The organism is Streptomyces flaveolus (genome assembly GCF_014648815.1).
GTDB classification, from domain to species: Bacteria; Actinomycetota; Actinomycetes; order Streptomycetales; family Streptomycetaceae; genus Streptomyces; species Streptomyces flaveolus.
Genome location: NZ_BMRV01000006.1, coordinates 114,611 through 338,739, shown reverse-complemented (window position 1 = coordinate 338,739; position 224,129 = coordinate 114,611). Strand labels below are relative to the sequence as shown.

Below are 224,129 nucleotides of genomic sequence, written 5' to 3'. Positions count from 1 at the left end.
TCCTCCGACGCCCTGGCCGCCGCGGTGGCCTTCGCCTGCGGCCCGTACGTCGTCCCGAACGCCTTCATCGAGGGCTGGGCCGTGCGCACCAACAACCCGCCCTCCGGCCATGTGCGGGGCGAGGGGGCCATGCAGGTCTGCGCGGCGTACGAGGCGCAGATGGACAAGATCGCCAAGCGGCTCGGTCTGGACCCGGCCGAGGTGCGGCTGCGCAACGTCCTGGCCACCGGCGACGTGCTGCCCACCGGCCAGACGGTCACCTGCCCGGCACCGGTCGCCGAACTCCTCCAGGCGGTACGGGACGAACCGCTGCCCGCCCTGCCCAAGGACACGCCCGAGGACGAGTGGCTGTTGCCCGGCGGGCCCGAGGGCGCGGGCGAACCGGGCGCGGTGCGCCGGGGCGTCGGCTACGGCATCGGCATGGTGCACATGCTGGGCACCGAGGGCGCCGACGAGGTCTCCACGGCCACCGTGAAGGTCCAGGACGGTGTGGCGACGGTGTTGTGCGCGGCCGTCGAGACCGGACAGGGCTTCACCACGCTGGCCCGGCAGATCGTGCAGGAGACGCTCGGCGTCGACGAGGTGCACGTGGCGCCCGTCGACACCGACCAGCCCCCGGCCGGCGCGGGCTGCCGGGGCCGCCACACCTGGGTGTCGGGCGGCGCGGTGGAGCGGGCGGCCAAGATGGTCCGCACCCAGCTCCTCCAGCCCCTGGCGCACCAGTTCGGGATGTCGACCGAGCTGCTCCAGATCGCCGACGGCAAGATCACCTCGTACGACGGCGTGCTGTCGACCACGGTCGCCGAGGCGCTGGACGGCAAGGAACTGTGGGCCACCGCCCAGTGCCGCCCGCACCCGACCGAGCCGCTGGACGAGGCGGGCCAGGGCGACGCCTTCGTCGGCATGTCCTTCTGCGCGATCCGCGCGGTGGTGGACGTCGACATCGAGATCGGCTCGGTGCGGGTCGTGGAGCTGGCCGTCGCGCAGGACGTCGGCCGGGTGCTGAACCCGGCCCAGCTGGCCGCCCGGATCGAGGCGGGCGTCACCCAGGGCGTCGGCATCGCGCTGACGGAGAACCTGCGCACCCCGCGCGGCCTGATCCGCCACCCCGACCTGACCGGTTACGCCCTGCCGACGGCCCTCGACGCCCCGGACATCCGGATCGTGAAGCTCGTCGAGGAGCGGGACGTGGTCGCGCCCTTCGGCGCTAAGGCGGTCAGCGCGGTGCCGGTGGTGGCCTCCCCGGCGGCCGTCGCCTCCGCCGTACGCGCGGCCACGGGCCGCCCGGTGAACCGCCTCCCCATCAGGCCCCAGGCCGCGGTGGTCACCGGCTGAGCCGGGAACCGGAACGAACGACAGGAAGGGCGGCACCCCCTGCGGGGTGCCGCCCTTCTGTTCCGCCCGGTCGGGCAGCGGAGGCCGTGACGGGATTCGAACCCGTGTAACTCGCTTTGCAGGCGAGCCCCTGGGCCACTCGGGCACACGGCCGTGTTCCGGACGGTGTCCGTGCCGAACTCGGTGACTCGACCGTACGGCGGGGCGGGAGAGGGGCTCAAGGGTTCCGTGAGGGCCGCAACGCGACTGCCACACGCCGTTCACGAACAGCGTGCGGTCGTACGACCAAGGTCCCGGTTCCGCCCCGTCTCCCGACAGGGGTCAAGGTGGGCTGCGGCCCTTACTCTGGCCACCATGACCCTCCCTGACCCGCGCGACACCGATGTCGCGGACCCCGCCGGCCCCGGCCCGGCCACCGAGTTCGCCGCTCCCCCCGACACCGTGCTGAGCAGCGCCTACCGCGCGCTGAGCATCGGCATCGTCTCCGTGGTGGTGCTGATCGCCTTCGAGGCGACCGCGGTCGGCACGGCGATGCCGGTCGCGGCGCGCGAGCTGGACGGGGTGTCGCTGTACGCGTTCGCGTTCTCGGGGTACTTCACGACCAGCCTGTTCGGCATGGTGCTCTCCGGGCAGTGGTCGGACCGGCGGGGCCCGCTGGGGCCGCTGACCGGCGGGATCGCCGCCTTCGCGGCCGGACTGCTGCTGTCCGGGACGGCCGGTGCGATGTGGCTGTTCATCCTCGGGCGGGCCGTGCAGGGGCTCGGCGGCGGGCTGGTCATCGTCGCGCTGTACGTCGTCGTCGGGCGGGCCTACCCGGAGCGGCTGCGACCCGCGATCATGGCGGCGTTCGCGGCGGGCTGGGTCGTGCCGTCCGTCGTCGGGCCGCTGGCCGCCGGCGCCGTCACCGAGCACCTCGGCTGGCGGTGGGTGTTCGTCGGCATCCCGGTGCTGGTGGTGTTCCCGCTGGCGCTCGCGCTGCCCCAGATACGCAGCCGGGCGGCGGGCCCGGTGGGGGGAGCGGAGACGGGGGAGGAACCGGCCTCGTTCGACCGGCGCCGCATCCGCCTCGCCCTCGGCATCTCCCTGGGCGCGGGACTGCTCCAGTACGCCGCCCAGGACCTGCGCTGGATCTCGCTGCTGCCCGGCGCGGCCGGCGTGGCGCTGCTCGTCCCGGCCGTCCTCGGACTGCTCCCGCGCGGCACCTACCGGGCGGCGCGCGGCCTGCCCTCCGTGGTCCTGCTGCGCGGTGTCGCCGCGGGGTCCTTCATCGCCGCCGAGTCCTTCGTGCCGCTGATGCTGGTCACACAGCGGGGGCTCAGCCCGACGCTGGCCGGGCTCTCGCTGGCGGCGGGCGGCGCGACCTGGGCGGCGGGCTCCTGGCTCCAGTCCCGGTCCCGCATGGAGCCGTACCGGGACCGGCTGATGACGCTGGGCATGGTGCTGGTCGCGGCGGCCATCGCCACCGCCCCGAGCGTGCTGATCGACGCCGTGCCCGCCTGGACGGTGGCCGTGGCCTGGGGCTTCGGCTGCCTCGGCATGGGCCTGGTGATCTCCTCCACCAGTGTGCTGCTGCTCCAGCTCTCCGCCCCCGAGGAGGCCGGCACCAACTCCGCCGCCCTCCAGATCTCCGACGGCCTGTCCAACGTGATCCTGCTGGCGACCGGCGGAGCGGCCTTCGCGGCCCTCGGCGGCGGCACGGTGACCCACGCGGCGACCGAGGCCACCGGCTCGCACCCGGCGGCGTTCGCGGCGGTGTTCCTGCCGATGGCGGGGGTGGCCCTGGTGGGCGCGTGGGTGACGACGCGGCTGCGGGAGCGGTGAACCAGGAACGGGCGAGGGGCGCGGGGCGGACGCGGCGGCTGTGACGTCCGTCCCACCCGGGGGTGACCCGACCCGGTGGGCGCGTCGATCGCGTGGGGCCGCCGGTAGGGTGGCCCGGTTGTCATACGTGGCCGAGCCGTTCTACCCCCTTCGGAGACCGTGACTACCACCGCCAGCTCCAGCCCCTCGCACCACCTCTCCCCGGCCTTCCCCGGCCGTGCCCCGTGGGGCACCGCCAGCAAGCTGCGGGCCTGGCAGCAGGGGGCGATGGAGAAGTACCTCCAGGAGCAGCCCCGGGACTTCCTCGCGGTTGCCACCCCCGGCGCCGGAAAGACGACGTTCGCGCTGACGCTGGCGTCCTGGCTGCTGCACCACCACGTCGTGCAGCAGGTGACCGTGGTCGCGCCCACCGAGCACCTGAAGAAGCAGTGGGCTCAGGCCGCGGCCCGGATAGGGATCAAGCTGGACCCCGAGTACAGCGCGGGCCCGCTCAGCCGTGAGTACCAGGGCATCGCCATCACGTACGCCGGTGTCGGCGTCCGGCCCATGCTGCACCGCAACCGCGTCGAGCAGCGCAAGACCCTCGTGATCCTCGACGAGATCCACCACGCCGGTGACTCGAAGTCCTGGGGCGAGGCCTGTTTGGAGGCCTTCGAGCCGGCCACGCGGCGTCTCGCGCTGACGGGTACGCCGTTCCGGTCCGACACCAACCCGATCCCCTTCGTCACGTACGAGGAGGGCAACGACGGCATCCGCCGCTCCGCCGCCGACTACACCTACGGCTACGGCTCCGCGCTCGCCGACGGCGTCGTGCGCCCCGTGATCTTCATGAGCTACAGCGGCAACATGCGCTGGCGCACCAAGGCCGGTGACGAGATCGCCGCCCGGCTCGGCGAGCCCATGACCAAGGACGCCGTCAGCCAGGCCTGGCGCACCGCGCTGGACCCGCGCGGCGAGTGGATGCCGGCCGTGCTGCGGGCCGCCGACCAGCGGCTCACCGAGGTCCGGAAGGCCATCCCGGATGCCGGCGCCCTGGTCATCGCCGCCGACCAGGACTCCGCCCGCGCCTACGCCAAGCTGATCCGAGAGATCACCGGCAGCAAGGCCACCGTCGTGCTCTCCGACGACACCGGCGCCTCGAAGAACATCGACACGTTCAGCCAGAGCACCGACCGGTGGATGGTCGCCGTCCGCATGGTGTCCGAGGGCGTCGACGTGCCCCGCCTCGCGGTCGGCGTCTACGCCACCACCATCTCCACGCCGCTGTTCTTCGCCCAGGCCGTCGGCCGTTTCGTGCGGTCCCGGCGGCGCGGCGAGACCGCCTCAGTCTTCCTGCCGACCGTGCCCGACCTGCTCACCTTCGCCAACGAGATGGAGCGCGAGCGCGACCACGTCCTCGACAAGCCCAAGAAGGAGGGCGAGGAGGACCCGTACGCCGAGTCCGAGAAGGAGATGGACGAGGCGAACCGGGAGCAGGACGAGGACACCGGCGAGCAGGACATGCTGCCCTTCGAGGCGCTGGAGTCCGACGCCGTCTTCGACCGGGTCATGTACAACGGCGCCGAGTTCGGCATGCAGGCCCACCCCGGGAGCGAGGAGGAGCAGGACTACCTCGGCATCCCGGGGCTGCTGGAGCCCGACCAGGTGCAGCTGCTGCTCCAGAAGCGGCAGGCCCGGCAGATCGCGCACAGCCGCAAGAAGCCCGACGACGAGGCCGACCTGCTCGAACTGCCCGCCGAACGGCGCCCGGTCGTCTCGCACAAGGAGATGATGGAGCTGCGCAAGCAGCTCAACACCATGGTCGGCGCCTACGTCCACCAGAGCGGCAAGCCGCACGGTGTGATCCACACCGAACTGCGCCGCGTCTGCGGCGGCCCGCCCAGCGCCGAGGCCACCGCCGGGCAGCTGCGCCAGCGCATCGCCAAGGTCCAGGAGTGGGCGACGCGCATGAAGTGACACGGTGGGGTGAGCGGACCACAGCGTGTGCTGTACGTATGGGGACAAACACGGTCAGTCCTCGCCGGTTGCTGACCGGATTCTGGACGGAGCCTTCCGCTGAGCGGACCGGCTCGCTACTGTCCCGCTACGCACACGCCCCGTGGCAGCGCCGCCGCGGAGCGCAGCCGTGAAGCGACTGGGCCCGGGCACAAGGCCGGGCCGTCAGCCGATCGGCGGCCTCTGAAGCGCGTGACCGACGGGACTCGGTGACGCATCCGCCGCGAGGGGGCCGTCGACCTCACCACTAAGGAGTGGGCGTCGTGACCGCGGAGACCTCTCAGGCGCTCGACCGGGGACTGCGGGTCCTCAAACTGCTGGCCGATACGGACCACGGGCTGACCGTCACCGAGCTATCCCACAAACTGGGCGTCAACCGGACCGTCGTGTACCGGTTGCTCGCCACGCTGGAGCAGCACGCGCTCGTACGTCGTGACCTGGGCGGACGTGCCCGGGTCGGGCTGGGGGTGCTGGGGCTGGGCCGCCAGGTGCACCCGCTGGTGCGCGAGGCGGCGATGCCGGCGCTGCGGTCGCTGGCCGAGGACATCGGGGCGACCGCCCATCTGACGCTGGTGGACGGCGCGGAGGCGCTCGCCGTGGCCGTCGTCGAGCCGACCTGGACGGACTACCACGTGGCCTACCGGGCCGGGTTCCGGCATCCGCTGGAGCGGGGGGCCGCCGGGAAGGCGATCCTGTCGGCCCGGCAGAAGGTCGCCGTGGCGGAGCCCGGGCCCGGCTACACGCTGACGCACGGGGAGCTGGAGGCGGGGGCGTGCGGTGCCGCGGCGCCGTTGCTCGGGGTGACGGGGGTCGAGGGCAGCGTGGGGGTCGTGATGCTGTCCGAGGTGGTGCCGGAGCGGGTCGGGACGCGGGTGATGGAGGCGGCCCGGGAGGTGGCGGAGGCGCTGAGGTAGGGACGGGCGGTCGGCGACCGGCGCTGCCGCGCCCCGCGCAGCTGCGGGCACTCGTGCCCCCAGTGCCTGAACGGCCTGGGATGCATCCCCAGGGGCGGCACGGGTGGGCGGTGGGGGTGTCCCCGCTCATGGGGGTCCCCCGCGCGAGCGAGGCCGAGCGCGGGGGAGAAGCCGAGAGTGGGGAGGTACCCCCGCGGCGCCGGGCCGCGCGCTCACCCTTGCCCCGCACCTGCGGCTGCCCGCGGCTGCGCTGCCGCAGGCGCACGTTAGATTGACTTCGTGCTTTCTCGTCTCACACGGCCCAAGGCTGTCGCCGTCTGCGCCCTGCCCGTCGTGGCGCTGTTCGCCACCGCGGCGTTCGCCCCCCTGCCGTTCTCCGTCGCGCAGCCGGGGTCGACGGCCGACGTGCTCAAGGAGTACCAGGGCAACGAGGTGATCAGGATCTCGGGCGCGCCGACCCGGGACACCGAGGGCCAGCTGCGGATGACGACGATCGTGGCGACCGGCCCCGACGCCCGGGTGTCGCTCGGTGACGTGCTGGGCAACTGGTTCGACACCGACCGGGCGGTCATGCCCCTGGACGCCGTCTACCCCGAGGGCGACGACGTCAAGGAGATCGAGAAGTACAACCTGAACCAGATGCGGGAGTCCCAGGACACGGCGACGACGGCCGCGCTGGACTACCTGGGCCTCGACCCGTCCGACGTGGACGTCCGGCTGGACCTCGGCGACGTCGGCGGCCCCAGCGCCGGCCTGCTGCTCTCCCTCGGCATCATCGACAAGCTGAAGGGCGACGGCCGCGGAGGCGACCTGACCGGCGGCCGGACCATCGCCGGCACCGGCACGATCAGCGCCGGCGGCAAGGTCGGCGCCGTGGGCGGCGTGCCGCTGAAGACGCAGGCCGCCCGGCGGGACGGGGCCACCGTCTTCCTGGTGCCGAAGGCGGAGTGCTCGGACGCGCAGGCCGAGCTCCCCGAGGGGCTGCGGCTGGTCCCGGTGACCTCGCTGAAGGGCGCGGTCGACGCGCTGCGGGCCCTGAACTCGGGCAAGGGCGAGGTCCCCTCCTGCTGAGCGGCGCTCAGCCCTCCTTCACGAAGCCCTTCTCCTTCATCCAGTCCAGCGCCACCTGGTGCGGGTCCTCCCCGTCGACGTCGACCTTCGCGTTCAGGGTCTGCGCGACGTCGTTGTCCAGCGCCTTGGTGACGGGGGCGAGGACGGAGGCGATCGCCGGCCACTTCTTCAGGGTGTCGGTCCTGACCATGGGCGCCGCGTTGTAGTTCGGGAAGAACTTCTTGTCGTCCGCCATCACCACCAGGTTCATCGACTTGATCCGCCCGTCGGTGGTGAACACCTCGCCGTAGGTGCATGCTCCCTTCGCCGTCTGCGTGTAGATGATGCCGGTGTCCATCTGCGTGATGTTCCGCTGCGGGATGCTCATCCCGTACGCCTTCTCCAGGCCCGGCAGGCCGTCCGCGCGGTTGGCGAACTCGCCCTCCACGCACAGCGTCACGGCGGCGGGGTCCTTCTTGGACAGCTCGGCCACCTGCGACATCGTCCGGGTGCGGTACTTGCGGTAGTTGGCCTGGTTCATCGCCAGCGCGTACGTGTTGTTCATCGGCGCCGGCGGCAGCCACGTGAGCCCCTTCTTCGCGTCCGCGTCCCGCACCGCCTCCCACTGCTGCCGCGGATCGGGGATCGGCTTGCTGTTGCCGAGGTACGTGATCCAGGCGGTGCCCGTGTACTCGTACGTGGCGTCCCCGTCGCCGTTCTCCACCGCCGCGCGGGTGCCGACGGAGCCCTGGATGCCGGTGCGGTCCAGCACGTCGGCGCCCGCCGCCTCGAAGGCGATGCCCATGATCGCGCCGAGGACGAGCTGCTCGGTGAACTCCTTGGAGACGACGGTCAGGTCGGCGCCCTCCAGCGGTTCGCCCTGCCCGATCGTGCCGGGCTTCACGTCGTCCACCATGGGGGAGCCGCTGGTCAGACCGCAGCCGGAGGCCGCCACCAGGACCGCCGCGGCCAGCAGACACGTACGCCGCCTCATGTGACCGCCTCCAGGCCCCGGGGCCGCAGCAGCAGCTCGGCCAGCGAGGCCAGCCAGTCCACCAGCAGCGCCAGGGCGACGGTGAGGATCGAGCCCAGCACCAGCACCGGCATGCGCTGGCTGGTGATGCCGGTGGTGATCAGGACGCCCAGGCCGCCGCCGCCCCCGAAGACGGCCAGCGTCGCCGTACCGACGTTCAGCACGAGGGCGGTGCGCACCCCGGCCAGGATCAGCGGGACGGCCAGCGGCAGTTCCACCCGGGTCAGCACGCCCATCGGGGACATGCCGATCCCGCGGGCCGCCTCCAGCAGCGTCGGGTCGTTGGCCTTCAGGCCCGCGATGGTGTTGGAGAGCACCGGCAGGATGGCGTAGACGATGATGCCGATCAGCGCCGACCGGCGGCCGATGCCGAGCCAGATCACCAGCAGCGCCAGCAGACCCAGCGCGGGTGTCGCCTGACCCATGTTGGCGAACGCCATCGCCACCGGGGTGGCCCTCCGGAACATCCTGCGGGTCAGGAGGATCCCCAGCGGAATGGCGATGATCAGCACGAAGAAGGTGGAGATCGCGGTCAGCTGGATGTGCTGCCACAGGGCCTTGGTGACCGCGCCGCGCGCCAGGGCGTTCTCGCTGAGCGCGTCCAGGGACGCCTGCCGGAACCACAGCCAGGTCGCCAGCAGCACCAGCACGAGCACCGCGGGCAGGACGGTCAGCTTCCGCCAGGTGACCCGCGGGGCGGTCCGGGCGGGCCCCGGTGGGCGCGGCTCCTGCTCGGTGTCGTCGTCCGGGGCGGTGAGCGCGCCCCCGCCCCCGCCCTCGCCCGGCCGGCCCGTCCGTGAACTCACGCCTTCGCCGCCCCTCCGAAGCCCTCCTGCTCGACGTGCGTCCGGTCGGCCCGGGCCTCCTCCAGGTCGTGCCGGTGCTCCAGCGCGTCCAGCCGGTCGGCCTCCAGCAGCTCCTGCACCGAGTTCATCAGCGTCTCCATGTCGACGACGCCCGTGTACTCGCCCCGCCGTCCGGTGACCGCGACCCGCCCGGTGTTGTCGGTCAGCACCGCCTCCAGGGCGTCCCGCAGCGTCGCGTCCCGGGTCACCGTGTCGCTGACCAGCGTCCCGGCCCGCGCGAGCGAGCCCTTGGCCCGCATCAGGTCGCCGCGCCGCAGCCACTTGTACGGGCGGCCGCGCCGGTCCAGCAGCAGGATCTCGTTGGTGCCGCCGGCCCGCAGCCGGTCGAAGATGTGCTGGAGCGGGTCCTCCACGGTCACCGTCGGATAGTCGGTGATCTCCACGTCCCGCACCCGGGTCAGGTTCAGCCGCTTCAGCGCCGCCCCGGCCCCCACGAAACCGGAGACGAAGTCGTCGGCCGGGTTGGTGAGGATCGCCTCCGGGGTGTCGAACTGGGCGATGTGGGACTGCTCGCGCAGCACGGCGATCCGGTCGCCCAGCTTGATCGCCTCGTCGAAGTCGTGGGTGACGAAGACGATGGTCTTGTGCAGCTCGTGCTGGAGCCGGATCAGCTCGTCCTGGAGGTGGTCCCGGGTGATCGGGTCGACCGCGCCGAACGGCTCGTCCATCAGCAGCACCGGCGGATCCGCCGCCAGCGCACGGGCCACGCCGACCCGCTGCTGCTGGCCGCCGGAGAGCTGGCGGGGATAGCGGTCGTGGAACTCCCCGGGGTCCAGCCCGACCAGGTCGAGCATCTCCTCCACCCGGGACCGGATGCGCGCCTTCGACCAGCCGATCATCCGGGGCACCAGCGCGATGTTCTGGGCGACGGTCATGTGCGGGAAGAGACCGGAGGACTGGATCGCGTAGCCGACCTTCCGGCGCAGCTTCACCGGGTCGATGTCGGTGACGTCCTCGCCGTCGATGCGGATGCGCCCGCCGCTCGGCTCGATCAGCCGGTTGATCATCTTCAGCGTGGTGGACTTCCCGCAGCCCGAGGGGCCGACGAAGATGACCGTCTCGCCCGCCTTGATCTCCATGGACACGTCGTCCACGGCGGGCAGCGGGCTGCCGGGATAGCGCTTGGTCAGGTTCTCCAGCTCGATGGTCGCGCCCGTGGTGCCCGTGGCGCCCGGCGCGTCGGCGGAGGTGGTCTCGGACGTCTCAGACACGGATCCCCCGGGAGATGGTCAGCCGGCCCAGCAGGACGTAGGCGGCGTCGAACAGCAGGGCCAGGACGATGATGCCGAGCGTGCCCGCGAGCACCTGGTTGAGCGCGTTCTTGCTGCCCAGCGACGCGATCCCGCGGAAGATCTCGTTGCCGAGGCCGGGCCCGGACGCGAACGCGGCGATCGCCGCGATGCCCATCAGCATCTGCGTCGAGACCCGGATGCCGGTCAGGATCGGCGGCCAGGCCAGCGGCAGCTCCACCTTCAGCAGCCGCGCCACCCGCGACATCCCGATGCCCGTGGCCGCGTCCACCAGCGCCGGGTCCACCCCGCGCAGCCCGACGATCGCGTTGCGCACGATGGGCAGCAGCCCGTACAGGGTCAGCGCGGTCACCGTCGGCGGGACGCCCAGCCCGACGACGGGGATCAGCAGGCCGATCATGGCCAGGGACGGAATGGTCAGGATGGTCGCGGTGGTGAGCGTGGCCAGGTTCCCCGCCCACTCGCTGCGATAGGTGACGACGCCGATCAGCACCCCGAGCAGCGTCGCCACCACCATGCACTGGAAGACGGCGCTGGCGTGCTGGTAGGCGTCGGTGAGCAACTGCTGGTGGCGGCTGCCGACGAACTCCCAGAAGTTCACGTCCGCTCACCTCCGGGATCGGGAAGTCTCACTCACGTCGTCGGTCGCGGTCCTCGGCCGCCTGCTCCACCAGCGGGATGATCCGCAGCGGAACCGGGTTCTCCATCACGATCGCCGTGGCGGCCCGGACGATGCCATCAAAACCGACAACCCGGTCGATCACCCGCTGGAGATCGGCGTTCGAGCGGGCCACCAGCCGGCACAGCATGTCCCCGGTACCCGTCGTGGTGTGCAGCTCCAGCACCTCCGGCACGCTCGCCAAGTGCGCCCGGACATCGGGCCCTTGGCCCTGCCGGATCTCCAGCGTCGCGAACGCCGTCACCGGGTAGCCGAGCGCCGCCGGGTCCACCTCCGGCCCGAATCCGCGGATGACTCCGTTCGACTGAAGCCGGTCCAGCCGCGCCTGCACCGTGCCGCGCGCCACCCCCAGCCGCCGGGACATCTCCAGCACCCCGATCCGGGGCTCCCGCGCCAGCAGCCCGATGATCCGCCCGTCCAGACGGTCGATCCCCATCCCCGTGACCCTCCCGGCTGGTCATCCTGCACAGATCGCCCGCCACGACCGGCGTTTCACTGGGCACAGTGCCCAGTGAAAACGCAAACTATTGCGCACCTTGCGGACGCGGGAGACCCTGCGGCTATGACGCAGACCACACACCACACTCCCGACACCGCCCGGCAGGCCGACCCCTTCCCGGTCAAGGGAATGGACGCGGTCGTCTTCGCCGTGGGCAACGCCAAGCAGGCGGCGCACTACTACTCCACCGCCTTCGGCATGCGGCTGGTCGCCTACTCCGGACCGGAGAACGGCAGCCGTGAGACCGCCAGCTACGTCCTGGAGAACGGCTCCGCCCGCTTCGTCCTCACCTCGGTGATCAAGCCGGCCACCGAATGGGGCCGCTTCCTCGCCCAGCACGTGGCCGAGCACGGCGACGGCGTCGTCGACCTCGCCATCGAGGTCCCGGACGCGCGCGCCGCCCACGCCTACGCCGTCGAGCACGGCGCCCGCTCGATCGCGGAGCCGTACGAGCTCAAGGACGAGCACGGCACCGTCGTCCTCGCCGCCATCGCCACCTACGGCGAGACCCGCCACACCCTGGTCGAGCGCAGCGGCTACGACGGCCCCTATCTGCCCGGCTACGCCGCCGCCGCGCCGATCGTCGAGCCGCCCGCGCAGCGCACCTTCCAGGCCGTCGACCACTGCGTCGGCAACGTCGAACTCGGCCGCATGAACGAGTGGGTCGGCTTCTACAACAAGGTCATGGGCTTCACGAACATGAAGGAGTTCGTGGGCGACGACATCGCGACCGAGTACAGCGCGCTGATGTCCAAGGTCGTCGCCGACGGCACCCTCAAGGTCAAGTTCCCGATCAACGAGCCCGCGGTCGCCAAGAAGAAGTCCCAGATCGACGAGTACCTGGAGTTCTACGGCGGCGCCGGCGTCCAGCACATCGCGCTGAACACCAACGACATCGTGCAGTCCGTGCGCACGATGAAGGCGGCCGGCGTCGAGTTCCTGGACACGCCCGACTCGTACTACGACACGCTCGGCGAGTGGGCCGGTGAGACCCGCGTCCCCGTCGAGACCCTGCGGGAACTGAAGATCCTCGTCGACCGCGACGAGGACGGCTACCTGCTGCAGATCTTCACCAAGCCGGTCCAGGACCGTCCGACCGTCTTCTTCGAGATGATCGAACGCCACGGCTCGATGGGCTTCGGCAAGGGCAACTTCAAGGCCCTGTTCGAGGCGATCGAGCGCGAGCAGGAGAAGCGCGGCAACCTCTGAGGCCCGCGAGCGGCTACCCGGGCGGGTCCTCCACGGAGGGCTCGCCCAGGTCCGCCAGCGCCCGCCGCGCCTCGGGCGCCCGCAGCGGGGAGAAGTACGGGTTGATCATCAGCGCCTCCCGCAGATGCCGGCGCGCGGGCCCGTCCTGCTCCAGCGCCCGCTCGATCATCCCCAGGTGGAACAGGTGCGGGGCGCTGCGCACCCCGCCGTGCTCGCCGTCCGTCGCGATCTCCGCGAACCGCAGCGCCTCCTCGTGGTCACCGGTCCGGTACAACGCCCAGCCCAGCGCGTCGGCCACCGCGATCCCCGGCTGTCGCTGCCACTCGGCCTCCAGCCGCTCCACCGCCGCCCCCGCGTCCCCGTGGTCCGCCTCGAACCGCCCCATCACCAGCTCCTCGTCCGCCCCCGCCTCCTCGGCGCCCCGCACCCGTTCGCGCAGCAGGTCGAACTGCACCCGCGCCGCCTGCCCCAGCCCCAGCGACTGGTACAGCTCGCCCAGCTCCAGCGCGTACTGCGGGCACGGCCGCTTCGCCAGCGCCGCCCGGTAGGCGTTCAGCGCCTCCGTCGTCCGCCCCAGCGCCGCCAGCGCCCTGCCCTCCCCGGCCTGCGCGGCCCGCTCGTCGGGGTCGGTGCGCAGCGCCTCCCGGAAGTACCGCAGCGCCCCCTCACGGTCCCCGCGCTCGAACGCCAGCCGTCCCGCCTGCTCCAGGTACGCCGCCCGCTCGGCCGGCGTCCCGGCGGCGGCCGCCGCGTCGGAGATCTGCGCCGCCGCGTCCTCCCGCCAGCCCCGGTCCCGGTAGACGGCGGCGGCCCGCGCCCGCACGGCGGGCAGGCCCGGACGCAGCTTCTTCATCCGGTCCAGGGCCTGCCCGACGGCCTCGTGGTCACCGAGCCCGGCGTACGCGTCGATCAGCACCGCGTGCGTCGTCCACCGCTTCGGCGCCAGCTTCAGCGCGCTCTCGCCCCACTTCTCCGCCGCGGGGAAGTCCCGCCGCTGCACCGCCAGCGCCGCCAGCGCCTCCAGGGCCTGCGGATTGTTCCGCGCCCCCACCTTCAGCGAGGTGCGCAGCGCCTTCTCGGCCTTCGGCCAGTTCGCGGCGTCCGCGGTCCGCCGGCCCTGCTCCACGTAGGCCGCGCCCAGCACCGCCCACGACGGCCCGTCCAGCGGATGCGCCCGCAGATGGGTCTCCCGGTCACCGATCAGCACCGCCAGATCCCGCAGCGCGGCCGGCGTCCCACCGGTGACCGCGCCCCGCGCCAGCGTCACAGGGCCCGGCGCGGGCGGGGGAGCGGAGCCCCGTTCCCCCGGGAGCAGCACCAGCACCCCGCCGAGGACCACGCAGCCGGCGGCGGAGGCGATCAGCACCCGGCGCACGCGCCGCTTCCGCGGGCTCGGCAAGGCGCTCGACGTCTGGATGTCCATGGCGCTCACTGTGCGTCAATACGACGAGCACACCCGGGCAGGCGAAGGGTGCCGTCGACGGGGTTCACACCGATGGCCCCGGGTGCGAACCTGTGATCATGAGCCGTATCGAAGCGCCTCGCGACGAAGACGACGCAGCCACGGCGGTCACCGGCACCCTCGTCGACCGGCTGCTCGCCGGCCTGCCCGCCGACGCCGTCCTCACCGACCCCGACGTCACGGCCTCGTACGCCAACGACATGGCGAGCTTCTGCCCGGCCGGCGCCCCCGCGGTGGTCGTCCTGCCGCGCACCGTGGAGGACGTCCAGCACGTCATGCGCACCGCCACCGAGCTGCGCGTCCCCGTCGTCCCGCAGGGCGCCCGCACCGGCCTGTCCGGCGGGGCCAACGCCACCGACGGCTGCGTGGTCCTCTCCCTGACCAGGATGGACCGCATCCTGGAGATCAACCCGGTCGACCGCGTCGCCGTCGTCGAACCGGGCGTCGTCAACGCCACGCTCTCCCGCGCGGTCGGCGAACACGGGCTGTACTACCCGCCCGACCCCTCCAGCTGGGAGATGTGCACGATCGGCGGCAACATCGGCACCGCCTCCGGCGGCCTGTGCTGCGTCAAGTACGGGGTGACCGCCGAGTACGTCCTCGGCCTGGACGTCGTCCTCGCCGACGGCCGCCTGATGTCCACCGGCCGCCGCACCGCCAAGGGCGTCGCCGGGTACGACCTCACCCGCCTGTTCGTCGGCTCCGAGGGCTCCCTCGGCATCGTCGTACGGGCCGTCCTCGCACTGCGGCCCAAGCCGCCCGAGCAGCTGGTGCTGGCCGCCGAGTTCGCCTCCGCGTCCGCCGCCTGCGACGCGGTCTGCCGGATCATGGAGGGCGGGCACGTCCCGTCCCTCCTCGAACTGATGGACCGTACGACCGTCAAGGCGGTCAACGACCTCGCCCACATGGGGCTGCCGGAGACCACCGAGGCCCTGCTGCTCGCCGCCTTCGACACCACCGACCCGGCCGCCGACCTGGCCGCCGTCGGCGCGCTGTGCGAGGCCGCCGGTGCCACCCAGGTGGTGCCCGCCGACGACGCGGCCGAGTCCGAACTCCTCCTCCAGGCACGGCGCCTGTCCCTCACGGCCCTGGAGGCGGTGAAGGGCACGACGATGATCGACGACGTGTGCGTGCCGCGTTCCCGGCTCGGCGACATGCTGGAGGGCATCGAGCGCGTCGCCGCCAAGTACGGCCTCACCATCGGGGTCTGCGCCCACGCGGGCGACGGCAACACCCACCCCACCGTGTGCTTCGACGCGGCGGACCCCGACGAGTCCCGGCGCGCCCGCGAGTCCTTCGACGAGATCATGGCCCTCGGCCTGGAACTGGGCGGCACCATCACCGGCGAGCACGGCGTGGGCGTCCTGAAGAAGGAGTGGCTGGCGCGCGAGATCGGCCCGGTGGGGCTGGAGATGCAGCGGGCCGTCAAACAGGTCTTCGACCCGCTCGGCATCCTCAACCCCGGCAAGCTGTTCTGACTGCTCGTCCGCACTACCGGGCGAGCAGCTCGGCCAGCCCGTCGTCCAGACCGGGCTGCGCGCCCTCGGTACCCGGCGGCACCGCCCTCAGCGTCCGCTCCAGCCAGGCCGACACCTGCGCCGACGGCGCCTCCAGCAGAGCCTCTCCGTCCGGACTGCTCAGCGCCATCAGGACGACGCTGCGGCCGTCGGCCTTCGACGGCCACACCCGCACGTCCCCGTGACCGCACGGCCGGAACACCCCCTCCACCAGGAGCTCGCGGGCGAACGTCCAGGACACGGGGTGGCCGGAGTCGATGTGGAAGGTGATGTGCACGGCGTAGGGGTCGTCGGCGAGGTAGGTGAACCTGGCCGGGACCGGGACGCCGTACTCGGGCGACAGGATGAGCCGCAGCTCCAGCTCGCGCTCCACGACGGTGGTGTGCATGGCGGATGTGTCCTCTCTCGTACGGTCCGCACGGGCCGCCCGGAGCGGGCCCGCACGAGGGAGAGCGGCCTCGGCCGCGAGCGTTACGCGGGTTCGCGGAACTTTTTTCCGGCGCCTTTCCCGGACCGCCGGACTCCTCCTCCGTGTGAAGGTCCGTGCACGAGGTTGCCCGGAAAGGGGCGGGTACGGCGGGACTGGCCGTACGGGTTGCGCCCGTCTGATAGATGTGGAGGCCCCCAAATCAACCCCCGAGCAGATACGGGACGACGGACATGAGCGCCCCAACCCCGGCCCCCGGTGACGACAGGCCCCGCGAAGGGTATTACCCGGACCCGTCCATTCCTGGATACGTCCGGTACTGGAACGGTGCCTCCTGGGTGGCCGGCACCAGCCGGCCGGCGCCCAAGGACGGCGAGCCGCTCGCCCCGCCGCCCGGCGTGCGGCCCGCGGCACCCGCGGTGGCCTCCGTGGAGGAGACCGGGCCGCACTTCTTCGACGAGGACCCGGTCGAGGAGCCGTCCGCCGGTGCGTCCCAGCACGGCAGCCGTCCGGAGCCCGCCTCCGCCTGGGGCGCCGACCCTGCGGGGCAGCCCGGGAGCGGGCGCGTCGCGTGGCCCGACGCCCAGGGAGCCGACCCGAGGGTGCCGCACGCCCGGACCGTTCCCGGCGGCGGGGCGGGTGCGGACGCCTCCGGCGAGGCCTCCGGGCAAGCGCCCGCCGGATCGGCGCCCCCGGCACAGGCCGGGCCGACCGGCTCGGCACCGGCCCACCGGACCTCCCCGACCGACCGGCCCGCCACCGGGTCCGCGGGGGCCGGACCGGCCTATGGCGATCCGGCCGCCGCTCAATCCGGCGCCGCGGGGGTGCCCGCCTCCGGGTCCGCCGGTGCCGGACACGCTTACGGGGACCCCGCTTCCGCTCAGTCCGCCGCTCCCGCGTCCGGCGCTTCCGCTGCCGGACAGGCGTACGGGGATCCGGCTGCCGCTCGAGCCGCCGGCGACGGCGCCGCCGGCGGGCGTGCCGGTCGGTCCGGCGTGTCGTCCGGGGACGCCGGGAACCCGGCGGCCGGTGCACCCGCCGACGCCGAGGGCGGGGCCGGCAGCACCTTCGTCTTCCGCCGCCCGACGGCCGGACCGCAGGCGGCCCCGGCTGCCGACGCCCCCGTGGCCGACGAGGGCACCATCACCTTCCGCGCGGTCCCGCCGCGCGCGGCACCCGGCACGGGCGGCCCCGGCTTCGCCGCCGGGAAGGCCGCCGCCGCCCGGGCCGCCGTCCAGGGCACGGCGGGCCCCCAGCAGGCTCCCGCGGCCGCCCCGACGGCTCTCTCCGGCCCGCAGCAGGCGAGCGGCCCGGCAGCGTCCGCCGTCCCCCGGCAGACCGCCGCACCCCAGCCCGTCCAGTCCCAGCCCCAACCCGCCGCCTCGGCCCCGGTCGCCGTCGGTCCCGGTGGCGGACAGTCGTCCTGGGCGCAGCAGGTGCACCGGCTCGCCGGGGCAGGCGGGGACGAGCAGCCCGTCGCGCCCTGGAAGCCGCCCGTCGACGACATCTTCCAGGCCGCCGCCCGGCGCCAGGCCGCGGCCCGCCCCGCCGGGCTCGGCAAGCGGCTGGCCGCCCGGCTGATCGACACCGTCGTCCTGGCGGGCGTCACCGCCGTGGCCGCCGTACCCCTCGGCACCAAGGCGATCGACCACGTCAACGACAAGATCGACGCGGCCAAGCTCTCCGGCGAGACCGTCACCGTCTGGCTGCTCGACGGCACGACGGCCACGTACCTGGGCATCGTGCTGGCCGTCCTGCTGCTCTTCGGCGTCGTCTACGAGGCGCTGCCCACCGCCAAGTGGGGCCGCACCCTGGGCAAGAAGCTGCTGGCCCTGGAGGTGCGGGACATCGAGGCGCACGAGCCCCCGTCCTTCGGCGCCGCGCTGCGCCGCTGGCTGGTCTACAGCGTCCCCGGCCTCCTGGTGGTCGGAGTCGTCGGCGTCGCGTGGTGCCTGTTCGACCGCCCGTGGCACCAGTGCTGGCACGACAAGGCGGCCGGCACGTTCGTCGCGGGCTAGCCCGGCGGGCGGGGGCCGCGGGGGCCTCCGTCTCGTGATCAGGTGCGGGTGCGTTCGCGCCCCTTTCAGGGGCGTCCAGTGAACGTGCCCCGCAGGGGCGCGGGGAACTGCGCGACCAGCCCCCACGCACCCGCACCCGCCGACGAAACCGCCACCCCCTCCCCGAACGGCGCACCCCCGTCCACCGAACGTCGCATCCCCGTCCACCGGACGGCCCCTCGGCGGATGCGCCGCCGAAGGGCCCGAGGTCCACTCGGGCCATGAGCAGCGAACCGCCCCACGGCCCCGGCGGGCAGCCGCCCGAGGACGACCCGTTCAGGAAGCCACCCCCGCCCCCCGGTCCGGGCCCGGGCGGCTCGGGCTCGCCGTACGACAACCCGCCGCCGTACGGGGGCGGCGAGCCCCCGCCCCCCGGCGGAGGAGGCCCCTACGGCGGCGGAGGGCCCTACGGCGGCGGTGGCCCCTACGGCGGTGACCCGTACGGCGGCGGTTCCCACCCCAGCGACCCGCTGGCCGGCATGCCGCCGCTCGCGGACAGCGGCCGGCGCACGCTCGCCCGCATCATCGACATGATCCTCGTGGGCATCGTGGTCTGGCTGCTCAGCTGGGCGTTCAACGTCCAGGAGTACTCCGTCGACGGCGACGAGGTCGCGGCCGGCAAGTCCTTCGGGCAGTCCCTGATCGCCGCCGTGCTCTACATCGCCTACGACACCTACATGACCGCCCGCACCGGCCAGACGCTCGGCAAGAAGTGGCTCGGCATGCGGGTGGCCAACCTGGACAACGGCGCCACGCCCTCCGTGCAGACCTCGCTGATCCGCGCCCTCGTGCTGTGGATCCCGTTCGCCTTCTGCTGCGCCTGCGTGTGGACGATCATCGCGGGCGGCTGGAGCTTCTTCGACAAGCCCTACAAGCAGGGCCTGCACGACAAGGCGGCCAAGACGGTGGTGGTCAGCACCCGTTGAGGACCGCCGGGCCCGCGGTCAGGCGGCCCGGCCCCGCACCGACTCGCCGGCCCCCGCGTGGACCCGGGAGGCGGCCGGTACCGGTTCCTCGGCCGCCGCGGGCCGCACGGCGGCCACCGGACGGGTCCTCGGCAGCGGGACCGTCATGGCGACCAGCAGTCCGAGGGCGAGGGCGGCGACGGCGATGACCGCGACTCCCGGACCCGAACTCGTCCGTGACAGCAGCAGCATGGCGAGCGTCGAGACGATCACGGTGCACGAACCGTAGGCGAACTGGGCGGCAGTCGGACGGGGCATGGCCATCGTGTCCTCGGAAGGCAATCTGTGGGTAAGACCGGCTGTCAGCCTGGCTTTCCGCCGACCCCGGGCGTTCCGCCAACCGACTCTAACGGGCTGTGTGCCCGAGTGGAACAAACAGTAAGCGTGACCTAACCGACAGGGCAGATGCACGGGGGGCGCACGGATTCATGGAGTCGAACACGGGCCCCCTCCCACGCGCCCGCGACCCGTGGACGGTGTCCGTAAAGCGAACGGCGGCTCCGCATAGTGCACTTGTTCTGCTCAAGTCAAGGTCTGTCTTTTCGCGCGAACCTCTAGTCAAATGTCGTCACTTGACTACACGCGTTGATCACGTGTGCGCGGACTTTGCCATGTCCTGGGTCCCCCGATCCGCGCGCGTGGACGCGGGGGAGGAACTCAAGTGACCAGCAGATCCTGGACGTTCAGAACGGCGGCCACCGCCGTCGCGCTCGCCGCGGCGGGCGCCACGCTTTCCGCCGCCACCGTGGCGTACGCGGACGCGCCCGTCCGCCCGGCGGCCGCGGAGGGCAACGACCCCCACCCGGCCAAGGGTATGGACTCGCACGACCTCGACGGCCCCCTCAGCAAGACCCAGGAGGCCCAGCGTCAGGAGGCGCTGAACCAGGTCATCGCGGGCAAGGCCTCGGTGAAGAAGAAGGACGGCTCCAACGTCGTCCAGCTCAAGAGCAAGAAGGGCGACGCCAAGTACGTCGAGCTGGGCCGGGAGAAGACCGACAAGATCTTCACCATCCTGGTCGAGTTCGGCGACAAGGTCGACAGCCGCTACGGCGGCGAAGCGGGCCCGCTGCACAACCAGATAGCCAAGCCGAACCGCAAGACGGACAACTCCACGGCCTGGCAGGAGGACTACGACCAGCAGCACTTCCAGGACCTCTACTTCGGTTCCGGCGCGGGCGTCAACTCCGTCAAGACGTACTACGAGAAGCAGTCCTCGGGCCGCTACTCGGTCGACGGCGAGGTGTCCGACTGGGTCAAGGTCCCCTACAACGAGGCCCGTTACGGCAACAACGCCTGCGGCGACACCAACTGCCCGAGCGTGTGGAACGTCGTCAGCGACGGTCTGAACGCCTGGGTCGCCCAGCAGAAGGCGGCCGGCCGCACCGACGCCCAGATCAAGGCCGACGTCGCCCGCTTCGACGAGTGGGACCGCTACGACTTCGACGGCGACGGCGACTTCAACGAGCCCGACGGCTACATCGACCACTTCCAGATCGTGCACGCCGGTGAGGACGAGTCCGCGGGCGGCGGCGTCCAGGGCACCGACGCGATCTGGGCCCACCGCTGGTACGCCTTCGGCACCGACGCCGGCGCCACCGGCCCGTCCGAGAACAAGCTCGGCGGCGCGCAGATCGGCTCCACCGGCATCTGGGTCGGCGACTACACCATCCAGCCGGAGAACGGCGGACTCGGCGTCTACGCCCACGAGTACGGCCACGACCTCGGCCTGCCGGACCACTACGACACCGCCGGCGGCGACAACTCCACCGGCTTCTGGACGCTCATGTCGTCCGGCTCCTGGCTCGGCACCGGCCGCAACGAGATCGGCGACCTGCCCGGCGACATGAACGCCTGGGACAAGCTCCAGCTCGGGTGGCTGAACTACGACACCGCCAAGGCGGGCGTCAACTCCTGGCACAAGCTGGGCGTGGCCGAGTACAACACCAAGCACAAGCAGGGTCTGGTCGTCGAACTGCCGAAGAAGGCGGTCACCACCGAGATCGTTCCCCCCGCCCAGGGCCAGACCCAGTGGTGGAGCGGCAGCGGTGACGACCTCAAGAACACGCTGACCCGCAGCGTCGACCTCACCGGGAAGACGTCGGCCGCCCTCACCCTCGACGCCTGGTACGACATCGAGGCCAACTACGACTACCTCTACACCGAGGTGTCCACCGACGGCGGCGCCAACTGGACGGCCCTGGACGGCACGTTCGACGGCCGGCCGATCGAGCGCGACGGCAGCGACAAGCCGGCCCTGAGCGCGTCCGTCGACGCCTACGGCAAGCTCGTCTACCCGCTGGACGCGTACGCGGGCAAGAAGATCGACCTCCGCTTCCGCTACCAGACCGACGGCGGTCTGGCCATGAAGGGCTTCACCGCCGACGAGATCACGGTGACGGCCGACGGCGCGGCGCTCTTCTCCGACGACGCCGAGACCGCGGACGCCGCGTGGACCGCGAAGGGCTTCACCCGTCAGGGCGCGTCCTTCACCAAGGACTACGCGCAGTACTACCTCGCCGAGAACCGGCAGTACGTGTCGTACGACAAGACGCTGAAGACCGGCCCGTACAACTTCGGCTTCACGGACCGTCCGGACTGGGTGGAGCACTACCCGTACCAGAACGGCCTGCTGATCTGGAAGTGGGACACCTCCCAGGCGGACAACAACACCAGCCAGCACCCCGGTACCGGCCTGGTCCTGCCGGTCGACTCGCACCCGACCGCGATGACGTGGAAGGACGGCACGCTGCTGCGCAACCGCATCCAGTCGTACGACTCGCCGTTCAGCCTCTACCGCACGGACGCCATCACGCTGCACAAGGCGGACGTCGCGAAGTACTTCCCGGGCTCGAAGGGCGTCTCGGTCTTCAACGACCGCAAGAACACCTACTACGACCCGGCGAACCCGACCGGTGGCGTCAAGATCACTGACACCAACACCCAGATCAAGATCCTCAAGGAGGCCAAGGACGGCTCGACGATCGAGCTCGAGGTGGGCTCCGCAGGTAGGTAAATAGTATCTGCGCAGGTCAGCGCGTGATCGGCGGCGACCCCCTGGCGGGTCGCCGCCGATCCGTGTTTAGGTGCGTCCTGTGGCTCGCTTATTGACACCGGAACCCGCACCGACCGACACGGGGGTATGACCGCATGGCCGCAGGAGGCTTCTGCAAGCTGCCGAACGGCACGGTGGTGGTGGCACTGAACCTGCCCAGCCCCGCCGCCGCCGAGGGCAACGTGCGCGTACTCGTCCACGCCCACAACCGGGCGCGCGCCCTGACCAGGCTGCGCAACCTGGGACTGCGCGCGGTCTACCTGCGGGGCAACGCGGCACCGCCCACCCCGGACGAGATCACGGCGGTCCTGCACCACCCCGACGGCCTCATATGGCGCACGGCTCCCGTGGGCGGAGCCCTGGTCCAGGAGCTGTGGCACCCGATCCGGGCGCTGCTCGGGCGCCCGACGGCCCGGACCTAGGCGATCCCCCTACTGGACGACCGGCTTGCCCGACAGCTCCACGCCCGCCTCCCGCAGCTCCTCCAGCGCCCGCTCGGTCGTCTCCGGGGCGACTCCGGCGGTCAGGTCGAGGAGCACCTGCGTACGGAAGCCCTCCCGGGCGGCGTCCAGGGCGGTGGCCCGGACGCAGTGGTCCGTGGCGATGCCGACGACGTCGACCTCGTCGATCTGCCGGGCGCGCAGCCAGTCGGCGAGTGTCGTGCCGTTCTCGTCGGCGCCCTCGAAGCCGCTGTAGGCCGCCGCGTACGCCCCCTTGTCGAAGACGGCGTCGATGGCGCCGGAGGCGACGGCGGGGGCGAAGTTCGGGTGGAAGCCGACTCCCTCCGTGCCGGCGACGCAGTGCGCCGGCCAGGAGTGGACGTAGTCGGGGTTGTCGGCGAAGTGGCCGCCCGGCGCTATGTGGTGGTCGCGGGTGGCCACGACGTGGCGGTAGCCGGCGGGCGCCTGCCCGATCAGCTCGGTGATGGCGGCGGCCACGTCGGCACCGCCGGACACCGCGAGGCTGCCTCCCTCGCAGAAGTCGTTCTGCACGTCTACGACGATCAAGGCGCGGCGCATGGTCGGTGTCCTTCGACTGGGGCGGCTACGGGGCCGGTGGGGGCACGGGGGACGGGGAGGGGCGGGCGGTGCGGGCCTTTTCGCGGCGCACCAGCTTTAGCTACCCGAGCCCCCGTGCACGTACTCCGTCGGAATGACGGGTTCCCCCCGGGAGAGCTGGGTGGCGGACAGCGGCAGATTGGCGCGGGCGGCGGCGTGCCGGTCCCGGGCGACGTCCAGCGGCTCGCGGGCGACGACCTCGCCGCCCTTGACCAGCTGGACCAGCAGCTGCCGGTCGGCCAGGCCGGCGGGGACCGGACCGGTGCCCACGACCTCGGCCTCGGCGTAGCCGTAGGAGTCCAGGCGCCGGGCGGCCCACTTGCGGCCGCCGATGGAGGTCTTGCCGCCGCTGGACTTCTTGGCCACCGGCACCAGCGGTGCCCCGGCGTCGGCGGACTCGGCGCGGGCGACGAGCTTGTAGACCATCGAGGCGGTCGGGTGCCCGGAGCCGGTCACCAGCTGGGTGCCGACGCCGTACGCGTCCACGGGCGCCGCCGCCAGCGAGGCGATGGCGTACTCGTCCAGGTCGGAGGTGACGACGATCTTCGTCTCGGTGGCGCCCAGCTCGTCGAGCTGCTGCCGCACCCGGTGCGCGACCAGCAGCAGGTCACCGGAGTCGATGCGCACGGCGCCCAGCTCGGGCCCGGCCACCTCCACGGCCGTGCGGACGGCCTCGGCGACGTCGTAGGTGTCCACGAGCAGCGTCGTGTCCCGGCCGAGGGCGTCCACCTGGGCGCGGAACGCGTCGCGCTCGGTGTCGTGCAGCAGGGTGAAGGCGTGGGCGGAGGTGCCGACGGTCGGGATGTTGTAGCGGAACCCGGCGGCCAGGTCGGAGGTGGTCGCGAAACCGCCGACGTAGGCGGAGCGGGCGGCGGCCACCGCGGCCAGCTCGTGGGTGCGGCGGGCGCCCATCTCGATCAGCGGCCGGTCACCGGCGGCGGAGGCCATGCGGGAGGCGGCCGCGGCGATCGCCGAGTCGTGGTTGAGGATGGACAGGAGCACCGTCTCCAGCAGCACGCACTCGCCGAAGGTCCCCTCGACCCGCATGATCGGCGAGCCGGGGAAGTACACCTCGCCCTCCGGGTAGCCCCAGATGTCACCGCTGAAGCGGTAGTCGGCGAGCCAGTCCAGGGTCTCGCCGTCGACGATGTCCTTCTCGCGCAGGAAGCGCAGCACGCCGGCGTCGAAGCGGAAGTTCTCCACCGCGTCCAGCACCCGTCCGGTGCCCGCCACGACGCCGTAGCGGCGTCCGTCCGGCAGCCGCCTGGTGAAGACCTCGAACACGCTCCGCCGCCCGGCCGTGCCGGCCTTCAGGGCGGCTCGGAGCATGGTCAGCTCGTACTGGTCCGTGAAGAGCGCCGTCGAGGGGACGTCCACCGGCAGCCCAAGGTCCGCTGTGTTCATACGACGGATCGTACCCCCATTTCGTCACTCTGACGATTTCAAGGGGTGTCCGATGCGCGTGGCGCCCGCCACAGGCCCGTTTGTGCGGGTGCCCCCCTGTGGTGGCAGCATGGGCTGTGTGACGGCAGCCGCACCCATGGAGATCGAGAAGACCGAGTCGGCGGAGGAGGTCTTCGCCGTACCCGAGCCCGACGTGCCCTGGGTGACGATCGTGCACAACGACCCCGTCAACCTCATGAGCTACGTGACCTACGTCTTCCAGTCGTACTTCGGCTACTCGAAGGACAAGGCCACCAAGCTCATGATGGACGTCCACCACAAGGGCCGGGCGGTCGTCTCCAGCGGCAGCCGCGAGGAGATGGAACGGGACGTGCAGGCCATGCACGGCTACGGCCTGTGGGCCACCCTCCAGCAGGACCGGAAATGACCGACGCCCGCCCGCAGGACGGAAGCAGCTGAATCACCTCCATGCCAGGACAGTTCGAACCGCTCCCCGGCGGCGGCGCGGCCGTCGCCCTCGACGACGTCGAGATCTCCATCATCCGCTCGCTCGCGGTCCAGCTCCTGGAGCTGATCGGCCCCGGCCCCGCCGAGAACGCCTCCGACGACCCGCTCGCCGAACTCTTCGCCGAGGGTCCCAGTGAGCCGCCCTCCGACCCGGTGCTGCGCCGCCTCTTCCCGGACGCCTACGGAGACCCCGAGGGCACGCCGCAGGCCAAGGAGGCCGAGGAGCAGCGGGAGCACTCCGCCGAGTTCCGCCGCTACACCGAGAACGACCTGCGCGCCGGCAAGCGCGAGAACGCGCTCGCGGTGATCCGCGCGCTGGACGCCCTGGCGTCCGCGTCGGCGTCGGCGGGCGAGGACGGCGCGGTGCTGAAGCTGTCGCCGGACGAGTCCCGGCAGTGGCTGGGCGCCCTGAACGACCTGCGCCTGGCGATCGGCTCCCGGCTGGAGATCGCCGACGAGGACGACTCCGACCTGCTCTACCGGCTTCCCGACGAGGACCCGCGCAAGCCGATGGTCATGGCGTACCTGTGGCTCGGCGGGCTCCAGGAGACACTCGTCTCGACCCTTATGCCCTGACCGGTCCCGTTCGCGAGGCTCGTGCGTCCGCTCAGCGGAGCCTCAAATCCGGATAACGATCGCGTCAAAGCCGCGCCCTCCTTTGTACCCTCCAGGTGCCTTTTGTCCGCTTCTGCCTGTGTGACACATCACAGGCGCCCCCTGTGATCAGTGCTGCGGCCGTGGTAAATCTTCACGACCGCCCGGCGAACACCACCCGAATGTTCGGCCGGGTGCGCCACCGAGCCGGCGGACCGCCGGCCAGGCACGAGCGGGACGCGAGGCCCGCTCAGCTCCATCATCCGGGGGGATCGAGACCCGATCCGAGGCCGACGACAGGCCCGGGTCGGCATGGAGAAAGGCGCACCACACATGACCTCTGCGCAGGTCGACACGGAGAAGGCCCCCGAAGAGGGGTACGAGCGCGGGCTCGGCAGCCGTCAGGTCCAGATGATCGCGATCGGCGGCGCCATCGGCGTCGGCCTCTTCCTGGGAGCCGGGGCCAACATCGCCAAGGCCGGCCCCAGCATCATCCTCATGTACGCCCTCGCGGGTGTGATCATCTTCTTCATCATGCGGGCGCTCGGCGAGCTCCTGCTCTACCGTCCGGTCTCGGGCTCCTTCGCCGAGTACTCACGCGAGTTCCTCGGCCCCTTCTTCGGTTACTTCACCGGCTGGACGTACTGGCTGATGTGGGTGGTCACCGGCATGGCGGAGCTCACCGCCGCCGCCATCTACATCCACTACTGGTTCCCGGACATCCCGCAGTGGGTCTCCGCCCTCGTCTTCCTGGTCGTGCTGTTCGCGGCCAACCTGATCTCGGTCAAGCTCTTCGGCGAGATCGAGTTCTGGTTCTCGATGGTCAAGGTCACCGCGATCATCGGCATGATCGTGATCGGTATCGGCGTGCTCACCCTCGGCTTCAGCCAGGCCGGCGACACCGCCGCCGTCTCCAACCTGTGGGAGTTCGACGGCTTCTTCCCCAAGGGCATCGGCTCGTCCCTGATGACCCTCCAGGGCGTCATGTTCGCCTACCTCGCCGTCGAGCTGGTCGGCGTCACCGCCGGCGAGTCCGAGAACCCGGAGAAGACCCTCCCCAAGGCGATCAACACCCTGCCCTGGCGCATCGCGCTGTTCTACGTCGGCGCCCTCACCGTCATCCTGGCGGTGGTGAAGTGGACCGAGTTCGCCGAGGGCGTCAGCCCCTTCGTGAAGGCCTTCGGGGTCATCGGCATCCCGGCCGGCGCCGGCATCGTCAACTTCGTCGTGCTCACCGCCGCCCTGTCCTCCTGCAACTCCGGCATGTATTCCACGGGCCGCATGCTGCGCACCCTCGCGGACAACGGCGAGGCGCCCAAGGTCTTCAGCCGGCTGTCGTCGACCAAGACCCCGGCGTTCGGCATCACGGTCTCGGTCGTCTTCATGGGCATCGGCGTCGTGCTGAACTACATCGTCCCGGAGAAGGCCTTCGGCTACGTCACCTCCGTCGCCACCGCCGCCGGCATCTGGACCTGGCTGATGATCCTGGTCAGCCACGTCCTCTACCGCCGCCAGGTCGTCGCGGGCCGCCTGCCCGCCTCCTCCTTCCCGGCGCCGGGCGGCTCGGTCTTCTCCTACGTCGCCATCGCCTTCCTGCTCTTCGTCACCGGCCTCATCGCCTACGACGCCGACTCGCGGATCTGTCTGTACGTGATGGCGGGCTGGGCCGTCGCCCTGGGCATCGGCTGGTTCGTGCTCAAGGCCCGCAACCCGCAGGTCACCGAGCGCCACGGCGAGCCGGAGTTCGAGAAGGTCGGCTGACCGCCACCCCGCCGAACCCCGCTGACCAGCGCGTTCGCGCGCACCCCGGACGTCCGGCCGCACGGGCTGCTCGTGGCACCCCGGCAAGGCCGCCGCTCAGGATGTCCGGCATATGGGCCGATCCGTACCACCCACCGGTACGGATCGGCCCCTCTGCTTATGCTGGCCGCATGCTGACCATCACCCAGGCCCTGTACGACCAGATCGTCGCCCACGCGCGCGAGGACCACCCCGACGAGGCGTGCGGCGTGGTGGCCGGTCCCGTGGGCGCCGGCCGCGCCGAGCGGTTCATCCCGATGCTCAACGCCGCCCGCTCGCCCACCTTCTACGAGTTCGACTCGCAGGACCTGCTCAAGCTCTACCGCGAGATGGACGACCGCGACGAGGAGCCGGTGATCATCTACCACTCCCACACGGCCACCGAGGCGTACCCCTCCCGCACCGACATCACCTACGCCAACGAACCCGGCGCGCACTACGTCCTCGTCTCCACCGCGGACACCGACGGCGCCGGCGACTTCCAGTTCCGCTCGTACCGGATCGTGGAAGGCGAGGTCACGGAGGAGGAGGTCAAGGTGGTGGAGGCGTACTGATCTCGCACTGCGGATGAAAACTGTCCGAACGGTGAGATCACACTCCGGAAGCCGGACCGGGAATCGATACGATGAGCCCATGGTTCTTCTCGACGTGAGCGAAAAGGCGCCGGGCACGCTGCTCGTGGCGCGGCTGCACGTCGACCTGTGCAGGCTGAACAGCGCCATCTGTTGATCTTCCGCTGCCGCCGTACGGCCGTGAGCCGCGGCGGGCCGCCGCGTGCCGCCGCGCGCCCCACGAACCCACGACACCTTCCGACAGGAGCCCTCAGCCATGGCCATCGAGGTCCGTATCCCGACCATCCTCCGCCAGTACACCGACGGCCAGAAGGCGGTGGAGGGCAACGGGGACACCCTCACCGAGCTCTTCGCCGACCTCGAGACCCGGCACACGGGCATCCAGGCCCGCATCGTGGACGGCGACCAGCTGCGCCGCTTCGTCAACGTCTACCTGAACGACGAGGACGTCCGCTTCCTCGACGGCATCAACACCAAGCTCGCCGACGGCGACAGCGTCACGATCCTGCCGGCCGTCGCCGGCGGTATGGCCTGATCGGGATGCGGTACGACTCCCCGCTGGCCGCGGTGGGCAACACCCCTCTGGTGCGCCTGCCGCGGCTGTCGCCGTCCGAAGACGTCCGCATCTGGGCCAAGCTGGAGGACCGCAACCCGACCGGCTCGATCAAGGACCGCCCCGCCCTGCACATGATCGAGCAGGCGGAGAAGGACGGCCGTCTCACCCCCGGCTGCACCATCCTCGAGCCCACCTCCGGCAACACCGGCATCTCGCTGGCCATGGCCGCCAAGCTCAAGGGCTACCGCATCGTCTGCGTGATGCCCGAGAACACCTCGCAGGAACGCCGGGACCTGCTCGCCATGTGGGGCGCGGAGATCATCTCCTCCCCGGCCGCGGGCGGCTCCAACACCGCCGTGCGGGTCGCCAAGGAACTCTCCGCCGAGCACCCCGACTGGGTGATGCTGTACCAGTACGGCAACCCGGACAACGCCGGCGCCCACTACGCCGGCACCGGCCCGGAGATCCTCGCCGACCTGCCCTCGATCACCCACTTCGTGGCCGGCCTCGGCACCACCGGCACCCTCATGGGCGTCGGCCGCTACCTGCGCGAGCACAAGCCGGACGTGAAGATCGTCGCCGCCGAACCGCGCTACGACGACCTGGTCTACGGCCTGCGCAACCTCGACGAGGGCTTCGTACCCGAGCTGTACGACGCCTCCGTGCTCACCACCCGCTTCTCGGTGGGCTCGGCCGACGCGGTCACCCGCACCCGCGAACTCCTCCAGCAGGAGGGCATCTTCGCGGGCGTCTCCACCGGCGCCGCCCTGCACGCCGCCATCGGCGTCGGCAAGAAGGCGGTCAACGCGGGGGAGAGCGCGGACATCGTGTTCGTCGTCGCCGACGGCGGCTGGAAGTACCTCTCCACCGGCGTCTACACCGCCGCCACCACCGAAGAGGCCATCGAGACCCTCCAGGGCCAGCTCTGGGCCTGACGCCTCACCGGGCGAGGTGCCGTACCTGGTCCCACAGGGCCGGGTCCACCTCGCCCACCCGGCGCCGGAAGTCACCCAGCGGGACCCGGCGCAGCTCGTCCGTCTCCAGGAAGCTCTTCCGCCCCCGCCCGTCACCGACGGCCCCCGGCGGCAGCGTGATCACCCCGGCCCGCCCCTCCCGGTACCTGCTGGTGATCTTCGCGACCAGCGCCTGCCGCCCGCGCACCGCGATCACCAGGCACGGCCGGTCCTTGGCACCCCGGGTGTCCTCGTAGGGCACGTTCGCCCACCAGATCTCCGCCGGCCGCGGCCGCACCGCCCGGCCCCGCGGACCACGGGGACGACCCGGCGGACGCCGGCTGCCCGCGGGCCGCCGCCGCCCCGCGCCCCAGCCGTCGACGACCGTGGCGACGAGCGCGAGAAGCACCACCGCCGCGAGCGCGAGCCACCAGGACGTGTCCATACCGACGACGTTACCGGCGCGCGCCCGCACCACGCGCCCCCTCAGTGGCCCCGGGCGCCCCACTTCCAGCCGAACCGGTGACACCACAGGTGAGTTCGCCCACAACGGCCCCTGGCGGAGGAGCGACCAAAGGTTTTGCGCCTTACGCTCGACGGACCGCACGACCCCCGTCTCTCCACATCCGCCAGCGGAGGTTTCTGCTTCATGAAGCTCACCGTCGTCGGCTGCTCGGGGTCGTTCCCGTCCGCGGAATCGGCCTGCTCGAGCTACCTCGTCGAGGCCGACGGCTTCCGGCTGCTCCTCGACCTGGGCAACGGCGCCCTCGGCGAGCTGCAGCGCCACTGCGGTCTCTACGACCTCGACGCGATCTTCCTCAGCCACCTGCACGCCGACCACTGCATCGACATGTGCGCCTACTTCGTGGCGCGCTACTACCGGCACGACGGCGGCCGCTGCGACCCCCTCCCCGTCTACGGACCCGAGGGCACCGAGCACCGGCTCACCACCGCCTACGCCGACACCCCCTCAGCCTCGTCCATGAGCGAGGTCTTCGACTTCCACACGGTCAAGCCGTCCACCTTCGACGTCGGCCCCTTCACCGTGCACACCGAGCGCGTCGCCCACCCCGTGGAGGCCTACGCCATCCGCGTCGAGCACGGCGGCCGGTCGCTGACGTACTCCGGCGACACCGGCACCACCCCCGTGCTGGACGAACTCGCCCGGGACACCGACCTGTTCCTGTGCGAGGCCGCCTTCACGCACGGCAAGGAGAACATCCCCGACCTGCACCTCAACGGGCGCGAGGCGGGGGAGAGCGCGAGCCGGGCGGGTGCCCGCCGCCTGGTCCTCACCCACATCCCGCCGTGGACCGACCCGCAGATCAACCTGGCCGACGCCCGCGAGGTCTACGACGGTCCGGTGGACGTGGCGGCGCCGGGCGCGGTGTACGAGATCTGACGCGAACGCCCACGCGGACGCGACGAGGCCCCCGGAGCTCTGCGGCTCCGGGGGCCTCGGTCATGCCGTGCTCATGCTGTGCGGCGGGGACTCACGCCTTGGTGAGGTCCTCGACCTCCTCCTCGGGCTCGCGGCCCGGGGTCTTGAGGTTGAACTTGATGATCGCGAAGCGGAACGTCACGTAGTAGATCGCCGCGAACACCAGACCGATCGGGATGATCAGCCATGGCTTGGTCGCCAGGTGCCAGTTCAGGGCGTAGTCGATGAAGCCGGCCGAGAAGTTGAAGCCGGCGTGCACCCCGAGGCCCCAGGTCACCGCCATCGAAATGGCCGTCAGCACCGCGTGCAGCACGTACAGGACCGGCGCGATGAACATGAACGAGAACTCGATCGGCTCGGTCACACCGGTGACGAACGAGGTCAGGGCGAGCGAGACCATCATGCCGAGGACGGCCTTGCGGCGCTCCGGGCGGGCGCAGTGGGCGATGGCGATCGCGGCGGCCGGCAGACCGAACATCATGATCGGGAAGAAGCCGGCCTGGAAGAGTCCGGCGTTCGGGTCGCCGGCCAGGAAGCGGGTGATGTCGCCGTGCACGACCTCACCGGCGGAGTTGGTGAAGTCGCCGAGCTGGAACCAGGCCACGGTGTTCACGAACTGGTGCATGCCGACCGGGATCAGCGCGCGGTTCACGCCGCCGAACAGGGCGGCGCCGCCGGAGCCGAGCCCGGTCATCCACTCGCCGAAGTTCGAGATGCCGGTGCCGATGGGCTCCCAGACCAGACCGAAGAAGACGCCGACGACGATGCCGACGAAGGCCATGATGATCGGCACCAGGCGGCGGCCGTTGAAGAAGCCGAGCCAGTCCACCAGCTTGGTGCGGTGGAACCGCTGCCACAGCACGGCGGAGAGCAGACCCATGATGATGCCGCCGAGCACACCCGGGTCGTTGTACGTCGCGGCGATGTCCTCGCCCTTCTGCACCACCGCCTCGGTGACCGGGAAGGCCTCCAGGACCTTGCTGTAGACGAGGAAGCCGACCACGGCGGCCAGTGCCGTCGAGCCGTCCGCCTTCTTGGCGAAGCCGATGGCCACGCCTATGCAGAACAGGATCGGCAGCGAGCCGGTGAGGGCACCGCCCGCGTTGTTGAAGACGGCGGCGACCTTGTCCCAGCCGAGGCCGTCCTTGCCGAAGATGTCGTCCTGGCCGAGCCGGACCATGATGCCCGCTGCCGGCAGTACGGCGATCGGGAGCTGCAGGCTGCGGCCGACCTTCTGCAGGCCCTGGAAAAGGCCCTGTCCCCGCTTCTTTGCGGGGGCCGCCGTTGCGGTGGCGGTGCTCATAAGTCCTCCATCGGGTGATGGTCTACACCACTGAGTGGTGTAGACCTGTTGTAGCACGATGAAGGCCGCGTAAGGAACCCGCGAATCCGCTACCGCGGCACTACGCGCAGTGCCGATCGAGCACCCCAGGTCAGACCCCCTCGACAGCGCACCGGAGCGCGCCGAAGGCCCCCGGACCAGAGGTCCGGGGGCCTTCGCGAGACCACGCCCCCAAGGGTACGTGAGGTCTATACCTTGGTGACGTCCTCGACCTCGTCCTCCGGCTCCCGCCCCGGAGTCTTCAGATCGAACTTCGTGATCGCGAACCGGAAAACCACGTAGTACACCACCGCGAAACACAGACCGATCGGAATGATCAGCCACGGCCTGGTCGCCAGGTTCCAGTTGATGACGTAGTCGATCAGCCCCGCCGAGAAGCTGAACCCGTCGTGCACCCCCAGCGCCCACGTCACCGCCATGGACACACCCGTCAGCACCGCGTGCACCGCGTACAGCGCCGGGGCGATGAACAGGAACGAGTACTCCAGCGGCTCGGTGATGCCCGTCACGAACGACGTCAGCGCCACCGACAGCATCAGGCCGCCGACCTCCTTGCGGCGGTGCGGCTTCGCGCAGTGTGTGATGGCCAGCGCGGCGGCCGGCAGCGCGAACATCATGATCGGGAAGAACCCCGACGTGAACTGACCCGCGTCCGGGTCCCCGGCGAGGAACATGTTGATGTCGCCGTGCACCACCGTGCCGTCCGGCTTCGTGAAACTGCCGAACTGGAACCACATCGGCACGTTCAGGAACTGATGCAGCCCGATCACCAGCAGCGCCCGGTTCGCCAGCCCGAACACGCCCGCGCCCCACGCGCCGATCCCGTTCAGCCAGTCGCTGAAACTCTCCAGCGCGTCGCCGATCGGCGGCCACACCCACAGACACAGCGCCGCGAACACGATCGCCACGAACGCCATGATGATCGGCACCAGTCGTCGGCCGTTGAAGAAGCCCAGCCAGTCCACCAGCTTCGTCCGGTGGAACCGCTGCCAGAAGAACGCCGACAGCAGCCCCATCACGATGCCGCCGAACACCCCCGGATTCTGGAAGACGAACGCCGTCACCGTGCCCGACCCGTCGGTCACCTGACAGCCGATCTGCGGGACCGCCTTCGACCCCTCCGGGCAGTCCTCCGGGAACTGCCGCAGCACGTTGTAGTAGACGAGGAACCCCGCCACCGCCGCCAGCGCCGTCGAACCGTCCGCCTTCTTCGCCATCCCGATGGCCACGCCGATGCAGAACAGCAGCGGCAGCCCCAGCGAACCGTCCAGCAGCGCGCCGCCCGCGCCCGTCATCACCTTCGAGACGTTCGTCCAGCCCAGGCCGTCGTCCCCGAACACGTCCGGCTGCCCCAGCCGGTTGAGAATGCCCGCGGCGGGCAGGACCGCGATGGGCAGCTGAAGACTGCGGCCCATCTTCTGCAACCCCTGGAACGCCTTGTTCCAGCGGGCACGCGCAGGACTGACCGCACTGTCGGCACTCATCCGGTCTCCATCCGGTCGCCGGTACACTGGTGTAGACCAGTTGCGGGACGGTTCCGCTGTCGTGACGCCATCATTCGGTACCCACCGCGTGACCGCTCGCGAAGATGGGCCAACTGTGGGTTACTGCGACAAAGCGGTTCGGATCAGGGAGAAGGAACATGGCCAGCAAGGCTGAGAAGATCGTCGCCGGCCTCGGCGGCATCGACAACATCGACGAGATCGAAGGCTGCATCACCCGCCTCCGCACCGAGGTCCACGACGCTTCCAAGGTCGACGAGGCCGCCCTGAAGGCCGCCGGCGCCCACGGCGTCGTCAAGATGGGCACCGCCATCCAGGTCGTCATCGGCACCGACGCCGACCCGATCGCCGCGGAGATCGAAGACATGATGTGAGCACCGGCTCACCGGCAAGGGGCCTTCCCCACTGCGGGACAGGCCCCTTCCCCATGGGCCGCTAGGCTCACCCGCATGTCACGAATCGACGGCCGCACCCCCCAACAGCTCCGCCCCGTCACCATCGAACGCGGCTGGAGCAAGCACGCCGAAGGCTCCGTCCTCGTCTCCTTCGGCGACACCAAGGTCCTCTGCACCGCCTCCGTCACCGAAGGCGTCCCGCGCTGGCGCAAGGGCAGCGGCGAAGGCTGGGTCACCGCCGAGTACGCCATGCTGCCCCGCGCCACCAACACCCGCGGCGACCGCGAATCGGTCAAGGGCCGCATCGGCGGCCGCACCCACGAGATCAGCCGCCTCATCGGCCGCTCCCTGCGCGCCGTCATCGACTACAAGGCGCTCGGCGAGAACACCATCGTCCTCGACTGCGACGTCCTCCAGGCCGACGGCGGCACCCGCACCGCGGCCATCACCGGCGCCTACGTCGCGCTGGCCGACGCCATCGGCTGGGCCCAGGGCAAGAAGCTGATCAAGGCCGGCCGCAAGCCCCTCATCGGCACCGTCTCCGCCGTCTCCGTCGGCATCGTCGGCGGCACCCCCCTCCTCGACCTCCGCTACGAGGAGGACGTCCGCGCCGACACCGACATGAACGTCGTCTGCACCGGCGACGGCCGCTTCGTCGAGGTCCAGGGCACCGCCGAGGCCGAACCCTTCGCCCGCGAGGAACTCAACGCCCTGCTCGACCTCGCCGCCGCCGGCTGCACCGAACTGGCCGAGCTGCAGCGCAAGGCGCTCGACACCGTCCTCGAACGGTAAAGAGGACGCCAAGAAAAGGACGCCCGGCGCGCAACTCGACCGCCCGCCGCGGCGTCTTCGGCAGTACGGGCGTACGACTCCATCGCCGTACGCCCGGCACAGCAACCGCACACGGGCCGCCCGGCCCTGTCCCAAGGGGAGGACCGAGACCCATGGCCGCGACCCGACGCAGCCGCCGTCGCCGCACCGCATACGCCGCCGCAGCCCTGGCGACCGCCGCCCTGACCGTGGGCCTGACCACCGGCTGCGACGCCGTCGACAAGGCACTCGACTGCGTCCAGACCGCCGACGCCATAGCCGACAGCGTCACCGCGCTCCAGCAGGCCGTGGAGAACGCGTCCAACGACCCGACGCAACTCGAGGAATCCCTCGACTCCATAGACAAGAACCTCGACAAGATCGGCGACCGCACCGACAACGCCGACGTCAACAAGGCGGTCGAGGACCTCGGCAAGGCCGTGGACAACATCCGGACGTCCGTCAGGAACGGCGACAACACCCCCGACATCAGCCCCGTCACCGACGCGGCCGGCGAACTGACGAAGGTCTGCACGCCGTAGGGAGGGCCCGGTCGAACCGGAGGCGGGGTCCGCAATACTGGGCCCCATGACCCGCCTGATCCTCGCCACCCGCAACGCCGGAAAGATCACCGAACTGAGGGCCATCCTCGCCGACGCGGGCCTGCCCCACGACCTCGTCGGCGCGGACGCCTACCCGGAGATCCCCGACGTCAAGGAAACCGGCGTCACCTTCGCCGAGAACGCCCTCCTCAAGGCCCACGCCCTCGCGCAGGCCACCGGCCTCCCCGCCGTCGCCGACGACTCCGGCCTCTGCGTCGACGTCCTGGGCGGCGCCCCCGGCATCTTCTCCGCCCGCTGGGCCGGCCGCCACGGCGACGACAAGGCCAACCTGGACCTCCTCCTCGCCCAGATCGGCGACATCGCGGACGAACACCGGGGCGCGCACTTCGCCTGCGCGGCGGCCCTGGCACTGCCCGACGGCACGGAACGCGTGGTCGAGGGCCAACTCCGCGGCACCCTCCGCCACACCCCCGCGGGCACGGGCGGCTTCGGCTACGACCCGATCCTCCAGCCGGACGGCGAGACCCGCACCTGCGCGGAACTGACGGCCGCGGAAAAGAACGCCATCAGCCACCGAGGCAAGGCCTTCCGGGCCTTGGTACCGGCGGTGCGGGAGCTGTTGGGCTGACTTCACGAAACGAGCCCCGCACCAAGAATCGAAGGTGCAGGGCTCGTTTTCCCTGTGGGCCCGGTGGGACTCGAACCCACGACACACCGGACCTAAACCGGCGCCCTCTTGGCCAGCTGGGGTACGGGCCCGCAGCGGTGCCTACTCTACTGGGCGCTGCGGGCCGTTCGTCGGCCTCCTCTGCACCAGGTGCTCGTGATCGCGTGACAGTTCGGGCACAGCAACCGCAGGTTCTCGCGCCGGTTGTCGCTCCAGTCGCCGTTGATGTGATCGATCTCCAGTGTCATGGGCTTACCGAGCCATTCCGGGGCAATTCCGCACCTGGCGCACTTCTCGGGAACACCGACTTGGCGAAGCGCGCGGCGTAGCAGAGAGGTCTTCGTCCGGCGACTGCCGTCCTGCGGGACCAGGATGTCCTCAGCGCACTTGGCTGACGTGCTTGTCCTGCCCCGTCGGTGTGCCTGCCCGAGGAAGTGGGACGTGTCGATGCCGTCTTCTGTGACCCACTGGTGAAACAGCGTGCGTAGCCGGCCGTTGCTGGGCCTCCCCAGAGCTTCCAGGGCACCTGCGGTGGAGACCGCTCCCACTACCGCGCTTCGTAGCTCGTCAACGGTTGGTCTCGGACGAGGGGCCCTGCCCCGTCGCCGACGCGGAAAATGTGAGATGTCGATGCCGAAGTGCTCGAAGCGCTTGTACAGATGCCGACGGAGATTGCGGTAGGGCTGGGTGCCAAAGAAGGCAATGACCTCGTCGATGTCGGAACATCTGGCGGCGGCTTCGGCCAGTCGCTCGCGGGTGTACTGCGTGCCGACGGTCACGAGGCACGCCCCTTGCTGCGGCCCCGGTAACTGTCCGTCGCCGCGTGGCAGTTGGGGCACAGGGTTCGGAGGTTCTCGATCTGGTTGTTCCGCCAGTTGCCATCGATGTGGTCGACCTCGAGCGGGAGCGGCTCCCCGAGCCACATCGGCTCGATCCCGCAGAGCGCGCAACGCTCCTCTGCGCCGAGTTCGAGCATCGCTCTCTTCAGTCGGCTGCCAGGTACGCGTTTGGCGTGGGCCAAGGTTTCCTCGACCAGGATCTCCTCTGCGGTTCGTCGGCGCCTGTTGTCCCTCTGCCGTTCGGTACGGACCGCTGCCGTGAAGTGCGAGGTGTCGATGCCGTGCGCCTCGATACGCCGAGAGATGTTCGTGTGGTGCCCTCCTACCAGGTCGAGACCGAGGCGACGTAGGACCTCGTTGACGCTGGTGGATGAGGCGACCACGGGTTCAAGGATGTCTTTGGTCCACTTGACGCCCTCGCGGCGGAAGTGCGATACGTCCACCCCGAACTGCCTCATCCGGCCCAGCACGTATCGCCGTGTCGGACTCTTCGGATCCACCCCCAGCCGCACCAACGCCTCGGACAGCGTCCGAGCCCCCCGAGCCGCCTCCTCCAGGCGCTCCCTGCTGTACGCGCTGGCCCCCATCGAGCCCCTCCGTTCTAGGCCACCCGTTCGTGGCCTCGTACGGAGTAACGAACCGTTTATCGGACCGTCACGCACGGCATGCGGAAGGGCCCGTACCGGAGATCTCCGGTACGGGCCCTCGCTGGGGGATCCTCAGATCCCCAAGTCCTTGATGATCTTGGCCACGTGGCCCGTCGCGCGGACGTTGTACAGGGCCCGTTCGACCTTGCCCTCCTCGTCCACGACGATCGTGGAGCGGATGACGCCCATGTAGGTCTTGCCGTAGTTCTTCTTCTCGCCGAAGGCGCCGTACGCGTCGAGGACCTTCTTGTCCGGGTCGGCGAGGAGCGTGACCTTGAGGGACTCCGTGTCGCGGAACTTGGCGAGCTTCTCCGGCTTGTCGGGGGAGATGCCGAGCACGTCGTAGCCGGCGGTGGCCAGCAGCTCCAGGTTGTCCGTGAAGTCGCACGCCTGCTTCGTGCAGCCGGGGGTAAGCGCGGCAGGGTAGAAGTAGACGATGACCTTGCGGCCCTTGTGGTCGGCCAGGGACACCTCGTTGCCGTCGGCGTCCGGGAGGGTGAAGGCGGGGGCCGGGTCCCCCGGCTGCAGTCGCTCGCTCATCGATCCAGCGTAACCGGGGGTCCTGACAGTGCAGAGCAACGAGTAGCTGACAGACTGTCCGGAACAGCGTCAGCAGACTTCGGAGGCCGTACGGTGGCGGACACGTCGGACATCAGAACCCCGGCGCAGATCGAGGCGGACATCAAGCGCCGCCGCGAGGTGCTGGCCGAGACGCTCGACGAGATCGGGGTGCGGGTGCACCCGAAGACGATCATGGGCGATGCGAAGGCCAAGGTCGCTTCCAGCGTCGATCACACACTCGGACGGGCGTACGTCCAGGTCAATCGTGTGGTCAGCGATGTGAAGTCGCAGTTCGTGGACGAGGAGGGCTCGCCGCGGTTGGAGCGCGTCGTGCCCGTGGCGCTCGTCGTGGTCGGAGTGGTGGGGCTGCTCACCCTCGGTACCCGGCGGCGCAAGGGCTGAGGCGGGGCAGGTAGGTTTCAGGGCGTGAGCGCCAAGAGAAACGAGCACAGTTCCCCGGACGACAAGCTGCCCATCCGGATGCTGCACGACCGCGTACTCGTGCGGCAGGACACCAGCGAGGGCGAGCGGCGGTCCGGGGGCGGCATTCTGATCCCCGCCACGGCGGCGGTCGGCAAGCGGCTGGCCTGGGCCGAGGTCGTCGCGGTGGGGCAGAACGTGCGGACGGTGGAGCCCGGCGACCGGGTGCTGTACGACCCGGAGGACCGTGCGGAGGTCGAGGTGCGGGGCACCGCGTACGTGCTGATGCGCGAGCGTGACCTCCATGCCGTGGCCGCGGACCGGTTCGAGGGGTCCGAGGACTCGACCGGGCTGTATCTGTAGGACAGTCGCGAAGGGGCTGGTGACGACCGTCACCAGCCCCTTCGTGCTGTCTTTGCTACCTTGGAGCCATCCCGACGAGACGCGCCGTACCGGGTTGAAGGAAAAGACGACGCACCCCGTTCAGTTCGCTCCACGGAGGTGCCTGTCATGGCGTGGGTTCTGCTTGTCGTCGCCGGTCTGCTCGAGGTCGGCTGGTCGGTCGGGATGAAGTACACCGACGGTTTCACCCGGCTCGTGCCGAGTCTGTTCACCGGCGCCGGGATCGTGGCCAGCATGGTGCTGCTGTCGTACGCCGCCCGGACGCTGCCCATCGGTACGGCCTACGGCGTGTGGGTGGGGATCGGTGCGGCCGGGGCGGCGGTGCTCGGCATGGTGGTGCTGGGTGAGCCGGCGACCGCCGCCCGGATCTTCTTCATCTGTCTGCTGCTGGTCGCCGTGGTGGGGCTGAAGGCGACCTCGGGTCACTGACCCGGCGCGGGGCTCACTCGTCCCGCGGGGTGGCGGGGAGGCCGCCGACGAATCCGCCGGTGTCCGACTCTCCGCCGCCCGCTCCGCTCGAGTCCCCGCCGTCGCTGCCGCCGTCGCCGTTGTCCCCGTCCCCGCCGCCGGTGGGGCCGGGTTCGGTGCTGGCGCCGCCGATGGTGGGGCCGCCGGTCGTGGGGTCGCCGTCGTCGCCGCTGTCGCCCGGTTCGGTGCTGGCGCCGCCGTTCTCGCCGGGGGTGGCGGTGTCGGTCTCCTGGTCGTCGGTGCCTTCCTCGTCGCCCGTGCCGCCGTCGGACTCGTCGCCGGTGCCGGTGTCGTCGGAGGGGTCGGCGGAGGGCGGCGCGGTGACGTCGGCGCCCGCCTGGAGCTGGAGGTCGAAGGAGCTGACCGGCTCGCCCTTCAGGGCGTTGCGGGTGTACTGGGCCCAGATCTCGGCGGGCGCCCCGCCGCCGTTGATGCGGTCGAGGCCCATGACGCCGTACAGGGACTTGTGGGCGGCGGTGACCGGGTCCTGGCCCATGACGGCGACGACGGTGGCGAGGTCGGGGGTGTAGCCGGCGAACCAGGCGGCCGTGTCCTCCTCGGCGGTGCCGGTCTTGCCGGCGGCGGGGCGGCCGGCGGCCTGGGCGGCGGTGGCGGTGCCGTTCTGGACCACGCTGCGCAGCACGGACGTGGTGGTGTCGGCGGCCTCGCGGCTGACGGCCTGGCTCTCGTGCCGCTCGGGCAGCTCGACCTCGTGCTTGCCGTCCTTCATGACCTTCTCGACCAGGGTGTACCGGGCGTGCCGGCCGTGGTTGGCGAGGGTGGCGTAGGCCTGGGCCATGTCGAGGGGGCTGGCGGTGGCGGTGCCGAGGGCGATGGCGGGGCCCTCCGGCATCTCCGGGGTGTCGGCGGCCAGTCCGAGGTCGACCGCGGTCTCCTTGACCTTGCTGGGGCCGACGTCGACGGCCATCTGCGCGTACACGGCGTTCACGGACTTGTCGGTGGCCTCGCGGACGGTGATGCTGCCGTAGTCGTGGTGGTCCTCGTTCTCGGGGGCGTAGCTGGTGCCGCTCCAGCCCTCGACGGGCCGTTCGCTGTCGCCCTCGTAGATCGTGTTCGGGTTGATCATGCGGCCGTCCTGGGTGTCGGAGTGGTTCTCGACGGCCGCGGTGAAGACGAAGGGCTTGAAGGTGGAGCCGACCTGGAAGTCCCGGCGGGTGGCGTTGGGGGTGTACTGCTTGACGTAGTCGATGCCGTTGTACATCGCCACGACCTTGCCGGTCTTCGGGTCGACGGAGGCGCCGCCGGCGCGGACATAGGTGTCGACCTTGCGGTCCTTGTCCAGTTCGGACATCAGCTTGTCGTCGACGGCCTTGACGAAGGCGTCCTGCTTGTCCTTCTGGAGGGTGGTGGTGATGCGGTAGCCGCCGCGGTCGAGGTCTTCCTCGTCGACGATGCCGTTCTTGATCAGGTAGTCCTTGACGATGCGGACGACGTAGCCGCGCTGTCCGGACATGCCGGTGGAGACGGTGGTCTGCTTGGGAGTGGGGAACTTCAGCCCGGCGCGTTCGGCCTGGTCGAGCCACTTCATCTTGACCATGCCGTCCAGCACGTAGTTCCAGCGGGCCTCGGCGGCGCCCTTGTTCTCCGGGTGGGCGACGACGTCGTACTGGCTGGGCGCGTTGAGCAGGGAGGCCAGGTAGGCGCCCTGGGCGGCGGTGAGCTCGGTGGCGTCGATGCCGTAGTAGGCCTGGGCGGCGGCCTGGATGCCGTAGGCGCCGCGGCCGAAGAAGCTGGTGTTGAGGTAGCCCTCGAGGATCTCGTTCTTGCTCTTCTCCCGGTCGAGCTTGATCGAGATGAAGAACTCCTTCACCTTGCGGGTGACGGTCTGCTCCTGCGCCAGGTAGTAGTTCTTGACGTACTGCTGGGTGATCGTGGAGCCGGACTGCTTGCCCTTGCCGGTGGCGGTGTTCCAGCCGGCCCGGATCATCGCCTTGGGGTCGATGGCGGACTCGGTGTAGAAGTCGCGGTCCTCGGCGGCGAGGACGGCGTGCTGGGCGTCCTTGGAGATCCGGGCGAGGCCGACGTTCTCCCGGTTGACCTCGCCGTCGCGGGCGAGGACGCTGCCGTCGGCGTACAGGTAGACGTTGCTCTGCTGGGTGGCGAGGGCGTTGGCCGACGGGATCTGGACCAGCGAGTAGCCGAGGAAGAAGCCGCCGATCACCAGCAGGACGCCGACGACGAAGGCGCCCAGCGTCATGCGCCAGGTGGGAATCAGCCGGCGCCATCCGGTCCGCTTGGGCCTCTTCGGTTTCTTCGGCGTCGCCGTTCCCGGTTCCGAGCCCTGGTCAGGCTGCTGCGGCTCGTCGCTCATCTCGTGCACGGACTCCTGTTTCGCGTCGTACGGTCTGGTCTCGTACGGCCTTGTGCGCTTCTGCGCCCTCTGTTGAAGACTCTCGCACCGGGCGTTCCGTTCCCGCTCTGCGGCACACCTGTGAAATTGGGTGCCGTCGTCCGGGGTTCCGAACGGTGCCCCGGTAATTCCGTGGTGTGCCCCGTGGCCGTCGTACTAGGCTCCTGCGCTTTGCCGCCGTGCGGAGGTGAGGGCTGTGGGCGTGGGTTCGGGGCGGTTGTACGCGGCCGTCGCGGTGGGGGGATTCAGACGGTACGCGACGTATCGGGCGGCCACCGCCGCCGGGGTGTTCACCAACACGGTCTTCGGGTTGGTCCTGGTGTACACCTATCTGGCCCTGTGGGACGAGAAACCACAGCTCGGGGGCTATGACCAGGCGCAGGCGGTCACGTTCGTGTGGCTGGGGCAGGCCCTGCTGGCGGCGCTGGCGATCGGTGGCGGCGGCGTCGAGGCCGAGTTGATGGAGCGCATCCGTTCGGGTGACATCGCCGTCGATCTGTACCGGCCGGCCGATCTTCAGCTGTGGTGGCTGGCGGCGGACGCGGGGCGGGCGCTGTTCCAGTTGCTGGGGCGCGGGGTGGTGCCGTTCGTGTTCGGGGCGCTGTTCTTTCCGGTGGCGCTGCCGCGGGAGGTGTCCGCGTGGCTGGCGTTCCTGGTGGCGGTGGGGCTGGCGATGCTGGTGGGTTTCGCGCTGCGCTACCTGGTGGCGCTGTCGGCGTTCTGGCTGCTGGACGGCACGGGGGTGGCGCAGCTGGCGTGGATCCTGGGGCTGTTCTGCTCGGGGATGCTGCTGCCGCTGAACGTGTTCCCGGGGGCGCTCGGCGAGGTCGTACGGGTGCTCCCGTGGTCGTCGCTGCTCCAGGCGCCGGCCGATGTGCTGCTGGGGGAGGCGGATCCCCTGGGGACCTTCGTCTTCCAGGCCGGGTGGGCGGTGGCGCTGCTGGCGGTGGGGCGGCTGGTGCAGTCGGCGGCGACGCGGCGGGTGGTGGTGCAGGGTGGCTGAGACGGTGGCGGACGCGGACGTGCACGCGGATGCGCAGGGGTGGGCGGGGCGGGGTGGCCGGGTCGTCGCGGGGCTGCGGGCGTACGGGCTGATCGCGGGGATGTGGATCCGGTCGACGATGGCGTACCGGGTCTCTTTCGCGCTGTCGACGTTCGCGAACTTCGCGGTGACCCTGCTGGACTTCGTGGCGATCCTGCTGATGTTCTCCCGGGTCGACGCGCTGGGTGGTTACTCGCTGTCCGAGGTGGCGTTCCTGTACGGGCTGTCCGGGGTCGCCTTCGGGCTGGCCGACCTGGCGATCGGCTCGATGGAGCGGCTGGGGCGGCGGGTGCGGGACGGCACGCTGGACACGCTGCTGGTGCGTCCGGCGCCGGTGCTGGCGCAGGTGGCCGCGGACCGGTTCGCGCTGCGCCGGCTGGGCCGGGTGACGCAGGGCGCGCTGGTGCTGGGGTACGCGCTGGTGGTGCTGGACATCGACTGGTCGGCGGCGAAGCTGCTGCTGATGCCGGTGATGCTGCTCAGCGGCGCGGGGATCTTCGGCGCGGTGTTCGTGGCGGCGGCGGCCTTCCAGTTCGTGGCGCAGGACGCCTCGGAGGTGTCGAACGCCTTCACGTACGGCGGCACGACGATGCTGCAGTACCCGCCGACGGTGTTCGCGCAGGAGCTGGTGCGGGGGGTGACGTTCGTGGTGCCGCTGGCGTTCGTCAACTGGCTGCCGGCGAGCTATGTGCTGGAGCGGCCGTATCCGCTGGCCCTGCCCGGGTGGGTGGCGTTCACGCCGCCGCTGGTGGCCGTGGCCTGTTGTGCGCTCGCGGGGCTGGCGTGGCGGGCGGGGCTTCGTTCGTACCGGAGTACAGGGAGTTAGCGGAGATGGACATCAGTGGCGGCGCCGGGGGACCGGGTGCGGGCTTCATCGAGCTGGAGGGTGTCGAGAAGGTCTTCGACGTGCGCAGGAGGACCGGGTTCCTGAGGCGGGAGCGGCGCGAGGTGCGGGCGGTGGACGGGCTGTCGTTCACGGTGGCGCGGGGCGAGATGGTCGGCTACATCGGGCCGAACGGGGCCGGGAAGTCGACGACGATCAAGATGCTCACCGGCATCCTGACGCCGAGCGGCGGGCGGCTGCGGGTGGCGGGCATCGACCCGTCACGGGAGCGGACGCGGCTGGCGCACCGCATCGGGGTGGTGTTCGGGCAGCGGACGACGCTGTGGTGGGACCTGCCGCTGATCGACTCCTACCGGCTGATGCACCGCATGTACCGGATCCCGGACGCGCGGTACCGGGCGAACCTGGAGCGCTGCGTGGATCTCCTCCAGCTGGAGTCCCTGCTGGACGTGCCGGTGCGGCAGCTGTCGCTGGGGCAGCGGATGCGCGGTGACATCGCGGCGGCGCTGCTGCACGACCCGGACGTGCTGTACCTGGACGAGCCGACGATCGGCCTGGACGTGGTGTCCAAGGCCAAGGTGCGGGGGTTCCTGCGGGAGTTGAACGCGGAGCGCGGCACGACGGTGCTGCTGACCACGCACGATCTGCAGGACATCGAGCAGCTGTGTTCCCGGGTGATGGTCATCGACCACGGGCGGCTGATGTACGACGGTCCGCCGGCCGGGCTGCACGAGGCGGGGGAGAGCGAGCGGACGCTGGTGGTGGACCTGGAGCGGGAGGTGCCGCCGATCGAGGCGCCGGCGCCCGCGCGGGTGGTGCGGGTGGAGGGGCCGCGGCAGTGGCTGGCGTTCCCCGCGTCGGCGTCGGCCGCGGGGCTGGTGGCGGACATCGCGGCCCGGTATCCGCTGGTGGACCTCTCGGTGCGGGAGCCGGACATCGAAGCGGTGATCGCCAAGATCTATGCGGAACGGGCGAGCGCGTAGTGCCCGGCGGGCCCAGCTCGTAGGCTGCTGTACATGACCGACGACGCCCCGGAACTCCGTGCATCCGACGCCGACCGTGAACGAGTCGCCGAGGTCCTGCGGGACGCCCTTGCCGAAGGGCGCCTGGACATGGCCGAGTTCGAGGAGCGGCTGGACGCCACCTACCGTGCGCGGACCTACGGGGACCTGGCGCCGATCACCCGGGACCTGCCGGTCGGGGAGGTCGTCGCGGCGCCGGTGCCGCGGGTGTCGATGACCAAGGAACCCGCGGGGAGCGGGGGCTGGGCGGGGCGGATCACCGGCGGCGAGGGGTCGTCGACCTGGGCGGTCGCCGTGATGTCCGGGTTCGAGCGCAAGGGGCGCTGGACGGTGCCGAAGCGGTTCAACTGCTTCGCGTTCTGGGGCGGCGGTGAGCTCGACCTGCGGGAGGCGAACTTCGCGGACGGCGAGGTCGTGATCAACTGCGTCGCGATCATGGGCGGCATGAACGTGGTCGTGCCGCCCGGGGTCGAGGTGGTCGTGCGCGGCATCGGGATCATGGGTGGGTTCGACCACCGTGAGGAGGGCGTTCCGGCCGAGCCGGGCGCGCCGCGCGTGGTCGTCACGGGCTTCGCCTTCTGGGGCGGGGTCGGGGTGGAGCGCAAGGTGACGCGGGCGGAGCGGCTGCGGCTGAAGGAGGAGCGGCGGCGGGACAAGCTGGAGCGTAAGGCCGCGCGGCGGGAGCTGCACACGTCGTTCCGGGAGGACGTGGAGGAGGCCCACCGGACGATGCTGGACGGGCACCGGGGGCTGATGCGGGAGCGGCGCGAGGAGCGGCGGGAGGAGCGGGAGCGGAGGCGCGGCGAGGACTGACCGCGACCCGGCGCATCCGGCGAGCCGGCGCTGTGTCGTGCGGTGCGTCGGTGGCGGCCGGGCGGGGTTGACGCGGCCCCGCGTTGCGGGGTGCCGCCGCCGCGCCTGGGGGTACCTCCCAGGCCGTTCAAGCGCTGGGGCCGGTGCGCCCGGCGGGCACGACTGCCCGCAGCTACGGCCGGTCAGGACGGCCCTCCGGCCCCGCTCACAGTGTCGCCGGTGACGTGACCCTCAGGTCGTTCAGGTCCAGCGCCGCCGCCATCCGCGCGTACCCCCTGTCGCTGGGGTGCAGGTGGTCGCCGTTGTCGTAGTCCGCGCGCAGGCGGCGCGGGTCGTAGGGGTCGCGCAGTGCCGCGTCGAAGTCGGCGACCGCGTCGAACACCCGGCCCTCGCGGATCTCCTCGTTGATCTCCTGCCGCATGCTCTCGCGCGCGTCGGTGTAGCCGCTGTGCCCGCCGAACGGCATCACGGTCGCGCCGACGACCTTGAGCCCGTGGGCGTGGGCCATGTCGACCAGCGTGCGCAGGCCCGCGAGGATCGACTCCCGGTCGGCGAGTTCCGGGCTGTGCAGGATGTCGTTGACGCCGATGGCCACGACGACCACCTTGGCGTTGGTGCGGCCCAGCACGTCCCGGGGGAACCGGGACAGCGTGCTGGGGTTGGCGGGAGGCGTGCCCGGTCCACTGGTGAGCAGCCGGTTGCTGCTGATGCCCTGGTTGACCACGCTGTAGCGGGGCACGTTCCGCCCGGCGCCGGCCGCCGCGCGCAGCCGCTCGGTGAGGACGTCGGTCCAGCGGTGGTTGGCGTCCATGGTGGAGCGGTAGCCGTCGGTGATCGAGTCGCCGAGCGCGACGACCGTGCCCACGGCCTCGTGGCTCAGCACGTCCAGCGCCGTCACGTAGCGCCAGTACGAGGTCCTGCCCGTGTACGCGTCGGCGGTGACGTCCTCGGTGCGGTCGCCCTCGGCGACGTAGCTGGTCTGCCGTGCGTGCGGGTGGTAGGTGACCGGGCCGGAGGGCACGGGGGAGTAGGTGGTGATCAGGACGTCGCTGCCGTAGGGGACGGCGATGCGGGCGACGTCGCTCATCACCTGTCCGCCCGCCGGGACGACCACCCGGGGGCTGCCGCCGAAGGTGAGCCGGCGCATGCTGCCGTCGGCCGCGGCGGCGGTGCCGTCGTCGGCGGCCAGGGCGATGGACGCGTGGGTGACGGTCAGCGGTGACCGGCCGTACAGGTTGGACAGGGTGATCCGGGCGCTGTTGCCGCCGACGCCGGCGTGTACGACGTTGCGTACCGAGCGGCCGGCCATGCCCTGCGCAGCGGTGCCCGGTTCGGGGCCGACGGGCGAGGTGGACCAGGCGCCGACCCAGGTGCCGGTGGAGGCGGGCGCGGCGTCGTTGTGCGGGAGCCGGCCGCCGGCGACCGGTGTGCGGTCCCGCGTGCCGTCGTCGGAGGCCACCGTGGCGTATATGGCGGCGGAGATCGCCACTATCAGGGCGACGATCGCGGCCAGCAGGGCACGCTGCTTGCTGGGAGGCGCCCCCACGCCTCCGTCATGACCTTCGGTCATGCTGTGTTGTTCTCCTCGGGCGAGGGGAGCTCCGAGGCTCCGGTCCGATGAGCCCATGATGCGTCATGGGCCGGGGCAAGGCCGTGTGACCCCCCGGTTCTTCCCCTTCCCGTCAGACGCCGGGAACTTGTGTTCCGTTCCAGGAGTCGGTCAGGAAGGGACAATGGGTGCGGGACGGATCGTCGAACGGTGGAGCGGATGGCACGCACGAAGGCAGAACGTCCGGAGGGTTCCATGGGTATCGGGCAGGGCGCCGAAGCGGGTGAAAGCCCGTCCTCCGCCGCCGCGCCCGGCGCCGTCCGCAACCGGGCGATGACGGCGTTCAGCCCGGCCGACGAGGAGAAGCGGCGCGGCGTGCGCCGGATGAAGCTCACCGCCGCCGGTCTGCTGCTGTTCGTGGCCGTCGTCTACGTCCTGGCCGAGTGGGCCTCCCACCGGGGCGCGGGTGCCTGGGCGGGCTACGTCTCCGCAGCCGCCGAGGCCGGCATGGTCGGCGCGCTCGCCGACTGGTTCGCGGTCACCGCCCTCTTCCGCCACCCCCTCGGGCTGCCCATCCCGCACACCGCGATCATCCCCAGGAAGAAGGACCAGCTGGGTGTGTCGCTGGGCGAGTTCGTCGGCGAGAACTTCCTCTCCGAGGACGTCGTACGGCAGCGGCTGCGCGCCGTCGGCATCGGCAGCCGGCTCGGTGTCTGGCTGGCGGTGCCCGAGCACGCCGACCGGGTGACGGCCGAGCTGTCCGCCGCCCTGCGCGGTGCCCTCACCGTGCTGCGCGACTCCGACGTGCAGGCGGTGGTCGGGGAGGCCATCACCCGGCGGGCCGACGCGCAGGAGATCGCCCCGGGCATCGGCAAGATGCTGGACCGGGTCGTCGCCGACGGCGGGCACCGGCGGGTCGTCGACCTGATCGTCTCCCGCGCCCACGACTGGCTGGTGCTGCATGGCGACTCCGTGATGGACGCCGTGCAGGGCGGGGCACCCGGATGGACGCCCCGGTTCGTGGACAAGAAGGTCGGCGAGCGCGTCTACAAGGAGCTGCTGCGCTTCGTCACCGAGATGCGCGACATGCCCGCCCATCCCGCGCGCGGCGCCCTCGACCGCTTCCTCACCGACTTCGCCTCCGACCTGCAGTCCGACACCGAGACCCGGGCGCGCGTGGAGCGGCTGAAGACGGAGGTGCTGGGCCGCGGCGAGGTCCAGGACCTGATCGCGTCCGCCTGGACCGCCGTACGCTCCATGATCGTCTCGGCGGCTGAGGACGAGCGCAGCGAGCTGCGGCTGCGGGTGCGGGCGTCGCTGCTGTCGCTGGGTGCCCGGATGGCGTCCGATCCGAAGGTGCAGGGCAAGGTCGACTCGTGGGTCGAGGGCGCCGCGGTGTACGTCGTCACCACCTACCGGCGGGAGATCACGTCCCTGATCACCGACACGGTGGCGGGCTGGGACGCCGAGCACACCACGAAGAAGATCGAGGCGAACATCGGCCGGGACCTGCAGTTCATCCGGATCAACGGCACGGTGGTCGGCTCGCTGGCCGGGCTGCTGATCTACACGGTCTCCCGCATGCTGGGGGCGTAGCCCCTCGATCGGCCGGGCGTGCCCGCCCCGGTCGGGGGCACACGGGTTTCGATCGCTCGGTCCGGCGGCGCCGCACGGCACCGCGGGACCGGGCGGCGTCGTCCCACGGTCCTCGACGGAGAGGGAGCCATGCCTGCGGAATCGTCGTCGCCCAACTCCGTGCCCGCCGCCACGGGAACCGTCACCACGGCGGTCCCCGCCCGCCTGGACCGGCTGCCCTGGTCCCGGTGGCACTGGATGATCGTGATCGGTCTCGGCACCGTCTGGATCCTGGACGGCCTGGAGGTCACGATCGTCGGCAACGTGGCCGGCCGGATCGCCGAGGACGGCAGCGGCCTGGACATCAGCTCCGCCCAGATCACCGGCCTGGCCGCCGCCCTCTACGTGGCCGGTGCCTGCGCGGGCGCGCTGTTCTTCGGCTGGCTGACCGACCGCCACGGCCGCAAGAAGCTGTTCATGGTGACGCTGGTCGTGTATCTGGCGGCGACCGCGCTGACCGCCGTGTCCTTCGAGTCCTGGTGGTTCTTCCTGTTCCGGTTCCTCACCGGTTTCGGCATCGGCGGCGAGTACGCGGCCATCAACTCGGCGATCGACGAGCTGATCCCGTCCCAGTACCGGGGCCGGGTCGACCTCATCATCAACGGCAGCTACTGGCTGGGCGCCATCGGCGGTTCCCTGCTGTCCATCGTCATGCTGGACACGGACATCTTCCCGAAGGACCTCGGCTGGCGGCTCAGCTTCGCCCTCGGTGTGGTCCTCGGCCTGGTCATCCTGCTGGTGCGCCGGCATGTCCCGGAGAGCCCACGCTGGCAGTTCATCCACGGCTACGGCGACGAGGCGGAGAAACTCGTCTCCACGGTCGAACGGGAGATCGAGCAGGAGAAGGGGGAGCCGCTGCCGCGGCCGGCCGGTGAGATCACCATCCACCAGCGCAAGAGCATCGGCTTCGGCCTGATCGCCAAGACCGTCTTCGGCAAGTACCCGCGCCGCGCGGTCCTCGGCCTGTCCCTCTTCATCGGCCAGGCGTTCCTCTACAACGCCATCACCTTCGGCTTCGGCACGATCCTGATCACCTTCTTCGACGTGCCGACCGGTCAGACCGGCTACTACTTCGCCGTCATCGCCGCCGGCAACTTCCTCGGCCCGCTGCTGCTCGGCAAGCTGTTCGACACGGTCGGCCGCCGGATCATGATCTCGGGCACGTACCTGCTGTCGGGTGTCCTGCTGTTCATCACGGCGTGGCTCTTCGACCGGGGCTCGCTGACGGCCGACACCATGACGGCCTGCTGGTGCGTGGTGCTGTTCTTCGCCTCCGCGGGCGCCTCCAGCGCGTATCTGACCGTCTCCGAGATCTTCCCCATGGAGACCCGGGCGATGGCCATCGCCTTCTTCTACGCCCTCGGCACCGCCGCCGGCGGTATCAGCGGCCCGCTGCTCTTCGCCGACCTCACGGAGTCCGGCGTGGTCGGCGACACGGTGCTCGCCTTCCAGATCGGCGCCGGGCTGATGTGCGCGGCCGGCCTGGTGGCCGCGTTCCTGGCGGTGAAGGCGGAACGCCGCTCCCTGGAGGACATCGCGGAGCCGCTGTCGACCGCGCAGGCGGGCGCGGGAACGAAGGAAGCGCCGGGCACGGGCACCGCCACGGCGTAGAGTCCGGGCCGACCCGCCTCCCGACCCGGCCGACCGCGAGGAGCCTTCGATGACCGTCCGCAGGATCGTCCCCAACATCCACGCCGGGTCCGCGGAGGAACTGGCCGCCGGCCGTGACTTCTACGGCCTGCTGGGCTTCGAGGAGGTCATGGACATGGGATGGGTGTCGACCATGGCCTCACCGTCCGTCCCCACCGCCCAGGTCAGCTTCTTCACCGAGGAGCGCACCGGGCCCGTCGTCCCCGACCTGAGCGTGGAGGTCGAGGACGTCGACGCGGTCCACGCGCAGGTCGTCGCGTCGGGCGCGGAGATCGTACGGGAGCTGCGGGACGAGGAGTGGGGCGTACGGCGCTTCTTCGTACGGGACCCGAGCGGGCGCGTGGTGAACGTGCTGACGCACCACTCCTAGGGGGTGTCGACCTGGGCCGAGGAGGTCAGGCCCGTCGGTCGGCGACCGCCCAGGAGGCCAGCGCGACGGCACCGGCGACCCCGAACACGGCGGGCCAGGCGCCCACCTTCTTGGCGAGCGGGTGGGACCCGGCGAAACCGGCGACGTACGCGGCCGTCAGCGCCCCGGCGGCCTTCCCGCCGGCCCGCCGGCGCCACTGCTGCGCGGCGGCGGCCCCGGCGACGGCGAGCACGGCCCCGCCGAGCTGCCGCTTCTTGGTCCAGCGGGCCACGCCGTACCCGCCGACGAGACCGCTCGCCGCGACCACCGCGCTGGGAACCTTCGCCATGCCTGCCTCCTGCTTTTCTCCTGCTTTTCTCCGTCTTTTCAGACCGAGGCTAATCCCCGCCGGGCACGGCACCCGCGCCGGGGCGGACGACTGCCGGCGTCCACTGTGGTGCAGGTCACACCGTCTTTGGCGGTCGGCCTGTCACACCACTCCTCCGCGTTCCGTCGTAGCTGTGTAACGCGATACGGCAACGGCCGAACGGCCGAACCCACGACGGAGGAACCCACCATGGACGCTCGCCTCAACCTCTTCGGCAACCCGATCGCCGGCAAGCTCCTGCGGCACATCAACTCGGCGGGCAAGGTCCTGACGGACTCGGGGCTGCCGGCCGCCACCCAGGAGCTGGTGAAGATCCGCGCCAGCCAGATCAACGGCTGCGGCTTCTGCCTCGACATGCACACCAAGGACGCCGCGAAGGCGGGTGAGACCTCGCTGCGCCTCAACCTGGTCGCCGCCTGGCGGGAGGCCAAGGTCTTCACCGACGCCGAGCGGGCTGCCCTGGAGCTGACCGAGCAGGGCACCCGCATCGCCGACGGCCACGGCGTCACCGACGAGGCCTGGGCGAACGCGGCGGAGCACTACGACGAGGACCAGCTCGCCGCGCTGGCCGGCCTGATCGCCCTCATCAACACGTACAACCGGCTGAACGTCATCACCCAGCAGCCGGCGGGCGACTACGAGCCGGGCATGTTCGGCTGACGCCCGCCCGCCAGCCGGACGGCCCGCCCCGACACACCGGGGCGGGCCGTCCCGCTGCTCAGCCGGCGTGCAACAGCACCGGGAGCCGCTGGTGGCCGTTGCTGATCAGCGAGGGCACGGCCGGGAGTTCGGCCGAGGGATCGGCGAGGCGGATGTCCGGGAAGCGGTCGAAAAGGCTCCGGAGCGCGAGGGTGACCTCCATGCGGGCGAGGGGCGCGCCGAGGCAGAAGTGGACGCCGTGCCCGAACGCCAGGTGGTCCTTGACCGTGCGGGCCGCGTCGAACGTGTCGGCGTCGTCGTGCCATGCGGGGTGACGGTTGGCGGCGGCGTAGGACGCGAGGATCGCCTCACCGCGGGCGATGGTCTGCCCGTCGGGCAGGGGGATGTCCGTGACGGCGAACCGGAGCGGCAGGTGCTTGACCGCCGGCTCGTGACGCAGCGTCTCCTCGACGACGTCGTCCCAGGTGACGGCACCCTTGCGGACCAGTTCGAGTTGGTCGGGCCGGGTCAGCAGGGTGTGCACGGCCTGGTCGATGACGTTGACGGTGGTCTCGTAGCCGGCGCTGATCATCAGCAGCAGGGTGTCGCGCAGCTCTTCGTGCGACAGGCCCGCGCCGTCGCTCTCGTCGTCCCGCGCGGCGATGAGCAGGGACGTCATGTCGTCGCCCGGGGTGCTGCGCTTGTCGGCGATGAGCTGGTCCAGGGTCGCGTACAGCCGGGCGGTGTTGGCCTGTGCCTCCTCCTGGCTCAGCGTGGTGTCGAAGACACCGTCCACGAGGGCACGGAAGCCGTCCCGCCGGCTCTCGGGCACACCCATGAGGTGCCCGATCACCGCGATGGGCAGCGGGTAGGCCAGCTCCTGGCGCAGATCGACCGGCTCTCCGGCGGGGAGCCCCGCGAGACGGTCGACGAGCCCGTCCACCATGCCCTCGACGGACGGCCGCATGTGGGCGATGCGGCGGGCGCTGAAGGCGGGCGCCACCAGCCGGCGCAGCTTGCGGTGGTGGGGACCGTACGCGGTGAACATGTTCTCCACCGCCACCCACAGGGCGAGCGGCCAGGTGCCGACCACCTGCCCGAAGGCGGGCCAGTGCGCCCGGGCGTCCTTGGAGACGTCGGGCCCGGTGAGCAGCTGTTTGAGCAGAGCGGGGTCGGAGACCGACCAGGCTTCCACACCGAGGACGTCCACCCGGGTGGCCGGACCGCGGGCGCGCAGGGCACGGTGCTCGGCGTGGTGGTCGGCGCCGGCGGGGTCGAGGACGAGGGGAGACTGCTGGTCGGACATGGCGGGCTCCTTAGGTGGCGGCGGGGAAGGTGACGGGCAGGGATTCCAGGGCGCGGTGGAACGGGCCCGGGCGCCAGACGAGTTCGGCGGCCGGCACGGCGAGGTCCGTCTCGGGCAGCGCGTCGAGGAGGTGGGTGACCGCGGTCTCCGCGATGAGGTAGGCGTGCGAGCGGGCGGGGCAGGTGTGCGGGCCGATGCTCCAGGCCAGGTGGGCGCGGTTGCCCGTGTGGCGGCCCTCGGGCACGCCGTCGGTGAGCGCCGGGTCGTTGTTGGCGGCCGCCATGGAGATCACGACCGGCTGGTCGGCGGGCAGGAGGACCCCGTCCACGTCGATCGGGTACGGGGGGTACGAGATGCAGTAGTTCGCCATGGGCGGGTCGGTGTAGAGGACGGCGTCGAGCGCGTCGCGCACCGTGGACAGCCCGGCGTGCAGGTCGGCGGAGAACTCCTCGTCGGTGAGGATCTTCAGCACGGTGTTGCTGATCAGGTTGGTCAACGGCTCGATCCCGGCGCCGTAGAGCGTGACGAGCTGGTGGCCCATCTCCTCGTCGTCCAGCCGGGCGGAGTGGGTGATCAGCCGGGACGTGATGTCGTCGCCGGGGTGCTGCCGGCGCAGGTTCACCAGGTCGGCGACGGCCTGGCCGAGGATCTGGTTGCCCTGCTCGGCGTTCGTGGTGTCGAAGATCTTCGCCATCCCGTCGGCGATGCGCACGCCGATCTCGTCCGGGCAGCCCAGCAGCGCGCTCAGGACCCGGAAGGCGATCGGGAACGCGTACTGGGAGAGCAGGTCCGCCTCGCCCTGCCCCCGGAAGTCGTCGATGGCCCCGGAGGCGACCTTCTCGACGAGGGACCGCAGGCCGTGCTGGTCGACCCCGCCGATCGCGGCGGTGTTCGCTCCGCGGTAGCGGGCGTGCTCGGCGCCGCCGGAACGCAGCGCGTTGGGGCGCCACTCCATCATCGGCCTGACCGGGCAGGACGCCGGGATCAGCTTCTCCCACGCGCGGGGATCGGCCGGGAAGTGCAGCGGGTCGTTGAGGATGCGGCGGGCCTGGTAGTAGCCGATCACCAGGGTCGCCGGAACACCGGGCGCCAGGTCGACCGGGACGAGGGGGCCGTGGGTGCGGCGCATGCGCCGGTACGCGGCGTGCGGGTCGGCGGCGAACTCCGCGGTGTACAGGGCGATCCGCCCCGGCGGGCTCGTCGGCGCGGACGCGGCGGACGGCATCGTCATCGGCGGGACTCCAGGAGGGCGGCCGAGCGGTGCTCGGAGAGGTACTCGGTGAGCGTGATCAGGGCGTGCAGGGACGACGTGCGGTCGCGGGCGTCGCAGGCCGTCAGCGGAGTGAACGGGTCGAGGGCCAGGGCCTCGCGCAGCTCCGGCTCGGGGTAGTCCGGCGCGCCGGGGAAGGTGTTGATGGCGACGGCGTACGGTATGCCGCCGTTGTCCAGGAGGCCGAGGGCGTCGTGGGAGGCGTCGAGGTCGCGGGTGTCGGCCAGGACGAGACAGCCGAGCGCACCCTCGGCCAGGTCCTCCCACAGCGGCTGGAAACGGGCCTGCCCCGGCAGCCCGAACAGATACAGCGCGATACGGCCGCCGGCCATGTGGATGCGGCCGAAGTCCATCGCCACCGTGGTCGTGGTCTTGTGCGGGGTGCCCCGCAGATCGTCCACGCCCGCGCTCTCCTGCGTGATGGGTTCCTCCATCCGCAGGGGCTTCACTTCCGAGACGCTGCCGATCAGCGTCGTCTTGCCGACGCCGAAACCCCCCGCGACCACGATCTTGGCCGACCGCGTCACCGTGGCCGGGACGTAGGTGACGGGCGGGTCAGACCATGGAGCGCAGTCCACGCAGTACCTCCTGCAACAGGTCGGATTCGGGCTGGTGATCGCTCGCCGCGACCGGGCTGGCCAGGTGGCCGGAGTCCATCAGGGAGGAGACGAGGATGCGCACCGTGGACGGCGGCAGCTCCAGCGCGGCGGCGATGTCCGCGACGGCCAGGCCGCCCTCCGCGCCGGCGAACAGCCGCATCACCCGGCGGGCGTCCGGGCCGAGGGCGTCCGTGGGCCCGGAGGCGGCGATGAGCACGCTCTCCAGGCGCACGTCGTCACGGGCACGGACCTGACCGCCGGTGCGGACGTAGGGCCTGACCATGTCGGGGTCACGCCGCGGCCCCGTCATGCCGGCGAGCCGCCTTCCGCGGCCGGCACGCGCTCCTCGGTGCCCAGTTCGTGCCCCAGTCGGGTGGCGAGCCGCACCATGTGATGGGAGATCAGCCCGACATCGGCGTCCGGACCGGTCGTGCACACCGACAGCATGGTGTTCCTCGCGGCGGTGGTCGTCAGACCGATGCAGCCGACCGACTCGATCAGCAGCTGCCGCATGCCCTGGCCGCCGGTGAACTCGTCCCACGCCTTGCCCGCGGCCCGCAGCGCCGCCGTCAGCGCGGCGAACTTCTCCCCGTCGTCCTGGCCGATCGTCTCGGTCCGGGCCTTCAGCAGACCGTCGCTGCTCATCAGGACGGCGTAGCGGACGCCCTCGACGGTGCCGAGCTCCTGGTCGAGCAGCCAGCCCAGGCTGTTGGTGTGTGTGTCTCGCACGATCAGTGTCCTTCTTCGGGTGCGGCGTCGTGTGCGGCGTCGGGTCCGGGGCCGGGGGCCGTCCGGTGTGCCGCGTCGGTTCCGGCGGGGGTCGGGGAGGGCTGGTCCTGCCGGCCGCGGCGGGTGCCTTCCGCCCAGGCGGCGGCGACGGCGGGACGGCCGGGCCCGGCGGCGGGCTCGGCGGTGCGGCGCGCGGCGACGGGAGCCTTGGTGCGCCGGCGGACGGTCAGACCGCTGGCGGTGGTGGCGGGCGCGGCGGCCTGTGGCTCGGGGACGGCCTGTGGTCCGGGCTCGGCCGCGAGGGCCGCCGGGGCGGCCGCGGCGGCAACCGGTACGGCTCGCGGTGCCGGCCCGACCGCGGGGGCCGGTGGTGCGGCGGGCGGTGCGACGGCCGGCTCGGACCGCACCGCGGGGGCCGACGGCGTCGAGGCGACGGCGGGGCCGGCCGGTCCCGGCGTGACGAGCAGGTTCTTCGGCAGCACGATCATCGCCCGGGTGCCCTGGTAGATGTTCGGCGCGGTCAGCTCGACCCGGAAGCCGTAGTTCTCCGCCAGCAGGGACGCCACGCGCAGCCCGGTCTGGGGGTGGGCGCCCAGGCGGGTGATGTCGTCGCGCTGCTCGCCGGACATCACGTTGCTGGCCCACAGCAGCCGCTCGTCGTCCATGCGCAGGCCGGCGTCGTCCACGACCAGGAAGACCGCGTGGTGGCCCTGCTCCAGCGACACGTGGACGCCGGCCGCGGGCGGGGAGTAGCGCAGCGCGTTGTCCAGCAGCACGGCGAGGGCGTGCACGACCGCCTCCACCGCGCGTCCCTCGACCGCGACGGTCCCCATCTCGGGGTGCCTGATCCGCTCGTACCCCTCGATCCGGCCCATCGCCGCCCGCACGATGTCGGTCAGCGAGGTGGCGGGCCAGCGCCGCGAGAGCTTGTCCCCGGCGAGCACGGCGTACCCCGACGCGGTGAGCAGCATCTGCTGCGTGAGGTGGTCGATCTCCACCAGCGTCGCGTACGCCTCGTCCGAGATGTGCCGCCGCACACCCTGGCTGACGGACCGGCCGAGCCGCGCCGCCCGTGCCACCACGTTGTTGGCGAACCCGCGTACGGCGGCCCGGGCCACGCCCAGGGACTCCTCCCGTACCTGCGCGATCTGCCGTTCCGTGTCCTGCCGGATCCGATCGGCGGTCCGGGCGGCCGCCGCCCGCTCCTGCGCCCGTATCTCGCCGACCGCCGAGGCCAGCGCCCCGGGGAGGGCGAGCAGCCGCTCGGCGAGCGGGGTGCCGTCGAGGTTCGGCGGGACGGTGAGCGCGCCCTTGTGGCCGTCGCCGTTCTGGCCGGCACCGGCCGCGGCGGGAATCACGGTGGTCGCGAAGTGGCCCACGCACTGCTCGGCCGCGAGGAGTTGCAGGGTGAGCCGGTCGGCGTGCCGGCGCAGCAGTTCGGCCTGGCGCCGGGCCTGATCGCGTGCGCGCCGGAAGTACCAGGCGGCCCCGGCTCCGGCCACCGCCAGCAACAGGGCGCCGGTCAACAGCAGTTCAGTCATCGGGTCCTCACGGAGGGGGAAGCCGTCGGTGTGGGGGGTTGGGGGGCGGGCCGGTCCCGGCGGTCGGAGAGGCGGGTCCGGAGGGAGCGGCCGGGGCGGCCCAGGACGCCGGACTGGTGGGCCGGTGTCGCGGTATCGAGGGCGTACCGGAGCCGCCCCGCGGCGGCGAGGGTCCTCAACAAGCCAGAAGCAGCCGGCGTCTCCCGATCGGCGGCAAAGGGACGCGGCGGCCCTCGGCGCTCTCCCGCGGCACCGCCCGGGACAGCGCCCCCGTCACGCCTCCACGTGCCGAGGACTCAGCGATGCCGACAACGGTGAGTGTGCACGACATGGATCTCCAGGGGACGAGCGCAGGGCCTGCACGAGCGGTGGGGGACGACGGCGGAGCGGGCTCGCGACAGCGCAGGTTCGTTCCTGCAGACACCCGAACTGCCGGGCCCGCCAAGGGCATTCGGCAGGGACCATACCGCTTGTGTTCACCCGTTGTGGCAGCTCAGTGACTACGGATGGCCGTCCCTGGAGGTATGAGGCGAAAAATGCACGGTTGACGACCAACTCACGTTGGCCAAAAAGCAGTTGGTGACCGAGTGGGCGTCCTGCTAGTCAGCGGCCGGCCTGCGAGCCGTAGGCGATGCGGGCCCGGTCACTGGACGCTCCAGCGGTGCGGATGCCCGGGGTCGGCGGGGCAGGCGAAGACGTTCAGCTCACCGTGGTTGCCGACGACGACCTCGGTGGGCGTGGCGAAGGGGCGCGGGGGCAGGTCCCGTTCCTCGACGGGCGTCCAGCTGCGGCTGCCGCCGTCCCATTCGGAGGTGTCGATGGTGAGCAGCAGCTCCATGGGAGCCGCGCAGGCCCGGCAGTCCATGGCGTACGGATCGGTCCGGTGCCAGGACGCGTAGCCGCCCGCGCGCCATCCGGGCGGTATGGAGAGGTCGTACTGGTATCCGATCGCCTCTGCCGCGCAGCCGGAGCAGTCGGCGGCCTCTTCGGCCTCCTCCTCAAGAGCCTCGTCCCAGGCGTCGAGCCGGTCGCACAGCTCCTGAGGCAGGAGCCCGGCGAACGGATAGGTGACGACCTGCTCGGGGTGCAGCACACACGGCTCGGGCACGTACCCGGCGTAGCCGACCACCTCCGGCCGCGGCGGCGCGGTCAGCACCTCACCGACCTCGGCCGACCTGCGCCACCGCAGCTCTAGATACGGCTCGAACCCCGTCCTGCCGTGCGCGTCGAAGGGACACCAGAACACCTGGAGCAGGTCGCAGCCGTCCGGTCCGGGGAGGAGGTCGGGAACGTCCCGCCGGTACAGCTGGGCGAGGCCGATCATCGGCACGGGGGTCGTCTCGGTGAGGTCGGGGATCCGGTGGGTGCGCTCGAGCTCGTCCAGGAGCTCGCGCTCGGCGTCCGTGAGCCCTGTTCCACGAGGGTGCGCCTCCGCCCAGAGCTCCCGCTCCCGGCGGATGTCCGAAAGCCGCCGTCCCCGATCCCGGGCATGAGGCTGGACGCAGACGGGCCAGGGCTCGTCCACGGGCCACAGCAGGGGCCCACCCACGGAACTGTCCGCCGCGCCAGGGTGGCCTGCCCGCGGGTGCAGCCGGGTGGTGGTGCCCCGGTAGCCGGCGAGCTCGGGGAAGAGCGCCTCGATGTCGACCGGGCGGGGCGGGGTGGTCCTCGTCATGGCGCCGACTCTTTCACCGTCGCGGACGGGAGGGGACGCCGGTCCCCGCCAACTGCCCACGCTCACCGCCCGATATCCAGTACCACGCGGCCGATGGCGGCACTAGGTTGGTCGGCCGACGCCCTGACCACCCACGCCACCCCGCAGGAGCCTCCGCCGTGACGCACCCCGTCGACCACGAACTGATCCAGGCCGCGGCCGACGTCGCCCGCACGCGCAGCCACGGCGACAACCACACCATGGCAGCCGCGGCCCGCACCCGGGACGGCCGCATCGTCACCGCGATGAACGCGTACCACTTCACCGGCGGCCCCTGCGCCGAGCTGGTCGTCGTCGGAGCGGCAGCCGCGCAGGGCGCGTACGAACTGGACACGATGGTCGCCGTGGGCGACCGCGACCGGGGCGTGGTCCCCCCGTGCGGCCGGTGCCGGCAGGTCCTGGCCGACTACTTCCCCGACCTCAAGGTCATCGTGGGCAGGGGCGCGGAGGCGCGGACGGTGCCGGTCACCGACCTCCTGCCGGAGACGTACGTCTGGGCGGACCACCAGCTGGAGATTGACGGGGCGGGGGCGTCGTCCTGAGCGCCCCCCTCGCCCCCGCCCAGTGCGGTACGCCGTCCGCTGGAGCGCGTTGGGCGAAACGGCTGGTATGACTGGTGCATGCAGGAAGAGACAGCACGGTCCGCGATCGACACGTTCCTCTCCGCGTTCAACGCCTCGGACGACAGCTATGTGACTGAGCTGCTCTCCCAGGCCCTGACCTCGGACGTGGTCTTCTGGGGGCCGTTGGGACGCAGGGAAGGGATCGCGGCGGTCGAGCAGTTCGTGCTGGACATCCGGCGCCACCCGGCGGGGACCGGCACGATGGTGCGCTGCTCGGCGGTGGACATGCCTGACGAGTGGGCCCGGTACAAGTGGGCCTTCACCACGCCGGACGGAGGCCCCCGCCTGGCGGGAACGGACGTCGTCCATCTACGGCGGAGCCTGATCGACCAGGTGATCGTCTTCGCGGGGGAGATCGAGCCGTCCGCTTCCTGAGAGGGCGTGCTCGGGCGTTGTTCTCCTTCTGAACCGGCTTGTGGGGGTGATCACGTGCCGCCAGGGGGCCATCAGTACGGAACGGTCGGCGTGGCGCAGGCGCCGGAAGGGGCGGTGGAACCGTGTGGCCACGGGTGAACGGCATGCGGGCGCTGGAACTCGGCACGCCGGGAGAGATGCGGGAGCGGCTCAACGCTCTCGTCCTGGCCGGGCGGAAGACCGCCACCACCGGCCTGCTGGCCGAGTACGTGGAGGAGACGGAGGGCCTGGAGTTCGAGGGTGAGCGCCTGGCCCTCCTCGGCAACGACGGGGACTGCGTCGCCACGATCGAGATCACCCGCGTCCAGCCGGCTCCGTTCGGCGCGGTCACGTGGGAGCACGCCGCCGCCGAAGGAGAGGGCGACCGCTCCCTGGACGAGTGGCGGACGGGCCACAGACGCTTCTGGGAGGCCATCGGCGCACCGGTGGACGAGGAAACGCCGCTGGTGTGCCTGCGGTTCCGGGTCGTTGCGGGTTGCTAGTGGGGTGACCCCGTAGGTTCTCTGGTGCCGCATGAGGGGAGCCCCAGCAAGCGTCCGGATACCCGGTGGTTTCTCGCCCACTGGGCAGCCAGCCACCCGGGAGCCCGGCCGCCCGGGCCGCCGTTCACCGACGCGGAGCCTGCCGCTTCAGTCGCGCTGTGAGGTCGACGCCCTCTTGTACGGCGATGTCGAAGTCTGGGTCCAGGTACAGGAGGATCCTGCCGCGGTAATCGACGATCACTGTTACCAGGGCCTTGAGGTCAGTCTCGGATGACGCCTCCAGCGCACGCTGCAGGTCAACCTCGAAAGCCTCTCGGTCGCCGGGAAACCCGTGCCCGGAACGCAGAGCGGCTCGTACGTCCCCGATGGTCTTCAGCGGCAGCCGTGCGGGAGCGACTGTCTCCGCGTGCCGTGTGACCACGAGTGTGCTCCTCGAAGTCCAGGAATTCAGCGTTGCAGCGAAGCGGCCAGGAACCAGCACCATGCTGCGTCGGATACCTCGACGAGAGGTCCTTCGGGGTGCTTGGAGTCACGGATCAGTATCCCTGTGGGTATGAGTGCGGCCTCCACACACTCGGTCCCGCTGCCTCCGCTGTAGGAGGACGTGAACCAGTGCAGTTCCGACGCTGCCGTCATCATGACTCCTTGCTGATCCGATCGACGAGGTCGGCTGACGACTCCAAGTCGAGCGCCTGTGCGCTGAGGTACTGGAACGCCAACTTATAACGCTCCAACTCCTGCGGCTTCTCCATGAAGAGCCCACCGCCGAGGAGGTCCACGTACACGACGTCCAACTCAGGAGCTTGTCCGCGGAGAACGGCGAAGCTGCCGACGGCTGCTGCATGAGCGCCGCGTGCGAACGGCAGCACTTGGACGGTGATGTGCGGTCGTTCGGACACGGTGAGCAGGTGCTCCAGTTGCTCTTTCATGACCTCCCTGCCCCCAACTCGCCGTCGGATCGCCGCCTCGTCGATCACGCACCAGATGTGCGGCGGCTCCTCGCGTTCCAGCAACTCCTGCCGCTTCATGCGGATGTCGACCATGAGCTGGACCTCGCGCTCCTCACACTGCACCTCCGAGGCCCGGTGTACGGCTTCGGCGTACGCACGGGTCTGGAGCAGGCCGGGAACGTACATGCAGGCGTAGTGGTCCTCACGTACGACCTCGTCCTCGAGAGTGAGCATGAGGTTCATGGACTCGGGGATGGGATCGGCGAGCGACCGCCACCATCCCTGGATCTTGGCCCCCTTGGCCAGCTCGACCAGAGCTGCGCGCTCCTCGTCCGTAGCTCCGTACTCGCGACACAAAGCATCAACGGCCCGCCACTTGACCGTGCCTTCCTTCGTCTCGTAGCGGCTGAGTGTTGCCTTGGAGATGCCGACTAGCGCTCCCGCCTCCTCCAGGGTCAAGCCTCTCCTCTCGCGGAGGCGACGCAGGTCGGCGCCGAGCTGACGCCTGCGAGTGGTGGGTCCCATTGCCATACCAACGGCCCTTCGTGTCGATGCCGTAGATCGTCGTGTTCATCGCGAGGAACAGCAAGACGGTGTGCGCCGGGGGCGCGTGCTGAGCGTGGGCGCTCCTGCTCGGCCTAGATGAGAGTTCCATTTTGGAAGTCTCAATGCAACGCTTGGTCGCCAAGGGGTCACAGAGCGCACAGGGTGCCGAGGATCCGGGGAGCGAGAGGGTGGGCTACTTCATGGAAAGCGCGGGTCGGAGGGCAAGGCGGGCATGGAAGCTGCCCTTCTCAGCGGAGCCGGAGGAAGTGGCTGGGCTGCGTCGCCTTATGCGAATGCACCTGGAACTCTGGGACTTGCATGAACTCGCCGACGTTGCTCAGCTGTGTGTCAGTGAGCTCGTCGCCAACGTCATCAAGCATGTTGGGCCCGGAACGCCCTCCATGCTCGCCGTCTCCATGAACGGAATCCGCCTGCGGATCGAGGTTCACGACCCGGACTCGCGGGCTCTCCCGGTTCTGACCGATGCGGCCGACGATGCTGAGGGTGGGCGGGGTATGGCGCTCATCGACGCCCTTACCGACCGCTGGGGCGTCGACCTCGCCGCCGAGTGCAAGTCGACGTGGTGCGAGCTCCGCACGAGCCCCACGCCGGCCAACGGGTATGCCGCTCCTCCTCGTGTGGCCCGGGCAGCAGATGTGCTGGAGCTCTACGCCTCGACGTCGATGCCGCTGCAGGGCGTGGCCTTCAGTCGGCTGGGGACGACGATTGCGGAGGAGACGGCGATCGACGTCATCACCGATCTCCTCCATTGGCTCCGCGCGCATGGCCGGGACCCGGACGACGTACTGGACCGGGCCCAAGCCCATTTTGAGGCGGAGGCCGAAGCGCGCTGATCGTGTGCACGAATTCCGTAGGTCAGCTTGCTTTGATGGCCGAGTACGTCCACACGTCGGCCGGGAGGTCGTGCTCCAGGCGCCAGGTGATCGCCATCGGTTTGCTACCGGTGTGGCTTTCGTAAGTCGCCGGGCCGAGGAGCATCCAGGGCTGGGACTTCCCTATGTCGCTGTTCTTGTAGCGGCGCATGAACAGGAGCACATGACTCCCGCGCTGCGCGTGTTGCTGGTAGCGCATGCCTGTGCGGGAGTCGGCGGCCGTCGCGTTCTGTGACTCCCAGTGGTAGAGGGTGGGGCTCAGCGCGTAGTCCTTGTACCGAACTGTGGGGGAGAAGTCCTTCTCATTCTTCTCCTGCGTGATGAGGAGGGCATCCGTCTGGAGCTCCTCGACCCACTGCACGCCCTGCGCGAAGGACCGGGGCATCTGGCCACCGATGCGGGCGACGCCGAGGGCGGCGAGTATCTCCGAGCGGTTGTATGCGCTGTGAACCTTGAGCGGGACATGACTGAGAGGCCCGGTCAGCGAGATGGGCAGGTGGTCGGCCTGCTCGATCACGTAAGACAGCAACTGTTGGAGCTCGTCACGGACCGCGTGCTGAGTCCGCAGGGACTCCAGTCCCTCCTGGTAGCTGGTGAACCCGCCTGCGTTGTCCCAGAGGTTGAAGAACAGCATGCGGGCGTACGCCTGGTCGGCGGGTCCCAGCTCGCTGTAGGGCGGGGCCTCGTCATCGAGTAGGCGGAGGTATGCCTGAGCGCGTTCCGGATCGTCCACGTGGAGGAACGCGTGGGCTCGCTTGAGTAGAGCCGCTTCACCCTGCGGAAGTGACTCCTCCAGCAGGCCGGCCCGGCGGAGGACGGTTGTCCAGGAGTTGTCGCCCTTGTACAGCTCTTTGATCTCTCGGCGGCTTTCCCTGAGGTAATCAGCGAGACGCGGGGTGCTGTACTCCTTGACCTCCTTCACCAGGGTCTTCACCGTGGCGCCCAGCTGGGTCCGGATGTTGTCGAGGATGAGGTCCTTCGACTTGCCTTCCAGGATGATCTGGGAGCCGGACGGCAGCTGCGGGAAGTCCCGCTCGATGTGCTCGACGAGCCGGTTTCGCGAGAGGTTGGTCAGGGCCCGGAACTGCTCCTCGAAACGGAACTCCGCCCGGTGCTGACCGATGAAGTCGAGCACAGTGAGCACAGGCTTGGTCTCGGTGCGCCGCAGCCCTCGTCCCAGCTGTTGGAGGAAGACAGTGGCGCTGTTGGTGGGCCGCAGCAAGAGGAGGGTGTCGACGTCAGGGATGTCGAGCCCCTCGTTGAACAGGTCCACCGAGAAGATGACCTGAAGCTTGCCGTCACGCAGGTCGGTCAGCGCCCGGGCGCGCACGTCGGCAGGCGAGTCACTGTCGAGCGCCACAGCCTCGAAGTTGGCCTTGCGGAAGAAATCCGCCATGTAGTGGGCATGCGCCTTGGTGACGCAGAAGCCGAGCGCACGCATGGCACCGGGGTCGGAGACCTTGTCCCGGATCTGCTTGACGACGATGCGGGCTCGGGCATCGTTTCCCGTGTAGAGATTCCCGAGGTCCTGATCGGCATACGAGCCCTTCTGCCAGCCGACGTTGGTCAGATCCGTACCGTCAGGAATGCCGAAGTAGTGGAAGGGGCAGAGCAGATCGTTTTCCAGCGCCTCCCAGAGCCTCATCTCGGCAGCGATGCGGCCCTCGAAGAATTCGTCCTGCACATTGAGTCCGTCCATCCGTTCCGGCGTGGCGGTCAGGCCCAACAGTTCCTTTGGGGCGAAGTGGTCGATCACCCGTCGGTAGGTGGAAGCCGTGGCGTGGTGGAACTCGTCAATGACGATGACGTCGAAGTGGTCCGGAGCCAACTGCTCCAGTCTCTGGACGTTGAGTGACTGCACGCTGGCGAAGACGTGGTTCCACTCGCGCGGATCGGCTCCGCCGTGCAGCAGCTCACCGAACGAGGCATCGTCCAGCACCTCGCGGTAGGTGCGCAAGGACTGCTTCAGAATTTCCTTGCGGTGCGCCACGAACAGCAGCCGCGGCCGACCAGCGTCCGACTCCCTGCACAGACGGCGGTAGTCGAGGGCGGCCATGACGGTCTTCCCGGTACCCGTTGCCGCAACGAGTAGGTTGCGGTGCCGTCCGCGGATCTCGCGCTCGACGGTCAACCGTTCCAGCATGTCTCGCTGGTGCGGAAAGGGACGCACCTCTAGGCCGGAGAGGTTGATCCTCAGATCGGTGGTCGACGTGGACCCACTCGCCTGGGCCAGTGCCCCGTCGAGGCGCTCTCCGTGCAGGTCGGGGTCGTACGTCTCGAAGGCCGTGTCGTTCCAGTAGGCGTCGAAGGTTGCCTCGAACTTGTCGAGCACCGCGGGTGTGGCCACCGACGACAGCCGTACGTTCCATTCCAGGCCGTCGAGGAGCGCCGCTCGGGACAGGTTGGAACTGCCGACGTACGCCGTGTCGAAACCTGTCTTGCGCCGGAAGAGCCAAGCCTTGGCGTGCAGCCGCGTCGAGCGGATCTCATAGTTGACCTTGACGGTGGCGCCGAAGTCGCGCACGAGCCGGTCGAGCGCGTGGCGGTCGGTGGCGCCCATGTAGGTGGTCGTGATGACCCGGATCGGTACGCCCCGCTCCTTGGCGGCGCGCAGGGAGTCTTCCAGGACGCGAATGCCGTACCACTTCACGAACGCGCACAGCAGATCGATGCGGTCGGCGGTGGCCAACTCTGCTCTCAGCTCGGAGCCCAGACTGAGGTCATCGGGCGAGTTGGTGAGCAACGACGTTTCGGACAACGGAGTGAGTGGGCGGATCGCGTAGGCGCCGGGTGCCTCCTGCTCGGCGAGGGCCAACAACTGCCGGGGCCCCTCGACGATGGGGCCGACGGTATCGAGGTCGCTGTGGCCACCTGCACTCGTGGCCAGAGACTCCAGGATCCGGTTGGCGAAGGGAACCTGCTGGTCAGACGGAAGCTGACCGAGGTGACGGGCCACCATCTCCCCGACGTGCCGAGCCAGTACATGAGGAGAGGACTCCGGGCTGACCTCCGCGTCGACGGCCTTCCACCCCATCGCCTCGAGTTGCTTCAGCTCGTCACGCACGTCCTCCGTGATCAGTTTCTCGTAGACCCCCGAGACCGGCTGCGCCAGCTCCCCCGCGTCTCCCACCAAGACCCCCTCGGTCACTCGTTGATGTGCCCTAGTTCTAACAGGAGCCACTGACAAGGCTGTGAGCGGTGCGGGAGGCGTTGTTCGCCGCCGTCGGCGCCCACGGCGGTGTTCGAGTCCGCGACCGTCGCGCTCGGCGGTGCGATGCTGCACCGCTCCTGACGGGGACGGGGCAAAGACTCAGCCCCCCGCCCCCTCCCCCAGATACCCCGCCAGCCCGTCCAGCAGCATCCCGCTGCCCTGCTCCGCCATGTCCCGTTCCTCCGCCGTGTCGCAGGTCTGGCTGAGGGCGATCTCCGTGCGGGCGGGGTCCTGTTCCGTGAGTTCCAGGGTCATCGTCACCTGGTCCGCGCGGCCCGGGACGTCCATGCCGAGGACCAGGCGGCTGGGCTCTGCCACCTCCACGTAGGAGCCGGTCAGTGGGAACGCGTCGCCGTCGGGGGTGAGCATCGTGGCCTTCCAGGCGCCGCCCGGGCGTACGTCCATCTCGACGGAGCCGGGGGCGGCGTGGGCCCACGGGGCGTACTGCTCGGGGGTGGTCCAGGCCTGCCAGACCCGGGCCACCGGGGCGTCCAGGACGCGGGTCAGGGTGTAGGAGAAGCCGTCGGCCGCGGTGGTCTGTCCGGTGCTCATGGGGGACTCCTTGCTCAGGCCCTCACGCCCTCGCGCGAGGTGGTCGCACAGGTAGACGTCCGCGGACGGCGAACCTCATCGGTCCGCCGAAACGCTGCTCGCCCCCGCCCCGTCACGCCTCGGTGCCGTGGCACTCCCCGTAGGCCCGCCCCGACCCGCACCAGCACCCCGCGCCTCGCTGCGGAGGCCACGCCACCGCGCGGCCCCGGGCCGCCAGAGTCGTCGCGTACTGCGGCAGCAGCGTCGCGTCGGACGGGGACGCGCCCTCCGAGGCCGCGAACGCCTCGTACGACGGGACGGTGCCGCGTACGACGCCCAGGTTCGGGGTGCCCGACGAGGCGAGTTCGCGCAGAGCCGCCTCTATCGTCGTCAGGTGCTCCTCGTAGGAGGGGTACTCCGCGGACAGGGACGGGTACGCCTCCAGCAGCTCCGTCAGTTCGTCCGCCGGCCAGTGGAGCATGGCCACCGGGAAGGGGCGCGACAGGGCCTCGCGGTACGCGCCCAGCTCGGCGCGCAGGCGGGAGATCTCCGCCTCCAGGTCGGCCGGGTCGTCCGAGCCGAGGGACCAGACGCGCTTCGGGTCGTGCAGCTCGTCCAGGGACACCGGCATCGAGTGCAGGGTGTCCGCCAGGCGGTCCCAGTCGTCGTGGGGCGCGCCCAGCATGCGCCGTACCCGGTGGCGCCCGTACAGCAGGGGATGCGTGGCGTACGGCGGCTCGGCCACGTCCGTCAGGAGCAGGCGGGCGCCCTCCGTGAACGTCTCCTGGGCCGCCTCCAGCTCGTCGTGGGCCTCCAGGGCCTCGGCCACGATCACCCAGGCGGCCGGGTCGCGCGGGGCCGTCGTGCGGACGCCCTCGATGATCGCCCTGGCCTCCGCCTCGTGGCCGTACTCCCAGAGGTTCGACGCCTTGAGGGCGCGGACCAGGGAGGGGTTCTCCAGCCCGTCCGGCGAGGACAGCAGGCGGTCGTAGAGCTTGGTCGCGGAGGGGCGGTCGCCGGACAGCTCCAGGTGGGCCGCGGCGCGGACCAGGAGGGCCTCGGCGTCCTCCGGGTACAGGCCGGCGGTCCGCTCCAGGCGGGCGGCTTCGGCGGCGTGGTCGACGTTTTCGGCAGGCGTGTCGGGGCGCATGGGTGACACCGTACTGCCGCGAGGTGACGAAGGTCAGGGGGCTGCAGGTCAGAGGCCCGCCGAGGCGCCCCGCCGCTCAACCCCGCTCCCGCAGCACCCCCACCAGCACCGCCGCCACCGCGGCCAGCCCCGCCGACACCCAGAGGGCCACGTCCGTGCCCCGCCCCAGGTCGCCCGCCGACGTGGCGATCGCGATCGTCAGGGCGACGCCGGCGCACGAGCCGATGTAGCGGAACGTCTGCTGCGCCCCCGACCCCATCGCCGCCCGCGCCGCCGGTACCGACTCCACGGCGAGCAGCGGCAGCGCGGCGTTCAGCAGGCCGCTGCCCACTCCGGCCACGACCAGGCCCGGCAGCAGGCGGGTCCAGGAGCCGGCGCCGACCGCGCCGAGCATCGTCAGGGCGCCGGCCGCGTGCAGGGCGAAGCCGACGGTCAGTTGGTGGCGCGGCGGCACGCGGTGGGCGATGCGGCGGGCCTGGAGGGCGACGGCGAAGGACAGGCCGGACCAGAGCAGGAACAGCCACGCCGTGTCCATCGGGGAGAGCCCGAGCCGCTGTTGCAGCAGCGCCGGCAGGAAGCTGAACAGTCCGATCACCGCCAGGCCCGTGAACAGGCCGCCGGCGGAGGACGCCAGGAAGGGAGCGCGGCGCAGCAGGGACAGGTCGATCATCGGGGTGGCCGCGCGGCGCTCCAGCAGGACGAACAGGCCGCCCAGCAGCACGGTCGCCGCCAGCAGCAGACCCACCGGTGCCCGCAGCCAGCCGTCGCGGCCCAGCGTCACCGCCGCCACCAGCGCGACCAGCGCGAGTCCGAACGTCACCGCCCCGGCGAGGTCCGGCCGGCCGCCCCGCGGCGAGCGCGACTCCGACAGGAACCGCGCCCCCAGTCCCGCGACGAGCAGCGTGGCGGCGCCGAGAATGCCGTAGGACAGCCGCCAGTTCGGGATCGCCCCGGTCAGCAGGGGGCCCACCGCGATGCCGCCGCTCACGAAGGCGCCCCACACGCCGGTCGCGCGCAGCCGTCCGGCCGGGGTGGGGAAGGCGTGCACCAGCAGGCCCAGGCTGCTGGCCAGCAGTGCCGCGCTCGCCGCGCCCTGCGCGATGCGGGCCAGGGTGAACAGCCACGTCGTGGTGGCGAACGCGCCCAGGGCGGTGGTGATGCCGAGGGCCAGGGTGCCGGAGAGGAAGATCCGGCGGCGCCCGTAGTCGTCGGCCAGGGAGCCGGCCACCAGGAGCAGGGCGGCCAGGCCCAGCGGGGTGCCGTTCAGCAGCCAGGCCTGGGCGGACAGCGGGGTGTGCAGGTCGGCGGCCGTCTCGGGGAGCGTGACCATCGGCGCGGTGTACGTCATCAGGGCCACGGCGGTCGCGGCGCTGGTGAGGCCGAGGGTGAGACCGGGGCGTGGTGGCGCGTGCCGGTCGGGGCGGCCCTTCCGGCCTACGGTGCCGGTGCCGGTGCCGGTGCCGGTGCCGGTGCCGGTGCCGGTGCCGGTGGGGGTGGGGGCGGTTGCGGTGGAGTCCGTGCCTGTGTCGGTCATGTCGTCCGCTCTCAGTAGGTTCGGTTACTGAACTGACCCTCTGGCCGGTCAACCTAACATCCTTGGTTCGATGAATGAACCCACTCGTCGGAAAGTGGCTACAGTGGAGTTCATGGCACTGGGCAAGGACTACGCGACGCAGGAATGCGCGATCGCCCGCGCGCTGGAGGTCGTCGGCGAGCGGTGGACGCTGCTGGTGATCCGCGACGCGCTCTACGGCGTCCGGCGCTACAACGACTTCCTCGTCCACCTCGGCATCCCGCGCGCCGTCCTGGCCAACCGCCTCCAGACGCTCACCGCCGAAGGCATCCTCGAGAAGCGCCGGTACCAGGAGTCGCCGCCCCGGGACGAGTACGTGGTCACCGACCGCGGCATCGCCCTGTGGCCGGCCCTGCGGGCGCTCGGCCTGTGGGGCCGCGAGCACCTCGGCGGGCAGCCGTTGCGATCGTTCTGGCACGCCGACTGCGGCACGGAGCTGGGCCCGTACGGCGAATGCCCCGCCTGTGGAACCGTCGTGGCCGTCCGGGACGTCGAAATGGTGCCGGGGCCCGGACTCGACCCGGACCCGGCGGACCCCGTCAGCAAGGCCCTGCTCCAGCCGCGGCGGCTCCTCGAGCCGATCGACACCGACCCGCGGAGCGACGGCGACCGGCCGTCGCGGCCGGACCCCGCCTAGGCGGCGGCCCGGCGCCCGCCCGCACGCTGTCGGGTGCCGTACGGGGTCCTGTATAACTGGGCAAACACGCGTACGAGGGGAGGAGGCGCTCATGACCCGAGACCGGGCCGTTCCGCGTCCCCTCCTCGTCCTGCTGCTCGTGCTCCTGCCCGTCGCCCTCGTCGACGTCGGGAGCCTCTCCGCCACCGTCGCGCTCGCCGCGACCGCCGCGGCCGGCTCCGCGCTCGCCGTCTGCGCCCTGATCACCGCGCGCTGCGTGCCCGCCGTGCCGCCCACCCGGGTGCGTACGGCCATCAGGGACCGGGACCGACGTACGGCCTTCCTGCCCCAACGCGATCCCGACGCCCCCGGCCGCCGCCGGCCACGGGCACCCGGACACGCCCTCCCGGCGACCACCGCGTAGGGCACCCCTTCACCATCGCAAGGACCGTGCGCCCGCGCGGGTCGTCATGCCGCACACCCCGATCACCGATCGCACCGGCACGACGAGACCCCCGGAGGGCTCCTCACCCATGTCCGTTTTCGCCAGCCTGGTCGAGCACCTCGCCGACCTGCTCCAGCCGCTGTTCGGCGCCTCCGCCGCGGCCGCCGCCATCGTCCTGTTCACCGCCCTCGTACGACTCCTCGTCCACCCCCTGTCGCGGGCCGCCGCACGCGGGCAGAAGGCGCGCACCGAGCTCCAGCCGAGGATCGCCGAGCTGCGGCGCAAGCACGCGAAGAACCCCGAGAAGCTGCAGAAGGCCGTCCTGGAGCTGCACGCCGAGGAGAAGGTGTCGCCGCTGTCGGGCTGCCTGCCCAGCCTGTTCCAGCTGCCCGCGTTCTTCCTGCTCTACCACCTCTTCTCCAACGGCTCGATCGGCGGCGAGGCCAACGGCCTGCTGTCCCACCAGCTGCTCGCCGCGCCGCTCGGCGGGCGGTGGGCCGACGCGCTCGGGGACGGCGGGATGCTCGGCGGCGCCGGGCTCGTGTACGTGGGGCTGTTCGCGCTGGTCGCCTGCGTCGCCGCCTTCAGCTATCGCCTGACCCGGCAGCGGATGGCCGACCAGCCGCTGCTGCCCGCCGCCGGGGCCGGGGAGCAGCAGGTGCCCGGACTGGGGGCGATCACCAAGGTCATGCCGTTCATGTCCTTCTTCACGCTCGTCACGGTGGCCGTCGTGCCGCTGGCCGCCGCCCTGTACATCGTCACCAGCACGACGTGGAGCGCCGTCGAACGGGCCGTCTTGTACCGCTGAGGCGGGCCGCCGGACCGTGGCTACGGTCCAGTACGTGAACGGGGTATTGCGGAGTGGAAGCCGACCTTGGACGATCGAACAAGTCCTCCGATGGCTGCGCACTGCCGCAACCAGGTCGCACCTCATCGGGCGGGCGCCCGCGAATGAGGGAGTTGGGGATCATGAAGTTGCTGCGAGTCGGTACGGCGGGGTCGGAACGGCCCGCGCTGCTCGACGCCGACGGGACCCTGCGGGACCTGTCGGGCGTGGTGACGGACATCGACGGCGAGCTGCTCGCCGACGACGCGGCCCTCGACCGGGTACGGGCCGCCGCCGACGCCGGTGAGCTGCCCGTCCTGGACGGCACGGGGCTGCGCGTCGGACCGCCCGTGGGGCGGATCGGCAAGGTCGTGTGCATCGGGCTCAACTACCACGACCACGCCCGCGAGACCGGGGCCGAGCCGCCCGCCGAGCCGGTCGTCTTCTTCAAGGCGCCGGACACGGTCGTCGGGCCGGACGACACCGTGCTCGTGCCGCGCGGGTCGGTCAAGACCGACTGGGAGGTGGAGCTGGCGGTCGTGATCGGCCGTACGGCCCGCTACCTGGACTCGGCCGAGGAGGGGCTCGCGTGCGTCGCGGGGTACGCGGTCGCGCACGACGTGTCCGAGCGGGAGTTCCAGATCGAGCGGGGCGGGACCTGGGACAAGGGCAAGAACTGCGAGACGTTCAACCCGCTCGGTCCGTGGCTGGTGACCGCAGACGAGGTGCCCGACCCGCAGCGGCTGTCGCTGCGGCTGTGGGTGAACGGGGACCTGAAGCAGGACGGGACGACCGCGGAGCAGATCTTCCCGGTGGGGGAGGTCGTGCGGTACGTGAGTCAGTTCATGGTGCTGCGTCCCGGTGATGTCATCAACACCGGGACGCCGGCGGGGGTGGCGATGGGGCAGCCGGAGCCGAAGCGGTATCTGCGGGCGGGCGATGTGGTCGAGCTGGAGATCGAGGGGCTCGGGCGGCAGCGGCAGGAGCTGAAGGACGCCTAAGGGGGTGGGGGCGCGGGTGCGTTGGCGCCCACGGTGCGTTGTGGCTGGTCGCGCAGTTCCCCGCGCCCCTAGGAGGTTGCGCTCACGCCAGCAGTGAGGCGAGCCTGCGCCAGCCTTCCCTCGGGGTGGGGGTCGTGTCGGCTTCCACCACCTGGAGGGCCACGTGGTCGGCGCCCGCGTCGAGGAAGGCCGTGATGCGGGTGCGGATCGTGTCGTCGTCGCCCCAGGCGAACAGGGCGTCGATCAGGCGGTCGCTGCCGCCGTCCGCGACGTCGGCGTCCGTGAAGCCGAGGCGCAGGAAGTTCTGGGTGTAGTTCGGGAACTGCAGGTACATGGCGAGGTAGGCGCGGGCCGTCGCGCGGGCGCGGGCCGGGTCGGAGTCGAGGACGACCTTGAACTCCGGGGCCAGCAGCGGGCCTTCGCCGAGCCTCTCGCGGGCCTGCGCGGTGTGCTCGGGGGTGACCAGGTACGGGATCGCGCCCGCCGCCCGGTCCCGGGAGAGGTCCAGCATCTTCGGGCCGAGCGCGGCCAGCACCCGGTGACCGGACCGCATCCCGGCCTTGTCCAGCTCGTCGAGGTACTCGACCATCTTCGAGTACGGGCGGCTGTACCCCTCGACGCGCGGGCCGTGGCTGACGCCCAGGCCGAGCACGAAGCGGCCGGGGTGGGACACCTCCAGCTCGGCGAAGCCCGCCGCGGCGGCGGAGGCCTCGTGCTCCCAGACGCTCTGGATGCTGGTGCCGACGACGATCCGCGAGGTCGCCTCGATCAGCGGGGCGGCGTGCCGGGCCGAGCTGTTGCCGCCCAGCCACAGGGCGCCGAACCCGAGCTGCTCCAGCTCGGCGGCCGCCTCGGCGCGTTCGCCCCGGCCCTCCGGGTCCTCGGCGCGCAGGTGCGGGCTCCAGATCCCGTAGCGTCCGACGGATTCCTTCAGTGCGGCCGTCGCGTCGTTCATCGGTTCCGATCCCTCCGGTGGGCACGTGATCGTCTGTCGTACGTCGCGTGCCAACCAGAGGGATCCGGCGATGATTCCCGGCGGCGGCCGTCCGCGCCGTCCGGTGCGGCCTTTCGGGCTACTCGCCCAGGAACCGCTCCAGCGCCTCCACCACCAGCCGGTGGTCCTCCACCTGTGGCAGCCCCGACACCGTCACCGCGCCGATCACGCCCACGCCCTCCACGGTGACCGGGAAGGAACCGCCGTGCGCCGCGTACGTGTCCGGGTCGAGCCGCGAGGAGTCCTCGAACGTCGTGCCCTTGGCCCGGAAACGCGCGCCCACCAGGTACGACGCGGAGCCGTACCGCTCCACCACCCGGCGCTTGCGGGCGATCCAGGCGTCGTTGTCGGGGGTCGATCCGGGCAGGGCCGCGTGGAAGAGCTGCTGGCCGCCCCGGTGGATGTCGATGGCCACGGGTGCCCGGCGCTCCCGGGCCAGCTCGACCAGGAGCGAGCCCAGCGCCCACGCGTCGTCGTGGGTGAACCGGCGGAAGACCAGGCGGCGTTCCTGCTCCTCCAGCTCCTCCACGGTCGGGGCGGGGGTCTGTTCGCGCGTCACAGGGCCACCACCACTCCGTCGCGGGCGGAACGGCGGGCCGCCTCCAGGACGTCCAGGGCGGCAGCCGCCTCACGGACGCCGACCGGGCCCGGGCCCTGCTCCCGCAGCGCCGCGGCGACGGCCGCGTAGTAGGCGGGGTAGTCGCCCGGCACGGTCGCCTCCACACGTCCGCCGCCGGTCAGCGGGGACTCCCCGGAGCCCACGCGGCCCCACAGCGACTCGTCCTCCTCGCCCCAACCCGGGCCCGGCCGCTTGCCCTCGCGCAGCGCGGCCTCCTGCGGGTCCAGGCCGTACTTGACGTAGCCCGCCTGCGAGCCCAGCACCCGGAAACGGGGGCCGAGCTGGGCGGCGGTGGAGGAGACGTAGAGGTGCGAACGGACGCCGTTCGCGTGCGTGATCGCGATGAACGTGTCGTCGTCCGCCTCGGCGCCGGCGCGGCGCACGACCGACTCGGCGTACACCTGCGTGGCCGGGCCGAACAGGACGAGCGCCTGGTCGACGACGTGGCTGCCGAGGTCGTAGAGGAGACCTCCGATCTCTGCCGGGTCGCCCGACTCGCGCCAGCCGCCCTTGGGCTCGGGCCGCCAGCGCTCGAAGCGCGACTCGAAGCGCCACACGTCGCCGAGCGCGCCCTCGTCCAGCAGCTTGCGCAGGGTGAGGAAGTCGTTGTCCCAGCGGCGGTTCTGGAAGACGGAGAGCAGCAGACCGCGCTCCTCGGCCAGCGCCGCCAGCTCGCGCGCCTCGGCGGCCGTGCCCGCGACCGGCTTGTCCACGACGACCGGCAGACCGGCCTCCAGGGCACGCTTGGCGAGTGGCACGTGGGTCTTGTTCGGGGACGCGATGACGATCAGGTCCAGCTCGGCGGCCCGGTCGAACAGCTCGTCCGGCGTGCCGACGGTCCGCACGTCCGGGAACGCGTCGCGGGCCTGCCGCTGCCGGTCCGGGTTGGAGGTGACCACCGTGTCCAGGGCCAGGCCCTCGGTGGCGGCGATCAGCGGCGCGTGGAAGACGGAGCCCGCGAGGCCGTAGCCGACGAGACCGACGCGCAGGGGGGTGCCGGGGGGAGTACCAGTCATACGTCCACTTTGGCAACGCTGTTGCCAAAGTGCAAGCGCGGGGGACAATGGGGGCGTGAACAGGGCTGACGGCGGAGGAACGGGCGACGGTACGCGGCGTGTCGCGGAGGGCGGCGGCGACGTGCGGGGTGCCGGGGGTGTGCGCGGGGGCGTGCGGGCCGCGGCGGGCGGTGCGAATCTGCTCGCCCTGCGCAGCCACAACACGGCCCTCGTCCTCGATCTGCTGCGCACCGCCGGTTCGGAGGGCATCAGCCGGCTCGAACTCGCCGAGCGCACCGGGCTCACTCCGCAGGCGGTCAGCAAGATCACCGCCCGGTTGCGGGCGGAGGGCCTCGCCGCCGAGGCCGGGCGCCGCGCGTCCACGGGCGGCAAGCCGCGGACGGTACTGCGGCTGGTGCCGGAGGCGGGACACGCGGTGGGCGTGCATCTGGACCGGGACGAGCTGCGGGCCGTGCTGGTCGACCTCACGGGGACGGTCGTGGGGGAGCGGCGGTCCCCGCTGGACCTGGGCGCGGGAGCGCCGACCGTGCTGGAGGGGGTGGCGCGGGCGGCCGGGGAGCTGGTCGCCGACGTGCTGGGTGTGCCGGGCGGACGTCTCGCCGACGCACCGACGCTCCTCGGGCTCGGTGTCGCCCTCCCGGGACCTCTCGACCACGTGCGGGGCGTACTGCACCGGGTCACCGGCTTCCCGGAGTGGGACGGCTTCCCGCTGCGGGACGCGCTGACCCGGCACCTGGGCGTGCCGGTCGTCGTCGACAAGGACACCAACGCGGCGGCGCTGGGGCTGGCGGTCGGCGGCGAGAGGGGTTCCTTCGCCTATCTGCACCTCGGTACGGGACTCGGCGCCGGCCTCGTCTTCGGCGGCGGCGTGCACCGGGGCGCCCGGACCGGTGCCGGGGAGTTCGGGCACCAGGTCGTCCAGCTGGACGGGCCGCCCTGCACCTGCGGCGGGCGCGGCTGCGTCGAGGCCCTCTGCCTGGGCGCCGTCGCCCGCGACGACCTCGCGGAGGCGGCACGGGTACTGGGCGCGGGCGCCGCGAACCTCGCCGGGCTGCTGGACATCGACCTGGTCCTGCTCGGCGGCCGTACCGTCGCCGGCGCGCCGGAGGTGTTCGTCTCCGGGGTCGGCGCCGTTCTCGACGCCCGGGCCCGGCGCGAGGGCGGGCGGGAGAGCGCCGTACCGGTGCGGATCGCGCCCGGTGGGACGCGCGGGGTCGCCCAGGGCGCGGCCCAGCTGCTGCTCGCGCCGCTGTTCGGGCGGGGCGACGGCCCCTGACCCGGCCGGTCGGCCTGCGTACGCCGGACGAGGGCTCCGATGCGGCCGTTCGGGGGGCACACCCCGAACGGCGGTCCCGGTGACCGAGGCCGTCCGGCACGCTCATGTGTTTATGCGACTGTTCACGCCCGCGTCCCCCTGCCTGGCGGCGGCAGCCGCCCTCCTGGCCGCAGCCGGCCCGGCCGCCGCCGTATCCCCGGCCCCCGCCGGCCCCAGCGCCCCGCTGCCCGCCTGCACGGCCCCCGACGACCACACCTTCCCGCTCACCACCCGCATCCGCGGCGGCCCGAGCGCCTACGAGTCCGGCGGCGGCTACGGCACCTGGTACCTGGACCTCACCAACACCACGTCCCGCACCTGCGAGGCCGTCCACCCGGTCGTCGTCCTCGTCGACGAGCGGCGGTCCCTGGAACCGGCGCAGGCCCGCCTGGAGTTCTACGACGGCGACCACCCCCGCCCCGTCACCTTCGAGGCGACCGACCGCGACGAGCTGATCGGCGCCTTCGGCGAGGGCGACGCCGCCTTCTCCGGCTTCACCGTCGGCCCCGGCAGGACCCTCACCGTCAAGGTGCGGCTCGCGCTCACCTCGGACACGGCGCCCGGCGAGGTCACCGCCAACGCGGCGGTGGTCCAGCGCCGCGGTGACGACGGCGACTGGATCGGCCAGTCGAACGACTACCGCTTCCGCGTCGGGACCGGCGGCACGTCCGACGGGGCCGCCGAGGAGTCGGCCGCTGCGGAGAACGCGGAACCCGTCGCGCCCTCCGTGGCCTCCACCCCCGACAGCCGGGGCACCGGGTTCCCGTTCGCCGACGAACTCGCCGGCACGGGACTGGGCCGCCTGGGAGCGCCCCTCGCGACCGCCGCCCTGCTCCTCGCCACGGGCGCGGCGGCCGTACTGCTGACCCGCAGACGCCGCTGACGCCGGGGCGCCGGGCCGGCGGGCGCCTCTGACGCACCGGGCGCCGCACCGGTGGCCGCCCCTGACGCCCCGGGCGTCGGCCCGGCGGGCGGCGCTTTCCGGGGTACCGGACCCGCAGGCGCCGGTGACCCCTCGGCGCCGGACCGATGGGCGCCGCTGTTGCCCCGGGCGCAGGACCCACGGCGCCGTCGACGCCCGGGCGCCGGTCTCGCGGGCGCTGTTGACTCGGGAGCCGGCCTCGCGGGGCCGTCGACGCCCGGCCGACGGCCCCGCATGCGGCGGCAGGACCGGACGGGCATGCGCAGGCAGCCCAGGACGCCGGCTCCGCCCCGCGCCCCGGCGCCGGACCCGTGGACGCGCCGGCCGGCGGCGCCGTCTTCGTCACCGCCCCGCGCCCGAGGTCCCGTCGGCCGCCGCGTCCGCGTCTGCGACGATCCCTGCGTGGACTACCCGAACGACCAGGCCCCCGGCGCCCCCGTCCGCTCCGGGATCCCGGAGCACGGCCGCGTGCCGAAGTACTACGCCGTCAAGGCGCGGATCGACCGTCTCGTCGGCGAGCTGGGGGAGGGCAGCGCCATCCCCACCGAGCGGGACCTCGCCGAGCGGTACGAGGTCGCCCGCGAGACGGTCCGGCAGGCCCTGCGCGAGCTCGTCCTCGAGGGCAAGCTGCGCCGGCAGGGGCGCGGCACGGTGGTCGCCGGCCCCAAGCTGGCCCAGCCGCTGTCCCTGGCCAGCTACACCGAGGGCGTCCGGCGCCAGGGGCGTACCCCCGGCCGCGCGCTCGTCACCCTCGACCGCTTCCCCTGCCCCGAACCGCTCGCCGCCGAGACCGGACTCACGCGCGGCGAGCCCGTCTGGCACCTGGAGCGCGTGCTGCTCGCGGACGACGAGCGGGTCGGCCTGGAGAGCACCTACGTCGCCGTGGCCCGCATCCCCGACCTGGACACCGCCTTCGACCCGGACTCGTCCTTCTACGCCCACCTCGCCGCGCAGGGCATCGCCTTCGGGGACGCCGACGAACGGATCGAGACGGTGCTGGCCACCCCGCGCGAGGCCCTGCTCATCGGCACCCCGCCGGCCCTCCCGATGCTGCTCATCCACCGCGTCTCCCGCGACACCGAGGGCCGCCCGCTGGAGCGCGTGCGCACGCTCTACCGGGGCGACCGCTTCTCGTTCACGGCCCACCTGAGCGGCTGAAAAGCACCCCTCTCCGACCGCCCAGACGAGTAACGAAATGATAACGGGTCTAGTCCAAACGTGATGACCAGTTCACGCTCTCGTTGTCAGCCGGATTCCTCCGGTTCCCCGATGCCAAGGAGCGTTGCGGTCGTGAGAGTGATAGTCGTCGGAGCCGGCGTGGTGGGCACCATGCACGCCTGGCACGCAGTGGAACGCGGCCACGAGGTCGTGCAGATCGAGCGCGAGACCGAGGCGCGCGGCGCCTCGCTGCGCAACTTCGGCCAGATCTGGGTGAGCGGCCGCGCGGGCGGCGAGGAGCTGGAGACCGCGCTCAGGGCCCGGGAGCTGTGGGAGGAGATCGGTGGCCGGATCCCGGCGCTCGGCTTCCGCCCGAACGGCTCCCTGACCCCGCTGCGCGGCGACCTCGAACGCGCCGTCGCCGAGGCCGCCGTCGCCCGCCCGGACGCCGCCGCCCGCGGCCACGCGCTCCTCACCCCGGCCGAGGCCCGCGCGCTCAACCCCGCCCTGCGCGGCGAGTTCGACGCGGCCCTGTACTGCGAGCGCGACGCGGCCGTCGAACCGCGCACCGCCCAGCTCGCCCTGCGCGCCGAACTGCTCGAGTCGCCGCACTACACGTTCCTGCCCGGCCGCGAGGTCCGCGACGTCATCGGCGAGAACGCCGTCCGCGACGACCACGGCGACGTACACACCGGCGACGTCGTCGTCCTGTGCACCGGCGCCTGGCTCGGCGGCCTCGTGCGCGAGCTGGCCGGACCCGACCTGCCGGTGCGCCGGGTCCGCCTCCAGATGATGCAGACCGACCCGCTGGGCGAACCGCTGACCACCTCGGTCGCCGACGCCGACAGCTTCCGCTACTACCCCGCGTACGGATCGCCCGCCCTGGACGAGCTGAACGCACGGCAACCGCAGCCCGCTACCGCCGCGCGGCACAGGATGCAGCTGCTGATGGTCCAGCGCGCCGACGGCGGCCTGACCATCGGCGACACCCACGAGTACGAGCACCCCTTCGCCTTCGACACCGTCGAGGACCCCTACGAGCACCTCACCGGCGTCGTCGAGTCCCTCCTCGGCCGCCCGCTGCCGAAGGTCCGCCGCCGCTGGGCCGGGGTGTACGCGCAGTGCACGGACACCAGCCGCGTGGTGCACCGGCAGCAGGTGCGCGAAGGGGTCTGGCTGGTCACCGGGCCCGGCGGGCGCGGCATGACCTGCTCGCCCGCGATAGCCGAGACCACCGCGAACGAACTGGGCTGGTGAGAGCACCCATGACCACGACAGACATCCGCCTCGTCGTCCTCGACATGGCCGGCACCACCGTCGCCGACGGCGGCCTCGTCGAGCGCGCCTTCGACACCGCCGCCCGCGAACTGGGCGTCGAGCCCGGCACCGCCGACCACGCCGAGAAGCTCGACCACGTCCGCGCCACCATGGGCGAGTCCAAGATCTCCGTCTTCCGGCACCTCTTCGGCGACGAGGATCGCGCCCGGCGCGCCAACGCCGCCTTCGAGAAGGCGTACGGCGAACTCGTCGGCGACGGCCTGATCGCCCCCGTCCCCGGCGCCCGAGAGGCCGTCGAGGAACTCGCCGCCGACGGCCGCACCGTCGTCCTGACCACCGGCTTCGCCCGCGTCACCCAGGACGCCATCCTCGACGCGCTCGGCTGGCGCGACCTGGTGCCGCTCACCCTGTGCCCCGCCGACGCGGGCGGGCGCGGACGGCCGTACCCCGACATGGTGCTGGAGGCGTTCCTGCGCACCAAGGCCGCCGAGGACGTCCGCCGGGTCGCCGTCGTCGGCGACACCTCGTACGACGTGCTCAGCGGCGTCCGCGCCGGCGCCGGACTGGTCGCCGGGGTGCGCACCGGGGCCCACGGGGACGACGCCTTCCGCGCGGCGGGCGCGACCCACGTGCTGGACTCCGTCGCCGGTCTGCCCGCCCTCCTGCGGGGAGCGGCCGGCCGATGAGCACCGCAAGCAGCGGCATCCGCTTCGACTCGGTCACCGTCGCCTACGACGGCAACGTCGTCCTGGACGCCCTCGACCTCACCGTCGGACCGGGCGAGGTCGTGGCGCTGCTCGGGCCGTCCGGATCCGGCAAGACCACCGCGCTGCGGGCGGTCGCCGGGTTCGTACGGCCCGCCTCCGGGCGGGTCTTCCTCGGCGAGCAGGACGTCACCGACCTGCCCCCGCACCGGCGGGGCATCGGCATGGTCGTCCAGAGCTACGCCCTCTTCCCGCACATGCGGGTCGAGGAGAACGTCGCCTTCGGCCTCAAGGCCCGCAAGGCGCCCAAGGCCGAGATCCGCGAACGGGTCGGCGAGGCCCTGGAGCTGACCGGCATGGCCGCCTACGCCCGCCGCCACCCGCGCGAGCTGTCGGGCGGCCAGCAGCAGCGCGTCGCCATCGCCCGTGCGTTGGCCGTCCGGCCGGACGTCCTCCTCCTCGACGAGCCGCTCTCCGCCCTCGACGCCCAGCTGCGGTCCGGGATGCTCGCCGAACTGGCGCGCCTCCACCGCGAGCTGCCCGACGTCTCGATCCTCTACGTCACCCACGACCAGGTGGAGGCCCTCACCCTCGCCGACCGCATCGCTGTGAGAAGCTGCGCGCGTGCGGGACGCCGAGGGAGCTGTACCGGGCGCCGGCCGACGAGTTCACGGCGTCCTTCGTGGGCGGCGCGAACCTGCTGCCGGTGACCGTGGGGGGCGGGGGAGTCGCCTTCGGCGGCGCCGAGATCAAGGTCGACACGGCGGGCGCCGCGCCGGGCGCCACGGCCACCCTGTGCGTACGGCCGCACCTCGTCGGACTCGGTGACGGGCCCAACCGGCTCACCGGGACGGTGGAGGAGATCCAGTGGCGGGGGGCCACACACCGGCTGTACGTCGACGTCGCGGGCCACCGCGTGATGGCCGACCTCCGTGAGCTGAAGGCTCCGCCGGGGATCGGGGAGCCGGTGAGCCTGCACTTCTCGCCCGACGATGCGGTGTTGCTGCCCGCGGGGGTGAACCATGGCTGAGCCTGTCTCCCCGGTGCGGGTTCGTCGTGGCTGGTCGCGCCCAGGCGGCGGTAGCCGCACATCAGACACAGCCCCGCGCCCCTACGGGGCACGGCTGTTCTGGGCGCTTCCTCCCACAGCTCTGCTCGCCCTCGTCTTCCTCTACCCCCTCGCCCTCGTCGTCCGGCAGTCCTTCCAGCCCGACTCCGGCGGCACCTCGGTCCAGCCGTACGCCGACGTCTTCGCCTCGGAGGCGTTCCGTGAGGCGCTGTGGACGACCGTGTGGCTCGCGCTGGCCTCGACCGCCGGGTGCCTGGTGCTCGGGTTCGTCCTCGCCCTGGTCATCGCCTTCGTGCCGTTCCCCGGTGCCCGCGCGGTCTCCCGGTTCATCGACGTCTTCCTCTCCTTCCCGTCGTTCCTGATCACGCTCGCCCTGCTGTTCGTCTACGGCACGGTCGGCATGGCCAACGGACTGTGGACGGACGTGACGGGCGCCGCCGACGGGCCCTTCCAGTTCCTCACCACGCCCTGGGGCGTGCTGCTCGCCGAGATCACGTACTTCACGCCGTTCGTGATGCGCCCGCTGCTCGCCGCGTTCTCCGGGATCGACACCGCGCAGATCGAGGCGGCCGGTTCGCTGGGCGCCCGCGCCCCGCGGATCGTGCGGCGGATCATCCTGCGGGAGGCGCTGCCCGCCCTCGCGGCCGGCGGCAGCCTCGTCCTCGTGCTCTGCCTCAACGAGTTCGGCATCGTCCTGTTCACCGGCGCCAAGGGCGTCACGACCCTGCCGATGCTCGTCTACGGCAAGGCGGTCCTGGAGTCCGACTACCCGGGCGCCTGCGTGGTCGCCGTCGTCAACGTCCTGATCTCCGTGGGCCTGTACGGCCTGTACCGGGTGGTGAGCCGCCGTGCTGGTGCATAGCCGGGGGGCGAGGTGGACCCTGTGGGCCGCCTTCCTCGTCCTCTTCCTCCCCCTGTTCGCCCTGCCCCTCCTCGTCGTCCTCGGCGCCTCCTTCGCCACCCACTGGTCGAGCGTCCTGCCCTCCGGCTTCACCACCGCCAACTACCGGGCCGCCACCCGCGGCGAGGCCCTCCAGGCCCTCACCACCAGCCTGGTCACGGCCCTCACCGCGAGCCTGCTGGCGCTGGCCGCGGGCGCCTGGGCCGCGCTCGCCGCCGCCGCGCTGAAGAAGCGGCACCGCAAGGTGATGGACGCCCTGTTCGTGCTGCCGGTCGCGGTGCCCTCGGTGGTGGTCGGCCTCGCGATCCTGGTCGCGTACTCGCAGCCGCCGTTCCTCCTCAACGGCACCCGCTGGATCGTGATCATCGCCCACACGGTCCTGGTGACCGCCTTCGCCCACCAGTCCGTCTCCGCCGCGATCACCCGCCTCGACCCGGCGTACGAGCAGGCCGCCGCCTCCCTGGGGGCGAGCCCGGCGTACGTCCTGTGGCGGGTGCGGCTCCCCCTGCTGCTGCCGTCCCTGACCGCCGCCGCCGGGCTGTGCTTCGCCCTCTCCATGGGCGAGCTGAGCGCCACGATGATGCTCTACCCGCCCGACTGGACCCCGCTGCCGATCCTGATCTACGCCTCCACGGACCGCGGCGCCCTGTTCACCGGCTCCGCGATCGCCGTGGTCCTGATGGCGGCCACCCTGCTGGTGCTCTTCGCCGTCTCCCGGATCCGCACCCGAGCCTCGTACCGGTAACCCGTCCCACCTCCCCTCGCGCAAGGAGTCCACCTCGCCATGCCCAGAAAGCCCCTCCTCCCGGTCACCGCCCTGTGCCTGCTCGCCCTTCCGCTCACCGCCTGCGGGGGCACGGCCGCCTCCGACGAGAACGTCGTCACCGTCTACAGCGCCGACGGCCTCAAGGGCGAGCACGGCGACGGCTGGTACGACCAGGTGTTCAAGGACTTCGAGAAGGAGACCGGCATCAAGGTCGAGTACGTCGAGGGCGGCTCGGGCGAGATGGTGCAGCGCGCCGCCCGCGAGAAGCGCAACCCGCAGGCGGACGTCCTCGTCACCCTCCCGCCCTTCATCCAGCAGGCCGACACCAAGGGCCTGCTGCAGAAGTACGCCCCGAAGGGCGCCGACCGGGTCAGCGGCGCCGACAAGGCCGGGAACGGCACCTGGACCGCCGTCGTCAACAATTACTTCGGCTTCGTCCACAACACGAAGGAGCTGAAGCAGGCCCCCGCCACCTGGGAAGACCTGCTCGACGGGAAGTACAGGAACAAGCTCCAGTACTCCACCCCGGGCGTCGCTGGCGACGGCACGGCCGTCCTCATCAAGGCCATGCACGACTTCGGCGGCGAGAAGCCGGCCATGGAGTACCTGAAGAAGCTCCAGGCCAACAACGTCGGACCGTCCGCCTCGACCGGCAAGCTCGCGCCCAAGGTCGACAAGGGCGAACTGCTCGTCGCCAACGGCGATGTGCAGATGAACCACGCCCAGTCGAAGTCCATGCCGAACCTCGGCATCTGGTTCCCGGCACCCGAGGGCGGCAGGCCCACCACCTTCGCGCTGCCGTACGCGGCGGGCCTGGTCACCGGGGCCCCGCACACCGAGAACGGCAGGGAGCTCCTCGACTACATGCTGAGCCGGAAGGCGCAGGCGCAGGTCAGCGAGATCGGAGGCGGCTTCGCGGCCCGCCAGGACGTCAAGGCCACCGACGCCGAAGCCGTCGCCCTGACGAAGATCATGGACGGCGTCGAGATCTTCGAACCCGACTGGAACGACATCGAGGAGAACCTCACCTCGTACGTCGACGCCTGGAAGGCGGCCACCGGAAGCTGAGACGGCCGTTCCCCCAAGATCCTGCTCTGTTTAGGCTGGGGCGCACGCTGGACCGCGTACGGCAGGAGATCCCGCACATGGCAGACCGCAAGCCCATCGAGTCATGGCTCACCGACATGGACGGGGTGCTCATCCACGAGGGCGTCCCGATCCCCGGCGCCGACGCCTTCATCAAGAAGCTGCGCGAGTCCGGCAAGCCCTTCCTCGTCCTGACCAACAATTCGATCTACACCCCGCGGGACCTGCACGCCCGGCTGCGCCGCATGGGCCTGGAGGTCCCGATCGAGGCGATCTGGACCTCGGCGCTGGCGACCGCCAAGTTCCTGGACGACCAGCGGCCCGGCGGCTCGGCGTACGTCATCGGCGAGGCCGGTCTGACCACCGCCCTGCACGACATCGGCTACATCCTCACCGACCACGAGCCCGACTACGTGGTCCTCGGCGAGACCCGCACCTACTCCTTCGAGGCGATGACGAAGGCGGTGCGGCTGATCAACGCCGGCGCCCGGTTCATCTGCACCAACCCCGACGAGACCGGCCCCTCCACCGAGGGCCCGCTCCCGGCGACCGGCGCGGTGGCCGCGCTGATCACCAAGGCGACCGGCAAGCAGCCCTACTTCGCGGGCAAGCCCAATCCGCTGATGATGCGCACCGGGCTCAACGCGATCGGCGCCCACTCCGAGACCAGCGCGATGATCGGCGACCGCATGGACACCGACGTGCTGGCCGGCATCGAGGCCGGGATGCAGACGTACCTGGTGCTCACCGGCCTGACCCGGCCCGAGCAGGTCGAGAACTTCCCGTACCGGCCGTCCAAGGTCGTCGACTCCATCGCGGACCTCGTCGAACGGGTCTGAAACCCGCACCTCCCCCTCGTCGCCCGTTCGGAGCAGCGCCGCCCCCGCACCGGATGCGGGGGCGGTCCCCGCGGGGCAGCCTCCAGGTGACTGGAGGTACACGATGGGCTCACTGAAGGTAACTCTCTGTGCCGGAGCCGCGCTGGCCGCGGTGTGCACGCCGGTCGCACCGACGGCGTACGCGGCGGACGGGGGCGGAGTCTCGGTGACTCCGTCCTCCCCGGCGCCCGGCACGGACGTCACGCTCCGCGTGCCCGACTGCACCGAGCGGACGGCCGTCGCCGTGTCGGCGGCGTTCGAGTCGGACGTCCGGCTCTCCGTGGCCGCCGAGGACGGTGTCCTCGTCGGTTCCAGCACGGTCCGCTCCACGGTGTCGGCCGGCGCCTACGCCGTGCAGGTCACCTGCGGCGACGACGCCCGCAAGGGCACCATCACCGTCGAGCGGCGGCACCGCCCGACCGCGCCCGCCTCACCCGTCGCCCCCGTCGACGCGGGCGGCGGCGGCTCCGCGGAGCTGGCCGCGCCGGACACCGGGGACGGGGCGCGCGTCGATCCCCCCGGCACCGCGCACACCGTGACCGGCCTGGTGCTCGCCGGGATCGCCGCCGTCGCCGTGGGGCTGCGCGGGGTCCGCAGCCGGAGCCGCAGGACGGACTGACCATGTCCGACCACGATCGACGCGGGGAACAGGACCACATACGCCCCGTCGGCCCCGGCCGTCTGGTGAGCGGCATCGCCTGGGTGGTGCTGCTCCTCGGGCTGTGGCTGTGGGGCCGCGAGGCCACCGACGTGCGCGAGGGCGTATCCCGTCCGGCCACCGGCGACATGGCGGCGGCCGGACGGCCCCCCGACATCCCGCTGCCGCCCGCCCGCACACCCCTCGGCGACGCCCGGCCCGAGCGGCTCGACGTCCCCGAACTGGGCATCAGCGCCCCGGTGGTGGCCCGCGGCCTCGACGGCAAGGGCGCGATCGAACCGCCCTCCTTCGACCAGGCCGACGCCGTCGGCTGGTACGCGGCCGGCGTGACCCCCGGGGCGGCCGGGACCGCCCTGATGGTCGGGCACGTCGACACCGAGACCCGCCCCGCCGTCTTCTACAAGATCAGCACCCTCGAACCCGGCGAGACGATCCGGGTGGTCCGCGACGACGCCGAGGTCGCCGAGTTCACCGTCGACGACGTCCAGGTCCTCGACCGCGACGGCTTCGACGCCCGGCAGGCCTACGGGCCGCACGACGCGGGACGGGCCGAACTGCGGCTGATCACCTGCGGCGGCACCTTCGACCCCGCCACCGGCGGCTACACGGCCAACGTCGTCGTCTCCGCGTACCTCACGGGCACCGGCTCATGACCCGCGTATGTCAGGATTGAGCCTCCGAACAGTGCACCCAGGGGGGTTGGATGTACGGCAGCAGGGGGGCCGGAACGATGTCCGCGAGGCGGGCGTCCGCGGCGGTGCTGGGGGCGGCGCTGCTCATCGCGGGTTGCTCCTCGTCCGGCGACGACGAGGACAAGAACAAGGACGCGGGAGCCGGGATCACCCAGCAGCCCAAGGAGACCGATCCGTTCTGGGTCAATCCGGACGGCACCGCGGCCCAGCAGGTGGCATCCCTGGAGAAGGCGGGGAAGAAGGACCAGGCCGACCGGATCCGCAAGATCGCCCAGCATCCCACCGGCGAGTGGATCAGCCCGGAGAACCCGGAGGACCAGGCCCGCGGCTTCACCGAGGCCGCCGACAAGGCCGGACGCACCGCACTGCTCGTCCTCTACAACATCCCGCACCGCGACTGCGGCCAGTACTCGCAGGGAGGCGCCGCCGACGGCGACTCCTACCGCTCGTTCATCGACGGCGTGGCCAAGGGCATAGGTGACCGTGCCGCCACCGTCGTCCTGGAACCGGACGCGGTGCTCCACCTGGTCGACGGCTGCACCCCGGACGAGTTCCACGAGGAGCGCTACGACCTCCTCAAGGGGGCCATCGCCAAGCTCACGGCGCTGAAGAACACCAAGGTCTACCTGGACGCGGGCAACGCCGGCTGGGGCCACCCCGACCAGATCTTCGAGCCGCTCAAGTGGGCCGGCATCGACCAGGCCGACGGCTTCGCCGTCAACGTCTCCAACTTCTATTCGACCCAGGACTCCATCGCCTACGGCAAGCAGCTCTCCGCCAAGGTGGGCGGCAAGCACTTCGTCATCGACACCAGCCGCAACGGCAACGGCCCCTACACCGAGGGCAAGCCGGACGAGCGCTGGTGCAACCCTCCGGGCCGCGCCCTCGGCGAAACCCCGACGACGAAGACGGCCGACCCCCTCGTGGACGCCTACCTCTGGGTCAAGCGCCCCGGCGAATCGGACGGCGAGTGCAAGGGCGGCCCGAAGGCAGGCGAATGGTGGCCCGACTACGCCTTGAAACTGGCGCAGGGATCAGGAACCTAGGGGCGCGGGGAACTGCGCGACAAGCCACAGCGCTCCCGCACCCCGAAGGCACCACCTGCGGGAGCGCTACGGCACCCGTACCCACTGCGCCTTGGAGGGCGTCCCCTGACCGTCGGTGGCGAACAGCATGTACCACCCCGACTGCACCAGATTCCTGCCCTCCGGCACCGTCACCGTCAGCTTGTCCCCGTCCGCCGTGAAATCCAGCGCGACGGACCGCTGGTCGACGTCGGTGACATGCGTCGAGGCGCTGGGCCGGATCAGCCGCACCTTCTTGACCGTCGACGCCGCCCGCGAGGTGAACGTCCCCGACTCGCCGCGCGCGATGGTCTGCGGGCCGCCCGACAGGTCGGGCCGCGAGTCCCGGTACAGATACGGCGGCGTGTAGATCTCGATGCGCTGCTCGAACTTGCCCGGCTTGGTGTTGGCCTTGTCGGCGTACAGCGAGTCGGAGCCGAAGAACATCAGGCGCCCGTCGGGCAGCAGGATCGAACCGGAGTGGTAGTTCCGGCCCACCAGCGGGTCGGCCACCTTCTCGAACGTGTTGGTGTCCGGGTGGTAGAGCCGCGCCTGGTGGATGTTGGAGTCGCCGCGGCCCCGGTAGTCCTCCGAGCCGCCGGAGACCAGCACGGTGTCGTCGGGCAGGATCGAGGCCTGCGGGTAGCGCGTGCCCTTCTCCAGCGACGGCCCGTCCACGAACTTCGGGTCGTCGGCCTTCAGATCGACGATCCGCGTCTTCTCGCTGGCCAGCTTGGACTCGCCGACCCCGCCACCGCCGATCACCATGTACTTCTCGTCCTGCGCCGGCGGCAGCAGCACGGTGCCCGAGGTCTCCAGCATGTCCGGGTCGCTCAGGCCGGGGACCTTGGTGAACTTGTTGGTCTCCACGTCCCAGATGCCCGGGTCGCGCCCGACGTCGTCGGGGCCGTACCCGGCGTTGGAACCCGAGTAGAAGACCTTGCCGTTCTGCATCAGGAACAGCGCCGGGTACGTCGGGAACTGGCGGACCTTGTCGAGGTAGGTCCACTTCTTGGTCTCCGGGTCGTAGACCTCGTTCTTGCCCGGGACCAGCTGGCCGATGTCGTCCAGGCCGGAGACGCTGAGGATCTTGCCGTCGCTCAGCGTGGTGAGCGTCGGGTACCAGCGGGCCTCGTGCATCGGGTCGACCTTGATGTACTTCTCGGCGACCGGGTCGAACTCGAAGGCGTCCCGGATGCCCTGGAAGTCCTTCTTGTCGAGGGCGAGCTTCTGCGCGATGCCGTAGGTGTTGCGCGCGTCGGCACCCGACAGGCCCTGGATGCGGTAGTTGTCCTCGGTGCCCGTCTCGTACTCGGCGCCGCTCTGCTGCGCCTCGACGTAGATCCGGCCGAGGCCCGGGTCGTTGCGCACGAACGCGCCGGTCGCCGGGTCGAAGACCTTCTTCGCGCGCGGCACCAGCACCGGGTCCTTGGAGACGAACGTCTTGCCGTTCTCCTTGCCGGTGAACTTGGTGCCCGCGGGCAGCGTGATCGGCTTGTCCGGGTTCTCGTTGTGGACGATCATCAGGCCGCCGGCCTTGGTGACGTCACCCTTGAGCTTCTCGTACCGCTTGGTGCCGCCCGCGATCAGCAGATTGCCGTTGGCGAGCTGGGTGTGGCCGGTGCAGAACAGGTCGGCGGGCGTCGGCACCTTCTTGATGGTCCCCTTGACCGGGTCCCAGATCCGGGTGTCGAACTTCTTGTCGTCGAAGTTGTCCTGGTTGTTGCCCGACCCCGCGACGAGCAGCACCTTGCCGGTGCGCAGCAGCGCCGCGTGAATGGTGTTCTGCCGGTACTTCTCGGGAAACTCGATGATCTCCCACTTGCCGTTGGCGGCTTTGTACTCCGGCTTGTTGATCTTGTACTGGTGGTATTTCTCGGTTCCGAAGCGGTAGAGCCACGGCCCGTTCATCCCGGCCAGCGCTACTACCACCGCCGTGCCTATCGCGAAGCGACGGGCGCGGCGGCGGCCGGCACGGTCTTTCATTCCTTACGTCCCCCAAGTCCACCAAGGGCGATCTGCATGGTCTGGTCGCTGCCCCCGTCGGGGGAGGCGGCCCAGCTGGGCTTCTGCTGCGGCGTGTGCGCGCCGTGGGCACCGTGAGCGCCGTAGGGCGCGTCCTGCGCCGGCTGCGGCTGGTACGGCACCGCGGGCGCCGCGTCCTCGGGCCGGGTGTGCGGCTCCGCGGGAGCCGCCGCGGCGGGCTTCTTCCTCGCCTCCCGCAGGGAGTGCCGCCAAGCGAAGATCGGCGAGGCGGTGATCAGCAGCGCGAACGTCGCCCAGATGATCATGGCGGGGTGGGCGTGGCCGAGGACGAGGCCGGCGGTGATCGAGCCGCCGAAGACGACGATGAAGTACCAGTGGTACCGGAAGGTCCCGAACAGGGTGTCCGGGCTCGCCGAGTCGCCCTTGGGCGTGACCACGAACTTGCTCTTGCGCCGCAGCACGGAGTCGATGAGCGCCTTCGCGTACAGCGGCGCCGACAGCGCGGACATCACCATGCCGGCCACACCGCCGGAGCCCTCCGGCTCGTGCGGCGAGACGTTGTGCCGGCGGTTCCAGACGTACAGGCCGATCTGGAGCGCGGAGGCGTTGCCGTAGAGCATCAGCCAGACCGCGGGGTCGATGTTCACACCCGAGGCGCCCAGGCCCAGGAACAGGCAGCAGCTCAGCGCCGCCAGGATCCAGTTCATGGCCGACATCGGGTAGAAGATGATCATCATCGTGTAGTTGAAGAGCTTGCTCGGCGGCAGCGAGTACCAGCCCTTCCAGTACTGCTTGAGGATCGTCTCGTACGTCCCTCGCGACCAGCGCATCTGCTGGGTGAAGAAGTCCGTCCAGGCGTTCGGGCCCTCGCCGACGGCCAGCACGTCCGGGGTGTAGACCGAGCGCCACTTGCGGCCCGTGGCCGGGTTCTTGTGGCGGTGGATCTCGAAGCCGGTCGCCATGTCCTCGGTGATCGAGTCGTACAGACCGCCGATCTGCTTCAGTGCCCTGATGCGCACCGCGTTGGAGGTGCCCACGAACATCGGCGCGCCGTAGCGGTTGCCCGCGCGCTGGATCAGCGCGTGGAAGAGGAACTGCTGGGACTCGGCGGCCTTGGTGATCGGGTTGTCGTAGTTGCCGTAGACCTGCGGGCCGATGACGAAGCCGACGTCCGGGTCGCGGAAGAAGCCGAGCATCCGCTCCAGGTAGTTCGGCAGCGGCACGTGGTCGGTGTCGACGGAGGCGAAGAAGTCGTAGTCGTCGCCGTGCGCCTCGAGCCAGGCGTTGTAGTTGCCGTGCTTGGTCTTGGCGCGGTGCGGGCCCTTGGGCATGTTCCACTTCGCGACGCCCTTGCGGGAGAAGTGGTGCACGCCGAGGCGCTCGCAGACCGCCTTCACCTCGGGGTCGTCGCCCTCGTCGAGGAGCCAGACGTGCATCAGACCGCGGTGGCGGATCTTGACGGCCGCCTCCAGGGTCTTCGTCACCATCTCCAGCGGTTCCTTGCCGGGCACGAAGGAGGTGAGGAAGGCGACCCGGGTGCCGGTCTCGGGCACCACCGGTATCGGGTCGCGGGCGACCAGCGTGGCGTGCGCGTTCGACAGCACGTTGAGGCAGCGGAAGAGCTCGATCAGGCCGATCGAGACGAGCATGACGATGTCGAGGGCGGGCAGCCAGTCGAAGGCCGGGTAGTCGCGCTCCGTCCAGTGCTCTGGCTGGAGCAGCCAGACCAGCAGCACCACCGACAGCAGCGGGGCCGCGGCCAGCATCAGGGCGACCCGGATGCGGTGCGGTTCCTGGGAGAGGAGCGAGCGGTACTGCACCTTGTACGGCTTGTGCGGGTCGGGCTGGGTGAGGGGGCCCGCGAGCCGGCTGTAGTGCTCGTAGTCGTATCTGGGCAGCGCCTTCTTTATCCGGCGGAACGAGCCGGTGTTCCAGGTCCGATGCGCAGGCACCCTGAGCTGGGTGGTCTGAGACGGGTCGTGGTCCTGCCCGGCGCCCGTCGGCGTCGACGTCATGAGTCATCCCCCCACACGCGGGTCAACGCGTGTTTCGTCGCTTCCTTCGTCCGCCGGGTCCCCCTCGACCGTCACGGACGTCACAGTGGTGGGTTGCTGTCACCACGGCATCCACACCTTATAGACATGGAACAGCAGCCCCCGGTTGCATGATGCCCCCCTCGGCATCCGGCCCCCCAACCGGACCAGGGTTCTACGGCGTTCGTCATGATCGCAAGGGGCCCAGGCCCCGGGTACGCCGAAGGCCCTCCGTGTGCTACGGAGGGCCTTCGACCGTCTGTGCGCCGCCAGGGACTCGAACCCCGGACCCGCTGATTAAGAGTCAGCTGCTCTAACCAACTGAGCTAGCGGCGCCTGCTGACCTGGAAAACTCTACCCGACGCCGACGGGTGCTCCGGACCACGTCCGGGGCGGGCGTCCCCCGTGTGCACCACCCGGGTACATCATTCGGACCGTCAACATGCGCACAAACAGGACAGTTGGGAAACTGATCACCGTGCGCCGGTGCGCACACCGTCGCGGACTTTTTCACTGCAGTGTGAGGGGAATCGCATGGAGACTCCGGTATTCGAGGAAGTCGATCCCGTGAGCGACTGCGACTGCCCCGGTTGCCGGCACTGGCGCAGCGTCCTGCCGCATTCCCCGGCCGGCCGGGCCCCCGCCCATCCGGCCGCCCACCGCGTCCTCGTGGTGGCCGCCGCCACCGCGACCGCCGTCCTCGGCGCGGGCCAGGCGGCGGCCCCGGCCGCCGCCCACGCACTCCACCGGCCCGGCGATCCCGGTGATCCGGCAGGTGAGGAGCCTGACACCCCGCAGGGCCCCAGGGCCCCGCTGCACGGTCCGACGGGCCGCCCGGCGGGTCCCGCGGCCGGTACGCTGCTGCCCGCGATCACCCGTACCGACATCATCGACCGGGCCAAGACCTGGGTCACCGCGAAGGTGCCCTACAGCATGACCGCCTACTGGTCCGACGGTTACCGGCAGGACTGCTCGGGCTACGTGTCGATGGCCTGGAACCTGCCCACGAACGAATGGACCGGGAGTCTCGGCGCCTTCGCGGACCGGATCACCAAGGAAGAACTCCAGCCCGGCGACATCCTGCTGTTCCACAACGCGTCCGACCCGCAGGCGGGCTCCCACGTGGTGATCTTCGGCGGCTGGACGGACGACAAGCACACCTCCTACACGGCCTACGAGCAGACCCCGCCGCACACCCGGAAGATGGCCACGCCCTACGCCTACTGGACCAACTCCGCCAAGTACCTCCCCTACCGCTACAAGGGAGTGACCAGCGGCACGACGCCGGCGGCGGGCGCCGTCGCCGCGCCCGCCTCGCACGGGGTGCCCGGCTATCCGGGCCGGGCGATGTTCCGGCCGGGCGCGGACAACCCGTACGTCACCCAGCTCGGCGGGCAGCTTGTGAAGAAAGGATTCGGCAGGCACTACACGAGCGGGCCGGGGCCGCGCTGGAGCGAGGCGGACCGGCGCAACGTCGAGGCCTTCCAGCGCGCCCAGGGCTGGCGCGGCGGCGCCGCGGACGGCTACCCGGGCCCGGAGACCTGGCGGCGGCTCTTCTCGTGACCGCTCCCTCGGGGGCACCGTTCGTGATCACCCGTTCATGACGCGTCTGGCGCGGAGGCTGGAGCACGCATGAGTACGACCTCTTCGACGACACCCTCGACGACCCCGGAGCCGGTCCCCGCATCGGTTCCGGCCTCGATTCCGCCGTCGCCCTCGGCCCCGGCCCCGGCCCCGGCCGCCGGGCTCGGTGGGCTCGGTGGGTCAGGGGAGGGCGCGGCCCGGCCCGCGCGGCTCATCCACAACGAGGCGACCACCGAGATCCCCGTCCACCTGCTGTTCCGGGACGACCCCGCCCCGGCGCCGGTGTCGCTGCGGCCGGCGGTCGTCGAGCGCCGGCAGGGCACGGGGGAGCAGCCGCGGATGCGGCGCCCCACCGCGGCGCGGCCCCGGCCGGTGGCCTCGGTCGACCCGGAGCTGGCGGAGCGTCCGGCCCGGGTGCTGCCCGGCGCGGCGGGCGTGGCCGCGGGGGCCTGCGGCGTGGCGGGCTGTGCGGTCACCTCCTGGTGGGCCGGGATCGTGCCGCCGCTCGCCGTCGAGGCGCTGGGGCTGCCGGCGCAGGCGGGTGCCGGGCTCGGGCCCGCGCAGTGGGCGGCGTACCTGGCGGCCGGGGCGCTGGGGCTGTTCGGCTTCGGGGGGCTGGCCCGGGGCCGGACCGGACAGGCCTGGGTGCTCGGTCTGTTCGGCCGGTACCGGGGGACCGTCCGGCGCACGGGCCTGATGTGGGTGAACCCGCTGTTCCTGCGCCGCCGGGTCGACGTGCGGCTGCGGCACTGGCGCAGCGAGCCGATGCCCGCCGCCGACTCGAACGGGGTCGCGCTCAGGACGGTGACGCTGGTGGTGTGGCGGGTGCGGGACACCGTGCGGGCCACGCTGGGCGTCGAGGACCACGAGACGTATTTGCGCGAGTGCGTCGAGGCGGCGCTGGCCCGGGTCCCGGTGGAGCCGGCGGGCACGGTGCGCGGTGCGGCGGACGTGGCGGGCGAGACGCTGACCCGGCTGGTGGCGGCGGACGCGGCGCCGGTCGGCCTGGAGGTGTTCTCGGTGCGGCCGGTCCGGGTGGAGTACGCCCCGGAGGTGGCAGCCGCGATGCACCGGCGCCGGATCGCCGCACTGGACGCGGCGCAGCGGGCGAGCGTGCTCACCTCGGTCGTGGACTCGGTGGAGGACACGGTGACCCGGCTGACCATGCGCGGACTGGTGGAGCTCGACGACTACGAGCGCAAGGTGCTGGTGAAGGACCTGACGGTGGCGTTCTGCGCGGGGCGGGGCGAGCCGGGGGCGTGAACGGTGGCCGGGACGGGCCCGGCCCGGGTTCTTCGATTGGTATGGACATGTTCAACTGTCAGCAATAACCTGTGACTTGGTCTAGACCAGAAAAGCTCGCTGCACTTCCCCCACGTCACAGGAGAAGCAGTATGCGCACAAGGACCAAGCTGTCCGCCGCGGCGCTGGGCATCGCGACCACCGGAGCCCTCGTGCTCTCGTCCGGCGGCGCCAGCGGCCACGGCTACACCGACCTCCCCGTCAGCCGGCAGAAGGTGTGCCAGAACGGCACCGTCACCGGGTGCGGCTCCATCCAGTGGGAGCCGCAGAGCGTCGAGGGCCCCAAGGGCTTCCCGGCCGCCGGACCGGCCGACGGGAAGATCTGCTCGGCGGGGCACGGCACCTTCGCCTCGCTCGACGCCCCCAGGCAGCCCAACGGCCAGGCGTGGCCGACCACCAAGGTGAACGGCGGGCAGAGCTACACCTTCCGCTGGCAGTTCACCGCCCGGCACGCCACGACCGACTTCAAGTACTACGTCACCAAGCCGGGCTGGAACCAGGACCACAGCCTGTCCCGGTCCGACCTCAACCTCACGCCGTTCTTCACGGTGCCCTACGGCGGCAAGCAGCCGCCGGCCACGCTCTCCCACAGCGGCACGCTGCCCTCCGGGCTGAGCGGGCACCACGTGATCCTGTCGGTGTGGACGATCGCCGACACGGGCAACGCGTTCTACGCCTGCTCGGACGTGACCTTCTGAACGAAGGAGGGCCCCTCGCGTGTGCGAGGGGCCCTCTTCTGTGCGCCGCCAGGGACTCGAACCCCGGACCCGCTGATTAAGAGTCAGCTGCTCTAACCAACTGAGCTAGCGGCGCATGACTCCCGCCTTCCGCTTCCCGCGGTCGGCGACGACGAAAATACTACCTGGTCCGGCAGGGTGCTCACGACCACCGCCCGCACGGGGCGCACCGGCCCCTAGATCGCCATCGACAGCAGGACCGGCGCCGCGCTCCGGTTCAGGGCGTCCGCGGCCTGCCGCAGCCGGTGCGCGTGCTCGACGGGGAGGGACAGGGCCAGGCAGCCCGCGGCGGAGCCCGCCGTCAGCGGGACGGCCGCGCAGACCGTGCCCACCGCGTACTCCTGCAGATCGAGGACGGGCACGGTGGGCGGCTGGGACTCCAGCCGGGACAGCAGCAGCTTGTCGCTGGTGATGGTGCGCGAGGTCAGCCGGGCCATCCTGTGCCGGGCCAGGTGGTCGCGGCGGCCCGCGTGGTCCAGCTGGGTCAGCAGGCTCTTGCCGACCGCGGTGGCGTGCGCCGAGACGCGGAAGTCCACCCACTCGTTCACCCGGGGCGCGGCCGGGCTGTCGGCGTACTGGGTGACGCTGACCTCGCCGTCGACGTACCGGCTGAGGTAGACGGCGGCGCCGACCGAGTCGCGCAGCCGGTCCAGGGTGTGCTGGAGCTTGTCGCGCACGGCCTCCTCGCGGCCGTGTGCCGAGCCCAGGCGGGCCAGGGCCTCGCCCGGGACGTAGACCCCGTCGGTGGTCTGCTCGACGTAGCCCTCGCGGCGCAGCATGCGCAGGAGCGGGGTCAGTCGCTCCCGGCCGAGGCCGGTCTGCCGGGCGAGTTCGGTGTCGGTGATTCCGGTGCTGTGCCGCGCCACCGTCTCCAGGGCGCGCAGAGCGTCCTGGACCGAGTGGTGCGGCGCGGTCGGCTTGTGCTGCAGCGCCACGGTGGTCTCCCCCTGCGCTCGCTTCGTAGGCCCTGATCCGGACAGCGGGTCCCCTTCACGATAGCCGTCAAGGGGCCTGATGCGAGGGGGCGTTGGCCAGATTCCGGCGCCCTCAACTGCGGTGTCGGCACTCTGGCACATGCCAGTGGCGTGCCCCGGCGTCCCGACCTCGGGCGTTGGGGCACGCCCCGCCCTCACAGCACCGCGCTGAGAAATTCCCGGGTCCGGTCGTGCTCCGGCTCGCTGAAGATCTTCTCCGGCGCGCCGGCCTCGATGACCCGTCCCGAGTCGAACATCAGGACCTGGTCCGAGATGTCCCGGGCGAAGTTCATCTCGTGGGTCACGCAGAGCATGGTGATGTCGGTGCTGCGCGCGATGTCCCGCAGCAGGTCGAGGACGCCCGCGACCAGCTCCGGGTCCAGCGCGGACGTCACCTCGTCCAGCAGCAGCACCTTGGGCCGCATCGCCAGCGCCCGGGCGATCGCCACCCGCTGCTGCTGGCCGCCGGAGAGCTGGGCCGGGCGGGCGTCGCACTTGTCGGCCAGGCCCACCATGTCGAGCAGGCCCCTGGCGCGCTCCACCGCCTCGTCCTTGGACATGCCGAGCACGGTGACCGGCGCCTCGGTGATGTTGCGCAGCACGCTCATGTTCGGGAACAGGTTGAACTGCTGGAACACCATCCCGATCTGCTTGCGGACCTCGCGCCGCTCCTTCTCGGTCGCCGGGAAGAGCTTCTGCCCGTCCACGGTGATCGTGCCCTCGTCGGGCTTGAGCAGCGTCATCAGCAGCCGCAGGATCGTCGTCTTGCCCGACCCGGACGGGCCGATCAGGGTGACGTGCTTGCCTGCGTCGACGGAGAAGTCGAGGTGATCGAGGACGGTGTTGTCCCCGAACCGCTTGGTGACCTGCTCCAGGCGGATCAGCTCGCCGGCGCTGCGCTCGGGGCTCTTCTCGGGGTTGGGGAGAGTGTCAGTGGGCAAGGCGTCGCTCCAGGGCTCGCAGGGCAAGGGAGGCCAGGTAGGAGACGATGACGAAAGCCACGCCGATCACCGTCAGGGGCTCGGTGAACTGGAAGTTCTGCTGGGAGAACAGCCGTGCCTCGCCGAGCATCTCCAGCACCGTGATCGCCATCAGCAGCGGCGTGTCCTTCAGCATCGAGATCACGTAGTTGCCGAGGGCGGGCACCACCCGGCGGACGGCCTGCGGCAGGATCACCGCGGTCCACGTCCGGCCCAGCGGCAGGTTCAGCGCCGTCGCGGCCTCCCACTGGCCGACCGGCACCGCCTCGATGCCGGCCCGGTAGACCTGCATCGTGTACGTCGAGTAGTGCAGGCCGATGCCGATCACGCCGGTGGTCAGCGCCGAGGCGGTCACACCCCACTCCGGCAGCACGTAGAACAGGAAGAACAGCTGCACCAGCAGCGGGGTGTTGCGCACGAACTCCGTGACCACCCCGACCGGCCAGGTCACCCAGCGGGACGGCACCCGCATCAGCAGTGCCCACACCAGGCCCAGGGCGAAGGAGATCAGCGAGCCGAGCACCAGGATCTGGAGGGTGACCAGCAGACCGTCCCAGAAGTGCGGCATGAACTCGGAGACCGCGTTCCAGTCCCAGTTCATCGGACACCCCCGATCCCGGCCGGCTCAGGAGCGACGGTCTTCCGCTTCGGGACCGCCTTCCCGACGCCCGCCTTCAGCTTCTTCTCCAGACCGCGCATCACCCGCGTGAGCAGGAACGCGATCACGAAGTAGATCAGCAGGACGTACGTGTAGATCTCCGCGCTCTCCTGGAGCGCCAGGCGCACCAGGTTGCCGCTGAACGCCAGATCGCCCATGCCCATGATCGACACCAGGGCGGTGCCCTTGAGCAGCTCGATCAGCAGGTTGGAGAAGGGCGGGATCATCTCCGGCACCGCCTGCGGCAGCAGGATCAGCCTCATCCGCTGCCAGGGCGTGAAGCTGAGGGCGATGCCGCCCTCCTTCTGCGCCGGATCCACCGCGCCGAGCGCGCCGCGCACGATCTCGGAGCCGTACGCCCCGTAGGTCAGGCCCAGCGCCAGGGTGCCCGCCCACATCGGCACCAGCTGCCAGCCGAAGGCCGGCGGCAGCACGAAGAACACCCAGAAGATCATCACCAGCGCGGAGGTGCCGCGGAACACCTCGGTGTAGAAGCCCGCGAGGAAGCGGACGATCCACAGCCGGTGGGTGCGCGCGACGCCGGCCACGAAGGAGACGGCCGTCGCCAGCAGCGCGCTGAAGAAGAGCAGCTGGACCGTGACCCAGACGCCCTGGAGTACGAGTTCCCACAGTCCGGATGTCATCCGCCGCACAGCTCCTTCGCGGTCAGATCGGTCATCTCGTCCTCGGTGAACCCGAACGGCTCGAGGATGCGGAGCAGTTCACCGCTCTTCTTGAGCTTCTGCAGCTCGACGTTGAAGGCGTCCCGCAGATTGGTCTCGGTCGGCCGGAAGGCGAAGCCGCCGCCGTCGACGTGCGGCTTGCCGCCGACGACCGGCTTGAACGCCTCCGTCACCTCGGTCTTGCGGGACTTCTTCACCACCTCACGGGTGGTCAGCGCCGTGCCCGCGAAGACGTCCACGCGCCCGGCCTCGACGGCGTTGAGGCCGGCCACCTGGTCGGGGACGATCAGAATGTCGCCCTCCTCGTACCCGGCCTCGACCGCGTACTGGATCTCGGCGTACCCGGTGCCGGTCGCGAACCTGGCCTTCTTCTCCACGACGTCCTGGTAGTCGTGCAGGCCCAGGGGGTTGCCCTTGCGCACGATGAAGGAGTCGAGCATCTGGTAGTCGGGGTCGGAGAAGATGACCTGCTCGCAGCGGTCCGGGTTGATGTACATGCCGGCCGCCACGACGTCGAACTGCTGCGACGCCAGCCCCGGGATGAGGGAGCCGAACTCCGTCGGCACCGGCTGCACCCGGTCCACTCCGAGCCGCTTGAAGATGACCTTCGCCAGCTCCGGCGCCTCGCCGGTCAGCTCCCCGTTCTTGTCGATGTACCCGAAGGGGATCTCGCCCGCGATGCCGAGCCGGGCCACGCCCTGGGCCCGCAGCCGGTCGAGCAGGTCGCCGCCCTCCACGTTCGACGCGGTCGCGACCCGTGAGCAGCCGGCGGCCCCCAGCGCGCCGAGCGCCGCGGCCCCCGCGAGCAGCGATCGGCGAGTGGGCCCCGAACTCCCGGGCCTTCGGACGGATATGCCCCATGGAGGGGTTCTGTGTGGTGGAGCCATGGGCGCGCAGCTACCCGAAGCCCCGGAGGTTATGCCGATCTTTTTCGGTCCGGTACGACGGCACGGCACCCTTGACCGCGGCGCCCCGGCCCACTGCCATGGAGGGCATGGCTGATCGCTACATCGAAGTCTCGCTGGTCACACGCGGAATCACGTGCACGGCCCGGCTGCTGGACGAACGGGCCCCGATCACCTGCGCGGCGGTCTGGGACGCGCTCCCCCTGGCCGGCGACGTGTATCACGCCAAATACGCCCGTAACGAGATCTACGCCCTCTTCCCGCCCTTCGCGGCGAACGAGCCACCGCTGGAGAACCCGACCGTCACGCCGATCCCGGGCGACCTGTGCTATTTCGCCTTCGCGGGCGCCGAGTTGGGCACCAAGGCGTACGGCTACGACCGCGAGGTCCGCCCCGGCACCACCCTCGTCGACCTGGCCCTGTTCTACGAGCGCAACAACCTGCTGCTCAACGGCGACGTCGGCTGGGTGCCCGGCACCGTGTGGGGCCAGGTCGTCGAGGGGCTGGACGCGATGGCCGAGGCCTGCAACGACCTGTGGCGGTCGGGAGCGGCGGGCGAGACGCTCAGCTTCCGGCGGGCGTGACCCCGGCCCCGAACCGCGTCGGCACCGCCCCCGCCGCGTACAGCGCGTGCGCGGCCCGCAGCACCAGGTCGTCCCGGTGCCGGGCCGCCACCAGCTGCATCCCGACCGGCAGGCCGTCCCCGTCCGCGCCGACGGGCACGGTCGCCGCCGGCTGCTGGGTCAGGTTGAACGGGTACGTGAACGGCGTCCACCCCGTCCACCGCCGGTGCCCCGAGCCCTTCGGCACCTCGGCGCCCGCCTCGAACGCGGTGACCGGCAGCGTCGGCGTGACCAGCAGGTCGTACGCCTCGTGGAAGCGGCCCATCCGGCGCCCCAGTTCCATCCGGACGTCCACCGCGGCCAGATAGTCAAGCGCCGAGTACCGCGCCCCGGCCGCGACGATCTCCCGCAGCCCCGGGGCGAGCACCTCGCGCTGCGCCGCCCTCAGCCCCTGCGCGACCCGCGCGGCCCCGCTGAACCACAGGGTGTGGAAGGCGTCCACCGGGTCCGCGAAGTCCGGGTCGGTCTCGGTGACGTACGCGCCCAGCTCCGCCAGCCGCTGCACCGCCCGCCGTACCGCCGTCGCCACCGCCGGGCGCACCGCCACCTGCCCGCCGAGCGAGGGCGAGTACGCCACCCGCAGCCCCCGCACCCCGCCCGACAGGGCCTCGGAGCAGGAGCCGGGCGCCGGGCCCAGCGCCGACCAGTCGCGGGCGTCCGGCGTGCCGATCACGTCCAGCATCAGCGCCGCGTCCGCCGCGTCCCGGGTCATCGGGCCGACGTGCGACAGCGTGCCGAAGGCGCTCGCCGGGTACAGCGGGACCCGGCCGTACGTCGGTTTCAGGCCGAAGATCCCGCAGAAGGACGCCGGGATGCGCACGCTGCCGCCGCCGTCCGTGCCCAGCGCCAGCGGCGCCGCCCCGAGGGCCACGGCGGCCGCCGCGCCCCCGCTGGAGCCGCCCGCGGTACGGGACGGGTCGTGCGGGTTGCGGGTGATGCCGCTCAGCGGCGAGTCGGTCACGCCCTTCCAGCCGTACTCGGGCGTCGTCGTCTTGCCGACGAGGACCGCGCCGTGCTCGCGCAGCCGGGCGACGGACGGCGCGTCCTCGTCCCAGGGGCCGTCCGGGGAGACGGCCAGGGAGCCGCGCAGGGTCGGGTGCCCCCGCATCAGCAGGATGTCCTTGACCGTGACCGGCACCCCGTCCAGCCGCCCGACCGGCTCCCCGCGCCGCCAGCGTTCCTCGGCCCGCCGCGCCTGGTCCAGCGCCTCCTCGCCGGTCAACCGGACGAACGCGTTGACCACCGGCTGGATGTGCTCGGCCCGCTCCAGTACCGCCCGCGTCACCTCCACGGGGCTGAACTCGCCCTTGCGGTAACCGTCGACGAGCTGTACGGCGGTCAGCTCGGTGAGGTCGGTCATGCACCCTCCCGCTTTCTGGGAACGCTCGGTGGGACGTCAGTGTCCGGGTACGTATCCGCGCTTCTTGTCGACCACGTTCGGCAGCGGCTCTCCCGCCGCCCATAGCTCGTACAACTCCACGAACTGCGCCCCCAGTTCGTCCCGCCAGCCGACCGTGTCGCCGCTCATGTGCGGCGAGACGATCAGTCCGGGGGCCTGCCACAACGGGCTGTCGGGGCCGAGGGGTTCGTGCTCGAAGACGTCCAGCGCGGCGCCCGCGATCCACCGCTCCGCCAGGGCCTTCGCGAGGTCGGCCTCGACGACCAGCTGTCCGCGCCCGACGTTGACGAAGCGGGCGGAGGGCTGCATCACGCCGAACCGGCGGGCGTCGAACATGCCGCGGGTGGCGTCGGTGAGCGGTGCGGCGGCGACCACCCAGTCGGCGCGGGTCAGCAGCCGGTCCAGGTCCTCCGGGCCGTGCACCCCGGGCCGCGCGGCCCTGCCGACCAGCGCGGTGGTGACGCCGAGGGCCTTCAGCGTCCCGGCGATCGCCCGCCCGATCGGCCCGGAGCCGACCACGCAGGCACGGGTTTTGGCCACCCGCAGCGACTCGCGGTGCCGCCAGGTCCGCTCCCGCTGGAGCTCCAGGGTGCGGGGCAGGTCCTTGGCCATCGCCAGCACCAGGGCGGCGACGTACTCGGCGATCGGCCCGTCGAAGACGCCGCGCGCGTTCGTCACCACCGTGTCGGAGCCGGCCAGCTCGGGGCACATCAGATGGTCGACGCCCGCGCTCGCCGTGTGCACCCAGCGCGGGCGCGGTCCGCCGCCGGGCCAGGCGCGGCGCACGGCGTGCGACCGGAAGTCCCACACGAGCAGCACGTCGGCGTCCGGCAGCCGCTCGGCGAGGGTCGACTCGTCCGCGTGCTCGATCCGGACCCGGCCGGTCAGCCGGCCCAGCCGGGGCGGGGGCTCGGCGTCCAGGACGAGGAGGGTGGGCATGGTCATCGGCGACGTGTCTCCGGGAGGCGGGGGCGGTACGGCGGTCGGGTGCCGGCGGGGGAGGGACGCGTGGCGACCCGATGCCGACGGGGAGTCAACCGGCTGTTGACCTACTGGTGACGCGGGCGGATTGACCACGCTCGCACCGGAACCTACCTTCGTCAACACGGCCGTGTGTACGGTGCGTTGTCCTCCCCTTCCTCAGCGTGAGGCCGGTGCGTGCCATGGACATCTCCTTTCTCGGCGGACCAGCTCCGCAACGCGGGGTCGGCGTGGTCGCCCCGTTCGACTTCGCACTCGATCGCGAGCTGTGGCGGTGGGTGCCCGACGAGGTCTCGCTGCACATGACGCGTACCCCCTACGTGCCCGTCGAGGTCGGCCTGGACCTCGCCCGGATGGTCAGCGAGCACGAGACGCTCGGCGAGGCCGTGCGCACCCTCAACGCCATCGCCCCCGAGGTCGTCGCCTACACCTGCACCTCCGGCAGCTTCGTCGGCGGCATCGCCGGCGAACGCGCGATGTGCGAGGCGATGACCTGGGCGGGCGCGGTCCCGTCCGTCACCACCTCGGGCGCGCTGCTGGACGCGCTGACCGAGCTGGGCGTACGCCGGGTCGCGCTGGTGACGCCGTACACCGTGTCGGTGACCCGGGTGCTGGAGGAGTACGTCGCCCAGGCGGGCGTCACGGTCACCGGCTGCGCCTTCATGGGGCTGACCCGGCACATCTGGAAGGTCCCGTACCGGGACGTGGCCGAGATGGCACGCCGGGCGGTGCCGCGTCCGGGTGCGGCCGACGCGCTGTTCATCTCCTGCACCAACCTCCCCACCTACGACGTCATCCCGCAGCTGGAGGCCGAGCTGCGGATACCGGTGATCTCGGCCAACCAAGTGACGATGTGGGCGGCGCTGCGCCGACTGGGTACCCGTGCCGTGGGGCCGTACCAGGCGCTGACCGACCCGGCGGCGCGGACCGGCCCCGCGGTGCCGGGGCCGGCCGGCCCCGTACTGCCAGAGACTCCGGACGTCCCTGGCACGGAACAGCAGCAGGAAGGGTGGACATGACAGCACTGGGATTCCTGTACCCGGGCCACTCCGGCGAGGACGACTACCCACGCATCGAGCAGCTCCTGGGCAGCGACATCCGAGTGGACCTGGTGCACACCGACATCGGCGAGGACGCCCACCGCGTCGACGCCCTGCGCGAGATGGGCTCGCCGCAGCGGCTCGAGGCGGGCACGGCGGAACTGCGCCTGGCCGGCGCCGACGCCGTGGTGTGGGCCTGCACCAGCGGCAGTTTCGTGCACGGCTGGGACGGCGCCCAGGAGCAGGTGCGCTCGCTGGCCCGGACGGCGGGACTGCCCGCCTCCTCCACCTCCTTCGCGTTCGTGCACGCGGCGAAGGAACTCGGGGTGCGCCGGGTCGCGATCGGCGCGACCTACCCGGAGGACGTGGCCCATTTGTTCGCGGACTTCCTGCGCACCGCCGGTGCGGAGACCGTCGCCGTCGTCAGCTCCGGCATCATCACGGCCGCGGAGGTCGGCACCTGGACCGAGGCCGAGGTGCTGGCGCTGGCCCGTTCCGCCGACCGCCCGGACGCGGAGGCGGTCCTCCTCCCGGACACGGCCCTGCACACGGCGGCGCACATCCCGGTCCTGGAGAAGGAACTGGGCAAGCCGGTCCTCACCGCCAACCAGGTCACCGTCTGGGAGGGGCTGCGGCTGGCCGACCGGAGGGTCAACGCGCCGGAACTCGGGGCGCTGTTCACGCGGGAGCCGGTGGTCCAGGTGTGAGACGGGGCGCCACCGGACCCGTGTCCGGGTTCAGTGGCGCTTTCCGTGGTCACCACGGAGGCGTGGGCGCGACGGTCGCGAGAGGCTGTGATCACAGCGGTCGGGCCGGGCACGGCACACCGGCCGATCGTGCACCACGACCACGGGAGTGACCATGACCGCCAACAGCACGTACGAGGGTTTCACGGCCGACGAGCGGGCCGCGATGAAGGAGCACGCCCAGGAGCAGAAGAAGGCGGCGCGCCGCGGCTCGCGTGCGGACAAGGCGGCGGAGGCCGAGCGGGACCTGCTCGCGAAGATCGCCGAGATGCAGGACTCCGACCGGATCATGGCCGAGCGCGTCCACGCCGTCGTCACGGCCACCGCCCCCCACCTCGCGCCGAAGCTCTGGTACGGGATGCCCGCCTACGCGCTGGACGGCAAGGTCGTCTGCTTCTTCCAGAGCGCGGCGAAGTTCAAGGCGCGCTACGCGACGCTCGGCTTCAACGACCCGGCGAAGCTGGACGAGGGCACGATGTGGCCGACCGCGTTCGCCCTGACCGAGGTCACGCCCGAGGTGGAGACGCGGATCGCGGCCCTGGTGAAGCAGGCGGTGAGCTAGGGGCGCGCCTCATCGGACGGGGCGGGCCGCCAGCCCCAGGCCGGCGAGCGCGGCCTCACCGGCGGCGGCGTGCTCGCCCCCGGCGAGCAGCAGGGTGCGCGCCGACTGGTAGGGGCAGCCGGCCGCGTCGAAGGCCGCCGCGGCGGCGAGTTGACCCGGCAGGTCACCGTCGAGCAGCGCCCGGGCGCGGTCCACCTGGGCGGTGGCGACCGGATTCCCGGCGACCACCGTCCGCGCGGCGTCGACGCGGGCCCGGGCCTCCGGGTGCCCGGCGAGCACCGCCGCCTCCGCCCTGAGGGCCACGTACCAGTGCAGCCAGATCCAGCACACCCACTTCCACACCTCACCGGGGTCCGGGGCGAGCCGCTCCAGCGCCGCCTCGGCGTCGCCGTGGTGGAGCAGGACCATGCCGTCGAGCACCGCCCCGTAGCCGAGACGGTGCTGCTCCGGGGCCGTGTCCGCCTGGCCGACGACCGTCAGCCAGGACGCCCGTTCGTCGTGCTCGCCGCGCAGGCCGTGCACCATGGCGACCGACGCGGCCGCGGCGCCCAGGGACAGCGACGGCCGGCGGCCACTGTGCTCCCACGCGTCGAGGAACCGCGTACTGCGGCCGAGCACCTCGTCGCCGTGCCCGGCGAACGCGTCCGCGGCCAGCAGCCATGCCGTGGCGTGGTGTCCCGCCTCGGCCAGCAGCGGGTGGTCGGCGAGCTGTCTGCCCCATCGCCGGGCGTCCGGCAGCGCGCCCACGCCGAGGGCGGTGCCGGCGGCCATGGCGAGGGCGTCCATCGACTCGTGCGTACGGGCGGGGGCGGGGGCGAGGGAAGCCAGGACGCCGACCCGGCGCCGGGCGGCCGCCGCGCCGGCGAAGGCGTCACCGGCCCAGCTCCGGGCGCCGGACAGCGCGTCCAGGGCGGCGGACTCCGCCACCGGGTCACCCGTGCGCCGGGCGAGCGCGACGGCCTGTTCGGCGCGTACGACGGTGTCGTCCACGGTGTTCTGCGCGGCGCCCTGGAGCGCGCCGTACGCGTCGCAGAGCACCGCCGCCTCGGCCAGCGCGACGGCCGCCTCGGTCGCGGGGGTGCCGTCGGCCAGGTCGCGCGCCTCGGCGAGGAGGGCGGTGACTTCCCCCACCGGGGGAATCCGCGAGAACAGGGTGGAGAAGCGGTAGGCGACGGTGGCCGCCGCGGCCAGGTCGCGGCACGCACCCGCGCGGTCCCCGGCCCGGCGGGCGGCCTCCGCGGCGGCGCGGTGCAGCCGGTACATGTCGTCGCCGAGCCTGCGGCACCCGGCCACCGCGGCGGCCTGCCGCAGTGCCGCGGCAGCCGCGTCGTCGCCGGCGAGGGCGGCCGCCTGCTCGTACCGCTGCTGGGCCTCGCCGAGCAGGGTGCGGGAGAAGGCCAGTCCGGCCAGCGACAGGGCGAGACGGTGGGCGTCCGCCCGCCGCTCCGGACGGCCGGCGGCCCAGGCGAGAGCGGCCCGGAGGTCGTCCGCCGACGCGTCGAAACGGGCCCGCCAGTCCGCGCCCGACGTGTCCTCCAGGGCGGACGCGGCGGCCAGGCACCAGGTCAGGTGGCGGGCGCGCACCTCGGTCAGCTCACCGGCGTCGACGAGCCGCTCGGTCCCGTACTGGCGGATGGTCTCCAGCGCCTGGTACCGGGTACCGGCCGCCGACGGCGTCACGGCGAGCAGGCTCTGCTCAGCGAGCCTGCCGAGCCCGTCGACGACGGCGGCGGGGTCCAGCGGGACGGGTCCGGCGGCGTCGTTGCCTCCGGTCACTCCGGCACCCGCGCCGACGGCGAGCCCCGGGACCTCGGTGGCCGGGTCGAGGGCCAGTCCGGTGACTCGGGTGGCCGGCCCGGCGGCCGGTTCGGGGGCTTCGGTGGCTTGTGCGGCGGTGGTGCGGGTGGCTTGGGTGGCCGGGTCGGCGGCCAGTCCGGTGACTCCGGTGGCCGGGTCGACGGCCGGCTCGGTGGGTTCGGTGGGTTCGGTGGCTTGTCCGGCGGTGGTGCGGGTGGTCGGGGCGGCGGTGGGCCCGGTGACGTCGGTACCCGCCCCGGCGGCGGGTTCGGCGGCTCCGGTGGTTTGTCCGTCGGCGTCGGCGCCGTGGTCGGCGGTGCATCCGGCGGTGTCGGCGCCCGGGCCGGCGGTGCATCCTGTGGCCTCGGCGCCCGCGTCGGCGGTGCACGCGGCTCCTGCGGACGCGCCGGTGGCGAATCCCGCGACCTCCGTGGCCGCCTCCGCGGTGAACGGGGTGACGAACACCGACACCCGGCGCAGCAGCGCCTGGTCCCACGGGTCCAGCAGGTCGTGGCTCCAGTCCAGTACCGCCCGCAGCGACCGGTGCCGGTCGTCGGCGCGGGACCCGCCGGTGAGGATCCGCAGCGGATCGGAGAGACCGGCCGTCAGGCCGTCCAGGCCCAGCGTGGACCACCGTGCCGCCGCCAGCTCGATCGCCAGCGCCACGCCGCCGAGCCGTTCGCAGACGGCCACGACCCCGTCGCTCACCGCCGGGCCGGGCGGCTGCCCGACGGCGGCGGCCCGGTCCGTGAACAGCGCCACCGCCTCCGACGCGTCCCCTCCGTCCCGCGACAGCGGCGGGACCGGGAGGACCCGTTCGAACGGCACCATCAGCCGGGCCCGGCTCGTCACCAGCACCCGCAGCCCCGGACAGGCCGCGAGCAGCCGCTCCAGGAACGGCGCCACCCCGTCGCGGACCTGCTCGCAGTTGTCCAGCACCAGCAGCGCCCGGTGATCCGCCAGCGCGGCCAGCACCGCGTCGTCGACGCCGCGCCCCGGCTGCTCGCCCACGCCCACGGCCGCCGCGACCGCCGCGCCCACCCGGTCCGGCTCGGTGACCGGGACGAGGTCGACGAACCACACCCCGTCCGCGAAGTCACCGGCCAGGTCCGCCGCCACGGCCAGTGCGAGACGCGTCTTGCCCACCCCGCCCGGACCGGTCACGGTCACCAGCCGGTGCGCCCGCACCGCCTCGGCGAGCTCACCCCGCTCCCGCACCCGGCCGATGAACGCCGTCAACGGAGCCGGCAGGGCCGGTGCGGAGCGGGACCGCTCGGCGCGGGCCACCTCGGCCGCGTGCCGGGCGAGCGCCCGCCGGTCCGGCAGGTGCAACTTGCGCAGCAGCGAGGAGACGTGCGACTCGACGGTGCGGACGGAGAGGACCAGCCGGGCCGCCATCTCCGCGTTGCTCAGGTGCTCCCCGAGCAGTGCGAGCACTTCCGCTTCCCGCGCCGATATCCCTGGACTGGTCACCGGCTCATTATCCGTGGCGTTTTCCGTGGCGGGCACGGAGGCGGCCCGCACCCCGGCCGGGAGAGGCTCCGGTCACGGCGACCCGCCCGGCCCGGACCGGGTGGTCGTGACCCGCGACCCACAGGAGTGACCATGAGCGCCGCACCCCGCTCCCGCGCCCAGCGCCGCGAGGACACCGAGCACCGGCTCGCCCACGACGTCGACGTCTGGGTGGCCAGCGCGTCGGCGGACGGTGCCCCGTACCTCGTACCGCTGTCCTTCGACTGGGACGGCGAGGCGCTGCTGGTGGCCACGCCGGCGGACAGTCCCACCGGCAGGAACCTGGCCGCCGGCCGGGTCGTCCGGCTGGCGCTCGGCCACACCCGGGACGTCACCGTGATCGACGGTGCGGTCGAGGTCCTGGACCTCGGCGCACTGCCGCCGCGGCGGGCCGACCGGTTCGCCGAGCGCACCGGTTTCGACCCGCGGGCGTCGGCCACGCCGTACCGGTGGTTCCGGATCGTCCCGCGCCGGGTCCAGGCCTGGCGCGAGGCGAACGAGCTGACCGGTCGCGAGCTGATGCGCGACGGCCGCTGGCTGGTCCGACGCCCCGTTGTCGGTGCCGGGTGACAGGATGCCCGGCATGACGACGGACGGCGGCTTCGACTGGCGTGCATTCCTGGGGCGTTGGCAGGCGGAATGGGTCCCGGACGAGCAAGGGACCCAGCGGGAGCGGCTGGGGGAGCCGCCCGCCCCGGAGGACGCGATCGCGGCGGCCGAGCGGCGGCTCGGCACCCGACTGCCGCCCTCGTACCGGGAGTTCCTGGCCGCCTCCGACGGATGGTGGGTGGACGCCACCGCGGAGGTGTACCGGCTGGGCGGTGCCCGGGAGATCGACTGGTTCGGGGACCAGTACGGGCACACGGAGACCTACGAGGAGCTGCTGGACGAGCGCTCGACCGACGAGGACCGTCTGATGGCCGGCATGTGGCGGCGGGCGCTGCGGCTGGAGACGGAGTCGGACATGTCGCACGCCCTGCTCGACCCCGGGGACGTCGGCGCGGACGGCGAATGGGCGCTGTACGTGTACAAGGGCTGGAGCGGCGAGTTCCCGGACCGCTACCCGTCCTTCCGGGCCTACATGGAGGCCCGGTACCGCTCGTTCCACGCGGACCGGGCCGCTTCCGTGCCCGGGTTCGAGAACGACACCACCCGCGCCCGGGACGCCGACGTCGAGCGGGCCAGGGAGGAAGCGCTGCGCGGGAACTGGGAGACGGCCCGCGAACTGCTCACCGAGGCCCGGTCGTTCGGCCGCCCGGGAGCCGCGGCGCTGCTGCGGCAGCTGACGACCCGCCCGGCGAGGAACCTGCGCTTCGCCTTCGCCGGCCTGGTGACCGACCCCCGCTACATCGGCGAACTGCTGCCGGTCCTGGCGGCGGCGCACGTGGAGGACAATCGGTACCGGGAGTCCCTGGGGACCCTCGCCCTCGGCTGCGAGACCGACGACGGGATGCGGGCGGCGGCGGACGACTTCGTCGCCCGGGTCCTGGACGGCGCCTATCGGTACGAGCCCGGCGGGGCGTTCGGCCGGGCGGTGGCCGAGGCCCGGGAGGCGGCGCGCTGGGGCGACGTGGACGGGGCGTGGCGGACGATCCGGGCGGCCGTGCCGTCCTGGTCGCCGCCGGGCCCGGACCTGGTGACGCCGGTGGGCCTGACGGCCGACTCCGTCCTGGGGCGCGCGGTCACGCCCGAACGCTGGCGGGAACTGCTGTCCACGCCCCGCGCGGGCCGCGACGGCCCGGCGCCGGAGCCCGCGCCCGACGTGGACCCGCCGGGACTGCGCTGGCTGGTGGACGACGCCCCGGACCCCGTACGCGCCGGCTACCGGTGCCTGTGGGTGGAGGGCGTCGAACCGGCCGGCCTGCCCGCCCTGATCGGCGAGCCGGACGGCGAGGGGCTGAGTCCGCAGCCCGTCGGGCCCTGGGAGCGCGTCACCGCGCACCGCTTCCCGGGGCCGGGGAGCACGGACCTCTGGAAGGATCCGGCGCGGCTCTCCGTGGGACGGACGGCGTCCGGGTGGGCGTTCGGCTTCGAGGTGGCCCCCGCGGCCGTGGCGGCCGACCGGTTCTTCGTCTCCCCCGCCGCGGCGGCCTCGGCACGGGGCCGCTGTGTGACGCTGTGGGCGCATCCCGCCCGGTCGCACACGGAGCAGGTGGTGCACCTGTCGGTGGCGGAACGGGGCCGGGAGCTGTTCGCCTTCACGGTGCGGGGCGAGGAGATCGAGCGCGACGGAGAGATCCCCGAACCCCTGGACCCGGCCCGGCTGTTCGGGGGCGTGACCGGTGAGGAGGGCGAGCGGCGCCTGCTGGCCGCCCTGGAGAGCGAGTTCGCCCTGTCCCTGCCCCGTTTCGCCCTCACCGACGGCGCCCTGCACCGCTTCACCACCCGTTCGTGGAGCAGGGCGCCCCGCGAGGGCGAGGGCTACGCCGTCTTCGGCTGGTCGCACCTCGGGTGACGGCGGCGCCGGCCGCGGATCTCAGCGAGCGGGCGGGACGAACTCCGGCTGGTCGAGCACGCGCAGCCAGCTTCCGTCGGGCTGGCGCCGCACGACCTGCGCCCGCGCCCCGGACCCGTCCTTCGGCGGGGTCGAGGTGAGGGCGAGGTCGCCGCTGATCAGCGTGGGCAGCGGCTGCTCCGGCTCGAAGCGGGGAGCGTTGGCCAGCACCTTCTCCCACAGCGCACGGATCGCCTCCCGCCCCACCGTCCGCTCGCCGGGCGGGTAGGCCACCACCGCGTCCTCCTCGTACAGCGCGGCCACCCCGGCCGCGTCACCGGCGTTGGACCGCTCGACGAACAGACGGGTGATGTCCTCGGGTCGCATGGCCTTCTCGTACTCCGGCACGGTTCCTCCTACGTCGGTCTCTCGTGCCGTCCAGCGTCGTCGCCTTCCGGCGAGAAGTCCAACAGATAATATTTCTCAGAACTAGAATCTATGGTTATGGAACTGAGGCAGCTCGAGTACTTCGTCGCGGTCGCCGAGGAGCGGAACTTCACCCGTGCCGCCGAGCGGGTGCACATCAGCCAGTCCGGCGTCAGCGCCCAGATCCGCCGGCTGGAGCGGGAACTCGGCGCCGACCTGTTCGACCGGTCGGCCCGCGCCGTCACCCTCACCGTCGCCGGGAAGGCCGCGCTCGAACACGCCCGCGCCGCACTGGCCGCGGCCGGGTCGGTCGGTCAGGCGGTGGGCGAGGTGACCGACCTGATCCGCGGCCGGCTCGCCGTCGGCATGGTCATCGGCTGCACCCTCGACCCGCTGTTCGACGCCCTCGAGGCCTTCCACGAGGCGCATCCGGGCGTGGAGCTCTCCCTGCTGGAGGACGGTTCCGACCGGCTCGCGGACGGGGTGCGCACGGGGGCCCTCGATCTGGCCCTCGTCGGAGCGGCGGCGGCAGCTCCCGAGGACCTGGAAGCGCGGACGATCATCAGCGAACGACTCGTCGTGGCGGTCCCGCCCGGGCACCCCTTGGCGCGGCGGCGGCGGGTCGTGCTGCGCGACCTGGCCGACCACCCGGTGATCTGCATGCCGCCGGGCACCGGCCTGCGCGCCGTGTTCGACCGGGCGTGCGCCGGTCAGGGCTTCCAGCCGGCGATCGCGCTGCAGGCCAGCGCCGCGGACGCCATCGCCGGCCTGGCCGCCCGCGGCCTCGGCGTCGCCGTCCTCAGCGCCTCGATGGCCGCCGCCCACCGCGACCGCCTCACCGCCCGCACCATCGAGGACGTGGAGACGCCGGGGGTGCTCGCCCTGATCTGGGCGAGTGCGGCCGGCCCCGCGGTGCGCGAGCTGCTCGCGCACTGCCGATCGGCCTTCGGGGGTGAGCACCGGCGCCCTTCCGGGGAATAACCGGAGGCACTCTCCTGTTAGCCCGCGCAGCGACCCGGCACGACAACAGGAGGCACCCCACCATGGCCGCAGACGCCGCAGAGGAGATCCGGGGCACCGCCCACGGCACCGCACCCGTCCCCCTCTCCGTACTGGACCTGGTGACCGTCGGCGCGGGCCGCACCGCCACCGACGCCCTGCGGACCAGCGTGGACATCGCCCGCCTCGCGGAGAACCGCGGCTACCACCGGTACTGGGTGGCCGAGCACCACTCGATGCCGGGCGTGGCCTCCTCCTCGCCCGCCGTGATCCTCGCGCACCTCGCCGCCCACACCGGCCGCATCCGGCTCGGCTCGGGCGGCGTCATGCTGCCGAACCACGCGCCGCTGGTGATCGCGGAGCAGTTCGGCACGCTGGAAGCCATGGCGCCGGGACGCGTCGACCTCGGCCTCGGCCGGGCGCCCGGCACGGACGGGGCGACGGCCGCCGCTCTGCGCCGCACCGACCGGCTGAACGAGGGCGCCGACGACTTCCCGCAGCAGCTCGCCGAGCTGATCCGGTTCCTGGACGACGACTTCCCCGACGGGCACCCGTACCGCAGGATCCACGCCGTGCCGGGCCCCGTCCAGGCCACGTCCCCCGGTGGCGTCCAGTCCCCGCACCGGCCGCCGGTGTGGCTGCTGGGCTCCTCCGGCTTCAGCGCCCGGCTGGCCGGCACCCTGGGGCTGCCCTTCGCCTTCGCGCACCACTTCTCCGCGCAGAACACCGTCCCGGCGCTGGACCTGTACCGCGAGTCCTTCCGCCCGTCGGCCGTGCTGGACGCGCCGTACGCCCTCATCGGCGTCGCCGCGCTCGCCACCGACGACGAGAAGGAGGCCCGCCGGCAGGTGCTGGCCGCCGCGCTGAACATGGTCCGGCTGCGCACCGGGCGCCCCGGGCTGGTGCCGACGCCGGAGGAGGCGGAGGCGTACGACTTCAGCCCGATGGAGCGGGAGTTCGTGCAGTCCTGGAACGCGAACGTCATCCACGGCACCGCCGACGAGGTCCGCTCCGGCCTGGACGACCTCCAGAAGCGCACCGGCGCCGACGAGCTGATGCTCACCGCCAACGCCCACGGCGGCGACGTACGCCTGCGTTCCTACGAACTGATCGCCGACGCCTACGGCCTGCCGGCGCCTGCCTGAACCCCGGGCGTCCCGGAGGAGCCCAGCAGTGCGGAGATGCGGTCCGGCGCCACCGGCCGGGAGTACAGCCAGCCCTGGCCGGTGTCGCAGCCGATGCGGCGCAGCCGGCTCGCCTGGTCCGAGGTCTCCACGCACTCGGCGGTGACGGTCAGGCCGAGCCGGTGGGCGAGCTGGACCATCGCCTCGACGATGACCTCGTCGGCCGGGTTCGCCGTGGCGGCGTCGGACGCGTCGGCGGTGTCGGTGACCCCGGCGTACTGGAAGCCCCGGACGAAGGCGCCGTCCAGCTTCAGCACTGACACCGGCAGCCGGCTGAGGTAGGCCAGGTTCGAGTAGCCGGTGCCGAAGTCGTCGATGGCGATGTGGACGCCCATGTCGCTCAGCGCCTTCAGCACCTGGAGCGGCCGGCCCGCCGAGCCCATCACCGCGGACTCCGTCAGCTCCAGCTGGAGCAGGTGCGGGGCGAGGCCCGTCTCCTCCAGGGCCGCCGCCACGTCCGCCACGAGGTCGGAGTCCCAGACCTGGCGGACCGCCACGTTGACGCTGACGAAGATGGGCGGCTCGTCGGGGTGGTCGAGCTGCCAGCGGCGGGCCTGCCGGCAGGCCGTGCGCAGGATCCAGCGGCCCAGCGGGACGATCGAGCCGTCCTCTTCCGCCAGTGCGATGAACCGATTCGGCGCAAGTACGCCGAACTGAGGATGATTCCAGCGGATGAGCGCCTCGACGCCCCGCACCCGGCCGTCGTCCATGCCCACCAGCGGCTGGTACTCGAGGGCGAACTCGCCGCGGTCGATGGCCGGGCGGAGCGTGGCGGCGAGGGCCTGGCGGGTCATGCGGCTGGCGTTGCGCTCGGGGTCGAACAGCGTCCAGCGGGCCCGGCCGTCGGCCTTGGCCCAGTACAGGGTCGTGTCGGCCGCCTGCATCAGGGCGGTGGGCGTCGTCCCGGCGGTGTGCCGCTCGACCACACCGACCGACGCGGTGACCGACAGACGGCGGCCGGAGAGCTCGAACGGCTCCTGGAGGGCGGCCAGCACGGACTCGGCGAGGTCGGCGAGCTGCTCGGTGCCCGTGGAGTCCTCCACCAGCAGGGCGAACTCGTCGCCGCCGAGGCGGGCCACCAGCGGTACGCCGGCCCGCGTGCCCCCGGCCTCCTCGGCGCAGCGCGTGAGCCGCTCGGCGACGGCGGCCAGCAGCCGGTCGCCGACGCGGTGTCCGAGGGTGTCGTTGACGGCCTTGAAACCGTCCAGGTCCAGGTAGCACAGGCCGACCCGGCCGGTGCCGCCCTGCTCGTACGACTCCGCCTCCAGCGCGGCCGTCAGCCGCTCGAAGAACAGGGCGCGGTTGGGCAGCCGGGTCACCGGGTCGTGCATCTGGAGGTGGCGCAGCCGAGCCTGGAGTTCGCGCCGGGCGCTGATGTCGGAGACCGAGAGCAGCAGGCCGGGCGCGTCTCCGGCCAGCGGTGCCACGGTGACCTGGGCCCACAGGGAGTGGCCGTCGGCCCGCTTCAGGCGCCGGGTGCAGCGCAGCCGGGGCTGCCGGCCGGACAGCACCTCGCGGTACGCCTGCCAGGTGCCCGTGTCGGACGCGAGGTCGACCAGGTCGGCCGCCGCGCAGCCGGCCAGGGCGTCGGGGTCGGTGCCGAGCAGCGTGCCCAGCGTGTCGTTGGCGCTGACGACCAGGCCCTCGGGGTCCACGACGGCCATCGCGAGCGGGGCGGCCGTGAACACCTCGCGGTAGGTCGGGGGCCCGGTACGTGCAGCCAGCTCGATGTCACTGTCCGTGACGGCCGACCGGTCGAGGTCTGCCACGGGCGCCGGCCCTTCGGAGGTTCCGTTCACCGCTTGCTCCCGCAGTGCCTCGATCTCGGTCCGTCTGTGTCCGTGCAGGAAAGTGTGCCGATCATAGAGGCTGGCCCGGGGCCCTTCCAGCCGTCGAGCCGCTTTCCGGACCGAGTGAGCCCTCCGGGTGATCGTTTCTGCTCACCTCTGGACGGCTTCGTCAAGCCTCCGACCAGTCGTGACGTTCCGTGCATGGTCCGGGGTGTCGGCTCCGGCGCACTCCGGCGCAATCTCGCGCGGCTCACCCATCCGGTGCAGGCGAACAGGGCGCAGTACGACAAATATGCACAAGCTGGGTGCGGTGTCCCGCGAACCGCACCCGGAGGTCGATGTGCCGCGCCAGCTCCCCCTGAGGCGACTTCCCCGCGAGGCCCTCAAGGGCCTCGGCGCGAGCCGCCGGGTGACGGAGACGGCCCGGCCCAGGCTGCGCAGCACGGCCGCGGTGTGCACCACCATGTCGGCGCTCGCCGCGACCTCCCTGATCAGCGCCCCCTCGGTCGCCGAGCCCTTCTCCCCGGAGCCCTGCGCGCTCCGGCGCACCGTGGCCCACCACTCGGAGGGCCTCGACACCTGGAACGCCGCCTATCCGCGCCCGGCCCGCGCGCTGGACGCCGTGATGGTGTTCCTGTCCTTCCCGGACTCCCAGCCGCTGACCGCACCGGCCGAACTGGCCGCCGACCACTTCCCGGCCACCACCCGCTTCTTCCGGCGCGCCTCCTACGGCGCGTTCACGCTCCGCCCGCACCCCCTGCGGGACTGGATCCCCATGCCGAAGCCGTCGACGGCGTACGACATACGGCGTGACTGGAGCCCCGAGCACCGGGCGGCCTATCTGCGCGACGCGCTCGCCGCCGCCGATCCGCACGTGGACTTCTCCCGCTACGACATCGTCTACTTCGTCGCCGACCCGGACGCCCCCGGCGTCGACTCCGACGCCACGAAGGTCGTCAACCTGGACTCCCCGATGCGGGCCGACGGCACCGACCTCCGGCGGGTCGTCACGGTGTTCGAGAACCATCCGCCGGACCGGCTGGTGCTGGCCCACGAGACCGGGCACGTCTTCGACCTGCCCGACCTGTACCACCGGCCCGCCGACGGCAAGGGCGACTGGGACACGTACGTCGGCGACTGGGACCTGATGGGCAGCCAGTTCGGGCTGGCACCCGACCTGTTCGGCTGGCACAAGTGGAAGCTGGGCTGGCTGCGGCCCCGGCAGGTGGCGTGCGTCCGCGGCAGCGGACCGACCCGGCTGACCCTGGAGCCGCTCGGCGCGGGACCCGGCGTGGTCGTGACGGGGGCCGCCGGTGCGCCGGCCTTCGGCCTCGGGCGGGGCACCAAGCTGGCCGTGGTCCGCACCGGGGCCGACAGCGCGCTCGCCTTCGAGGCGCGGGGGCCGGTGGGCAACGACGCCGACGCCTGCCGCGCGGGGGTGCTGGTGTACCGGGTGCGCGGCGGGGCGGCGTCCGGGGGCGGGCCGATCGAGGTGATCGACGCCCACCCGCACACGGAGGCCTGCTGGGAGGACTCGGTCTACCCACCGCTCGCGGACGCCCCGGTGGGCCTCGGCGAGAGCTTCACGGTGCCGGGGGACGGCGTACGGGTCGAGGTGGAGGGGCGCACGGTGTCGGGGGCGTGGACGGTGAAGATCACGCCCGGCTGAGCCTCCTGGGCAGGCAGCGCTGCAGCCGGGGGGTGTGGGTGGCGAAGCCCCCACCACGCGCGGCGCAGCCGCGCAGGAACAACGATGGCGAGGCCCGTTCGCGTTTTCCGCGAACATGCCTCGCCATCGACAACGTGCGCCGCCAGGGACTCGAACCCCGGACCCGCTGATTAAGAGTCAGCTGCTCTAACCAACTGAGCTAGCGGCGCCTGCTGACGTCGTAGACCTTAGCATCCTGGTCGGCGGGAGGAAAAATTGAAATCCGCACCGCGGCCCGGGCCGCCCGGACGGCCGCCCAGAGCAGGATCTCCGGGCCCGGCAGCCACGGCAGCCGGGTGTCGGGGGCCACCAGCCAGCGGGAACCGGAACGCGGGGACGCGCCGGTGAGGGCCGGGACGGTCACCGCGTCCCCGGCGCCGTGGCACAGCAGCGGCGGCACGGCGACGGTACGGCCTCCCTGCCGGCCGCGGGCGCTCCACTCCTCCCACTCCAGCAGGGAGGGCAGCCGCTGGGCGGTGCCCGGCGCGGCGAACAGCAGCATCCGGCCCCGGAACTCGGCCACGGGTCCCGACTCCGGCCCCTCGTCCCACATCCGGTCCAGCATCCGGCGCCCGAAGACCGCGGGGACGCTCACCACGTCGAAGGCCGAGCCGCAGGGCAGGACGACCGGCGCGTCCGGCCGCTCCTCCCACAGGGCGAGGGTGCTGCGCGGGTAGGCACCCGCCGAGGCCAGCCAGGCGGCGCCGTCCGAGGTGACGTCCGAGACATTCGGTGTGCTGCTCATACCCCTTACGTCTACCGGGTGTGAGGGCACCGCTCCGCTCAGTTGCGGGAAACCGGGACAGGGGGGAGCGGGAGCCGGTATCTTGCCCGTCTGGCATATGCGTCCGGGCTGGTCGAACCGGCGCGCGGGTCCCGGTGATGCCGTCAGACCGGGTCGACGTGCCCCGGGCCGCCGCCCTCGGCGCCGCGCAGCAGATCCCGCCCGAACTCCACCATCTTCTTGGCGTAGTCCTCGGTCCACTCGGCCCGGTCGGCGATGTCCGCGGCCGTCAGCCGGTCGAACTTCCGCGGGTCCGCGAGCTGTGCCGCCGCCATCGCCTGGAACTCCACCGCCCGGTCCGCCGCGGCCCGGAACGCCTGCGTCAGCTCCGTCGCACGGTCCAGCAGCGCCCGGGGGTCGTCGATCGACTCGAGGTCGAAGAAGTGCTCGGGATCGGCGGCCGCCTCCGCGGGCTCGAAGAGCAGGGGCGCGGGGCGCAGCCGCGGTTGGTTCCGACCCGGCGTGGGCTCCGCCATGTCTTCTCCTTCTCGTACGTCGCGAACGACCCGCCCCCGAGAGCGGGGCACCCTCGGTGGAGTGGGCCACCGTCCATTGTCCCGCGCCCATGCAAGTGGGCCTCGACCGGACGAAGGGCGCAGACGCTCGCGGGACACCTGTGCGGTCGGGACTCCGTCCGGCGGGGGCGTCGCACTGGTCGTCGGGCTGTACCCATCGGCCGCCTCGGGCGGCGTGGCGGACTCCGTCCGGCCGGGGGGCGTTGGGCCGGAGGTCAGGGTTGCCAGGGCACGCGGTGTTCCGCGAGGTGGGCGAGGACGGCGTGGTTCGCCTCCCAGCCGTCCGGGCTGTGTCCATCGGCCGCCTCCGGCGGCGTGCCGGACTCCGTCCGGCGGGGCGAGGTGTGGGCCGGCCGCCCGGTCGGTCAGGGTCGCCAGGGCACGCGGTGTTCCGCGAGGTGGGCGAGGACGGCGTGGTTCGCCTCCCAGCCGTCCGGGCTGTGTCCATCGGCCGCCTCCGGCGGCGTGCCGGACTCTGTCCGGCGGGGCGAGGTGTGGGCCGGCCGCCCGGTCGGTCAGGGTCGCCAGGGCACGCGGTGTTCCGCGAGGTGGGCGAGGACGGCGTGGTTCGCCTCCCAGCCGTCCGGGAACTTCACCAGCGTTCCCAGCTGGACCGGCTCCGTCGACGGGTAGTCGTCCAGCAGGGCGTCCACCCCCTCGCGGCACACCACGATGCACGCGTGCCGGTGCCGGGAGGCCAGGACGCACAGGCGGCCCGTCTCCAGGTGGAAGGCGGTCGCGTCGGGTCGGCCGGAGAGCGGGTGCAGGACGACCGTCACGTCGTACTCCCGGCCCTGGAGCCGGTTCGCCGTGTCCACCGTCACGTCCCGCACCCCCAGCTCGGCCAGCGCCGCCCGGACCGCCGCCGCCTGGTCCCGGTGCGCGGTGCCCACGGCGATGCGGCCGGCGGTCAGCGGGGCCGGGTCCGGGGAGCGCTCGGACACCGCCGCGCCCCCGCGGTCGAGCAGCCGGCGCACCACCGCCGCCACCGCCCGCACCGCCTCCGGGTCCGTGCGCGGCGTGTGCCGGGCCGGCAGCTCCAGCAGCCCCCAGCCCGAGGCGGCGGCCTCGTCGATGACCCGGTCGGGCCCCGAACCGTCCGACGGCACCGCGAAGGCCAGCCGCCGGTCGCCGTGGCCCGTCCCGCTGCGGAACGGCGTGTAGGGGTAGAACGCCGCCGACACCAGCGGCGCCGCCGACGCCGGGAGCCGCCACGACACCGGCAGCCGGTGCTGCGGCAGGCCGGGATTGTGGGCGAGCAGTGTCGTCACCGCCGAGGCCGACGGGTCGTACGACAGCCCCGCCCACTGCTCGCTGCCCACCGTCGCGAACGGGTCCAGCTGACCGGGGTCGCCCACGAACAGCGCCCGCTCGAACAGCCCGGCCACGGCCAGCAGCGAGTCGGAACGCATCTGGTACGCCTCGTCCACGATCGCGTGCCGCCACGGCTCGTCCACCGTGACGTGCGCCCACTTCGCGGCGGTCGACAGGACCACCGCCTGCCCTGCGAGATCCGCGGCCTTCGCCGACTTGCGGACGTTCGCCAGATCGTCGAGCGCCTTGTCGTACGGATCGGCGTCGCTGCTGTGCAGGCGGCCCACCGGAAGATCCGGGTTCTTCTCGGCGAGCCGCAGCACCAGGTCGTCCACCTGGGCGTTGGTCTGCGCGACCACCATCAGCGGGCGTCCGGCCTCGGCCAGCTCCAGCGCCGCCCGCACCACGAGCGTCGACTTGCCGGCGCCGGGCGGGGAGTCCACGACGACACCGCGCTCCGTGCCGTGCAGGGTGTCGTGAAGGATCGCCGCGGTGGCACGGGCGGCCTCCGCACCCGGGTCGAAGGCGGCCCCGACGGGGGCGGTGGTGGCCTCGGCGGTCACAGGACGTCCTCCGCGGTCTGGGCGTCGGCGGGCTCCGGTACGGTGGCCGACTCACCGGGCGGCCCGCCGTGCGTCCACGGGGTCTGCTCCGGGTCGGGCAGCTTCGCCCCGCCCCGCTGCTCGTGCTCGAAGAGGGTGAAGCAGACCAGGTCGCCCTTCTCCGGCACCGACCCGGCCTCGGGCTCCTTGCCGCGGCCCATCTTGTCGACGATGCGCAGCACCAGCACGCCCTCCTCGTCCGGTCCCGCCGGCCCGACGTACTCCGCCGCCTGCGGCTTGCCGCCCAGCGACCGGTACACCTTCATCCGCTCGCCCAGGTGCGGCCGGTCGTCCGTGCGGACCGTGACCAGCGGGCGCGGACTGGGCCGCTTGCTCTCGCTGTACGCCATGACCACGTCCACGACCTCGCCCGCGAACGCCTCCCCGGCCAGCCGCCGCCCGGCCATCACCAGCGGATCGTCCAGCGCCTCCTGCGCCTCCAGCCGGGCCTGCTCGCGCTCGCGCGTGGCGAGCTTGTTCGCCGCCGTGACCGCGTCGTCCCGGCGCGGCTGCGGGGGCTCACCGGCGAGGACGCGGTCGCGGTGCGAGGTGAACGACCAGCGGTCCCGCGTCCACCGGTCCTCGACGTGCGCCCCGGCGGGCAGCTCCCGCAGCAGGTCCAGGCCCCGCCACACCGCGTCCCAGGTGGGCCGGGTACGGCTCTCCACCAGATCGCGGATCTCCCGCTCGGCGGCGGTCAGCGCGCCCAGCCGGTCGTCGGCCTCCAGCCCGTCCTCGGCGGCGGCGAGCGCGGTACGGGCGCGGTCGTAGCGCTCGATGGCGGGCGCGAGCAGCTTGTTGTCGAAGGCCGGGTCGGTCGCCGGGCCCGCGGGCGGGCACCGCAGCTGGCCGTCGGCGTCACGGGCGAGTTCGGCGTGGCGCGCGGCCTCGGCGCCGGTCGGCCACTCGTCGGGCGGGGCGATCCACGCGAGCAGCGCCCCCAGGTGCTGGTCCTCCAGGCTCGACTGCCCGGTCGCCCAGTGCCGGCCCAGCAGGTCGGTCATGGCGAGGAGGAGGGAGGAGCCGGGCACCCGCGCCCGCTCGCCGTAGTGGGTCAGCCACCGGCCCAGCAGCGGCACCCTCGGCGGCGCGGGATGCGGCGTCTCCGGGTCCTGCTCCGCCGTGCGCCGAAAGCGCATGGACCGGCCGAGCAGCCGTACGAAGTCGATGCCGGCGCGGCTCGGCACGATCAGCTGCGCCGCGTCCGCGCACAGGTCGACCTCGACCTTGACCCGCTTGCCGGTCTCCGGGTCGGTCTCGGTGCGCTCGGCGGCCTCGACGCTGTCGGCGTACGCCTCGACGTGCGGCAGCACGATGCCGGCCAGCTCGGCCAGGAACGCGAAGCGCAGGTCGCGGTCGCGGGGCTGCGGCACGACCAGCAGGTGCGGCGCCTCCCGGTCGGTGCCGACCAGCGCGCCCAGCGGGGCGCCCGCCTCACCCGCGGTGATCAGCGGTACGAAGACGAGGGGGCGGTCGGACAGGTGCCGGTGCCGGACGGTGGCGGCGGGCTGCGCACGGCCGCTGCGCACCGCCTCGAGCCGGGCGAGCGTGGTGATCAGCGACACGCGGCCACCTCGCCGGTCCCGCCGCCCACCGACGCCAGCGCCTCGGCCCGCAGTTCGGCCGCCCGGCGCAGCGCGGCCACCGCCGGGTCGTCCGGGTCGCCGGCCTCCCCGCGCGCCGCCGCCAGCACGTCGTCCACCGTCGACAGCCCGCCGAGCTCGGCCCGCACCGGGCGGCCCAGCGAGGTCACCGCGCCTGCCTCACGGGACCGGGCACGGCAGTGGAAGGCCAGCTCGCACGCGGACAGGCACTCGGGCGCGTACGTCGCCGGGACCGCCTCGACCGCGGCCGTCAGCTCGTCGGCCGGCAGCCCGGGGGAGAAGCAGACGCCCTCGGGGAGCGTGTCGGCGATCTCCTCGATACGGGTGAGGCGAGCCAGCTGGCGGCCGGTCACCGCGCGCTGCTTGCGCACGTCGACGGCGGACGCGGTGGGCAGGTTGGAGAAGTCCTTGGGGCAGACCAGGAGGATCCGGTGCCGCACGCGCGGTGCGGGGTCCAGGCGGGCGGCGACCTCCTCCAGCGCGAGCACGTACACCGCGGCCTGCCGGGCGGCGGCGCCCACCTTCGCCGGGTCCGCGGAGCCGTCCAGCATCGGGAAGGACTTGATCTCGATGACCGTCCAGGTGCCGTCCGGGTGGACCACCACCGCGTCCGGCTCCAGGAAGGCGGGGGAGCCGGCGACGTCGAGCGCCAGCATCGGGTGGTCCAGGAGCGTCCAGGCGCCGGACGCCCGGGTCGCCTCCCGCAGCGCCAGCGAGGTGCGCGCGGCGCGGCCCTCGGGGCCGGTCGCCGACAGGTCGGGCGTCCGTGCCCCGGCGGGCGGCTCGGCGCCCCCGTCCAGCTTCTCGTGCACGAGCCGCAGCAGTTCGGCGCCGCCGTCCGCCTTGACCCGCGCCTCGAAGGCGTTGCCCCGGGTGAACGCGAACTGCGACTGGCCGAAGACCGACGGCGAACCGAGCGCGCTCGCCAGCGAGCCCTTGTCCACCCCGGCGCCGTCCAGGATCGCGCGCCGCCTGCACCCCGGGTTGGCCGCGAGGGCGGCCAGGGCCCGCGCGTCCAGCGCCTTCGCGGGGACGTCGGGACCGCGCAGCTCAGCGAGCCGGTGCCGGAGTCTCGTCCCCCGCGTCCGTGGAGGAGGCGTCCGGCTCGGCTCCCGCTTCGAGCCGCTGCTCGCGCTGCCGTGGAAATCGCTCACCCGCGGAAGTCTGGCATCCGCCACTGACAATGGGGGAATCAGCGTCGCCGGAGCCCTGCGGGGTGGAAGCGAACCGGGCGGTGATCCGGGTCCGCGCGCGGTCGGCGACCCGCATCACGAACGGCGCCAGCAGGAATCCCGCGCCCATCACGGCGGCGCCCGCCACCGCGTCGAGGAAGTAGTGGTTCGCGGTGCCCATCACCACGATCGTCGTCACCAGCGGGTAGACGACACCGGCCACCTTCGCCGTGCGCGTGCCGCCGTGGCGCCACAGGATCACGCCGCACCACAGCGCCCAGCCCACGTGCAGGCTCGGCATGGCCGCGTACTGGTTGGTCATCCCGCCCAGACCGCGCGGCGCGCTCGCCTCGCCGCCCCACCAGCCGTACGAGCTGTAGTGGGCCATCGTGTCGACGAACCCGTGGCTCGCGTCCAGCAGCCGGGGCGGGCAGGTCGGCAGCAGCGTGAAGCCGATCAGCCCGATGAACGTGGACGTCATCAGCCAGGTGCGGGCGGCCCGGTACCGCACGGCGCGGGAACGGAACAGCCAGACCAGGATCGCCGGGGTGACGACGTAGTGCAGCGACGCGTACCAGAAGTCGGCCGGGACGCCGAGCCACGGTTCGCGGGTGAAGAGACGGTTGAGCGGGTGCTCGGCGTTGAGGAAGAGCACCTTCTCGATGTGCAGGAGCGCCAGCCCGTGGTCCACGGCGTCCGAGACGTCACCGCGCACCAGGAGGCGGCCCGCGGAGTAGCAGGCGTACACGAGGACGATCAGCGGGAGCTCGGTCCACCAGCGAAGCCGAGTCTGAGGGGCCGCCTCGGTGCCCGGTGTCTCGGTGTGCGGCAATCCGATCGCCCTCCCCCTTCTTCTCGCGCGTGCCCGACGGCGCCGGGCGTGCCACTCTACGGCGTCCGGGGGCCCTCCCCGTGGAGCGGCCCCCGGCCCTGATAGACGCCGGGATGTCCCCCCGGGTTGCCCGGGTACGGCGTGCGCGATGATGGTGGGGTCCCCTCCGACCTTCGTCCCGGAAAGGCCCCTTCATGGCACCGCGCATCCTGCTGGCCCGGCACGGACAGACCGAGTGGTCGCTGTCCGGCAAGCACACCGGCAGGACCGACGTGCCGCTCCTGGAGGAGGGCCGGCGCGGCGCCAGGCTGCTCGGCGAGCGGCTGCACCGGGCGCCCCTGGACGGCCTGCCCGGCGTCGAGGTGCGCACCAGCCCCCTGTCCCGGGCCCACGAGACCTGCGAGATCGCCGGCTTCGGCGAGCGCGCCCGCACCTGGGACACGCTCATGGAGTGGGACTACGGGGCGTACGAGGGCATGACGCCGGACGAGATCCAGGCGGTCAGGCCCGGCTGGCTGATCTGGCGGGACGGGGTCCCGGAGGGCGAGAGCCTGGCCGACGTCACCGCGCGCGCGGACGAGGTGGTCGCGTGGGCGCGGGAGGCCGACCGCGACGTCCTGGTCTTCGCCCACGGACACATCCTGCGGTCGATCGGCGCCCGCTGGCTGGGCCTGCCCCTGGACTTCGCGTCCCGCATCCGCCTGAACCCGACCTCACTGTCGATCCTGGGCTGGGCCTACGGCGACCCGGCCATCGAATCCTGGAACGACCTCGGCCACCTGACCGACCACGCCCCCGCGGCCTAGCTCCACCCCTCACCGCCCACACCGCGGGCCCGCCGCCCCAGCTCCGCCCCTCGCCGCGCACGGCGGCGGGCCTCCCCGCCCCAGCCGGGGGTCCTCCCCGCCCCAGCCGCGGGTCCTCACCGCCGTAGCTGCGGGTCCTCACCGCCGTAGCTGCGGGTCCTCACCGCCCCAGCTGCGGGTCCTCACCGCCGTAGCTGCGGGTCCTCACCGCCCCAGCCGCGGGCAGTCGTGCCGCTGGGGCGGCACGGGTGGGCGCAGCGGCACCCCGCCACGCCGGGCCACGCGACCCACCCCGCCCGGCACCAGCGCGGGGCACCTCCGTAACGCCGGGCCACGCGCCCCACCCCCGCCCATCCCAGCGCCGGGCGCCCCGCAACACCGGACAGCGCACCCGCCCCCGGCGCCGGGCACTCGCAACGCCGGACAGCGCATCCACGCCGCCCCCCCCGGCCGGTCAGGCCGTCCGTGGCAACGACGCATGCCGGTCCAGGAACGCCGACACCCCCGACGCCCGCCGATGCGGCAGCAACACCCGCGCCGTCCCCGCCAGCATCGACCGGATCCGCGACGACTGGACCTCGCCCAACAGGTCCAGCACCCGCATCCCCGCCCCGGCCGCCTCGTCGGGCCGCCCGCCGCGCGCCAGGTCGTCGGCCAGTTCCGCCGAGTACAGCGCGAGGTTCCGGGTGAAGTGCGGGTCCTGCAGTTCCGCCGCCCGGCGCGCGTGCCCGGCCGCCCGGGGCCAGTCGCCGAGCGTGGACCAGCACTGGGCCTCCAGCCCCTCCAGCTCGGCCTCTCCGTAGAAGCTCATCCACTCGGGGTCGGCCTCCGAGGGGCCCCGCTGGAAGAGGGCCTGCGCACGGGTCAGCGCCTGCTCGCAGCCCACGCGGTCCGCCAGCCCCGCCCAGCCGCCCGCCTCGCGCAGCGCCAGCAGGGACATCAGCCGCGGCGACCCCAGCGGCCGGGCGGCACGCTGCGCGGCCTGCGCCGCCCGTACCGCCTCGCGCGGCCGGCCGGTGTCCCGGGCCAGGAACGCCGTGTTGCAGAAGGCGTGCGCCTCCAGGCCCTCGTCGCCGGTCATCCGGGCGGTGGCGAGGGCCTCGGCGTAGTGGGAGCGCGCGTCGTCGAAGCGCCCCGAGTCGTGCGCCAGCCAGCCCACCGAGATGGCCAGTTCCCCGGCGCCCGAATAGAGCCGGTCCGCCGTGGCCTGCCGGGTCGCACCGGCGTCCAGCAGCGCGTACGCGGCGCGCAGCGGGGCCGCCGCGCGCCGGTAGAGGCCGTCGGCGCCGTGCCGGTCGTCGAGCAGCCGGATCCGGCGGACGGCCTCTTCCAGGGCTCCCGCGTCGCTCCTCCCGGCCCGGCGCACGCCGTGCGGCGCCGCCATGGCATCGGTGACGAACCCCAGGGGGCCCAGTGAGACGGCGGCCACGGTGGCGCCGCTCGTCATGAATGCGCGACGCAGCACGTCGCTCTCCTCGTTGTCGTCGTCGTGCGTGTCGTACGGGTTGTGCGTGTCATACGGCTCACCCGCGCCACCTGTCTCACTCGTGGCACACGGCGGCCGGTCGAGGTGCGCCGACGGCGCGTCCTCCTCCGTGCGCGCCCGGCGTCCGCGTACGGACGAGCGGGGCGCGAACCCCAGGTCGGTGAGCGTGCGGCCGGGGAACATGTGCAGGAACACCCGCTCGTAGGCGTAGTTGGGGCAGCGGATCTCGCCCGCCTCCACGCGGCCGATGTAGCGCGCGTCACAGCTGACCCGCTCGCCGATCTCGCGCGCGGCGCGGCGCACCGCCGCCGCGAACTCGGCCGGCGAGCGCTGTCCGCGCAGGCGCCGGAAGGCGAGGTTCGGCCGCGGTGGCCGGTCGGGCTGGGCGGAGGTCACCGTTGACGACGCCATGGCCGGGTCCTCTCGTGCGAACCGTCGAACCACGCCGGAAAAGGTGTGAGTTGCGGGGCTTCTCCCGGTTGCCACCCCGTTCCCGGCGAGCAAGAACGTACCGGCTGTGACGGAACCGCCACGCGCTGTTTGGCAACAAACCGGATATGTCATCCGGGATCTGCCATGAAGTGCCATCCTTTGCGGCGGACTTGTGCCGTAGCTGTTGACGTTCCGCCGCGTTGAACCCCGTGGACCGGGAGGCCCCCGACTCCCGACCCGCTCGTCCAAGGAGGAGTTCCGTGGTGGAGGCCGGAATGGAGACCAGCAGCGACTGCGCAGGCGCCTGCGACGTGGGTGACGACGGTGGCTGTGACGTCGTCACCGTGCCGACGCGGCAGGGTCTGGAGGCCGTCGACATTCTCAGACGGGGAGCCGGTGAGGCGGTCGGCCGCGTGCTCCACGACCTCGGCTGCGACACCCTCGGCTTCCTGGTGCCCCCGGGTACGGCCGCCGCCTGGGACGTGCCGGGCAGCACCTGTACGGAGACCGACGGCCGGGGGATGAAGCTCGACCTGGTTCCCGAGCCCCCGGTGGAGGGATCGGACTGGCTGCTGCCGCCCGGCGACGCGGACCTCGCGACCGACCCCGCCGTCCTGCGGGCCGCGCTGGGGGAGGCGGCCCGGCTGATCGAGGCCGCGGACAGCTGCCGCTGAACACCCGGACGCCGCGTGATCCCTGCCGGGCGCGTGAGCTGCGGGGGCGTTCGATAATGGTCAGATGGGAAAGTCCAGGAACGCCCGCCACGGGCGCGCAGTCGTGGAAACCGTCGTCGAGGACGTCGACGGCGGGCGCGCCGAGCTGATACCCGACCGGGAGCGCGCGCGGGCCTGGACGCTGCTGATCGACGGCGCCCCGCAGTCGCACGTCGACCTGGACGACCCGGCGTACCTGTCGTTCGAGTACCAGCGCCGCCTCGGGCACGTCATCGACCTGGCCGCCCCGCCCGGGAAGCCCGTCCACGCCATACACCTCGGCGGCGGCGCCCTCACCCTCGCCCGCTACGTCGCCGCCACCCGCCCCCGCTCCACCCAGCAGGTCGTCGAGCGGGACGCCGCCCTGGTCCAACTGGTCCGGCGCGAACTGCCCCTGGACCCCGGCGCCCGCGTCCGGGTCCGCTCCACCGATGCCCGCGCCGGGCTCGCCAAGGTGCCCGACGGCTGGGCGCACCTGGTCATCGCGGACGTGTTCAGCGGGGCCCGCACCCCGGCGCACCTGACGTCCACCGAGTTCCTCGACGAGGTGCGGCGCGCGCTCGCACCGGGCGGGGTCTACGCCGCCAACCTCGCCGACGGCCCGCCGCTCACCCACCTGCGCGGCCAGATCGCCACGGTCGCCGCCCGCTTCCCCGAACTCGCCCTGATCGCCGACCCCGCCGTGCTGCGCGGCAAACGCTTCGGCAACGCGGTCCTCGCCGCCAGTGACCACCCGCTGCCGATCGCCGAGCTCACCCGCCGCGCCGCCTCCGACCCGCACTCCGCGCGCGTGGAACACGGCAAGGCCCTGACCGACTTCGCCGGAGGCGCCCAGCCCGTGACGGACGCGGCCGCCGTGGCCTCACCGGCGCCACCGGCCTCGGTCTTCCAGTGACCCGGCGGCCTTCGGTGACCCGGCGGCCGGCTCAGTAGCTGCCGATCTCCACCCGCGGCGGACCGTCGTGCCAGGTGCAGAACACCGACACCCGGTCCGCGCCGGAGGTGAACTCCACCCGGATCCACGTCTCGGTCTTCCACACCTGCATCGACCAGCCCGCACCCGGGGTCGCCGACACCAGCGAGGCGGACGACGTCCCGAGGTCGAACACCGCACGCCCCCCGTCGGTCTCGTAGCTCCGGACCCGGCCGGAGGCGGTGGGGGAGGGGCCCGGGTCGGCGGGAGCGGAAGCCGGCGCGCTCCGCGAGGGCGCCGCCGGACTCGGCTCGCGGGGCGTCCGGCCGGGCGTCGCCGCCGGGCTGCCCGACGGCCCGCTCGACGCACTGCCCGACGGCGAAGGACGCTTGGTGGACGACGCCAACGGCTCGGAAGCCTGGGGGCCCCGCGCGGCCGCGTCGGCCGCCGTGATGGGCAGGGCGCGGGGCGCGTCGTAGGCCGTGCCCGCCATCACCGTGTGCACGCCCCACCACGACAGCGTGACCGCCGCGCCGGTGGCGAGCAGCCAGGCAAGTACGTGTACGAGTCCTCTGCGCATCGCGGCCATACTGCCTCACACGTCACACGCGTGTCGCCCGGACGGGTTGTCCACAGCCGTCCCCGGAGCCCCGGCCGGAGTTGTCCACAGGCCCGCACCGGGCTCCTCCGCATGGCGTACGGTGCCGCCCATGGCAAGTGTGCTCGTGGTCGAGGACGACCAGTTCGTACGCTCGGCGCTCATCCGGCATCTGACCGACGCCTCGCACCTCGTGCGCAGCGTCGGCACGGCGCTGGAGGCGCTGCGCGAGGTCGCCCATTTCCGGTTCGACGTGGTGATCCTCGACCTCGGACTGCCCGACCTCGACGGCTCCGAGGCACTGAAGATGCTGCGCGGCATCACCGACGTCCCCGTCATCGTCGCCACCGCCCGGGACGACGAGGCGGAGGTCGTCCGGCTGCTGAACGCGGGCGCGGACGACTACCTCACCAAGCCGTTCTCGGTCGAGCACCTGTCGGCCCGCATGGCGGCCGTACTGCGCCGCGCCCGCGTCGGCACCGGAGAGACACCGCCGTCCACCGTCCTGCGCGTCGGCGGCCTGACCGTCGACCCCCTGCGTCGCCAGGCCGAACTGGACGGGACCCGGCTCGACCTGACCCGGCGTGAGTTCGACCTGCTCGCCTTCCTCGCCGGCCGCCCCGGAGTGGTCGTCCCCCGCAAGGAGCTGCTCGCCGAGGTCTGGCAGCAGTCCTACGGCGACGACCAGACCATCGACGTCCACCTGTCCTGGCTGCGCCGGAAGCTGGGGGAGACCGCCGCCCGGCCCCGCTACCTGCACACCCTGCGCGGCGTCGGCGTGAAGCTGGAGCCGCCGGTCGCGGAGCCTCCCCAAGCGGAGCCGCCGCGATGAGGTGGGCCCTGGTGAAGGTGTCGCTGGCGGTCACCGCCATGGTCGTGGTCGCCTTCGCCGTGCCGCTGGGACTGGTCATCCGGGAGATGGCCCGGGACCGCGCGTTCTCGAACGCCGAGCGGGAGGCCGCCGCCGTCGCCCCCGCGCTGTCCATCACCACCGACCGGGACCAGTTGGAGCGCGTCGTCGCCTCCGCGGGCTCGGACGCCGGGATGTCCGTGCACATACCGGCGTCCGGCGGCAAGGACACCGGCAACGGCAGCGGCACCGACATCGGCCGGCAGCGCGCCACCGACGAGGACATCGCCGCCGTACGCGAGATGGGGCGCGCCTCCACCGCGGAGGTACCCGGTGGCTCGACGCTGCTCCAGCCGGTCGCGCTCAGCTCCGGCGAGATCGCCGTCGTCGAGGTGTACGTCCCCGAGTCCGAGGTCACCAACGGCGTCGGCACGGCCTGGGCGGTGCTCGCCGCGGTCGGCGCCGCGCTGATCGTCGGCTCGGTCGCGGTCGCCGACCGGCTGGGCGTGCGCATGGTGCGGCCGGCGCAGAAGCTGGTGGAAGGGGCGCACGAGCTGGGGGAGGGCAAGCTGGGCGCCCGCGTGCCCGAGGAGGGCCCGACCGAACTGCGGCTCGCGGCCGTCGCGTTCAACTCCATGGCCGACCAGGTCGTCCAGCTCCTCGCCAACGAACGGGAACTGGCCGCCGACCTGTCCCACCGGCTGCGCACCCCGCTGACCGTGCTGCGGCTCAACGCGGCCTCCCTCGGCGACGGCCCGGCCGCCGAGCAGACCCGGGCCGCCGTCGAGCAGCTGGAGCGCGAGGTCGACACCATCATCCGCACCGCCCGGGACGCCAAACCGCAGACCGCCGCGGCTGGTCCCGGCGCCGGGTGCGACGCGGCCGAGGTGGTCCGCGAGCGGATGGGCTTCTGGTCCGCGCTCGCCGAGGACGAGGGACGCAAGTGGCGGGTGGCCGGCGCCGACCGGCCGGTGCGCATACCCGTGGCCCGTGCCGACCTGGCCGCCTCCCTCGACGCCCTGCTCGGCAACGTCTTCCGGCACACCGCCGAGGGCACCGCCTTCGCGGTCGACCTGCACAACGGCGAGGACGCGGTGATCGTGCTCGTCTCCGACGCGGGCCCCGGCATAGCCGACCCCGAGGCGGCGATGGCCCGCGGCCGGGGGTCGGGCACCGACGGGTCGACCGGGCTCGGCCTCGACATCGTGCGCCGGCTCGCCGAGTCGACGGGCGGGGACGTACGTATCGGCTCGTCCGTGCTCGGCGGGACCGAGGTGCGGATCTGGATCCAGCTGGACGGGCGCACGGCACCGGTGCGGCGCGGCCACCGGGGCACGGTGCGGCGCCGCCGGCAGCCCCGCCGGGGCACACCCTTTAACCGGTCCCGATCCCTCCCTTAAGCGCACCCTAAGATCGCCACCCACCGTCCGGAACAGGCGCTTTGCCCGGTTCCGCATCGCTAGCGTGCCTGCCGCACCCCGCCCCGCGCACTCCCCCCGCAGGGCCCCCTGAACAGCGAAGGCAGGCACCAGATGAGCAGCACGCACCGGCGCAGGGTCAGTGGCAGGAACAAGGCGATCGGCGCGCTCGTCGCCACCGCCGTGGCCGGTGGCGGCGCGCTGCTGTTCACCAGCACCGCCCAGGCCGCCGGAGTCGGCGCCGCCTACACGAGGACGAGCGAGTGGTCGACGGGCTACACCGCGCAGTACGTCGTCACCAACAACAGTCAGGAGGCCGAGAAGGACTGGACGCTGGAGTTCGACCTGCCGGTGGGTGCCGGGCTCGGCTCCCTGTGGAACGCGGAGTCGAGCGTCAGCGGCCGGCACGTCACCGTGACCGGGCCGAAGTGGGACACGGACGGCCTGAAGCCCGGCGAGTCCGTCACCGTCGGCTTCGTCGTCAACGGCACCCAGGACCCGACGGGTTGCCGCGTCGACGGCGCCCAGTGCTCGGCGGACGGCGGCGCCACCCCCGAGCCCAGCGGCCGCCCGACCCAGCCCTCGGCCCCGGCGCCCACCCCCACCCCCACGGCCACCGCCTCCGCCACCGCCGCGCCGACACCGACCGCCACGGCCACCACCCCCGCCCCCTCCGAAACCCCCGGCGACGGCACCACGGCCGGCGCCGGCTTCGCGCCCTACGTCGACACCTCCCTCTACCCGGCCTTCGACCTGGTCGCGAACGCCGAGGCGACCGGCGTGAAGAACTACCACCTGGCCTTCGTCACCGACGGCGGCGGCTGCACCCCCAAGTGGGGCGGTGTCACCGACCTGGCGAGCGACGCCGTGGCGCAGCAGATAGGCGCCCTGCGCGCCCGGGGCGGCGACGTCCGCGTCTCCTTCGGCGGCGCGGCCGGCTCCGAGCTGGCGACGACGTGCACCTCGGCCGACGCCCTGGCGGCGGCGTACGGCAAGGTCGTGGACACCTACGGGCTCACCAAGGTCGACTTCGACGTCGAGGGCGGCGCCCTGCCCGACACGGCCGCCAACACCCGCCGCGCCCAGGCCGTCGCCGCCCTGCAGAAGCGGCACCCGGGCCTCGACGTCTCCTTCACCCTGCCGGTCATGCCGGAGGGCCTGACCCAGGCCGGCGTCGATCTCCTCGCCAACGCCCGGCAGAACGGCGTCAAGATCAACGCCGTCAACATCATGGCGATGGACTACGGCCCGGCGTACAGCGGCGACATGGGCACCTACGCCGAGCAGGCCGCCACCGCCACCCAGGCCCAGATCAAGAGCGTCCTCGGCCTCTCCGACAGCGCGGCCTGGCAGACGGTCGCCGTCACCCCGATGATCGGCGTCAACGACGTCGTGACCGAGATCTTCACGGTCGAGGACGCCGCCCAGCTCGTGAAGTTCGCCGAGTCCAAGGACCTGGCCTGGCTGTCCATGTGGTCCGCGACCCGCGACAAGCAGTGCGCGGACGGCGCCAAGCCCCAGGCCGACGCCACGTGCAGCTCCGTCGTCCAGGAGAAGTCGGCCTTCTCGAAGGCCTTCGCCGCCTACAACTGACCCGGCACGCACGACCGGCACCGCGCCGCACCCGGCGGCACGGGGCGCGGCACCCCCCGTCGGACGCCGCGCCCCGGGCCCGCTCGCCCGCCCCGTCGGGCAGCTCTACTCGGCCGGGTCCAGCGGCGGGAGCGTCCCCGTGCGGGCCGCCCGCGCGTACCACAGGGCGCTCGCCTTGGGGATGCGCTCCTGGGAGGCGTAGTCGACGTAGACCGCGCCGAACCGCTTCTCGTAGCCGTAGGCCCACTCGAAGTTGTCCATCAGGGACCACAGGTAGTAGCCGCGCACGTCCGCGCCGTCGTCGATGGCCCGGCGGACCGCCCTGAGGTGGCCGTCCAGGTAGGCGACCCGCTCGGGGTCGTGGACCGTACCGTCCGCGGCGGGCTTGTCGTCGTAGGCGGCGCCGTTCTCGCTGATGTACAGCGGCAGGCCGGGGGCCTCCCGGTGGTAGCGCATGATCAGCTCGTGCAGGCCGGTCGGGTCGACGGTCCAGCCCATCGCCGTGCGCTCGCCCGGCGGCTGGTGGAACGCCACGTCGTCCGCGGCCGGCCAGGGCGAGTGGTCGCTCGTGCCGTGCCCGTCGGCGCGCGGGACACGCGAGTCCGCGTCGGCCGCCGACACCACGGTGGGCGTGTAGTAGTTGAGGCAGATCGCGTCCAGCGGCTGGCGGATCAGCCCCAGGTCGCCGTCCTGGACGTGCGACCAGTCGGTGACCGGTGCCGTCGCCTCGAGCAGGGTCTCCGGGTAGGCGCCGTGCAGGACCGGGCCGTGGAAGATCCCGCCGGAGAGGTCGTCGATCCTCCGCGCCGCCGCCAGGTCCGCCGGCTGCTGCGACAGCGGCCGGACGACCGAGGTGTTGAGGCTGATCGCCACCGAGTTGCCGGCCGGCATCACCGAACGCAGGGCCACCGTGCCCAGGCCGTGCGCCAGGTTCAGATGGTGCGCGGCGCGCAGCGCGGCCGCCGGCTCGGTACGGCCGGGCGCGTGCACCCCGGAGGCGTAGCCCAGGAAGGCCGCGCACCACGGCTCGTTGAGCGTGATCCACTGCTCCACGCGGTCGCCGAGCGCCTCGCCGACGATCTGCGCGTACTCGGCGAACCGGTACGCCGTGTCCCGTGCCGGCCAGCCGCCCGCGTCCTCCAGCTCCTGCGGCAGGTCCCAGTGGTAGAGGGTGACGGCCGGCTTGATCCCGGCGGTCAGCAGCTCGTCGACGAGACGCCGGTAGAAGTCCAGGCCGCGCTGGACGGCCGGGCCGCGGCCGGTCGGCTGCACCCGAGGCCAGGAGACGGAGAAGCGGTAGGCACCCAGACCCAGTTCCGCCATCAGCGCCACGTCGTCGCGGTAGCGGTGGTAGTGGTCGACAGCGATGTCACCGGTGTCACCACCGGCCGTCTTCCCCGGCGTATGGCTGAAGGTGTCCCAGATCGAAGGGGTGCGGCCGTCCTCCCGCACCGCGCCCTCGATCTGGTACGCCGAGGTCGCGGCGCCCCAGAGGAAGGCAGGAGGGAAGGAGACGGGTGTCGGTTCTGGCATGGAATCGCTCCCACGAGGTCGGGGGCCCCATTATGCATGGGAGCGCTCCCACCGTGAAACCCCTGCCACCCGGCGACTTCCGCCGCATCGCTCAGGCCGACTCCCGCACCACCAGCCGCGTCGGCAGGACCACTCCGCGGTGCCCGGCGCCACGGTCGGCGATCTCGTCCAGCAGCAGCCTCGCCATGGTGCGGCCCATCTCTTCCAGCGGCTGCCGGACGCTGGTCAGCGGCGGATCGATGTGCCGGGCCACGATGGAGTCGTCGAAACCGATGACGGCCACGTCGCCCGGCACCCGCCGGCCCGCCGCGCGCAGCTCCAGCACGGCACCGGAGGCCATCACGTCCGAGGCGGCGAAGACCGCGTCCAGGTCGGGGCGGCGGTCCAGCAGCTCCCGCATGGCCGCGCGCCCGCCCTCCTCGGTGAAGTCGCCGTTCGCGACCAGCTCCTCGGTGACCGCGGCACCGGCTTCCCGCAGTGCCTCCCGGTAACCGTCGAGCCGTTCCCGCGCCGCCTCCATGTCCAGCGGCCCGGTGATGGTGCCCACGGTCCGGCGGCCGCTCGCCAGCAGATGCCGGACCGCGCTCCCGGCGCCGCCGCGGTTGTCCGCGCGGACGTGCCCCAGCGGCTCCCGGTCACCCCGCCGGCCGGCCAGCACGGTCGGAATGGCGAGCGCCTCCAGCTGGTCGGGCAGCGTGTCGTCGCTGTGCACCGCCACCATCAGCACCCCGTCCACGCGCTGCCCGGACAGGTACGGGGCGAGCCGCGCGTACTCCTTCTCGTCGTGCACCATGACCAGCAGCATGCGCATCCCGGCGTCCGCGAGCCCGGCGCTCACGCCCCGGATGATCCCCGAGAAGTACGGCTCGGAGAACAGCCGGGACTGCGCCTCGGGGACCACCAGCGCCACGGAGTCGGTGCGCCGGGTGACGAGAGACCGGGCGGCCGGGTTGGGGACGTAGCCGAGTTCGGCGATCGCCCGCTCCACGGCCGCGCGGGAACGGTCGCTGACCTTCGGGGAACCGTTGATGACCCGGGAGACCGTGCCACGGCCCACGCCGGCGCGCGCGGCCACCGCGTTCAGGGTCGGGCGCCGGACGTCCGCGGGGGCGGGCGGCTGTTCGGCAGGGCTCATCGTTCACCTTCCGGCGTTCGGTGGGGGGACCGGCTTCATTCTGGCCCAGAAAGCGCGACCGGCGTCCGCACGGACCCCTCCGCGGCCCCGACCGATCGGTAACTCGCCGGTGACCTGCGGGAATTCAGAATCGCGACCACACAATCCGGGCAGCTGTCCCGCGGCGGTGCGACACATTCCCGTGACGCGCGGAACACGCTTGCGCAACAACGCCGTTTTCAAGTCTTGACACCTGGGCCCGGCAGCAACGAGTCTTCGGGGCAAGCCGCGTGGGAGCGGTCCCACGGAGTTCCGGGGCCGGCTTCCGTACGGAACGAAGCACCATCGGCCCTTCCCTCCACCTCGCATGGCACACCGTTGACCAGCATCTTCGCACCGCATGCCGCGTTGCTCTGGGCTGGCCGCTGCTCGAACCGAGAGGGCAGGTCCGGACCGTCGAACCCGGCGGTCTGATTCCTGAGGTCCCCGTTCCCACTGGAACAAGGAGTAGTGGAATGCGCATCACCCGAACCGGCGGCGTCCGCGGCCGCAGAGCAGCGGCCCTGACCACGTCGGTCCTGACGGCCTCGGCCCTGCTGCTGACCGCCTGCAGCAGCGACAGTGACTCGGACGCCTCGGAATCCGACGGGAAGATCGTCCTCAAGGTGGCCGACTACGGGCAGTTCGGCTACAAGGAAGCCGGCCTGTTCGAGAAGTACCAGCAGCTTCACCCGAACATCGAGGTGAAGGAGGAGACCACCGCCAACGAGCAGGACTACTACCCGAAGCTCCTTCAGCAGCTGAACTCGGGCAGTGGCCTGGGTGACGTCGTCGGCGTGGAAGTCGCCCGCATCAAGGAGGTGGTGGACACCCAGGCGGACAAGTTCACCGACCTCAAGGGCAGCATCGACACCAGCCAGTGGGTCGACTGGAAGGCCAAGCAGGCCACCAGCAAGGACGGCCAGGTCATCGGCGCCGGTACCGACATCGGCCCGATGTCGCTCTGCTACCGCAGGGACCTCTTCGAGAAGGCGGGCCTGCCGACCGACCGCGAGGAGGTCGCCAAGGCGGTCGCGGGCGGCTGGGAGGACTACATCAAGCTCGGTGAGCGGTACAAGGCGAAGGCGCCCGAGGGCACCTACTTCATGGACTCCGCCAGCGCCATGTTCAACGGTGTCGTCAGCTCCTCCGAGAGCCAGTACTACGACGCCGACGGCAAGGCGATATACAAGGACAGCCCCTCGGTGCAGAAGGGCTGGGACCTCGCCGCCGAGGCCGCGGAGAAGAAGCTGAGCCAGGGCCTGCCGCAGTTCCAGGACCCGTGGAAGGCGGCGCTGCGCAAGGGCACCGTGGCCACCGTCGTGTGCCCGGCCTGGATGTCCCTCCAGATCGAGAACTACTCCGGCAACGACTTCGCCGGCAAGTGGGACATCTCGCGGGCGCCCGGCGCGACCGCGGCCAACTGGGGCGGTTCCTTCCTGACCGTGCCCAAGAGCGGCAAGCACGTCAAGGAGGCCACCGAGCTGGTCAAGTGGCTGACCGCGCCCGAGCAGCAGGCCGCCGTGTTCAAGGCCGTCGGTGTCTTCCCGTCCAACCAGGGCGCCTACACGCTCGACGACGTGAAGAACGCGAAGCTCGAGTACTTCAACAACGCCCCCGTCGGCCAGCTCTACGCCGAGGAGGCCAAGTCCATCCCGGTGGCCGTGCTCGGCCCGAAGGACGGCGTGATCAAGGACACGATCTCCACGCAGATCAACAACATGGAGCAGCGCGGCACCAAGCCCGACAAGGCCTGGGACGCGGCGGTCGAGACGATCGACAAGGCCATCGGCTGACCCGCGCCGGTGCGGGCGGTCCCACCAGCCGCCCCGCACCGCCCGCACCGTGCGCACGGCGGGGGCCGTGGTGGTACGACGGCCCCCGCCCGCAGGCGCGGGTGGCGTACGCAGCAGACCCTGCCGTCCGCGGCGGGTCTGCTGCGCGGCGTCGGGTTCGCCCCGGGCCGGCGCCCGCCCGTGCCGACAGCGCGACAGGGCCGCGGACGGCACCCCGCAGCCGCGGACGGCACCCCGCAGCGGCGGGCGGCACTCCGCAACGCCGGCCGCGGTAGCACCCCGCGGGACCGGGCCGCACGACCCGCCCCGGGCGCCGACCCTCCCGGACACGCCCCGACCCGCTGCCCCGCCCCCGAACCCACCTCGATCCCTCCCACCGGCACCAGCACCCGCCACCCACGACCGACACCCGGCACCCGCCACCGGCGATCCGGCACCACCACCGGGTCCCGCGCCACACGCGCCGCCGCCTGCCACACGTACCGCCGGCTGCCGCGCGGGCCGCTCGGCACCGTGCCGGACCGCGCGGGGAGGGGACCGGCGGGACGGGCGCCCGGCCCGCCGCCCCACCTCCCGCCCCTACCCGGCCCGACCTCCCAGGCCCGACCTCCCAGGGAAGGACTCCCTCCGTGGCAACGACAACCCCCACACGGGGTGCCAAGACTCCGCTCACCGGCGGCTCCGGTGCCGCGTCCCGAGGACGCAGCCCGTGGCGTTCGCGACTGTGGCGCCTCGACGACAAGGCGTCGCCGTACGCGTACATCGCCCCCTTCTTCCTCATCTTCGGTGCCTTCGGGCTCTACCCCCTCCTCTACACCGGCTGGATCGCCCTGCACCGGGTGGAGATGACGAGTCTCGACCAGTCCGAGTGGGTCGGCTTCGAGAACTTCGCCAAGATCCTCCAGGACTCCGAGTTCTGGACGGCCGTCTCCAACACGTTCATCATCGGCGTCATCTCGACCGTCCCGCAGCTGCTGGTCGCCCTGGGCCTGGCACACCTGCTCAACTACAAGCTGCGCGCCAGCACCTTCTGGCGCACGGTCATCCTCACCCCGTACGCCACCTCCGTCGCGACCGCCGCCCTCGTCTTCGCCCTGGTGTTCCGGGCCGACGGCGGACTCCTCAACTGGGTGCTGGGCTTCTTCGGCGCGGGCGACATCGACTGGGGCAACGGCCACTGGACGTCGAAGATCGCCATCTCGATCATCGTGATCTGGCGCTGGACCGGCTACAACGCCCTGATCTACCTGGCGGCCATGCAGGCCGTGCCGACCGACCTGTACGAAGCGGCGTCGATCGACGGCGCGTCGCGCTGGCAGCAGTTCCGCAAGGTGACCATCCCCGCGCTGCGGCCGACGATCCTGTTCACCATCGTCATCTCGACGATCGGCTCCATGCAGCTGTTCGGTGAGCCGCTGCTGCTGCAGGGCGGCACGCTCGGCGCCGTCGGCGGCAGCGAGCACCAGTACGAGACGCTCAGCATCTACCTCTACAACTACGGCTGGAAGCTCCAGCACCTCGGCCCGGCCGCCGCCGTGGCCTGGGCCATGCTCGTCCTGCTGCTGCTCATCGCCCTGATCAACTGGATCGTCAGCCGGTTCGTGCGCAAGAGCGCGGCCTGACGGGAGCGACAACGATGACCACGACAAGTACTCCCTACAAGACCGCCCCCGACCCGGCCCCGGCGACCGAGCTCCTCGGCTCGGGCGGTGGCAAAGGCCGCCGCCTGCGGATCGGCGCCGGCCAGCAGCTCAAGGGCGGCCCCTTCACCTACCTCGCGCTGATCGTCGTCGGCCTGGGATCGATCTTCCCCCTGTACTGGACGCTGGTGGCCGCCTCGCACGACCAGCAGCGGGTCCTCGACACCCCGCCGCCGTTCCTGCCGGGCGGCAGGCTGTTCAGCAACCTCGAAGCGGCCTGGGAACAGGCCAACCTCGGCAAGGCCATCGTCAACAGCGCCATCGTGGCCGGCTCCATCACCGCGGCCACGCTGTTCTTCTGCACGCTGGCCGGCTACGCCTTCGCCAAAATGCGCTTCCGCGGCCGGAACGTGCTGATGACCGCGGTCATCGCCACCCTCACCATCCCGCCGCAGCTCAGCGTCGTCCCGCTGTTCATGATGATGTCGGACATCGGCTGGAGCGGAGAGCTGGAGTCGGTGATCTTCCCGACCCTGGTCGGCGCCTTCGGTGTCTTCTTCATGCGCCAGTACCTCATCGAGGCACTGCCGTACGAACTCATCGAGGCGGCCAAGGTGGACGGGGCGAACAACCTCCGCATCGTGTGGAACGTCGTCCTGCCCGCCGCCCGGCCCGCGATGATGGTGCTCGGCATGCTCACCTTCGTCCAGGCGTGGAACGACTTCTTCTGGCCCTTCCTCGCCCTGAACCAGGAGAACCCCACCATCCAGGTCGCGCTCGGCCAGCTCAGCGCCTCCTACACCCCCGACCAGAGCATCGTCATGGCCGGGGCGCTGATCAGCACCCTGCCGCTGCTGGTGGTCTTCGTCGTCTTCGGCAAGCAGATCGTCGGAGGCATCATGGCGGGCGCCGTCAAGGGCTGACCCCCGTTCGCCCCCTCCTCCGCCGCCCGGCGGGGCCCGGCCCGCACCCGGGCCCTGCCGGACCCCGGGCGCCCACCCCCGCGCCCACCCCGCCTTCCCCACCGCCGGGCCCCACCGCCCGGCACCTCCTCACGCCATTTGGGAGCGTTCTCACCATGACCGCCGTACGACCCGAGACCCTCGCCCAGCCGGCCACCGCCACCTCCTTCCCGACGGGCTTCGTCTGGGGCGCCGCCACCGCCGCCTACCAGGTGGAGGGCGCCGCCGCCGAGGACGGCCGCACACCCTCCATCTGGGACACCTTCAGCCACACCCCCGGCAAGGTCCGCAACGGCGACACCGGCGACATCGCCGCCGACCATTACCACCGGTACCGCGACGACGTGGCGCTGATGAAGGACCTCGGGCTGAAGGCGTACCGCTTCTCCGTCTCCTGGTCCCGGGTCCAGCCCACCGGCCGTGGTCCCGCCGTCGAACGCGGTCTGGACTTCTACCGCCGCCTCACCGACGAGCTCCTCGAGGCCGGCATCACCCCCGTCGCCACCCTCTACCACTGGGACCTTCCCCAGGAGCTGGAGGACGCCGGCGGCTGGCCCCAGCGCGACACCGCCGACCGCTTCGCCGAGTACGCCGCCATCACGGCCCGCGCCCTCGGTGACCGCGTCGGCGTGTGGACCACCCTCAACGAGCCGTGGTGCAGCGCCTTCCTGGGCTACGGCTCCGGCGTGCACGCCCCCGGCCGCACCGACCCGGCCGCGACCCTGCGCGCCGCCCACCACCTCAACCTGGCCCACGGCAAGGCGGTCGGCGTCCTGCGCGCGGCCCTGCCGTCGACCGCACAGACCTCCATCACCCTCAACCTGCACCAGGTGCGCCCCCTCACCGACGCCCCCGAGGACGCCGAGGCGGCCCGCCGCATCGACGCGGTCGGCAACCGGATCTTCACCGGTCCCCTCCTCGACGGCGCCTACCCCGAGGACCTGATCGCCGACACCGCGCACCTCGTCGACTGGAACGAGCTGGTGAAGGACGGCGACCTGGCGGAGATCTCCCGCCCGATCGACGTGCTCGGCGTCAACTACTACTCGCCGACCGTGGTCTCCCGGCCCGCCGACGGCGCGGCCACCACGAAGAACGACGGCCACGGCGCGAGCGACCACTCCCCGTGGACCGGCTCCGAGGACGTCGCCTTCCACCTCGCCAACGACGACCTCACCGCGATGAACTGGGCCATCGACGCGAACGGGCTGCACACCCTCCTCACCGGCCTGGCGAAGTCCCACCCCGGCCTGCCGCTGATGGTCACCGAGAACGGCGCCGCCTTCGACGACTACGTCTCCCCCGAGGGCCGGGTGAACGACCCGCAGCGCATCGCCTACCTCCGCTCCCACCTGGACGCCGTGCGCCGGGCCGTCGCCGACGGCGCGGACGTCCGCGGCTACTTCCTGTGGTCCCTGCTGGACAACTTCGAGTGGTCCTACGGCTACTCGAAGCGCTTCGGCGCCGTCTACGTCGACTACTCCTCCCAGCGCCGCATCCCCAAGGCGAGCGCCCACTGGTACGCCGACGTGATCCGGCGCAACGCCCTGCCGGGCGGCGAACTCGGCTGAGCCCGTGCCGCAGGTGTATCCGCGAGGGCGCGACCGGTCCCCGGTCGCGCCCTCGCGGGCCTTCCCACCGGTACGGAGGGGGGAATTCCGCCGCCCGCGAGGCACGATGGGGGCGGGGAGGCCCGGGCCGGGGCTGTTAGATTCCTGGCCGGACAGCTGCGAGGGAAAGGCGACGACCATGGCGGTCAACGGTGGGCGGAGCCGGGGCGTCAGACGCCCGACCCTCGAGGAGGTGGCCGCCCGGGCCGGCGTCGGCCGCGGCACGGTCTCCCGGGTGATCAACGGCTCGCCCCGGGTCAGCGACGCGACCCGCGCGGCCGTCGAGGCGGCCGTCGCGGAACTCGGCTACGTCCCGAACACCGCCGCCCGCGCGCTCGCGGCCAACCGCACCGACGCGATCGCCCTGGTCGTCCCGGAGCCGGAGACCCGGTTCTTCGCCGAGCCCTACTTCTCGGACATGCTGCGCGGTGTCGGCGCGGAGATCACCGACACCGAGATGCAACTGCTGCTGATCTTCGCGGGCAGCGACCGGGAGCGGCAGCGGCTCGCCCAGTACCTGGCGGCGCACCGGGTGGACGGCGTCCTGCTGGTCTCGGTGCACGCCGACGACCCGCTGCCCGACATGCTGACCCAGCTGGACATCCCCGCGGTGATCAGCGGCCCGCGCTCCGCGGCGGAGACGCTGGCGTCGGTGGACTCCGACAACTACGGCGGCGCCCGCTCGGCCGTCGAGCACCTGATGTCCCGGGGCCGTGGCCGCATAGCCCACATCACCGGCCACCTCGACGTCTACGGCGCCCAGCGGCGCGTCGACGGCTACCGCGACGCCCTGCGCGACGGGGGACTCGGCGACGCGGACGAGCTGATCGAACCGGGGGACTTCACCGAGGAGGGCGGCCGGCGCGCGATGACGGAGCTGCTGCGCCGCTGCCCGGACCTGGACGCGGTCTTCGCCGCCTCGGACGTGACGGCGGCCGGTGCCCGCCAGGCGCTGCGTGAGGCGGGCCGGCGCATCCCGGACGACGTGGCGCTGGTCGGTTACGACGATTCGGCCATCGCCCGCCATCTGGACCCGCCGCTGACCAGCGTCCGGCAGCCCATCGAGGAGATGGGCCGCGCGATGATCGACCTGCTGCTGACCGAGATCGCGGACCGCCGTCCGGCGGGGGCGAGGGGGCGGGAGCGGCACCAGGTGGTGCTGGCGACGGAGCTGGTGGAGCGCGCGTCGTCGTGACCGGGGGGGCGCGGGTCCGCCCCCGTCCCGCACAACGCAATCAGCCGGTGACCTTCTTCCGAAGGTCACCGGCTGATGACTCAGGGTGAGTGACGGGACTTGAACCCGCGGCATCCTGGACCACAACCAGGTGCTCTACCAGCTGAGCTACACCCACCATGGCCGGTAGTCGGAACCTTTTGCGGGGTTCCCCGACCGGCTGAGAAAAAGTGTACAGGGTCCGAAGGGGTGCTCGCGCCCGCCTTTCGCGGCGCCCCTACCGGGCGGTCACGACGTGCTTCGCGGCGATCGCCTTGGCGGTGTCGGAGTCGGGGCCGGGCTGCGGGACGAAGACGGCCTCGCGGTAGTAGCGCAGCTCGGCGATGGACTCGCGGATGTCGGCGAGGGCGCGGTGGTTGCCGTTCTTCTCGGGACTGTTGAAGTAGGCCCGCGGGTACCAGCGGCGGGCCAGCTCCTTGATCGAGGAGACATCCACGATCCGGTAGTGGAGGTAGTCCTCCAGCGTCGGCATGTCCCGCAGCAGGAAGCCCCGGTCGGTGCCGACCGAGTTGCCGCACAGGGGGGCCTTGCCGGGTTCCTTCACGTGCTCCCGCACATACGCCAGGACCTGCGCCTCGGCGTCCGCGAGCGTCGTGCCGCCGTCGAGCTCGGCGAGCAGGCCGGACGCGGTGTGCATCTGACGCACCACCTCCGGCATCGTCTCCAGGGCCCGCTCCGGCGGACGGATGACGATGTCGACGCCCTCGCCGAGGATGTTCAGCTCGGAGTCGGTGACGAGGGCGGCCACCTCGATGAGCGCGTCGTCGGACAGCGAGAGGCCGGTCATCTCGCAGTCGATCCACACCATGCGATCGTTCATGTGGGACACCCTACGGCTGACGTGCGTCGCCCGGACCCCCGGCGTCGGTGCGGGCCTCACGGGGGCTGCCGCCCCCGGACCCCCGCTTCGGCCTGGACGGCCTCGTCCTCGAACGCCGGACGGGCTGAGTGGGTGCGCCTGCCCGGCGTGGGGGCGGACCGGAAGCGCCGGGCGGGCTGGCTGCCCGGCCGGCGCTTTCGGAGGTCGCGTCAGGGTGCGCTGCGTTGGCCCGGCAGGCTGGCCGCCGCGGCCGGGAGCGGGGTGCGGCGGGTCTGGAACGGGACCTGGCTCTCCGCCGGCACGGGGGACGGCTGCTGGCCGCCCTCGTGCGGGGCGGGGGACCGGGACGCTCCCGGCGTACCGCCCTCCGGGTCCACCGGCCGGTCGCCCTGCGGGCGGCGGGCCCGGTAGGCGGCCCGGTAGGCGGCCGGGGACGAGCCCAGCTGGCGGCGGAAGTGGCCGCGCAGCGCCACCGGCGAACGGAAGCCGCAGCGGCCCGCGACCTCGTCGACCGAGTAGTCGGACGTCTCCAGCAGCCGCTGCGCCTGCAGCACCCGCTGCGTGATCAGCCACTGCAGCGGCGCACTGCCGGTCAGCGAGCGGAAGCGGCGGTCGAAGGTGCGCCGGCTCATGTACGCGCGGGCCGCCAGCGTCTCCACGTCGAACTGCTCGTGGAGGTGCTCCAGCGCCCAGGCGACGACCTCGGCGAGCGGGTCGGCGCCGATCTCCTCCGGTAAAGACCGGTCGAGGTAGCGCTCCTGGCCGCCGCTGCGGCGCGGCGGGACCACCAAGCGGCGGGCCAGCGCGCCGGCCGCCTCGTTGCCGTGGTCCGTGCGCACGATGTGCAGGCACAGGTCGATGCCCGCCGCCGTGCCCGCCGACGTCAGGACGTCGCCGTCGTCCACGAACAGCTCGCGCGGGTCGACGTGCACCGACGGATAGCGCTTGGCCAGCGTCGGCGCGTACATCCAGTGGGTGGTGGCGGGGCGGCCGTCGAGCAGGCCCGCCGCCGCCAGGACGAAGGCGCCGGTGCACAGCCCGACGATGCGGGCACCCTCCTCGTGCGCCCGGCGCAGGGCGTCGAGCGCCTCCTCCGGCGGCGGCGAGGTGATCGAACGCCAGGCCGGTACGACGACCGTGCCGGCGCGCGAGATCGCCTCCAGGCCCTGCGGCGCGGTGAGTTCGAGGCCCCCCGTGGTCCGCAGCGGGCCGTCCTCGCCGGCGCACACCAGCAGTCGGTAGCGCGGCACGCCGGCGTCCTGGCGGTCGATCCCGAACACCGACAGCGGTATGGAACTCTCGAAGATGGGGCCGCCGCTGAACAGCAGCACCGCGACGATCTCCTTGCGGCGTCGCCCGGAGAGCTTCCGGGCCGCGGCTTCCGGCGCGGCAGTGGAGTCGTGGCTCATCCTGCTAAGCCCCCCTCGGTGGTCGCGGCGCCCTCAACCTTTCGGGTCTGTCGCTCCAACACGTTTCCCCTCGGTCCTGCACGAGTCCCCCGCCGTAGACAGTCAAGATCGAATCTACTGCGTCCTGTCGTACCGAGGTGGCCGGTTCGGCACTTGGGACATTGTCGACATGGCAACTTGGCGTGAAGCAGTCGATCACGAAGCGTCGCACTCCGGGGCGCCGCAGGGAAGTGCGCCTTGTGGCAGTGGCCAATCCACATAGGGTGCGCGGGGCCCCCGAGACCCTGTCCGTGCAGGTGGAACGGGGGTTGGGGGGTGGTTCGGGCAGGGGGAGGCACCCCCTGGGAAGTTGGCTGAAAAGAAGCGGGCGCGTGCGCGGAAACCGGTCAACCGACCGGTGTGTTTTCCCCGGTGCGGTGACCGCCCCCGTGTCCGCCCGGCCCGGCCCGGCGGTGGCCCCCGGCACGGGGTGCGGCGCCCCGGTGATGCCCGGCGACCTCCCCGGACCCGCCGACCCCTTCGCGCAGCAGGGCCGCGCCGCGTTCCGACCGGCGCAGCAGCAGGCGGCAGGCGCCGGTGAGGGCGGCCAGTCCCACGGCGGTCCCGGCCGCGCCGGCCAGGGAGGTGCCGTACCAGAGGAGCACGACCGGGACGAGGGCGCAGCTGAACACCGCCCAGCGGACCAGATCGGTGACACCGTCCCGCGCCGGCGCCGCCGGTCCGGGCGCGCCGGACGGCGGCTCGGCGGGCTGGTGCGGTCCGGACATGCGGGCTCCCTGGGACTGGCTCATGGAGATCAACGTCCGTCCGGTCCGTCGGTCACGACGGGTCTCGGTCAGGTGCACGGAAGTTGAATCCCGTGCAAACCGCCTGTACAGCGCAGCAACCATTGCGTTACGGGCGCCCCCTCGGGCATGCTCCGGGGAGCCCGCGGCGGACCCTACGCGGGATCTGGGCGAAGGAGGCGTGGCGCCGTACCCTTGGGGGTATGGGGTTGGGAAGACCATTCCCGGACACAGCTCCGCCGCACACTGTTGCCCCCCATAGAGGATATAAACGCCGAGACAGCCATGGCCGGTCACGAATTCTTCGAACCCGCGGACCGCAAGCGGCCCGTCGCCGAACCTACGGCGGCCGAGCCCCTGGCGGCGGAAGAGCCACGCCACTCGTGCGACCCGGCTTTCAAGCACGGCGTCGTCGTCGGCTTCGACGGCTCCACCTCCAGCGAGCGCGCTCTCGCGTACGCCATCGGCATGGCGCGTCGGCTCGGCTCGGGCCTGGTCATCGTGCACGTCGCCAACCGGCTGCCGACCACGGTGTGGGCGGGCTGCGAGCCTCCCGTCTTCGTCGACGTGCCGGACCACCGCACCGAGGTGCTGGGCCTGGAGCTGGCGTGCGCGGACTATCTCACCGAGGTGCCCTGGATCCTGGTCGAGCGCGGCGGCGACATCTGCCACGAACTCGAAGAGGTGGGCCGGGAGTACGAGGCGGACGCGATCGTCGTCGGCTCCAGCCACGGCCTCGTGGGCCGGCTCTTCGGCTCCGTCGCGGGACGCCTCGCCAAGCGGGCGCAGCGGCCCGTGGTGGTCATTCCCTGACGGCCGGGTGACCCGCGACCGACGCGAACGGCCCCGCACACGTGCGTGCGGGGCCGTTCGGCTGTTCTGCCGGGTGAGCTACTCCACGGTGACCGACTTGGCGAGGTTGCGCGGCTTGTCGATGTCCCGGCCCAGGGCCAGGGCCGTGTGGTAGGCGAGGAGCTGGAGCGGGATGCCCATGAGGATCGGGTCGAGTTCGTCCTCGTTCTTCGGGACGACGATCGTGTGGTCGGCCTTCTCCTGCTCCTGGTGGGCGACGGCGAGGATCTGGCCGCTGCGGGCCTTGATCTCCTCCATGGCCGCACGGTTCTTCTCCAGCAGGTCGTCGTCCGGCACGATCGCGACCGTCGGCAGAGCCGGCTCGATCAGGGCGAGCGGGCCGTGCTTCAGCTCGGAGGCCGGGTACGCCTCGGCGTGGATGTAGGAGACCTCCTTGAGCTTCAGGGAGGCCTCGCGGGCGACCGGGTAGCCCCGCACGCGGCCGATGAAGAGCATCGAGCGGGCGTCGGCGTACTGCGCGGCCAGCTTCTTGATGTCCTCTTCCTGCTCCAGCATCTCGGAGATCTGCGCCGGCAGCTTGCGCAGGCCCTCGATGATCCGCTTGCCGTCGCGCACGGACAGGTCGCGGGTGCGGCCCAGGTGCAGGGCGAGCAGCGCGAAGGCGACGCAGGTGTTGGTGAAGCACTTGGTGGAGACGACGCAGACCTCGGGGCCCGCGTGCACGTACATGCCGCCGTCGGCCTCGCGGGCGATCGCCGAGCCGACGACGTTGACGATGCCGAGGACGCGGGCGCCCTTGCGCTTGAGCTCCTGCACGGCGGCCAGCACGTCGTACGTCTCACCGGACTGGGAGACGGCGATGTACAGGGTGTCGGGGTCGACGACCGCGTTGCGGTAGCGGAACTCGGAGGCCGGCTCGGCGTCCGCGGGGATGCGGGCCAGCTCCTCGATCATCTGGGCGCCGATCTGGCCCGCGTGGTACGAGGTGCCGCAGCCGAGGATCTTCACGCGACGCACGGCGCGCGCGTCGCGGGCGTCCAGGTTCAGGCCGCCGAGGTGCACGGTGGAGAAGCGGTCGTCGATCCGGCCGCGCAGCACGCGGTCCACGGCCTCGGCCTGCTCGTGGATCTCCTTGTGCATGTAGGTGTCGTGGCCGCCCATGTCGTAGGAGGCGGCCTCCCACTCGACGGTGGTCGGCTCCGCCGTGGTGCGGGTGCCCTCGGTGGTGTAGGTGCGGAAGTCGTCGGCCTTGAGGGTGGCCATCTCGCCGTCGTCGAGGGTGACTATCTGCCGGGTGTGGGCGACCAGCGCGGCGATGTCGGAGGCGACGAACATCTCCTTCTCGCCGATGCCGAGGACGACCGGCGAGCCGTTGCGGGCGACGACGATGCGCTCGGGGAAGTCGGCGTGCATCACGGCGATGCCGTACGTGCCCTCGATGACCCGGAGGGTCTCGCGGACCTTGTCCTCCAGCTTCTCCGCCTCGGAGCGGGCGATGAGGTGGACGAGGACCTCGGTGTCGGTCTCGGAGAGGAACTCGACGCCGTCCGCCTCCAGCTTGCGGCGCAGGTCGGCGGCGTTGTCGATGATGCCGTTGTGCACGACGGCGACCTTGTTGTCGGCCGACATGTGCGGGTGGGCGTTCACGTCGGAGGGGGCGCCGTGGGTGGCCCAGCGGGTGTGGGCGATACCCGTGGTGCCCTTGAAGCGCGCCGGGACCTTGGCCTCCAGGTCACGGACCCGGCCCTTGGCCTTGACCATCTTCAGGCCGGCCGTCTTCGGGGACGTGACGACGATGCCCGCCGAGTCGTAGCCGCGGTACTCCAGGCGCTGGAGGCCCTCGAGCAGCAGGGGCGCGACGTCACGCTTGCCGATGTATCCGACGATTCCGCACATATACCGTATTCCTCGCAGGTCTCGTGGCCCACGGCTTCTCAGCCGTAGACGATGCGGCGCAGCTGGCGGAGCGTCAGCTCCGGTGGTGCCACCGCGCGGTACTTCAGTTCCGCCGCGATCCGCTCGAAGATCGTCGCGTTCACCAGGCCCTGGGCCTGCAGCTCGCGGTGGCGGCGACGGACGTACTCCTCGGTCGTCTCGTCGAAGTAGGCGAGCACGTCCTGGATCACGCGCAGCGCCTCGCCCCGGCTGAGGGGCGTGGACCGCGTCAGATGATCAACGAGTTCGTCGTGCACCCGGTAGATCCTGGGGTACGGCTGACGGTTTCGCAAGAATCTTGCCCGATTTCGGGCAGGGCCCTTACATTCGCCGGAGAACCGCCTGCTTGGCGAGGGTGAACTCCTCGTCCGTCAGCACCCCGGAGCGGTGCAGTTCGCCCAGTTCCCGCAACCGCCGCAGCAGCGCGTCGTGGTCGTCCTCGGGCGCGGGCGCGGGGGTGGGGGTGGAGGCCGCGGTGTGCTCGGCCGGGTGTGCGCTCTCCAGGGCCGGCGCTCCCGCCGGGTGCGGGAGCCGGGCCTGGACGGCGGCGGCCACCAGGGCCATCAGCGGGTCCTTCTTGAACCCCCACAACTCGACCGCGTTCGGGTCGTACTTGGGCGGCATCTTGGTCGGCGCGGCCCGCACGGTGAAGCGGAGGTGGCCGTTCTCCAGGCCCACCGACGGCTGCCACTCCACGGCGGTGATGTCCGCGAGCGCGAGGATGCGCGGGCCGCCGGCGGACTTGGAGTCCTCCGCCTGCCACTTCCACTCCAGCCGCACTCGCTCGCCGTCGAAGCTCGCCGTGCCGTCCCCGGCGGACACCGAGAGGGGGACGGAGGGCCCCGCCAGCAGGTAGGCGTCCAACGGGTCGGCCGGGACCTGCTCCAGCAGCAGGGCGTTGCGCACCTCGTCGACCAGGTACTCGGCGACGCCGTACCGGTCGGAGTCCACGATCAGCTGGTACGGGTCGTGCGGCTCCGTCAGCCGGCCGCCGGTCGCGTGCAGCAACGGGTCGGCGCCGTCCCGCAGCCGCAGCCTGAGCCGCCCGGACTTCTTGCCCTGCTCGAAGGATATGCCCGCCAACGCCCGCAGCGGCACGACCAGTTCACCCAGTTCCCGGCGGAGCAGACCGACGTTCTTGTCGCGTCCGGGCGTCAGCCGCAGGGTGTCGCCGTCGAAGACCCACGTTCCGTCCTTCTGGATGATTTCCGCCATGCGGAGATTGTTCCATCGCTTCTGCGCGCGGCGGTTGTGCGGGAGAGTGGTCTATACCCATCGTGAAGGGAGAGCACGTGAGACGGCACCAACGGCACCGCGGAACGACTCCCCGCATGACCCGGCTGCTCGGGTCGCTGCTGCTCGTGGCGGCGGCAGGAGCCTTCACCGTCGGGGCGGCCCCGGCCCAGAAGGCGGCCCCGATCCCCCTGGACCGGGTGATCCCCGCCCCGTCCTCGGTCGACCCAGGCGCAAGCCCGTACCGCATCACCCGCGGCACCCACATCCGCGTCGACGGCTCGCGCGAGGCCCGCGACGTCGGCGACTACCTCGCGGGCGTCCTGCGGCCCTCCACCGGCTACCGCCTGCCCGTCACCTCCCACGGCGACGGCGGCATCCGGCTGCGCCTGGCGAAGGGCCCGTACGGCGACGAGGGCTACCGCCTCGACAGCGGCCGCGCCGGCGTCACCATCACGGCCGCGAAACCCGCCGGCCTCTTCCACGGCGTCCAGACCCTGCGTCAGCTGCTCCCCGCGGCCGTCGAGAAGAAGTCCGTACAGCCCGGACCCTGGCTGGTCGCGGGCGGCACCGTCGAGGACACCCCGCGCTACGGCTGGCGCGGCGCCATGCTGGACGTCTCCCGGCACTTCTTCACCGTCGACGAGGTCAAGGGCTACATCGACCGGCTCGCCCTGTACAAGCTCAACAAGCTCCACCTGCACCTCAGCGACGACCAGGGCTGGCGCATCGCCATCGACTCCTGGCCGCGCCTGGCCACCTACGGCGGCTCCACCGAGGTCGGCGGCGGCCCCGGCGGCTACTACACCAAGGACGACTACAAGGAGATCGTGCGCTACGCGGCCTCCCGGCACCTGGAGGTCGTCCCCGAGATCGACATGCCGGGCCACACCAACGCGGCCCTCGCCTCCTACGCGGAGCTGAACTGCGACGGCGTGGCACCCCCGCTGTACACCGGCACCAGCGTCGGCTTCAGCTCGCTGTGCGTCGACAAGGACATCACGTACGACTTCGTGGACGACGTGGTGCGGGAGCTGGCCGCGCTCACCCCGGGCCGCTACCTCCACATCGGCGGCGACGAGGCGCACTCCACGCCGCACGAGGACTACGTGAAGTTCATGGACCGGGTGCAGCCGATCGTCGCCGCGTACGGCAAGACGGTGGTCGGCTGGCACCAGCTGACCGGCGCCGTCCCGGCCAAGGGGGCGCTCGCCCAGTACTGGGGCCTGGACGGCACCAGTGCCGCGGAGAAGGCCCAGGTCGCCAAGGCCGCGCAGAACGGCACCGGCCTGATCGTCTCGCCGGCCGACCGGACCTACCTCGACATGAAGTACACCAAGGACACCCCGCTGGGTCTGTCCTGGGCGGGCTACGTGGAGGTGCGGCGGTCCTACGACTGGGACCCGGGCGCCTATCTGCCGGGCGTGCCGGCCGCCGCGGTCCGCGGTGTCGAGGCGCCGCTGTGGGCGGAGACCCTGTCGGAACCGGACCAGCTCGAGTACATGGCCTTCCCGAGGCTGCCCGGCGTCGCCGAGCTGGGCTGGTCGCCGGCGGCGACGCACGACTGGGACGCCTACAAGGTGCGGCTGGCCGCGCAGGCGCCGCGCTGGGAGGCGCTGGGGATCGACTACTACCGGTCGCCCCAGGTGCCCTGGACGCCCTGACCCCATACGCCGACGCCGACGGGCACCCCGGAGGACCGTCTCCGGGGTGCCCGTCCGTCCGTTCGGGGCCGTCAGAGGCCCGCGAGGGGGTTCTTCAGGTTCCCGACCAGCTGCAGCGCGCCGGACGGGTCCGCGAGGTCCACCATCTGCCTGTTGTTGCGCAGCTGGAGCCGGTTGAGACAGGACAGCGCGAACTCGGGCGCGAACATGTCGTACCGGTCGAACTTCTCGGCCAGCTCCGGCACCGACTCCTGGTAGGCGCGGGTGACCTCCGCGACCGTCCGCCAGAAGGCGTCCTCCTCGAGGATGCCCTCCTCGGCGAGGCCGGCGGCGAGGAAGCGGAAGAAGCAGTCGAAGACGTCCGTGAAGATCGACAGCAGCTTCTTGTCCTCGGGGACCTCCACGGCGATGCGCGAGACGTCCGGCGGCAGCACCGCGTCCGGGTCCATCACCGCGATCTCCTCGGCGATGTCCTTGTAGACCGCCCGCTGCACCACCCCGTCCTTCAGCACGAGGATCACGTTCTCGCCGTGCGGCATGTAGACCAGGTCGTAGGCGTAGAAGCTGTGCAGCAGCGGGACGAAGTAGGCCCGCAGGTAGTGCCGCAGCCACTCGGTGGGCGCGAGGCCCGACCGCTCGATCAGCGCGCCCGCGAAGGAGGCGCCCTCGTGGTCGACGTGGACGAGGGAGGCCATGGTGGCGAGCGTCTCGCCGTCCCGGAGCGACGGCACCGGGCTCTCCCGCCACAGCGCCGCCAGCATCTTGCGGTACGGCGAGTAGCGGTCGGTGGCCCGCTCGTACTCCAGGTGCCGGTAGCCGACGGCCGCCCGCTCCCTGATGATCGTCAGGCCCGTCGACTTCAGCACCGGGTCGTTCTCGATGAGCTGCGCCAGCCAGTCGTTGATGGCCGGAGTGGCCTCCATGTACGCCGCCGACAGGCCGCGCATGAAGCCCATGTTGAGGACGGACAGGGCCGTCTTCACGTAGTGCTTCTCGGGGTGCGAGGTGTTGAAGAAGGTCCGGATGGACTGCTGGGCCAGGTACTCGTCGTCGCCCTCGCCCAGGCACACCAGGTGCTGCCGGGCGACCTCGGCGGCGAAGGTCACGGTGAGCTTGTTCCACCACTGCCAGGGGTGGACCGGGATGAACAGGTAGTCGGCCGGGTCCAGGCCCTGCTCGCGCAGCACGCCGTGGAAGCGCTCGACGGTCGCCTCGCCCAGCTCGCCGCGCACGAAGGACTCGTACTCGACGCCCACGCCCGCCGTGAACGCCGCCCGCGAGCGGTGCGCGGCCAGCCACACCAGCCGCACCGGGCTCGCGGTCTCGGGGGCGTACGACAGGTAGTCGTGGATGCCGAAGCCGAGCCGTCCGTTGTTGGCGACGAAGCAGGGGTGGCCCTCGGTCATGCCGGTCTCGACCGCCTGGAAGCCGCTCCGCGCCAGCTCGGCGGAGGTGACGCGCGGCTTGGTGAGCTTGTAGCAGGTGCCGGAGAGCGTGGAGGAGATCTCCTCCAGGTAGACCGGCAGGATGTCGTCGCTCAGCCCGAGGGAGTCCTTCAGCTCGATGAAGAAGTCCAGAGCGGCGAGCGGGAGCTGGGTGCCGTCGCGGTGGCGGGTGATCGAGCCGGCCTCCACCTGCCAGTGGTCCAGGGCGCGGACGGTGGCGGTGAAGCGGTACTCGGTCTTGCCGTCGTCGCTGCGGACGACGTAGGACTCGCCGTCCCGCTCGGGCGTGAGCAGCCGCTCGTGCGTGAACTCGGCCAGCGCCTTGCGGACCAGGAGGCGGTTGGCCTGCTCCCAGCGTTCGGGGGAGAGGTGGGTCACGGCGTCGGCGAGGCTCATGCGGACACCGCCTTCTCGAACTGCTCGCGGGTGCAGAAGCTCAGCAGCGCCTTCTTCTCCGGCTTCTGGATCTCGCGGTCGGGCACGAATCCGACGGCCGCGTTCAGGGCGTGGACGGCCTTGTTGCCGACGTCCGGCTCGACGACGACGCGGGCGGTGGCCGGGTCGGCGAACAGCTCGGTCATCACGGCGGTGATCACGGCGCGGGTGAAGCCGTGCACGGGCCGGTCGGTGGGGGCGACCAGGAAGTGCATGCCGACGTCGCCGGGCTCGGGCTCGTACAGGCCGGTCAGCTCGCGGTGGGCCGGGTCGTACTTCTCCATCAGGAAGGCGGGGACGCCGTCGTGCAGGCCGAGGTAGGCGTGGTGGTGCTCGTCGGCGGCTATCTCCATGTAGGCGCGCTCGACGTCCACCAGCGTGGCGTCCTGCATCATCCAGAAAGCCGACTTCGGGTGGGTGACCCAGCTGTGCAGCAGGACGGCGTCCTTCAGCGGGTCGAGGGGACGCAGGGTGAGGTCGCCGATCGTCGCGGCGGTGGGGGTGCTCATACGGCGAACTCCTGGAACGCGATGGTCTTCTCGACCGGGTAGTACTCGGTGCCACCGAGCAGCTCTCGGATGATGTAGCTGTTGCGATAGGCACCCATGCCCAGATCGGGGCTCGTGATGCTGTGGGTGTGGACACCCGCGTTCTGCAGGAACACACCCTGGCCCGTGATGTCGACGGCGTAGTTGCGGGCGACGTCGAAGTTGCCCTGCGAGTCGTGGCGCAGCCGGTCGCGGACCGGCTTGAGGAACTCCGGCTCGGTGTACTTGTAGCCGGTGGCCAGGATCAGGCCGTCCGAGCCGATCTCGAAGTCCTTGCCCTGTTCCTCCTGGCGGAAGCCGAGCGTGTACGTGCCGTCGGCGTACCGGGCGCTGGTCAGCGCCGAGTTGGTGAGCAGCCGGGTGGGGACGGGACCGCCGAGTCTCTTCTGGTACAGCAGGTCGAATATCTCGTTGATCAGGTCGCCGTCGATGCCCTTGAACAGCCCCTTCTGCTCGGCCGTGAGGCGGTAGCGGGTCGTCTCGGGCAGCGCGTGGTAGTAGTCCACGTACTCCGGGGAGGTCATCTCCAGCGTGAGCTTGGTGTACTCCAGGGGGAAGAAGCGCGGGGAGCGCGTCACCCAGTTCAGCTGGTAGCCGTGGACGTCGATCTCGCTGAGCAGGTCGTAGTAGATCTCGGCGGCGGACTGGCCGCTGCCGACCAGCGTGATCGACTTCTTCTTCTGCAGCTCCGCCTTGTGCTGGACGTAGCGGGAGTTGTGCAGGAAGTCGCCGGCCAGCCCGCGGCAGGCGTCCGGGATGTGCGGCGGGGTTCCGGTGCCGAGGACGAGACGGCGGGCGCGGTAGGTGTCGCCGGACGTGGTGGCGACCACGTACAGCTCGTCCGCCTCGTCGTACGTCACCTCCGTGACCGTCGTGGAGAAGCGGACGCTGCTCAGCTTGTTCGCGGCCCAGCGGCAGTAGTCGTCGTACTCGACGCGCAGCGGGTAGAAGTTCTCGCGGATGTAGAACGAGTACAGCCGGCCCTTCTCCTTCAGGTAGTTGAGGAAGGAGTACGGGGACGTCGGGTCGGCGAGGGTGACCAGGTCCGACATGAACGGGGTCTGGAGGTGGGCGCCGTCCAGGAACATGCCGGCGTGCCACTCGAAGTCGGGCTTGGACTCCAGGAAGACGCCGTTCAGCTCGGCGATGGGCTCGGTGAGGCAGGCGAGGCCGAGGTTGAAGGGGCCGAGGCCGATCCCCACGAAGTCGTACGGGGCACTGGCTTCAGGAAGCGCGGTCAAGGGACTCTCCCAGGTACTGCTCGGCGTGGCCGGCGATCAGGTCGAGGACGGCGGCGATGTCGGCCGTGGTCGTCTCGGGGTTCAGCAGGGTGAACTTCAGGTAGTGGCGGCCGGCCACCTTGGTGCCCGCGACCACCGCGTCGCCGGAGGCGAACAGGGCCTTGCGGGCGTACAGGTTGGCGCGGTCGATCTCGGCGGGCTCGGTGACGGCGGCCGGGATGTAGCGGAAGACCAGCGTGGACAGGCTCGGCTCGACGACCACGTCGAAGCGCGGGTCGGCGGCGAGCAGCTGCCAGCCCTCGGCGGCGAGGTCGCAGACCTCGTCGAAGAGCTCGCCGATGCCGTCGGCGCCCATCACGCGCAGCGTCATCCACAGCTTGAGGGCGTCGAAGCGGCGGGTGGTCTGGAGGGACTTGTCGACCTGGTTGGGGATGCGCTCGCGCACCATGCGGCGCGGGTTGAGGTACTCCGCGTGGTAGGTGGCGTGGCGCAGGGTGGCCGCGTCCCGGACCAGCAGGGCGGACGAACTCACCGGCTGGAAGAAGGACTTGTGGTAGTCGACGGTGACCGAGTCGGCCAGCTCGATGCCGGTCAGCCGGTCCCGGTACTTCAGGGAGGCGAGCAGTCCGCAGCCGTAGGCGGCGTCCACGTGCATCCACACCCCGTACTGGCCGCACAGCGCGGCGATCTCCGGCAGCGGGTCGATGGAGCCGAAGTCGGTGGTGCCGGCGGTGGCGACTACGGCCATGGGGACGAGGCCGTCGGCGGCGCAGCGCTCCAGCTCGCGGGCGAGGGCGACCGTCTGGAGGCGCTTGTCGTGGTCGACGGGGACCGCGACGACGGCGTCGGGGCCGAGGCCGAGCAGTTTCGCCGACTTCTGCACGCTGAAGTGGCTGACCTCGGAGGCGAAGATGCGCAGTTTCGCGAGCTCGTCGGTCTTGGCCTCCTCGCGGGCCAGCAGCAGCGCCTGGAGGTTGGACTGGGTGCCGCCGGAGGTGAACACGCCGTCGGCCGCGGGGCCGAGACCGATGCGGGCGGTCGTCCAGTCGATCAGTTTCCGCTCGATGAGGGTGCCGCCGGCCGACTGGTCCCAGGTGTCGAGGGAGGAGTTGACGGCGGTCAGCACCGCCTCGGCGACCACGGCGGGGATGACGACCGGGCAGTTGAGGTGGGCCAGGTAGCGGGGGTGGTGGAAGTAGACGGCGTCGCGGAGGTAGACGTCCTCCAGCTCGTCGAGGACCGCGGCCGTGTCGTGCAGCGGCCGGTCGAGGTCGATCCCGTCGATGCGGGGGGCGAGGGCGTCGACCGTGACGCCGGTGAACGGCCGGTCGGTGGCGGCGAGTTTGGCGGCCACCCGCTCGACTCCTTGGGTCACGGAGTGGCGGTACTGCTCCGCGGTGGTGTCGTTGAGCAGGTGCGAGCGCATGTGGGGGTCCTCCGGTGGGACGGTCCGAGAGGGACGGGGAAGGGCGGAGCCCGGGCTTCGAACTTAGGTTAGCCTAACCTAATTAACTGCGCCTAAACGCATGCCTCGGCGTGACGGCCGTCACTCACGCCTCATTCGCCCGTCACGGACGGTGAGTTGAGGTGTGGTGGGTTCCGGCCCTCAGCCCTGTTCGCGGAGCTGTTCCTCCGTCAGTCCCTGTCGCCAGTAACCGACGAAGGTGACGCGGCGCCGGTCGATGCCGCGCTCGCCCACGAAGTGACGGCGCAACCGCTTGACGCAGCCGGACTCGCCGGCGATCCAGACGTACGGGTGCCGGGCGGACGGCAGCGGGGCCGCGCGAAGCGCGGCGAGGGCGAGGCCGGCCGGGTCCTCGGCCTCGTCCCGGACCAGCCAGGTGATCTCGGCGTCCGCCGCGGTCGTCAGCTCCTGCACGTCCGCGGCGTGCGGCACCTCCAGCCACACGCGGGCGCGGGTGCCGGCCGGCAGGGACTCGACGACGGCCGAGGCGGCGGGGAGTGCGGTCTCGTCGCCCCAGACGACCACCAGGTCGGTGTCCTCGGGCGGCCGGAAGCGGATCGCCCGGTTGTCGGCGACCGCCGGGCCCAGCAGCAGGACGCGGTCGCCGGCGGCGGCGCGGGCGGCCCAGCGGGAGGCGGGGCCCGCCTGCACGACGGCCCCCGGCCCGACACCGTGCAGGACGAAGTCGATGTCGATCTCGTCGGTGTTGCCGAAGGCGTCGCGGCGCAGGTCCCGCAGGGTGTACGAGCGCATCACCGCCCGCACGTCGTCGGGGAGTTCACGCCACGCCTGCCACCATCCGTCCCCCAGCTCGACGGGAACCGCGGGCTCCGCCTGGCCGGGGTGCGGCAGGAACAGCGACAGGGACTGGTCGCGTCCGTCGGAGCGGAAGCCGGCGAGGTCGGGCCCGGCGAAGGTGACCCGGGTCAGAGACGGGCCGAGCCGCCTCGTCCGTACGACCTGGAGGGAGAAGAAACGGAACGGGGCGGCTACGGCAGTCGTCACGGATGGCTCCTGCGAGTCGGGGCGGACGGGGTCAGCTGACCTTCTTCGCGTTCTCGATGGCCTCGGCGAGGTTGTCGAGCAGCGGCGTGCACTTGTCGTAGGACAGGATCGGCTCGGGGGAACGGGCGATGACCTGGCCGGCCTTGACCGCGGGGAGCTGCTTCCAGGTGCCCTCGGTGATGTCGGCGGGCTGGATGGTCGAGGACCGGTCGTCCATGATGATGACGTCGGCCGGGTACTTGTCGACGTTCTCCCAGCTCAGGCTCTCGAACCAGCCGCCGGTCGCCTTCTTGGCCTCCTCGGAGGGCTCGACGAAGTTCACGCCGAGGGCCTTGAAGTACTCCAGGTCGACGGACAGGTTGGTGCCGGAGACGTAGAACAGCTCGGGGCTCGCGGAGCCGGCCAGCACCTTGATCTCGGGCTTGGCCTTGGCGGCGGCGCGCAGCCGGGCCGCCGCCTTGTCGAAGGCCGCCTTGGCGTCGGTGACCTTCTTCGCCTTCATGTCCGCGCCGAGCGACTCGGCCAGCTCCCACATGCGCTGGAGCGGCTGGGTGAGCTGGCGGTCGAAGACCGAGACGGCCACGCTGGGCGCCAGCTTGGCGATCTTGTCCTTGGACTCCTCGGGGACCGACCAGAGGGTGCCCGCGGTGTCGAACGTCGTGCTGGCGAGCAACTCGGGCTGGAGGCCCACGTACTTCTCGACGTCGAGCTTGCCCCACTCGTTGCCGAGGACGGTGACCTTGCTGACGTCCATGTCGCCGGCCTGGACGTCGGGCTTGCCGTCCTTGGTGGTGGTGGGGCCGAAGACGCCCTTGACCTGGACGCCGTAGTCCCACAGCGCGGCGGCGACGCCGGTGAAGGCGACGATGTTCGTCGGGACCTTGTCCAGCTTCACGGTGGTGCCGCGGTCGTCCTTGAAGGTCCAGGGGCCGGCCTTGGCGGCGCCCGTCTGCTCGGCCGAGCCGCCGTTCTTCGCGTCGTCGTCCCCACAGGCGGCGAGCACGGCACCGAGGCCGAGGGCGCCGCCGGCGGCGAGGATTCCGCGACGGGTCAGGTGGGCAGCTCTGGCGTTGGACATGGTGTGGGCCGCTTTCGAACGGGGCGGAACGTCCGCCGGACAATTCGAGGATAGGTTAGCCTAACCTCAGATCTTGTCCAGTGGCCGGGTGCGCCCCACCCCGTCCGGGCGGCCCGTGACCTCAGCTCACCAGGCCCAACTCCCGGGCGATCAGCATCCGCTGGACCTCGCTCGTGCCCTCGCCGATCTCCAGGATCTTGGCGTCCCGCCACATGCGGGCCACCGGGTACTCGTTCATGAAGCCGTAGCCGCCGTGGATCTGGGTGGCGTCCCGGGCGTTGTCCACCGCGACCGTCGACGAGTACAGCTTCGCCAGCGCCGCCTCCTTCTTGAACGGCTCGCCCGACACCAGCCGGGAGGCCGCGTCCCGCCAGGCGAGTCGGGACGTGTGGGCCTTCATCTCCATGTCGGCGATCTTGAACTGGATCGCCTGGTTGGCGCCGATCGGCTTGCCGAAGGCGTGACGTTCCTTCGCGTAGGCGACCGACTCGTCCACGCAGCCCTGCGCGAGACCCGTGCCCAGCGCGGCGATGGCGATCCGGCCCTCGTCCAGGATGCGCAGGAACTGGGCGTAGCCGCGCCCCTGTTCGCCCAGCAGGTTCTCCGCCGGCACCCGGACGTCCGAGAAGGACAGCTCGCGGGTGTCCGACGCGTTCCAGCCGACCTTCGAGTAAGGAGCGGCCACCGTGAAGCCCGGGGTGCCGGACGGGACGATGATCGCCGAGATGAGCGGGCGGCCGTCGGGCTTGCGGCCGGTGACCGCCGTGACGGTCACCAGACCCGTGATGTCCGTGCCCGAGTTGGTGATGAAGCACTTGGTGCCGTTGATCACCCACTCGTTCGTCTCCGCGTCCAGGCGGGCCGTCGTCCGCGTCGCGCCCGCGTCCGAACCGCCGTCGGGCTCGGTCAGGCCGAAGGCGCCGAGGATCTCGCCCGAGCACAGCCCAGGGAGCCAGGTCCGCTTCTGCTCCTCGGTGCCGAACAGGTGGATCGGCATCGCGCCCAGCGAGACACCCGCCTCCAGCGTGATGGCCACCGACGAGTCGACCCGGGCCAGCTCCTCCAGGGCGATGCCGAGGGCCAGGTAGTCGCCGCCCATGCCGCCGTACTCCTCGGGGAACGGCAGGCCGAACAGGCCCATACGGCCCATCTCCCGGACGATCTCGTACGGGAACTCGTGCCGCTCGTAGAAGTCGCCGATCTTGGGTGCCACGACGTCGTGGGCGAACTCCTCGACCGTACGGCGGAGTTCTTCCAGTTCGGGGGAGAGCTTGTGGTCCATGGTCGTTCACTGCTCCTGGTGGGAGAGGGCTCGTACGGTGCGGGACGGGCTGGGTCGGCCCAGTTCGGAGGCCATCCACGCGCTGGTGGCGACGAGGCGGCCGAGGTCGACCCCGGTGTCGATGCCGAGGCCGCGCAGCATCCACACGAGGTCTTCGGTGGCGAGGTTGCCGGTGGCGGACTTGGCGTACGGGCAGCCGCCCAGCCCGCCCGCGGAGGCGTCGACCGTGGTGACGCCGAGCCGCAGCGCGGCCAGGGTGTTGGACAGGGCCTGGCCGTACGTGTCGTGGAAGTGGACGCCGAGCGCCTCCACCGGGACGCCGGCCCCGGTGAGTTCGCGCAGCAGGGCCTCGACGTGACCCGGCGTCGCCACGCCGATCGTGTCGCCCAGGCTCAGCTCGTCGCAGCCCATGTCCAGCAGGGCCCGGCACACCTTCACCACCTGCGGGACCGGGACGGCGCCCTCCCACGGGTCGCCGAAGCACATCGAGAGATAGCCCCGCACATGGACGTCCTGCGCCTTCGCCCGGCTCACCACCGGCTCGAACATCGCCAGCGCCTCGTCCACCGTGCGGTTGAGGTTGGCCTTCGCGAAGGACTCGGTGGCGCTGGCGAAGACCGCGACCCGCCGGGCGCCGAGCGCCAGCGCGCGGTCGAGGCCGCGTTCGTTGGGCACCAGGACCGGGAGGTCGACCGGCAGTCCGGCCACCGCCGGGAACAGCCGCTCCGCGTCGGCCAGCTGGGGCACCCACTTGGGGTGCACGAAGCTGGTCGCCTCGATGGTGGTCAGTCCCGCGTCGGCCAGGCGGCGGACGAACTCCGCCTTCACCTCCGTCGGCACGGTCGCCTGCTCGTTCTGCAGGCCGTCCCGGGCGCCGACCTCGTGGATGCGGACCCGCGCGGGCAGGCCCTCGGCGGGCACGGTCATGGGCAGGTTCAGTTCCGGGGCGTTCATGCCGTCTCCTCCTCCGCCGGTGCGATGACCGCCAGTACCTGGTCCATGGCGACCGTCGTGCCGGGGGACACGTCCAGCTCGGTGACGGTGCCGGCGTGCGGGGCGGAGATGACGTGCTCCATCTTCATCGCCTCCACCACCAGCAGGCTCTGTCCGGCCGTCACCTCGTCGCCGACGGCGACCTTCACCACCGTCACCGTGCCCGGCATGGGTGCGGTGAGCGAGTCGGCGCCCGCGTGGGCGGCACGGGTGAGGGAGGCGGCGACCGGATCGTGGTCGCGCACCTGCCAGGCGTCGCCGTCGCGGCCCAGCCAGGTGCCGTCCGGCAGCGCGGCGAAGGTGTGGGTGACGCCGTCGAGCCGGAACGCGTACCGGTGTCCGTCGCCCGACCGGGTGACCGGCGACGCGGGCTGGGGTCCGTCCGCGCCCTCCGTCAGCAGCTCGGTGCCGCCGTCCGGTGTGCTGCGCACCCGCACGGTGACGGGCTCGCGGCCCGGCACCCGCAGGTGGTGCGCGGTCCACGCCCGCTCCCCGCCCAGCCGCCAGCCGTCCCCGGCGTCGAACGGGTCCGACCAGCCGGTGGCGTCCGCGGCCGGCGTCAGCGATGCCTGGCGCAGCAGCGCCGCCGCCGCGTAGACCTCCGCCGGCACCTCGTCCGGGACGAGCGTGTCCACGTCCCGCTCCACCAGCCCGGTGTCCAGCTCCCCCGCCACCACCGCCGGGTGCGCGAGGAGCCGGCGCAGGAACCCGGCGTTGGTCTGCACGCCGAGCGTCACCGTGTCCGCGAGGGCCGCCCGCAGTTTGCGCAGCGCGGTGGCGCGGTCGGGACCGTACGCGATCACCTTGGACAGCATCGGGTCGTAGAGGCTGCCGACCTCGATGCCCTCGCTGAGCCCGGAGTCGGTGCGGACGCCGTCGCCCTGCGGTTCGTGGAGCCGCAGCACGGTGCCGCCGGAGGGGAGGAAGCCGCGCGAGGGGTCTTCCGCGCACAGCCGGGCCTCGATCGCGTGCCCGGTCAGCCGGACGTCCTCCTGAGCGAACCCGAGCCGCTCGCCCGCCGCGACCCGCAGCTGCCACTCCACCAGGTCCAGGCCCCCCGCGGCGCCGGCCGCACCAATGGATACAGCCAGCTCGGTCACCGGGTGCTCCACCTGGAGGCGGGTGTTCATCTCCATGAAGTAGTACTGCGAGGGGTCACCGCCCGGGACGATGAACTCCACCGTGCCCGCGCCCCGGTAGCCGCAGGAGCGGGCGGCCTGCACGGCCGCCTCGCCCATCGCGGCCCGCGTGGCCTCGTCGAGCAGGACGCTCGGCGCCTCCTCGATGATCTTCTGGTGCCGGCGCTGGAGCGAGCACTCGCGCTCGCCCAGGTGCACGACGTTCCCGTGGCCGTCGGCGAGGACCTGGATCTCGATGTGCCGGGGCCGGTCGATCCACCGCTCCACCAGGAGCGTGTCGTCGCCGAAGGAGGCGCGGGCCTCGCGGCGGGCGGCGGCGATCTCGTCGGCGAGCACGGCGGCGTCCCGCACCAGTCGCATGCCCTTGCCGCCACCGCCGGCCGACGGCTTCAGCAGCACCGGCATCCCGATCTCGCGGGCCGCGTCGGCGAGCTGCTCGTCCGTCAGGCCGCTGCCGCTGGAGCCGGGCACCACCGGCACCCCGGCCGCCTTCACCGTCTCCTTGGCGCGGATCTTGTCGCCCATCAGGGCGATGGCGTCGGCGGACGGCCCGATGAAGACCAGCCCCGCCTCCTCGCAGGCCCGCGCGAAGCCGGCGTTCTCGGCGAGGAAGCCGTATCCCGGGTGCACGGCCTGCGCGCCCGTGCGGGCCGCCGCCCGAAGCAGCCGCTCCACGGACAGATAGCTCTCCGCCGCGGGCGCCGGGCCGATCCGCACCGCCGTGTCGGCCTCCCGCACGTGCCGGGCGTCCGCGTCGGCGTCGGAGAAGACCGCCACCGAGCGCACGCCCAGCGAGCGCAGCGTCCGGATGACACGGACGGCGATCTCACCCCGGTTGGCGACGAGCACGGTGTCGAACATGCGTGAAGCCTCGTGTGTGTTTCCCATGGGTCCCCTCCTCACATCCGGAAGACGCCGAACTGGGGGTCACCCAGTGGCGCGTTGGCACACGCGGTCAGGGCCAGCCCCAGCACCTGCCGGGTGTCGGCGGGCTCGATGACCCCGTCGTCCCACAGGCGGGCGGTCGCGTAGTAAGCGTTCCCCTGATGCTCGTACTGTGCGCGGATCGGCGCCTTGAACGCCTCTTCCTCCTCCGCGGGCCAGTCCTCCCCGCGGCCCTCCAGCTGGTCCCGCTTGACCGTGGCCAGCACGGACGCGGCCTGCTCGCCGCCCATCACGGAGATCTTGGCGTTGGGCCACATCCACAGGAAGCGCGGCGAGTACGCCCGGCCGCACATCGAGTAGTTCCCCGCGCCGTACGACCCGCCGACCACGACCGTCAGCTTCGGCACGCGCGTGCACGCCACCGCCGTCACCATCTTGGCGCCGTGCTTGGCGATGCCGCCCGCCTCGTAGTCCCTGCCGACCATGAAGCCGGAGATGTTCTGGAGGAAGACCAGGGGGATGCCGCGCTGGTCGCACAGCTCGATGAAGTGGGCGCCCTTCTGGGCCGACTCGGAGAACAGGATGCCGTTGTTGGCGACGATCCCCACCGGGTGGCCGTGGATACGGGCGAAGCCGGTGACGAGGGTCTGCCCGAACTCGGACTTGAACTCGGCGAACCGGGAGCCGTCCACCACGCGCGCGATGACCTCGCGGACGTCGTAGGGCGTGCGGGAGTCGACCGGCACCGCGCCGTACAGCCCCTGGGGGTCGATCTTCGGCTCGACGGCGGGCCGCACCTCCCAGGGCAGCGTGCCGCGCGCGGGGAGGGTGGAGACGATGTTCCGCACGATGCGCAGTGCGTGCGCGTCGTCCTCGGCGAGGTGGTCGGTCACGCCCGAGATACGGGAGTGCACCTCGCCGCCGCCCAGCTCCTCCGCGGTCACCACCTCACCGGTGGCGGCCTTCACCAGCGGCGGGCCGCCCAGGAAGATCGTCCCCTGCTCGCGGACGATCACCGCCTCGTCGCTCATCGCCGGGACGTACGCCCCGCCGGCCGTGCAGGACCCGAGCACGGCGGCGATCTGGGGGATGCCGGCGCCCGACATCCGGGCCTGGTTGTAGAAGATCCGCCCGAAGTGCTCGCGGTCGGGGAAGACCTCGTCCTGCATCGGCAGGAAGGCGCCGCCGGAGTCCACGAGGTACAGGCACGGCAGCCGGTTCTCCAGCGCCACCTCCTGCGCCCGCAGGTGCTTCTTCACGGTCATCGGGTAGTACGTGCCGCCCTTGACCGTGGCGTCGTTGGCGACGATCACGCACTCCCGGCCGCTGACCCGGCCGATGCCGGCGATGACGCCGGCCGCCGGGGCCTGGCCGTCGTACAGCCCGTCGGCCGCGAGCGGCGCCAGCTCCAGGAACGGCGAGCCCGCGTCCAGCAGCGTGTCCACGCGGTCGCGCGGCAGCAGCTTGCCGCGCGCGGTGTGCCGGGCCCTGGCCCGCTCCCCGCCGCCGAGCCGGGCCGCCGCCAGCTTGGCGCGCAGCTCCTCCACGAGGACGCGGTGCGCCTCCTCGTTGGCCCGAAAGGCCTCCGACGCGGGATCTGCCGCGCTCGTCAGCTCCGGTGCCTCGTGCATCCTGCGGTCCCCTCACCCAGTGGTCGACCAGTTAATGAGCGTTAACGCATTTCCTTCAGGTTAACGACCGCTAACCTCCCTGTCTAGAATCGATCCCATGACCACCAGAACCGACGCCCCGACCCGCCGCGAGCAGATCCTCAAGGAGGCCGCCCGGCTCTTCGCCGAGCGTGGCTTCCACGGCGTCGGCGTCGACGAGATAGGCGCCGCGGTCGGGATCAGCGGCCCCGGTCTCTACCGCCACTTCCCCGGCAAGGACGCGATGCTCGCCGAGCTGCTGGTCGGGATCAGCGGGCAGCTGCTGACCGGGGCGAAGCGGCGGCTGGCGGAGGCCGAGGGGGTGGCCGGCTCCGGCACGGGCTCCGGCGGCGCGGGTCCCGAGGCGGTCCTCGACTCGCTCATCGAGGGTCACATCGACTTCGCGCTCGACGACCGCCCGCTCATCACCCTGCACGACCGCGAGCTGGACCGCCTCCGGGACGCCGACCGCAAGATGGTGCGGCAGTTGCAGCGGCAGTACGTGGAGCTGTGGGTCGGGGTCCTGCGCGAGGTGTACCCGGCCGTGGCCGAACCGAGCGCCCGCTCGGCGGTCCACTCGGTCTTCGGCCTCCTGAACTCCACCCCGCACCTGGGCCGCCCCGGCTCCCTGCCGGGCCGCGCGGTGACGGCGTCGCTGCTGCACCGGATGGCCCGGGGGGCCTTCGCGGCGGTGGGGGAGGCGGGAGAGTGAGCCGCCGTCCGGTCGCCGGAGTGACGAGGGTTACCCGCCCCCCGCTCTGGACGCCTCTCCCTACCCGCCGGTACGGTGAAGTCTGAGCAAGCGCTTAGACACGTACCCTGGAGGTGGCGCCGTGCGCCGTACGGTGTTCAACGAGGACCACGAGGCGTTCCGGGAGACCCTTCGCGCCTTCATCGAGGCCGAGGTCGTCCCCGTCTACGACGAGTGGTTCGCCGCGGGCCAGGCGCCGCGCGAGTTCTACTACAAGCTCGGTGAGCTGGGCATCTTCGGCATCAACGTGCCCGAGGAGTTCGGCGGCGCCGGCATGGACAGCCACAAGTTCGAGGCCGTCCTCTACGAGGAGACCGCCCGCGCGGGCGTCCAGTTCGGCGGCTCCGGCGTGCACGTGCTGCTCGCCCTGCCCTACATCAACATGCTGGCCACGGACGAGCAGAAGAAGCGCTACCTGCCGAAGTTCGTCACCGGTGAGGAGATGTGGGCCATCGCGATGACCGAGCCGGGCACCGGCTCCGACCTCGCCGGCATGAAGTCCACCGCCAAGCTCTCCGAGGACGGCACCCACTACGTCCTCAACGGCGCCAAGACCTTCATCACCGGCGGCGTCCACGCCGACCGGGTCATCGTCTGCGCCCGCACCGCCGCCCCCACGGCCGAGGACCGCCGCCACGGCATCTCCCTGTTCGCCGTGGACACCAAGTCCGAGGGCTACTCGGTGGGCCGCAAGCTGGACAAGCTGGGCCTGCGCACCTCCGACACCGCCGAGCTCGCCTTCGTCGACGTCAAGGTCCCCGTGGAGGACCTGCTCGGCGAGGAGAACAAGGGCTTCTCCTACCTCGGCCACAACCTGGCCTCCGAGCGCTGGGGCATCGCCTTCGGCGCCTACGCCCAGGCCAAGGCCGCCGTCCGGTTCGCCAAGCAGTACGTGCAGGACCGCACCGTCTTCGGCAAGCCGGTCGCCCACTTCCAGAACACCAAGTTCGAGCTGGCCGCCTGCCAGGCCGAGGTGGACGCCGCCGAGGCCGTCGTCGACCGCGCGACCGAGGCCCTGGACGCCGGCGAGCTCACCCCCGCCGAGGCCGCCAGCGCCAAGCTGTTCTGCACCGAGGTCGCCCACCGCGTCATCGACCGCTGCCTCCAGCTGCACGGCGGCTACGGCTACATGAACGAGTACCCGATCGCCCGCCTGTACGCGGACAACCGCGTCAACCGCATCTACGGCGGCACCAGCGAGATCATGAAGTCGATCATCGCGAAGAACATGGGCCTGTAAACCACAGGACATGAGCGAAGCACTCCAGTCCCTCCTCGATCTGCTCGACCTCGAGCGGATCGAGGAGGACATCTACCGCGGCCACTCCCGCTCCGCCGTCGTCCCCCGGGTCTTCGGCGGGCAGGTGGCCGCCCAGGCCCTGGTGGCCGCCGGGCGCACGGTCCCCGAGGACCGGTTCGCGCACTCCCTGCACGCGTACTTCCTGCGCCCCGGCGACCCCGGCGCGCCCATCGTCTACAACGTCGACCGCCTGCGCGACGGCCGCTCCTTCACCACCCGCCGGGTGGTCGCCGTCCAGCACGGCAAGCCGATCTTCGGCCTGTCGGCGTCCTTCCAGACGTACGAGGAGGGCCTGGACCACCAGGCCCCGATGCCGGCCGCCCCGGACCCGGCGACCCTGCCCACCGGCGAGGAGCGGCTGCGGAGCTACCCGCACCTGCCCGCCGAGACCGTGGAGCGGTTCCTCGAGGCCCGGGCCGCCGTCGACCTGCGCTACGTCGACGACCCGCCGTTCGGGAACTTCGGCGAGCCGCGCGAGCCGCACTCCCAGGTGTGGTTCCGCACCAACGGCAAGCTCGCCGACGATCCGCTCCTGCACGTCGTGCTCGCCACGTACGTCTCCGACATGACCCTCCTCGACTCCGTGCTGCTCGCGCACGGCCGGGGCGGCTGGGCCGTCGGGGACGTCGTCGGGGCCTCGCTGGACCACGCCATGTGGTTCCACCGGCCGTTCCGCGCCGACGAGTGGCTGCTGTACGACCAGCAGTCGCCGTCCGCGTCCGGCGGCCGGGGACTCGGCCAGGCCCGCATCTACACGCAGGACGGGCGGCTCGCGCTCTCGGTCATCCAGGAGGGCGTGGTCCGCGTCCCGCGGGAGCGCTGAGCGGCAGGCCGTGGACACGGGCGGCGGGCACCTCCACGGTGCCCGCCGCCTTCGTCATGCCGTGGCCCGGAGGGGCGTCACCGGCCGAGTCCGGCCTCCGCCAGCAGGTACGCCGTCATCGGGTCGTAGTAGCGCGGGCTGACCACGTGGTCGTCCAGCGGCACGGTGACCTGGACGGTCCCCTCGGACTCGGCGAGGAACAGCGCGGGGTCGTTGCAGTCGGCGTATCCCACGGAGTCGACGCCGTGCTGACCGGCGTAACCGGCCCAGCCGTGGTCGGCGACGACCAGGTCCGGCAGCGGGCGGCCCGCGCGCTCCAGGCCGGTCAGGATGGCCTTCATCGGCTCCCCGGAGTGCGTGTGCCACAACGAGGCACCGTGCTCCAGCACGGCCACGTCCGCGAACTGCTGGACGTAGCCCTCCTCCGTCGTCAGCCCCTCCGGGATCACGACGATCTCGCAGCCGGCGGCGCGCAGCGCGGCGGCCGTGGCGCGGTGCACGTCGAGCAGTCCGCCCGGGTGGCCGGTGGCGAACAGCACCCGCTGCCCGCCGTCCGCGGCCTTGCGCAGCCGTCCGGCCATGCGCTCCAGCGCGGCCACGGTCAGCTCGGGGTCGATGGTGTCCTGGCCGTACCGGTACTCCGGGTCGTCGTTGACGCCGACCCGCTCCGCCATCACCGCGAGCACGTCCTGCTCGTCCGTCCAGCGGTCGCCCAGCTCCAGACCGAGCCAGTAGTTGCGGTCGCCGTTCGCCAGCTTCCGGTAGTGGGAGAGGTTGTTCTCGCGGGGCGTGGCGACGTCGCCCGCGATACGGGTTCTGACGAGGTGTTCGGCGAGTGCGGCGCGGCTGGGTGTCCCGGGTATCGGCATGGCTCCATTGTGTAGCAGCCACCTGTCCGCGTCTGCGGGGTATCGCCCGCTGGGACGCGGGTCACCCGCCCCGCGGGGTCAGAGCCTGCGCAGCGCGAACCACAGCTCCATCCGTACGTCCGCGTCGTCGAGGTCGGCGTCCAGCAGGGCCGCGCAGCGGGCGATGCGCTGACGGACGGTGTTGCGGTGCACGGACAGGGCGACGGCGGTGCGGTCCCAGCTGCCGTGCAGGGACAGCCAGGCGCGCAGCGTCTCCGTCAGCGCGGGCACGGCCGCGACCGGCGCGAGCAGCGCACGGGCGTGCGCGTCGGCCTCGGCGTCCGGAACCAGGTCGGCGAGGGCGGGCCGGGCGGCATGGCGCACCAGCGGCACCCGGGTGGCCCGCGCCCGCGCCAGCGCCCGCGCCGCCTGCGCGTCGGCTGCCGCCCACTCGGCGGGCGCGACGGCGGCACTGACACCGAGCGTCCATCCTCGCTGCGGCGACGGCCCGGCACGCCCCGGCCCGGCGGGGACCCCTGTTTGGAGCGCGGCTACCGGGGCGCCCGGTCCGGCGGGGGTCCCTGTGCGGGGTGCGGTTGCGGGTGCGTCGGGTGCGGCGGGGCCTGTGCGGGGTGTGGTTGCCGGGGCGTCGGGTCCGGCAAGGGTCCCTGTCCGGGGCGTGGTCGCCGGGGTGCCCGGGGCGGCGGAGTCCCTCGGTCCGGCCGGGGTGCCCGGTCCGGTGAGCGTCTCGGCCTCCCGCCGCTCCGGCGGGCCGCCGGCCGCCGGCCCCGGGCCGCCCGGTGTCTCCGGCCCCACCGGGACCAGGACCCGTACGACGTCGTCGGACGGGTCGACCAGCGGGGAGCCCAGCGCGGCGCCCAGGGCGGAGGCCGCCACCGGGTCGGGGCAGCCGGAGTCCGGCCGGGCGTGCACGACGTGCCAGCGGGTGCCCGCACCGCCCTCGAGCAGCGGCGCGACCTCCTCGGGGCGGGCGCCCAGCAGCAGCCGCACCAGCGCGGACGAGCGGGCCGCGCCCGTGCCGCTCTGGTGCTCGCCGGTGAGCAGGGAGAGCAGCACCGCGGCGACCGAGGCGATGGTGTGGTCCCCGGACTCCTGCTGCGGGGCCGCGACCCCGAGCACGAAACCCCCGCCGGTGCCGAGGGCGTAGGCCGCCAGACGGGTACCGGCGACCGTGTCGGTGGCGGTCGTGGAGGCCCGGCTGGTGACGAACCGGGCCAGCTTCGCCAGGGCCCCGCGCACCTCGTCCCCCGGCTCCCGCCCCGCCGCCGCGATCTCGGTGCCCTCCGGCCCGTACAGCACCGCCCGGCCGTCGAGCCGCGTGGCCAGCCGGCGCAGCACCGACGGCACCGGATCCGGCCGGGACGCCGCGGCGGCCAGTTGCCGCTGGGCCTCGGACACCCGCCGCAGCTCGGCCAGCCGCGCCCGCGCCATCAGCTGCCACACGGCGCGCGCCACGCCGGAGAACGTCGTCCGCGGCGGCACCTCCACCAGCGGCAGCCCGTACGCCTCGCAGGCCGTGACCAGCGCCCGCGGCACGGTGTCGTGCACCGGCGCCACCCCGAAGCCGAGGGCCGCGCCGCCCGCCGCCACGATCCGGGCGACGTACGCGTCGAAGTAGCCCTCCGTCCCCGCCCCGGAGGGAATGTGCACGCCGGCCGTCAGCAGCAGCTCGCCGCCCAGCAGGTAGGGGTAGGGGTCGGCCATCTCGGAGGTGTGCGCCCAGTGGATCGCCACCTCCGCCGCCGGGGGCCCGGTGATCTGGCGCAGGGCGAGGTCCTCCCGGGACAGCAGGGCCGCGAGGGACACGGGAGGCGTGGGCGGAGCGACCGTCTCCTGCATGATGGATGTTCCCTCCACTCCGACCGGTCCGAATGGATGGAACGTACACTTCGCAGCTGCTTTTCGGCCACCTAGTGTCAATCCGGACCGGAATTCCCACCGGGATCGGACCGGCTGCCGCGGGTACGGGCGGATGTCCCCGCGAGGCGCCAACCGGACAGACCGTCCGGGACAACTTCCATCAGCACGACACGCCACCGATGAGTGCGCGAAGGAGGCCCCCTCATGGCCGTCGACTACACAGTGATCGTCGTCTATCTCGCCGGCATGCTCGCCATGGGCTGGTGGGGCATGCGCCGCGCCAAGTCCAAGAGCGACTTCCTCGTCGCCGGGCGCCGGCTGGGCCCCGCGATGTACTCGGGCACCATGGCGGCGATCGTCCTCGGCGGCGCGTCCACCATCGGCGGCGTCGGCCTCGGCTACCAGTACGGCCTCTCCGGCGCCTGGATGGTCGTCACCATCGGCCTCGGCCTGCTCGCCCTGTCGCTGTTCTTCTCCGCCCGCATTGCCCGCCTGAAGGTCTACACCGTCTCCGAGATGCTGGACCTGCGCTACGGCGGCAAGGCCGGCGTCATCTCGGGCCTGGTCATGTGGGCGTACACGCTGATGCTGGCCGTCACCTCCACCATCGCCTACGCCACGATCTTCGACGTCCTCTTCGACGTGAACCGCACCCTCGCGATCATCCTGGGCGGCACGATCGTCGTCGCGTACTCCACCCTCGGCGGCATGTGGTCCATCACGCTCACCGACATGGTGCAGTTCGTGGTGAAGACCATCGGCGTGCTGCTCCTGCTGCTGCCCATCGCCGTCGTCAAGGCGGGCGGCTTCGGCGAGATGAAGGCCCAGCTGCCGACCTCGTACTTCGACCCGCTCGGCGTCGGCGGCGAGACGATCTTCACCTACGTCCTGATCTACACCTTCGGCATGCTCATCGGGCAGGACATCTGGCAGCGCGTCTTCACCGCGGGCAGCGACCGCACCGCCAAGTGGGGCGGCACCGTCGCCGGCACCTACTGCCTGGTCTACGCCGTCGCCGGCGCCGTCATCGGCACCGCCGCCAAGGTCCTCTACCCCAAGCTCGCCAGCCCCGACGACGCCTTCGCCACCATCGTCAAGGACGAACTCCCCGTCGGCGTGCGCGGCCTGGTGCTGGCCGCCGCCCTGGCCGCGGTGATGTCCACGTCCTCCGGCGCCCTCATCGCCTGCGCCACCGTCGCCAACAACGACATCTGGTCCCGGCTGCGCGGCGTGATGCGCAAGACGGACGAGGAGCACGACGAGGTCAAGGGCAACCGCGCCTTCATCCTGGTCATGGGCCTCGCCGTGATCGGCACCGCGATCGCCCTGAACAACGTGGTCGAGGCGCTCACCGTCGCCTACAACCTCCTCGTCGGCGGCCTTCTCGTGCCCATCCTCGGCGGACTGCTGTGGAAGCGCGGCACCGCGCAGGGCGCCCTCGCCGCCGTCGCGGTCGGCGGCCTCGCGGTCGTCGGCCTCATGGCCGGCTACGGCATCCTCGCCAACGAACCCGTCTACTACGGCCTGCTGGCCTCCCTGGCCGTCTACGTCGTCGTCTCCCTGGCGACCCGGCCCACCGACGCGGCCGTCCTGGCCGCCTGGCGCGAACGTCTCGCCGGCCGCGCCCCCGAATCCGCACCCGAACCGGTACCGGCCCACCAGTAGAGTCGTACCGAGCGGTACAGAGCAGTAAATACGCGAAGAAGCGTAAGAAGGAAGGCAATTCATGAGCAGCAACGAGACGCCCCGCGGCCCCGTCGACTCCTCCCGCGTCCCGCGGTACGCCGGGCCCGCGACCTTCGCCCGGCTGCCCCGCCTGGACGAGGTCGGCAGCGCCGACGTCGCCGTGGTGGGCGTGCCGTTCGACTCCGGCGTCTCGTACCGGCCCGGCGCCCGGTTCGGCGGCAACGCCATCCGCGAGGCGTCCCGGCTGCTGCGCCCCTACAACCCGGCGCAGGACGCCTCCCCCTTCGCCCTCGCCCAGGTCGCCGACGGCGGCGACATCGCGGTGAACCCGTTCAACATCAACGAGGCCGTCGAGACGATCGAGGCCGCCGCCGACGACCTGCTCGGCACGGGCGCCCGCCTGATGACCCTGGGCGGCGACCACACCATCGCCCTGCCGCTGCTGCGCTCGGTGGCCAAGAAGCACGGCCCGGTCGCCCTGCTGCACTTCGACGCGCACCTGGACACCTGGGACACCTACTTCGGTGCCGAGTACACGCACGGCACGCCGTTCCGGCGCGCGGTCGAGGAGGGCATCCTCGACACGGAGGCGCTCTCCCACGTGGGCACCCGCGGCCCGCTGTACGGCAAGAAGGACCTGACCGACGACGAGAAGATGGGCTTCGGCATCGTCACCTCCGCCGACGTCTACCGCCGCGGCGCCGACGAGATCGCCGACCAGCTGCGCCAGCGCATCGGCGACCGCCCGCTGTACATCTCCATCGACATCGACTGCCTGGACCCGGCCCACGCGCCCGGCACCGGCACCCCCGAGGCCGGCGGCATGACCTCCCGCGAGCTGCTGGAGATCCTGCGCGGGCTGGCCTCCTGCAACCTGGTGTCGGCGGACGTCGTCGAGGTGGCCCCGGCCTACGACCACGCCGAGATCACGTCCGTCGCCGCGTCCCACACCGCGTACGAACTGACCACGATCATGTCCCGCCAGATCGCCCAGGAGAAGGCAGCGAAGTGACCCACGACCACGACCTGGTACTGCGTCCGACCGCCGACCAGACGGAGGCGGCCCTCAACCCTCCCCCCGGCCGCAACGGCGGAGACCTGGTCGTGGAGACCCTGGCCGGGCTGGGCGCGACGACCGTCTTCGGCCTGCCCGGCCAGCACGCCCTCGGCATGTTCGACGCCCTGCGCCGCTCGGACCTGCGCTACATCGGCCTGCGGGTGGAGAACAACGCCGGTTTCGCGGCGGACGCCTACGGCCGGATCACCGGCGAGGCCGCCCCGCTGCTGCTGTCGACCGGCCCGGGAGCCCTCACCTCCCTGGCCGCGCTCCAGGAGGCGCGGGCGGCCTCGGCCCCCGTCCTGGCGATCAGCAGCCAGGTCCCGACGGCCGGGCTGGGCGGCGGCCGGCACGGCTATCTGCACGAACTCCCGGACCAGTCGGCCTCGTTCCGGGGCGTGGTGAAGTCCGTCCACACGGTCCGCACCCAGTCCCAGATCCCGTCGGCGATCGCCGAGGCGTGGACGTCGGCGCTGACCGTCCCGCACGGACCGGTGTGGGTGGAGATCCCGCAGGACGTCCTGCTGGCCGAGACGTCGATCCCGCAGGTCACCGGCGGCGACACCTTCCCCGGGGAACTGCCGCCGCGCCCCGAACTGACGGCGGTCGCCGCCGACCTGCTGACCCGCGCGGAACGCCCCGCGATCATCGCGGGCGGGGGAGTGGTCCGCGCGGACGCCTCGGGCAAGCTGAGGCAGCTCGCGGAACGGCTCCAGGCCCCGGTCGTGACGACCTTCGGCGGCAAGGGCGCTTTCCCGTGGACGCACCCCCTCTCCCTCCAGTCCTGGCTGGAGGACCGCCACACGACCGACTTCCTGGAGGACGCGGACGTCCTGCTGGTGGTCGGCTCGGGCCTCGGCGAACTCTCCTCGAACTACCACACGTTCGCGCCGCGCGGCCGGGTGATCCAGATCGAGGCGGACCTCGGCAAGCTGGAGTCCAACCACCCGGCGCTGGGCATCCACGCCGACGCCCGCCTAGCCCTCCAGGCCCTGCTGGAGACGGTGGGCGAACGGCACGACCCGACGGCCCCCGAGCGGGTGCGGACCCTGCTGGACCAGGTCGCCGAGCGCATCGCCTCCCAGGGACTCACCCTGGAGCAGGACGTCCTGGCGGCCGTGCGCGGCGCCCTGCCGAGGAACGCGCCCTCCTTCTGGGACATGACGATCCTGGCCTACTGGGCCTGGTCGGCCTTCGACGCCGGGTCCCCCAACACCATGCACTCGGCCCAGGGGGCCGGCGGCCTCGGCTACGGCTTCCCGGCGGCCCTGGGAGCGGCGGCCGCCGACCCCACCCACCCGGTGCTGGCGGTCTCGGGGGACGGCGGCGCCCTGTACTCCATCGCCGAACTGGCCACCGCCCGCCAGTACGACCTGAACGTCACCTGGCTGATCGTCGACGACGGCGGCTACGGCATCCTGCGCGAGTACATGACGGACGCCTTCGGGCAGCCGACGGCGACGGAGCTGACCCGCCCGGACTACGTGGCCCTGGCCGAGTCCTTCGGCGTGCCGGGCGTGCGGACGTCCCCGGAGACCCTGGAAGCGGACCTGGCCAAGGCCCTGGCGTCACCGGGCCCGTCGGTGGTCGTCCTCCCGGCCGTACTCCGCATGTTCGCCCCGACGCACCTGGGCTGAACGGGCGCCGGGCACGGGTCACTTGAACAGCGACTGGTGCTCGGCGTACCTGCTGCGCTGCTCGTGATAGGCCTCGACGAACTCGGTCCCCTGCGGCTCGCCACCGAAGGACGGGGGAACCTGCCGTCCTGCGGGACGTACTCCGGGATCGCGAGGAACAACCGCGTGCCGGCCTCCCCGTGGCGGGCGCCCCGGCGCCGTGCCTTGCGCAGGTACCGGGCCGCCAGGGCCAATTGCCTGTCCAACTGGTCGCCGGGCTGCTTCTGCACCTTGTCGAGCCAGCTCTCGTCGAGGAGGTCCGTGTTCTTGCCCCGGTCCTCCCCGACCGCCCTCAGCACCACCAGCGTCGCCCACAGCCGCCCGCACAGCCGGGCCGGGGTCTCCGGTTTGTCTGCCATGGCCGACTCCCTACCCATCGGCCACGGTGATCAGACGACCGGCCTACCAGATCGCCTCGACCCACTCCGGGTGGTCGACGAACGGGTTGCGGTTGTGCTGGTAGGTGTCGTAGATGACCTGGTTGCGGTGCTCCTCGAAGGCGTCCGGCGGGTCCTCGTCGTTCCACGCCTTCAGTACGGCGAGCTTGCCGATGTACGGGTTGCTGCCGTTGTTCACGCTGCTGTTGACCTCCAGGTCGGCCCAGCCGTCGCCGCCCTCGTAGCGGACCGCCATGTAGAAGATCATGCGCGCCACGTCGCCCTTGACCGCGTCCCGGGGTTCGAAGGAGTCGGAGTCGGTGAGGCTGCCGCCGCCGTTGCTCACCGCGCTGCCGCCGTTGTCGAAGTCCTTGTTGCCCCGGATGCTGTTGACCTGGACGTCCTCGGGACGCAGATGGTGCAGGTCGGTGCCGGGCCCGGTGGAGGTGCCGAAGTCGCCGTGCGACTTGGCCCAGACGTGCTCGCGGTTCCAGTCACCGGTGTCGCCGCCGCCCAGCGACTTGCTGCGGGAGACGCCCGAGTAGAGCAGGACCACGTTGTTGCTGTTGGCCGGGTCCTGGTCGGTGACCTCGAGCGCGTCCCAGACGGCCGAGTACGAGATCTTCGTCTGGCTGCTGATGATCGTGTGCAGGGATGCCTTGAGACCGGCCCCCGTCTTGCCGATCGCGCTCTTGTAGTACGTCGTGTCGTAGTCGGTTGTGGTGGCCGTGGCGGGGGTCGCGGTCAGGGAGGGGGCGGCGAGGCCGGCGAGGAGGGCGGCCGCGGCGAGCGCCCCCGCTTTCCGGCGCCGGCCTGCGGGTATGCGGATCGCGAGCATGTGGGGTGTCCGATCTACGCGGGGTCTACGCGGGTTGATGCCCGAGTGATACCGCAGAGAGTGACATGGACATGCGGCCGTCGGCGTGAAGGAAAGGTGGCGATTGCGTGACGAGCGCCCGCCCTCCGCACGGCGCTCGCGCCGGCCGCCCGATTGTTGCGGCGGGATGAAATCCCCGCTCGCCCGTGTTGGTGCCTTGCGGTAGATCAGGTGAGCAGGACGACCGACCGGAGGACACCGCGTGGACGCGCAACGGGGATGGGCACGACGACTGGCGGGGTACGCCTGGCGGTACCCCAAGGACGTCGTCCTCGCCCTCGGGGCCTCCCTCGGCGGCATGGCCGTCATGGCCCTCGTCCCGCTGATCACCAAGGTGATCATCGACGACGTCATCGGCGACAAGAGCAGGGACATGGCCACCTGGGCCGGTGTCCTGATGGGCGCCGCGCTCGTCGTCTACGGCCTCACCTACGTGCGCCGCTACTACGGCGGCCGGCTCGCCCTCGACGTGCAGCACGACCTGCGCACGGACATGTACGGCACGATCACCCGGCTCGACGGGCGGCGGCAGGACGAGCTGTCCACCGGCCAGGTGGTCGGGCGGGCGACGAGCGACCTCCAGCTGATCCAGGGCCTGCTGTTCATGCTCCCGATGACCATCGGGAACGTCCTGCTCTTCCTGATCTCCCTGGGCATCATGGCGTGGCTGTCGCCGCCGCTGACGCTCGTCGCCGTCGCCGTCGCGCCCGCCCTGTGGTTCATCGCCCGCCGCAGCCGCACCCGCCTGCACCCCGCCACCTGGTACGCCCAGGCCCAGGCCGCCGCCGTCGCGGGCGTGGTCGACGGCTCGGTGAGCGGCGTGCGCGTGGTGAAGGGCTTCGGGCAGGAGGAGCAGGAGACCGGGAAGCTCCGGGAGGTCGGCCGCCGGCTGTTCGCCGGGCGGCTGCGGACGATCAGGCTGAACGCCACCTACACCCCCGCCCTCCAGGCCGTGCCCGCCCTCGGACAGGTCGCCATGCTCGCCCTCGGCGGCTGGCTGGCGGTGCGCGGGCACATCACCCTCGGCACGTTCGTCGCCTTCTCCGCCTATCTGGCCCAGCTCGTCGGCCCGGTCCGGATGCTCGCCATGGTCCTCACCGTCGCCCAGCAGGCCCGCGCCGGCACCGAACGCGTCCTGGAGCTGATCGACACCGAGCCGTCCCTGACCGACGGCACCAAGGAACTCCCGGCCGACGCACCCGCCACCGTCGAGTTCGACGACGTGTCGTTCGGCTACGACCCCGGCCGGCCCGTCCTCGACGGCCTCTCCTTCGAGATCCGGCCCGGCGAGACCCTCGCCGTCGTCGGCTCCTCCGGCTCCGGCAAGTCCACCGTGTCCCTGCTGCTGCCGCGGTTCTACGACGTGACGCACGGCGCCGTCCTCGTCGGCGGCCACGACGTGCGCGAGCTGACCCTCGACTCGCTGCGGGCCGCGATCGGACTGGTGCCCGAGGACTCCTTCCTCTTCTCCGACACCGTGCGCGCCAACATCGCCTACGGCCGTCCCGACGCCACCGACGAGGAGATCGAGACCGCCGCCCGGGCCGCGCAGGCCCACCGGTTCATCACCGAGCTGCCCGACGGCTACGACACCACCGTCGGCGAGCACGGCCTGACCCTCTCCGGCGGCCAGCGCCAGCGCGTCGCGCTCGCCCGCGCGATCCTCACCGACCCCAGGCTGCTGGTCCTCGACGACGCGACGTCCGCCGTGGACGCCCGCGTCGAGCACGAGATCCACGAGGCACTCGCCCAGGTTATGCGGGGCCGCACGACCCTGCTGATCGCCCACCGCCGCTCCACCCTCGGCCTCGCCGACCGCATCGCCGTCCTCGACCAGGGCCGCCTCGCCGACATCGGCACCCACGAGGAACTCCAGGAACGCTCGGCGCTCTACCGCCGCCTGCTCACCGACCCGGACGAGCTCGGCGGCGTCTCGCCCGGCCACGCCCGGCCAGCGGAGGAGGCGGAGGACACCTCCGTACGGGACGAGCTGGACGCCGAGTTCGACGCCGAACGCGGGGTCACCCCCCGGCTGTGGACCGGCGACCGCGCGCCCAAGGACACCGCCCTCGCCGGCACCCCCGCCACACCCGAGCTGCTCGCCCAGGTCGACGCCCTGCCCCCGGCCACCGACACCCCGGACATCGACGAGTCGCGTGCCGTGCTGCCCGAACGGTCGTACGGCCTGCGGCGCCTCCTGAACGGCTTCGGGCGCCCGCTGCTCATCAGCCTCGCCCTGGTCGCCGTCGACGCCGGCGTGGGCCTGCTGCTGCCGGTCCTGATCCGGCACGGCATCGACGACGGCGTCACCCGGGTCGCCCTCGGCGCGGTCTGGGCGGCCTCGCTGCTCGGCCTGCTCGCCGTGCTCGCCCAGTGGGCGGCGCAGACCGGCGAGATCCGCATGACCGGACGCACGGGCGAGCGGATCCTGTACTCCCTGCGCCTGAAGATCTTCGCCCAGCTCCAGCGGCTCGGACTGGACTACTACGAGCGCGAGCTGACCGGCCGGATCATGACCCGGATGACCACGGACGTCGACGCCCTGTCGACCTTCCTCCAGACGGGCCTGGTCACCGCCTTCGTCTCGGTCGTCACCTTCTTCGGCATCATGGTCGCCCTGCTGGTGATCGACGTGCAGCTCGCCCTCATCGTCTTCGCGACGCTGCCGCCGCTGATCCTCGCCACGTTCTTCTTCCGCCGGGCCAGCGTGAAGGCGTACGAACTGGCCCGTGAGCGGGTGTCGGCGGTCAACGCCGACCTCCAGGAGTCGGTGGCCGGGCTGCGCATCGTGCAGGCGTTCCGGCGCGAGCGCGACGGCGGCCTCCGGTTCGCCGAGCGCAGCGACAGCTACCGGCAGGCCCGCATCCGGGGTCAGTGGCTGATCTCGGTCTACTTCCCGTTCGTGCAGCTGCTGTCCTCGGCGGCGGCCGCCGCCGTGCTGGTGGTCGGCGGCACACGGATCGACGACGCGACGCTGACGACCGGCGCGCTGGTGGCCTACCTGCTCTACATCGACCTGTTCTTCGCGCCCGTCCAGCAGCTCTCCCAGGTCTTCGACGGCTACCAGCAGGCGACCGTCTCCCTCGGCCGGATCCAGGAGCTGCTGCGCGAGCCCACCTCAACCGAGGCGGCCGACAAGCCGCTCGAGGTGCCGTCCCTGCGCGGCGAGATCGCCTTCGAGGGCGTGCGCTTCCGGTACGGCGACGAGGAGGAAGCCCTCAGCGGCATCGACCTGCGCATCCCCGCCGGGCAGACCGTCGCGTTCGTCGGCGAGACCGGCGCGGGCAAGTCGACCCTGGTCAAGCTGGTCGCCCGGTTCTACGACCCGACGGCGGGACGGGTGACCGCCGACGGGCGGGACCTGCGCGACCTCGACCTCACCTCCTACCGGCACCGCCTCGGCGTCGTCCCGCAGGAGGCGTACCTCTTCCCCGGCACCGTCCGGGACGCCATCGCCTACGGGCGCCCGGAGGCCACCGACGCCGAGGTGGAGGCGGCGGCCCGTGCGGTCGGCGCCCACGAGATGATCGCCACCCTGGAGGGCGGCTACCTCCACGAGGTCGCCGAGCGGGGCCGCAACCTGTCCGCCGGCCAGCGCCAGCTGATCGCGCTGGCCCGCGCCGAACTGGTCGACCCGGACGTCCTGCTCCTCGACGAGGCCACCGCGGCACTGGACCTGGCCACGGAGGCGCAGGTCAACCAGGCCACCGACCGGCTGGCGGGCCGCCGTACGACCCTGGTGGTGGCCCACCGGCTGACCACGGCCGCCCGCGCGGACCGGGTCGTCGTCATGGACCACGGACGGGTCGTCGAGGACGGCACGCACGACGAACTGCTGGCGCTCGACGGGCGGTACGCGCGGCTGTGGCGGACGTTCGTCGGGGCGGCCGAGCCGGAGGAGCCGGTCGGCGCCTCCCGCTGACGGCCACGCGCCCTCGCGCAACCATTCGACCCGGGCGGTGCGTCCGTACATCCGTACGTCAGTGATCGCCGTACGGAAGGGGCCGCGGTGGGCAGGGGTGGTGCCGGAATACGCCGGCGGCTGGCGGCCGGCGCGGCCGTACTGACCACGGCGGGACTCCTGGCGGTCGCGGCGCCCCACGAGGCACAGGCGGCCACGTCGCCGTGCGGGGGCCGCAAGGTCCGCACGCTGCCGTTCGCCACCGGGTCCGTGCAGGTGTACAAGCGCGGCGGCTACGTCTGCGCCGTCACCGTCCCCAAGAGGACCGGCGCCAAGCGGAAGATGTCCGTCAGTGTGCAGGCGCGCGGCGGCCGGCCGGTCGTCGACGCGGGGCGCTACACCTACCGGGCCGGGCCGGTGACCGTGCACGCCGGACAGCGGTGCGTGTGGGTGCGGGGCGGGGTGGACCGGGGCGCCGTCAGCTCCGGCTGGATCCTCTGCTGAGACCGGACCGCGCCGATCATTTCCTCATCTCCCCTGGTGTCCGGGTGTGTTGCTCCGATAGCTTCCGGCGCACATCTGTTTCACAGGGAGGGTGCATGCGCAAGGCGCTCAGATGGCTGCTGGCGCTCGTGGTGCTCATAGGCACCGTCAGCACGGCGGGCGCGGCCACCGCCGCCGAGCCGAAGGCCGTCGACATCAAGGACCGGCTGCTGTCCATACCGGGCATGAGCCTGATCGAGGAGAAGCCGTACACCGGCTACCGCTTCTTCGTCCTGAACTACACGCAGCCGGTCGACCACCGGCACCCGTCCAAGGGCACGTTCCAGCAGCGGATCACCGTGCTGCACAAGGACGTGAGCCGCCCGACGGTGTTCTACACCGGCGGCTACAACGTCTCCACGAACCCGAGCCGGCGCGAGCCGACCCAGATCGTGGACGGCAACCAGGTCTCCATGGAGTACCGCTACTTCACCCCGTCCCGGCCCCAGCCGGCCGACTGGTCCAAGCTGGACATCTGGCAGGCGGCCAGCGACCAGCACCGCATCTTCCAGGCCCTCAAGCCGCTCTACTCCGAGAACTGGCTCTCCACGGGCGGCTCCAAGGGCGGCATGACCGCCACCTACTACGAGCGGTTCTACCCGCGCGACATGGACGGCGTCGTCGCCTACGTGGCGCCCAACGACGTGGTGAACAAGGAGGACGCGGCCTACGACCGCTTCTTCGCGACCGTCGGCACCGAGGAGTGCCGCGACCGCCTGAACGGCGTGCAGCGCGAGGCGCTGGTGCGCCGGGCGCCGCTGGAGAAGAAGTACGCGGCGTACGCGGCCGAGAACGGCTACACCTTCGACACCATCGGCAGCCTGGACCGCGCCTACGAGGCCGTCGTCCTCGACTACGTGTGGGGCTTCTGGCAGTACAGCACCCTGAAGGACTGCGCCGGCATCCCGGCGGACGCCGTGAACGCCACCGACGACGCGATCTGGGACTCGGTGGACTCCATCTCCGGCTTCTCCGCCTACACCGACCAGGGCCTGGAGACGTACACGCCGTACTACTACCAGGCGGGCACGCAGCTGGGCGCGCCGACGATCCACTTCCCGCACATCGAGAAGAAGTACATCCGCTACGGCTACCAGCCGCCGCGCAACTTCGTGCCCCGGTCGATCCCGATGAAGTTCCAGCCGTGGGCCATGCGGGACGTCGACACCTGGGTGCGGCACAACGCCACCCACATGCTGTTCGTGTACGGCGAGAACGACCCGTGGGGCGCCGAGCGGTTCCGCCTCGGCCACGGGGCGCGTGACTCCTACGTCATGACCGCCCCCGGCATGAACCACGGCGCCAACGTCGCCGGCCTGGTGCCCGGGCAGAAGGCCCTGGCCACCGCCCGCATCCTCGAGTGGGCCGGCGTCGCCTCCGCCACCGTCCAGGAGAACCCGTCGGCGGCCAGGCCGCTCGCGGCGTTCGACGCCAAGCTGGACAAGCGGGACGTGCGGCACGAGTCGACGCTGCGTCCGTAACACCACGTCACACCCGGCCGGGTCCGGCCGCGTCCGGCCGTTGTGCGCCGAGAGGCTCACAGCGGCCGGGCACAGCCCACCGGACGTTCGTCGTCACCGAGGCGGACGAACAGGGCGGTCCCGGCCGGGCACTGCGCCCGGCGGGTGACCGCCTCGACCACCTTGTACTGGGGTTTCCGCTCGCCCTTGCCGTCGCACGCGGTCTCGCGGACCTTCCCGCTCCCCGCGTCGTGGACGCAGTCGCCGACGATGGTGCGCGGGCCGCCCCCGCCCCCCGGATCGCCGGGGTGCGGGGGCTGGAGCGAGCGCATGCAGGCATAGCCCTGGGCCACGGCGCCGTCCCCGTCCTCGTCGGCGGACGGCCGCTGCTCGCTGATGTGCAGGACGAAGTCGGTGGTCGCCGGGCAGGGCGGTCCGCCCGACGCCTTCCCGTCGTGCCGGGCCACGACCCGGGCCGCCGCCCGCTCGCCGGCGCACGGCACCTCGGTGAAGCTGACCGTCCCGAACGAGCTGCACTCGTCGACCGCCAGGAACACCGCCCCGTACCCGGACGGGCGGACGACCGCCGCCGACGGCGTACGGTCGCCGGGCCGCCCGCTCGTCCCCGTCCCGCCGGACGACGGACTCTGACAGCCCGCCAGCAGCCCGGCGAGCAGCGCCGAGAGCGCGCACAGCACGCCCGTGAACCGTCTCCCACGCATCGCAGTCCCCCCGGGTCCCCCGTCCAGCGTGGCCCGCCGCAGCGGGCGCACGCCAGACGCGCGGGGTGCATTGCGCACGGTGAGGGGCAGCGCTCCCGGCGCGTGGCGTACGCCGCGCTACGCCCGGTACGACAGGCCGTGGCCGAGCGGGTACAGCACCGTCGCCGGATCGTCCGCCCGCACCACCGGCACGGGCAGCTTCCCGCGCGGCCGCACCCGCCCGGCGATGACCCGGGCCGCCGCCCGCACCTCGACGTCCGTCCACGAGTACGCGGCCAGGAAGGCGCGGACGCCGGGGAGCTGGGCCACGTCGTACGGGTTGCGGATCGCGACCGCCACCACCGGCTTCCCGGTCGCCAGCAGCCGGTTCACCAGCGTGCGCTGGCTGCTGCCCGCGGTGACGTTGTACGTGGCGACCACCACCGCGTCCACGTCCCCGGCGGCGGCGACCGCCCGGTCGATGGTCGCGGCGGACGGCGCGGTGCCCGTGGACAGGGCGGTGGCCGTGAAGCCGAGTTCGCCCAGCGCGCCCGCGAGCGTGGTCGTCGGCGGGCCCGTCGTGCCCGACGGGGAGGCGGGGTCGGCGCCGACGACCAGCAGCTTCGGCGTCCGGCGGCGGGACAGCGGCAGCAGGTTCCCCTCGTTGACCAGCAGGGTGGTGCTCCGCTCGGCGATCCGGTCGGCGGCGGCCAGGTGCCCCCGGGTGCCGACCGTGCGGTCCACGTCCCGGCTCCCGGTGTAGGCGTCCTCGAAGAGGCCCAGCTTGGCCTTCAGCCGCAGCACGCGCAGGATCGATTCGTCGAGCCGTGCCTCGGTCAGCTCGCCCTCGCGCACGGCCGTCAGGACCGCGTTCCACGCCAGGTCCAGGTCCGGCGGGTTGAGGAGCTGGTCGACGCCCGCCTTCAGCGCCAGCACCGGCACCCGTTCGTCGCCGTACTTCGTCCGTACGCCCTCCATGCCGAGGGAGTCGGTGACCACGACCCCGTCGTAGCCGAGTTCCTCGCGCAGGATGCCGGTGAGGATCGGGCGGGAGAGGGTGGCCGGGTCGCCGGAGTCGTCGAGCGCCGGGACCACGAGGTGGGCGGTCATGATCGCGTCGATGCCGGCCGCGATCGCCGCGCGGAACGGCGGCGCGTCCAGCTTCTCCCACTGCTCACGGCTGTGCGTGATGACCGGGAGGCCGGTGTGGCTGTCGGTGGCCGTGTCCCCGTGCCCGGGGAAGTGCTTGGCGCACGCGGCGATCCCGGAGCCCTGGTACCCCGTCACCTCGGCGGCCACCAGTCCGGCCACCGCCTCGGGGTCGGCGCCGAGCGAGCGCACGCCGATCACGGGGTTGGCCGGGTTGACGTTCACGTCGGCGTCGGGGGCGTAGTCCTGCCGGATGCCCATGGCGCGCAGCTCGGCGCCCGCGATCCGCCCGAGGGTACGGGCGTCGGACCGCGAGCCGTTCGCACCGACCGCCATCGCGCCGGGGAACAGGGTCGCCGGCTCGCCCACGCGGGCCACTATCCCGTGCTCCTGGTCCGTGGAGATGAGCACCGGCAGCCCGCGCGGCAGCGACAGGGACGCCTTCTGGATGCCGTTGGACAGGGCCGCGATCTGGTGCGGGTCGCGGGTGTTGTGCGCCCAGGCGAAGTAGATGATGCCGCCGACCCGGTACTTGGCGACCAGTTCGGCGGCCGTGCGGACGCCGATCTCCTTGAGGTTGGCGTCGATGTCGGCCTGGTCGGGGGCGGTGGCGGAGTGGCCGTAGACCCGCATCACGAAGAGCTGGCCGACCTTCTCCTCGAGCGTCATGCCGGAGACGACGGCGCGGAGCCTGTCGTCGTCGGGCCGGCGCCGTCCGGCGTACGCGGTGCCGCCTGCCGCGAGCACCGCGGTGACGCCCGCGGTCGCGGCGAGGACGGTACGTCTGGAGGGTCGTGCGGTGCTTCCCGTGCCGGCCGTGCTGCTGTCTTGCACGTGCGCTCCTTCCGGAGTGATCCGCTGCGGAATCGCTGGAGAGCTGCTGAAGGAAACTTCCAAGGAGTCACCAATATCCGGGAAGTTTCTGCCAGTCAAGGGAGCGCACACGAGTCGTCCCACCGGCCGGGGGAGGGAGAGCTCGGGGCCGCCATCGGCGCACAGGGAGGGGGGCGCGCCGATGGCGGCGTGCTGCCGGCCGCGGTACGGAGGAGAGGGTGGTCAGCGATCGCAGCCAGCAGCGAGGCCGACACCGCACCGAGGAGACTCTTCCGGCAACGTGCGCATTGGACGGGCGGGGCCCGGCCCGGGTTCCCGCTCCGGGGCCCCGGTTCCCGAAGTCGTTGCCGGTGGGGTCAGGGGGACGGCTGGGCCGAGGACGGGCCGGTGTGCGCGGAGACGGCCGGCCAGTGCGCACGCAGGGCGCGCACGGTCTCCGCGATCGCCGGACGCCGGGCGGCCCCCGTGCGCCACAGCGCGTACAGCCGCCGTACGGGCATCGGGTCGAGCGGCACCTCCACCACCCCGGCGGGCAGCGGGCCGCGCCCCAGCCGGGGGATCACCGCGATGCCGAGCCCGGCGGCGACCAGGGCGACCAGGGTCGGGTTCTCGTCGGCCTGGTGGACGATGTCCGGCTCGTGCCCCGCCGTCCGCAGGGTCCGCACCAGCCAGTCGTGGCAGACCCGGCCCGGCGGCTGGCAGATCCAGCGCTGCCCGCCCAGCTCCTCCCGCCGCAGGGCTCCGCGGCCCGCGAAGGGGTGCCCTTCGGGGACGAGCAGGTCGCACAGGTCCTCGCCGATCGGCGCGTGCTCCACACCGGCCGGGGCGGGCAGCGGCGCGATGTCCCAGTCGTGGGCGACGACGAGGTCGACGGCGCCCTTCGCCACCAGATCCACGGACAGGTGCGGGTCGGCCTCGCTGAGCCGGGTGTCGAGCGCGGGGTGGCGTGCCGCCAGGTCGGCCAGCACGGGGGGCATCAGCCCGCGCGCCGCCGACGGGAACGCGGCGATGGTCAGCCGCCCCGCCGGCACCCCGCGCCGCTCCTCCAGCTCGGTCTCCGTGCGCTCCACGATGGCCATCAGTTCGCGGGCGGCGGCGGCCAGTTGACGCGCCTCGTCGGTGAGCCGCACGCCACGGCCCTCCCGTTCGAGGAGCACGGTCCTGGTCTCCCGTTCCAGCTTGGCGATCTGCTGGGAGACGGCGGACGGAGTGAAGCCGAGCGCGGCGGCGGCCGCCCCGACGGTGCCGTGCACGGAGACGGCGTGCAGGGCGCGCAGGCGCTGCAGGTCGAGCATGTCGGCTCCCGGAGGCGAAGAGTTAGTTTTGCTTCATCCAACCATGCAGCAATCATCGCTGGTGCTACATGGTCGGCTCGGGCGATCCTCGACCCATGCGACCTTCCCACCTCGCTCTCGGCGTCCTCGTGGCCGCCGTCTGGGGCGTCAACTTCACGGTCATCGAGATCGGCCTCGACCACTTCCCGCCCCTCCTCTTCTCCGCCCTGCGCTTCCTGGCGGCGGCCCTGCCCGCCGTCTTCTTCGTGGGCCGCCCCAAGGTGGCCTGGAAGTGGATCGTGGCGGTGGGACTGGTCCTCGGCGTCGCGAAGTTCGGCCTGGTCTTCGTCGGCATGGACGCGGGCATGCCGGCCGGCCTGTCGTCGCTGGTGCTCCAGATCCAGGCGGTGTTCACGGCGGTGATCGCGGCGGCGGTACTGGGCGAACGCCCCACCCGCGTCCGGGTGCTGGGCATGCTGGTGGCCTGCGCCGGCATCGTCGTGGCGGCCGTCGACGAGGGGACCTCCGGTCCGCTGGGCGCCTTCGCGATGGTGATCGGCGCGGCGGCCGCCTGGGGCGTGTCCAACGTCCTGACCCGCAAGGCATCCCCGCCCGACGCGCTGAACTTCATGGTGTGGGTGTCCACCGTCCCCGTCCTGCCGCTCCTCGCCCTGTCCCTGCTGACGGAGGGCTCCTCCCGGGACCTCGCGGCCCTGCGCGGCCTGGACTGGCAGGGCGCGGGCACGCTGCTGTTCGTCGCCTGGATCTCGACGGTCTTCGGCTTCGGCGCCTGGGGCTGGCTGCTGCACCGCCACCCCGCCTCGACGGTCGCGCCGTTCTCCCTCCTGGTCCCCGTCTTCGGGATGACGTCGGCTGCCCTCTTCCTGGGCGAGCCGGTGACACCGCTGCGGTGGTGCGCCGGGGCCCTGCTGGTGGGCGGGGTGGCGCTGACCTCGGTGACCCTCCGCCCGCGCCACCGGGAAAACCCGTTCGACGCCGGCGTGGCCGGCCGGAAGAATCCGTCCGGTGACATTCACGCTGAAGGCGCCGGTACTCGAAGGCACGTCGGTACGGCTGGAGCCGTTGGGTCCGCAGCACGCCGCTGATCTCGCCCGGGCGGCGGAGGAGGAACGCGGCACCTACGCGTTCACCTGGGTGCCCCGGGCCGAGGAGGTCGACGCGTACCTCGACGCCCAGGCGGCCCGGGCGGCCACGGGACGGCTGGCGCCCTTCGCGCAGATCTCCCTCGCCACGGGACGTGCGGTCGGCGCCACGGCGTACTGGGAGCCGCGGTCGTGGCTGACGGAGGACCGGCTCGACGCCGTCGAGGTCGGATTCACGTGGCTGGCGCGCTCGGCCCAGGGCACCGGCATCAACGCCGAGGCCAAACTGCTCCTGTTCCGGCACGCCTTCGAGGTCTGGGACGTCGCCCGGGTCGACCTGAAGACGGACGCCCGCAACAGTCGCTCCCGCGCGGCCATCGAGTCGGTCGGCGCCCGCTTCGAGGGCGTCCTGCGCAACTGGTCCCGCTCCTGGGCGCCGGGCGAGGAGGGGCGGCTGCGCGACTCCGCGCTCTACTCGATCACGGCGGCGGAGTGGCCCGGGTGCCGGGCCCGCCTGGAGAGCCGGGTCGCGTCCCGCCTGCGCCGGGAAATCCACCGCGCATAGTTTCTTTTGGGAAACGCGGAGGCATTTAAATGACAGGCGGATTGAAACGACAGGTGGACGGACGGGCGGACACCCTTACAGACTACTTGTCTGGATAATCCTTCACTCGTTTGCCGCGCATCCGGATGAGGCGGTCGACGTTAGTGAGGACATGACCAAGGTAACTGGGGGGATGTGTCTCCCTTGGGCTTCCGAGCGGAAGAACGTGGTGGGGGACCAGGGCGGAACGCCCGTCGCACTCAGGGAAACCGAGCCGATTCTGCGGGATTTCCTGAATGTCATGGGCGAGCTCCAGGAAGACCTCGCCGGGCGGTGGGCCGCGATGCGGGAACGGCCCGTCTTCTCGCGGGCCGAGTGACCGGGCCGTGCGCGACGAGGAACTGTATTACGGACCGGATTACTCCCCCTACGCGGCACCTCACCACGAGGCGGGCCACGGCCGTCACCGAGCCCCCGCCGACGACCTCTCGATGCCCCTCCCGGACATGTCCTGGGACCCGGCCGAAGAGCTGGCCTTCATGCTCCAGGACGCCCTGGAGGAGCAGCTCCCCGAGACCCCCTCTCCCCGGGACGAGACACCGGCCGCGGCCCCTGCGGCGGGCAGCCCCCTGCAGAACCTCCAGGAGATCACGGCCGAGCTGCCCCCGCTGAGAGCGGCCGTCCGCAGCCACCGCAAGGTGCGCGAACGCCGCGGCCCGCGAGGGCTCCAGGCGGTCAGCTACGTCATCGCCGCCGCCATCACCGTCATCGCCTCCGCGGTCAGCCTCTTCGGCGGCATGGTCGCCTACGACCCCCTGCGCGTCGTCGCCCTGACCCGCCTTCAGACGGGCGCGGTGTCGTGGTGGCCGTTGCTCGTCTACGGGCCCTGGCTCGCGGCGTCGCTGTCGGTCCTGCGGGCGGCGCTGCACCAGCGCCGTGCCGTTCACTCCTGGTGCGTCGTCCTGGCGTTCTCGCTCATCGCGATGCTCCTGTGCGTGGCCGCCCAGACGCCCAGGACCGTCGTCGACGTCGCCGCCGCCGCCCTGCCGAGCCTGGCCTCCCTGACCTGCTTCCAGCAGCTCGTCCGCCAGATCACCCTGACCCGTCCGCCCCGGCGCGCCGCACCCCGGCACCGCCTGCGCTCGTCGCCCCCGGTGGGGGCCGACACGGCGCGGGCGCCCGACCCGGCACCGGACCGGGCCGCCGGCGCCCAGGGCGGGCGGCGCGAGGGCACCCGGCCCGGCGACGGTCACCGGCCGCAGGCGGCCCAGCCGCAGGAGCCCACGCCGAAGACGTACGTGATCAGCGACAACCGGCCGCTGCGGAACCAGGCGCAGCACCCGACCGGTTCCTTCCCGCAGCCCCGGCGCGCCGGTCGTCAGGCCGACTCGTTGAGCAGCCGGTCCAGGTGACGGCGGCCCTCGTCCAGCAGACCGGGCAGCGGGGCCGCCGCCTCGTACCACCGCTTCTCGTACTCCCAGCACAGCCAGCCGTCCCAGCCCTCGCGGGAGAGCACCTCCACGCACTCGGCCAGCGGCAGCACGCCCGCACCGAGCGGCAGCGGCGTGGTGTCGTCGACCGAGGCGATGTCCTTGACCTGGACGTAGCCGAGGTGCGGGGACAGCGCCGCGTAGGTCTCCGTGGGCTGTTCGCCGCCCAGCCAGGTGTGCATGACGTCCCACAGGGCGCCGACCTGCCGGTGGCCGACCAGGCCGAGCACGCGCATCGCGTCGGCGCCGGTGCGGTGCGAGTCGTGGGTCTCCAGCAGGATGCGCACGCCCGCGTCGGTGGCGTACTCGGCGGCGGTGCCCAGGCGCCGGGCGGCCGTCGCGTCGGCCTCCTCGGGGCTCTGGCCGGTGCCGCCGCCGGGGAAGACCCGGACGTACGGGGCGCCCAGGTCGCGGGCCAGGTCGAGCAGGTCGCGGATCTCGGCGATCACGGTGTCGTCGTCCCCGGGCGCGGCGACCCGCGCGTACCCCGCGACGCTGAGCACCTCGACGCCGGCCGCCTTGAACGCGGCGGCGGCGTCGGCCCGTTCACCGGGGGAGAGGCCGGGGTTGACCGGCTCCTCGGGGTGGGCGCGCAGTTCGACGCCGTGGTATCCGTGGGTGGTCGCGAGCCGCAGCACGTCGGGCAGCGGCAGTCCGGGCAGACCGAGTGTGGAGAACGCCAGCTTCATGCCCGGGGACCCTACCCGCGATCGGCCCGCGGATTCCCTCTTCGGCGAGGTGTCGCCGAGCCCCGTCGCCGCCCCGGCGGACCGCACGGCAGCTCCCAGCCTCGCCGTCCGGGAGGGCCGACCGGTGACTCCCGGCCCCGGTGCGGTCTGGGAGGGCGGACCGGTGACTCCCGGCCCCGTCGCCGTCTCTGCGGGCCGACCGTGACTCCCGGCCCCGCTGCCGTCCCGGCGGACCGCACGGCAACTTCCAGCCCGTCCGGCGTTTGAGGACGAGGCCCGTTCAGGGCCGAAGCGGGGGCCCGGGGGCGGCAGCCCCCGGACGACGCCCACCCGGACACCGGTCACCACCCGGGAAGCGGCACCCTCACGTCCGAGGCACCCCGGAGGACCCCCGCACCATCAACTCCCCCCGCACCGTCGCGATCCCCCCGGGCGGCGCCTCCTCCCGCCCCATCGCGATCCGCCCCGCCCGCGCCCCCGCCTCCGCGAGCGGCAGCCGGACCGTCGTCAGCGCGGGCACCGCGTCGATGCTGAACGGCAGGTCGTCGAAGCCGGCCACCGACACGTCCGCCGGGATCCGCAGCCCGGAGTCCCGCAGCGCCGCGCACGCCCCCAGCGCGACGGTGTCGTTCGCGGCGACGACCGCGGTCAGGGACGGGTCCCTGCGCAGGAGTTCGAGCGTGGCCTCGTAGCCGGACTGCCGGTCGTAGCGCCCGTGGACCGTCCAGCGGGCGTCCTCCTCGATGCCGTGCGCGGCGAGCGCGGCCCGGTGCCCTTCCAGCCGGTGCCGGGTCGTGGTCCGCTCCTCGGGGCCCGCGATGTAACCGAGCCGCCGGTGTCCGAGCCCGATCAGGTGCTCGGTCAGCTCCCGGCCGCCCCCGCGGTTGTCGAAGGTCAGCGCGATCGCCCCGGTCCCCGGCGCCGGCGGCCGACCGCACAGCACCACCCGGGTCCCGGCCTCCGACAGCTTCCGCAGCTTCGTCGCCACCGCCGTCTGGTGCGCCGCGTCCTCCATCGCCCCGCCGGTCAGCACGACGGCCGCCGCCCGCTGCCGCTGCAGCAGCGTGAGGTAGGTCAGCTCGCGCTCCGGGGCGCCGCCGGTGTTGCAGACCACGGCGAGTCTCTCGCCGCCGGCTCTGCCGCCCGGCCCACCGATCTCGGACTGGATCGCCCCGGCCATCACCCCGAAGAAGGGGTCGGCGATGTCGTTGACGAGGATTCCCACCAGGTCGGACGTCGCGGCCGCCAGCGCGCTCGCGGGGCCGTTGAGCACGTAGTCCAGCTCGTCGACCGCCTTGAGCACCCGTTCCCGGGTGGAGGCCGCCACGGGATAGTTCCCGTTCAGCACGCGCGACACCGTCGCGGGGGAGACCTGGGCGCGGGCCGCCACGTCCGCCAGGGTCACCGTCATGTCCTCGTCCTCCGGTCGCGCTCTCGTCGTACGCCCTCGTACACGGGCCCGGGTCCGGCCCGGTTCCGTGCAGACCTTACGGCCACCGCCCGCCGTTGTTCGCCCCCTCGAACAACTCGCTCGGGTCACGGTCTTGTCCAGACCACCGTCCACAGGCTAGCTTCATAGTGAATAGAAAGCGCTTGCTGTGACGCCTGTCCCGAACTTCGGCGTATGCGGCGCGCGGACCGCGTACGAAGGGAACGACGTGACACGCAAGACGGTGCGGATCGCCATGAACGGTGTGACCGGACGCATGGGCTACCGCCAGCACCTCGTCCGCTCCATCCTGGCCATCCGCGAACAGGGCGGCCTCGACCTGGGCGACGGCACGGTGCTGTGGCCGGAACCGGTCCTCGTCGGCCGCCGCGAGCACGCCCTCAGGGAGCTGGCCGAGCGGCACGGGCTGGAGCACGTCTCGACGGACGTGGACGCGGTCCTCGCCGACGAGAGCGTCGAGATCTACTTCGACGCCCAGGTGACCTCCGCCCGCGAGGAGGCGATCAAGAAGGCGATCGCCGCGGGCAAGCACATCTACACCGAGAAGCCGACCGCCACCGGCCTGGACGGCGCCCTGGAGCTCGCCCGCCTGGCGAACGGCGCCGGCATCGAGCACGGCGTCGTCCAGGACAAGCTGTTCCTCCCCGGCCTGCTCAAGCTCAAGCGCCTCATCGACGGCGGCTTCTTCGGCCGGATCCTGTCCGTGCGCGGCGAGTTCGGCTACTGGGTCTTCGAGGGCGACTGGCAGTCCGCCCAGCGCCCCTCGTGGAACTACCGCGCCGAGGACGGCGGCGGCATCGTCGTCGACATGTTCCCGCACTGGGAGTACGTGCTCCACGAGCTGTTCGGCCGCGTCAGGTCCGTCCAGGCCCTGACCGCCACCCACATCCCGCAGCGCTGGGACGAGAACGGCAAGCCCTACGACGCCACCGCCGACGACGCCGCGTACGGCGTCTTCGAGCTCGACGGCGGCGTGATCGCGCAGATCAACTCGTCCTGGGCGGTCCGCGTCAACCGCGACGAGCTGGTGGAGTTCCAGGTCGACGGCACCGAGGGCTCCGCGGTCGCGGGCCTGCGCAACTGCCGCGTCCAGCACCGCTCCGCCACCCCGAAGCCGGTCTGGAACCCGGACATCCCCGCCACCGAGGTCTTCCGCGACCAGTGGCAGGAGGTCCCGGACAACGGCGACTTCGACAACGGCTTCAAGGCCCAGTGGGAGCTGTTCCTGCGCCACGTCTACGCCGACGCCCCCTACCACTGGGACCTGCTGGCCGGCGCCCGCGGCGTCCAGCTCGCCGAACTGGGCCTGAAGTCCTCGGCCGAGGGCCGCCGTCTCGACGTACCGGAGATCGCGCTGTGACCCTGCACCTGCCCGACGCGAACGGCACCCTGCGTGCCTACGAGCCGCGCACCGAACCCATGGCCCCCTCCGGGGGAAGCGCTTTCACCTCCCGTACGGTCTTCTCCGCGGCACACGTCGTCGCCGACCCGTACGCGGACACCACGCCGGACGGGCCCGCCGCCGTCGACTGGGACGCCACCCTCGCCTTCCGCCGCCACCTGTGGTCCCACGGGCTGGGCGTCGCCGAGGCGATGGACACCGCCCAGCGCGGCATGGGCCTGGACTGGGCCGGCGCGGCGGAGCTGATCCGCCGGTCCGCCGCCGAGGCGAAGGCGTGCGGCGGCCGCATCGCCTGCGGCATGGGCACCGACCAGCTCACCGCCGGCACCCTCGCCGAGGTCCGTGCGGCCTACGAGGAACAGCTCGCGGTGGTGGAGGAGGCGGGCGCGCAGGCCATCCTGATGGCGTCCCGCGCCCTCGCCGCCACGGCCCGGGGCCCCGAGGACTACCTGGAGGTCTACGGCCACCTGCTGCGCCAGTCGGCCGAGCCGGTGATCCTGCACTGGCTGGGCCCGATGTTCGACCCGGCGCTGGAGGGCTACTGGGGCTCGTCCGACCTGGACACCGCCACGGACGTGTTCCTGGAGGTCATCGCGGCCCACCCCGACAAGGTCGACGGCATCAAGGTCTCCCTCCTGGACGCCCAGCGCGAGATCGACCTGCGCCGCCGCCTGCCGCAGGGCGTGCGCTGCTACACGGGTGACGACTTCAACTACCCCGAGCTGATCGCCGGCGACGAGCAGGGCTTCAGCCACGCCCTGCTCGGCATCTTCGATCCGCTGGGCCCGCTGGCCGCCGAGGCGGTCCGCGTCCTGGACACCGGGGACACGGAGGGCTTCCGCGCCCTGCTCGACCCCACGGTCCCCCTCTCCCGCCACCTCTTCCAGGCGCCCACCCGCTTCTACAAGACGGGCGTGGTGTTCCTGGCCTGGCTCGCGGGCCATCAGAGCCACTTCACGATGGTCGGCGGCCTCCAGTCGGCCCGCTCCCTGCCGCACTTCGCCCGCGCCTACGAACTCGCCGACGGACTCGGCCTGTTCCCGGACCCGAAGCTGGCGGAGGAGCGCATGAGGTCCCTGCTGAGCCTGTACGGAGTGAACCAGTGACCGACCTCGCACGCTTCAGCATCAACCAGATGACGGTCAAGCAGCTCTCGCTGCCCGAACTGACCACCGCCTGCCGCGACCTGGGCATCGGCAACGTCGGCCTGTGGCGCGAGCCGGTCCGGGCGTACGGCGTCGAGGCGGCGGCCAAGCTGGTCCGCGACGCGGGCCTGTCCGTCACCACCCTGTGCCGGGGCGGCTTCCTCACGGCGACCGACCCGGACGAGCGCGCCCGGGCCCTGGCCGACAACCGCCGCGCGGTGGACGAGGCGGCCACCCTCGGCACCGACACGCTGGTTCTGGTCTCGGGCGGCCTCCCGGCCGGCTCGAAGGACCTGCGCGGAGCCCGCGAACGCATCGCGGACGCCCTGTCCGAACTCGGCCCCTACGCCGAACAGCACGGCGTCCGCCTGGCCATCGAGCCGCTGCACCCGATGTTCGCCTCGGACCGCTGCGTGGTCTCCACCCTCACCCAGGCCCTGGACCTCGCCGAACGCTTCCCCGCCCACCAGGTCGGCGTCACCGTCGACACGTACCACATCTGGTGGGACGACCAGGCGCCCGCCCAGATCGCCCGGGCCGGCGCGGGCGGCCGCATCCACACCTTCCAGCTCGCCGACTGGACGACCCCCCTCCCGGAGGGCGTCCTCAACGGCCGCGGCCAGATCGGCGACGGCGCGATCGACATGCGCGAGTGGAAGACCTGTGTGGAGGCGGCCGGCTACACGGGCGCCATCGAGGTCGAACTCTTCAACGACGCCCTGTGGACCAGGGACGGCCGCGAGGTCCTGGCGGAGACGGCGGCTCGGTTCGCCGAACACGCGGCGTAGAGGGTGCCGTTCGGATCGTCCGGGCGCCGGCCGGACGATCCGAACGCCTCGCGAGATGATCAGGCCATGACCGAAGTCGTACTGATGTCTGATCCGAAGGTCGCGGCCTTGCCTGTGCGGGAGTGCGGCGAACGGCTCGTGAACGTTCGCGGGGACGGCCGCCTGCTGGTCGACGAACGGAAGCGGCAGGACTCCGCCGATGCCTTCACCCACCTGAGGGAAGGCGTGCTCCGCCGACTCGTCGAGGCTCAGGACCGACTGCCCGACGGAATGCGGCTGCTGTTCGTGGAGGGCTACCGTCCGCCTGCCCTCCAACGGCACTACTTCGACTCGTACGCCGACGAACTTCGTGCCGATCACCCGGACTGGTCCGCGGAGACGATCCGTTCGGCGGCCAGCCGTTACGTGTCCCCGCCGGAGATCGCCCCGCACAGCGCGGGGGCAGCCGTCGACCTGACGCTCGCGGACGCCGACGGCCGCGAACATGACCTGGGCACCCGCATGAACGCGACACCGGAGGAGAGCGCGGGTGCGTGCTACACGGACGCGGACAACATCAGCGAGGAGGCTCGTGCCCTCCGCACCGTCCTGGGCACGGCGCTGAGCACCGTCGGCCTGGTCAACTACCCAACGGAGTGGTGGCACTGGTCCTACGGAGACCGGTACTGGGCGCTGATGTCCGGAGCACCGGCAGCCCTCTACGGCGCGACGGAACTCGGCTGACCGGGACGCCTCGCCGACGGCGCCGAACGGCCCGGATCAGTCCTCCCAGAACGCCCAGAACACGCCGATCTCCGTGTCCGACAGGGCGATGAGGCCGCAGTCGGTGGTGTAGACGGAGAGGCACTCCCAGACCGTGTCGGGATTCAGGAGATCGGCGCCGGCGTCGTCCCGGGCCACGGAGGCGTTGGTGAAGAAGCGTGCGTCCGGGGCGAAGCGGGAGAGGACGAGGCGGGAGGCCGAGAAGAGGCCGTCCTCGCGTTGCTCGAAGTCCGGGATGCGGGCGGCCTGGTACAGCTCGCCCTGCAGGGCGACCAGCAGTCGGCCGGCCTGCTCCCGTCCGACCTCGTAGAGAGACTGTCCGAGCTGTTCCGGGCCCCACGGCATGAAGGGCGATCCGATGCCGCTGCGGTTCTCGTTGACTTCAGGTGCGTAGTTCAGCGACGACCACTTCCTCGGATCGGTGCTCCTGAGCGCCATGACCGTGGCTGCGTCACGGCGCCAGTCTTCGTGGCGCCTCGGTCCCACCTGTGCGAACGTCCAGCCGCCGCCGAAGAGGTCGAGGAGTGCCGCCTTCCAGGAAGCGCCGTCGACGGAGGGCTCTTGCTGTGGCATGGAACTCCTGTTCGTGGCTGCCGAAGGCGGTCACAGGGGCGCTGCTGAGCCCGGTCGGAAAATTTTTGCCGTACCCGTGCAACCCTTCCCGCCCTCCGCCGGTCGTACTAGGCATCAGGACGCCTGCGGGGGGAGATCCGGGGGGATCGCGGGGGGACTGAGGGGGAGGGAATCCGAGAGGGTCCGGTCGATGACCGGGCCCTCTCGAAGCATGTGGGGCCCGGGTCAGAAGAAGACCCCGCAGCGCAGCAGCACGTTCGCGTACGGGCGGGCCTCGCCGGTGCGGACCACCAGGCGGGCGCCCGCAGAGAGGCTCTTCAGGTGTTCGTGCGGGACCAGGTGAAGGGCGGGGCAGCGGGCGTCCAGCAGTGCCGCGGCCTCCGGGTTCGCGTCCCGCACCTCCGTCGCCGCCGTCGCGCCCTCGATCACCAGCTCGGCCAGCAGGCCGTCCAGGACCTCGGCGAAGGACGGCACTCCGGCGCGGAAGGCCAGGTCGACGACGCGCGGGCCGTCGGGGATGGGCATGCCCGCGTCGCAGACCAGGACGCCGTCGCCGTGGCCGAGTCCGGCGAGGGCACCGGCGAGGTGGCGGTTGAGTATCCCGGCCCGCTTCACAGCGCCTCGACCTCCGCCGCCGTCGGGTACGACACCTGGGCCCCCGCCTTCGTGACCGCCGCCGCGCCCACCCGGGCCGCGTACGCCGCCGCCTCGGCGAGCGACGCGCCCGTGCCGAGCCGCCAGGCCAGCGCCGCCGTGAACGCATCACCGGCGCCCGTGGTGTCCACGGCGTCCACCTTCACGGACGGGACCCGGGAGACACCCCCGGCCGCCGAGGCGACCAGTGCCCCCTCGGCGCCCAGCGTCACGACCACCGAACGCGGCCCCTTGGCCAGCAGGAGGCCGGCCCAGTCCTCGGGGCGCTCGCTCACACACGCGTCACCGAGGATCACCTTCGCCTCGTGCTCGTTGACGATCAGCGGGTCGCAGGCGGCCAGCACCTCCCGCGGCAGCGGGCGCGGCGGCGACGGGTTCAGCACGAAGCGGCTGCCCGGCGCCAGACTCCGGACCACCTCCACCACCGTCTCCAGCGGGATCTCCAGCTGCACCGACACCGCCCGGGAGGCGTGGAAGAGGCTGGAGGCGGCACGGACGTCCCCCGGGGTCAGGCGGCCGTTCGCGCCCGGCGAGACCACGATGCTGTTGTCCCCGGAGGGGTCGACGGTGATCAGCGCGACGCCCGTCGGGGCACCGCCCACCAGCACGCCGACCGTGTCGACGCCGGCCGCCCGCTGCGAGTCGAGCAGCAGCCGGCCGTAGGAGTCGTCACCGACCCTGGCCAGCAGGGCCGTACGGGCGCCGAGCCGGGCGGCGGCCACCGCCTGGTTCGCGCCCTTGCCGCCCGGGTGGACGGCCAGGTCGGAGCCGAGCACCGTCTCGCCGGCACCCGGCCGCCGCTCGACGCCGATCACCAGGTCGGCGTTGGCCGACCCCACGACCAGCAGGTCGTAGTCGTACATGAATCGCTCCCCGATCCGAGTGAGAGGGGCGGGCGGTCCAGGTGACCGCCCGCCCGTGCGCCCGTGTCAGCCCTCGAAGCCGGCCACGTTCTCCTTGGTGACCACCTTCACCGGCACCTTCACCGTCTTCTCCACCTTCTCGCCCTCGGCCGCCCGCAGCGCGTTCCGCACCGCGATCCTGCCCAGTTCCTTCGGCTGCTGCGCGACGGAGGCGTACAGCGTGCCCGCCTCGACCGCCTTCAGCCCGTCCGGCGTGCCGTCGAAGCCGACGACCTGGACCGACGTGCCGGCCTTGGAGCCGAGCGCCTTGACCGCGCCGAGCGCCATCTCGTCGTTCTCCGCGAAGACACCGTTGATGCCGGGGTGCGCCTGGAGCAGGTTCGTCATCACGTCCAGGCCCTTGGTGCGGTCGAAGTCCGCGGGCTGCTTGGCGACGACCTTGATGCCCGGGTAGGCCTTCAGGCCGGCCGCGAAGCCCGCCCCGCGCTCCCGGCTGGCGGAGGTGCCGGCCTGGCCCTGGAGGATGACGATCGTGCCCTTGCCGCCGAGCTTCTCGGCGAGCGCCTTGGCGCCCAGCTGACCGCCCTCGACGTTGTCGGAGGCGACCAGCGCCGCCGTGTCCGCCTTGTTGACGCCGCGGTCCACGGCGACGACGGGGATGTCGGCCTTGTTCGCGCCGCGCACCGCGGGGCCGGCGGCGTCGGAGTCCACCGGGTTGACGATGACCGAGGAGAGCGAGCCGCTGGTGAAGTTCTGCAGCTGGTTGGCCTGCTGTGAGGCGTCGTTCTGCGCGTCGGTGACGGTCAGGTCCACGCCCAGCTTCTTCGCCTCCTCCTGCGCGCCCGCCCGGATCTGCACGAAGAACGGGTTGTTGAGCGTCGACAGCGACAGGCCGATCTTCTGCGACCTGCTTGCCGAGGAGTCGTTGTGCAGCAGCGAGGTCGCGCCGACGACCGCCACGGCGACGACCGCCGCGATCACGTACGTGAGGGCCTGCTTGCCCCGGCCCCCGTCACCGGACGCCCCGGCCGCCCCCGTGGTTGCCCCCGCCTTGCGGCGCAGCGTGTCCAGCAGCACCGCCAGCGCGATGACGACACCGATGACGACCTGCTGCCAGAACGCGGAGACGGACAGCAGGTTGAGGCCGTTGCGCAGCACCGCGAGGATCAGCGCGCCGATCAGCGTGCCCGACGCCTTGCCGGTGCCGCCCGCGAGCGACGCGCCGCCGATCACGACGGCGGCGATGGCGTCCAGCTCGTAGCCCTGCGCGGCCTGCGGCTGCGCGGAGGCCAGCCGGGAGGCGAGCACGATGCCCGCGGCTGCGGCGAACAGGCCGGAGAAGGCGTAGATGGCGAGCTTCTGCCGCTTCACGCGCAGGCCGGACAGCCGCGCGGCCTCCTCGTTGCCGCCGATGGCGTACATGGACCGGCCGATGTAGGTCCGGCCGAGGACGAACGCCGTGATCAGACCCATCACGATCATCACGAGCACCGGCACGGGCAGCCAGCCGCCGAGCGTGTCGCCCAGGTGGGAGACCGAGTCGGGGAAGGCGATCGGCGAGCCCTGCGAGATGACCAGCGACAGACCGCGGCCCACCGACAGCATGGCCAGCGTCGCGATGAACGGCGGCAGCTTCCCGTACGAGATGAGGAAACCGTTCACCAGACCGCAGGCGATGCCCGTCGCGATGGACAGCACCACCGCGAGCACGACCGGCATCCCGGCCTCGGTGGCGCTCCACGCCAGCACGGTGGCCGACAGCGCGGCGACCGAGCCGACCGACAGGTCGATGCCCGCGGAGACGATGACGAAGGTGACGCCGAAGGCGAGGATCGCGGTCACGGCGGCCTGGACGCCGACGTTGAGGAGGTTGTCGGCGGTCAGGAAGTCGCCGGACAGCGCCGACATGGCGACGACCAGGACGATCAGCGCGGTCAGCGCGCCGTTGTCGAGCAGCAGGCGGCGCAGGCCGCCCGTGGCGCCCTGCGCGCCCGGCTTGCTCTTGAGCGTGTCAGTGGCCACGGGAGGCCTCCGTTCCGTTCGTGTGAGTGCTGACGGCGAGGGCCATCACGGCGTCCTGGGTGGCCTGTTCGGCGGGCAGTTCGCCCGCGACCCGGCCCTGCGCCATGACCACGACCCGGTCGCTCATGCCGAGCACCTCCGGCAGATCGCTGGAGATCATGAGCACGGCGGCACCGGCGGCCGTCAGTTCGTTGATGAGCTGGTAGATCTCGACCTTGGCGCCGACGTCGATGCCGCGGGTCGGCTCGTCGAGGATCAGCACCTTGGTGTTCGCCAGCAGCCACTTGCCGATGACGACCTTCTGCTGGTTGCCGCCGGACAGGGTCCGCACGTGCTGGCCGAGCCCGGCCATCCGCACGCCGAGCTGCCCGGCGATCCGCTCCGCCGCCTCGTGCCGGCCCTTGAGGTCGACGAGCCCCCTGCGGGAGGTGGACTTCAGCGTCACCAGCCCGAGGTTCTCCTCGACGGAGGCGTCGAGGACGAGCCCCTGGCCCTTGCGGTCCTCGGGGACGAGCCCGATCCCGGCCGCCATCGCGGCGTTCACGTCGTGCCGCCGCAGCGGGGTGCCCGCGACGTGCACGGTCCCCGCGTCGTAGGGGTCGGCGCCGAACACGGCGCGCACGACCTCGGTCCGCCCGGCCCCGACGAGGCCCGCGATGCCGACGACCTCGCCGGCCCGCACCTCGAAGCCGACGTCGTGGAAGACGCCGTCCCGGGTCAGTCCCTCGACCTTGAGCAGCGCCGCACCGGCGTCGCCGCGTTCGCGCGGGTACTGCTGCTCGATCGACCGCCCGACCATGAGCCGCACCAGCTCGTCCTCGGGCGTGGAGGCGGGCACCTGCCCGACGCTGCGCCCGTCCCGGATGACGGTGACCCGGTCGCCGAGGGCGGCGATCTCCTCCAGGTGGTGGGTGATGAAGACGATGCCGACACCGTCCTCGCGCAGCCGCCGCACGATGGCGAACAGCTTCTCGACCTCCTCGGAGGTGAGTACGGCGGTCGGCTCGTCCATGATGAGCACGCGCGCGTTGAGGCTGAGCGCCTTGGCGATCTCGACCATCTGGAGCCGTGCGATGCCGAGTTCACGCACCCGCGCACGGGGGGAGACGTTGACCCCCACCCGCTCGAGCAGTACCTCGGCGTCGGCGTCCATCTTCTTCCGGTCGATCATCCCGAACCGGCGCGGCTGGCGCCCCAGGAAGATGTTCTCCGCGACCGTCAGATCGGGGACGAGGTTGAACTCCTGGTAGATGGTGGCGATCCCGAGCCGCTCGGAGTCCTGCGCACCGTTGATGCGCACCTCCTCGCCGCCGGCCAGGATCCGCCCTGCGTCGGGCGTGTAGGCGCCGGAGAGCATCTTGATCAGCGTGCTCTTGCCCGCGCCGTTCTCGCCGAGGAGCACATGCACCTCGCCCCGGCGCAGGTCGAAGTCGACGCTGTCGAGCGCGACGACACCGGGGAAGGTCTTGCGGATGCCCTCGATGCGCAGCAACTCGTCGGGATCGCGGCTGCTCACGGCGTACTCCTTCGTACGGGGGACGGGGACGGGTATTGCGGGGAGGCGGGCTCGCCGCAGGAGCGGCGCACGACGAGCCGCGCCGGCAGGGTGACGGACTCGCCGGCCCCTCCCTCGATGCGGTCGACCAGCGCGCGCACGGCGGCCCGCCCGAGGTCGCCCGTGGGCTGGGCGATCGCGGTGATCGGCGGATCGGTGTGCACGAACCAGCGGATGTCGTCGAACGCGGCGAGCGCGATGTCGTCGGGGACGCGCATCCCCCGCGCGCGTACGGCGTCCAGGGCGCCGAGCGCCATCAGGTTGTCGGCGGCGAAGACGACCTCGGGCGGTTCGGGCAGGTCGAGGAAGCCCTCGGTGACCCGGCGTCCGCTGTCGGCCTGGAAGTCGCCCTGGCCGATGTAGACGTCGGGCAGGGGAAGCCCGTACGCGCCGAGCGCCTCGCGGAAGGCGTCCACGCGCTCGCGGCCGGTCGTGGTGGCGGCGGGCCCGGCGATGATGGCGAGCCGCCGGTGCCCGAGCCCGTGCAGGTGCGCGACCAGGTCCCGTACCGCCGCCCGCCCGTCCGACCGGACGACGGGCACGTCCACGCCGGGGATCCAGCGGTCGACGAACACCATGGGCGTCCCGGCGCGCGCGGCGTCCAGCATGCGGGGGGAGCCGCCGTCGGTGGGGGAGACGAGGAGCCCGTCGATCCGGCGGTCCAGCAGCGTCGTGACGTGGTGGTCCTGGAGGTCGGGCCGCTCGTCCGCGTTGCCGATGATGACGCTGTAGCCGAGCGCGCGGGCCTCCTCCTCGACGGAGCGGGCCAGTTCGGTGAAGTACGGGTTCAGCACGTCGCTGATGACCAGGCCGAGGGTGCGGGTCTGGGCGGTGCGCAGGGACCGGGCGACGGCGTTCGGGCGGTAGCCCAGCGCCTCGACGGCGGCCAGCACGCGGGTGCGGGCGTCCGGGCTGACGGACGGGTGGCCGTTGAGGACGCGCGAGACCGTCGCGACGGAAACGCCCGCCTCGGCGGCGACGTCCTTGATGCTCGCCATCGCCGTTCCACCTCCTCGTGGAATCGATTACACGGAGGATTGGAATCGATTACACGGGCGGATGGCAAGGGGCTGAGGGGTGGCTGAAATGCAATCGTGACCGAGAGTCGAGGTTCTGGCCCGGACATGCGGCGGACCGGCCCGGGACCGGAGATCCCGGGCCGGGCCGGACACCGTCGCCGTGAGGGGGTCAGCCCATGGCGGCGGCGAACATGCCGGCCTCGTAGGAGCCGCCCTTCTGGTGGGTGATCACGGCGAGCCGGTTCGCCGCGTTGATCATGGCGACCAGGCAGATCAGAGCGGCGAGCTGGTCGTCGTCGTAGTGCTTGCGCGCCAGGGCCCAGGTCTCGTCGGACACCCCCTCGTGGGCGTCGGCGAGCCGGGTGCCCTCCTCGGTGAGTGCCAGCGCGGCCTGCTCGGCCTCGGTGAACACGGTCGACTCGCGCCAGGCGGCGACCAGGGCGAGCCTGACCGCCGTCTCACCGGCGGCCGCGGCCTCCTTGGTGTGCATGTCGATGCAGTGACCGCAGCCGTTGATCTGGCTGGCGCGCAGCGACACCAGTTCCTGTGTCGACTGCGGCAGCGGCGACTGGTGGAGCAGCTGGGCGACGCCCGCGAACCGCTTGGCGAACCGGCCGGCGAGCTCGTTCTCGAACAGGTTGAATCGGGTGTCCATGGTCTCGTCCTCATCTCGTGCTCGTACGGAACGAACACAAGATGCCGACGCCCCGGATCGTGTGACAGGACCACAATGTGACGTATGCCACTCCGTGTGCGCGTCACAGGGCGGCGGTGACCGGCGTCCTGTGGGCATGACACCGTCGCGGGCGAACGAGCGGGAGCTGCTGGTCATGAGCGAGGACAACGGCCGCCGGGAACAGGGTGGCGACGCGGGGACCGAGCGGCTCGACGGCCGGCGCACGGACGTCGCCACGGACGCCTTCGTCACCCATCGCAACCTGCTGTTCACCGTCGCCTACGAGATGCTCGGCTCGGCCGCCGACGCCGAGGACGTGCTCCAGGAGACCTGGCTGCGGTGGGCGGGGGTCGACCTCGCCGAGGTGCGCGACGCGCGCGCGTACCTGGTCCGGATCACCACCCGGCAGGCGCTGACCCGGCTGCGCACGCTCGGCCGCCGCAAGGAGTCCTACGTCGGCTCCTGGCTGCCCGAGCCGCTGCTCACCGCGCCCGACGTGGCCGAGGACGTCGAGCTCGCCGACAGCGTCTCGATGGCGATGATGCTGGTCCTGGAGACGCTCACGCCGACCGAGCGGGCGGTGTTCGTGCTCCGCGAGGTCTTCGACCTGGACTACGACGAGATCGCCGAGGCCGTCGACAAGAGCCCGGCCGCCGTCCGCCAGACCGCGCACCGGGCACGCGCGCACGTCGCGGCACGCCGGCCGCGCGGGGTCGTCTCGCCGACGGAGACCCGGGACGCGCTCGACGCGTTCCAGCGGGCGGTCCGGACGGGCGACCTCCAGGGGCTGCTCGACATCCTCGCGCCGGACGTCGTCCTGCTGGGCGACGGCGGCGGCATCAAGCAGGCCGTCCTGCGGCCGATCACGGGGGCCGACAAGGTGGCCCGTCTCATGATCGGCGGGCTGATGAAGCAGGGCGACGCCGTGTCCATGGGCGCGGCCCAGGTCAACGGCTACCCGGCCCTGATCGTGCGGCTCGACGGCGAGCTGGACACCGTGATGGCGGTGCGTTTCGAGGAGGGCCGCATCACCGGGCTCTACGCCGTGCGCAACCCCGAGAAGCTGAGCGGCATGCGGCGGGAGACCGTCCTGCACCGCTGAGGAGCCGGTGCGGGTCGAGTCGGGGACGCCGGCGCGCTCAGTCGCCGATGCCCCCGGCGCCGCCCCGCCGCACCTTCGGTGCCCGCGCCGCCAGCGCCTCCAGCATCAGATCCACCGCCTCCTCGAAGGAGCTCTCCGCCATCACGGACAGCCCCTCGCCCGCCGCGGTCAGCGCCGGGTACGACCGAGGGTCGAGGCCGGCGTAGACGGCCCGCCAGGCCGTCCGGTCGGCCTCGCGCTGCTGCCCGGGGAGCGCCTGGAAGGCCGCCTCCGTGGCCGCGTGACTGAGCACGGTGTCGATGAACGCCAGATAGAGCCGCGCCGCCGGGGCGGGCTCGAAACCCGCGGACAGCAGCAGGCCGATGCCCGTGTCGACGGCCCGGATCTCGTTCCGGCGGCGGGTCACCCGGTACGACGCCATGGCCGCCGCGCGCGGGTGGGCGAGATACCCGGCGCGGACCCGCAGAGCCATCTCCCGCAGCGAGGCCACCCAGTCGTCCCCGGGCACGAACCCGGCCATGGCGTCGCCGATGATCCGGTCGGCGATGGCGAGCACCAGGTCGTCGGTGTCGTGGAAGTAGCGGTACAGGGCGCTCGGATCGCAGCCCAGGGCGGTGCCGAGCCGGCGCACGCTGAGCGCGTCGGGACCGTGCTGGCCGATCAGCCGCAGGGCGGTCTCGACGATCAGGTCCTCCGACAGCAGGACCCCGGAGCGAGTCGGCCGCCGGCGGCGGCGCTCCTGCGGGACACGGGACGTCATCGCGGGCTCCCTTCCTCGCCGGCCCGCCACCCTCCGGCCGGCTCTTTCGCAGTGAACGACCGCCCCCGCCTTATGTCAACAGCATTGACGCAATGCGGCGCCGGTTGTTCCATCACCTTGCCGCGCGGCTCTTCCCCGTCCCGCCTCCCGAGGAGCCCTCATGCCCTCCGTGCCGCCCCCGACCTCCGCACCACCTCCCGGTCCCGCCCTGAAGCGCTCCCTCGGCGTCGTCGACGGTGTCGCCCTCGCCGCCTCCAGCACGGCCGCCACCACCAGCATCGCCATCGGCATGGGCACGGTCGCCTCCGTCGTCGGCCTCCAGGCCCCCGCCCTCCTGCTGCTGGCGTTCCTGCCGGTGCTCGGCATCGCGCTCGCCTACGCCCGCCTCAACCGCTCCGAGCCCAACTGCGGCAACGGCTACGTGTGGGTCGGCACGTCCCTCAGTCCCTGGCTGGGCTTCCTGACCGGCTGGGTCACCGTGGTCGGCTCGATCGTCTTCTGCGCCTACACCAGCGCGGTCATGGGCTCGGTCCTGCTGATCCTCGCCAACCGGACCGGAGTGCACACCCTCGCCGGCGTCGCCCTGGACCCGATGTCCACGGGCATCAGCACGGCGGTCGGGCTGGTGGTCCTCCTCGTCCTCGCCGTCCTGACCGTCACCGGCACCCGCGTCGCCACCCGGTTCCAGTTCGGCCTGCTGGTCTTCGAGTACGTGGTCCTGCTGGTCCTCTGCGGCTGGGCGGTGGTCACCGGCGACCACGCCTTCTCCCTCTCCTGGTTCGACCCGTTCGCGATATCCGACGGCACCGCCTTCGCCCAGGGCATGGTCCTGGCGGTGTTCTTCTTCTGGGGCTGGGACGCGGCCTTCAGCGTCACCGAGGAGACCAGGAGCCCCGGCGACTCCGCCCGGGGAGGGCTCATCGCCCTGTTCGCCATGCTGGGACTGTTCCTCTTCGCCTCGGTCGCCTTCCAGCGCGAGATGAGCCTGGCCGAGCTGATCCACAACGGCCCCCAGGCCCTGCCGTACCTGGGGGAGAAGCTGGCCGCCGAGCCGTGGGCCACGCTGCCCGTGATCGCGCTGATGTTCTCCGCCGTCGCCTCCGTCCAGGCGTCGCTGATCCCGATGGCGCGCGGACTGCTCGCCATGGGCCGCGACCGCACCATGGGGCCGGTGTGGACGCGGGTCCACCCCCGGTACGGCACTCCCGCCGCCGGTACGGCCGTCCTCGTCGCGATCGCCGCGGTGACCGCCGTGCTCGCCGTCGCCATCCCCAAGCTGAGCGACATGCTGCTGGCCGCCGTCAGCGCCATCGGCCTGGTCGTCGCCCTGTACTACGGCCTCACCGCGCTGGCCTGCGCCGTCCGTTTCCGTTCCGCGCTGCGCGAGGGACCGCGCGAGGCCCTGCTCGCCGTCGGTGTGCCCGCCGCGTCCAGCCTCGTCCTGCTGGGTCTCGGCGGCTACCTCGGACACTCGTACCTGACCATGAGCGACCACTTCGAACTCAGCCCGGACAACGGCTGGTTCATGTTCTCGCTGCCCGCCGGCATCGTGCTGGCCGGGCTCGTCATGGCCGCCGTGGCCAAGTACGTCAGGCGTTCTCCGTACTTCGCCACGGGGCGCGGCACCGACGCGGAAACCCTGACCACCCTGCCGACGGACCGCGAGACGGTCTGACGCCCCCGCCCGCCCCACCCCTCCCACGGAGTTCACGCCACATGTCTCACACCCAGCCCACCGCCTCCGCCGGACCCGCCGACCTCGTCCTCACCGGGGGACCGGTGCACACCGTCGATCCCGCCCGCAGCCGCGCCACCGCCGTGGCCGTGCGCGACGGGCGGATCGCGGCCGTCGGCCACGACGAGGTGCGCGAGCTGATCGGGCCGCGCACCGAGGTCGTCGACCTGACGGGCAGGCTGCTGCTGCCCGGCTTCCAGGACGCCCACGTCCACCCCCAGGGTGCCGGCCTCGAACTCGGCCTGTGCCACCTCGGCGACACCACCGACCCGGACGAGTACCTGCGCAGGATCAGGGCGTACGCGGACGAGCATCCGGACGCCGAGTGGATCACCGGCGGCGGCTGGTCGATGGAGGCGTTCCCCGGCGGTACGCCCACGGCCGCGGCCCTCGACGCGATCGTCCCGGACCGGCCCGTGTTCCTGCCCAACCGCGACCACCACGGTGCCTGGGTCAACAGCAGGGCGCTGGAGCGCGCGGGCATCGACGCCCGCACCCCCGACCCCGCCGACGGCCGGATCGAACGCGACGCCGCGGGAAACCCCACCGGGATGCTCCAGGAGGGCGCGGCCCACCTGGTGGGCGCTCTGGTCCCGGACCCCACACCGGACGAACAGCTCGCCGCCCTGCTGCGCGCCCAGGCCGTCCTGCACTCCCACGGCGTCACCGCCTGGCAGGACGCCATCGTCGGCGCCTACACCAACATGACCGACCCGGCCCCCGCCTACCGGGCGGCCCTCGACCGGGGCCTGCTCACCGCCCGCGTGGTCGGCGCCCTGTGGTGGGACCGCGAGCGGGGCGCGGAGCAGATCCCCGAACTCGTGGCCCGCCGCGAGGAGCTGACCCGCGACCGCTTCCGCGCCACCACCGTGAAGATCATGCAGGACGGCATCGCGGAGAACCACACGGCGGCCATGCTCGACCCGTACCTCACGGGCTGCGGCTGCGCCTCGGACAACAGCGGCATCAGCTTCGTCGCACCGGCGGAGCTCAGGACGTACGTCACGGAACTCGACGCGGCCGGCTTCCAGGTGCACTTCCACGCCCTCGGCGACCGGGCGGTGCGCGAGGCGCTCGACGCCGTGCAGGCGGCCCGCGAGGCCAACGGGTGGCGGGACACCCGGCACCACCTGGCCCACCTCCAGGTCGTGCACCCCGCCGACGTCCCCCGTTTCCGCGCCCTGGGAGCCACCGCCAACCTCCAGATGCTGTGGGCCGCCCACGAACCGCAGATGGACGAACTGACCCTGCCCTTCCTGGGCGTCGAACGCGGCACGCGCCAGTACCCGTTCGGCGATCTGCTGCGGGCCGGCGCGACGCTGGCCGCGGGCAGTGACTGGCCGGTCAGCAGCCCAGACCCGCTCCAGGCGATCCACGTCGCCGTCAACCGCATCGCCCCACAGGCGCCCGAGGGCACCCCGGTCTTCCTCCCCGGGCAGCGCCTCGACCTGGGCACCGCCGTCGCCGCGTACACGGCGGGCGGCGCCTACGCCAATCACCTGGACGACGTCACCGGCAGCATCGCGGTCGGCAAGGCCGCCGACCTGGTCGTCCTCGACCGGGACCCGTTCGCCGGGCCGTCCGAGGAGATCGCCGCCACCCGCGTCCTGGAGACCTTCGTGGCGGGCCGGCGCGTGCACGCCGCGCCGGACGCGTAGGCGCTGCCGCCGAAAATCCCTACCGCTGGTGGCCGCGAAGGACGCAGACTCGGCCCATGGCGGACATGGGATCGTTCCGGGACGCGGTCACCGCGTGGGCGGCCGGTGGCCCCGGCGGGCCCGCGCACGAGCTGGCCGGGCGGCTGTCCGTGCGGACGGCCGTCCTGCTCGAAGGGCCGAGCGACGAGGCGGCGGTCGACGCTCTGACCGCACGCGAGGGCCGGGACCTGGCGGCGGAGGGCGTCTGCGTCCTCCCGATGGGCGGCGCGATGAGCGTCGGCCGCTTCGCCGGCGTCCTCGGCCCGTCCGGCCTGGACCTGCGCCTCATGGGGCTGTGCGACGAGCGGGAGCGGGGCTACTACGTCCGCGCCCTGGACCGGGCGAGGGCGGCACCGCAGGACCTGTTCGTCTGCGCGGCCGACCTGGAGGACGAACTCATCCGCGCACTGGGCGAGTCACGGGTGACGGAGCTGGTCGAGGCGGAGGGCGACCTGCGCGCCCTGCGAACCTTCCTCCAGCAGCCCGCACAACGCGACCGCACCGCGGAGCAACGCCTGCGCCGTTTCCTCGGCACGAAGAAGGGACGCAAGATCCACTACGGCCGCGTCCTGGTGGAGGCGCTCACCCCCGACGGCGTCCCCGCCCCGCTGGCCGGACTGCTCGCGCAACTGTGACGGCGCCGGCCGCCCTCCGTCACGCGGAGGCGGGATGCTCCTTGTCCCACCTCCACTGCCAGAGCTTGGACCACCGGTGGTCCTCCTCGAACCCCTCACCCAGAGGCCCGACCCGCTCGATGGCGTCGGCGGTGCGCGGATCGTCGCGCAGGGCGAGGCCGTAGGCGGCCTCCAGCCGAACGAGCTGGTCGTCCTCGTCGAGCAGCGCGGCCAGGGCGTCGGCGACGGCGGGCGTGCGGTCCCGGCAGGAGGCCAGCAGCACCGCGGTCTCGCCCCGCAGTCGGGCGTCCGGGTCCTCGGCCAGCGCGAGCAGCGCCCGCACGGCCGGGTCGAGGAGGGCGTCGTCGCCCACGGCCACCCGGCAGGCGTGGAGCCGGGTCGCGGCGTCCGGGTCGCAGGTGAGGGCGAGCAGCGCCGTCCTGGCCGGAGCGGTCAGGGACGCACCCTCGCTGGGGAAGAAGAGCGCGGGCACCTGCCGCCGTACCCGGGGGTCGGAGTGACCGGCGTGGCGCAGTCCGGCGGCCTCCAGCCCGGGGTGCTCGTATTCGCCGAAGGCGTCGAGCACCTTGGCGAGCATCTCGGGGTCGGTCTCCTCCGCCGCCCAGGCGGCCAGGAAGTCGCCCTCCGCCTTCGCGTACGGGGAGTCGCACACGGCGATGCCCCGGATCCGCAGGTAGTGCACCACGAAGCGGCGGTGCGCCGGGTCCGGGTGGTGGCGGTGGGCGACCACGGCCGACCAGGTCTCGAAGCTGCGGCGGTGCACGAGGACCCAGGTGACCTCCCACCAGGTCGCGTGCTCCTCGTCCGGGTGGTCGAGGGCACGGGCGATCAGCTCGTCGACGGGTGTCAGGATGCGGAAGGCCCACTCCAGCGCGGTCAGGATGCCGGCGTGCCCGGCCCGCACGGTGAGGCCGCCGAGGGAGACCTGATCGATCCGGTGGTACGCGTCCGCGTCGTCCGGGACGCGGACCGTCGCGGCCGGCCCCTCGGCACCCGTACGGCGCCGCAACTCCTCGACGGCGCCCGTCTCGTACCAGGCGCGGGCCAGGGCGAGCAGCCGTTCGCGCGCCTCCTGGGGCAGCCGCAGCCGGGGCTCCCTGCCCAGGACGGCCGTGACGACGGCCGGCGAGCCACCGTCGACGGCCCGCCACAGCGGCGTGGTGCCGTCCGGCAGCGCCAGGTCGGGGTCGGCCCCGCCCTCGACCAGCGCGTCGGCGACGCCGGCGTCGTACGCCGCGACGGCTGCGCACAACACCGGCAGCCCGTCGTCACCCACCGCGTCCGGATCGGCCCCCTCGCCGAGCAGCGCCCGCACGGCAACCTCGTCCCCTGCACGGACCGCCCCTACGAGCCGCCGGCCGACCCCGTCCCCACTCATCCGCCGAGCATCAGCCGGGAACCCGCGCACGCACAAGCCATTTCTCACCGGCCCGGTCAGGCCGCCGCCAGCTCGCACCACACGTACTTGCCCCGGTTGCCGTGTCTGGCCAGCGGGTGCCAGCCCCACACGTCGGCACAGGCCCGGACCAGGGCCAGGCCCCGCCCGTCCTCCCGATCGGCCTCCGCGTCGAACGGCCTTGGCGGCAGGGGCGGTTCGGGATCGGCGTCCCAGGCCCCGATCCGCAACGTCCCCGGCGGCGACCAGCGCACGCGCAGGGCGGCGGGGCCCTTGGTGTGCCGTACGGCGTTGGAGACCAGCTCCGTGGCGAGGAGTTCGGCAAGGTCGACGAGGCGGATCAGCCCGTGCATGGTGAGGATCAGGCGGAGGGTGCGGCGGCTGACGGTGACGGCACGGGGGTCGTTGGGGATGTAGAGGGAGTACTCCCAGGGTTCGTTCTCGGGCATGCGGAACTCCGGTGTGTGAGTGGGGGTGAGAACGGCCCCGGTGTCATTGCCGCAGCCGTCATGGCAGGACGGGGCGGTGCGCTTCCGGTGGCCCGGTGCCGCACGGTGTGCGTCGCGTCACTGACGGTAGACCTTAAAGTTTCGGCGCGGCAAGCCGATCCCGTAATCTGACCCCCGAACGAGTCGCGTCGGCAGGCGCGTTGGAGCGAGGAGCGGTCCATGCCCACGAGACGTGAACCGACAGCGCGGCAGCTGCGCCTGGCGGTGGAACTGCGCAGACTCCGTGAGGCGGCGGGCCTCACCGCTCGGCAGGCGGCGGCGATGCTCGGCGTGAGCAACGTCCAGATCAGCCAGATCGAGGCGGGGCTGTCGGGAGTGAGTGAGGAGCGGCTCCGACGCCTGGCCTCTCACTATGCCTGTACCGACGAGAGCTTCGTTGCCGCGCTGGTCGCAATGGCCACCGATCGGACGCGCGGTTGGTGGGAGGAATACCGGGGGCTACTGCCCACTTCGTTCCTTGACCTCGCTGAACTGGATCACCATGCGGCGTTTCTACGAGAGGTGGCGATCCTGTACGTACCTGGGCTGCTGCAGACCGAGGAGTACGCCCGCGCCGTCTTCTCGGCCCGAGTTCCCGAACTCACCTCCGAGGAACTCGAGTTGCGGGTCCGTCACCGACTGAGGCGTCAGCAGATCACACTCCCGTACGAGCTGGTGATTCACGAAGCGGCTCTGCGTATCAGGGTCAGCGATCGCGCTGCCTCTCGGGCTCAACTCGCCAAGCTTCTGCAGCTCTCGGAAGCGGACAATGTCACCGTGCGTGTCATCCCCTTCGATCTGGACGGCTTCGCCAGGGCTGCCAGCTCCATGACCTACGTGGGCGGCCCTGTTCCCAGACTCGACACGGTGGTGCGCGACGTACCCCATGGCTCTGCCTTCATTGATTCCGAAGCGCAGCTCAGCGCCTTTCGAACGCGCTTCCGTAAAGTGGAGGCCGTTGCGCTCGACCCCGAACGGTCGCGTGACTTCATCAGCGGGCTTGCGAAGGAGCTGTGAGGCACTCCATGGACAACTGGCGAAAGTCGTCCTACTCAGGTCCTGACGACGGAAACAACTGTGTCGAGGTCGCGACCCGCGCCACCCACGTCGCCGTCCGCGACAGCAAGGCCCCGGCCCGCGCCACCCTCGCCTTCCCGGCCGCCGCCTTCGCCCTCTTCGTCGGGGCGTTGAAGAAGGCCCCGGGCATGGACGGCGTCCTCTGAACGGGCTGGTGCCGTACGCCCACGGCGACGGTGATCACAGCCGGAGGCAGGCCGCTGCTCTGCGCCTGCGGCAGGCGATCGCTCGGACGGGAGAGGTGACGCGAGAGCGGGCCCCCGCCGGGCGTCCTCCGGAGGAGGCCGACGATGTGCTGGGCACCTTCGCCACGGACGGCGCCCTCGGCTTCGACCCCTTCCCCTTCCTCCGAGCGCTCCACGCCGCCGGCTCGCGTGCGGTGGTCATCGGCCAGGTCGCCGGCATCATGCACGGCTCCACCGAGCTGACCGGGGACCTCGACCTGCTGTGGGACGGCAGTTCCGGCGAGGCGGACGCCTTGCGTGACGCCTTCGCCCGGTGCGGCTGCACCGAACTGCCCGATCTCACCCGCGAGCAGGTGGGGTACCGGGTCACCGGTGCCGGCGGAGACCTGTGCACCCCCGCTCTCCCCTGGGGCGACATGGACGTCACGACCTGCCTCACCCGGGCCGAGACCACCCGTGACCCGGCGGGCTTCGCCATCCGCTACGCGGCACTCGATGATCTGATCCGTATGCGGCGAGCCCTCGGCCGGCCGAAGGACCACCGCCGAGCGGACGAACTCGTACAGCTACGGACCTGAGCCGGGCGTCCGGCCGACCTTCAGCCGTCGTACGGAAAAGCCCGCACCCCGTCCGTCCCTGTCACACCCCACCGATACCGTCGGATCATGGCCACCCAGTCCGCGGGCGACGCCCCCGGCGAGCGCCGGCTCGCCACTCTCGAAGGCGTCCTGGAACGCATCACGTACGCCAACGAGGAGAACGGCTACACGGTCGCCCGTGTCGACACCGGCCGGGGCGCCGGTGATCTGCTGACCGTCGTCGGCGCGCTGCTCGGCGCGCAGGTCGGGGAGTCGCTGCGGATGGAGGGCCGCTGGGGGTCCCACCCCCAGTACGGGAAGCAGTTCCACGTCGAGAACTACACGACCGTCCTCCCGGCCACCGTCCAGGGCATCCGGCGTTACCTCGGCTCCGGGCTCGTCAAGGGCATCGGCCCGGTCTTCGCCGACCGCATCACCCAGCACTTCGGCGTCGACACGCTCACCGTCATCGAGGAGGAGCCCAAACGGCTCATCGAGGTCCCCGGCCTCGGCCCCAAACGAACGAAGAAGATCGCCGACGCCTGGGAGGAGCAGAAGGCGATCAAGGAGGTCATGCTCTTCCTCCAGACCGTCGAGGTGTCCACCTCCATCGCCGTCCGCATCTACAAGAAGTACGGCGACGCGTCCATCTCCGTCGTGAAGAACCAGCCCTACCGCCTCGCCGCCGACGTCTGGGGCATCGGCTTCCTCACCGCCGACAAGATCGCCCAGTCCGTCGGCATCCCGCACGACAGCCCGGACCGGGTGAAGGCGGGACTCCAGTACGCGCTGTCGCAGGCCACCGACCAGGGGCACTGCTACCTCCCCGAGGAGAAGCTGATCGCCGACGCGGTCAAACTGCTCCAGGTGGACACCGGCCTGGTCATCGAGTGCCTCGCCGAGCTGGCCGCCGAGCCGGCGGAGGACGGCGAGGACCCCGGCGTCGTACGGGAGAAGGTGCCCGACCCGGAGGGCGGCGACCCGGTCACCGCCGTCTACCTCGTCCCCTTCCACCGTGCCGAGCTGGCCCTGGCCGGACAACTGCGCCGCCTCCTGCGGACCGACGAGGACCGGATGCCCGGCTTCCAGGACGTCGCCTGGGACAAGGCGCTCGGCTGGCTCAGGGGCCGTACCGGCGCCGACCTCGCCCCCGAGCAGGAGGCCGCCGTCAAGCTGGCGCTGACGGAGAAGGTCGCCGTCCTCACCGGCGGACCCGGCTGCGGAAAGTCCTTCACGGTCAGGTCCATCGTGGAGCTGGCCCGGGCCAAGAAGGCCAAGGTCGTCCTCGCCGCCCCGACCGGCCGCGCCGCCAAGCGCCTCGCCGAGCTGACCGGCGCCGAGGCGTCGACCGTGCACCGCCTGCTGGAGCTCAAGCCGGGCGGTGACGCCGCCTACGACCGGGACCGCCCCCTCGACGCCGACCTCGTCGTGGTCGACGAGGCGTCCATGCTGGACCTCCTCCTCGCCAACAAGCTCGCCAAAGCGGTGCCTCCGGGCGCCCACCTCCTCTTCGTCGGCGACGTCGACCAGTTGCCCAGCGTCGGCGCGGGGGAGGTCCTGAGGGACCTGCTGGCGCCCGGCAGTCCCGTCCCCGCCGTCCGCCTCACCCGCGTCTTCCGCCAGGCCCAGCAGTCCGGCGTGGTGACCAACGCGCACCGCATCAACGCCGGGCAGCACCCCGTCACCGACGGCATGAAGGACTTCTTCCTCTTCGTCGAGGACGACACGGAGGAGGCCGGCCGGCTCACGGTGGACGTGGCCGCCCGCCGCATCCCCGCCAGGTTCGGGCTCGACCCGCGCCGGGACGTCCAGGTCCTCGCCCCCATGCACCGCGGCCCCGCCGGCGCCGGCACGCTGAACGCGCTGCTCCAGCAGGCCGTCACCCCGGGCCGCCCCGACCTGCCCGAGAAGCGGTTCGGCGGCCGGGTGTTCCGCGTCGGCGACAAGGTCACCCAGATTCGCAACAATTACGAGAAGGGCGAGAACGGCGTCTTCAACGGCACCGTCGGCGTGGTCACCTCGCTCGACCCGGTGGACCAGCGCCTCACCGTCCTGACGGACGAGGACGAGGAGGTTCCGTACGAATTCGATGAACTGGACGAACTGGCCCACGCCTACGCGGTGACCATCCACCGCTCCCAGGGCAGCGAGTACCCGGCGGTGGTGATCCCCGTGACCACCGGCGCCTGGATGATGCTCCAGCGGAACCTGCTGTACACGGCGGTCACCCGGGCCAAGAAGCTTGTCGTCCTCGTCGGCTCGCGCAGGGCGATCGGGCAGGCGGTGCGCACGGTCTCCGCCGGGCGGCGCTGCACGGCGCTCGACTTCCGGCTCGCGGGCTCATGACCCGCAAGCTCCACGCCCCCGCGGTCCGCCGCCAGCAAAAAATGATCGATCAAACGAGTCGCAAAGGTCACAGAGCACTTCCGGAAGCACGGGAGAGGGGGCAGGATGGGCAAGTTGGCGGCACTCAGTGCCGCCAATAGGCCCGATGGTCGACCCCGAGTGCACTCTCCTGAGCCAAGTGGGGGATGGTAGAGACAGTCAGGGCACCTCGAAGATGAGGCACTACGTCGGTGAGGGAAGACGTGAGCGACAACTCTGTAGTACTGCGGTACGGCGACGGCGAGTACACCTACCCGGTGATCGACAGCACCGTCGGTGACAAGGGCTTCGACATCGGGAAGCTCCGCGCCCAGACCGGTCTGGTGACACTGGACAGCGGGTACGGCAACACCGCCGCCTACAAATCCGCCATTACGTACCTGGACGGCGAGGCGGGCATCCTCCGGTACCGCGGCTACCCGATCGAGCAGCTCGCGGAGCGCTCGTCCTTCGTGGAGGTCGCCTACCTGCTGATCAACGGCGAGCTGCCCACCGTCGACCAGCTGTCCGCGTTCAAGGACGAGATCACGCAGCACACCCTGCTGCACGAGGACGTCAAGAACTTCTACAAGGGCTTCCCGCGCGACGCCCACCCGATGGCCATGCTGTCGTCGGTCGTCTCCGCGCTGTCCACGTTCTACCAGGACAGCCACAACCCGTTCGACGAGCGTCAGCGCAACCTCTCCACGATCCGGCTGCTCGCCAAGCTTCCGACGATCGCGGCGTACGCGTACAAGAAGTCGATCGGCCACCCGTTCGTCTACCCGCGCAACGACCTCGGCTACGTCGAGAACTTCCTGCGCATGACCTTCTCCGTCCCGGCGCAGGAGTACGAGCTCGACCCGACGGTCGTCGCCGCCCTGGACAAGCTGCTGATCCTGCACGCGGACCACGAGCAGAACTGTTCGACCTCCACGGTCCGCCTCGTCGGCTCCTCGCAGGCGAACATGTTCGCCTCGATCTCCGCCGGCATCAACGCCCTGTGGGGCCCGCTGCACGGCGGCGCCAACCAGTCGGTGCTGGAGATGCTCGAGGGCATCCGCGACGCGGGCGGCGACGTCGACTCCTTCATCCGCAAGGTGAAGAACAAGGAGGACGGCGTCCGCCTGATGGGCTTCGGCCACCGGGTCTACAAGAACTTCGACCCGCGCGCCAAGATCATCAAGGCCGCCGCGCACGACGTGCTCTCCGCCCTCGGCAAGTCCGACGAGCTGCTGGACATCGCCCTGAAGCTGGAGGAGCACGCGCTCTCCGACGACTACTTCGTCTCGCGCAGCCTCTACCCGAACGTCGACTTCTACACCGGCCTGATCTACCGGGCCATGGGCTTCCCGACCGAGATGTTCACGGTCCTGTTCGCCCTCGGCCGGCTGCCGGGCTGGATCGCCCAGTGGCACGAGATGATCAAGGAGCCGGGTTCCCGCATCGGCCGCCCGCGCCAGATCTACACGGGCGTCGTCGAGCGCGACTTCGTCCCGGTCGAGGAGCGCTGACACCTGCCGGTGGGGGCGCCGCGCGCCTGAGAGTTCGTCGCTGAGGGGTGTGGGCGACTGCGGGCCGGCTGTGGCTGGTCGCGCCCGCGCGGCGGAGCCGCATGTCGGCACCGCCCCGCGCCCCTTCGGGCGCTCGCAGCAACCGTAGAAAAGAAGGCGCCCCGGCGCCGGTCCCCCCACGGGCCGACGACCAGGGCGCCTTCCCATGTCCCGGTGCGGATTCCCCCCACGGGATCCGGCCGGGCGTCTGTGAGGACAGCGCCTGAATCGCTGTGAACGTGCTGCAGACATGCTGCGGTCTGCCGGGACAGCGCACGCCCGGGAGGGCCGCTCAAAGCTTCCCGGTGTACGTGTCCCGGCAACGCATCTCTGGGAAAGTCCCCCAAGACATCCCCAGATGCCAGGTGGCGCCCCCCAAGACGCTGCCTGACATCGCCAACTTAGACCCTCGAACCCCTTCGATGGTTACGTTCGCATCACTGTGATCTGCGTCTCTTGCATATGTCCGTTAACTACGCAAGAGCCTCGATACGTCGAACGAGACCCCAGCGTAAGGAAGATGCGCGAGCCTTGTGAAGAGCTTATGTGAGGTGCGTGCCGGACTCCAGAGGCACTTCGCCACACTTCACCCAGGACCTCAGCGAAACGTGCGCAGCCTGAGACTGTTGGTGACGACGAACACCGAGGAGAACGCCATCGCCGCGCCCGCGATCATCGGGTTCAGCAGCCCCGCGGCGGCCAGCGGCAGCGCGGCCACGTTGTAGCCGAAGGCCCACACGAGATTGCCCTTGATCGTCGCCAGGGTCCGCCGGGACAGCCGGATCGCGTCCGCCGCCACCCGCAGGTCCCCGCGCACCAGCGTCAGGTCGGCCGCCTCGATCGCCGCGTCCGTTCCGGTGCCCATCGCCAGACCCAGATCGGCGGTGGCGAGCGCGGCGGCGTCGTTGACGCCGTCCCCGACCATGGCGACCGTACGGCCCTCGGCCTGCAGCCGCCGGACCGCGTCGACCTTCTCCTCGGGCAGGACCTCGGCGATCACCTCGTCGATGCCGACGGACCGGGCGACCGACTCGGCGACCCGCCGGTTGTCGCCGGTCAGCAGCACGGGCGCGAGGCCCAGCCGGCGCAGCTCGGCGACCGCCTCGGCGCTGGTCTCCTTCACGGCGTCCGCGACGGCGACGACACCTCGTGCCACCCCGTCCCAGCCGACCACGACGGCCGTAAAACCGCCCCTCTCGGCCTCCTCCTTGGCGCGGGCCACCCCGTCCGGCAGGTCGTCGTAGAGGCGCCCCACGGCCACCTCACGGCCCTCCACGCGTCCGCGGGCGCCGCGCCCGGGGACGTTCGCGAAGTCCGTCACGTCCGGCAGCGCGCCGGCCTGCTCCTCGGCGCCCGCCGCGACCGCGCGGGCCACGGGGTGCTCGGAGGCGTGCTCGACCGCGCCGGCCAGCCGCAGCAGCTGCTTCTCGTCGGTGCCCTCGGCGGCGTACACCTCGTGGAGGGTCATGCGGCCGGTGGTGACGGTGCCGGTCTTGTCCAGGACGACCGTGTCGACGCGCCGCGTGGACTCCAGCACCTCCGGGCCCTTGATCAGGATGCCGAGCTGGGCGCCGCGGCCGGTGCCGACCAGCAGCGCGGTCGGCGTGGCGAGGCCGAGCGCGCACGGGCAGGCGATGATCAGGACGGCGACGGCCGCGGTGAACGCGGCGACCGTGTCACCGGTGGCGCCCAGCCATCCCCCGAACGTGGCAACGGCGATCAGCATCACGACGGGCACGAAGACGCCGGAGACCCGGTCGGCGAGCCGCTGCACCTCCGCCTTGCCGCTCTGCGCGTCCTCCACCAGCTTCGCCATCCGCGCGAGCTGCGTGTCCGCCCCGACCCGCGTGGCCTCGACCACCAGCCGGCCCCCGGCGTTGACCGTGGCACCGGTGACGGTGTCGCCGACGGCCACGTCCACCGGCACCGACTCGCCGGTCAGCAGGGAGGCGTCCACGGCACTGGTGCCCTCGGTCACGGTGCCGTCGGTGGCGATCTTCTCGCCGGGCCGTACGACGAACCGGTCGCCGACGGCCAGCCGGGACACGGGCACCCGCACCTCCCGGCCGCCGCGCAGCACGGCCACGTCCTTCGCGCCCAGCTCCATCAGGGCCCGCAGCGCCGCGCCGGCACGGCGCTTGGAGCGGGCCTCCAGCCAGCGGCCGAGGAGCAGGAAGGCGGTGACTCCGGCGGCGGCCTCCAGATAGATCGCGGAGGCGCCGTCGGCGCGGGAGACGGTGAGGTCGAAGCCGTGCCGCATGCCCGGCATGCCCGCGTCCCCGAAGAACAGCGCCCACAGCGACCAGCCGAACGCGGCCAGCGTGCCGAGCGAGACCAGCGTGTCCATCGTGGCCGCGCCGTGCCGGACGTTGGTCCAGGTGGCGCGGTGGAAGGGCAGCCCGCCCCAGACGACGACGGGGGCGGCCAGGGTGAGCGAGAGCCACTGCCAGTTGTCGAACTGGAGCGCCGGGACCATGGCGAGCAGGACGACGGGGGCGGCGAGGACGGCCGAGACGACGAGGCGCAGCCGCAGGGCCGACAGCTCGGGGTCGTCGTCCTGCGCGCCCTGCCCGGGCTCGTCCTCGGCGTTGGGCTCCGGCGGTGGCGCGGGTTCCTCAGCGGTGTAACCGGTCTTGACGACGGTGGCGACGAGGTCGGCCACGGGGGTGGTCGCCGGGTAGGTGATCCGGGCCTTCTCCGTCGCGTAGTTCACCGTGGCGCTCACGCCGTCCATGCGGTTGAGCTTCTTCTCGACGCGGGCGGCGCACGAGGCGCAGGTCATCCCGCCGATGAGCAGCTCGACCTCGGCGAGGTCGGGCTCGGTGGCCGTCGGGGTGTCCGCGGTGGTGGTCATGTCCGGGCTCCAGGGGGCCGACCGGGCCGGGCGCGGCCGGCCCGTGAGCCGGTGAGCGCGGCCCGGTCGGCGGGGCTGTGGGTGCTGCTGCGGGCGAGGGGTGGTGGCGCTCAGGCCTTGCCGACGAGTTCGAAGCCCGCCTCGTCCACGGCGGCCCGCACCGCCTTGTCGTCGAGCGGGGCCTCGGAGACGACGGTGACCTCACCGGTCGCGGCGACGGCCTGCACCGAGCCGACGCCCGGGATCTCGGAGATCTCCCCGGAGACGGCGCCCTCGCAGTGTCCGCAGCTCATGCCGCTCACCTTGTAGACGGTGGTGACGGAACCCTGGGTGTCGGTCTGGGCGGTCATGTCGTACTCCTCGTCGGGCCGTGCGGGTCGGGTACCCGTGAGTGGGCGGGTATCCGCGAGTACCGTGGTCCGGTGTCGGACCACGCAACTCCCACTGTACCCCTAGGGGGTATGAATACCGCTCAGCCTTCCGTGCGGTGGAGGGATTGCCGTACACGGAAGTGAGGACAGCGAATGCGCGCGGTGGTGTTCGAGAGGTTCGGGGAGCCCGCCGAGGTGCGTGAGGTGGACGACCCGAAGCCCGCGCCGCACGGAGTGGTGGTCCGCGTCGAGGCCACCGGACTGTGCCGCAGCGACTGGCACGGCTGGCAGGGCCACGACCCGGACATCACGCTGCCGCACGTACCCGGCCACGAACTCGCCGGGGTCGTCGAGGCGGCCGGCGACCGGGTGACCGGGTGGCGGCCCGGCGACCGGGTCACCGTGCCCTTCGTCTGCGCCTGCGGAAGCTGCGCCGCCTGCGCGGCGGGCGACCAGCAGGTGTGCGAACGGCAGACCCAGCCGGGCTTCACCCACTGGGGCTCCTTCGCCCGGTACGTGGCGCTCGACCACGCCGACGTCAACCTCGTCGCCGTCCCCGAGGACATGTCGTACGCGACGGCGGCTTCCCTCGGCTGCCGGTTCGCCACCGCGTTCCGGGCCGTGGTCCAGCAGGGCCGGGTCGCGGCGGGGGAGTGGGTCGCCGTGCACGGCTGCGGCGGCGTGGGTCTGTCGGCGGTGATGATCGCCGCCGCCTCCGGCGCGCGCGTCGTCGCCGTCGACGTGTCGCCCCGGGCTCTGGAACTGGCGCGGACGTTCGGCGCGGCCGCATGCGTGGACGCCGGCCGGACCGGCGACACCGCGGCGGCCGTCCGCGACCTCACCGGCGGCGGCGCGCACCTCTCCCTCGACGCGCTCGGCTCGCCCGTCACCTGCGCGGCGTCCGTGAACGGCCTGCGCCGCCGCGGCCGCCACGTCCAGGTCGGCCTGCTGCCCTCGCCGACCGGCACCACACCCGTCCCGATGGCCCGCGCCGTCGCCCTCGAACTCGAACTGCTCGGCAGCCACGGCATGGCCGCGCACACCTACCCGCCGATGCTGGAGCTGGTCCGCACGGGCGTGCTCCGCCCCGACCTGCTGGTGACCTCCACCATCGGGCTGGACGCCGTACCCGCTGCCCTGGAGGCGATGGGGACGGCACCCGGCGCGGGCGTGACGGTCATCGAGCCCTGACGCCCGCCGCCCCGGGGCGGCCGCGGTGGACGGCCCACTCGTGGTCGAGGACGGCCATGAGCACCTCGTCCACCCACTCCCCGTCGCGCCACGCCGCCTCGCGGCGCACGCCCTCCACCACGAAGCCGGCCTTCTCGTAGACGCGCAGGGCCCGGTGGTTGGTGCCGTAGACGTCGAGCTGGACCCGGTGCAGCCCGAGCTGCTCGAAGCCGTGTCCGACGATCAGCCGGGTCGCCTCGGTGCCGACGCCCCGGCCGCGCCCCCGCGGTCCGATCAGCGTGCGGAAGGTGCAGGAGCGGTTCGCCGGGTCCCACTCGTACAGCACGACCTCGCCGAGGAGTTCGCCGTCGGCGGGGTCGGTGACGGCGAGGTCGAGGCGGTCGGGCTGCGCGCCGCGCGAGCCGTACCAGCCGCGGAGCCGCTCCGGGGTGAGCTCGCTGTCCGGCGGAAACGTGAAGCGCACGACCTCGGGGTCGTTGACGATCTCCCACATGCCCTCGGCGTCGGCCTCGGTGAACGGCCGCAGGACCGTCTTCTGGCCGGTGAGTACGGGTTTCACGGAGAAGTCCATGGACGGCACTGTGCCCCACGGAAGCGTGGGGCACAGAACGGGTTTGCGCCCTACCGCCCCCGGTTGCGCGGCCGGGACGCCACCCAGGCCCGGATCGTGTCCGCGTACCAGTAGGGCTTCCCTCCCTCCACGTGGTCGGGCGGCGGCAGCAGACCGTGCTTGCGGTACGACCGCACGGTGTCCGGCTGGACCCGGATGTGGGCCGCGATGTCCTTGTAGGACCAGAGCCTTCGGTCGGTCACGAACGCACCTCCCCGCGCGCACCGCGGCGGCGACCGGGGACGGCCGCCGGGGGGAGCCGGGTGCTGCGCTGGCGATCACCAAGCCTGTTCCGGGTGAACGACGCCGGGCGGCGGGTGGTCAGGCCCCGTGCCCGGGTGTGACCGAAGGCCCGCGTGCTCGTGACACCTGTGACACGGAGGTGGTCTTTGTGACACGAGTGCCGCAAAGACCTCCCCCGGAGTTCGGGCGCGGAGGGTTGACTCGGGTGCGGCGCGGCGTCGTTCTCGCGCCGGCGACCCGCCACCCGGAGTATGTCGTCCGAATGTCCGGACAAAACATTGACAGGCTCCGTGCGCGGGGCTAGAAACCGGGGGAGACGCCTCCGGCGCGGGAAGGCCGCTTCGCCCTGGCAGGAGCGAAGGGCGCGCGACGACTCCCCGCCCGCCTCGGCTCCGCGCCGGAGGTTCCGCCGTACTGCCCCACGTGTCCACTCGGACACCCAAACCGCAGACACAGTGTCGGGCGCGCGTCGGGGCGCCCGGCTGCTGAGATGGACCCATGGCCTTGACCGCGACCCGACCGTCGCCGGCAACGGCCCGTGAGCTGGACGAACGGCACGCTACGACCCGTCGCCGCCAACTGTGAAGGAGTTCTCGGTCATGACGAACATCGTCAACCACTGGATCGGCGGCAAGACCGCCGAAGGCGCCTCGGGCACGTACGGGCCGGTGACCGACCCGGCAACGGGTGAGGTCACCACCAAGGTGGCCTTCGCCTCGGTGGAGGAGGTGGACGCCGCGGTCGCCGCCGCCAAGGACGCGTACCAGACCTGGGGGCAGTCCTCGCTGGCGCAGCGGACCTCGATCCTCTTCACGTTCCGGGCGCTGCTGGACGCCCACCGCGACGAGATCGCCGACCTGATCACCGCCGAGCACGGCAAGGTGCACTCCGACGCGCTCGGTGAGGTCGCGCGCGGCCTGGAGATCGTCGACCTGGCGTGCGGCATCAGCGTGCAGCTCAAGGGCGAGCTGTCGATGCAGGTAGCCACCCGCGTCGACGTGTCCTCCATCCGGCAGCCGCTCGGCGTCGTCGCGGGCATCACACCGTTCAACTTCCCGGCGATGGTGCCGATGTGGATGTTCCCCATCGCCATCGCGTGCGGCAACACCTTCGTGCTCAAGCCGAGCGAGAAGGACCCGTCGGCCGCCGTGAGGATCGCCGAGCTGCTCTCCGAGGCCGGTCTGCCCGACGGCGTCTTCAACGTCGTGCACGGTGACAAGGTGGCAGTGGACCGCCTGCTGGAGCACCCGGACGTCAAGGCGGTCTCCTTCGTCGGCTCCACGCCGATCGCCCGCTACATCCACACCACCGCCTCGGCCAACGGCAAGCGGGTCCAGGCGCTGGGCGGCGCCAAGAACCACATGCTGGTGCTGCCGGACGCCGACCTGGACGCCGCGGCCGACGCCGCGGTGAGCGCGGCCTACGGCTCGGCGGGCGAGCGCTGCATGGCGATCTCCGCGGTCGTCGCGGTCGGCGCCGTCGGCGACGAGCTGGTGGAGAAGATCCGCGAGCGCGCCGAGAAGATCAAGATCGGCCCGGGCAACGACCCGACGTCCGAGATGGGCCCGCTGATCACCAAGGCGCACCGCGACAAGGTGGCGTCCTACGTCGAGGGCGCGGCAGCCGAGGGCTGCGAGGTCGTCCTCGACGGCACCGGCTACACCGTCGACGGCCACGAGGACGGCCACTGGATCGGCATCTCCCTGCTGGACCGGGTGCCGACCACCGCCAAGGCCTACCAGGACGAGATCTTCGGCCCGGTGCTGTGCGTGCTGCGCGCCGACACGTACGAGGAGGGCGTGGCCCTCATCAACGCCTCGCCGTTCGGCAACGGCACCGCGATCTTCACCCGGGACGGCGGCGCGGCCCGCCGCTTCCAGCTGGAGGTCGAGGCCGGCATGGTCGGCGTGAACGTCCCGATCCCGGTCCCCGTGGGCTACCACTCCTTCGGCGGCTGGAAGGACTCGCTCTTCGGCGACCACCACATCTACGGCAACGACGGCACGCACTTCTACACCCGCGGCAAGGTCGTCACCACCCGCTGGCCGGACCCGGCCGACGCCCCGGCGGGCGTGGACCTGGGCTTCCCCCGCAACCACTGAGGCGAAGCCCGGAAAACGCGCGGTGCCCCGTCCCACCCGTGCGGGACGGGGCACCGCCGTGCCCGGCTCAGCCCTGCTGCTGCGCCTTCACCTCGTCGGTGAGGTCGCCGGTCTGGTCGGCGGGCGGGGCCACGATCTCCTTGGTGGCACCGAACTTGTCGAAGTCCATGGTGACCGTCATGGCGCCGAACTCCTGCTTCAGGCGCACCGGCAGGTCCTTGTCGCCCACCCAGATGTCCATGGTGATCGAGCCGCTGCCCGCACCGGAGTTGAGCAGGCTGTCCTCGCCGCCGAGGGCCTCCTTGAACTTGCCCAGGTCGTTCTGGTCGAGCACGGCCCGGTAGTGCGTGGTGGGCTTGCCGTTGACGTTCTCCTTGCCGAGGTCGTCGACGTCGCTCGCGTACTTGAGGCCCTTCATGGAGTCCGCCGGGCTGCCGCCCCCGCCGCCCCCGCTGAACGCGGCGGCGCCGGACTCGCCGAACACGGCCGACCCGTCGATCTTCATCCACTCCTTGCCCGCGAGCGGGCCGGCGGGCTGGGGGTCGATGTCGTAGTAGTAGGCGCCGTCCACGAACAGCGTGCGCACCGTCGGGGAGTCCGTGAGTTCCTGCATCTGCGCGGCCTCGGTGTCCATCTCGACGTCCAGCGCGTAGCCGTCGCCCCAGGAGTACGTGCCGTCCATCGCGATGGGCTCGCCCGTGCCCAGGTCGGTCGTCGTCCGGACCTCCGCGGAGCCCAGCTCCTCGGTGCGGTCGGTGGCCCGGGTGAGGGCCGCCATGATGCTGTCCGCCTTGTCCACGGCCTTCGTCGCCGCCTTGTCCGCGGTCTCGGCGGCGTTCTTCGCGCCCTCCGCACCGCACGCGGACGTCGCCACGATCGTCGCCGCCGTCAGCCCCACCCAGGCCGCCGTGTACCTCAGCTTCATGAGTCCCCACCCGTTGCCGTGATCCTGTGATTCATCTGTGCCGAGGACTCTACCGGGCACCGCCGACAGCGTCCGGATACCGGAAGGCCGTACGTTTTTTTGCCGGTCCGGCTACGGTTCCCGTACGCCTCAACGGGCCCCAACCGACGGCCTGTGATGCGCTTTCCCGTTGTCCTGTCGACATCGCTCAACGGATTCCGTAGGTAAACACCCATTGACGTGCTGGTTTTCGTCGGGGTTCTATCTTGCGCCGGGAGCGGACGAGAACCACGTACGACCAAGCCGCCGGAGGCGATAGCGCTCCCGCCCGAACCACACAGCACGAGTCGATCGGAACCGCTCCATGACCGACACGCTCCGCCCCGCCCAGACCGCCACCGCAGCGCCCCCGGACCAGCCGGACCATCCGGAGTCCCGGACGCTCAAGCGTTCCATCGGGGTCGTCGGCGGCACTCTCCTGACGCTCTCGTGCGTGACCCCCGCCTCCAC

General features: G+C 72.2%; 205 protein-coding genes, 6 tRNA genes, 2 pseudogenes and 1 riboswitch (2 of these 214 running past the window's edge). Of the genes and pseudogenes, 110 read left to right on the top strand and 103 right to left on the bottom strand.

Features of this window, described 5'->3' with window-relative positions:
* Positions 1-1,335: the 3' portion of a xanthine dehydrogenase family protein molybdopterin-binding subunit gene (locus IEZ05_RS17320; RefSeq protein ID WP_189231016.1), read on the top strand. The gene continues 978 nt to the left of window position 1, outside the view; the window shows 1,335 of its 2,313 coding nt (coding positions 979-2,313); its start codon lies beyond the left edge, outside the window; its stop codon occupies positions 1,333-1,335.
* 81 nt (positions 1,336-1,416) lie between these two features.
* Here IEZ05_RS17320 and IEZ05_RS17315 read toward each other — a convergent pair.
* A tRNA-Cys gene (locus IEZ05_RS17315) sits at positions 1,417-1,488 on the bottom strand.
* 201 nt (positions 1,489-1,689) lie between these two features.
* On the opposite strand from IEZ05_RS17315, the gene IEZ05_RS17310 reads away from it, so the two are divergent.
* From IEZ05_RS17310 to IEZ05_RS17295, 4 genes are all read left to right on the top strand, one after another.
* Complete coding sequence (locus IEZ05_RS17310) at positions 1,690-3,156, top strand: MFS transporter (protein WP_189231015.1); 1,467 nt, start codon at positions 1,690-1,692, stop codon at positions 3,154-3,156.
* Positions 3,157-3,315: 159 nt separating this feature from the next.
* On the top strand, positions 3,316-5,112 hold the full coding sequence (locus tag IEZ05_RS17305) for a DEAD/DEAH box helicase (protein WP_189231014.1): 1,797 nt from the start codon (positions 3,316-3,318) through the stop codon (positions 5,110-5,112).
* Positions 5,113-5,414: 302 nt separating this feature from the next.
* The gene (locus IEZ05_RS17300) at positions 5,415-6,065 is read left to right on the top strand and encodes an IclR family transcriptional regulator (RefSeq protein WP_189231013.1); all 651 of its coding nucleotides are present in this window, start codon (positions 5,415-5,417) and stop codon (positions 6,063-6,065) included.
* 279 nt (positions 6,066-6,344) lie between these two features.
* Positions 6,345-7,136, top strand: a complete 792-nt coding sequence (locus IEZ05_RS17295; RefSeq protein WP_189231012.1) for a S16 family serine protease — start codon at positions 6,345-6,347, stop codon at positions 7,134-7,136.
* Between the two features lie 7 nt (positions 7,137-7,143).
* Here the strand turns inward: IEZ05_RS17295 and IEZ05_RS17290 are convergent, their stop codons facing one another.
* The 5 genes from IEZ05_RS17290 to IEZ05_RS17270 are packed head-to-tail and all read right to left on the bottom strand — an operon-like array spanning position 7,144 to position 11,379.
* Positions 7,144-8,109 (bottom strand): glycine betaine ABC transporter substrate-binding protein, encoded by a 966-nt coding sequence (locus IEZ05_RS17290; protein ID WP_189231011.1) that lies wholly within the window; start codon positions 8,107-8,109, stop codon positions 7,144-7,146.
* On the bottom strand, positions 8,106-8,954 hold the full coding sequence (locus IEZ05_RS17285) for an ABC transporter permease (RefSeq protein WP_189231010.1): 849 nt from the start codon (positions 8,952-8,954) through the stop codon (positions 8,106-8,108). The genes IEZ05_RS17290 and IEZ05_RS17285 overlap by 4 nt, the downstream gene beginning before the upstream one ends.
* Positions 8,951-10,225: a betaine/proline/choline family ABC transporter ATP-binding protein gene (locus IEZ05_RS17280; protein ID WP_189231009.1), complete on the bottom strand. Its 1,275-nt coding sequence runs from the start codon at positions 10,223-10,225 to the stop codon at positions 8,951-8,953. Before IEZ05_RS17280 ends, IEZ05_RS17285 begins: the two co-directional genes overlap by 4 nt.
* Positions 10,218-10,865, bottom strand: coding sequence for an ABC transporter permease (locus IEZ05_RS17275; RefSeq protein WP_189231008.1), 648 nt, complete (start codon positions 10,863-10,865; stop codon positions 10,218-10,220). The genes IEZ05_RS17280 and IEZ05_RS17275 overlap by 8 nt, the downstream gene beginning before the upstream one ends.
* 28 nt (positions 10,866-10,893) lie before the next feature.
* Positions 10,894-11,379: an Lrp/AsnC family transcriptional regulator gene (locus IEZ05_RS17270; protein ID WP_189231007.1), complete on the bottom strand. Its 486-nt coding sequence runs from the start codon at positions 11,377-11,379 to the stop codon at positions 10,894-10,896.
* A 126-nt stretch (positions 11,380-11,505) separates the two neighbouring features.
* On the opposite strand from IEZ05_RS17270, the gene hppD reads away from it, so the two are divergent.
* Complete coding sequence (gene hppD, locus IEZ05_RS17265) at positions 11,506-12,651, top strand: 4-hydroxyphenylpyruvate dioxygenase (protein ID WP_189231006.1); 1,146 nt, start codon at positions 11,506-11,508, stop codon at positions 12,649-12,651.
* Between the two features lie 13 nt (positions 12,652-12,664).
* Here the strand turns inward: hppD and IEZ05_RS17260 are convergent, their stop codons facing one another.
* A complete protein-coding gene (locus IEZ05_RS17260) occupies positions 12,665-14,074 on the bottom strand; it encodes a tetratricopeptide repeat protein (RefSeq protein ID WP_189231005.1) in 1,410 nt (469 codons plus the stop codon).
* Between the two features lie 92 nt (positions 14,075-14,166).
* On the opposite strand from IEZ05_RS17260, the gene IEZ05_RS17255 reads away from it, so the two are divergent.
* Positions 14,167-15,591 (top strand): FAD-binding oxidoreductase, encoded by a 1,425-nt coding sequence (locus IEZ05_RS17255; protein WP_189231004.1) that lies wholly within the window; start codon positions 14,167-14,169, stop codon positions 15,589-15,591.
* 13 nt (positions 15,592-15,604) lie between these two features.
* Here IEZ05_RS17255 and IEZ05_RS17250 read toward each other — a convergent pair whose 3' ends face one another.
* Positions 15,605-16,018 (bottom strand): SsgA family sporulation/cell division regulator, encoded by a 414-nt coding sequence (locus tag IEZ05_RS17250; RefSeq protein WP_189231003.1) that lies wholly within the window; start codon positions 16,016-16,018, stop codon positions 15,605-15,607.
* Between the two features lie 272 nt (positions 16,019-16,290).
* Here IEZ05_RS17250 and IEZ05_RS17245 point away from each other — a divergent pair, with 272 nt between their 5' ends.
* On the top strand, positions 16,291-18,075 hold the full coding sequence (locus IEZ05_RS17245; protein ID WP_189231002.1) for an RDD family protein: 1,785 nt from the start codon (positions 16,291-16,293) through the stop codon (positions 18,073-18,075).
* Between the two features lie 260 nt (positions 18,076-18,335).
* A complete protein-coding gene (locus IEZ05_RS17240) occupies positions 18,336-19,040 on the top strand; it encodes an RDD family protein (RefSeq protein WP_189231001.1) in 705 nt (234 codons plus the stop codon).
* An 18-nt stretch (positions 19,041-19,058) separates the two neighbouring features.
* Here the strand turns inward: IEZ05_RS17240 and IEZ05_RS17235 are convergent, their stop codons facing one another.
* The gene (locus IEZ05_RS17235) at positions 19,059-19,343 is read right to left on the bottom strand and encodes a hypothetical protein (RefSeq protein ID WP_373298799.1); all 285 of its coding nucleotides are present in this window, start codon (positions 19,341-19,343) and stop codon (positions 19,059-19,061) included.
* Between the two features lie 397 nt (positions 19,344-19,740).
* Between IEZ05_RS17235 and IEZ05_RS17230 the strand changes: the two genes are divergently transcribed.
* Positions 19,741-22,092 (top strand): immune inhibitor A domain-containing protein, encoded by a 2,352-nt coding sequence (locus IEZ05_RS17230; RefSeq protein WP_189230999.1) that lies wholly within the window; start codon positions 19,741-19,743, stop codon positions 22,090-22,092.
* A 134-nt stretch (positions 22,093-22,226) separates the two neighbouring features.
* Complete coding sequence (locus IEZ05_RS17225; protein ID WP_189230998.1) at positions 22,227-22,553, top strand: hypothetical protein; 327 nt, start codon at positions 22,227-22,229, stop codon at positions 22,551-22,553.
* 9 nt (positions 22,554-22,562) lie between these two features.
* On the opposite strand, the gene IEZ05_RS17220 is transcribed toward IEZ05_RS17225, so the two are convergent.
* A complete protein-coding gene (locus IEZ05_RS17220; RefSeq protein WP_189230997.1) occupies positions 22,563-23,150 on the bottom strand; it encodes a nicotinamidase in 588 nt (195 codons plus the stop codon).
* Positions 23,151-23,246: 96 nt separating this feature from the next.
* Positions 23,247-24,593 (bottom strand): nicotinate phosphoribosyltransferase, encoded by a 1,347-nt coding sequence (locus IEZ05_RS17215; protein ID WP_189230996.1) that lies wholly within the window; start codon positions 24,591-24,593, stop codon positions 23,247-23,249.
* 109 nt (positions 24,594-24,702) lie between these two features.
* Between IEZ05_RS17215 and clpS the strand changes: the two genes are divergently transcribed.
* The 7 genes from clpS (at position 24,703) to IEZ05_RS17185 (ending at position 29,557) form a co-directional block, all read left to right on the top strand.
* Positions 24,703-25,020 (top strand): ATP-dependent Clp protease adapter ClpS, encoded by a 318-nt coding sequence (gene clpS / locus IEZ05_RS17210; RefSeq protein ID WP_003975895.1) that lies wholly within the window; start codon positions 24,703-24,705, stop codon positions 25,018-25,020.
* Positions 25,021-25,061: 41 nt separating this feature from the next.
* A complete protein-coding gene (locus tag IEZ05_RS17205) occupies positions 25,062-25,676 on the top strand; it encodes a DUF2017 domain-containing protein (RefSeq protein WP_189230995.1) in 615 nt (204 codons plus the stop codon).
* Positions 25,677-26,027: 351 nt separating this feature from the next.
* Positions 26,028-27,455, top strand: coding sequence for an amino acid permease (locus IEZ05_RS17200; RefSeq protein ID WP_189230994.1), 1,428 nt, complete (start codon positions 26,028-26,030; stop codon positions 27,453-27,455).
* A gap of 170 nt (positions 27,456-27,625) precedes the next feature.
* On the top strand, positions 27,626-28,048 hold the full coding sequence (locus IEZ05_RS17195) for a M67 family metallopeptidase (RefSeq protein WP_189230993.1): 423 nt from the start codon (positions 27,626-27,628) through the stop codon (positions 28,046-28,048).
* A 79-nt stretch (positions 28,049-28,127) separates the two neighbouring features.
* The gene (locus IEZ05_RS37085; protein ID WP_310873142.1) at positions 28,128-28,223 is read left to right on the top strand and encodes a putative leader peptide; all 96 of its coding nucleotides are present in this window, start codon (positions 28,128-28,130) and stop codon (positions 28,221-28,223) included.
* A gap of 99 nt (positions 28,224-28,322) precedes the next feature.
* Positions 28,323-28,601, top strand: coding sequence for a MoaD/ThiS family protein (locus IEZ05_RS17190; RefSeq protein WP_189230992.1), 279 nt, complete (start codon positions 28,323-28,325; stop codon positions 28,599-28,601).
* Positions 28,602-28,606: 5 nt separating this feature from the next.
* Positions 28,607-29,557, top strand: a complete 951-nt coding sequence (locus tag IEZ05_RS17185; RefSeq protein WP_189230991.1) for a PLP-dependent cysteine synthase family protein — start codon at positions 28,607-28,609, stop codon at positions 29,555-29,557.
* A gap of 4 nt (positions 29,558-29,561) precedes the next feature.
* Here IEZ05_RS17185 and IEZ05_RS17180 read toward each other — a convergent pair whose 3' ends face one another.
* Positions 29,562-30,020 (bottom strand): type II toxin-antitoxin system PemK/MazF family toxin, encoded by a 459-nt coding sequence (locus IEZ05_RS17180; protein ID WP_189230990.1) that lies wholly within the window; start codon positions 30,018-30,020, stop codon positions 29,562-29,564.
* A 204-nt stretch (positions 30,021-30,224) separates the two neighbouring features.
* Between IEZ05_RS17180 and IEZ05_RS17175 the strand changes: the two genes are divergently transcribed.
* Entirely contained in the window at positions 30,225-30,977 is a 753-nt protein-coding gene (locus IEZ05_RS17175; protein WP_189230989.1) for an MBL fold metallo-hydrolase, read from the top strand.
* Positions 30,978-31,068: 91 nt separating this feature from the next.
* Here the strand turns inward: IEZ05_RS17175 and IEZ05_RS17170 are convergent, their stop codons facing one another.
* On the bottom strand, positions 31,069-32,319 hold the full coding sequence (locus tag IEZ05_RS17170; RefSeq protein ID WP_189230988.1) for a PTS transporter subunit EIIC: 1,251 nt from the start codon (positions 32,317-32,319) through the stop codon (positions 31,069-31,071).
* 227 nt (positions 32,320-32,546) lie between these two features.
* Entirely contained in the window at positions 32,547-33,842 is a 1,296-nt protein-coding gene (locus IEZ05_RS17165; protein WP_189230987.1) for a PTS transporter subunit EIIC, read from the bottom strand.
* A 158-nt stretch (positions 33,843-34,000) separates the two neighbouring features.
* Between IEZ05_RS17165 and IEZ05_RS17160 the strand changes: the two genes are divergently transcribed.
* The 4 genes from IEZ05_RS17160 to rdgB all read left to right on the top strand — a co-directional run bounded on the left by IEZ05_RS17160 (position 34,001) and on the right by rdgB (position 36,256).
* On the top strand, positions 34,001-34,234 hold the full coding sequence (locus IEZ05_RS17160) for a glucose PTS transporter subunit EIIB (RefSeq protein WP_071383815.1): 234 nt from the start codon (positions 34,001-34,003) through the stop codon (positions 34,232-34,234).
* Between the two features lie 75 nt (positions 34,235-34,309).
* On the top strand, positions 34,310-35,047 hold the full coding sequence (rph, locus tag IEZ05_RS17155; protein WP_189230986.1) for a ribonuclease PH: 738 nt from the start codon (positions 34,310-34,312) through the stop codon (positions 35,045-35,047).
* Between the two features lie 152 nt (positions 35,048-35,199).
* Positions 35,200-35,607, top strand: a complete 408-nt coding sequence (locus IEZ05_RS17150; protein ID WP_189230985.1) for a hypothetical protein — start codon at positions 35,200-35,202, stop codon at positions 35,605-35,607.
* Positions 35,608-35,653: 46 nt separating this feature from the next.
* Positions 35,654-36,256 carry an RdgB/HAM1 family non-canonical purine NTP pyrophosphatase gene (gene rdgB, locus IEZ05_RS17145; protein ID WP_189230984.1) on the top strand — a complete coding sequence of 201 codons (603 nt, stop codon included), beginning with the start codon at positions 35,654-35,656 and terminating at the stop codon, positions 36,254-36,256.
* A gap of 55 nt (positions 36,257-36,311) precedes the next feature.
* On the opposite strand, the gene IEZ05_RS17140 is transcribed toward rdgB, so the two are convergent.
* The 4 genes from IEZ05_RS17140 to bcp form a co-directional block, all read right to left on the bottom strand.
* Positions 36,312-36,387: transfer RNA gene (locus IEZ05_RS17140), tRNA-Leu, on the bottom strand.
* 15 nt (positions 36,388-36,402) lie between these two features.
* Complete coding sequence (locus IEZ05_RS17135) at positions 36,403-37,074, bottom strand: HNH endonuclease (protein WP_189230983.1); 672 nt, start codon at positions 37,072-37,074, stop codon at positions 36,403-36,405.
* Positions 37,071-37,721: an HNH endonuclease gene (locus IEZ05_RS17130; RefSeq protein WP_189230982.1), complete on the bottom strand. Its 651-nt coding sequence runs from the start codon at positions 37,719-37,721 to the stop codon at positions 37,071-37,073. Before IEZ05_RS17130 ends, IEZ05_RS17135 begins: the two co-directional genes overlap by 4 nt.
* 132 nt (positions 37,722-37,853) lie before the next feature.
* On the bottom strand, positions 37,854-38,321 hold the full coding sequence (bcp, locus tag IEZ05_RS17125) for a thioredoxin-dependent thiol peroxidase (RefSeq protein ID WP_189230981.1): 468 nt from the start codon (positions 38,319-38,321) through the stop codon (positions 37,854-37,856).
* Between the two features lie 93 nt (positions 38,322-38,414).
* Between bcp and IEZ05_RS17120 the strand changes: the two genes are divergently transcribed.
* The 3 genes from IEZ05_RS17120 (at position 38,415) to sugE (ending at position 39,593) form a co-directional block, all read left to right on the top strand.
* Complete coding sequence (locus IEZ05_RS17120) at positions 38,415-38,744, top strand: DUF3618 domain-containing protein (RefSeq protein ID WP_189230980.1); 330 nt, start codon at positions 38,415-38,417, stop codon at positions 38,742-38,744.
* 24 nt (positions 38,745-38,768) lie between these two features.
* Complete coding sequence (locus tag IEZ05_RS17115; protein WP_189230979.1) at positions 38,769-39,125, top strand: GroES family chaperonin; 357 nt, start codon at positions 38,769-38,771, stop codon at positions 39,123-39,125.
* A gap of 49 nt (positions 39,126-39,174) precedes the next feature.
* A riboswitch (guanidine-III (ykkC-III) riboswitch) is annotated at positions 39,175-39,241 on the top strand.
* A 31-nt stretch (positions 39,242-39,272) separates the two neighbouring features.
* Positions 39,273-39,593, top strand: a complete 321-nt coding sequence (sugE, locus tag IEZ05_RS17110; RefSeq protein ID WP_189230978.1) for a quaternary ammonium compound efflux SMR transporter SugE — start codon at positions 39,273-39,275, stop codon at positions 39,591-39,593.
* 13 nt (positions 39,594-39,606) lie between these two features.
* Here the strand turns inward: sugE and IEZ05_RS17105 are convergent, their stop codons facing one another.
* Complete coding sequence (locus IEZ05_RS17105) at positions 39,607-41,964, bottom strand: transglycosylase domain-containing protein (protein WP_189230977.1); 2,358 nt, start codon at positions 41,962-41,964, stop codon at positions 39,607-39,609.
* 235 nt (positions 41,965-42,199) lie between these two features.
* Between IEZ05_RS17105 and IEZ05_RS17100 the strand changes: the two genes are divergently transcribed.
* From IEZ05_RS17100 to IEZ05_RS17085, 4 genes are read left to right on the top strand one after another with little or no spacing between them, the layout of a single operon-like run.
* A complete protein-coding gene (locus IEZ05_RS17100; protein ID WP_189230976.1) occupies positions 42,200-43,006 on the top strand; it encodes an ABC transporter permease in 807 nt (268 codons plus the stop codon).
* Positions 42,999-43,871, top strand: coding sequence for an ABC transporter permease (locus IEZ05_RS17095; RefSeq protein WP_373298798.1), 873 nt, complete (start codon positions 42,999-43,001; stop codon positions 43,869-43,871). The genes IEZ05_RS17100 and IEZ05_RS17095 overlap by 8 nt, the downstream gene beginning before the upstream one ends.
* Positions 43,872-43,876: 5 nt before the next feature.
* Positions 43,877-44,872 (top strand): ABC transporter ATP-binding protein, encoded by a 996-nt coding sequence (locus IEZ05_RS17090; RefSeq protein ID WP_189230975.1) that lies wholly within the window; start codon positions 43,877-43,879, stop codon positions 44,870-44,872.
* Between the two features lie 33 nt (positions 44,873-44,905).
* Positions 44,906-45,724: a DUF1707 SHOCT-like domain-containing protein gene (locus IEZ05_RS17085; RefSeq protein WP_189230974.1), complete on the top strand. Its 819-nt coding sequence runs from the start codon at positions 44,906-44,908 to the stop codon at positions 45,722-45,724.
* 205 nt (positions 45,725-45,929) lie between these two features.
* Here the strand turns inward: IEZ05_RS17085 and IEZ05_RS17080 are convergent, their stop codons facing one another.
* Positions 45,930-47,294, bottom strand: coding sequence for an SGNH/GDSL hydrolase family protein (locus IEZ05_RS17080; RefSeq protein WP_189230973.1), 1,365 nt, complete (start codon positions 47,292-47,294; stop codon positions 45,930-45,932).
* Positions 47,295-47,528: 234 nt separating this feature from the next.
* Between IEZ05_RS17080 and IEZ05_RS17075 the strand changes: the two genes are divergently transcribed.
* The 3 genes from IEZ05_RS17075 (at position 47,529) to IEZ05_RS17065 (ending at position 50,928) form a co-directional block, all read left to right on the top strand.
* A complete protein-coding gene (locus tag IEZ05_RS17075) occupies positions 47,529-48,869 on the top strand; it encodes a DUF445 domain-containing protein (RefSeq protein ID WP_229869741.1) in 1,341 nt (446 codons plus the stop codon).
* A 129-nt stretch (positions 48,870-48,998) separates the two neighbouring features.
* Positions 48,999-50,519 (top strand): MFS transporter, encoded by a 1,521-nt coding sequence (locus IEZ05_RS17070; RefSeq protein ID WP_189230971.1) that lies wholly within the window; start codon positions 48,999-49,001, stop codon positions 50,517-50,519.
* A gap of 49 nt (positions 50,520-50,568) precedes the next feature.
* Positions 50,569-50,928, top strand: coding sequence for a VOC family protein (locus IEZ05_RS17065; RefSeq protein WP_189230970.1), 360 nt, complete (start codon positions 50,569-50,571; stop codon positions 50,926-50,928).
* 25 nt (positions 50,929-50,953) lie between these two features.
* Here IEZ05_RS17065 and IEZ05_RS17060 read toward each other — a convergent pair whose 3' ends face one another.
* The gene (locus IEZ05_RS17060) at positions 50,954-51,256 is read right to left on the bottom strand and encodes a hypothetical protein (RefSeq protein WP_189230969.1); all 303 of its coding nucleotides are present in this window, start codon (positions 51,254-51,256) and stop codon (positions 50,954-50,956) included.
* Positions 51,257-51,484: 228 nt separating this feature from the next.
* Here IEZ05_RS17060 and IEZ05_RS17055 point away from each other — a divergent pair, with 228 nt between their 5' ends.
* Entirely contained in the window at positions 51,485-51,955 is a 471-nt protein-coding gene (locus IEZ05_RS17055; RefSeq protein ID WP_189230968.1) for a carboxymuconolactone decarboxylase family protein, read from the top strand.
* Between the two features lie 58 nt (positions 51,956-52,013).
* On the opposite strand, the gene IEZ05_RS17050 is transcribed toward IEZ05_RS17055, so the two are convergent.
* The 7 genes from IEZ05_RS17050 to IEZ05_RS17020 form a co-directional block, all read right to left on the bottom strand.
* Positions 52,014-53,240 carry a cytochrome P450 family protein gene (locus IEZ05_RS17050; RefSeq protein ID WP_189230967.1) on the bottom strand — a complete coding sequence of 409 codons (1,227 nt, stop codon included), beginning with the start codon at positions 53,238-53,240 and terminating at the stop codon, positions 52,014-52,016.
* Between the two features lie 10 nt (positions 53,241-53,250).
* The gene (locus IEZ05_RS17045; protein ID WP_189230966.1) at positions 53,251-54,471 is read right to left on the bottom strand and encodes a cytochrome P450; all 1,221 of its coding nucleotides are present in this window, start codon (positions 54,469-54,471) and stop codon (positions 53,251-53,253) included.
* Positions 54,468-55,088, bottom strand: a complete 621-nt coding sequence (locus tag IEZ05_RS17040; RefSeq protein WP_189230965.1) for a GTP-binding protein — start codon at positions 55,086-55,088, stop codon at positions 54,468-54,470. The genes IEZ05_RS17045 and IEZ05_RS17040 overlap by 4 nt, the downstream gene beginning before the upstream one ends.
* A complete protein-coding gene (locus IEZ05_RS17035) occupies positions 55,066-55,419 on the bottom strand; it encodes a DUF742 domain-containing protein (protein ID WP_189230964.1) in 354 nt (117 codons plus the stop codon). The genes IEZ05_RS17040 and IEZ05_RS17035 overlap by 23 nt, the downstream gene beginning before the upstream one ends.
* Positions 55,416-55,838, bottom strand: a complete 423-nt coding sequence (locus tag IEZ05_RS17030) for a roadblock/LC7 domain-containing protein (protein WP_189230963.1) — start codon at positions 55,836-55,838, stop codon at positions 55,416-55,418. The genes IEZ05_RS17035 and IEZ05_RS17030 overlap by 4 nt, the downstream gene beginning before the upstream one ends.
* A 2-nt stretch (positions 55,839-55,840) precedes the next feature.
* Positions 55,841-57,379, bottom strand: a complete 1,539-nt coding sequence (locus tag IEZ05_RS17025) for an ATP-binding protein (RefSeq protein ID WP_229869740.1) — start codon at positions 57,377-57,379, stop codon at positions 55,841-55,843.
* 643 nt (positions 57,380-58,022) lie between these two features.
* Entirely contained in the window at positions 58,023-59,054 is a 1,032-nt protein-coding gene (locus IEZ05_RS17020; RefSeq protein WP_189230962.1) for a hypothetical protein, read from the bottom strand.
* A 158-nt stretch (positions 59,055-59,212) separates the two neighbouring features.
* Here IEZ05_RS17020 and IEZ05_RS17015 point away from each other — a divergent pair, with 158 nt between their 5' ends.
* The 3 genes from IEZ05_RS17015 to IEZ05_RS17005 all read left to right on the top strand — a co-directional run bounded on the left by IEZ05_RS17015 (position 59,213) and on the right by IEZ05_RS17005 (position 60,612).
* Complete coding sequence (locus tag IEZ05_RS17015) at positions 59,213-59,635, top strand: cytidine deaminase family protein (protein WP_229869739.1); 423 nt, start codon at positions 59,213-59,215, stop codon at positions 59,633-59,635.
* Positions 59,636-59,713: 78 nt separating this feature from the next.
* Positions 59,714-60,091 carry a nuclear transport factor 2 family protein gene (locus tag IEZ05_RS17010; protein WP_189230960.1) on the top strand — a complete coding sequence of 126 codons (378 nt, stop codon included), beginning with the start codon at positions 59,714-59,716 and terminating at the stop codon, positions 60,089-60,091.
* 122 nt (positions 60,092-60,213) lie between these two features.
* On the top strand, positions 60,214-60,612 hold the full coding sequence (locus tag IEZ05_RS17005; protein WP_373298794.1) for an ASCH domain-containing protein: 399 nt from the start codon (positions 60,214-60,216) through the stop codon (positions 60,610-60,612).
* Positions 60,613-60,736: 124 nt separating this feature from the next.
* Here the strand turns inward: IEZ05_RS17005 and IEZ05_RS17000 are convergent, their stop codons facing one another.
* Genes IEZ05_RS17000 through IEZ05_RS16990 form a run of 3 tightly spaced genes read right to left on the bottom strand, consistent with a single transcriptional unit; the run spans position 60,737 to position 62,093 of the window.
* Positions 60,737-61,033, bottom strand: coding sequence for a hypothetical protein (locus IEZ05_RS17000; RefSeq protein ID WP_229869738.1), 297 nt, complete (start codon positions 61,031-61,033; stop codon positions 60,737-60,739).
* Positions 61,034-61,059: 26 nt separating this feature from the next.
* The gene (locus IEZ05_RS16995; RefSeq protein ID WP_189230959.1) at positions 61,060-61,248 is read right to left on the bottom strand and encodes a DUF397 domain-containing protein; all 189 of its coding nucleotides are present in this window, start codon (positions 61,246-61,248) and stop codon (positions 61,060-61,062) included.
* Positions 61,248-62,093, bottom strand: a complete 846-nt coding sequence (locus IEZ05_RS16990) for a helix-turn-helix domain-containing protein (RefSeq protein WP_189230958.1) — start codon at positions 62,091-62,093, stop codon at positions 61,248-61,250. The genes IEZ05_RS16995 and IEZ05_RS16990 overlap by 1 nt, the downstream gene beginning before the upstream one ends.
* Positions 62,094-62,308: 215 nt before the next feature.
* On the opposite strand from IEZ05_RS16990, the gene IEZ05_RS16985 reads away from it, so the two are divergent.
* Positions 62,309-62,962: an ATP-binding protein gene (locus tag IEZ05_RS16985; protein ID WP_189231087.1), complete on the top strand. Its 654-nt coding sequence runs from the start codon at positions 62,309-62,311 to the stop codon at positions 62,960-62,962.
* A 22-nt stretch (positions 62,963-62,984) separates the two neighbouring features.
* Here IEZ05_RS16985 and IEZ05_RS16980 read toward each other — a convergent pair whose 3' ends face one another.
* The 4 genes from IEZ05_RS16980 to IEZ05_RS16965 form a co-directional block, all read right to left on the bottom strand.
* Complete coding sequence (locus tag IEZ05_RS16980) at positions 62,985-66,131, bottom strand: DUF3427 domain-containing protein (protein WP_189230957.1); 3,147 nt, start codon at positions 66,129-66,131, stop codon at positions 62,985-62,987.
* Positions 66,132-66,311: 180 nt separating this feature from the next.
* On the bottom strand, positions 66,312-66,764 hold the full coding sequence (locus IEZ05_RS16975) for an SRPBCC family protein (protein ID WP_189230956.1): 453 nt from the start codon (positions 66,762-66,764) through the stop codon (positions 66,312-66,314).
* A gap of 112 nt (positions 66,765-66,876) precedes the next feature.
* The gene (locus IEZ05_RS16970) at positions 66,877-67,893 is read right to left on the bottom strand and encodes an SEC-C domain-containing protein (protein WP_189230955.1); all 1,017 of its coding nucleotides are present in this window, start codon (positions 67,891-67,893) and stop codon (positions 66,877-66,879) included.
* A 76-nt stretch (positions 67,894-67,969) separates the two neighbouring features.
* Positions 67,970-69,427, bottom strand: a complete 1,458-nt coding sequence (locus tag IEZ05_RS16965) for an MFS transporter (protein WP_189230954.1) — start codon at positions 69,425-69,427, stop codon at positions 67,970-67,972.
* A gap of 112 nt (positions 69,428-69,539) precedes the next feature.
* Between IEZ05_RS16965 and IEZ05_RS16960 the strand changes: the two genes are divergently transcribed.
* From IEZ05_RS16960 to IEZ05_RS16945, 4 genes are all read left to right on the top strand, one after another.
* Complete coding sequence (locus IEZ05_RS16960; RefSeq protein WP_189230953.1) at positions 69,540-70,103, top strand: winged helix-turn-helix transcriptional regulator; 564 nt, start codon at positions 69,540-69,542, stop codon at positions 70,101-70,103.
* 91 nt (positions 70,104-70,194) lie between these two features.
* Entirely contained in the window at positions 70,195-70,506 is a 312-nt protein-coding gene (locus IEZ05_RS16955) for a DUF6412 domain-containing protein (protein WP_189230952.1), read from the top strand.
* Between the two features lie 109 nt (positions 70,507-70,615).
* Positions 70,616-71,335 (top strand): YidC/Oxa1 family membrane protein insertase, encoded by a 720-nt coding sequence (locus tag IEZ05_RS16950; RefSeq protein ID WP_189230951.1) that lies wholly within the window; start codon positions 70,616-70,618, stop codon positions 71,333-71,335.
* Between the two features lie 161 nt (positions 71,336-71,496).
* The gene (locus IEZ05_RS16945; RefSeq protein ID WP_189230950.1) at positions 71,497-72,354 is read left to right on the top strand and encodes a fumarylacetoacetate hydrolase family protein; all 858 of its coding nucleotides are present in this window, start codon (positions 71,497-71,499) and stop codon (positions 72,352-72,354) included.
* A gap of 82 nt (positions 72,355-72,436) precedes the next feature.
* Here IEZ05_RS16945 and IEZ05_RS16940 read toward each other — a convergent pair whose 3' ends face one another.
* The 3 genes from IEZ05_RS16940 to IEZ05_RS16930 all read right to left on the bottom strand — a co-directional run bounded on the left by IEZ05_RS16940 (position 72,437) and on the right by IEZ05_RS16930 (position 74,983).
* Positions 72,437-73,309, bottom strand: coding sequence for an LLM class F420-dependent oxidoreductase (locus IEZ05_RS16940; RefSeq protein ID WP_189230949.1), 873 nt, complete (start codon positions 73,307-73,309; stop codon positions 72,437-72,439).
* A gap of 118 nt (positions 73,310-73,427) precedes the next feature.
* The gene (locus tag IEZ05_RS16935; RefSeq protein ID WP_189230948.1) at positions 73,428-73,907 is read right to left on the bottom strand and encodes a heme-degrading domain-containing protein; all 480 of its coding nucleotides are present in this window, start codon (positions 73,905-73,907) and stop codon (positions 73,428-73,430) included.
* Positions 73,904-74,983: a Gfo/Idh/MocA family oxidoreductase gene (locus tag IEZ05_RS16930; RefSeq protein WP_189230947.1), complete on the bottom strand. Its 1,080-nt coding sequence runs from the start codon at positions 74,981-74,983 to the stop codon at positions 73,904-73,906. The genes IEZ05_RS16935 and IEZ05_RS16930 overlap by 4 nt, the downstream gene beginning before the upstream one ends.
* A gap of 55 nt (positions 74,984-75,038) precedes the next feature.
* Between IEZ05_RS16930 and IEZ05_RS16925 the strand changes: the two genes are divergently transcribed.
* The 13 genes and pseudogenes from IEZ05_RS16925 (at position 75,039) to IEZ05_RS16865 (ending at position 87,456) form a co-directional block, all read left to right on the top strand.
* On the top strand, positions 75,039-76,259 hold the full coding sequence (locus tag IEZ05_RS16925) for an ROK family transcriptional regulator (RefSeq protein ID WP_373298792.1): 1,221 nt from the start codon (positions 75,039-75,041) through the stop codon (positions 76,257-76,259).
* Between the two features lie 112 nt (positions 76,260-76,371).
* The gene (locus IEZ05_RS16920) at positions 76,372-77,181 is read left to right on the top strand and encodes a hypothetical protein (protein WP_189230946.1); all 810 of its coding nucleotides are present in this window, start codon (positions 76,372-76,374) and stop codon (positions 77,179-77,181) included.
* 441 nt (positions 77,182-77,622) lie between these two features.
* Positions 77,623-78,378, top strand: a complete 756-nt coding sequence (locus tag IEZ05_RS16915) for a GntR family transcriptional regulator (protein WP_189230945.1) — start codon at positions 77,623-77,625, stop codon at positions 78,376-78,378.
* A gap of 132 nt (positions 78,379-78,510) precedes the next feature.
* The gene (locus IEZ05_RS16910; protein WP_189230944.1) at positions 78,511-79,635 is read left to right on the top strand and encodes a TIGR03364 family FAD-dependent oxidoreductase; all 1,125 of its coding nucleotides are present in this window, start codon (positions 78,511-78,513) and stop codon (positions 79,633-79,635) included.
* 8 nt (positions 79,636-79,643) lie between these two features.
* A complete protein-coding gene (locus IEZ05_RS16905) occupies positions 79,644-80,342 on the top strand; it encodes a phosphonatase-like hydrolase (RefSeq protein ID WP_189230943.1) in 699 nt (232 codons plus the stop codon).
* Positions 80,339-81,390: pseudogene (locus IEZ05_RS16900) on the top strand (ABC transporter ATP-binding protein). The gene IEZ05_RS16905 and the pseudogene IEZ05_RS16900 overlap by 4 nt, the downstream one beginning before the upstream one ends.
* Entirely contained in the window at positions 81,383-82,291 is a 909-nt protein-coding gene (locus tag IEZ05_RS16895; protein ID WP_229869736.1) for a 2-aminoethylphosphonate ABC transporter permease subunit, read from the top strand. The pseudogene IEZ05_RS16900 and the gene IEZ05_RS16895 overlap by 8 nt, the downstream one beginning before the upstream one ends.
* Positions 82,278-83,075 carry an ABC transporter permease gene (locus IEZ05_RS16890; protein WP_189230942.1) on the top strand — a complete coding sequence of 266 codons (798 nt, stop codon included), beginning with the start codon at positions 82,278-82,280 and terminating at the stop codon, positions 83,073-83,075. The genes IEZ05_RS16895 and IEZ05_RS16890 overlap by 14 nt, the downstream gene beginning before the upstream one ends.
* 39 nt (positions 83,076-83,114) lie before the next feature.
* Positions 83,115-84,164: a 2-aminoethylphosphonate ABC transporter substrate-binding protein gene (locus IEZ05_RS16885; protein WP_189230941.1), complete on the top strand. Its 1,050-nt coding sequence runs from the start codon at positions 83,115-83,117 to the stop codon at positions 84,162-84,164.
* 77 nt (positions 84,165-84,241) lie between these two features.
* Complete coding sequence (locus IEZ05_RS16880) at positions 84,242-85,021, top strand: HAD-IIA family hydrolase (RefSeq protein ID WP_189230940.1); 780 nt, start codon at positions 84,242-84,244, stop codon at positions 85,019-85,021.
* 103 nt (positions 85,022-85,124) lie between these two features.
* A complete protein-coding gene (locus IEZ05_RS16875) occupies positions 85,125-85,679 on the top strand; it encodes a hypothetical protein (protein WP_189230939.1) in 555 nt (184 codons plus the stop codon).
* 2 nt (positions 85,680-85,681) lie between these two features.
* The gene (locus IEZ05_RS16870) at positions 85,682-86,371 is read left to right on the top strand and encodes a class F sortase (protein WP_189230938.1); all 690 of its coding nucleotides are present in this window, start codon (positions 85,682-85,684) and stop codon (positions 86,369-86,371) included.
* Positions 86,372-86,421: 50 nt separating this feature from the next.
* Positions 86,422-87,456 (top strand): glycoside hydrolase family 6 protein, encoded by a 1,035-nt coding sequence (locus tag IEZ05_RS16865; protein WP_189230937.1) that lies wholly within the window; start codon positions 86,422-86,424, stop codon positions 87,454-87,456.
* Positions 87,457-87,522: 66 nt separating this feature from the next.
* Here the strand turns inward: IEZ05_RS16865 and glxA are convergent, their stop codons facing one another.
* From glxA to IEZ05_RS16850, 3 genes are all read right to left on the bottom strand, one after another.
* A complete protein-coding gene (glxA, locus tag IEZ05_RS16860; protein WP_189230936.1) occupies positions 87,523-89,460 on the bottom strand; it encodes a radical copper oxidase GlxA in 1,938 nt (645 codons plus the stop codon).
* On the bottom strand, positions 89,457-91,475 hold the full coding sequence (locus IEZ05_RS16855) for a glycosyltransferase family 2 protein (protein ID WP_189230935.1): 2,019 nt from the start codon (positions 91,473-91,475) through the stop codon (positions 89,457-89,459). Before IEZ05_RS16855 ends, glxA begins: the two co-directional genes overlap by 4 nt.
* A 280-nt stretch (positions 91,476-91,755) precedes the next feature.
* Positions 91,756-91,829, bottom strand: a tRNA-Lys gene (locus tag IEZ05_RS16850).
* Positions 91,830-92,027: 198 nt separating this feature from the next.
* Here IEZ05_RS16850 and IEZ05_RS16845 point away from each other — a divergent pair.
* The 3 genes from IEZ05_RS16845 to IEZ05_RS16835 all read left to right on the top strand — a co-directional run bounded on the left by IEZ05_RS16845 (position 92,028) and on the right by IEZ05_RS16835 (position 95,077).
* Positions 92,028-93,056 carry a peptidoglycan-binding protein gene (locus IEZ05_RS16845; protein WP_189230934.1) on the top strand — a complete coding sequence of 343 codons (1,029 nt, stop codon included), beginning with the start codon at positions 92,028-92,030 and terminating at the stop codon, positions 93,054-93,056.
* A gap of 69 nt (positions 93,057-93,125) precedes the next feature.
* Positions 93,126-94,340, top strand: a complete 1,215-nt coding sequence (locus tag IEZ05_RS16840; protein ID WP_189230933.1) for an SPFH domain-containing protein — start codon at positions 93,126-93,128, stop codon at positions 94,338-94,340.
* 131 nt (positions 94,341-94,471) lie between these two features.
* Positions 94,472-95,077: a lytic polysaccharide monooxygenase auxiliary activity family 9 protein gene (locus IEZ05_RS16835; protein ID WP_189230932.1), complete on the top strand. Its 606-nt coding sequence runs from the start codon at positions 94,472-94,474 to the stop codon at positions 95,075-95,077.
* A 41-nt stretch (positions 95,078-95,118) separates the two neighbouring features.
* On the opposite strand, the gene IEZ05_RS16830 is transcribed toward IEZ05_RS16835, so the two are convergent.
* From IEZ05_RS16830 to ehuB, 6 genes are all read right to left on the bottom strand, one after another.
* Positions 95,119-95,192, bottom strand: a tRNA-Lys gene (locus IEZ05_RS16830).
* Positions 95,193-95,292: 100 nt separating this feature from the next.
* On the bottom strand, positions 95,293-96,051 hold the full coding sequence (locus tag IEZ05_RS16825) for an IclR family transcriptional regulator (RefSeq protein ID WP_189230931.1): 759 nt from the start codon (positions 96,049-96,051) through the stop codon (positions 95,293-95,295).
* A 194-nt stretch (positions 96,052-96,245) separates the two neighbouring features.
* Entirely contained in the window at positions 96,246-97,031 is a 786-nt protein-coding gene (gene ehuA / locus IEZ05_RS16820) for an ectoine/hydroxyectoine ABC transporter ATP-binding protein EhuA (protein ID WP_189230930.1), read from the bottom strand.
* On the bottom strand, positions 97,021-97,671 hold the full coding sequence (gene ehuD, locus IEZ05_RS16815; RefSeq protein WP_189230929.1) for an ectoine/hydroxyectoine ABC transporter permease subunit EhuD: 651 nt from the start codon (positions 97,669-97,671) through the stop codon (positions 97,021-97,023). The genes ehuA and ehuD overlap by 11 nt, the downstream gene beginning before the upstream one ends.
* Positions 97,668-98,372: an ectoine/hydroxyectoine ABC transporter permease subunit EhuC gene (gene ehuC, locus IEZ05_RS16810; protein WP_189230928.1), complete on the bottom strand. Its 705-nt coding sequence runs from the start codon at positions 98,370-98,372 to the stop codon at positions 97,668-97,670. Before ehuC ends, ehuD begins: the two co-directional genes overlap by 4 nt.
* The gene (gene ehuB, locus IEZ05_RS16805; RefSeq protein WP_189230927.1) at positions 98,369-99,298 is read right to left on the bottom strand and encodes an ectoine/hydroxyectoine ABC transporter substrate-binding protein EhuB; all 930 of its coding nucleotides are present in this window, start codon (positions 99,296-99,298) and stop codon (positions 98,369-98,371) included. Before ehuB ends, ehuC begins: the two co-directional genes overlap by 4 nt.
* Positions 99,299-99,405: 107 nt before the next feature.
* Here ehuB and IEZ05_RS16800 point away from each other — a divergent pair, with 107 nt between their 5' ends.
* Positions 99,406-99,900, top strand: a complete 495-nt coding sequence (locus tag IEZ05_RS16800) for a DUF3830 family protein (protein WP_189230926.1) — start codon at positions 99,406-99,408, stop codon at positions 99,898-99,900.
* Here the strand turns inward: IEZ05_RS16800 and IEZ05_RS16795 are convergent.
* Complete coding sequence (locus IEZ05_RS16795) at positions 99,881-101,299, bottom strand: amidase (protein ID WP_189230925.1); 1,419 nt, start codon at positions 101,297-101,299, stop codon at positions 99,881-99,883. The genes IEZ05_RS16800 and IEZ05_RS16795 overlap by 20 nt on opposite strands.
* Before the next feature lie 36 nt (positions 101,300-101,335).
* Positions 101,336-102,283: a D-2-hydroxyacid dehydrogenase gene (locus tag IEZ05_RS16790; protein WP_189230924.1), complete on the bottom strand. Its 948-nt coding sequence runs from the start codon at positions 102,281-102,283 to the stop codon at positions 101,336-101,338.
* A gap of 218 nt (positions 102,284-102,501) precedes the next feature.
* On the opposite strand from IEZ05_RS16790, the gene IEZ05_RS16785 reads away from it, so the two are divergent.
* From IEZ05_RS16785 to IEZ05_RS16775, 3 genes are all read left to right on the top strand, one after another.
* Complete coding sequence (locus tag IEZ05_RS16785; protein WP_189230923.1) at positions 102,502-103,338, top strand: maleate cis-trans isomerase family protein; 837 nt, start codon at positions 102,502-102,504, stop codon at positions 103,336-103,338.
* Positions 103,335-104,066 carry a maleate cis-trans isomerase family protein gene (locus IEZ05_RS16780; RefSeq protein ID WP_189230922.1) on the top strand — a complete coding sequence of 244 codons (732 nt, stop codon included), beginning with the start codon at positions 103,335-103,337 and terminating at the stop codon, positions 104,064-104,066. Before IEZ05_RS16785 ends, IEZ05_RS16780 begins: the two co-directional genes overlap by 4 nt.
* A gap of 154 nt (positions 104,067-104,220) precedes the next feature.
* The gene (locus IEZ05_RS16775) at positions 104,221-104,667 is read left to right on the top strand and encodes an iron chaperone (protein WP_189230921.1); all 447 of its coding nucleotides are present in this window, start codon (positions 104,221-104,223) and stop codon (positions 104,665-104,667) included.
* A gap of 9 nt (positions 104,668-104,676) precedes the next feature.
* Here the strand turns inward: IEZ05_RS16775 and IEZ05_RS16770 are convergent, their stop codons facing one another.
* Positions 104,677-107,937 carry an ATP-binding protein gene (locus IEZ05_RS16770; RefSeq protein WP_189230920.1) on the bottom strand — a complete coding sequence of 1,087 codons (3,261 nt, stop codon included), beginning with the start codon at positions 107,935-107,937 and terminating at the stop codon, positions 104,677-104,679.
* Positions 107,938-108,069: 132 nt separating this feature from the next.
* On the opposite strand from IEZ05_RS16770, the gene IEZ05_RS16765 reads away from it, so the two are divergent.
* Both IEZ05_RS16765 and IEZ05_RS16760 read left to right on the top strand, forming a co-directional pair.
* Entirely contained in the window at positions 108,070-108,546 is a 477-nt protein-coding gene (locus IEZ05_RS16765) for a pyridoxamine 5'-phosphate oxidase family protein (RefSeq protein ID WP_189230919.1), read from the top strand.
* 13 nt (positions 108,547-108,559) lie between these two features.
* A complete protein-coding gene (locus tag IEZ05_RS16760; RefSeq protein ID WP_189230918.1) occupies positions 108,560-110,431 on the top strand; it encodes an SMI1/KNR4 family protein in 1,872 nt (623 codons plus the stop codon).
* A gap of 21 nt (positions 110,432-110,452) precedes the next feature.
* On the opposite strand, the gene IEZ05_RS16755 is transcribed toward IEZ05_RS16760, so the two are convergent.
* Positions 110,453-110,818, bottom strand: coding sequence for a YybH family protein (locus IEZ05_RS16755; RefSeq protein WP_189230917.1), 366 nt, complete (start codon positions 110,816-110,818; stop codon positions 110,453-110,455).
* Between the two features lie 96 nt (positions 110,819-110,914).
* Here IEZ05_RS16755 and IEZ05_RS16750 point away from each other — a divergent pair, with 96 nt between their 5' ends.
* Both IEZ05_RS16750 and IEZ05_RS16745 read left to right on the top strand, forming a co-directional pair.
* A complete protein-coding gene (locus IEZ05_RS16750; RefSeq protein ID WP_189230916.1) occupies positions 110,915-111,817 on the top strand; it encodes a LysR family transcriptional regulator in 903 nt (300 codons plus the stop codon).
* 62 nt (positions 111,818-111,879) lie between these two features.
* On the top strand, positions 111,880-112,980 hold the full coding sequence (locus IEZ05_RS16745) for an LLM class flavin-dependent oxidoreductase (RefSeq protein WP_189230915.1): 1,101 nt from the start codon (positions 111,880-111,882) through the stop codon (positions 112,978-112,980).
* Here the strand turns inward: IEZ05_RS16745 and IEZ05_RS16740 are convergent.
* Positions 112,956-114,818, bottom strand: a complete 1,863-nt coding sequence (locus tag IEZ05_RS16740) for a putative bifunctional diguanylate cyclase/phosphodiesterase (RefSeq protein WP_189230914.1) — start codon at positions 114,816-114,818, stop codon at positions 112,956-112,958. The genes IEZ05_RS16745 and IEZ05_RS16740 overlap by 25 nt on opposite strands.
* Before the next feature lie 283 nt (positions 114,819-115,101).
* Between IEZ05_RS16740 and IEZ05_RS16735 the strand changes: the two genes are divergently transcribed.
* Positions 115,102-116,478 (top strand): M6 family metalloprotease domain-containing protein, encoded by a 1,377-nt coding sequence (locus IEZ05_RS16735; RefSeq protein ID WP_189230913.1) that lies wholly within the window; start codon positions 115,102-115,104, stop codon positions 116,476-116,478.
* Positions 116,479-116,613: 135 nt separating this feature from the next.
* Here IEZ05_RS16735 and IEZ05_RS16730 read toward each other — a convergent pair.
* The 7 genes from IEZ05_RS16730 to IEZ05_RS16700 form a co-directional block, all read right to left on the bottom strand.
* Positions 116,614-116,687, bottom strand: a tRNA-Lys gene (locus IEZ05_RS16730).
* The gene (locus IEZ05_RS16725) at positions 116,678-117,262 is read right to left on the bottom strand and encodes a bifunctional DNA primase/polymerase (protein WP_189230912.1); all 585 of its coding nucleotides are present in this window, start codon (positions 117,260-117,262) and stop codon (positions 116,678-116,680) included. Before IEZ05_RS16725 ends, IEZ05_RS16730 begins: the two co-directional genes overlap by 10 nt.
* 143 nt (positions 117,263-117,405) lie before the next feature.
* Positions 117,406-117,777: a hypothetical protein gene (locus IEZ05_RS16720; protein ID WP_189230911.1), complete on the bottom strand. Its 372-nt coding sequence runs from the start codon at positions 117,775-117,777 to the stop codon at positions 117,406-117,408.
* Between the two features lie 554 nt (positions 117,778-118,331).
* The gene (locus IEZ05_RS16715) at positions 118,332-119,693 is read right to left on the bottom strand and encodes an AAA domain-containing protein (RefSeq protein ID WP_189230910.1); all 1,362 of its coding nucleotides are present in this window, start codon (positions 119,691-119,693) and stop codon (positions 118,332-118,334) included.
* A complete protein-coding gene (locus IEZ05_RS16710) occupies positions 119,690-121,297 on the bottom strand; it encodes a hypothetical protein (protein ID WP_189230909.1) in 1,608 nt (535 codons plus the stop codon). The genes IEZ05_RS16715 and IEZ05_RS16710 overlap by 4 nt, the downstream gene beginning before the upstream one ends.
* Positions 121,288-122,490, bottom strand: coding sequence for a hypothetical protein (locus IEZ05_RS16705; protein ID WP_373298790.1), 1,203 nt, complete (start codon positions 122,488-122,490; stop codon positions 121,288-121,290). Before IEZ05_RS16705 ends, IEZ05_RS16710 begins: the two co-directional genes overlap by 10 nt.
* Positions 122,387-123,340 (bottom strand): phosphatase PAP2 family protein, encoded by a 954-nt coding sequence (locus tag IEZ05_RS16700; RefSeq protein WP_189230908.1) that lies wholly within the window; start codon positions 123,338-123,340, stop codon positions 122,387-122,389. Before IEZ05_RS16700 ends, IEZ05_RS16705 begins: the two co-directional genes overlap by 104 nt.
* Before the next feature lie 194 nt (positions 123,341-123,534).
* On the opposite strand from IEZ05_RS16700, the gene IEZ05_RS16695 reads away from it, so the two are divergent.
* Positions 123,535-124,146, top strand: coding sequence for a histidine phosphatase family protein (locus IEZ05_RS16695; protein ID WP_189230907.1), 612 nt, complete (start codon positions 123,535-123,537; stop codon positions 124,144-124,146).
* A 454-nt stretch (positions 124,147-124,600) separates the two neighbouring features.
* Here the strand turns inward: IEZ05_RS16695 and IEZ05_RS16690 are convergent, their stop codons facing one another.
* Positions 124,601-126,043 carry a hypothetical protein gene (locus tag IEZ05_RS16690; protein ID WP_189230906.1) on the bottom strand — a complete coding sequence of 481 codons (1,443 nt, stop codon included), beginning with the start codon at positions 126,041-126,043 and terminating at the stop codon, positions 124,601-124,603.
* A 281-nt stretch (positions 126,044-126,324) separates the two neighbouring features.
* Between IEZ05_RS16690 and IEZ05_RS16685 the strand changes: the two genes are divergently transcribed.
* Both IEZ05_RS16685 and IEZ05_RS16680 read left to right on the top strand, forming a co-directional pair.
* Entirely contained in the window at positions 126,325-126,738 is a 414-nt protein-coding gene (locus tag IEZ05_RS16685; protein WP_372462701.1) for a hypothetical protein, read from the top strand.
* A gap of 64 nt (positions 126,739-126,802) precedes the next feature.
* Positions 126,803-127,672, top strand: a complete 870-nt coding sequence (locus IEZ05_RS16680; protein ID WP_189230905.1) for a spermidine synthase — start codon at positions 126,803-126,805, stop codon at positions 127,670-127,672.
* Positions 127,673-127,703: 31 nt separating this feature from the next.
* Here IEZ05_RS16680 and IEZ05_RS16675 read toward each other — a convergent pair whose 3' ends face one another.
* Complete coding sequence (locus tag IEZ05_RS16675) at positions 127,704-128,270, bottom strand: hypothetical protein (protein WP_189230904.1); 567 nt, start codon at positions 128,268-128,270, stop codon at positions 127,704-127,706.
* A 130-nt stretch (positions 128,271-128,400) separates the two neighbouring features.
* Here IEZ05_RS16675 and IEZ05_RS16670 point away from each other — a divergent pair, with 130 nt between their 5' ends.
* From IEZ05_RS16670 to IEZ05_RS16660, 3 genes are all read left to right on the top strand, one after another.
* Positions 128,401-129,120, top strand: a complete 720-nt coding sequence (locus IEZ05_RS16670; RefSeq protein ID WP_189230903.1) for a response regulator transcription factor — start codon at positions 128,401-128,403, stop codon at positions 129,118-129,120.
* On the top strand, positions 129,117-130,538 hold the full coding sequence (locus IEZ05_RS16665; protein WP_189230902.1) for a sensor histidine kinase: 1,422 nt from the start codon (positions 129,117-129,119) through the stop codon (positions 130,536-130,538). Before IEZ05_RS16670 ends, IEZ05_RS16665 begins: the two co-directional genes overlap by 4 nt.
* Before the next feature lie 132 nt (positions 130,539-130,670).
* On the top strand, positions 130,671-132,149 hold the full coding sequence (locus IEZ05_RS16660) for a glycoside hydrolase family 18 protein (RefSeq protein WP_189230901.1): 1,479 nt from the start codon (positions 130,671-130,673) through the stop codon (positions 132,147-132,149).
* Positions 132,150-132,254: 105 nt separating this feature from the next.
* On the opposite strand, the gene IEZ05_RS16655 is transcribed toward IEZ05_RS16660, so the two are convergent.
* Complete coding sequence (locus IEZ05_RS16655) at positions 132,255-133,682, bottom strand: GH1 family beta-glucosidase (RefSeq protein ID WP_189230900.1); 1,428 nt, start codon at positions 133,680-133,682, stop codon at positions 132,255-132,257.
* A 91-nt stretch (positions 133,683-133,773) separates the two neighbouring features.
* Positions 133,774-134,817 carry a LacI family DNA-binding transcriptional regulator gene (locus IEZ05_RS16650; RefSeq protein WP_189230899.1) on the bottom strand — a complete coding sequence of 348 codons (1,044 nt, stop codon included), beginning with the start codon at positions 134,815-134,817 and terminating at the stop codon, positions 133,774-133,776.
* A 494-nt stretch (positions 134,818-135,311) separates the two neighbouring features.
* Between IEZ05_RS16650 and IEZ05_RS16645 the strand changes: the two genes are divergently transcribed.
* The 5 genes from IEZ05_RS16645 to IEZ05_RS16625 all read left to right on the top strand — a co-directional run bounded on the left by IEZ05_RS16645 (position 135,312) and on the right by IEZ05_RS16625 (position 142,038).
* The gene (locus IEZ05_RS16645) at positions 135,312-136,631 is read left to right on the top strand and encodes an ABC transporter substrate-binding protein (RefSeq protein WP_189230898.1); all 1,320 of its coding nucleotides are present in this window, start codon (positions 135,312-135,314) and stop codon (positions 136,629-136,631) included.
* 629 nt (positions 136,632-137,260) lie between these two features.
* Entirely contained in the window at positions 137,261-138,253 is a 993-nt protein-coding gene (locus IEZ05_RS16640; protein ID WP_189230897.1) for a carbohydrate ABC transporter permease, read from the top strand.
* Positions 138,254-138,267: 14 nt separating this feature from the next.
* A complete protein-coding gene (locus IEZ05_RS16635) occupies positions 138,268-139,194 on the top strand; it encodes a carbohydrate ABC transporter permease (protein WP_189230896.1) in 927 nt (308 codons plus the stop codon).
* A 155-nt stretch (positions 139,195-139,349) separates the two neighbouring features.
* Entirely contained in the window at positions 139,350-140,804 is a 1,455-nt protein-coding gene (locus IEZ05_RS16630; protein ID WP_189230895.1) for a GH1 family beta-glucosidase, read from the top strand.
* 178 nt (positions 140,805-140,982) lie between these two features.
* Positions 140,983-142,038, top strand: a complete 1,056-nt coding sequence (locus IEZ05_RS16625; protein WP_189230894.1) for a LacI family DNA-binding transcriptional regulator — start codon at positions 140,983-140,985, stop codon at positions 142,036-142,038.
* Between the two features lie 84 nt (positions 142,039-142,122).
* On the opposite strand, the gene IEZ05_RS16620 is transcribed toward IEZ05_RS16625, so the two are convergent.
* The 4 genes from IEZ05_RS16620 to IEZ05_RS16605 form a co-directional block, all read right to left on the bottom strand.
* Positions 142,123-142,195 (bottom strand) — tRNA-His (locus tag IEZ05_RS16620).
* Between the two features lie 99 nt (positions 142,196-142,294).
* Positions 142,295-142,897: an oligoribonuclease gene (orn, locus tag IEZ05_RS16615; RefSeq protein ID WP_189230893.1), complete on the bottom strand. Its 603-nt coding sequence runs from the start codon at positions 142,895-142,897 to the stop codon at positions 142,295-142,297.
* Positions 142,898-143,106: 209 nt separating this feature from the next.
* Complete coding sequence (locus IEZ05_RS16610; protein WP_189230892.1) at positions 143,107-144,306, bottom strand: helix-turn-helix domain-containing protein; 1,200 nt, start codon at positions 144,304-144,306, stop codon at positions 143,107-143,109.
* Between the two features lie 386 nt (positions 144,307-144,692).
* Complete coding sequence (locus tag IEZ05_RS16605) at positions 144,693-145,073, bottom strand: hypothetical protein (RefSeq protein WP_189231082.1); 381 nt, start codon at positions 145,071-145,073, stop codon at positions 144,693-144,695.
* Positions 145,074-145,376: 303 nt separating this feature from the next.
* Between IEZ05_RS16605 and IEZ05_RS16600 the strand changes: the two genes are divergently transcribed.
* Complete coding sequence (locus tag IEZ05_RS16600; RefSeq protein ID WP_189230891.1) at positions 145,377-145,904, top strand: universal stress protein; 528 nt, start codon at positions 145,377-145,379, stop codon at positions 145,902-145,904.
* A 78-nt stretch (positions 145,905-145,982) separates the two neighbouring features.
* Here IEZ05_RS16600 and glmS read toward each other — a convergent pair whose 3' ends face one another.
* The 3 genes from glmS to IEZ05_RS16585 form a co-directional block, all read right to left on the bottom strand.
* A complete protein-coding gene (glmS, locus tag IEZ05_RS16595) occupies positions 145,983-147,800 on the bottom strand; it encodes a glutamine--fructose-6-phosphate transaminase (isomerizing) (protein WP_189230890.1) in 1,818 nt (605 codons plus the stop codon).
* Positions 147,801-147,838: 38 nt separating this feature from the next.
* Positions 147,839-148,096 carry a hypothetical protein gene (locus tag IEZ05_RS16590; RefSeq protein ID WP_189230889.1) on the bottom strand — a complete coding sequence of 86 codons (258 nt, stop codon included), beginning with the start codon at positions 148,094-148,096 and terminating at the stop codon, positions 147,839-147,841.
* Positions 148,097-148,160: 64 nt separating this feature from the next.
* Entirely contained in the window at positions 148,161-149,054 is an 894-nt protein-coding gene (locus tag IEZ05_RS16585; protein ID WP_189230888.1) for a DUF4429 domain-containing protein, read from the bottom strand.
* A gap of 77 nt (positions 149,055-149,131) precedes the next feature.
* On the opposite strand from IEZ05_RS16585, the gene IEZ05_RS16580 reads away from it, so the two are divergent.
* Positions 149,132-150,736 carry a beta-N-acetylhexosaminidase gene (locus IEZ05_RS16580; protein WP_189230887.1) on the top strand — a complete coding sequence of 535 codons (1,605 nt, stop codon included), beginning with the start codon at positions 149,132-149,134 and terminating at the stop codon, positions 150,734-150,736.
* Between the two features lie 71 nt (positions 150,737-150,807).
* On the opposite strand, the gene IEZ05_RS16575 is transcribed toward IEZ05_RS16580, so the two are convergent.
* The 10 genes from IEZ05_RS16575 to IEZ05_RS16530 form a co-directional block, all read right to left on the bottom strand.
* Complete coding sequence (locus IEZ05_RS16575; RefSeq protein ID WP_189230886.1) at positions 150,808-152,577, bottom strand: IucA/IucC family protein; 1,770 nt, start codon at positions 152,575-152,577, stop codon at positions 150,808-150,810.
* Positions 152,574-153,125 (bottom strand): GNAT family N-acetyltransferase, encoded by a 552-nt coding sequence (locus IEZ05_RS16570; RefSeq protein WP_189230885.1) that lies wholly within the window; start codon positions 153,123-153,125, stop codon positions 152,574-152,576. Before IEZ05_RS16570 ends, IEZ05_RS16575 begins: the two co-directional genes overlap by 4 nt.
* A complete protein-coding gene (locus tag IEZ05_RS16565) occupies positions 153,122-154,405 on the bottom strand; it encodes a lysine N(6)-hydroxylase/L-ornithine N(5)-oxygenase family protein (RefSeq protein WP_189230884.1) in 1,284 nt (427 codons plus the stop codon). Before IEZ05_RS16565 ends, IEZ05_RS16570 begins: the two co-directional genes overlap by 4 nt.
* Positions 154,389-155,831, bottom strand: coding sequence for a lysine decarboxylase DesA (gene desA, locus IEZ05_RS16560; protein ID WP_189230883.1), 1,443 nt, complete (start codon positions 155,829-155,831; stop codon positions 154,389-154,391). Before desA ends, IEZ05_RS16565 begins: the two co-directional genes overlap by 17 nt.
* 180 nt (positions 155,832-156,011) lie before the next feature.
* Positions 156,012-156,875 (bottom strand): siderophore-interacting protein, encoded by an 864-nt coding sequence (locus tag IEZ05_RS16555; protein WP_189230882.1) that lies wholly within the window; start codon positions 156,873-156,875, stop codon positions 156,012-156,014.
* 31 nt (positions 156,876-156,906) lie between these two features.
* Entirely contained in the window at positions 156,907-157,953 is a 1,047-nt protein-coding gene (locus IEZ05_RS16550; RefSeq protein WP_189230881.1) for an ABC transporter substrate-binding protein, read from the bottom strand.
* Positions 157,954-158,074: 121 nt separating this feature from the next.
* Entirely contained in the window at positions 158,075-159,235 is a 1,161-nt protein-coding gene (locus IEZ05_RS16545) for an acyl-CoA dehydrogenase family protein (protein ID WP_189230880.1), read from the bottom strand.
* A 6-nt stretch (positions 159,236-159,241) separates the two neighbouring features.
* A complete protein-coding gene (locus IEZ05_RS16540; protein ID WP_189230879.1) occupies positions 159,242-160,189 on the bottom strand; it encodes a hydroxymethylglutaryl-CoA lyase in 948 nt (315 codons plus the stop codon).
* Positions 160,186-162,228 carry an acetyl-CoA carboxylase biotin carboxylase subunit gene (locus IEZ05_RS16535; RefSeq protein ID WP_189231081.1) on the bottom strand — a complete coding sequence of 681 codons (2,043 nt, stop codon included), beginning with the start codon at positions 162,226-162,228 and terminating at the stop codon, positions 160,186-160,188. The genes IEZ05_RS16540 and IEZ05_RS16535 overlap by 4 nt, the downstream gene beginning before the upstream one ends.
* Positions 162,229-162,266: 38 nt before the next feature.
* A complete protein-coding gene (locus IEZ05_RS16530; protein WP_189230878.1) occupies positions 162,267-163,883 on the bottom strand; it encodes a carboxyl transferase domain-containing protein in 1,617 nt (538 codons plus the stop codon).
* 97 nt (positions 163,884-163,980) lie between these two features.
* Here IEZ05_RS16530 and IEZ05_RS16525 point away from each other — a divergent pair, with 97 nt between their 5' ends.
* The 3 genes from IEZ05_RS16525 (at position 163,981) to IEZ05_RS16515 (ending at position 166,775) form a co-directional block, all read left to right on the top strand.
* A complete protein-coding gene (locus IEZ05_RS16525) occupies positions 163,981-164,613 on the top strand; it encodes an SACE_7040 family transcriptional regulator (protein ID WP_189230877.1) in 633 nt (210 codons plus the stop codon).
* Between the two features lie 121 nt (positions 164,614-164,734).
* Positions 164,735-165,892, top strand: coding sequence for an acyl-CoA dehydrogenase family protein (locus tag IEZ05_RS16520; protein ID WP_189230876.1), 1,158 nt, complete (start codon positions 164,735-164,737; stop codon positions 165,890-165,892).
* A gap of 10 nt (positions 165,893-165,902) precedes the next feature.
* Positions 165,903-166,775: an acyl-CoA thioesterase gene (locus tag IEZ05_RS16515; RefSeq protein WP_189230875.1), complete on the top strand. Its 873-nt coding sequence runs from the start codon at positions 165,903-165,905 to the stop codon at positions 166,773-166,775.
* A 77-nt stretch (positions 166,776-166,852) separates the two neighbouring features.
* On the opposite strand, the gene IEZ05_RS16510 is transcribed toward IEZ05_RS16515, so the two are convergent.
* Entirely contained in the window at positions 166,853-167,644 is a 792-nt protein-coding gene (locus IEZ05_RS16510; protein WP_189230874.1) for a phosphatase, read from the bottom strand.
* 78 nt (positions 167,645-167,722) lie between these two features.
* A complete protein-coding gene (locus tag IEZ05_RS16505; protein ID WP_189230873.1) occupies positions 167,723-169,483 on the bottom strand; it encodes a PucR family transcriptional regulator ligand-binding domain-containing protein in 1,761 nt (586 codons plus the stop codon).
* Between the two features lie 225 nt (positions 169,484-169,708).
* On the opposite strand from IEZ05_RS16505, the gene IEZ05_RS16500 reads away from it, so the two are divergent.
* The 3 genes from IEZ05_RS16500 to IEZ05_RS16490 all read left to right on the top strand — a co-directional run bounded on the left by IEZ05_RS16500 (position 169,709) and on the right by IEZ05_RS16490 (position 173,884).
* Complete coding sequence (locus IEZ05_RS16500; protein ID WP_189230872.1) at positions 169,709-171,169, top strand: sodium:solute symporter family protein; 1,461 nt, start codon at positions 169,709-169,711, stop codon at positions 171,167-171,169.
* Positions 171,170-171,230: 61 nt separating this feature from the next.
* On the top strand, positions 171,231-172,202 hold the full coding sequence (gene speB / locus IEZ05_RS16495; RefSeq protein ID WP_189230871.1) for an agmatinase: 972 nt from the start codon (positions 171,231-171,233) through the stop codon (positions 172,200-172,202).
* A complete protein-coding gene (locus tag IEZ05_RS16490) occupies positions 172,199-173,884 on the top strand; it encodes a thiamine pyrophosphate-binding protein (protein WP_189230870.1) in 1,686 nt (561 codons plus the stop codon). The genes speB and IEZ05_RS16490 overlap by 4 nt, the downstream gene beginning before the upstream one ends.
* A gap of 441 nt (positions 173,885-174,325) precedes the next feature.
* Here IEZ05_RS16490 and IEZ05_RS16485 read toward each other — a convergent pair whose 3' ends face one another.
* Positions 174,326-175,138 (bottom strand): endonuclease I family protein, encoded by an 813-nt coding sequence (locus IEZ05_RS16485; RefSeq protein ID WP_189230869.1) that lies wholly within the window; start codon positions 175,136-175,138, stop codon positions 174,326-174,328.
* A 241-nt stretch (positions 175,139-175,379) separates the two neighbouring features.
* On the opposite strand from IEZ05_RS16485, the gene IEZ05_RS16480 reads away from it, so the two are divergent.
* The 3 genes from IEZ05_RS16480 (at position 175,380) to IEZ05_RS16470 (ending at position 181,102) form a co-directional block, all read left to right on the top strand.
* Complete coding sequence (locus IEZ05_RS16480) at positions 175,380-179,099, top strand: ABC transporter ATP-binding protein (RefSeq protein WP_189230868.1); 3,720 nt, start codon at positions 175,380-175,382, stop codon at positions 179,097-179,099.
* A gap of 87 nt (positions 179,100-179,186) precedes the next feature.
* Positions 179,187-179,582: a hypothetical protein gene (locus tag IEZ05_RS16475; RefSeq protein WP_189230867.1), complete on the top strand. Its 396-nt coding sequence runs from the start codon at positions 179,187-179,189 to the stop codon at positions 179,580-179,582.
* 95 nt (positions 179,583-179,677) lie between these two features.
* Positions 179,678-181,102 (top strand): S28 family serine protease, encoded by a 1,425-nt coding sequence (locus tag IEZ05_RS16470; RefSeq protein ID WP_189230866.1) that lies wholly within the window; start codon positions 179,678-179,680, stop codon positions 181,100-181,102.
* A 56-nt stretch (positions 181,103-181,158) separates the two neighbouring features.
* Here the strand turns inward: IEZ05_RS16470 and IEZ05_RS16465 are convergent, their stop codons facing one another.
* The 3 genes from IEZ05_RS16465 to IEZ05_RS16455 form a co-directional block, all read right to left on the bottom strand.
* Positions 181,159-181,803, bottom strand: a complete 645-nt coding sequence (locus IEZ05_RS16465) for a hypothetical protein (protein ID WP_189230865.1) — start codon at positions 181,801-181,803, stop codon at positions 181,159-181,161.
* Between the two features lie 117 nt (positions 181,804-181,920).
* The gene (locus IEZ05_RS16460; RefSeq protein WP_189230864.1) at positions 181,921-183,765 is read right to left on the bottom strand and encodes a glycoside hydrolase family 3 protein; all 1,845 of its coding nucleotides are present in this window, start codon (positions 183,763-183,765) and stop codon (positions 181,921-181,923) included.
* A 356-nt stretch (positions 183,766-184,121) separates the two neighbouring features.
* Positions 184,122-185,060, bottom strand: a complete 939-nt coding sequence (locus tag IEZ05_RS16455) for a LysR family transcriptional regulator (protein WP_189230863.1) — start codon at positions 185,058-185,060, stop codon at positions 184,122-184,124.
* A 95-nt stretch (positions 185,061-185,155) separates the two neighbouring features.
* On the opposite strand from IEZ05_RS16455, the gene IEZ05_RS16450 reads away from it, so the two are divergent.
* The 4 genes from IEZ05_RS16450 (at position 185,156) to IEZ05_RS16435 (ending at position 188,098) form a co-directional block, all read left to right on the top strand.
* Entirely contained in the window at positions 185,156-186,145 is a 990-nt protein-coding gene (locus IEZ05_RS16450; protein ID WP_229869735.1) for an EamA family transporter, read from the top strand.
* Positions 186,066-186,707, top strand: a complete 642-nt coding sequence (locus tag IEZ05_RS16445) for a GNAT family N-acetyltransferase (protein WP_189230862.1) — start codon at positions 186,066-186,068, stop codon at positions 186,705-186,707. Before IEZ05_RS16450 ends, IEZ05_RS16445 begins: the two co-directional genes overlap by 80 nt.
* Positions 186,708-186,858: 151 nt before the next feature.
* Positions 186,859-187,065, top strand: a complete 207-nt coding sequence (locus IEZ05_RS16440; RefSeq protein ID WP_189230861.1) for a hypothetical protein — start codon at positions 186,859-186,861, stop codon at positions 187,063-187,065.
* Between the two features lie 112 nt (positions 187,066-187,177).
* Complete coding sequence (locus tag IEZ05_RS16435; protein WP_189230860.1) at positions 187,178-188,098, top strand: DUF2637 domain-containing protein; 921 nt, start codon at positions 187,178-187,180, stop codon at positions 188,096-188,098.
* On the opposite strand, the gene IEZ05_RS16430 is transcribed toward IEZ05_RS16435, so the two are convergent.
* Complete coding sequence (locus IEZ05_RS16430; RefSeq protein WP_189230859.1) at positions 188,065-188,865, bottom strand: sugar phosphate isomerase/epimerase family protein; 801 nt, start codon at positions 188,863-188,865, stop codon at positions 188,065-188,067. The genes IEZ05_RS16435 and IEZ05_RS16430 overlap by 34 nt on opposite strands.
* Positions 188,866-189,229: 364 nt before the next feature.
* Entirely contained in the window at positions 189,230-190,276 is a 1,047-nt protein-coding gene (locus IEZ05_RS16425) for a LacI family DNA-binding transcriptional regulator (protein ID WP_189230858.1), read from the bottom strand.
* Between the two features lie 247 nt (positions 190,277-190,523).
* Here IEZ05_RS16425 and IEZ05_RS16420 point away from each other — a divergent pair, with 247 nt between their 5' ends.
* From IEZ05_RS16420 to IEZ05_RS16405, 4 genes are all read left to right on the top strand, one after another.
* Positions 190,524-191,675: a Gfo/Idh/MocA family protein gene (locus IEZ05_RS16420; protein WP_189230857.1), complete on the top strand. Its 1,152-nt coding sequence runs from the start codon at positions 190,524-190,526 to the stop codon at positions 191,673-191,675.
* Positions 191,672-192,823, top strand: coding sequence for a dihydrodipicolinate synthase family protein (locus IEZ05_RS16415; protein ID WP_189230856.1), 1,152 nt, complete (start codon positions 191,672-191,674; stop codon positions 192,821-192,823). The genes IEZ05_RS16420 and IEZ05_RS16415 overlap by 4 nt, the downstream gene beginning before the upstream one ends.
* Positions 192,820-193,650: a sugar phosphate isomerase/epimerase family protein gene (locus IEZ05_RS16410; RefSeq protein WP_189230855.1), complete on the top strand. Its 831-nt coding sequence runs from the start codon at positions 192,820-192,822 to the stop codon at positions 193,648-193,650. Before IEZ05_RS16415 ends, IEZ05_RS16410 begins: the two co-directional genes overlap by 4 nt.
* A 66-nt stretch (positions 193,651-193,716) precedes the next feature.
* Positions 193,717-194,373 carry a M15 family metallopeptidase gene (locus IEZ05_RS16405; RefSeq protein ID WP_189230854.1) on the top strand — a complete coding sequence of 219 codons (657 nt, stop codon included), beginning with the start codon at positions 193,717-193,719 and terminating at the stop codon, positions 194,371-194,373.
* 36 nt (positions 194,374-194,409) lie between these two features.
* Here the strand turns inward: IEZ05_RS16405 and IEZ05_RS16400 are convergent, their stop codons facing one another.
* The 7 genes from IEZ05_RS16400 to IEZ05_RS16370 form a co-directional block, all read right to left on the bottom strand.
* Positions 194,410-194,985 carry a hypothetical protein gene (locus tag IEZ05_RS16400; protein WP_189230853.1) on the bottom strand — a complete coding sequence of 192 codons (576 nt, stop codon included), beginning with the start codon at positions 194,983-194,985 and terminating at the stop codon, positions 194,410-194,412.
* Positions 194,986-195,210: 225 nt separating this feature from the next.
* The gene (gene rbsD / locus IEZ05_RS16395; protein ID WP_189230852.1) at positions 195,211-195,600 is read right to left on the bottom strand and encodes a D-ribose pyranase; all 390 of its coding nucleotides are present in this window, start codon (positions 195,598-195,600) and stop codon (positions 195,211-195,213) included.
* Complete coding sequence (locus IEZ05_RS16390) at positions 195,597-196,502, bottom strand: ribokinase (protein WP_189230851.1); 906 nt, start codon at positions 196,500-196,502, stop codon at positions 195,597-195,599. Before IEZ05_RS16390 ends, rbsD begins: the two co-directional genes overlap by 4 nt.
* A gap of 66 nt (positions 196,503-196,568) precedes the next feature.
* On the bottom strand, positions 196,569-198,524 hold the full coding sequence (locus tag IEZ05_RS16385; protein ID WP_189230850.1) for an ABC transporter permease/substrate-binding protein: 1,956 nt from the start codon (positions 198,522-198,524) through the stop codon (positions 196,569-196,571).
* Positions 198,514-200,040: a sugar ABC transporter ATP-binding protein gene (locus IEZ05_RS16380; RefSeq protein ID WP_189230849.1), complete on the bottom strand. Its 1,527-nt coding sequence runs from the start codon at positions 200,038-200,040 to the stop codon at positions 198,514-198,516. The genes IEZ05_RS16385 and IEZ05_RS16380 overlap by 11 nt, the downstream gene beginning before the upstream one ends.
* On the bottom strand, positions 200,037-201,077 hold the full coding sequence (locus tag IEZ05_RS16375; RefSeq protein ID WP_189230848.1) for a LacI family DNA-binding transcriptional regulator: 1,041 nt from the start codon (positions 201,075-201,077) through the stop codon (positions 200,037-200,039). The genes IEZ05_RS16380 and IEZ05_RS16375 overlap by 4 nt, the downstream gene beginning before the upstream one ends.
* Positions 201,078-201,267: 190 nt before the next feature.
* Complete coding sequence (locus IEZ05_RS16370; RefSeq protein ID WP_189230847.1) at positions 201,268-201,753, bottom strand: carboxymuconolactone decarboxylase family protein; 486 nt, start codon at positions 201,751-201,753, stop codon at positions 201,268-201,270.
* A gap of 136 nt (positions 201,754-201,889) precedes the next feature.
* Between IEZ05_RS16370 and IEZ05_RS16365 the strand changes: the two genes are divergently transcribed.
* Positions 201,890-202,876, top strand: coding sequence for an RNA polymerase sigma-70 factor (locus IEZ05_RS16365; protein WP_189230846.1), 987 nt, complete (start codon positions 201,890-201,892; stop codon positions 202,874-202,876).
* A gap of 37 nt (positions 202,877-202,913) precedes the next feature.
* On the opposite strand, the gene IEZ05_RS16360 is transcribed toward IEZ05_RS16365, so the two are convergent.
* On the bottom strand, positions 202,914-203,636 hold the full coding sequence (locus IEZ05_RS16360) for a TetR/AcrR family transcriptional regulator (protein WP_189230845.1): 723 nt from the start codon (positions 203,634-203,636) through the stop codon (positions 202,914-202,916).
* 160 nt (positions 203,637-203,796) lie between these two features.
* Between IEZ05_RS16360 and IEZ05_RS16355 the strand changes: the two genes are divergently transcribed.
* From IEZ05_RS16355 to IEZ05_RS16345, 3 genes are read left to right on the top strand one after another with little or no spacing between them, the layout of a single operon-like run.
* A complete protein-coding gene (locus tag IEZ05_RS16355; protein WP_189230844.1) occupies positions 203,797-205,311 on the top strand; it encodes an APC family permease in 1,515 nt (504 codons plus the stop codon).
* Between the two features lie 41 nt (positions 205,312-205,352).
* On the top strand, positions 205,353-207,029 hold the full coding sequence (locus IEZ05_RS16350) for an amidohydrolase (RefSeq protein WP_189230843.1): 1,677 nt from the start codon (positions 205,353-205,355) through the stop codon (positions 207,027-207,029).
* 56 nt (positions 207,030-207,085) lie between these two features.
* The gene (locus IEZ05_RS16345) at positions 207,086-207,703 is read left to right on the top strand and encodes a TOPRIM nucleotidyl transferase/hydrolase domain-containing protein (RefSeq protein WP_189230842.1); all 618 of its coding nucleotides are present in this window, start codon (positions 207,086-207,088) and stop codon (positions 207,701-207,703) included.
* A gap of 19 nt (positions 207,704-207,722) precedes the next feature.
* On the opposite strand, the gene IEZ05_RS16340 is transcribed toward IEZ05_RS16345, so the two are convergent.
* Positions 207,723-209,081, bottom strand: coding sequence for an ankyrin repeat domain-containing protein (locus IEZ05_RS16340; protein WP_189230841.1), 1,359 nt, complete (start codon positions 209,079-209,081; stop codon positions 207,723-207,725).
* Positions 209,082-209,137: 56 nt separating this feature from the next.
* Positions 209,138-209,548, bottom strand: coding sequence for an ATP-binding protein (locus tag IEZ05_RS16335; RefSeq protein ID WP_189230840.1), 411 nt, complete (start codon positions 209,546-209,548; stop codon positions 209,138-209,140).
* 219 nt (positions 209,549-209,767) lie between these two features.
* Here IEZ05_RS16335 and IEZ05_RS16330 point away from each other — a divergent pair, with 219 nt between their 5' ends.
* The 5 genes from IEZ05_RS16330 (at position 209,768) to IEZ05_RS16310 (ending at position 215,305) form a co-directional block, all read left to right on the top strand.
* Positions 209,768-210,604, top strand: a complete 837-nt coding sequence (locus IEZ05_RS16330) for a helix-turn-helix domain-containing protein (RefSeq protein WP_189230839.1) — start codon at positions 209,768-209,770, stop codon at positions 210,602-210,604.
* Positions 210,605-210,612: 8 nt separating this feature from the next.
* Positions 210,613-210,810 carry a DUF397 domain-containing protein gene (locus IEZ05_RS16325; protein WP_189230838.1) on the top strand — a complete coding sequence of 66 codons (198 nt, stop codon included), beginning with the start codon at positions 210,613-210,615 and terminating at the stop codon, positions 210,808-210,810.
* A gap of 95 nt (positions 210,811-210,905) precedes the next feature.
* On the top strand, positions 210,906-211,427 hold the full coding sequence (locus IEZ05_RS16320) for a hypothetical protein (protein ID WP_229869734.1): 522 nt from the start codon (positions 210,906-210,908) through the stop codon (positions 211,425-211,427).
* An 87-nt stretch (positions 211,428-211,514) separates the two neighbouring features.
* Positions 211,515-213,773 (top strand): SF1B family DNA helicase RecD2, encoded by a 2,259-nt coding sequence (gene recD2 / locus IEZ05_RS16315; RefSeq protein ID WP_189230836.1) that lies wholly within the window; start codon positions 211,515-211,517, stop codon positions 213,771-213,773.
* A 242-nt stretch (positions 213,774-214,015) separates the two neighbouring features.
* Complete coding sequence (locus tag IEZ05_RS16310; RefSeq protein WP_189230835.1) at positions 214,016-215,305, top strand: citrate synthase; 1,290 nt, start codon at positions 214,016-214,018, stop codon at positions 215,303-215,305.
* A gap of 637 nt (positions 215,306-215,942) precedes the next feature.
* On the opposite strand, the gene IEZ05_RS16305 is transcribed toward IEZ05_RS16310, so the two are convergent.
* Positions 215,943-218,198, bottom strand: coding sequence for a heavy metal translocating P-type ATPase (locus IEZ05_RS16305; RefSeq protein ID WP_189230834.1), 2,256 nt, complete (start codon positions 218,196-218,198; stop codon positions 215,943-215,945).
* A 110-nt stretch (positions 218,199-218,308) separates the two neighbouring features.
* Positions 218,309-218,548: a heavy-metal-associated domain-containing protein gene (locus tag IEZ05_RS16300; protein WP_189230833.1), complete on the bottom strand. Its 240-nt coding sequence runs from the start codon at positions 218,546-218,548 to the stop codon at positions 218,309-218,311.
* Between the two features lie 174 nt (positions 218,549-218,722).
* Here IEZ05_RS16300 and IEZ05_RS16295 point away from each other — a divergent pair, with 174 nt between their 5' ends.
* Positions 218,723-219,760, top strand: coding sequence for a zinc-dependent alcohol dehydrogenase family protein (locus tag IEZ05_RS16295; RefSeq protein ID WP_189230832.1), 1,038 nt, complete (start codon positions 218,723-218,725; stop codon positions 219,758-219,760).
* Here IEZ05_RS16295 and IEZ05_RS16290 read toward each other — a convergent pair.
* Both IEZ05_RS16290 and IEZ05_RS16285 read right to left on the bottom strand, forming a co-directional pair.
* Positions 219,747-220,331 carry a GNAT family N-acetyltransferase gene (locus IEZ05_RS16290; protein WP_189230831.1) on the bottom strand — a complete coding sequence of 195 codons (585 nt, stop codon included), beginning with the start codon at positions 220,329-220,331 and terminating at the stop codon, positions 219,747-219,749. The two genes, IEZ05_RS16295 and IEZ05_RS16290, sit on opposite strands and share 14 nt — an antisense overlap.
* A gap of 50 nt (positions 220,332-220,381) precedes the next feature.
* On the bottom strand, positions 220,382-220,573 hold the full coding sequence (locus tag IEZ05_RS16285) for a helix-turn-helix transcriptional regulator (protein ID WP_189230830.1): 192 nt from the start codon (positions 220,571-220,573) through the stop codon (positions 220,382-220,384).
* Positions 220,574-220,931: 358 nt separating this feature from the next.
* On the opposite strand from IEZ05_RS16285, the pseudogene IEZ05_RS37080 reads away from it, so the two are divergent.
* Positions 220,932-221,022 (top strand): annotated as a pseudogene (locus tag IEZ05_RS37080) (5-deoxy-glucuronate isomerase); the annotation flags it as partial.
* Between the two features lie 190 nt (positions 221,023-221,212).
* Positions 221,213-222,715 (top strand): CoA-acylating methylmalonate-semialdehyde dehydrogenase, encoded by a 1,503-nt coding sequence (gene mmsA / locus IEZ05_RS16280; protein WP_189230829.1) that lies wholly within the window; start codon positions 221,213-221,215, stop codon positions 222,713-222,715.
* Positions 222,716-222,782: 67 nt separating this feature from the next.
* Here mmsA and IEZ05_RS16275 read toward each other — a convergent pair whose 3' ends face one another.
* Positions 222,783-223,640, bottom strand: coding sequence for a hypothetical protein (locus IEZ05_RS16275; protein ID WP_189230828.1), 858 nt, complete (start codon positions 223,638-223,640; stop codon positions 222,783-222,785).
* Positions 223,641-223,983: 343 nt separating this feature from the next.
* On the opposite strand from IEZ05_RS16275, the gene IEZ05_RS16270 reads away from it, so the two are divergent.
* On the top strand, positions 223,984-224,129 hold the start of the coding sequence (locus IEZ05_RS16270) for an APC family permease (RefSeq protein ID WP_189230827.1). 1,291 nt of this gene lie beyond the right edge of the window; 146 of the gene's 1,437 nt are visible here — the first part of the coding sequence; it begins with the start codon at positions 223,984-223,986; the stop codon falls past the right edge of the window.

Excerpts from the sequence above, each read along its gene's own strand:
- IEZ05_RS17310 (WP_189231015.1), top strand. The coding sequence starts at position 1,690 with ATGACCCTCCCTGACCCGCGCGACACCGATGTCGCGGACCCCGCCGGC.
- IEZ05_RS17290 (WP_189231011.1), bottom strand. The coding sequence starts at position 8,109 with ATGAGGCGGCGTACGTGTCTGCTGGCCGCGGCGGTCCTGGTGGCGGCC.
- IEZ05_RS17270 (WP_189231007.1), bottom strand. The coding sequence starts at position 11,379 with ATGGGGATCGACCGTCTGGACGGGCGGATCATCGGGCTGCTGGCGCGG.
- hppD (WP_189231006.1), top strand. The coding sequence starts at position 11,506 with ATGACGCAGACCACACACCACACTCCCGACACCGCCCGGCAGGCCGAC.
- IEZ05_RS17260 (WP_189231005.1), bottom strand. The coding sequence starts at position 14,074 with ATGGACATCCAGACGTCGAGCGCCTTGCCGAGCCCGCGGAAGCGGCGC.
- IEZ05_RS17250 (WP_189231003.1), bottom strand. The coding sequence starts at position 16,018 with ATGCACACCACCGTCGTGGAGCGCGAGCTGGAGCTGCGGCTCATCCTG.
- IEZ05_RS17245 (WP_189231002.1), top strand. The coding sequence starts at position 16,291 with ATGAGCGCCCCAACCCCGGCCCCCGGTGACGACAGGCCCCGCGAAGGG.
- IEZ05_RS17240 (WP_189231001.1), top strand. The coding sequence starts at position 18,336 with ATGAGCAGCGAACCGCCCCACGGCCCCGGCGGGCAGCCGCCCGAGGAC.
- IEZ05_RS17235 (WP_373298799.1), bottom strand. The coding sequence starts at position 19,343 with ATGGCCATGCCCCGTCCGACTGCCGCCCAGTTCGCCTACGGTTCGTGC.
- IEZ05_RS17225 (WP_189230998.1), top strand. The coding sequence starts at position 22,227 with ATGGCCGCAGGAGGCTTCTGCAAGCTGCCGAACGGCACGGTGGTGGTG.
- IEZ05_RS17220 (WP_189230997.1), bottom strand. The coding sequence starts at position 23,150 with ATGCGCCGCGCCTTGATCGTCGTAGACGTGCAGAACGACTTCTGCGAG.
- IEZ05_RS17215 (WP_189230996.1), bottom strand. The coding sequence starts at position 24,593 with ATGAACACAGCGGACCTTGGGCTGCCGGTGGACGTCCCCTCGACGGCG.
- clpS (WP_003975895.1), top strand. The coding sequence starts at position 24,703 with ATGGGCTGTGTGACGGCAGCCGCACCCATGGAGATCGAGAAGACCGAG.
- IEZ05_RS17205 (WP_189230995.1), top strand. The coding sequence starts at position 25,062 with ATGCCAGGACAGTTCGAACCGCTCCCCGGCGGCGGCGCGGCCGTCGCC.
- IEZ05_RS17200 (WP_189230994.1), top strand. The coding sequence starts at position 26,028 with ATGACCTCTGCGCAGGTCGACACGGAGAAGGCCCCCGAAGAGGGGTAC.
- IEZ05_RS17195 (WP_189230993.1), top strand. The coding sequence starts at position 27,626 with ATGCTGACCATCACCCAGGCCCTGTACGACCAGATCGTCGCCCACGCG.
- IEZ05_RS37085 (WP_310873142.1), top strand. The coding sequence starts at position 28,128 with ATGGTTCTTCTCGACGTGAGCGAAAAGGCGCCGGGCACGCTGCTCGTG.
- IEZ05_RS17190 (WP_189230992.1), top strand. The coding sequence starts at position 28,323 with ATGGCCATCGAGGTCCGTATCCCGACCATCCTCCGCCAGTACACCGAC.
- IEZ05_RS17185 (WP_189230991.1), top strand. The coding sequence starts at position 28,607 with ATGCGGTACGACTCCCCGCTGGCCGCGGTGGGCAACACCCCTCTGGTG.
- IEZ05_RS17180 (WP_189230990.1), bottom strand. The coding sequence starts at position 30,020 with ATGGACACGTCCTGGTGGCTCGCGCTCGCGGCGGTGGTGCTTCTCGCG.
- IEZ05_RS17175 (WP_189230989.1), top strand. The coding sequence starts at position 30,225 with ATGAAGCTCACCGTCGTCGGCTGCTCGGGGTCGTTCCCGTCCGCGGAA.
- IEZ05_RS17170 (WP_189230988.1), bottom strand. The coding sequence starts at position 32,319 with ATGAGCACCGCCACCGCAACGGCGGCCCCCGCAAAGAAGCGGGGACAG.
- IEZ05_RS17165 (WP_189230987.1), bottom strand. The coding sequence starts at position 33,842 with ATGAGTGCCGACAGTGCGGTCAGTCCTGCGCGTGCCCGCTGGAACAAG.
- IEZ05_RS17160 (WP_071383815.1), top strand. The coding sequence starts at position 34,001 with ATGGCCAGCAAGGCTGAGAAGATCGTCGCCGGCCTCGGCGGCATCGAC.
- rph (WP_189230986.1), top strand. The coding sequence starts at position 34,310 with ATGTCACGAATCGACGGCCGCACCCCCCAACAGCTCCGCCCCGTCACC.
- IEZ05_RS17150 (WP_189230985.1), top strand. The coding sequence starts at position 35,200 with ATGGCCGCGACCCGACGCAGCCGCCGTCGCCGCACCGCATACGCCGCC.
- rdgB (WP_189230984.1), top strand. The coding sequence starts at position 35,654 with ATGACCCGCCTGATCCTCGCCACCCGCAACGCCGGAAAGATCACCGAA.
- IEZ05_RS17130 (WP_189230982.1), bottom strand. The coding sequence starts at position 37,721 with ATGGGGGCCAGCGCGTACAGCAGGGAGCGCCTGGAGGAGGCGGCTCGG.
- bcp (WP_189230981.1), bottom strand. The coding sequence starts at position 38,321 with ATGAGCGAGCGACTGCAGCCGGGGGACCCGGCCCCCGCCTTCACCCTC.
- sugE (WP_189230978.1), top strand. The coding sequence starts at position 39,273 with ATGGCGTGGGTTCTGCTTGTCGTCGCCGGTCTGCTCGAGGTCGGCTGG.
- IEZ05_RS17105 (WP_189230977.1), bottom strand. The coding sequence starts at position 41,964 with ATGAGCGACGAGCCGCAGCAGCCTGACCAGGGCTCGGAACCGGGAACG.
- IEZ05_RS17090 (WP_189230975.1), top strand. The coding sequence starts at position 43,877 with ATGGACATCAGTGGCGGCGCCGGGGGACCGGGTGCGGGCTTCATCGAG.
- IEZ05_RS17085 (WP_189230974.1), top strand. The coding sequence starts at position 44,906 with ATGACCGACGACGCCCCGGAACTCCGTGCATCCGACGCCGACCGTGAA.
- IEZ05_RS17080 (WP_189230973.1), bottom strand. The coding sequence starts at position 47,294 with ATGACCGAAGGTCATGACGGAGGCGTGGGGGCGCCTCCCAGCAAGCAG.
- IEZ05_RS17075 (WP_229869741.1), top strand. The coding sequence starts at position 47,529 with ATGGGTATCGGGCAGGGCGCCGAAGCGGGTGAAAGCCCGTCCTCCGCC.
- IEZ05_RS17070 (WP_189230971.1), top strand. The coding sequence starts at position 48,999 with ATGCCTGCGGAATCGTCGTCGCCCAACTCCGTGCCCGCCGCCACGGGA.
- IEZ05_RS17065 (WP_189230970.1), top strand. The coding sequence starts at position 50,569 with ATGACCGTCCGCAGGATCGTCCCCAACATCCACGCCGGGTCCGCGGAG.
- IEZ05_RS17060 (WP_189230969.1), bottom strand. The coding sequence starts at position 51,256 with ATGGCGAAGGTTCCCAGCGCGGTGGTCGCGGCGAGCGGTCTCGTCGGC.
- IEZ05_RS17055 (WP_189230968.1), top strand. The coding sequence starts at position 51,485 with ATGGACGCTCGCCTCAACCTCTTCGGCAACCCGATCGCCGGCAAGCTC.
- IEZ05_RS17050 (WP_189230967.1), bottom strand. The coding sequence starts at position 53,240 with ATGTCCGACCAGCAGTCTCCCCTCGTCCTCGACCCCGCCGGCGCCGAC.
- IEZ05_RS17045 (WP_189230966.1), bottom strand. The coding sequence starts at position 54,471 with ATGACGATGCCGTCCGCCGCGTCCGCGCCGACGAGCCCGCCGGGGCGG.
- IEZ05_RS17035 (WP_189230964.1), bottom strand. The coding sequence starts at position 55,419 with ATGACGGGGCCGCGGCGTGACCCCGACATGGTCAGGCCCTACGTCCGC.
- IEZ05_RS17025 (WP_229869740.1), bottom strand. The coding sequence starts at position 57,379 with ATGACTGAACTGCTGTTGACCGGCGCCCTGTTGCTGGCGGTGGCCGGA.
- IEZ05_RS17020 (WP_189230962.1), bottom strand. The coding sequence starts at position 59,054 with ATGACGAGGACCACCCCGCCCCGCCCGGTCGACATCGAGGCGCTCTTC.
- IEZ05_RS17010 (WP_189230960.1), top strand. The coding sequence starts at position 59,714 with ATGCAGGAAGAGACAGCACGGTCCGCGATCGACACGTTCCTCTCCGCG.
- IEZ05_RS16995 (WP_189230959.1), bottom strand. The coding sequence starts at position 61,248 with ATGACGGCAGCGTCGGAACTGCACTGGTTCACGTCCTCCTACAGCGGA.
- IEZ05_RS16990 (WP_189230958.1), bottom strand. The coding sequence starts at position 62,093 with ATGGCAATGGGACCCACCACTCGCAGGCGTCAGCTCGGCGCCGACCTG.
- IEZ05_RS16985 (WP_189231087.1), top strand. The coding sequence starts at position 62,309 with ATGGAAAGCGCGGGTCGGAGGGCAAGGCGGGCATGGAAGCTGCCCTTC.
- IEZ05_RS16975 (WP_189230956.1), bottom strand. The coding sequence starts at position 66,764 with ATGAGCACCGGACAGACCACCGCGGCCGACGGCTTCTCCTACACCCTG.
- IEZ05_RS16970 (WP_189230955.1), bottom strand. The coding sequence starts at position 67,893 with ATGCGCCCCGACACGCCTGCCGAAAACGTCGACCACGCCGCCGAAGCC.
- IEZ05_RS16965 (WP_189230954.1), bottom strand. The coding sequence starts at position 69,427 with ATGACCGACACAGGCACGGACTCCACCGCAACCGCCCCCACCCCCACC.
- IEZ05_RS16960 (WP_189230953.1), top strand. The coding sequence starts at position 69,540 with ATGGCACTGGGCAAGGACTACGCGACGCAGGAATGCGCGATCGCCCGC.
- IEZ05_RS16955 (WP_189230952.1), top strand. The coding sequence starts at position 70,195 with ATGACCCGAGACCGGGCCGTTCCGCGTCCCCTCCTCGTCCTGCTGCTC.
- IEZ05_RS16950 (WP_189230951.1), top strand. The coding sequence starts at position 70,616 with ATGTCCGTTTTCGCCAGCCTGGTCGAGCACCTCGCCGACCTGCTCCAG.
- IEZ05_RS16945 (WP_189230950.1), top strand. The coding sequence starts at position 71,497 with ATGAAGTTGCTGCGAGTCGGTACGGCGGGGTCGGAACGGCCCGCGCTG.
- IEZ05_RS16940 (WP_189230949.1), bottom strand. The coding sequence starts at position 73,309 with ATGAACGACGCGACGGCCGCACTGAAGGAATCCGTCGGACGCTACGGG.
- IEZ05_RS16930 (WP_189230947.1), bottom strand. The coding sequence starts at position 74,983 with ATGACTGGTACTCCCCCCGGCACCCCCCTGCGCGTCGGTCTCGTCGGC.
- IEZ05_RS16920 (WP_189230946.1), top strand. The coding sequence starts at position 76,372 with ATGCGACTGTTCACGCCCGCGTCCCCCTGCCTGGCGGCGGCAGCCGCC.
- IEZ05_RS16905 (WP_189230943.1), top strand. The coding sequence starts at position 79,644 with ATGACCACGACAGACATCCGCCTCGTCGTCCTCGACATGGCCGGCACC.
- IEZ05_RS16895 (WP_229869736.1), top strand. The coding sequence starts at position 81,383 with ATGGCTGAGCCTGTCTCCCCGGTGCGGGTTCGTCGTGGCTGGTCGCGC.
- IEZ05_RS16885 (WP_189230941.1), top strand. The coding sequence starts at position 83,115 with ATGCCCAGAAAGCCCCTCCTCCCGGTCACCGCCCTGTGCCTGCTCGCC.
- IEZ05_RS16880 (WP_189230940.1), top strand. The coding sequence starts at position 84,242 with ATGGCAGACCGCAAGCCCATCGAGTCATGGCTCACCGACATGGACGGG.
- IEZ05_RS16875 (WP_189230939.1), top strand. The coding sequence starts at position 85,125 with ATGGGCTCACTGAAGGTAACTCTCTGTGCCGGAGCCGCGCTGGCCGCG.
- IEZ05_RS16870 (WP_189230938.1), top strand. The coding sequence starts at position 85,682 with ATGTCCGACCACGATCGACGCGGGGAACAGGACCACATACGCCCCGTC.
- IEZ05_RS16865 (WP_189230937.1), top strand. The coding sequence starts at position 86,422 with ATGTACGGCAGCAGGGGGGCCGGAACGATGTCCGCGAGGCGGGCGTCC.
- glxA (WP_189230936.1), bottom strand. The coding sequence starts at position 89,460 with ATGAAAGACCGTGCCGGCCGCCGCCGCGCCCGTCGCTTCGCGATAGGC.
- IEZ05_RS16855 (WP_189230935.1), bottom strand. The coding sequence starts at position 91,475 with ATGACGTCGACGCCGACGGGCGCCGGGCAGGACCACGACCCGTCTCAG.
- IEZ05_RS16845 (WP_189230934.1), top strand. The coding sequence starts at position 92,028 with ATGGAGACTCCGGTATTCGAGGAAGTCGATCCCGTGAGCGACTGCGAC.
- IEZ05_RS16840 (WP_189230933.1), top strand. The coding sequence starts at position 93,126 with ATGAGTACGACCTCTTCGACGACACCCTCGACGACCCCGGAGCCGGTC.
- IEZ05_RS16835 (WP_189230932.1), top strand. The coding sequence starts at position 94,472 with ATGCGCACAAGGACCAAGCTGTCCGCCGCGGCGCTGGGCATCGCGACC.
- ehuD (WP_189230929.1), bottom strand. The coding sequence starts at position 97,671 with ATGAACTGGGACTGGAACGCGGTCTCCGAGTTCATGCCGCACTTCTGG.
- ehuC (WP_189230928.1), bottom strand. The coding sequence starts at position 98,372 with ATGACATCCGGACTGTGGGAACTCGTACTCCAGGGCGTCTGGGTCACG.
- ehuB (WP_189230927.1), bottom strand. The coding sequence starts at position 99,298 with ATGGCTCCACCACACAGAACCCCTCCATGGGGCATATCCGTCCGAAGG.
- IEZ05_RS16800 (WP_189230926.1), top strand. The coding sequence starts at position 99,406 with ATGGCTGATCGCTACATCGAAGTCTCGCTGGTCACACGCGGAATCACG.
- IEZ05_RS16795 (WP_189230925.1), bottom strand. The coding sequence starts at position 101,299 with ATGACCGACCTCACCGAGCTGACCGCCGTACAGCTCGTCGACGGTTAC.
- IEZ05_RS16790 (WP_189230924.1), bottom strand. The coding sequence starts at position 102,283 with ATGACCATGCCCACCCTCCTCGTCCTGGACGCCGAGCCCCCGCCCCGG.
- IEZ05_RS16785 (WP_189230923.1), top strand. The coding sequence starts at position 102,502 with ATGGACATCTCCTTTCTCGGCGGACCAGCTCCGCAACGCGGGGTCGGC.
- IEZ05_RS16780 (WP_189230922.1), top strand. The coding sequence starts at position 103,335 with ATGACAGCACTGGGATTCCTGTACCCGGGCCACTCCGGCGAGGACGAC.
- IEZ05_RS16775 (WP_189230921.1), top strand. The coding sequence starts at position 104,221 with ATGACCGCCAACAGCACGTACGAGGGTTTCACGGCCGACGAGCGGGCC.
- IEZ05_RS16765 (WP_189230919.1), top strand. The coding sequence starts at position 108,070 with ATGAGCGCCGCACCCCGCTCCCGCGCCCAGCGCCGCGAGGACACCGAG.
- IEZ05_RS16760 (WP_189230918.1), top strand. The coding sequence starts at position 108,560 with ATGACGACGGACGGCGGCTTCGACTGGCGTGCATTCCTGGGGCGTTGG.
- IEZ05_RS16750 (WP_189230916.1), top strand. The coding sequence starts at position 110,915 with ATGGAACTGAGGCAGCTCGAGTACTTCGTCGCGGTCGCCGAGGAGCGG.
- IEZ05_RS16745 (WP_189230915.1), top strand. The coding sequence starts at position 111,880 with ATGGCCGCAGACGCCGCAGAGGAGATCCGGGGCACCGCCCACGGCACC.
- IEZ05_RS16735 (WP_189230913.1), top strand. The coding sequence starts at position 115,102 with ATGCACAAGCTGGGTGCGGTGTCCCGCGAACCGCACCCGGAGGTCGAT.
- IEZ05_RS16725 (WP_189230912.1), bottom strand. The coding sequence starts at position 117,262 with ATGAGCAGCACACCGAATGTCTCGGACGTCACCTCGGACGGCGCCGCC.
- IEZ05_RS16720 (WP_189230911.1), bottom strand. The coding sequence starts at position 117,777 with ATGGCGGAGCCCACGCCGGGTCGGAACCAACCGCGGCTGCGCCCCGCG.
- IEZ05_RS16695 (WP_189230907.1), top strand. The coding sequence starts at position 123,535 with ATGGCACCGCGCATCCTGCTGGCCCGGCACGGACAGACCGAGTGGTCG.
- IEZ05_RS16690 (WP_189230906.1), bottom strand. The coding sequence starts at position 126,043 with ATGGCGTCGTCAACGGTGACCTCCGCCCAGCCCGACCGGCCACCGCGG.
- IEZ05_RS16680 (WP_189230905.1), top strand. The coding sequence starts at position 126,803 with ATGGGAAAGTCCAGGAACGCCCGCCACGGGCGCGCAGTCGTGGAAACC.
- IEZ05_RS16675 (WP_189230904.1), bottom strand. The coding sequence starts at position 128,270 with ATGCGCAGAGGACTCGTACACGTACTTGCCTGGCTGCTCGCCACCGGC.
- IEZ05_RS16670 (WP_189230903.1), top strand. The coding sequence starts at position 128,401 with ATGGCAAGTGTGCTCGTGGTCGAGGACGACCAGTTCGTACGCTCGGCG.
- IEZ05_RS16665 (WP_189230902.1), top strand. The coding sequence starts at position 129,117 with ATGAGGTGGGCCCTGGTGAAGGTGTCGCTGGCGGTCACCGCCATGGTC.
- IEZ05_RS16660 (WP_189230901.1), top strand. The coding sequence starts at position 130,671 with ATGAGCAGCACGCACCGGCGCAGGGTCAGTGGCAGGAACAAGGCGATC.
- IEZ05_RS16655 (WP_189230900.1), bottom strand. The coding sequence starts at position 133,682 with ATGCCAGAACCGACACCCGTCTCCTTCCCTCCTGCCTTCCTCTGGGGC.
- IEZ05_RS16650 (WP_189230899.1), bottom strand. The coding sequence starts at position 134,817 with ATGAGCCCTGCCGAACAGCCGCCCGCCCCCGCGGACGTCCGGCGCCCG.
- IEZ05_RS16645 (WP_189230898.1), top strand. The coding sequence starts at position 135,312 with ATGCGCATCACCCGAACCGGCGGCGTCCGCGGCCGCAGAGCAGCGGCC.
- IEZ05_RS16635 (WP_189230896.1), top strand. The coding sequence starts at position 138,268 with ATGACCACGACAAGTACTCCCTACAAGACCGCCCCCGACCCGGCCCCG.
- IEZ05_RS16630 (WP_189230895.1), top strand. The coding sequence starts at position 139,350 with ATGACCGCCGTACGACCCGAGACCCTCGCCCAGCCGGCCACCGCCACC.
- IEZ05_RS16625 (WP_189230894.1), top strand. The coding sequence starts at position 140,983 with ATGGCGGTCAACGGTGGGCGGAGCCGGGGCGTCAGACGCCCGACCCTC.
- orn (WP_189230893.1), bottom strand. The coding sequence starts at position 142,897 with ATGAACGATCGCATGGTGTGGATCGACTGCGAGATGACCGGCCTCTCG.
- IEZ05_RS16610 (WP_189230892.1), bottom strand. The coding sequence starts at position 144,306 with ATGAGCCACGACTCCACTGCCGCGCCGGAAGCCGCGGCCCGGAAGCTC.
- IEZ05_RS16605 (WP_189231082.1), bottom strand. The coding sequence starts at position 145,073 with ATGTCCGGACCGCACCAGCCCGCCGAGCCGCCGTCCGGCGCGCCCGGA.
- IEZ05_RS16600 (WP_189230891.1), top strand. The coding sequence starts at position 145,377 with ATGGCCGGTCACGAATTCTTCGAACCCGCGGACCGCAAGCGGCCCGTC.
- glmS (WP_189230890.1), bottom strand. The coding sequence starts at position 147,800 with ATGTGCGGAATCGTCGGATACATCGGCAAGCGTGACGTCGCGCCCCTG.
- IEZ05_RS16585 (WP_189230888.1), bottom strand. The coding sequence starts at position 149,054 with ATGGCGGAAATCATCCAGAAGGACGGAACGTGGGTCTTCGACGGCGAC.
- IEZ05_RS16575 (WP_189230886.1), bottom strand. The coding sequence starts at position 152,577 with ATGAGCCTCGCCGACGCCGTGACCCACCTCTCCCCCGAACGCTGGGAG.
- IEZ05_RS16570 (WP_189230885.1), bottom strand. The coding sequence starts at position 153,125 with ATGAGCACCCCCACCGCCGCGACGATCGGCGACCTCACCCTGCGTCCC.
- desA (WP_189230883.1), bottom strand. The coding sequence starts at position 155,831 with ATGCGCTCGCACCTGCTCAACGACACCACCGCGGAGCAGTACCGCCAC.
- IEZ05_RS16550 (WP_189230881.1), bottom strand. The coding sequence starts at position 157,953 with ATGTCCAACGCCAGAGCTGCCCACCTGACCCGTCGCGGAATCCTCGCC.
- IEZ05_RS16545 (WP_189230880.1), bottom strand. The coding sequence starts at position 159,235 with ATGGACCACAAGCTCTCCCCCGAACTGGAAGAACTCCGCCGTACGGTC.
- IEZ05_RS16540 (WP_189230879.1), bottom strand. The coding sequence starts at position 160,189 with ATGAACGCCCCGGAACTGAACCTGCCCATGACCGTGCCCGCCGAGGGC.
- IEZ05_RS16535 (WP_189231081.1), bottom strand. The coding sequence starts at position 162,228 with ATGTTCGACACCGTGCTCGTCGCCAACCGGGGTGAGATCGCCGTCCGT.
- IEZ05_RS16530 (WP_189230878.1), bottom strand. The coding sequence starts at position 163,883 with ATGCACGAGGCACCGGAGCTGACGAGCGCGGCAGATCCCGCGTCGGAG.
- IEZ05_RS16525 (WP_189230877.1), top strand. The coding sequence starts at position 163,981 with ATGACCACCAGAACCGACGCCCCGACCCGCCGCGAGCAGATCCTCAAG.
- IEZ05_RS16515 (WP_189230875.1), top strand. The coding sequence starts at position 165,903 with ATGAGCGAAGCACTCCAGTCCCTCCTCGATCTGCTCGACCTCGAGCGG.
- IEZ05_RS16510 (WP_189230874.1), bottom strand. The coding sequence starts at position 167,644 with ATGCCGATACCCGGGACACCCAGCCGCGCCGCACTCGCCGAACACCTC.
- IEZ05_RS16505 (WP_189230873.1), bottom strand. The coding sequence starts at position 169,483 with ATGCAGGAGACGGTCGCTCCGCCCACGCCTCCCGTGTCCCTCGCGGCC.
- IEZ05_RS16500 (WP_189230872.1), top strand. The coding sequence starts at position 169,709 with ATGGCCGTCGACTACACAGTGATCGTCGTCTATCTCGCCGGCATGCTC.
- speB (WP_189230871.1), top strand. The coding sequence starts at position 171,231 with ATGAGCAGCAACGAGACGCCCCGCGGCCCCGTCGACTCCTCCCGCGTC.
- IEZ05_RS16485 (WP_189230869.1), bottom strand. The coding sequence starts at position 175,138 with ATGCTCGCGATCCGCATACCCGCAGGCCGGCGCCGGAAAGCGGGGGCG.
- IEZ05_RS16470 (WP_189230866.1), top strand. The coding sequence starts at position 179,678 with ATGCGCAAGGCGCTCAGATGGCTGCTGGCGCTCGTGGTGCTCATAGGC.
- IEZ05_RS16465 (WP_189230865.1), bottom strand. The coding sequence starts at position 181,803 with ATGCGTGGGAGACGGTTCACGGGCGTGCTGTGCGCGCTCTCGGCGCTG.
- IEZ05_RS16455 (WP_189230863.1), bottom strand. The coding sequence starts at position 185,060 with ATGCTCGACCTGCAGCGCCTGCGCGCCCTGCACGCCGTCTCCGTGCAC.
- IEZ05_RS16450 (WP_229869735.1), top strand. The coding sequence starts at position 185,156 with ATGCGACCTTCCCACCTCGCTCTCGGCGTCCTCGTGGCCGCCGTCTGG.
- IEZ05_RS16440 (WP_189230861.1), top strand. The coding sequence starts at position 186,859 with ATGACCAAGGTAACTGGGGGGATGTGTCTCCCTTGGGCTTCCGAGCGG.
- IEZ05_RS16435 (WP_189230860.1), top strand. The coding sequence starts at position 187,178 with ATGCCCCTCCCGGACATGTCCTGGGACCCGGCCGAAGAGCTGGCCTTC.
- IEZ05_RS16430 (WP_189230859.1), bottom strand. The coding sequence starts at position 188,865 with ATGAAGCTGGCGTTCTCCACACTCGGTCTGCCCGGACTGCCGCTGCCC.
- IEZ05_RS16425 (WP_189230858.1), bottom strand. The coding sequence starts at position 190,276 with ATGACGGTGACCCTGGCGGACGTGGCGGCCCGCGCCCAGGTCTCCCCC.
- IEZ05_RS16405 (WP_189230854.1), top strand. The coding sequence starts at position 193,717 with ATGACCGAAGTCGTACTGATGTCTGATCCGAAGGTCGCGGCCTTGCCT.
- IEZ05_RS16400 (WP_189230853.1), bottom strand. The coding sequence starts at position 194,985 with ATGCCACAGCAAGAGCCCTCCGTCGACGGCGCTTCCTGGAAGGCGGCA.
- IEZ05_RS16390 (WP_189230851.1), bottom strand. The coding sequence starts at position 196,502 with ATGTACGACTACGACCTGCTGGTCGTGGGGTCGGCCAACGCCGACCTG.
- IEZ05_RS16375 (WP_189230848.1), bottom strand. The coding sequence starts at position 201,077 with ATGGCGAGCATCAAGGACGTCGCCGCCGAGGCGGGCGTTTCCGTCGCG.
- IEZ05_RS16370 (WP_189230847.1), bottom strand. The coding sequence starts at position 201,753 with ATGGACACCCGATTCAACCTGTTCGAGAACGAGCTCGCCGGCCGGTTC.
- IEZ05_RS16365 (WP_189230846.1), top strand. The coding sequence starts at position 201,890 with ATGACACCGTCGCGGGCGAACGAGCGGGAGCTGCTGGTCATGAGCGAG.
- IEZ05_RS16360 (WP_189230845.1), bottom strand. The coding sequence starts at position 203,636 with ATGACGTCCCGTGTCCCGCAGGAGCGCCGCCGCCGGCGGCCGACTCGC.
- IEZ05_RS16355 (WP_189230844.1), top strand. The coding sequence starts at position 203,797 with ATGCCCTCCGTGCCGCCCCCGACCTCCGCACCACCTCCCGGTCCCGCC.
- IEZ05_RS16350 (WP_189230843.1), top strand. The coding sequence starts at position 205,353 with ATGTCTCACACCCAGCCCACCGCCTCCGCCGGACCCGCCGACCTCGTC.
- IEZ05_RS16345 (WP_189230842.1), top strand. The coding sequence starts at position 207,086 with ATGGCGGACATGGGATCGTTCCGGGACGCGGTCACCGCGTGGGCGGCC.
- IEZ05_RS16340 (WP_189230841.1), bottom strand. The coding sequence starts at position 209,081 with ATGAGTGGGGACGGGGTCGGCCGGCGGCTCGTAGGGGCGGTCCGTGCA.
- IEZ05_RS16335 (WP_189230840.1), bottom strand. The coding sequence starts at position 209,548 with ATGCCCGAGAACGAACCCTGGGAGTACTCCCTCTACATCCCCAACGAC.
- IEZ05_RS16330 (WP_189230839.1), top strand. The coding sequence starts at position 209,768 with ATGCCCACGAGACGTGAACCGACAGCGCGGCAGCTGCGCCTGGCGGTG.
- IEZ05_RS16325 (WP_189230838.1), top strand. The coding sequence starts at position 210,613 with ATGGACAACTGGCGAAAGTCGTCCTACTCAGGTCCTGACGACGGAAAC.
- recD2 (WP_189230836.1), top strand. The coding sequence starts at position 211,515 with ATGGCCACCCAGTCCGCGGGCGACGCCCCCGGCGAGCGCCGGCTCGCC.
- IEZ05_RS16305 (WP_189230834.1), bottom strand. The coding sequence starts at position 218,198 with ATGACCACCACCGCGGACACCCCGACGGCCACCGAGCCCGACCTCGCC.
- IEZ05_RS16300 (WP_189230833.1), bottom strand. The coding sequence starts at position 218,548 with ATGACCGCCCAGACCGACACCCAGGGTTCCGTCACCACCGTCTACAAG.
- IEZ05_RS16295 (WP_189230832.1), top strand. The coding sequence starts at position 218,723 with ATGCGCGCGGTGGTGTTCGAGAGGTTCGGGGAGCCCGCCGAGGTGCGT.
- IEZ05_RS16290 (WP_189230831.1), bottom strand. The coding sequence starts at position 220,331 with ATGGACTTCTCCGTGAAACCCGTACTCACCGGCCAGAAGACGGTCCTG.
- mmsA (WP_189230829.1), top strand. The coding sequence starts at position 221,213 with ATGACGAACATCGTCAACCACTGGATCGGCGGCAAGACCGCCGAAGGC.
- IEZ05_RS16275 (WP_189230828.1), bottom strand. The coding sequence starts at position 223,640 with ATGAAGCTGAGGTACACGGCGGCCTGGGTGGGGCTGACGGCGGCGACG.